General features: G+C 43.6%; 189 protein-coding genes, 1 tRNA gene, 2 pseudogenes and 1 riboswitch (1 of these 193 running past the window's edge). Of the genes and pseudogenes, 96 read left to right on the forward strand and 96 right to left on the reverse strand.

Translation table 11 applies throughout. The features are described 5' to 3' along the window. On the reverse strand, positions 1-557 hold the 5' portion of the coding sequence (locus FHW88_RS10875; RefSeq protein ID WP_176625362.1) for a hypothetical protein. It extends 406 nt beyond the left edge of the window; the window shows 557 of its 963 coding nt (coding positions 1-557); the start codon lies at positions 555-557; the stop codon falls past the left edge of the window. A gap of 552 nt (positions 558-1,109) precedes the next feature. Here FHW88_RS10875 and FHW88_RS10880 point away from each other — a divergent pair. The 3 genes from FHW88_RS10880 to FHW88_RS10890 all read left to right on the forward strand — a co-directional run bounded on the left by FHW88_RS10880 (position 1,110) and on the right by FHW88_RS10890 (position 2,789). Further along, entirely contained in the window at positions 1,110-1,691 is a 582-nt protein-coding gene (locus tag FHW88_RS10880) for an RNA polymerase sigma factor (protein ID WP_090530560.1), read from the forward strand. Beyond that, positions 1,688-2,194, forward strand: coding sequence for a hypothetical protein (locus FHW88_RS10885; protein ID WP_176625364.1), 507 nt, complete (start codon positions 1,688-1,690; stop codon positions 2,192-2,194). Before FHW88_RS10880 ends, FHW88_RS10885 begins: the two co-directional genes overlap by 4 nt. A gap of 361 nt (positions 2,195-2,555) precedes the next feature. Further along, the gene (locus FHW88_RS10890; RefSeq protein ID WP_176625366.1) at positions 2,556-2,789 is read left to right on the forward strand and encodes a LytTR family transcriptional regulator DNA-binding domain-containing protein; all 234 of its coding nucleotides are present in this window, start codon (positions 2,556-2,558) and stop codon (positions 2,787-2,789) included. A gap of 103 nt (positions 2,790-2,892) precedes the next feature. Here FHW88_RS10890 and FHW88_RS10895 read toward each other — a convergent pair whose 3' ends face one another. From FHW88_RS10895 to FHW88_RS10910, 4 genes are all read right to left on the reverse strand, one after another. Beyond that, a complete protein-coding gene (locus FHW88_RS10895; protein ID WP_176625368.1) occupies positions 2,893-3,789 on the reverse strand; it encodes an SDR family oxidoreductase in 897 nt (298 codons plus the stop codon). A gap of 75 nt (positions 3,790-3,864) precedes the next feature. After that, positions 3,865-4,443, reverse strand: coding sequence for a Crp/Fnr family transcriptional regulator (locus FHW88_RS10900; RefSeq protein ID WP_255485303.1), 579 nt, complete (start codon positions 4,441-4,443; stop codon positions 3,865-3,867). A gap of 140 nt (positions 4,444-4,583) precedes the next feature. After that, on the reverse strand, positions 4,584-5,405 hold the full coding sequence (locus FHW88_RS10905) for an alpha/beta fold hydrolase (protein WP_176625370.1): 822 nt from the start codon (positions 5,403-5,405) through the stop codon (positions 4,584-4,586). Between the two features lie 322 nt (positions 5,406-5,727). Beyond that, positions 5,728-6,603, reverse strand: a complete 876-nt coding sequence (locus FHW88_RS10910; RefSeq protein ID WP_255485304.1) for a winged helix-turn-helix domain-containing protein — start codon at positions 6,601-6,603, stop codon at positions 5,728-5,730. A gap of 123 nt (positions 6,604-6,726) precedes the next feature. On the opposite strand from FHW88_RS10910, the gene FHW88_RS10915 reads away from it, so the two are divergent. Next, positions 6,727-7,332: a YceI family protein gene (locus tag FHW88_RS10915; RefSeq protein ID WP_176625374.1), complete on the forward strand. Its 606-nt coding sequence runs from the start codon at positions 6,727-6,729 to the stop codon at positions 7,330-7,332. Between the two features lie 89 nt (positions 7,333-7,421). On the opposite strand, the gene FHW88_RS10920 is transcribed toward FHW88_RS10915, so the two are convergent. The 3 genes and pseudogenes from FHW88_RS10920 to FHW88_RS30400 form a co-directional block, all read right to left on the reverse strand. Next, on the reverse strand, positions 7,422-7,922 hold the full coding sequence (locus FHW88_RS10920; RefSeq protein ID WP_176625376.1) for an RICIN domain-containing protein: 501 nt from the start codon (positions 7,920-7,922) through the stop codon (positions 7,422-7,424). Between the two features lie 614 nt (positions 7,923-8,536). Further along, positions 8,537-9,808: a DUF1501 domain-containing protein gene (locus FHW88_RS10925; RefSeq protein ID WP_090530582.1), complete on the reverse strand. Its 1,272-nt coding sequence runs from the start codon at positions 9,806-9,808 to the stop codon at positions 8,537-8,539. Between the two features lie 18 nt (positions 9,809-9,826). Further along, positions 9,827-11,771: pseudogene (locus FHW88_RS30400) on the reverse strand (DUF1800 domain-containing protein). A 162-nt stretch (positions 11,772-11,933) separates the two neighbouring features. Here FHW88_RS30400 and FHW88_RS10935 point away from each other — a divergent pair. The 6 genes from FHW88_RS10935 to FHW88_RS10960 all read left to right on the forward strand — a co-directional run bounded on the left by FHW88_RS10935 (position 11,934) and on the right by FHW88_RS10960 (position 16,534). Beyond that, positions 11,934-12,302 (forward strand): hypothetical protein, encoded by a 369-nt coding sequence (locus tag FHW88_RS10935; protein ID WP_176625378.1) that lies wholly within the window; start codon positions 11,934-11,936, stop codon positions 12,300-12,302. 142 nt (positions 12,303-12,444) lie between these two features. After that, positions 12,445-12,912 (forward strand): response regulator transcription factor, encoded by a 468-nt coding sequence (locus FHW88_RS10940; RefSeq protein ID WP_176625380.1) that lies wholly within the window; start codon positions 12,445-12,447, stop codon positions 12,910-12,912. Between the two features lie 110 nt (positions 12,913-13,022). Continuing rightward, positions 13,023-13,562 (forward strand): DUF4199 domain-containing protein, encoded by a 540-nt coding sequence (locus FHW88_RS10945; RefSeq protein ID WP_176625382.1) that lies wholly within the window; start codon positions 13,023-13,025, stop codon positions 13,560-13,562. 664 nt (positions 13,563-14,226) lie between these two features. Then, positions 14,227-15,126, forward strand: a complete 900-nt coding sequence (locus FHW88_RS10950; protein WP_218117180.1) for a LysR substrate-binding domain-containing protein — start codon at positions 14,227-14,229, stop codon at positions 15,124-15,126. A 77-nt stretch (positions 15,127-15,203) separates the two neighbouring features. Beyond that, positions 15,204-16,214: an NAD(P)/FAD-dependent oxidoreductase gene (locus FHW88_RS10955; protein WP_176625384.1), complete on the forward strand. Its 1,011-nt coding sequence runs from the start codon at positions 15,204-15,206 to the stop codon at positions 16,212-16,214. Between the two features lie 2 nt (positions 16,215-16,216). Then, positions 16,217-16,534 carry a 2Fe-2S iron-sulfur cluster-binding protein gene (locus FHW88_RS10960; protein ID WP_090530603.1) on the forward strand — a complete coding sequence of 106 codons (318 nt, stop codon included), beginning with the start codon at positions 16,217-16,219 and terminating at the stop codon, positions 16,532-16,534. Between the two features lie 169 nt (positions 16,535-16,703). Here FHW88_RS10960 and FHW88_RS10965 read toward each other — a convergent pair whose 3' ends face one another. From FHW88_RS10965 to pdeM, 4 genes are all read right to left on the reverse strand, one after another. Further along, positions 16,704-17,489: a succinate dehydrogenase/fumarate reductase iron-sulfur subunit gene (locus FHW88_RS10965; protein WP_176625386.1), complete on the reverse strand. Its 786-nt coding sequence runs from the start codon at positions 17,487-17,489 to the stop codon at positions 16,704-16,706. A 102-nt stretch (positions 17,490-17,591) separates the two neighbouring features. Then, the gene (locus FHW88_RS10970; protein WP_176625388.1) at positions 17,592-19,526 is read right to left on the reverse strand and encodes a fumarate reductase/succinate dehydrogenase flavoprotein subunit; all 1,935 of its coding nucleotides are present in this window, start codon (positions 19,524-19,526) and stop codon (positions 17,592-17,594) included. Between the two features lie 42 nt (positions 19,527-19,568). Continuing rightward, positions 19,569-20,360 (reverse strand): succinate dehydrogenase cytochrome b subunit, encoded by a 792-nt coding sequence (locus FHW88_RS10975; RefSeq protein ID WP_090530615.1) that lies wholly within the window; start codon positions 20,358-20,360, stop codon positions 19,569-19,571. A 181-nt stretch (positions 20,361-20,541) separates the two neighbouring features. Then, positions 20,542-21,201, reverse strand: coding sequence for a ligase-associated DNA damage response endonuclease PdeM (gene pdeM / locus FHW88_RS10980; protein ID WP_176625390.1), 660 nt, complete (start codon positions 21,199-21,201; stop codon positions 20,542-20,544). A 162-nt stretch (positions 21,202-21,363) separates the two neighbouring features. Here pdeM and FHW88_RS10985 point away from each other — a divergent pair, with 162 nt between their 5' ends. Continuing rightward, entirely contained in the window at positions 21,364-21,738 is a 375-nt protein-coding gene (locus FHW88_RS10985; protein WP_090530618.1) for a DUF6249 domain-containing protein, read from the forward strand. A gap of 104 nt (positions 21,739-21,842) precedes the next feature. On the opposite strand, the gene FHW88_RS10990 is transcribed toward FHW88_RS10985, so the two are convergent. Together FHW88_RS10990 and FHW88_RS10995 are read right to left on the reverse strand one after the other, a co-directional pair. Further along, entirely contained in the window at positions 21,843-22,358 is a 516-nt protein-coding gene (locus FHW88_RS10990) for a DinB family protein (RefSeq protein WP_218117181.1), read from the reverse strand. Continuing rightward, the gene (locus FHW88_RS10995; RefSeq protein ID WP_176625392.1) at positions 22,333-23,550 is read right to left on the reverse strand and encodes a sensor histidine kinase; all 1,218 of its coding nucleotides are present in this window, start codon (positions 23,548-23,550) and stop codon (positions 22,333-22,335) included. The genes FHW88_RS10990 and FHW88_RS10995 overlap by 26 nt, the downstream gene beginning before the upstream one ends. Before the next feature lie 219 nt (positions 23,551-23,769). On the opposite strand from FHW88_RS10995, the gene gltX reads away from it, so the two are divergent. Then, positions 23,770-25,302 carry a glutamate--tRNA ligase gene (gene gltX, locus FHW88_RS11000; RefSeq protein ID WP_176625394.1) on the forward strand — a complete coding sequence of 511 codons (1,533 nt, stop codon included), beginning with the start codon at positions 23,770-23,772 and terminating at the stop codon, positions 25,300-25,302. Positions 25,303-25,440: 138 nt separating this feature from the next. On the opposite strand, the gene FHW88_RS11005 is transcribed toward gltX, so the two are convergent. The 5 genes from FHW88_RS11005 to FHW88_RS11025 form a co-directional block, all read right to left on the reverse strand. Continuing rightward, positions 25,441-26,196 carry a 2-phosphosulfolactate phosphatase gene (locus FHW88_RS11005; protein ID WP_176625396.1) on the reverse strand — a complete coding sequence of 252 codons (756 nt, stop codon included), beginning with the start codon at positions 26,194-26,196 and terminating at the stop codon, positions 25,441-25,443. A 51-nt stretch (positions 26,197-26,247) separates the two neighbouring features. Then, positions 26,248-27,333: a glycine cleavage system aminomethyltransferase GcvT gene (gene gcvT / locus FHW88_RS11010; protein WP_176625398.1), complete on the reverse strand. Its 1,086-nt coding sequence runs from the start codon at positions 27,331-27,333 to the stop codon at positions 26,248-26,250. A gap of 387 nt (positions 27,334-27,720) precedes the next feature. Beyond that, the gene (locus FHW88_RS11015; RefSeq protein ID WP_176625400.1) at positions 27,721-28,209 is read right to left on the reverse strand and encodes a TlpA family protein disulfide reductase; all 489 of its coding nucleotides are present in this window, start codon (positions 28,207-28,209) and stop codon (positions 27,721-27,723) included. 39 nt (positions 28,210-28,248) lie between these two features. After that, the gene (locus FHW88_RS11020; protein WP_176625402.1) at positions 28,249-29,265 is read right to left on the reverse strand and encodes a Gfo/Idh/MocA family oxidoreductase; all 1,017 of its coding nucleotides are present in this window, start codon (positions 29,263-29,265) and stop codon (positions 28,249-28,251) included. A gap of 121 nt (positions 29,266-29,386) precedes the next feature. Then, entirely contained in the window at positions 29,387-29,995 is a 609-nt protein-coding gene (locus FHW88_RS11025) for a DUF4142 domain-containing protein (protein WP_176625404.1), read from the reverse strand. Between the two features lie 196 nt (positions 29,996-30,191). Here FHW88_RS11025 and FHW88_RS11030 point away from each other — a divergent pair, with 196 nt between their 5' ends. From FHW88_RS11030 to FHW88_RS11055, 6 genes are all read left to right on the forward strand, one after another. After that, positions 30,192-30,797, forward strand: coding sequence for a hypothetical protein (locus FHW88_RS11030; protein WP_176625406.1), 606 nt, complete (start codon positions 30,192-30,194; stop codon positions 30,795-30,797). Positions 30,798-30,836: 39 nt separating this feature from the next. Next, positions 30,837-31,496 (forward strand): DUF6624 domain-containing protein, encoded by a 660-nt coding sequence (locus FHW88_RS11035; protein ID WP_090530642.1) that lies wholly within the window; start codon positions 30,837-30,839, stop codon positions 31,494-31,496. A 542-nt stretch (positions 31,497-32,038) separates the two neighbouring features. Beyond that, the gene (gene fumC / locus FHW88_RS11040) at positions 32,039-33,436 is read left to right on the forward strand and encodes a class II fumarate hydratase (protein WP_090530645.1); all 1,398 of its coding nucleotides are present in this window, start codon (positions 32,039-32,041) and stop codon (positions 33,434-33,436) included. A 187-nt stretch (positions 33,437-33,623) separates the two neighbouring features. Then, complete coding sequence (locus FHW88_RS11045; RefSeq protein ID WP_176625408.1) at positions 33,624-34,064, forward strand: fumarate hydratase; 441 nt, start codon at positions 33,624-33,626, stop codon at positions 34,062-34,064. Continuing rightward, a complete protein-coding gene (locus tag FHW88_RS11050) occupies positions 34,064-34,858 on the forward strand; it encodes a S1/P1 nuclease (protein WP_176625410.1) in 795 nt (264 codons plus the stop codon). The genes FHW88_RS11045 and FHW88_RS11050 overlap by 1 nt, the downstream gene beginning before the upstream one ends. A gap of 93 nt (positions 34,859-34,951) precedes the next feature. Beyond that, a complete protein-coding gene (locus tag FHW88_RS11055; protein WP_176625412.1) occupies positions 34,952-35,392 on the forward strand; it encodes a low molecular weight protein-tyrosine-phosphatase in 441 nt (146 codons plus the stop codon). Positions 35,393-35,429: 37 nt separating this feature from the next. Here the strand turns inward: FHW88_RS11055 and FHW88_RS11060 are convergent, their stop codons facing one another. Further along, complete coding sequence (locus tag FHW88_RS11060) at positions 35,430-35,960, reverse strand: GNAT family N-acetyltransferase (protein ID WP_176625414.1); 531 nt, start codon at positions 35,958-35,960, stop codon at positions 35,430-35,432. A gap of 163 nt (positions 35,961-36,123) precedes the next feature. Between FHW88_RS11060 and FHW88_RS11065 the strand changes: the two genes are divergently transcribed. From FHW88_RS11065 to FHW88_RS30015, 3 genes are all read left to right on the forward strand, one after another. Beyond that, positions 36,124-37,353, forward strand: coding sequence for a DEAD/DEAH box helicase (locus FHW88_RS11065; RefSeq protein ID WP_175490032.1), 1,230 nt, complete (start codon positions 36,124-36,126; stop codon positions 37,351-37,353). A gap of 198 nt (positions 37,354-37,551) precedes the next feature. Next, positions 37,552-38,547 (forward strand): glycoside hydrolase family 43 protein, encoded by a 996-nt coding sequence (locus FHW88_RS11070; RefSeq protein WP_090530658.1) that lies wholly within the window; start codon positions 37,552-37,554, stop codon positions 38,545-38,547. 226 nt (positions 38,548-38,773) lie between these two features. Continuing rightward, positions 38,774-40,390 carry an aminopeptidase P family protein gene (locus FHW88_RS30015; protein WP_218117182.1) on the forward strand — a complete coding sequence of 539 codons (1,617 nt, stop codon included), beginning with the start codon at positions 38,774-38,776 and terminating at the stop codon, positions 40,388-40,390. 305 nt (positions 40,391-40,695) lie between these two features. Here the strand turns inward: FHW88_RS30015 and FHW88_RS11085 are convergent, their stop codons facing one another. The 5 genes from FHW88_RS11085 to FHW88_RS11105 all read right to left on the reverse strand — a co-directional run bounded on the left by FHW88_RS11085 (position 40,696) and on the right by FHW88_RS11105 (position 50,696). Continuing rightward, positions 40,696-42,603: a beta-N-acetylhexosaminidase gene (locus tag FHW88_RS11085; protein WP_176625416.1), complete on the reverse strand. Its 1,908-nt coding sequence runs from the start codon at positions 42,601-42,603 to the stop codon at positions 40,696-40,698. A 202-nt stretch (positions 42,604-42,805) separates the two neighbouring features. After that, entirely contained in the window at positions 42,806-43,936 is a 1,131-nt protein-coding gene (locus FHW88_RS11090; protein ID WP_090530664.1) for an acyltransferase family protein, read from the reverse strand. A gap of 169 nt (positions 43,937-44,105) precedes the next feature. Further along, positions 44,106-45,887, reverse strand: coding sequence for a RagB/SusD family nutrient uptake outer membrane protein (locus tag FHW88_RS11095; RefSeq protein WP_176625419.1), 1,782 nt, complete (start codon positions 45,885-45,887; stop codon positions 44,106-44,108). A 23-nt stretch (positions 45,888-45,910) separates the two neighbouring features. After that, positions 45,911-49,411, reverse strand: coding sequence for a TonB-dependent receptor (locus tag FHW88_RS11100; RefSeq protein WP_218117183.1), 3,501 nt, complete (start codon positions 49,409-49,411; stop codon positions 45,911-45,913). 220 nt (positions 49,412-49,631) lie between these two features. Then, a complete protein-coding gene (locus tag FHW88_RS11105; RefSeq protein ID WP_176625421.1) occupies positions 49,632-50,696 on the reverse strand; it encodes a FecR family protein in 1,065 nt (354 codons plus the stop codon). 242 nt (positions 50,697-50,938) lie between these two features. On the opposite strand from FHW88_RS11105, the gene FHW88_RS11110 reads away from it, so the two are divergent. After that, on the forward strand, positions 50,939-51,499 hold the full coding sequence (locus FHW88_RS11110) for an RNA polymerase sigma-70 factor (protein WP_091167536.1): 561 nt from the start codon (positions 50,939-50,941) through the stop codon (positions 51,497-51,499). A gap of 288 nt (positions 51,500-51,787) precedes the next feature. Here FHW88_RS11110 and FHW88_RS11115 read toward each other — a convergent pair whose 3' ends face one another. Both FHW88_RS11115 and FHW88_RS11120 read right to left on the reverse strand, forming a co-directional pair. After that, positions 51,788-53,125 (reverse strand): efflux RND transporter periplasmic adaptor subunit, encoded by a 1,338-nt coding sequence (locus tag FHW88_RS11115; RefSeq protein WP_090530676.1) that lies wholly within the window; start codon positions 53,123-53,125, stop codon positions 51,788-51,790. Between the two features lie 36 nt (positions 53,126-53,161). Continuing rightward, positions 53,162-54,607 (reverse strand): TolC family protein, encoded by a 1,446-nt coding sequence (locus FHW88_RS11120; RefSeq protein ID WP_176625423.1) that lies wholly within the window; start codon positions 54,605-54,607, stop codon positions 53,162-53,164. A 101-nt stretch (positions 54,608-54,708) separates the two neighbouring features. On the opposite strand from FHW88_RS11120, the gene FHW88_RS11125 reads away from it, so the two are divergent. After that, positions 54,709-55,329 carry a polysaccharide deacetylase family protein gene (locus FHW88_RS11125; protein WP_176625426.1) on the forward strand — a complete coding sequence of 207 codons (621 nt, stop codon included), beginning with the start codon at positions 54,709-54,711 and terminating at the stop codon, positions 55,327-55,329. Between the two features lie 135 nt (positions 55,330-55,464). Further along, entirely contained in the window at positions 55,465-56,211 is a 747-nt protein-coding gene (locus FHW88_RS11130; protein WP_176625428.1) for a class I SAM-dependent methyltransferase, read from the forward strand. 3 nt (positions 56,212-56,214) lie between these two features. Here FHW88_RS11130 and FHW88_RS11135 read toward each other — a convergent pair whose 3' ends face one another. The 3 genes from FHW88_RS11135 to bshA all read right to left on the reverse strand — a co-directional run bounded on the left by FHW88_RS11135 (position 56,215) and on the right by bshA (position 59,429). Next, complete coding sequence (locus tag FHW88_RS11135; RefSeq protein WP_176625430.1) at positions 56,215-57,603, reverse strand: voltage-gated chloride channel family protein; 1,389 nt, start codon at positions 57,601-57,603, stop codon at positions 56,215-56,217. Between the two features lie 58 nt (positions 57,604-57,661). Beyond that, positions 57,662-57,726, reverse strand: a riboswitch (Fluoride riboswitch). Positions 57,727-57,988: 262 nt separating this feature from the next. After that, positions 57,989-58,180, reverse strand: a complete 192-nt coding sequence (locus FHW88_RS11140) for a hypothetical protein (RefSeq protein WP_090530691.1) — start codon at positions 58,178-58,180, stop codon at positions 57,989-57,991. A 94-nt stretch (positions 58,181-58,274) separates the two neighbouring features. After that, entirely contained in the window at positions 58,275-59,429 is a 1,155-nt protein-coding gene (gene bshA / locus FHW88_RS11145) for an N-acetyl-alpha-D-glucosaminyl L-malate synthase BshA (protein ID WP_176625432.1), read from the reverse strand. Between the two features lie 176 nt (positions 59,430-59,605). Here bshA and FHW88_RS11150 point away from each other — a divergent pair, with 176 nt between their 5' ends. From FHW88_RS11150 to FHW88_RS11195, 10 genes are all read left to right on the forward strand, one after another. Further along, positions 59,606-60,028: a VOC family protein gene (locus tag FHW88_RS11150; protein ID WP_176625434.1), complete on the forward strand. Its 423-nt coding sequence runs from the start codon at positions 59,606-59,608 to the stop codon at positions 60,026-60,028. 198 nt (positions 60,029-60,226) lie between these two features. Next, positions 60,227-60,901, forward strand: coding sequence for an energy transducer TonB (locus tag FHW88_RS11155; protein WP_176625436.1), 675 nt, complete (start codon positions 60,227-60,229; stop codon positions 60,899-60,901). A gap of 47 nt (positions 60,902-60,948) precedes the next feature. Then, complete coding sequence (locus FHW88_RS11160; protein WP_176625438.1) at positions 60,949-61,452, forward strand: hypothetical protein; 504 nt, start codon at positions 60,949-60,951, stop codon at positions 61,450-61,452. A gap of 234 nt (positions 61,453-61,686) precedes the next feature. Next, entirely contained in the window at positions 61,687-64,005 is a 2,319-nt protein-coding gene (locus FHW88_RS11165; RefSeq protein WP_176625440.1) for a PSD1 and planctomycete cytochrome C domain-containing protein, read from the forward strand. 4 nt (positions 64,006-64,009) lie between these two features. Further along, positions 64,010-65,467: a DUF1501 domain-containing protein gene (locus tag FHW88_RS11170; protein WP_176625442.1), complete on the forward strand. Its 1,458-nt coding sequence runs from the start codon at positions 64,010-64,012 to the stop codon at positions 65,465-65,467. Between the two features lie 202 nt (positions 65,468-65,669). Next, entirely contained in the window at positions 65,670-66,695 is a 1,026-nt protein-coding gene (locus FHW88_RS11175) for a 6-bladed beta-propeller (RefSeq protein WP_176625444.1), read from the forward strand. A 25-nt stretch (positions 66,696-66,720) separates the two neighbouring features. Next, positions 66,721-68,877 carry a DUF2231 domain-containing protein gene (locus FHW88_RS11180; RefSeq protein WP_176625446.1) on the forward strand — a complete coding sequence of 719 codons (2,157 nt, stop codon included), beginning with the start codon at positions 66,721-66,723 and terminating at the stop codon, positions 68,875-68,877. 269 nt (positions 68,878-69,146) lie between these two features. Next, the gene (locus FHW88_RS11185) at positions 69,147-70,154 is read left to right on the forward strand and encodes an NAD(P)H-dependent glycerol-3-phosphate dehydrogenase (RefSeq protein ID WP_176625448.1); all 1,008 of its coding nucleotides are present in this window, start codon (positions 69,147-69,149) and stop codon (positions 70,152-70,154) included. Positions 70,155-70,184: 30 nt separating this feature from the next. Further along, positions 70,185-70,496, forward strand: a complete 312-nt coding sequence (locus FHW88_RS11190; RefSeq protein ID WP_091215277.1) for a hypothetical protein — start codon at positions 70,185-70,187, stop codon at positions 70,494-70,496. Positions 70,497-70,544: 48 nt separating this feature from the next. Next, positions 70,545-70,865, forward strand: coding sequence for a hypothetical protein (locus FHW88_RS11195; RefSeq protein ID WP_090530718.1), 321 nt, complete (start codon positions 70,545-70,547; stop codon positions 70,863-70,865). Between the two features lie 229 nt (positions 70,866-71,094). On the opposite strand, the gene FHW88_RS11200 is transcribed toward FHW88_RS11195, so the two are convergent. Together FHW88_RS11200 and FHW88_RS11205 are read right to left on the reverse strand one after the other, a co-directional pair. Next, positions 71,095-72,957 (reverse strand): DEAD/DEAH box helicase, encoded by a 1,863-nt coding sequence (locus FHW88_RS11200; RefSeq protein WP_176625450.1) that lies wholly within the window; start codon positions 72,955-72,957, stop codon positions 71,095-71,097. 374 nt (positions 72,958-73,331) lie between these two features. Next, a complete protein-coding gene (locus FHW88_RS11205; protein ID WP_176625451.1) occupies positions 73,332-73,799 on the reverse strand; it encodes a DUF4293 domain-containing protein in 468 nt (155 codons plus the stop codon). Positions 73,800-73,928: 129 nt separating this feature from the next. Between FHW88_RS11205 and FHW88_RS11210 the strand changes: the two genes are divergently transcribed. The 3 genes from FHW88_RS11210 (at position 73,929) to FHW88_RS11220 (ending at position 77,266) form a co-directional block, all read left to right on the forward strand. After that, entirely contained in the window at positions 73,929-74,450 is a 522-nt protein-coding gene (locus FHW88_RS11210; protein ID WP_167516312.1) for a DUF892 family protein, read from the forward strand. A 55-nt stretch (positions 74,451-74,505) separates the two neighbouring features. Continuing rightward, positions 74,506-75,300 (forward strand): tRNA pseudouridine(38-40) synthase TruA, encoded by a 795-nt coding sequence (gene truA / locus FHW88_RS11215; RefSeq protein WP_176625452.1) that lies wholly within the window; start codon positions 74,506-74,508, stop codon positions 75,298-75,300. Between the two features lie 217 nt (positions 75,301-75,517). Further along, positions 75,518-77,266, forward strand: coding sequence for an ABC transporter ATP-binding protein (locus tag FHW88_RS11220; RefSeq protein ID WP_176626784.1), 1,749 nt, complete (start codon positions 75,518-75,520; stop codon positions 77,264-77,266). A gap of 79 nt (positions 77,267-77,345) precedes the next feature. On the opposite strand, the gene FHW88_RS11225 is transcribed toward FHW88_RS11220, so the two are convergent. Next, positions 77,346-77,546, reverse strand: coding sequence for a hypothetical protein (locus tag FHW88_RS11225; protein ID WP_091167464.1), 201 nt, complete (start codon positions 77,544-77,546; stop codon positions 77,346-77,348). 370 nt (positions 77,547-77,916) lie between these two features. Here FHW88_RS11225 and FHW88_RS11230 point away from each other — a divergent pair, with 370 nt between their 5' ends. From FHW88_RS11230 to FHW88_RS11250, 5 genes are all read left to right on the forward strand, one after another. After that, positions 77,917-78,795, forward strand: a complete 879-nt coding sequence (locus tag FHW88_RS11230; RefSeq protein WP_090530733.1) for a cell division protein FtsX — start codon at positions 77,917-77,919, stop codon at positions 78,793-78,795. Between the two features lie 91 nt (positions 78,796-78,886). Beyond that, positions 78,887-79,180, forward strand: a complete 294-nt coding sequence (locus FHW88_RS11235) for a DUF3098 domain-containing protein (RefSeq protein ID WP_176625453.1) — start codon at positions 78,887-78,889, stop codon at positions 79,178-79,180. A gap of 95 nt (positions 79,181-79,275) precedes the next feature. Continuing rightward, the gene (locus FHW88_RS11240) at positions 79,276-80,070 is read left to right on the forward strand and encodes an undecaprenyl-diphosphate phosphatase (RefSeq protein ID WP_176625455.1); all 795 of its coding nucleotides are present in this window, start codon (positions 79,276-79,278) and stop codon (positions 80,068-80,070) included. 147 nt (positions 80,071-80,217) lie between these two features. After that, a complete protein-coding gene (gene truB, locus FHW88_RS11245) occupies positions 80,218-80,949 on the forward strand; it encodes a tRNA pseudouridine(55) synthase TruB (RefSeq protein ID WP_176626786.1) in 732 nt (243 codons plus the stop codon). A gap of 75 nt (positions 80,950-81,024) precedes the next feature. Continuing rightward, on the forward strand, positions 81,025-81,951 hold the full coding sequence (locus FHW88_RS11250; protein WP_176625457.1) for a bifunctional riboflavin kinase/FAD synthetase: 927 nt from the start codon (positions 81,025-81,027) through the stop codon (positions 81,949-81,951). Positions 81,952-82,049: 98 nt separating this feature from the next. Here FHW88_RS11250 and FHW88_RS11255 read toward each other — a convergent pair whose 3' ends face one another. After that, positions 82,050-82,673 (reverse strand): LysE family transporter, encoded by a 624-nt coding sequence (locus FHW88_RS11255; RefSeq protein WP_090530747.1) that lies wholly within the window; start codon positions 82,671-82,673, stop codon positions 82,050-82,052. A gap of 167 nt (positions 82,674-82,840) precedes the next feature. Here FHW88_RS11255 and FHW88_RS11260 point away from each other — a divergent pair, with 167 nt between their 5' ends. Next, on the forward strand, positions 82,841-83,767 hold the full coding sequence (locus FHW88_RS11260) for a cobalamin-binding protein (RefSeq protein WP_176625459.1): 927 nt from the start codon (positions 82,841-82,843) through the stop codon (positions 83,765-83,767). Between the two features lie 173 nt (positions 83,768-83,940). Further along, positions 83,941-86,499, forward strand: coding sequence for a family 20 glycosylhydrolase (locus FHW88_RS11265; RefSeq protein ID WP_176625461.1), 2,559 nt, complete (start codon positions 83,941-83,943; stop codon positions 86,497-86,499). Between the two features lie 266 nt (positions 86,500-86,765). Here FHW88_RS11265 and FHW88_RS11270 read toward each other — a convergent pair whose 3' ends face one another. Continuing rightward, complete coding sequence (locus FHW88_RS11270; protein ID WP_176625463.1) at positions 86,766-88,844, reverse strand: TonB-dependent receptor; 2,079 nt, start codon at positions 88,842-88,844, stop codon at positions 86,766-86,768. Between the two features lie 251 nt (positions 88,845-89,095). On the opposite strand from FHW88_RS11270, the gene FHW88_RS11275 reads away from it, so the two are divergent. Further along, positions 89,096-89,872 carry a hypothetical protein gene (locus tag FHW88_RS11275; RefSeq protein ID WP_176625465.1) on the forward strand — a complete coding sequence of 259 codons (777 nt, stop codon included), beginning with the start codon at positions 89,096-89,098 and terminating at the stop codon, positions 89,870-89,872. Positions 89,873-89,970: 98 nt separating this feature from the next. Here the strand turns inward: FHW88_RS11275 and FHW88_RS11280 are convergent, their stop codons facing one another. From FHW88_RS11280 to FHW88_RS11290, 3 genes are all read right to left on the reverse strand, one after another. After that, complete coding sequence (locus FHW88_RS11280) at positions 89,971-91,101, reverse strand: TlpA disulfide reductase family protein (RefSeq protein WP_176625467.1); 1,131 nt, start codon at positions 91,099-91,101, stop codon at positions 89,971-89,973. Between the two features lie 101 nt (positions 91,102-91,202). Further along, positions 91,203-92,390 carry a TlpA disulfide reductase family protein gene (locus FHW88_RS11285; protein WP_176625469.1) on the reverse strand — a complete coding sequence of 396 codons (1,188 nt, stop codon included), beginning with the start codon at positions 92,388-92,390 and terminating at the stop codon, positions 91,203-91,205. Between the two features lie 57 nt (positions 92,391-92,447). Beyond that, the gene (locus tag FHW88_RS11290; protein WP_176625471.1) at positions 92,448-93,629 is read right to left on the reverse strand and encodes a formimidoylglutamase; all 1,182 of its coding nucleotides are present in this window, start codon (positions 93,627-93,629) and stop codon (positions 92,448-92,450) included. A gap of 299 nt (positions 93,630-93,928) precedes the next feature. Between FHW88_RS11290 and FHW88_RS11295 the strand changes: the two genes are divergently transcribed. Together FHW88_RS11295 and FHW88_RS11300 are read left to right on the forward strand one after the other, a co-directional pair. Further along, positions 93,929-94,897 carry an NAD-dependent epimerase/dehydratase family protein gene (locus tag FHW88_RS11295; RefSeq protein ID WP_176625473.1) on the forward strand — a complete coding sequence of 323 codons (969 nt, stop codon included), beginning with the start codon at positions 93,929-93,931 and terminating at the stop codon, positions 94,895-94,897. A gap of 70 nt (positions 94,898-94,967) precedes the next feature. Beyond that, positions 94,968-96,257 carry an HAD-IB family phosphatase gene (locus tag FHW88_RS11300; protein ID WP_090530777.1) on the forward strand — a complete coding sequence of 430 codons (1,290 nt, stop codon included), beginning with the start codon at positions 94,968-94,970 and terminating at the stop codon, positions 96,255-96,257. On the opposite strand, the gene FHW88_RS11305 is transcribed toward FHW88_RS11300, so the two are convergent. Next, positions 96,254-96,736: a universal stress protein gene (locus FHW88_RS11305; protein WP_175490033.1), complete on the reverse strand. Its 483-nt coding sequence runs from the start codon at positions 96,734-96,736 to the stop codon at positions 96,254-96,256. The genes FHW88_RS11300 and FHW88_RS11305 overlap by 4 nt on opposite strands. An 84-nt stretch (positions 96,737-96,820) precedes the next feature. On the opposite strand from FHW88_RS11305, the gene FHW88_RS11310 reads away from it, so the two are divergent. After that, on the forward strand, positions 96,821-97,774 hold the full coding sequence (locus FHW88_RS11310) for a tryptophan 2,3-dioxygenase family protein (protein WP_176625475.1): 954 nt from the start codon (positions 96,821-96,823) through the stop codon (positions 97,772-97,774). A 128-nt stretch (positions 97,775-97,902) separates the two neighbouring features. After that, the gene (locus FHW88_RS11315) at positions 97,903-98,973 is read left to right on the forward strand and encodes a branched-chain amino acid aminotransferase (protein WP_090530786.1); all 1,071 of its coding nucleotides are present in this window, start codon (positions 97,903-97,905) and stop codon (positions 98,971-98,973) included. Between the two features lie 203 nt (positions 98,974-99,176). Here the strand turns inward: FHW88_RS11315 and FHW88_RS11320 are convergent, their stop codons facing one another. Together FHW88_RS11320 and FHW88_RS11325 are read right to left on the reverse strand one after the other, a co-directional pair. Continuing rightward, positions 99,177-99,725 (reverse strand): histidine phosphatase family protein, encoded by a 549-nt coding sequence (locus FHW88_RS11320; protein WP_218117185.1) that lies wholly within the window; start codon positions 99,723-99,725, stop codon positions 99,177-99,179. A gap of 20 nt (positions 99,726-99,745) precedes the next feature. Beyond that, complete coding sequence (locus FHW88_RS11325; protein ID WP_090530789.1) at positions 99,746-100,027, reverse strand: ATP-dependent Clp protease adaptor ClpS; 282 nt, start codon at positions 100,025-100,027, stop codon at positions 99,746-99,748. A gap of 99 nt (positions 100,028-100,126) precedes the next feature. Here FHW88_RS11325 and FHW88_RS11330 point away from each other — a divergent pair, with 99 nt between their 5' ends. Continuing rightward, positions 100,127-100,987: a hypothetical protein gene (locus FHW88_RS11330; protein ID WP_176625477.1), complete on the forward strand. Its 861-nt coding sequence runs from the start codon at positions 100,127-100,129 to the stop codon at positions 100,985-100,987. A gap of 91 nt (positions 100,988-101,078) precedes the next feature. On the opposite strand, the gene FHW88_RS11335 is transcribed toward FHW88_RS11330, so the two are convergent. Continuing rightward, a complete protein-coding gene (locus FHW88_RS11335) occupies positions 101,079-103,796 on the reverse strand; it encodes a TonB-dependent receptor (RefSeq protein ID WP_176625479.1) in 2,718 nt (905 codons plus the stop codon). Between the two features lie 145 nt (positions 103,797-103,941). Then, positions 103,942-104,478, reverse strand: a complete 537-nt coding sequence (dcd, locus tag FHW88_RS11340; RefSeq protein ID WP_090530796.1) for a dCTP deaminase — start codon at positions 104,476-104,478, stop codon at positions 103,942-103,944. A gap of 211 nt (positions 104,479-104,689) precedes the next feature. Between dcd and FHW88_RS11345 the strand changes: the two genes are divergently transcribed. From FHW88_RS11345 to FHW88_RS11365, 5 genes and pseudogenes are all read left to right on the forward strand, one after another. Further along, complete coding sequence (locus tag FHW88_RS11345; protein WP_090530799.1) at positions 104,690-105,331, forward strand: 4'-phosphopantetheinyl transferase family protein; 642 nt, start codon at positions 104,690-104,692, stop codon at positions 105,329-105,331. Then, positions 105,331-106,086 (forward strand): lipoyl(octanoyl) transferase LipB, encoded by a 756-nt coding sequence (gene lipB, locus FHW88_RS11350; RefSeq protein ID WP_090530804.1) that lies wholly within the window; start codon positions 105,331-105,333, stop codon positions 106,084-106,086. Before FHW88_RS11345 ends, lipB begins: the two co-directional genes overlap by 1 nt. Then, entirely contained in the window at positions 106,086-106,808 is a 723-nt protein-coding gene (locus tag FHW88_RS11355; RefSeq protein WP_217633173.1) for an SGNH/GDSL hydrolase family protein, read from the forward strand. The genes lipB and FHW88_RS11355 overlap by 1 nt, the downstream gene beginning before the upstream one ends. 56 nt (positions 106,809-106,864) lie before the next feature. Continuing rightward, the gene (locus FHW88_RS11360; protein WP_090530807.1) at positions 106,865-107,272 is read left to right on the forward strand and encodes an antitoxin Xre/MbcA/ParS toxin-binding domain-containing protein; all 408 of its coding nucleotides are present in this window, start codon (positions 106,865-106,867) and stop codon (positions 107,270-107,272) included. 109 nt (positions 107,273-107,381) lie between these two features. Then, a pseudogene (locus FHW88_RS11365) lies at positions 107,382-107,699 on the forward strand (RES family NAD+ phosphorylase); the annotation flags it as partial. 28 nt (positions 107,700-107,727) lie between these two features. Here the strand turns inward: FHW88_RS11365 and FHW88_RS11370 are convergent. From FHW88_RS11370 to FHW88_RS11380, 3 genes are read right to left on the reverse strand one after another with little or no spacing between them, the layout of a single operon-like run. Further along, positions 107,728-108,528 (reverse strand): ABC transporter permease, encoded by an 801-nt coding sequence (locus FHW88_RS11370; protein ID WP_090530810.1) that lies wholly within the window; start codon positions 108,526-108,528, stop codon positions 107,728-107,730. Positions 108,529-108,531: 3 nt separating this feature from the next. Further along, positions 108,532-109,431 (reverse strand): ABC transporter ATP-binding protein, encoded by a 900-nt coding sequence (locus FHW88_RS11375; protein ID WP_090530812.1) that lies wholly within the window; start codon positions 109,429-109,431, stop codon positions 108,532-108,534. Continuing rightward, positions 109,425-109,637: a hypothetical protein gene (locus FHW88_RS11380; RefSeq protein WP_090530816.1), complete on the reverse strand. Its 213-nt coding sequence runs from the start codon at positions 109,635-109,637 to the stop codon at positions 109,425-109,427. The genes FHW88_RS11375 and FHW88_RS11380 overlap by 7 nt, the downstream gene beginning before the upstream one ends. Before the next feature lie 241 nt (positions 109,638-109,878). On the opposite strand from FHW88_RS11380, the gene FHW88_RS11385 reads away from it, so the two are divergent. Genes FHW88_RS11385 through FHW88_RS11395 form a run of 3 tightly spaced genes read left to right on the forward strand, consistent with a single transcriptional unit; the run spans position 109,879 to position 113,076 of the window. Further along, a complete protein-coding gene (locus FHW88_RS11385; RefSeq protein ID WP_090530821.1) occupies positions 109,879-110,934 on the forward strand; it encodes a sensor histidine kinase in 1,056 nt (351 codons plus the stop codon). Between the two features lie 18 nt (positions 110,935-110,952). Next, positions 110,953-112,287, forward strand: a complete 1,335-nt coding sequence (locus FHW88_RS11390) for a DUF1080 domain-containing protein (RefSeq protein WP_176625481.1) — start codon at positions 110,953-110,955, stop codon at positions 112,285-112,287. Between the two features lie 54 nt (positions 112,288-112,341). Beyond that, positions 112,342-113,076, forward strand: a complete 735-nt coding sequence (locus tag FHW88_RS11395) for a LytR/AlgR family response regulator transcription factor (protein ID WP_090530824.1) — start codon at positions 112,342-112,344, stop codon at positions 113,074-113,076. 172 nt (positions 113,077-113,248) lie between these two features. On the opposite strand, the gene FHW88_RS11400 is transcribed toward FHW88_RS11395, so the two are convergent. Together FHW88_RS11400 and frr are read right to left on the reverse strand one after the other, a co-directional pair. Next, positions 113,249-115,009: an ABC transporter ATP-binding protein gene (locus tag FHW88_RS11400; RefSeq protein WP_176625483.1), complete on the reverse strand. Its 1,761-nt coding sequence runs from the start codon at positions 115,007-115,009 to the stop codon at positions 113,249-113,251. 73 nt (positions 115,010-115,082) lie between these two features. Further along, a complete protein-coding gene (gene frr, locus FHW88_RS11405; protein WP_090530830.1) occupies positions 115,083-115,646 on the reverse strand; it encodes a ribosome recycling factor in 564 nt (187 codons plus the stop codon). 151 nt (positions 115,647-115,797) lie between these two features. On the opposite strand from frr, the gene FHW88_RS11410 reads away from it, so the two are divergent. Then, a complete protein-coding gene (locus FHW88_RS11410) occupies positions 115,798-116,187 on the forward strand; it encodes a hypothetical protein (protein WP_090530833.1) in 390 nt (129 codons plus the stop codon). Here FHW88_RS11410 and FHW88_RS11415 read toward each other — a convergent pair. The 4 genes from FHW88_RS11415 to FHW88_RS11430 form a co-directional block, all read right to left on the reverse strand. After that, a complete protein-coding gene (locus tag FHW88_RS11415; RefSeq protein WP_176625485.1) occupies positions 116,177-117,007 on the reverse strand; it encodes a sterol desaturase family protein in 831 nt (276 codons plus the stop codon). The genes FHW88_RS11410 and FHW88_RS11415 overlap by 11 nt on opposite strands. Before the next feature lie 137 nt (positions 117,008-117,144). Then, positions 117,145-117,936 (reverse strand): diadenylate cyclase CdaA, encoded by a 792-nt coding sequence (gene cdaA / locus FHW88_RS11420; protein ID WP_090530839.1) that lies wholly within the window; start codon positions 117,934-117,936, stop codon positions 117,145-117,147. A gap of 102 nt (positions 117,937-118,038) precedes the next feature. Beyond that, positions 118,039-118,509, reverse strand: coding sequence for a group II truncated hemoglobin (locus FHW88_RS11425; RefSeq protein ID WP_176625487.1), 471 nt, complete (start codon positions 118,507-118,509; stop codon positions 118,039-118,041). 79 nt (positions 118,510-118,588) lie between these two features. Continuing rightward, positions 118,589-119,560, reverse strand: a complete 972-nt coding sequence (locus FHW88_RS11430) for a polyprenyl synthetase family protein (protein ID WP_090530846.1) — start codon at positions 119,558-119,560, stop codon at positions 118,589-118,591. A 260-nt stretch (positions 119,561-119,820) separates the two neighbouring features. Here FHW88_RS11430 and FHW88_RS11435 point away from each other — a divergent pair. From FHW88_RS11435 to FHW88_RS11445, 3 genes are all read left to right on the forward strand, one after another. Continuing rightward, positions 119,821-119,908, forward strand: a tRNA-Ser gene (locus FHW88_RS11435). Between the two features lie 334 nt (positions 119,909-120,242). Next, positions 120,243-121,043: a helix-turn-helix domain-containing protein gene (locus FHW88_RS11440; protein ID WP_176625489.1), complete on the forward strand. Its 801-nt coding sequence runs from the start codon at positions 120,243-120,245 to the stop codon at positions 121,041-121,043. A gap of 92 nt (positions 121,044-121,135) precedes the next feature. After that, positions 121,136-121,750 (forward strand): YdeI/OmpD-associated family protein, encoded by a 615-nt coding sequence (locus tag FHW88_RS11445; protein ID WP_176625491.1) that lies wholly within the window; start codon positions 121,136-121,138, stop codon positions 121,748-121,750. 19 nt (positions 121,751-121,769) lie between these two features. On the opposite strand, the gene FHW88_RS11450 is transcribed toward FHW88_RS11445, so the two are convergent. The 4 genes from FHW88_RS11450 to FHW88_RS11465 form a co-directional block, all read right to left on the reverse strand. Next, the gene (locus tag FHW88_RS11450) at positions 121,770-123,149 is read right to left on the reverse strand and encodes a serine hydrolase (protein WP_176625493.1); all 1,380 of its coding nucleotides are present in this window, start codon (positions 123,147-123,149) and stop codon (positions 121,770-121,772) included. Between the two features lie 220 nt (positions 123,150-123,369). Further along, the gene (locus FHW88_RS11455; RefSeq protein WP_176625495.1) at positions 123,370-124,992 is read right to left on the reverse strand and encodes a SusD/RagB family nutrient-binding outer membrane lipoprotein; all 1,623 of its coding nucleotides are present in this window, start codon (positions 124,990-124,992) and stop codon (positions 123,370-123,372) included. 18 nt (positions 124,993-125,010) lie between these two features. Next, on the reverse strand, positions 125,011-128,334 hold the full coding sequence (locus FHW88_RS11460) for a SusC/RagA family TonB-linked outer membrane protein (protein WP_176625497.1): 3,324 nt from the start codon (positions 128,332-128,334) through the stop codon (positions 125,011-125,013). A 41-nt stretch (positions 128,335-128,375) separates the two neighbouring features. After that, positions 128,376-129,557 (reverse strand): ROK family protein, encoded by a 1,182-nt coding sequence (locus FHW88_RS11465; RefSeq protein ID WP_090530863.1) that lies wholly within the window; start codon positions 129,555-129,557, stop codon positions 128,376-128,378. Between the two features lie 116 nt (positions 129,558-129,673). Between FHW88_RS11465 and FHW88_RS11470 the strand changes: the two genes are divergently transcribed. Both FHW88_RS11470 and FHW88_RS11475 read left to right on the forward strand, forming a co-directional pair. Continuing rightward, positions 129,674-131,023 carry an alpha-L-fucosidase gene (locus FHW88_RS11470; protein WP_090530866.1) on the forward strand — a complete coding sequence of 450 codons (1,350 nt, stop codon included), beginning with the start codon at positions 129,674-129,676 and terminating at the stop codon, positions 131,021-131,023. 429 nt (positions 131,024-131,452) lie between these two features. Then, positions 131,453-132,637 (forward strand): alginate lyase family protein, encoded by a 1,185-nt coding sequence (locus FHW88_RS11475; RefSeq protein WP_090530869.1) that lies wholly within the window; start codon positions 131,453-131,455, stop codon positions 132,635-132,637. A 185-nt stretch (positions 132,638-132,822) separates the two neighbouring features. Here the strand turns inward: FHW88_RS11475 and FHW88_RS11480 are convergent, their stop codons facing one another. The 5 genes from FHW88_RS11480 to uxuA form a co-directional block, all read right to left on the reverse strand. Further along, entirely contained in the window at positions 132,823-134,451 is a 1,629-nt protein-coding gene (locus FHW88_RS11480) for a DUF5597 domain-containing protein (RefSeq protein ID WP_176625499.1), read from the reverse strand. Between the two features lie 42 nt (positions 134,452-134,493). Beyond that, positions 134,494-135,330: an alpha/beta hydrolase gene (locus FHW88_RS11485; protein ID WP_176625501.1), complete on the reverse strand. Its 837-nt coding sequence runs from the start codon at positions 135,328-135,330 to the stop codon at positions 134,494-134,496. Between the two features lie 10 nt (positions 135,331-135,340). Further along, positions 135,341-136,453, reverse strand: a complete 1,113-nt coding sequence (locus FHW88_RS11490; RefSeq protein WP_176625503.1) for a glycoside hydrolase family 43 protein — start codon at positions 136,451-136,453, stop codon at positions 135,341-135,343. Between the two features lie 23 nt (positions 136,454-136,476). Then, positions 136,477-138,657 carry an alpha-glucuronidase family glycosyl hydrolase gene (locus tag FHW88_RS11495; RefSeq protein WP_176625505.1) on the reverse strand — a complete coding sequence of 727 codons (2,181 nt, stop codon included), beginning with the start codon at positions 138,655-138,657 and terminating at the stop codon, positions 136,477-136,479. Between the two features lie 220 nt (positions 138,658-138,877). Beyond that, positions 138,878-140,077 (reverse strand): mannonate dehydratase, encoded by a 1,200-nt coding sequence (gene uxuA / locus FHW88_RS11500; RefSeq protein ID WP_176625507.1) that lies wholly within the window; start codon positions 140,075-140,077, stop codon positions 138,878-138,880. A 158-nt stretch (positions 140,078-140,235) separates the two neighbouring features. Here uxuA and FHW88_RS11505 point away from each other — a divergent pair, with 158 nt between their 5' ends. Together FHW88_RS11505 and FHW88_RS11510 are read left to right on the forward strand one after the other, a co-directional pair. Then, a complete protein-coding gene (locus FHW88_RS11505) occupies positions 140,236-141,264 on the forward strand; it encodes a LacI family DNA-binding transcriptional regulator (RefSeq protein ID WP_176625509.1) in 1,029 nt (342 codons plus the stop codon). A 12-nt stretch (positions 141,265-141,276) separates the two neighbouring features. Then, the gene (locus tag FHW88_RS11510; RefSeq protein WP_176625512.1) at positions 141,277-142,023 is read left to right on the forward strand and encodes an SDR family NAD(P)-dependent oxidoreductase; all 747 of its coding nucleotides are present in this window, start codon (positions 141,277-141,279) and stop codon (positions 142,021-142,023) included. A gap of 27 nt (positions 142,024-142,050) precedes the next feature. Here the strand turns inward: FHW88_RS11510 and FHW88_RS11515 are convergent, their stop codons facing one another. After that, a complete protein-coding gene (locus FHW88_RS11515) occupies positions 142,051-143,574 on the reverse strand; it encodes an acetylxylan esterase (protein WP_176625513.1) in 1,524 nt (507 codons plus the stop codon). Positions 143,575-143,601: 27 nt separating this feature from the next. Then, complete coding sequence (locus tag FHW88_RS11520) at positions 143,602-145,530, reverse strand: sialate O-acetylesterase (RefSeq protein WP_176625515.1); 1,929 nt, start codon at positions 145,528-145,530, stop codon at positions 143,602-143,604. 193 nt (positions 145,531-145,723) lie between these two features. Between FHW88_RS11520 and FHW88_RS11525 the strand changes: the two genes are divergently transcribed. Beyond that, entirely contained in the window at positions 145,724-147,553 is a 1,830-nt protein-coding gene (locus FHW88_RS11525) for an ABC transporter ATP-binding protein (RefSeq protein WP_176625517.1), read from the forward strand. Positions 147,554-147,791: 238 nt separating this feature from the next. Here FHW88_RS11525 and FHW88_RS11530 read toward each other — a convergent pair whose 3' ends face one another. The 3 genes from FHW88_RS11530 to FHW88_RS11540 form a co-directional block, all read right to left on the reverse strand. Next, complete coding sequence (locus tag FHW88_RS11530) at positions 147,792-149,117, reverse strand: vanadium-dependent haloperoxidase (protein WP_176625519.1); 1,326 nt, start codon at positions 149,115-149,117, stop codon at positions 147,792-147,794. A gap of 10 nt (positions 149,118-149,127) precedes the next feature. Beyond that, complete coding sequence (locus tag FHW88_RS11535) at positions 149,128-152,346, reverse strand: VCBS repeat-containing protein (protein ID WP_218117186.1); 3,219 nt, start codon at positions 152,344-152,346, stop codon at positions 149,128-149,130. Between the two features lie 309 nt (positions 152,347-152,655). Then, positions 152,656-153,684: an arabinogalactan endo-beta-1,4-galactanase gene (locus FHW88_RS11540; protein WP_176625521.1), complete on the reverse strand. Its 1,029-nt coding sequence runs from the start codon at positions 153,682-153,684 to the stop codon at positions 152,656-152,658. Between the two features lie 153 nt (positions 153,685-153,837). On the opposite strand from FHW88_RS11540, the gene FHW88_RS11545 reads away from it, so the two are divergent. Then, positions 153,838-154,398 (forward strand): thioredoxin family protein, encoded by a 561-nt coding sequence (locus FHW88_RS11545; protein ID WP_176625523.1) that lies wholly within the window; start codon positions 153,838-153,840, stop codon positions 154,396-154,398. Between the two features lie 64 nt (positions 154,399-154,462). Here the strand turns inward: FHW88_RS11545 and FHW88_RS11550 are convergent, their stop codons facing one another. The 7 genes from FHW88_RS11550 to FHW88_RS11580 all read right to left on the reverse strand — a co-directional run bounded on the left by FHW88_RS11550 (position 154,463) and on the right by FHW88_RS11580 (position 170,615). Beyond that, positions 154,463-155,560 (reverse strand): phytase, encoded by a 1,098-nt coding sequence (locus FHW88_RS11550; RefSeq protein ID WP_176625525.1) that lies wholly within the window; start codon positions 155,558-155,560, stop codon positions 154,463-154,465. A 62-nt stretch (positions 155,561-155,622) separates the two neighbouring features. Then, the gene (locus tag FHW88_RS11555; RefSeq protein ID WP_176625527.1) at positions 155,623-156,876 is read right to left on the reverse strand and encodes a right-handed parallel beta-helix repeat-containing protein; all 1,254 of its coding nucleotides are present in this window, start codon (positions 156,874-156,876) and stop codon (positions 155,623-155,625) included. Between the two features lie 34 nt (positions 156,877-156,910). Continuing rightward, on the reverse strand, positions 156,911-159,679 hold the full coding sequence (locus FHW88_RS11560) for a TonB-dependent receptor (RefSeq protein ID WP_176625529.1): 2,769 nt from the start codon (positions 159,677-159,679) through the stop codon (positions 156,911-156,913). A 256-nt stretch (positions 159,680-159,935) separates the two neighbouring features. After that, a complete protein-coding gene (locus FHW88_RS11565; protein WP_176625531.1) occupies positions 159,936-161,579 on the reverse strand; it encodes a tetratricopeptide repeat protein in 1,644 nt (547 codons plus the stop codon). A gap of 338 nt (positions 161,580-161,917) precedes the next feature. Continuing rightward, the gene (locus FHW88_RS11570) at positions 161,918-165,034 is read right to left on the reverse strand and encodes an AsmA family protein (protein WP_176625533.1); all 3,117 of its coding nucleotides are present in this window, start codon (positions 165,032-165,034) and stop codon (positions 161,918-161,920) included. Between the two features lie 1,346 nt (positions 165,035-166,380). Then, positions 166,381-168,858: a glutaminase family protein gene (locus FHW88_RS11575; protein ID WP_176625535.1), complete on the reverse strand. Its 2,478-nt coding sequence runs from the start codon at positions 168,856-168,858 to the stop codon at positions 166,381-166,383. Between the two features lie 44 nt (positions 168,859-168,902). Next, positions 168,903-170,615: an arylsulfatase gene (locus tag FHW88_RS11580; RefSeq protein WP_176625537.1), complete on the reverse strand. Its 1,713-nt coding sequence runs from the start codon at positions 170,613-170,615 to the stop codon at positions 168,903-168,905. Positions 170,616-170,828: 213 nt separating this feature from the next. On the opposite strand from FHW88_RS11580, the gene FHW88_RS11585 reads away from it, so the two are divergent. Next, complete coding sequence (locus tag FHW88_RS11585; RefSeq protein WP_090530930.1) at positions 170,829-171,296, forward strand: DinB family protein; 468 nt, start codon at positions 170,829-170,831, stop codon at positions 171,294-171,296. Between the two features lie 61 nt (positions 171,297-171,357). Here FHW88_RS11585 and FHW88_RS11590 read toward each other — a convergent pair whose 3' ends face one another. Continuing rightward, a complete protein-coding gene (locus FHW88_RS11590; protein ID WP_090530934.1) occupies positions 171,358-171,891 on the reverse strand; it encodes an OmpA family protein in 534 nt (177 codons plus the stop codon). A 279-nt stretch (positions 171,892-172,170) separates the two neighbouring features. Between FHW88_RS11590 and FHW88_RS11595 the strand changes: the two genes are divergently transcribed. Together FHW88_RS11595 and FHW88_RS11600 are read left to right on the forward strand one after the other, a co-directional pair. Next, entirely contained in the window at positions 172,171-173,352 is a 1,182-nt protein-coding gene (locus FHW88_RS11595) for an alginate lyase family protein (protein ID WP_176625540.1), read from the forward strand. Between the two features lie 364 nt (positions 173,353-173,716). After that, complete coding sequence (locus FHW88_RS11600) at positions 173,717-175,129, forward strand: glycosyl hydrolase family 18 protein (RefSeq protein WP_176625542.1); 1,413 nt, start codon at positions 173,717-173,719, stop codon at positions 175,127-175,129. A 94-nt stretch (positions 175,130-175,223) separates the two neighbouring features. Here FHW88_RS11600 and FHW88_RS11605 read toward each other — a convergent pair whose 3' ends face one another. Next, positions 175,224-176,036 carry a hypothetical protein gene (locus FHW88_RS11605; RefSeq protein ID WP_176625544.1) on the reverse strand — a complete coding sequence of 271 codons (813 nt, stop codon included), beginning with the start codon at positions 176,034-176,036 and terminating at the stop codon, positions 175,224-175,226. A gap of 235 nt (positions 176,037-176,271) precedes the next feature. Between FHW88_RS11605 and FHW88_RS11610 the strand changes: the two genes are divergently transcribed. Together FHW88_RS11610 and FHW88_RS11615 are read left to right on the forward strand one after the other, a co-directional pair. After that, complete coding sequence (locus FHW88_RS11610) at positions 176,272-177,291, forward strand: sensor histidine kinase (RefSeq protein ID WP_176625546.1); 1,020 nt, start codon at positions 176,272-176,274, stop codon at positions 177,289-177,291. After that, on the forward strand, positions 177,288-177,995 hold the full coding sequence (locus tag FHW88_RS11615; protein WP_090530952.1) for a LytR/AlgR family response regulator transcription factor: 708 nt from the start codon (positions 177,288-177,290) through the stop codon (positions 177,993-177,995). Before FHW88_RS11610 ends, FHW88_RS11615 begins: the two co-directional genes overlap by 4 nt. 126 nt (positions 177,996-178,121) lie before the next feature. Here FHW88_RS11615 and FHW88_RS11620 read toward each other — a convergent pair whose 3' ends face one another. The 5 genes from FHW88_RS11620 to FHW88_RS11640 all read right to left on the reverse strand — a co-directional run bounded on the left by FHW88_RS11620 (position 178,122) and on the right by FHW88_RS11640 (position 183,123). After that, a complete protein-coding gene (locus FHW88_RS11620; RefSeq protein ID WP_090530955.1) occupies positions 178,122-179,144 on the reverse strand; it encodes an asparaginase in 1,023 nt (340 codons plus the stop codon). Positions 179,145-179,181: 37 nt separating this feature from the next. Next, positions 179,182-179,949, reverse strand: coding sequence for a TatD family hydrolase (locus FHW88_RS11625; protein ID WP_176625548.1), 768 nt, complete (start codon positions 179,947-179,949; stop codon positions 179,182-179,184). Positions 179,950-180,073: 124 nt separating this feature from the next. Next, a complete protein-coding gene (locus tag FHW88_RS11630; RefSeq protein WP_090530961.1) occupies positions 180,074-181,066 on the reverse strand; it encodes an FKBP-type peptidyl-prolyl cis-trans isomerase in 993 nt (330 codons plus the stop codon). A gap of 61 nt (positions 181,067-181,127) precedes the next feature. After that, on the reverse strand, positions 181,128-182,105 hold the full coding sequence (locus FHW88_RS11635; RefSeq protein ID WP_176625550.1) for an FKBP-type peptidyl-prolyl cis-trans isomerase: 978 nt from the start codon (positions 182,103-182,105) through the stop codon (positions 181,128-181,130). Between the two features lie 7 nt (positions 182,106-182,112). Continuing rightward, positions 182,113-183,123, reverse strand: coding sequence for a DHH family phosphoesterase (locus tag FHW88_RS11640; RefSeq protein WP_176625552.1), 1,011 nt, complete (start codon positions 183,121-183,123; stop codon positions 182,113-182,115). 210 nt (positions 183,124-183,333) lie between these two features. Here FHW88_RS11640 and FHW88_RS11645 point away from each other — a divergent pair, with 210 nt between their 5' ends. Both FHW88_RS11645 and FHW88_RS11650 read left to right on the forward strand, forming a co-directional pair. Further along, positions 183,334-183,753, forward strand: coding sequence for a nucleoside-diphosphate kinase (locus FHW88_RS11645; protein WP_091172728.1), 420 nt, complete (start codon positions 183,334-183,336; stop codon positions 183,751-183,753). A gap of 148 nt (positions 183,754-183,901) precedes the next feature. After that, on the forward strand, positions 183,902-184,099 hold the full coding sequence (locus tag FHW88_RS11650) for a hypothetical protein (protein ID WP_091172734.1): 198 nt from the start codon (positions 183,902-183,904) through the stop codon (positions 184,097-184,099). Here FHW88_RS11650 and FHW88_RS11655 read toward each other — a convergent pair. Together FHW88_RS11655 and recF are read right to left on the reverse strand one after the other, a co-directional pair. Beyond that, on the reverse strand, positions 184,086-184,376 hold the full coding sequence (locus FHW88_RS11655; protein ID WP_090530976.1) for a DUF721 domain-containing protein: 291 nt from the start codon (positions 184,374-184,376) through the stop codon (positions 184,086-184,088). The genes FHW88_RS11650 and FHW88_RS11655 overlap by 14 nt on opposite strands. Next, complete coding sequence (gene recF / locus FHW88_RS11660; RefSeq protein ID WP_176625554.1) at positions 184,369-185,469, reverse strand: DNA replication/repair protein RecF; 1,101 nt, start codon at positions 185,467-185,469, stop codon at positions 184,369-184,371. Before recF ends, FHW88_RS11655 begins: the two co-directional genes overlap by 8 nt. Positions 185,470-185,699: 230 nt before the next feature. Here recF and FHW88_RS11665 point away from each other — a divergent pair, with 230 nt between their 5' ends. The 6 genes from FHW88_RS11665 (at position 185,700) to FHW88_RS11690 (ending at position 190,025) form a co-directional block, all read left to right on the forward strand. Beyond that, positions 185,700-186,377 (forward strand): tetratricopeptide repeat protein, encoded by a 678-nt coding sequence (locus tag FHW88_RS11665; RefSeq protein WP_090530982.1) that lies wholly within the window; start codon positions 185,700-185,702, stop codon positions 186,375-186,377. 144 nt (positions 186,378-186,521) lie between these two features. Further along, positions 186,522-187,016, forward strand: coding sequence for a 6,7-dimethyl-8-ribityllumazine synthase (ribH, locus tag FHW88_RS11670; protein WP_176625556.1), 495 nt, complete (start codon positions 186,522-186,524; stop codon positions 187,014-187,016). A gap of 229 nt (positions 187,017-187,245) precedes the next feature. Beyond that, positions 187,246-187,575 (forward strand): bacillithiol system redox-active protein YtxJ, encoded by a 330-nt coding sequence (ytxJ, locus tag FHW88_RS11675; RefSeq protein WP_090530987.1) that lies wholly within the window; start codon positions 187,246-187,248, stop codon positions 187,573-187,575. A gap of 160 nt (positions 187,576-187,735) precedes the next feature. Continuing rightward, positions 187,736-188,617, forward strand: a complete 882-nt coding sequence (gene lipA, locus FHW88_RS11680) for a lipoyl synthase (RefSeq protein WP_090530990.1) — start codon at positions 187,736-187,738, stop codon at positions 188,615-188,617. 48 nt (positions 188,618-188,665) lie between these two features. Then, the gene (locus tag FHW88_RS11685; RefSeq protein ID WP_317171364.1) at positions 188,666-189,193 is read left to right on the forward strand and encodes an RNA polymerase sigma factor; all 528 of its coding nucleotides are present in this window, start codon (positions 188,666-188,668) and stop codon (positions 189,191-189,193) included. Position 189,194: 1 nt separating this feature from the next. Beyond that, entirely contained in the window at positions 189,195-190,025 is an 831-nt protein-coding gene (locus tag FHW88_RS11690) for an anti-sigma factor domain-containing protein (protein ID WP_176625560.1), read from the forward strand. Between the two features lie 344 nt (positions 190,026-190,369). Here FHW88_RS11690 and FHW88_RS11695 read toward each other — a convergent pair whose 3' ends face one another. Then, positions 190,370-191,875: an NAD(P)H-hydrate dehydratase gene (locus tag FHW88_RS11695; protein WP_176625562.1), complete on the reverse strand. Its 1,506-nt coding sequence runs from the start codon at positions 191,873-191,875 to the stop codon at positions 190,370-190,372. Between the two features lie 300 nt (positions 191,876-192,175). Between FHW88_RS11695 and FHW88_RS11700 the strand changes: the two genes are divergently transcribed. The 4 genes from FHW88_RS11700 (at position 192,176) to FHW88_RS11715 (ending at position 199,509) form a co-directional block, all read left to right on the forward strand. Then, a complete protein-coding gene (locus tag FHW88_RS11700; protein WP_091172769.1) occupies positions 192,176-193,111 on the forward strand; it encodes a hydrogen peroxide-inducible genes activator in 936 nt (311 codons plus the stop codon). Between the two features lie 313 nt (positions 193,112-193,424). Then, on the forward strand, positions 193,425-195,839 hold the full coding sequence (locus FHW88_RS11705; RefSeq protein WP_176625564.1) for a TonB-dependent receptor: 2,415 nt from the start codon (positions 193,425-193,427) through the stop codon (positions 195,837-195,839). An 85-nt stretch (positions 195,840-195,924) separates the two neighbouring features. Then, positions 195,925-198,336 carry a TonB-dependent receptor gene (locus FHW88_RS11710; RefSeq protein WP_176625566.1) on the forward strand — a complete coding sequence of 804 codons (2,412 nt, stop codon included), beginning with the start codon at positions 195,925-195,927 and terminating at the stop codon, positions 198,334-198,336. A gap of 3 nt (positions 198,337-198,339) precedes the next feature. Continuing rightward, entirely contained in the window at positions 198,340-199,509 is a 1,170-nt protein-coding gene (locus tag FHW88_RS11715; protein WP_176625568.1) for a PepSY-associated TM helix domain-containing protein, read from the forward strand. 57 nt (positions 199,510-199,566) lie between these two features. Here the strand turns inward: FHW88_RS11715 and FHW88_RS11720 are convergent, their stop codons facing one another. From FHW88_RS11720 to FHW88_RS11775, 12 genes are all read right to left on the reverse strand, one after another. Next, positions 199,567-200,598, reverse strand: a complete 1,032-nt coding sequence (locus FHW88_RS11720) for a ferredoxin--NADP reductase (RefSeq protein WP_090531014.1) — start codon at positions 200,596-200,598, stop codon at positions 199,567-199,569. 12 nt (positions 200,599-200,610) lie between these two features. After that, complete coding sequence (locus FHW88_RS11725; RefSeq protein WP_090531017.1) at positions 200,611-202,062, reverse strand: amino acid permease; 1,452 nt, start codon at positions 202,060-202,062, stop codon at positions 200,611-200,613. Positions 202,063-202,242: 180 nt separating this feature from the next. Then, entirely contained in the window at positions 202,243-202,854 is a 612-nt protein-coding gene (locus FHW88_RS11730; protein WP_090531021.1) for a superoxide dismutase, read from the reverse strand. A gap of 180 nt (positions 202,855-203,034) precedes the next feature. Further along, positions 203,035-203,508 carry a nucleoside deaminase gene (locus FHW88_RS11735; protein ID WP_175490035.1) on the reverse strand — a complete coding sequence of 158 codons (474 nt, stop codon included), beginning with the start codon at positions 203,506-203,508 and terminating at the stop codon, positions 203,035-203,037. Continuing rightward, entirely contained in the window at positions 203,509-203,844 is a 336-nt protein-coding gene (locus FHW88_RS11740; RefSeq protein WP_090531024.1) for a tRNA-binding protein, read from the reverse strand. 224 nt (positions 203,845-204,068) lie between these two features. Next, complete coding sequence (locus FHW88_RS11745; protein WP_176625570.1) at positions 204,069-205,157, reverse strand: efflux RND transporter periplasmic adaptor subunit; 1,089 nt, start codon at positions 205,155-205,157, stop codon at positions 204,069-204,071. 4 nt (positions 205,158-205,161) lie between these two features. After that, the gene (locus tag FHW88_RS11750) at positions 205,162-208,413 is read right to left on the reverse strand and encodes an efflux RND transporter permease subunit (protein ID WP_176625572.1); all 3,252 of its coding nucleotides are present in this window, start codon (positions 208,411-208,413) and stop codon (positions 205,162-205,164) included. Positions 208,414-208,420: 7 nt separating this feature from the next. After that, on the reverse strand, positions 208,421-209,815 hold the full coding sequence (locus FHW88_RS11755) for a TolC family protein (RefSeq protein WP_176625574.1): 1,395 nt from the start codon (positions 209,813-209,815) through the stop codon (positions 208,421-208,423). Positions 209,816-210,589: 774 nt separating this feature from the next. Then, positions 210,590-212,845 (reverse strand): response regulator, encoded by a 2,256-nt coding sequence (locus FHW88_RS11760; protein WP_176625576.1) that lies wholly within the window; start codon positions 212,843-212,845, stop codon positions 210,590-210,592. A 24-nt stretch (positions 212,846-212,869) separates the two neighbouring features. Then, positions 212,870-213,466, reverse strand: a complete 597-nt coding sequence (locus FHW88_RS11765) for a TlpA family protein disulfide reductase (RefSeq protein WP_176625578.1) — start codon at positions 213,464-213,466, stop codon at positions 212,870-212,872. A 181-nt stretch (positions 213,467-213,647) separates the two neighbouring features. Beyond that, positions 213,648-214,736, reverse strand: coding sequence for an acyltransferase family protein (locus FHW88_RS11770; RefSeq protein WP_176625580.1), 1,089 nt, complete (start codon positions 214,734-214,736; stop codon positions 213,648-213,650). Positions 214,737-214,804: 68 nt separating this feature from the next. Further along, on the reverse strand, positions 214,805-215,263 hold the full coding sequence (locus FHW88_RS11775) for a DUF1569 domain-containing protein (protein ID WP_176625582.1): 459 nt from the start codon (positions 215,261-215,263) through the stop codon (positions 214,805-214,807). Between the two features lie 212 nt (positions 215,264-215,475). Here FHW88_RS11775 and FHW88_RS11780 point away from each other — a divergent pair, with 212 nt between their 5' ends. From FHW88_RS11780 to FHW88_RS11800, 5 genes are all read left to right on the forward strand, one after another. Continuing rightward, positions 215,476-215,928, forward strand: a complete 453-nt coding sequence (locus FHW88_RS11780) for a carboxymuconolactone decarboxylase family protein (protein WP_090531050.1) — start codon at positions 215,476-215,478, stop codon at positions 215,926-215,928. A 34-nt stretch (positions 215,929-215,962) separates the two neighbouring features. Further along, the gene (locus FHW88_RS11785; RefSeq protein ID WP_090531052.1) at positions 215,963-216,307 is read left to right on the forward strand and encodes a YciI family protein; all 345 of its coding nucleotides are present in this window, start codon (positions 215,963-215,965) and stop codon (positions 216,305-216,307) included. A 46-nt stretch (positions 216,308-216,353) separates the two neighbouring features. Then, a complete protein-coding gene (locus FHW88_RS11790; protein WP_176625584.1) occupies positions 216,354-217,595 on the forward strand; it encodes an RNA polymerase sigma factor in 1,242 nt (413 codons plus the stop codon). Positions 217,596-217,805: 210 nt separating this feature from the next. Continuing rightward, on the forward strand, positions 217,806-217,997 hold the full coding sequence (locus tag FHW88_RS11795) for a hypothetical protein (RefSeq protein WP_090531057.1): 192 nt from the start codon (positions 217,806-217,808) through the stop codon (positions 217,995-217,997). 108 nt (positions 217,998-218,105) lie between these two features. Continuing rightward, positions 218,106-219,815 (forward strand): sodium:solute symporter, encoded by a 1,710-nt coding sequence (locus FHW88_RS11800; RefSeq protein WP_176625586.1) that lies wholly within the window; start codon positions 218,106-218,108, stop codon positions 219,813-219,815. A 96-nt stretch (positions 219,816-219,911) separates the two neighbouring features. On the opposite strand, the gene FHW88_RS11805 is transcribed toward FHW88_RS11800, so the two are convergent. After that, positions 219,912-220,766 carry a DUF2911 domain-containing protein gene (locus FHW88_RS11805; protein WP_176625588.1) on the reverse strand — a complete coding sequence of 285 codons (855 nt, stop codon included), beginning with the start codon at positions 220,764-220,766 and terminating at the stop codon, positions 219,912-219,914. A 165-nt stretch (positions 220,767-220,931) separates the two neighbouring features. On the opposite strand from FHW88_RS11805, the gene FHW88_RS11810 reads away from it, so the two are divergent. The 6 genes from FHW88_RS11810 (at position 220,932) to FHW88_RS11835 (ending at position 230,679) form a co-directional block, all read left to right on the forward strand. Further along, positions 220,932-222,119: a class I SAM-dependent rRNA methyltransferase gene (locus tag FHW88_RS11810; RefSeq protein ID WP_176625590.1), complete on the forward strand. Its 1,188-nt coding sequence runs from the start codon at positions 220,932-220,934 to the stop codon at positions 222,117-222,119. A 73-nt stretch (positions 222,120-222,192) separates the two neighbouring features. Beyond that, positions 222,193-222,342: a hypothetical protein gene (locus FHW88_RS11815; protein ID WP_176625592.1), complete on the forward strand. Its 150-nt coding sequence runs from the start codon at positions 222,193-222,195 to the stop codon at positions 222,340-222,342. 215 nt (positions 222,343-222,557) lie between these two features. Beyond that, entirely contained in the window at positions 222,558-225,731 is a 3,174-nt protein-coding gene (locus FHW88_RS11820) for a SusC/RagA family TonB-linked outer membrane protein (protein WP_176625594.1), read from the forward strand. A gap of 14 nt (positions 225,732-225,745) precedes the next feature. After that, complete coding sequence (locus tag FHW88_RS11825; RefSeq protein WP_176625596.1) at positions 225,746-227,656, forward strand: RagB/SusD family nutrient uptake outer membrane protein; 1,911 nt, start codon at positions 225,746-225,748, stop codon at positions 227,654-227,656. Positions 227,657-227,669: 13 nt separating this feature from the next. After that, positions 227,670-228,419, forward strand: coding sequence for a DUF3823 domain-containing protein (locus tag FHW88_RS11830; RefSeq protein WP_176625598.1), 750 nt, complete (start codon positions 227,670-227,672; stop codon positions 228,417-228,419). A 73-nt stretch (positions 228,420-228,492) separates the two neighbouring features. Beyond that, positions 228,493-230,679 carry a hypothetical protein gene (locus FHW88_RS11835; protein ID WP_176625600.1) on the forward strand — a complete coding sequence of 729 codons (2,187 nt, stop codon included), beginning with the start codon at positions 228,493-228,495 and terminating at the stop codon, positions 230,677-230,679. Positions 230,680-230,686: the final 7 nt, after the last annotated feature.

The following is a 230,686-nucleotide window of genomic DNA, read 5'->3' on the forward strand; positions in this document are numbered from 1 at the left end:
TTACGCTGAATAGTAGCGTAGTTATTATGATAGGTATCATTATAGTTATGTTGCACAAGTTCATTATACAGCTCTGGAGTTATGTTATAAAAAAAATCGGAACCATAGCGCAGGCTGAAGGCATTGATATTTTTGGAGAAAGGATAATCGGTTGAGTTATCTGAAAGTACCTGGTAAAGCTTCCGCAACGAAAGGTTTACTTTCAGCGCCTGCCTTTGCCTGTCAATCTTGAAATCCTGCTCGGTGAGCACATTGTCGTCCATCTTATCAACCATCTCCCGGGTAAGCTGGATCTCGTCGAGCACAAGGCTTACATTGTTCTCATTGTTCTTCTTGATCTTGCGGAGCAGGTCGACCAGACTGGTGGTAAATTGCACATGAAAAAGTTCCAGCTTGTTGATATCGATTTCGGGATTGGTTTCAAAAAGCTTGTGGATAACCTGTGTGCGCAGATAGATCTTGTAAATGAGCTCGTCTTCAAAAAATACCGACAGCAGTTGAAGCTTGCTGAGCATCCTGTTTGAGCTATTTAAAATATTTAGCCTGTTTTCATCCATCAACGTACAATATCCCTTTTATAAATGTAAAAATACAAAATTATGAGATTGAATGTTGGGGCGTATGTTACGAATCGGGTGTGTATTTGGATTATTGACCTTAGAGGGCACCGCTTTAATTGAACCCAAATTTGCGTTAGGGATTGAAGCGGATACAGGCCTGGAGCGTAATGCCTGCAGGCGTATGAGCGTAAAGCCCGGCCGCAGGCAACGCTATGATTGATTTCGGAGTTGGGGTTTTCGAATTCGGATTTCTTTTAATATCATACCTGAGCTAAATGAACTAAGGATTTTTTATTGGTTTAGCATTCGATCAATTATCAAATTCTGTAAATTCTGATTCAGACAATGGCGTTGCCTACGGCCCGGGCTTTTCGTTGCAAGTCCTCACCTTTCCTACCCGCAATCCTAATACGCGCTGCGGGCTTTCCACTGCAATCCCTAACGCGCCACACACACAATCCCTGATACCAATCTATTCCCATCAAAATAAATTATATTTACATAAAGGTGTAACCTGATCTGTAAAAGTGTGGTCACAGGGGTTATATAATGCAGAGCAAGCTTTCAGATATCGAACTTATTGAGCAAACCCTGGCTGGTAACCAGTTCGCGTACGCTGATTTGGTTAAGCGGCACCAGCGTTTTGTTTTTACGCTGGCCCTGCGTTTTGCAAAGGGCCGGGAAGATGCTGAAGAGATTGCGCAGGATTGTTTTGTGAAAGCGTACCGCTCGCTGGCTTCGTTCCAGGGGCAGTCAAAATTCAGTACCTGGCTGTATAGTATAGTTTATACTACAGCCATGACATTTTTAAGAAAGAAACGGGTGGATACTGATTCGATTGATGATGAGAGTACGTTTGTGCAGGTTGAGAACCATGAATCGGCATATGATACCAACAACGCAGAAAACAAATCGCGGTCATATTACCTGAACCAGGCAATTGAGCAATTACTGCCCGATGATATCACTATTATTACCCTTTTTTATAAGGGGGAGCAATCGTTAGAAGAAATTGCCCAAACAATGGGTATTGAAACAAATACCGTTAAAGTTAAACTATTTAGGGCACGCCAGCGTTTGAAAGAGAAGCTGGAGCGCAATTTAAAACACGAGGTGAAAGAACTGATATGAACACCATCGAAGAAAAACTTTGGAACTATATTGATGGTACCTGCACACCGGCTGAGCAGGAAGCCATTTCCCGGCTTATTGAGGAAGACGAGTTGTACAAACAAAAGTACACAGAGCTGCTTGTGCTAAACCAGGAGTTTGCCGGCCTGGAACTTGATGAACCATCAATGGCCTTTACCTATAATGTAATGGAGGCTATCAGGGCAGATCAGGCACTGGCACCTCTAAAATCAACTATAAATAAAAAGATTATACTGGGTATTGCGGCCTTTTTTGTGCTAAGCATATTGGCCCTGCTGGCAATCACCCTTTCAAATGTCCAAAATTCAGGAAATCCGTTCAGTGTTGTAAACATTAAACTACCTGCAGATTTAAAATTGCCTGCAGCCAACGCCATTTTCAATAGCGCTTTCATGAAAAGTTTTTTCGTGTTTGATGTAATTTTGGCGCTATTTTTAACTGACAGTTATCTGCGTAGAAAAAAAGCTGCAAAAGAGGCATAAAGTGTTCACTTTTCTGTATGCCAATAAAAATCACGGTGTCTTTTTGACACTTAGTTACACACTTTTTGTAAAGTAAATTCCCTTTTAACCTATTGTTAATGTATCAACAAGGATACATTAACAAAAAATTTAAAAAGTTTCGGGTTTTGGCACAGTGATTGTAATAACAACAGCGAACTGGTAAACTTACCGGTTTAATTGTGATAAGGTTTAGGTTGAAAGTCTCCCGACGCAAGGTTGGGAGGCTTTTATTTTTTAAAGGCGATCCTCCCCTTAAGCCAATAACAAATTCCATTTAATTTTCCCGAATGGAATACCGGGTTATAAAAATTGATTTGAGTGTCATCGGTTATATGAAAGCATGGAAAATTATATCCGGATCCATTTAACCAATGACAAGCCCATACTTACGCTAATGTCATTAAAAGAGGTATTGAAAAAGCTGCCTTCTGCAAAATTTCAGCTCATTCACCACAGGTATATTGTTCCGGTAGGTAAAATTAGATACTTACAAAATCGTAAAGTGCAATTAACAGGTATTGAATTGCCGGTGAGCGGTGCTTACTATGAAGTTATCCTTGGTTTGGTTACCTAAGCTTGTTTTTTTTACTCATCACCCAATAACCAAAGAACAGAAGCCATCGCAAAAGTATACGACGGCTTTTGTTCTTTGAGTAAACTTAAAGTTTTGGTCAATGTTATTGCTGGAAATAACCGGCAGCTCCCATATCAGCAATTAACCCGACAGCTTTAGGCTGCCAATTTAGGGCCGCGCGTGTTTTTTCGCTGGATGAGGGACACCCCAATGAGGCAAAGTGCAAAAACCAGCCAAAATGTGCCGCCGCTTCATCACCTGTTTTGCTCAGTACAGGCAAATGCAGGCCCTGACCAATTGCTTCGGCAATTTCGCGAAATGCGATACCTTCTTCGGCTACGGCGTGAAACACACGAAGCCCAGGTTGCTTTTCTATAATCAGGCGATATAGAACTGCGGCGTCTGAACGGTGAACGGCAGGCCAGCGATTGCTCCCTTCAGCTATATAGACCGATTCTCCTTTTTCCCGGGCCATGTTAATGATCATCGGTACAAAACCATGGTCGCCCTCACCATGCACACTCGGCGACAGGCGCACCGTATAAACTTTTACACCTTTTGCCGCGGCAGCAGCGGCGGCCTCCTCTGAAGCTACGCGCGGAATAACATCTGATCCTGCAGGCGGCGCGTCATCTTCTGTAACCAGCCGGCCATAATTCAAAAGCCCTACTCCGGAGGTAATAACTAAGGGTTTGTTTGTTCCGGCCAATGCATCGCCCAGGGATTCAATTACCTTCCTGTCGGCTTCACAATTGGCCTTAAACTGTGAAAAATCATGATTAAAGGCCGTATGGATTACAGCATCGCACGCGGCGGCGCCTTGCTGAATAAATTTCAGGTCGTTGATATCCCCGCGGTATACTTCGGCACCGGTTGATGCCAATTGTTCAACGCCTTTATCTGAACGGACAAGGCCAAGTACCTCATGGCCTGCCCCTAAAAGTTCTTTTACTATTGCTGAGCCTACAAATCCTGAGGCCCCGGTTACAAATACACGCATAAGTCAATGATTTTATTTGATCCAAAATTCTCCAATAAAATCCTGCTAAAGATGGTCAGCTGACCATAATTTAAATTAGCGCTGAAGCTGCGCGTGACGGATACGGGTAAGGGTTTTTATGGAGATGCCCAAATAAGCGGCAATCATACGCAGGGGCAAACGAGCCAGGTAGTCCGGAAAGGTTTGGATAAAATCTTCATACTTTTCTTCGGGCGTTGCACTTAATGAAATCAGGATTCGCTTCCGGCTGTAGTGGATATTACGGGCAATAAGGCCTTCGGCAAATTTTTTTAGTTGCGGCACCTCTGCCAGCAACATATCGAAATCCTTTTTTTGCCAGCAGAGTATCGTGCTGGGTTCTACTGCTCCTATGCTTACTTGCGAGGGTATCTGCCGGTCATAACTTTCAACATCAAGCGTCCAGCTGTTTTCCGGCGCAAATTGCAGAATATGCTGATTGCCCCCGGCAGAAATATTGAAGGTGTACAGCAGCCCGCTTACAACAAATACCTTGTGCCGGCAAATTTCGCCTGCGCTAAAAAGGAGCTCATTACGGCGCAATTTTCTTGCCACTGCCAGATCACTGATCTTGCGGACAGCCTCCTCAGCCAGGTCGCTCCTTCGCAGATATGTTTCAAATTCCGGATGCATCATCCAAAAATAATAAACATTTCAACAGCAAGTTTTCAGATGTATATAAAATGAGATTCGGATAGATCATTGGTATGTCAATACAAACAAAAAGGCCGCCTCTTTTGAGACGGCCTTATGCAATACAGTAATTGATGAAAAAATTATTCTTTAATAAAAGCTAAAAGATCTTTGTTGATGGTTGCAGCCTCGGTAGTAGGCATACCATGCGGGAAACCCGGATAGGAGATCAATTTACCATTTTTCAAGTGCTTTATAGACTTTAGTGCCGAGTTTGCAAACGGAACGATCTGGTCATCTTCCCCGTGTAAAACAAGTACGGGAATATCTACGCTTTTAAGGTCTTCTGTAAAATCTGTTTCCGAAAAAGCTTTAACACAGTCGTAATGTGCTTTTATACCGCCCATCATACCCTGACGCCACCAGTTGTCCCTGATGCCTTGTGAAATTTTAGCACCTTCACGATTATAGCCGTAAAACGGAATAGTCAGGTCCTGGTAAAATTGGTTCCTTTGGGTTGCGGTGCTTTCACGGATCCCGTCAAATACTGCAATCGGAACACCATCTGGATTGCTTTCGCTTTGAACCATAACCGGAGGAACCGCGCTGATCAGCACAGCTTTGGCGATACGTCCTTTTCCATATTTTGCAGCGTAATGGATAACCTCTCCACCACCTGTAGAGTGACCTATGTGGATTGCACCCTTCAGGTCAAGCGCCTCAACAAGCTCTGCAACGTCAGCTGCATAGGTATCCATTTCATTACCTGTGGCGGTTTGGCTTGAACGTCCATGGCCGCGGCGGTCATGGGCTATCACCCTATAACCTTGTTCAAGGAAAAAGAACATCTGGGCATCCCAGTCATCGGCAGATAAAGGCCAGCCGTGATGGAAAACTAATGGTTGCCCGGTTCCCCAGTCTTTGTAATAAATTTCGGTTCCGTCTTTTACTGTAATTTTACTCATTTTGTTTTTCAATTATGGTGATTAATAAAGCGCTGAAGATGCAGGGCGTTTTTAGCAAATGTAACACCTTTAGGTTTTACTTTGGATGTTTATTATATCCACAAGTAAAGCTGGCCGGCGCCCAAAAGTAGTGAATTAAGGGAGGGCCTTTCAAAATCGTATCGAAATTTACCTGGATGCGATAAATCGGCTGTTTTTTTTGACGGAAAGCTTGATGACGTTTATCGTCGCTGCAAATCATTTATAAAACCACGTTATTGCATTTAGACAGTAACAACTTATCTGTACATATATACAGTGAAGCTTGTAGTTACAAAAGTAATTACCCGTTGATTTCCAGCTTATATCCCTTGCCGTGTATATTCACCAGTTTAATAGCCGGATCATGCTCCATTTTTTTTCGCAGTTTTGATATGAACATGTCAAGGCTCCGGCCAACAATTACGCCCTCATCTTCCCAAATCTCTTTTTGAAGCCTGCTCCTTTCAATGATCTCATTTGGCGACCGGGCAAAGATGAGCAGCAGTTTATTTTCTTTTAAGGTAAGCTCGGTAATCATTCCGGCACTTTGCAGTTGCCGCCTGGCCGGGTTAAATATAATGTTACCCATTTTAAAACTATTATCCAGGATGGAGCTATTTTCAACTGTGTTTTTCCGGCCTTTACCCGACATTGAAATTACAAGCCCGATAAATGCCAATAAAGGTATCCCGCCAATTAGATAGCCTTTTGAGGGCATATTCAATCCCTGGCTTTTGAATTTGAGGTTGATCACGTAACAGCTTTTAGGCTGTTTTCGCCCGGAGCAGGGCATTATGTTATCTTTTTTATTTTTGAATATAGCATAGCCAAATATCACATCCTTCCCTGTACAATTCAAAACGCTCACAATATAGTCGTTAGCCAGGTTGTCCTTTGCCAGCGCGCTGCTGATTGCTTTTTCCAGCGAATCGGGCTGAAAAGAAAATTCATTCTCAAACCGTAACTGGTACTCATTTTCAGCAATCTTTTGTACCGGCATCACCCGCGATGTACTATCACCCGAATATAATAGCACCTCATGCCCAATTTTCCGGAGCAGAATTTCCTGCCGGGCCATATCAAAGTCATCCTTACCGGTAAAGCTGAAAGCAACACATAAAAGGGTCATGAGCAGCAGGCAACCAAGCCCCAGCAAGCGTTTGGTTGTCTTATTCATTGGTAGTTTGGAGCCGGCCATATTCCTGGAAATTTAATTTACAAAGTTTACAATTTTATTTACAATATCGGCAATAACAAACGCGCTGAAGCTGAGTAGGTTTGCCAAATAAATCACTTATGTATGTTAAGAAAACACGCAATTATCCTGTTGCTGTCCATGGCCCTGCTCCCGGCCTCTGCACAGCAAACCTACCATTTAGATATTAAAAAAAGTAAAGTTTTATGGGATACCCGCAAAACTATGGGCGGCCATTACGGCTATCTGCTTTTTAAATCGGGCAGCCTGGAGTATACGGCTGGCGGTGAACCAAAAAACGGCACCTTTAGCCTGAATATGAATACCATGCACAGTACCGATCATGCCGATGCGGCCAGGAATAAAAAGGTAGATGAAGAATTGAAAAAAGAGGGCTTTTTTTCAGTAGGCCGGTACCCGGAAGCAACCATGGTTGTTGAAGAAATTACACGCGTTGGCCAGTCAACCAACTTTAAAGTGACCGGCATCCTTACCATAAAAGGGATCAGCAACCCCATTGAATTTATGGCAGCTATCATTAAAAAGAACGATATCATCAGCGCTAAGGCAAATACCACAATTGACCGCATCAAGTGGAAAATCGATATGCAGCCTAAGCGGGAAGCATGGGATTTCTTTTCGGCTGTAAAAAACACAGTTGTTACCGACGAGATAGCAGTTGGGCTGAATCTTATATTTACGGCCGATTAACGCCCTTTTGCAGCCGGGTACAGTTGCAGAATCCTATTTCAAGCCTTGTTGTAATATTACTGGTTAGCACAGCATCTTCAGATAGTGAATCACATGGTAGGCGATTGTTCGTAAATATTCCAATACTGATCTTTTGTGTTCGTCTTTTTAGCTAAAACTATCTGTGAGTTAACTACGCCCTTTTTATCAGATGGCGTAATGTATAAGTCTGTCCCTTTCAATTTGATCATGAAAGTATCATTGTCTATCGCCTCAAACTCATATTGCTGAATGGCGCTGTTCGCATTAAGCGATTGTTCCTCTAAAGCTACGTTTACATCAGCGTCGCCCTTAGGCTGAAATGTTTTATTGGTAAGCAAATTCTGAAGCTGATAGGTATTCCCTGCAACATGTTTAAAATTCCAGGTCATGCATTTCCAGTTTTCGGGATAGTAAGCAACCAGTGGGGTACCATTTTCTGAATGTGCGTCTTTAACCCGTAACAGCATCCCGGTTTGCTCATTTTTTATAGCATAGCTCCCCTTAATTTGTTGGGCCGAAACCGCCAGGCCGGGTAACAGGAAGCATAACAGCCAGGCAAATTTTTTCATGGGCGTATCGATTTAAACAAATTTAGATACAAACAATAAACAGCTGTTATCAAAATTGATTCAGTTTTTAGTCGATATGTATCAAAGCGGTTGAGGTGTGCATACGAATCGATTGTAACAAATGCGGTGTCCCCAAATTTTAATTCCCCATAAAAAATTAAAAAATTACCAGGCCCCTTTTTTCAGAAACAACATCATGTTCCAAATTTTAAGAGTGAAACACGAAACGCATTAAAACATTATCATCACTGATAATCAATGCTTTAATGTTTTTAGTGAAACACTGTCAAATAGCTGACAATCAATAATTAAAACTTTAGAGAATATAAATTTAATATTTCAACAGTGCTTTTTCGAAGGCTTTTATGCTACTGATTTTTTGATATTTTTTGAGCAAAAATAAACCCGGAAGGTTTTGGAAAAAAAGTACTGACAAAACAGCGCCACCATTTTTTATGGCTAAAAGCTGTTGCTTTCGCAGGCAAAATGCTTTGCCCGGTTTTAGGCCGATTTACGTTATCGCACAACTTGGGCCAGTGAATGAGTTGAAGTTAGAAACTTCGGGGATATCCAATCACGGGTTACGCTATTGCTAAAACCGGGGCAGCCTGCTTTTATCCCTTCATTACATTCACCCTATCCCCTTTCCAGTCGGGAAACAGTATATGATCATTATTTATCGCAAGATGCTTATCAGCTACCGAGCTAAACACGCTCCTGAAATCGGTAGTCACCGCAAGGTCGCGGCCATCTTCAAGGTTTTCAACGGCGAGCGGCTTTACATCGCCATACACTAAACCGCCGCTTACATCATTACCTAAAATAAAGTTACATGAAGCGCGGCCATGATCGGTACCACCAGTCCCGTTTTGATGCACGGTACGGCCAAACTCGGTCATGGTCATTATAGTAACATCGTCCTGGTAGGTGCCCAGGTCGGTCCACAGGGCCATTATGCTGTTGCTTAGGTCGGCAACATTACGGGCGAAGATGCCGTTTTCGGTTCCCTGGTTAAAGTGGGTATCCCAACCGTTTGATTCGGCAAAGGCAACTTCCAGTCCTACATCCATTTTAATGAGCTGGGCTATTTGTTTCAGCGAATTGCCCAATGCCGAGCTGGGGTAAACAGCGCCATTGGCAGGTGTATAATTTTTAACATCGGTTTTCTGCAGCATTTTCATAGCCTCAAAACTTTCCTTTCCGGTTTGCTTCAGTAAGCCCGATGCGGTTTGATCATACAGATCTTCAAAACTTTTGGCCGCGATATTTGCTCCGGCAGGGTTGCCACGCATTTGAATGGCAAAATCCTGCAAATTGCTGATGGCTACCGAGGGGTTGTCGCCATAAAAAGAACGTGGCATGGCCGATGTCATACTCACGGCCGTAAATGGTGTAAGCGCATCATGCCCAAGCAAACCCACAGCCCGGTTAAGCCATCCGCTTGAGGTGCCTTTATTGAATGGAGTGCCCGATTCCATATAATCCTGCGCATCAAAATGCGAACGGGTATTATTAGGCGAACCGATGCCATGAACAATACCCAAACGTTTTTCGCGAAATATGGGTTCAAAGGCCTTCATGGCAGGGTGCAAACCAAAACGCCCGTCCAGGTCTATCAGCGGATTACCTGTACCACTTTTGGCAGCCGACATGAACAGGTTTGGCCGGGCAGCTTTCAAATAATCATCAGTAAACGGAGTAACGGCCATCAGGCCATCCATAGCTCCCCGCTGAAAGATACATACCAGCGTTTTTTTCTTTTTATAGGGCGATAAGATCTTTTCGCTCGCGGCTGCCTCGGCTAAAAAACCGGGTATACCGCCCAGTAATCCTACACCTAAAAGGGCCAGTCCGCCCGATTTTAAAAAGCCTCTTCTTGATACCATTTTTAAATCCTCCTGCAATTAACGCCTCTGATATTCGGGTGAACCAATGATAACGCCAACCACCTGCGCCAGCATAGAATTATTGCCGGAGGTGCTTTGCATCGCTATAAAATTATTTTTTCGTTTACCTTTTAAACCCGTCTGCTGATCCATCATCTCATCACTGGCAGCCATCTGTACCGAGGTTGCAACAGGAGTTTTGGCGCTGGCTTCGCCAACCTTTTCCATGAGTTTCGGATCGTTAAGCATTGGAGTAAGCCGTTTGATGGTTTCATCAAGCTTACGGCCCGGCATAATGATTTTACTATAGGTGATAAGTGCGGCTTGTGCGCTTTCGGGCTCGTGATGATTATTTAGTGCTGCAAGGTCAACCTTTACGCCGGGGATCCGGCCCGATGCCAGTGCCAAACCAAAGTTCATACGATTAAGCAGCGCGCCGGTATTGATCCAGTATTGGCCTTTATCGGGGAAGCCGGTCGGGGCCTGGTAATAGTACATTTTTTCGCCCATTTTATTGATCCAGTTAAACAACTGGTAAGGCTGGGTAATATCGGCATGCAATGAACGTACCGAGCCTATGGCCAGTTCAAAAGGCGATTTAGTTTTTTCCCTTACGGCTGCCGCGCTCCAAAATTCAGGCGCATTAACCATGGTGATCAGTACCTGTTTAATATCACCATCCTTATTCATAAAGGTACGGGCCATTTTATCAATAAGGCTTTGCGGCGGGTTATCGCTCACAAAGCGCACAGCTATTTTCTTTGATATAAACCTTGCCGTAGCTTGTTGATGTGCCAGCATATTAAGCAGTTGCACGCCCTCCTCGTACCCGCCCCCGGCAGCAAAATGATGGCCCAATACCGTCTTTTCGCCATTATCATGCTTGTTAGGGTTAAACATAAAATCGCCCTCATGTACAAAACCGCGGCTTTGCAGTTTTTCATCCCCAATACGGTTCATAAGTTTTTTGGCCCGCTTGTCCGTAGTTGCCCATTGGATAAACCGACCAGCCGGTAAGTACTTTAGCCGCCTGGGTAACATCCTGCTGGGTATAGCCGCCGTCAACGCCAAGGGTATGCAGTTCCATTACCTCGCGGGCATAATTTTCGTTAAGACCCTGTGCTTTTTTTGCTTTGTTTAGTTTGGGCATATTGGCAAAACGACCCGTATCCGCACCCTGCATTTGCTGCATCAGCCGGCGGTGGATCGGCCTGTTACTTTGCTCCATATTGTCCTTATTCCCCGAACTGCTAAAATTATCCAGGTAATATAGCATGGCCGGCGATTTGGCAGTGGCCAATAACAGATCATTGAATTTGCCAAGGGCATTAGGGCGGATCACATCGCGCTCATAAGCGGGGATATATTGCGAACAGTCGTTTTTTACTATAGATACATTGAAATGATTGAACCAGAAACTGGTCATTACTTCCTGTAATTGATTATTGCTGTAAGCCGCTCTTAATATTTTCTGGTTGATGAATTGACGTAACAGCTCCTGCTCGGGCTTTAATCCGTTTTGCTGCATGTAGTTTTGCAACTGATCGCGATAAGCTTTGCGATCTGTTTTTACCGAATCTTTGTTAACTACACCATCCCTTACAGCCATTCGCAAAACCTGCGCGCCTTTGGGATATTGGGCAACAACTTCTGTATTGCTCAGTTTTAGGGCATCATATTTATTTAAGAGTTGATTAAGGGAATCATCCGGAAGTTGGGCATCCAACTGTTGGGCAAACCACTTCTCAGGGCCGATTTTGGATACTTCTTCTACCTCGCCCGGGGTTGCCCCATACGTAAAACGGCTCAGTAAATGAGCCGCGGCCTGTTCGGGTGTTAAACCCGCCTGTTTATAGGGAAATTTTAAACTTGCAGTAGGATAGCCCGGCAAAAAGGCAGTAAATACGGTAAACAAACACAACAACACAACAAAGCCACACCAGTACTTAACAGCCTTTTTCATAGTATCCGGGTTATTAAATTAAAAATTTAACTTTTGCATTAGTATGACCATGAAAAAGCCCTTGGGTTTAATTTAATTGTCAAAGAAACTTATATACATATCTATTTAAACTAAAACTCATCTATATTGTCAATAATTAATTATCTGCAAAAAATAAAAAATATGAAAAAACTACTGATGCTGCTGGCCCTTGCCTGCGGACTAAATTTCGCAGCCAATGCACAACAAAAGGTTGAAAAAACGCCTGCTCAAAAAGCGGCCAACAAAACCGAACACCTGCAAAAAAACTTAAAACTTACCGCCGACCAGGCTAAAAAAGTGAACGTTATCCTGCTTGCCCAGGCAACAAGTATCGATAGCCTGAAAAAACTGAAACAGGATAAAAAAACCAGCCACCTGGCCGATCAAAAGATTAAACAACGCACTGCCACCGGCTTAAACAAGATTTTCACTCCCGAACAACAAAAAGCCTATGCAAAATTAAAAGCCGATAAAAAAGCTAAGAAAGACGCGGCTAAGGCTGATGAATAAAAGGAACCAGGACTTTCAGAATTAAGGGATTACCCTGATAGATTAAATTTAAGAGCGGGATGTTTTTCCGCTTTTTTGTTTTGTGTGCTTTTCTCCTTATCTTAAATAATCCTAATTTTAAGATCAATCGGGTGATCGTAACATGGCTTCTAATCTATTGGCAAAAAACAAACATACCATACTGTACGCGGTAGCACTCGCGCTGCTATTGTTTTTGCTGAAATGGCTTGAACTTAAACTGATCATTGTTGATAATGCCTATGAAATTTACATGGGTGCCATAGCAGTATTTTTTACCGTATTAGGAATTTGGCTGGCACTTAAACTTACCAAACCCAAAACAGTTGTTGTAGAAAAGCAGGTTTACATTAACAACGGCCCCGAATTTACCATCAATCAAACCGAACTTGATAAACTCGGGCTCAGTAAACGCGAGCTGGAAGTTTTGCAGCTAATGGCCGAAGGATTAAGTAACCAGGAAATTTCAGAGCGCTTATTTGTATCGTTGAATACCATCAAAACACATTCGGCAAAGGTGTTTGAAAAAATGGAGGTTAAACGCCGCACCCAGGCCGTGGAAATGGGGAAGCGGCTCAGCATTATTCCTTAACCCGCTTCATACTTTAGTACTAATGGCAGCATATTTTCCAAAATCACCCTAAAGTATGAGCCGGAAAAGTTTCTGACAAGCCAAATTTGCTCTATCAAAATATAAACGATATGAAAAAGAATGTATTTGTTTTTGGATCAATCTCCGGCCTCATCATCGCCGCTACCGGGGGAATTTCGGGAGCTCTTTGCTATAACAACCCCAACTTTCAGGGCAACATGTGGGTGGGCTATGGCTCCATGTTGCTGGCGTTTTCGCTGATATTTGTAGCCATCAAAAATTACCGTGACAAATACAACGAAGGCATAATTAGTTTCGGCAAAGCTTTTATGATCGGTCTTTACATTGTGTTGATCACCTCAACAGTTTATGTGATTGTGTGGTTAATAGAGTTCTATAACTTTTACCCCGATTTTATGACCAAATACGTCGCCCATGTTTTAAGGGAAGCCAAAGCCCATGGTGCTACGGCTGCCGAACTTAAGCAACAGGAAGCAAGCATGGCTGGTTATGTTAATATGTACAAAAGCCCCTTCGGCGTAATCGTGCTTACTTACATGGAGATACTGCCCGTTGGCCTGGTGATTGCGCTGATAGCAGCTTTGATCCTGAAACGCAAGGATGCCAGCCCGCAATTGGCTACAAGTTAAATAAGCACATCGGTGTAACTTTATTTCGTCCGCGAGTAGGTAAAATCCGGAGGCCTCCGAAGGTGAAATGACAATAGGTGTGGAGGGCTTGTCATCCTGAGTGTTTAAATCCGGAGGCCTCTGAAGATGAAATGACAAAAGAGGGCCTGTCAGTCTGAGCCTGTCGAAGACTCGCGCGCAGAGGCCTACCACCATGCTTCGACGGGCTCAGCATGACACCCGTTTTAAGTTGTCATGGGTAGCCTGTCGAAGGACGCGCGCAGAGGCCCACCCCGCTATGCTTCGACAGGCTCAGCATGACCCCATTTTTTAATTATGTCATTAAGCAGCCTGGCAATCGCACGGAGGCATAGCCGCCCTGTATAGTATGTGGTCGCCGCACTTGCGTAATGGCATAATTGTAAATCATTGATTACTAAGTGTGTTTTTCGACCTGTTTTATAGGCTTGGGCGTTGCCTGCGGCCCGGGCTTTCCGTTACAAGTCCTCGCTTTTCCTTCACACAATCCCAACCCGCGCTGTGGGCTTTTCACTGCAATCCCTAACGCTGCCCTCGCACAACATCCTTAAAATAAATTCCTTATGTCATAGCTATTTTTTCAGGTTGCCTTTATGCTTACTCACAATGCCATGCCGGATAAACTATTTATTCCTAAATTGGCCCAATGATATTTGATTTCAGGCTGAAGGTTTTTTATACGGTAGCACAGCGGTTAAGCTTTACCAAAGCTGCATCCGAACTGTTTATTACCCAGCCGGCGGTCACCAAACATATCAAGGAACTGGAGCAGCAGCTCAGTGTACAGCTGTTTAAGCGAAACGGCAATAATATTTCCCTTACCACCGCCGGCAAGATCCTTGAAAAATACGCCGAGAAAATTTTTCAAACCTACACCGACCTGGAAACTGAACTGGCCCAGCTTAATAACCTGGAGGCCGGTACGCTGCACATAGGGGCCAGTACCACCGTGGCGCAAACCATTTTGCCCAAGCTGCTGGCTATGTTCAAAAAAACATATCCCAAGGTTACTTTCAATTTTATCCAGGCCAATACCGATCAGATCTCGCAGCTGGTATTAGCCGAAAAAATAGATATTGCCATAGTAGAAGGGGCTGCCCATTCGCCGCAATTATCCTATACCGATTTTATTAAAGATGAAATTGTACTGGTGACCAGTGCTAACAATAAGTTATCCAAAAAAACCGAGATCACCCCTAAACAATTACCCGCCATTCCGCTGGTTTTAAGGGAAGCCGGATCGGGCACCCTGGATGTTATCTTCAATGCCCTGGCCGCCGTGCAGATCAACCCTAAAGACCTGAACATCGAGATTCAACTGGAGAGCAGTATCGCCATAAAACAATACCTTTTATACTCAGAAACAGCGACATTTCTCTCCATTCAATCGGTAGTAAGCGAGTTAAAGTACAACGAGCTCACCATTATTGATGTTAAAGGATTAGAGATTTTCCGCACTTTTCAGTTCATTCAATTGCATGGCAAACACAGTAAATTGATTGAGCTTTTCAAACGTTTTTGCCTTGCTAATTATAACTTAAAGTAATCGCATATTACTTTATATCATTTGATTGCCAGTTAGTTTAGCGGCAAATTTGGTTGCTGAATCAAAGGCGATCATACATGGAAAAAATTACTACCGATATCTGCATTATAGGCGCGGGACCTGTTGGTTTATTTGCTGTTTTTGAAGCCGGGCTGCTAAAAATGCGCTGCCACCTTATTGATGTGCTGCCACAGGTTGGCGGCCAGCTTTCCGAAATCTATCCGCATAAACCTATTTATGATATTCCCGGTTATCCTGATGTTACCGCACAGCAACTGGTGGATAATTTGATGCTGCAGATAGCCCCGTTTCACCCCACCGTTAGTTTGGGCGAGCGGGTAGAAAACCTGCAACGCAATGATGACGGTTCCTATAACATCATTACTAACGATGGTACGCTTGTTCATTGCCAGGTAGTAGTAATTGCCGGCGGCCTTGGCTGTTTTGAACCCCGCAAACCAGAAATTGACCGCCTTACGGATTTTGAGGGAAAAGGTGTAGCCTACATGGTGAAGAACCCCGAACATTTCCGGGATAAAAAAGTGGTGCTTGCAGGTGGCGGCGATTCCGCCCTGGACTGGGCCGTTTTTCTAAGCAACGTAGCCGAGCGGGTTACCCTGGTCCATCGGGGGGATACTTTTCGCGGAGCGCCCGATAGTGCCGAAAAAGTATTTGAGCTGGCCAGGGAAGGCAAAATCGACCTGATCCTTAAATCAAATGTAGTTGCCTTAACCGGCGATGATCGTTTGCAGGAGATCACCCTGCTTGACCGGGACCAGCAGGTAAGCCATATTGAAGCCGACCACCTCATTCCTTTATTCGGCCTTAGCCCCAAACTCGGCCCTATTGCCGACTGGGGGTTGAATATCGACAGATCAGCCATCGCAGTAAATACAGTTGATTACAGCACCAATATCGAACGCATTTATGCCATTGGTGATATCAATACCTACCCGGGTAAACTTAAGCTGATCTTATGCGGTTTTCATGAAAGTGCGTTAATGGCCCAAAGTGCTTTCAAATATGTTTACCCCGAGCAAAAACTGAGTTTTAAATACACCACCGTTTACGGTGTAAGCGCTTTTTAGCCATGATAAATTTAACCATAATTGACCGCGACGGAGGCAGCAAGGCCGTTGAAATTCCGGAAGGGATAAACCTGAGCCTGATGGAAGTACTAAAGGCATCTGAGTACGATATACTGGCCACCTGCGGCGGTATGGCGCTTTGTGCCACCTGTCACGTACAGGTGATAGAAGGGCCCGAGGAATATTTTACTGCTACGGATACCGAGCTCGATGTATTGGATACGCTACCCTACGCTCCACCCGCAAGTCGGTTGGCCTGCCAGATCAGGATCTCTGAAGATATGGATGGGATGGTATTTAAGCTGGTGGGAGAGGAGTAAAGTCGGAAGTCTTAAGTTTTAAGTCTTGACCTGGATCAGAAAAATTTGCGTGCTTATTCCCTAAAAATTTTATTATCTCATTTTATCAAGCCGTTTTAAAAACTTCCGAGTAAAACATAAAACGGCCCGGAGAAACCGGGCCGTTTACTATATCCTAACAGAGGATCAATTAATGACCTTGCTCATGTACTTCTTCTTCCCTGAACAGTTTCGCGCTAAAATAGTCGTTGTTCATGCGGGCAATGTTAGTCAATTTAATTTCCTTAGGGCACTCGGCTTCGCAGGCACCGGTGTTGGTACAGCTGCCAAAACCTTCTTCGTCCATCTGGGCAACCATTGATTGCACGCGACGGTAACGCTCCGGCTGGCCTTGTGGTAACAAACCCAACTGGGTGATCTTAGCCGATACGAACAACATAGCCGAGGCATTTTTACAAGCCGCAACGCAGGCACCGCAGCCAATACAGGTAGCCGAGTTGAAAGCTTCATCAGCAATAACTTTAGGGATTGGGATAGCGTTACCATCAGGTACACCACCGGTGTTTACCGAAACATAGCCACCAGCTTGCTGAATCCTGTCGAAGGCAGAGCGGTCAACCGCCAAATCTTTAACAATTGGGAACGCTTGAGCGCGCCATGGTTCGATAGTGATGGTTTCACCGTCGTGGAAGGTACGCATATGCAGCTGGCAGGTAGTGATACCGCGTTTTGGTCCGTGCGGGTGACCGTTGATATATAATGAACACATCCCGCAAATACCTTCGCGGCAGTCGTGATCAAAGTTAATTGGCTCATCGCCTTTGTGAATCAGGCTTTCGTTAACCACGTCGAGCATTTCAAGGAACGACATGTCAGGCGAAATATTTTCGGCTTTGTAGCTTACAAATTTACCCGCGGTTTGAGCATTTTTTTGACGCCATACTTTAAGCGTCAGGTTCATATTTCCGTTACTCATCTTTGTTTTAGATTTGAGTTATCGTTGTTTTGTTGATTGGGTGAGTGGTTAATTCGGTGAGTGGTTTTAACTTAATCAACCACCTAATCAACCATTCTCTAATTAAGCATAGTTTCTTTGAGACAGGTGAACTGCTTCAAATGTCAGTTGCTCTTTATGTAACTCTTCTGGTTGGTTTTCACCTTTGAATTCCCAGGCTGCAACAAACGCGAAGTTTTCGTCATCGCGAAGTGCTTCACCATCTGCAGTTTGCGATTCAACCCTGAAGTGGCCACCGCATGATTCTTTACGCATTAAAGCGTCGTCAATCATCAGCTCGCCAAGTTCAATGAAATCGGCCACGCGACCAGCTCTTTCTAACGAAGCGTTTACTTCTTCGTTTTCGCCGGTTACGATAGCATTTTTCCAGAAATCGGCTTTCAAAGCCTGGATCAGGCCTTTGGCTTTTTTCAGGCCCTCCTCGGTACGGGCCATACCGCAGTACTCCCACATAATGTGGCCAAGTTCGCGGTGGTATTCGTTAGTGGTTTTAGTGCCTTTTAACGACAATAGTTTGTTTACGTGGGCAATTACATCCTGCCTGGTTTTTTCAAACGCCGGGTGGTTGGTATCAACCTTTTTAGGACCAATCTTAGCCAGGTAATCGCCAAGGGTATAAGGGATCACGAAATATCCGTCTGATAAACCCTGCATCAATGCAGATGCACCCAAACGGTTTGCGCCGTGATCGGAGAAATTACATTCGCCTAAAGCATATAAACCAGGGATTGTAGTGCTCAGGTTATAATCAACCCAAAGGCCGCCCATGGTATAGTGAACCGCAGGGTAAATACGCATTGGTTGTTTATATGGGTTCTCGTCGGTGATCTGGATGTACATATCAAACAGGTTACCGTATTTGGCTTTAACAGTTTCTTCGCCTAAACGTTTAATAGCATCGGCAAAGTCAAGGAATACCGCGAAGCCAGAACCTCCTACACCCCTGCCTTCTTCAACCATTTCCTTGGCGTTACGTGATGCCACATCGCGCGGAACAAGGTTACCGAAAGCAGGATATTTACGTTCAAGGAAATAATCGCGGTCATCTTCTTTAACCTGGTCTGCTTTCAAAGTGCCTTTGCGCAGCTGCTCGGCAATTTCAACAGTTTTTGGAGCCCATACACGGCCGTCGTTACGCAATGACTCTGACATCAGCGTTAACTTAGACTGGTGATCGCCGGTTACAGGGATACAGGTTGGGTGAATTTGAGTATAGCAGGGGTTACCAAAGAAAGCACCACGTTTGTGTGCCCTCCAGGCTGCCGTTACGTTTGAACCTATAGCGTTTGTTGACAGGTAGAATACGTTGCTGTAACCACCGGTACATAATAATACCGCGTGACCTGCATGCGTATCAATAGCGCCTGTTAACATATTACGGGTAACAATACCTTTGGCATGGCCATCGATAGTTACCACGTCAAGCATTTCGTGGCGGGTGTACATTTTTACTTTACCGGCATGGATCTGGCGGTTAAGCGCAGAGTAAGCGCCTAATAATAATTGTTGTCCTGTTTGTCCCCTCGCGTAAAATGTACGCGATACCTGCGAACCACCGAATGAACGGTTATCCAGCAAGCCGCCGTATTCGCGGGCGAAAGGTACACCTTGTGCAACGCACTGGTCAATGATGTTTACCGAAACCTCGGCCAAACGGTGAACGTTGGCTTCGCGGGCACGGTAGTCACCACCTTTAATGGTATCGTAAAATAAACGGAAAACGCTGTCGCCGTCGTTTTGGTAGTTTTTAGCGGCATTGATACCACCCTGTGCAGCAATAGAGTGCGCACGGCGTGGGCTGTCCTGGAAACAAAACGCCTTAACGTTGTAACCCAGCTCGCCTAAAGTGGCAGCTGCCGAAGCGCCTGCCAAACCGGTACCTACAATGATGATATCGTATTTACGCTTGTTGGCGGGGTTAACCAGCTTCAGATCAAATTTATGCTTGCTCCATTTTTCGGCTAATGGGCCTTGAGGAATTTTAGCATCTAATGTCATCTCTTCTTTGTATTTATGTTTGTGGCTTTTGGCCAGCTAAACTTAGTGAGCTCCCTGGGTTGATAAATAGTAATAATAAACCGGCATGGCGGCAAAAAGCAGCGGAATGATAACTGCAAACAGCCATGTACCAATAAAGTAAACTACCGGCGTATATTTACGGTGTACCCAGCCCAGCGTACGGAACGCGCTCTGGAAACCATGTAACAAGTGAAATGCTACAGCGCCCATGGCTATTACGTAAAATATAACGTAGATAATGTTGCTGAAACTGTAAGCAACACGCGCGTGCAGGTCTTTTACCCTTACAACTTCAACATTGTTTTCGGTTGATACAGAGTGGCTGAACTCAGCATTTGCCGGTGTGTAATCGCTAACCTTTGTTTCGCCTGTTGCCAGATCGGTACGGTACTCTTTAAAGCCCATGGTTTTGTCGTTGTGGTAACGGAACCAGAAATCGCCCATATGGATAACGATGAACAGGAACAGGACTGAACCCAGCAGGCCCATGTTTTTTGATGACCATGAGGCATCAGATTTTGCCGCTACCGCATAACGTACAGGGCGAGCTTTACGGTTCTTGACAGTCAGGATCAAACCGTATAGTGCATGCACTAAAATAGAAAGGTACAACAGGTATGCTATAACTTCAATAGGCGGAAAATGCGTAAGGAAGTTGGCATACACGTTAAAACTGAAACCGTTATCGTTGTTAAACAACAACAGGTTGCCGCCTACGTGCACAATTAAAAAGGTACACAGAAACAAGCCTGTTAAAGCCATGATCAGCTTTTTGCCCAGCGACGAGTTTAAGGTTTGTTTGAATTCGCTCATTATGAATTGGATTTATTAGGCAAAAGTATTTATTAAATAACAAAACATAGAAGAGGTTTTGGCTTATTGGAGACCAAAAAGCTATTTAGAATCAATCTAAAATAATGTCCTGGTATTCAACAACCAAATACAATACTATGACAGGGAATTCGATGGATTTAGTGCATTTTGTAGATAAAAATCAGGCTATAGCCACAACCTTATCTTTCAAAACGGCAAAGATCCTGTCGTTTTGAAGGCTCCGGATAGCTACCCGCCCGGTAAATTTTCCGAAGGATGGTAAAATTCCCTGTTTATTGCCGAAGGCAAAGCAAGGCAATGTAATGCTTTGACGTGCCCGGCCGCTTAAGTTTACCCCAGGGTGGATATGCCCGCAAAAAACGTAACCCGCTTTTTCGTCCCGGTCATTGGCAATCGGATGGTGCATCATGAGGAAGGGGCCGATCAACAGTTCGTCGTGCAGTTCGATATTCAGGTTATGATAATGCTTATCTGCAATGATATCATGGTTGCCGCGGACCAGCATGATCTGTAACGCGGGGAACTGGCTGCGCCAAAGGATAAACCAATCCCAATCGTTATTCATATCGCTGTGGAACAGATCGCCCAAAAAAATTAACTTTTCCGGCTTGTGTTCATAAATAAGATCGGAAAGTACGGCCAGGTCACTTTGCTCCATATCCCGCGGTATTGCTATGCCGGCCTTACGGAAATGGCCCACTTTGCCCAAATGCACATCGGCAATTATCAGGGCGCTTTGCTGCTGCCAGTAAATAGCTTTTTGTGGTAATAATAAAAGATCCTGCCCCAGCAGGTTAAAAGGAGTAGCCGCACTTATCATTAAGGCAAAGTTAATAAATGCCCTCCTAAAGGGAAGTAATAATTTTTTTCAGTCAGGGTGTAACCTGTTTAAAAAACATGTGGTCATAGCTTACAAATACACCGCAATGGCGTATTTACAGAGAGAAAAAACAATATTAACTTAATTAAAAAAACAAATATTATGGGCGCAGGTGAATTGGGCGTATTAGCAGGAATTATAATACCCCTCAGCTTATTCGCAATGATCTTCGGGATCGTTTACTTAAACAAACGGGAGAAATTAGCTATGATTGAACGAAACATGGATCCGAGGAGTTATAAACCGCAATCGGCTCCTTACCAAAATTTAAAATGGGGCTTACTGCTTATTGGTTCGGGTATCGGGCTATTTTTGGCCTACGTTTTAAACCGTGGCATATTCAATAGTTTTGACGATGATGTTTTCTTTTTATACGTAGCATTGATCGCTATTTTTGGAGGGGCCGGCTTGTTTTTATCATACCGCATCGAGAAAAGAGAAGTGCTGGATAAAGAAGAATTGTACAAAGAGAAATAAAAAATCGCCCCCCCGGGGCAGGTTGGAGAGCCCAGACTTACGAAGTTTTAAAAACTTCGTAAGTCTTTATGTTTAATGGCCTTACGATGTGCGATATAAATACCTTACCCTATCCCGTACCGCTCTTTAAATAAATTTAAATGATGGCGCTCATGCCCGGCCAGCATAAATACAAATGCGGCAACGGTAAACAAATGGTTGCTGGCAATACCGTTACGATTTAGCTGCTCATTGCTGAATGCTTTAATCATATAAAGGTTTGCCTGGCGCAATGCACGGAACTCTTCGGCAAGGTCTTTTATATTTTGACGGTTGAAATCGGTATTGTTAACATAAATATCCTGGTCAAAACCCGGCAGTTCGATATGATTGCGCGAAAACACGAGGGCACGATAGGCAAAGGTACGTTCGGTGTCTATCATATGGCCCAATGCCTGCTTAACTGTCCATTTGCCGGGTGCATAAGCATATAGTCCCTGCTCATCGGTTAAATTACTGAATAGCTGGTAACTGTTATCCATTTGCTGTTCAAGCATGTTAATTACATCATTGTCGCCAACAAGGCCCACATATCCCGCTGCAAATGGCGAATAATCACCTGGTTTTGGTTTTGTTATCATTGCGCGTGTTTTTTAGTACTATCCTGAAGGTTGTTCCTTTACCTATTTCCGAATCTTTCACAAAGATCTGCCCGTTATGGTAATTCTCTATTATGCGTTTGGTGAGCGACAAGCCTAATCCCCAGCCGCGTTTACGGGTGGTATACCCAGGTTGGAAAACGGTATCAAATTTAGAACGGGAGATGCCTTTGCCGGTATCTGTAACATCAATAAAAATCTGGTTTTTAACTTTATTGCCACTAATCTCAACCTTAATGCTTCCCTTACCCTCAATGGCATTAACAGCATTCTTCAGCAAATTTTCCAATACCCAGTCAAATAGTGGAATATTGAGCCCGGCCTTGAGGTGCGGATTACCCGTCATTTCAAAGCTGATGTTTTTACTAACACGTACCTTGAAATAATCAACAAAATCTTTCACTACGGCATAAACTCCGTGCTCGTCCAATACCGGTTTGGAGCCAATCTTTGAAAAGCGATCGGCCACAATTTCAAGGCGCTTTACGTCATTCTCCATTTCGGCCACCAGCACATCGTCTTCGGCATTAAATTTCTCTTTCATCAGCTCAATCCATGCAATAAGCGATGATATAGGCGTACCCAACTGATGAGCAGTTTCTTTGGCTAAACCAACCCAAACCTGGTCCTGCTCTGATTTACGCGATGAACTGAAGGCTGTATACGCCATCAATAAAAATATAGCAATTACCGTGAGCTGTACATAAGGGAATAAGCGCAGCTGTGTAAGCAACGCCGAATCTTTATAGTAAACAAGGTTTTCTTCTCCCAAAACCTGGAGTTTAATAGGAGGATGCTGACCCTTCATATAGGCGAGCTCTTCTTTAAAGTAAGCCGGATCGTATTTTTTCCTCTTGTTGTTTTCGGCTTCCAGCTTGATAAAAGTCTTTGTGGTGTCTAAGCCTCGCTGTAAAACTATTTCGCCTTTTCCATCTGTTACAATGGCGGGTACGGTAAGGCTATCGCGCACGGCTATTACATAGTTTAAAAAGTCATTATCATCTGAGGCAAGGATCTGGCGCATACTTATGGCCCAAACCTGGGCCCGGGTACGTTCCGAACGTTCAATGTTTTTTACCAGGTAACGGGTATAAAGCAATGAGCCAATTGCAATTACCACGGCAAATGCAAGAAGTAAATATTTCCAACGTTTTTTCTGTTGATATGGGTTCATGCTGGGCACAGCCCAAATAACGTAAAATTGCTTTGTAAAATATAATTTTTGTTGGAGGTAGTCCGGAAGTCCGCTGTCCGAAAGTCCGTAAGTTGAAAAGTGAGGATTTGCATATGGTTAAACTTTCAAATTGTAGGTTTTTCAGCCTGTACCATCCTTCCGACTTTCGGACAGCGGACTTCCGGACTTTCCGACTTAAAGCATATCTTTGCCCCCATCATGACCGATAAAAAAGTAAGAGTCCGTTTTGCGCCAAGCCCTACCGGTGGTTTACACCTTGGCGGTGTGCGCACCGTGTTGTTTAACTATTTATACGCCAAAAAACATGGCGGTGATTTTGTTTTGCGAATTGAGGATACCGACCAAACCCGCTATGTGGAAGGTGCCGAAGAATATATTTTAGATTGCCTTAAATGGTGCGGCCTTCAGCCCGACGAAAGCCCGGTTGCCGGCGGCCCTTACGCGCCATATCGCCAAAGCGAGCGTAAACCACTTTACCGCGAATATGCCGAACGCCTGGTTATGGAAGGGCATGCTTATTATGCCTTTGATACCGCCGAAGAGCTGGACAAAAACCGGAAGGAGATCCCCAATTTTCAGTACGGCCTGGCCTATCGCCATACCCTAAGAAACTCGCTTTCATTGCCTCAGCACGAGGTTGATGCCTTGCTTGATGCAGGTACGCCGCATGTCATCCGCATTAAAATGCCGGAGGGTGAAACAGTGAGTTTCAATGATATGATTCGCGGATATGTGAGCTTTGAAACCGGCCTGGTTGATGATAAAGTGTTATTAAAAGCCGATGGCATGCCTACTTATCACCTGGCCGTTGTGGTTGACGATTATCTGATGAAGATCACGCATGCTTTTCGTGGCGAAGAATGGCTGCCGTCGGCCCCGGTACATTTGCTGCTTTGGGAATATCTGGGCTGGAAGGCCGATATGCCACAATGGGCGCATTTACCGTTAATCCTGAAACCGGATGGTCACGGTAAACTGAGCAAACGTGATGGAGCCCGACTGGGTTTCCCGGTGTATGCCATGAACTGGTTTGATGCAAAAACAGGCGGGTTGACGCCGGGTTTCCGTGAATTAGGTTTTTTACCGGAAGCTTTCCTGAACCTGCTGGCAACTTTGGGCTGGAACGACGGTACCGAGCAGGAGATTTTTACGCTTGACGAATTGATAGAAAAATTCTCGATAGAGCGCGTTAACAAATCGGGCGCCAAGTTTGATTTTGAGAAAGCCAAATGGTTCAACGCCGAGTGGATTAAGAGGTCTGAAGTCGAAAGTCTGAAGTCAGATGTTATAAAAGTATTTGCTGATAAGGGTGTTAACGTTAATGATGATGAGTATTTGGCCAAGGTTATCGGTTTAATTAAAGACCGTTGCGTACTAATGCCTGATTTTTACCAGCAGGCGGGTTTCTTTTTTGAGCAGCCCAGGGAGTATGACCTTAACGCGGTAAAACCTAAATGGACTGATGCCAAAACAGCGTTTTATCATGCGTTTATCGCCTTGCTAAATAACGAAGCAGTTATTGAAGCGCATGACCTGGAAGCTAAATTCAAAGCCCTTGCCGAAGAAAAAGGTTTAAAAGTTGGCGATGTAATGCTGCCTTTCCGCATTATGCTGGTTGGCGGCAAGTTTGGTCCACATGTGTTTGATATTGTCGCCCTGCTTGGTAAAGAAGAAACCATCAGCAGGATTGAAAAGGCGCTTGTGGAGTTTGCTGCCCCCCCCGCCCCCTAAAGGGGGTGCTTACTTACGCCGGCTCTTTCGAGGCATCAACGATTTCTATTTTTGCTGTAAGGCACGAAACAATCCCCTATTGGCAGGTCCGCCCTGTATCGTTTGGGATTGCTTCGTGCCTCGCAATGACGTTTTTTATTACACCGCCAACTTCACCAGTTTCTCCCCTTCCAAAACAGGAATGGCAGTTGTCAAATCAACCTGTAAACAAAACTCGATATCTTTTTCGATGCCTAATTTTTTAAGGCGTTCGCCGTGTGATGTTTTTTTGAGATATCCGTTGATATCGCTTTTACCAACCTGGAAGAGATCGTTAGCGGCTAAGGCGGCATCGTCCAGTACAAATCCTTTATCTTTTAACTGCTCAATTACGGCACCGGCAAACAGGGTATCCTCCAAATTGAAATTGTTTTTCCAGCCGGCACACACCAGCAGCACATTTTCGTTTTGGGTATTAATCCAGTTGCTTAAAGCGGAAAGGTTCAGGAACGAACCAATAACAATTCTTTTTGCGCTGCGCGATAAATGCAGTGCATGTGTGCCGTTGGTAGTGGTTAACACTATTGTTTTACCGGCTACCTTTTCTTTAGTATATGAAAATGGCGAGTTGCCAAAATCAAAACCATCAACTACCGATCCGTCGCGCTCGGCGGCAAGAAGGTAATCCAGCCCTTTCTCTCTATACGCGGCACACTCCTCAACTTGTGATACCGGTATAATAGCCTCAGCACCGTTTTCAATACCATAACATATAGATGATGTTGCCCTGAAAATATCAATAACCACTACAATATAATCCTCCACATTAAACAGTGGCAGTAATGCAGGGGTTAGGCAAACGTGTGCCCCCCGGCCCCCTGAAGGGGGAGTTTGAGTAGTTGTATTTTCAGACATTTGTGTTTAATTAATTTAGAAAACTTTGAAGGTAGTTCCCCCTTTAGGGGGTTAGGGGGCTTTATAAAACGGAGGTTTTACAATCTGCGCTTTAATTTTATTATCCCTGATGCTGATGTAGATCTCGGTGCCCTCTTTGGCGAAAGCAGTATCTACATAGCCCATACCAATAGCTTTTTGTAGCGATGGCGATTGTGTGCCTGAAGTTACTTTACCTATGGTATTGCCATCGGCATCAACAATTAAATAATCATGGCGGGGAATACCGCGGTCTATCATTTCAAAACCTACCAGTTTGCGGTTTACACCAGCTTGTTTTTGTGCCTGTAATGCTTCAGCATTAGTGAATTCTTTATTGAATTTTGTTACCCAGCCTAACCCGGCTTCAAGCGGTGAGGTGTTATCATCAATGTCGTTACCATATAGGCAGAAACCCATTTCCAAACGTAAGGTATCACGTGCGCCTAAACCAATTGGCTTAATACCAAAAGGCTCGCCGGCTTTGAAAATTGCATCCCAGATCTGCTCCGCATATTGATTTTCAAAATAGATCTCGAAGCCGCCTGCACCGGTATAGCCTGTAGCTGATATCAATACATTGTCAACACCGGCAAAAGTTCCTTTTTTAAAGGTGTAGTATTCCATCGATACCAAATCTACCTCGGTAAGGCTTTGTAAAGCTTCGGCAGCTTTGGGACCCTGGATAGCCAGCAATGAAGTCCGGTCGGATATGTTTTTCATATCTACACCCTTGGTATTGTATTTGGAGATCCAGTCCCAGTCTTTTTCAATATTTGAAGCGTTAACCACCAGCATATAGGTTTTTTCGTCGATCCGGTAAACCAGCAGGTCGTCAACAATACCGCCGTTTTCATTCGGCAGGCATGAGTACTGCACTTTGCCATCGTATAGTTTTGAGGCATCGTTACTGGTTACCCGCTGAATCAGATCAAGCGCGTTCTCTCCTTTTAAAATGAATTCGCCCATGTGGCTTACATCAAAAACACCAACGGCTTTACGCACGGTTTCGTGCTCGGCGTTAATGCCTGTGTATTGAACGGGCATGTTGTAACCGGCAAATGGAACCATTTTGGCACCGGCTTTTACGTGGATATCGGTTAATGCGGTATTCTTCATCGTCAACTTAAATATTGGCCGCAAAGGTAACTATTATGAAGCGTAATCGGTACTGTTGATTGGCTTTGATTTTGTTGATTGCTTTATGATCTTCTTATGGCCGCTGCGAGTTTAAGTAAGTTGCCCCCTCTGGGGGATTTGTATATTTTATTAAACAACATTAATTGAAATATACTTAAAAGCAAGTGCAACAGAGGTGCAAAAGGTTTGTAGCATGAAAGTTATAAAAATATCCTTTGCCCCAGCGGGGCAAAACAACACACCTTGCTGATTAAACGACAAAAAAGTTTTGTAGGGTAACTCAGACTGCGAGAGATCCTGATGGGACATTAAACAAAAAAGCCGGTTAACGTTGCATTAACCGGCTTGAGCTATAAGTTAGCTACTTTATACTTTTTTAAGCGTTTCCATCAACACCGGAATTTTTGGCACTTTTGGGTACGACTGGAATAATTTACCATACTTATCATAAATGGCTATGTATGGGGTGGTTTGTACGCTGTAAAACTTTTGCACAACGTAGGTATAACCTTCGGTACCAATGGTGATGTTATGGTATTTGGCCAGGTCAAAATCGCGCTGGAAAGTTTGGATCCCTTTAAGCATAGGCATGAAAGTGATCATCACTATCTGCACATTTTTTAATTTGGGCAGCTCGGGTTTCAGATCATACATCAGGTGCTGGCAATGGCTGCAATCGGGCGAAAAATAGATCACCATTACCGGTTTGTTTTTTTTCAGGTTGGCAGGAGTAACGTAAACACTGTCTGTAGTGAGGATGTGATATGGCGGTAAGCCCGAGTTAGCAGGTGGCGTTTGTGCCTGGCTGCACCCGGCGGCAATAATCAGACAAAGCAGTAAATACAGTTTCTTCATTATTTTAATTAGCATTTAATAAGCATAGTTACAACATTTTTAGCTTTCAAGCAATTCAATTTGCCAGGCGACATGCTCCTCGGTTACCGGGAATAACGCATTTTCGCGCACGGTATGATATACGGCATCAAATATGCCGTTATAATTACCTTTGGGTGACTTTATCCATTCCACGGTCTTCTGCCCATCGGCCCCCATAAGCACCAGTTTACCGTCGCTGCCTTCGGGTTCGATGCCAAAACCTTCGTCGGTAGGCATCATGTCGGCATCAAGCTGTGCTTCCTGTACATCGGTACGCATTTTTACAAAGCTGCCTAATGTGCCATGTACCACAAAGCCATAAGTATGCTCGGCAATGAGCAACCCCGAGGTTAGGTATACATTAAGCTGATTAGGATATTTAAGGTGGATATTGAAATAATCGTCAACCTGCGAGTTTGGCCTGAATGCAGCGGTAGTTTTTTCGTAGCTCAACGGCCTTCCAAAGATACTGATGGCGTTATCAACCAAATGGGCTCCCAGATCATAGGTAAGGCCACCGCCCGGAACGCCCGCCGTTTCCTTGAATTGTTTTGCACCGATGGCCATGCGGTACCTGTCCAGCCTGAAATGAACCTCGATCAACTCACCTAACCTGCCGCTTTCAATCACCTCCTTTACCGAAAGGAAACCGCTGTCATAACGGCGGTTTTGATAGATCATCACTTTCAAATCAAGCTTTTTACCCAGATCATACAGCGCTTTCACCTCGCTTGAAGTTACGGCTGCGGGCTTCTCAATCAATACATGTTTACCCGCATTTAGAGCTTGTACAGCATAATCAAAGTGGGTGTTGTTAGGGGTATTAACGATGATGAGCTCTATTTCCTCGTCATTCAGCAGCTGGTCGATGCTATCATGGCTGATCACATCCGGGTATTTTTTGCCGGCTTTTTTTTCATGGCGCTCAACCACGGCCTTAAAAGTAAAGCCCGGATTGGTAGTTAAAAACGGGGCATGAAAAATCCTGCCCGACATTCCATAGGCCATGAGGCCGGTTACTATTGGTTTCGACATATTAAAGTAGATTTTGCTGTGTTAAAAGTATCGTTTTAGCTACACCTGTACAAGGGAATTAAACAGAAAAAGGGAGATTGTTACATCTCCCTTTTTCTGTCTTGAATTAATCAATAGCTGATTACTTCATGCCTTTTTGAATAGCTTCAATTTCGGCTAAATGGTGCTGGATAACAGGTAATGTTTTAGCTGCAAATGCTTTAAGGTCGGCATCTTTGCAATTTTTTGAAGCATCTTCAAACAGTGATTCAACTTTTTTATGGCCTTTAACCATAGCATCAACATAGTCCTTGTCAAAATCAGCACCAGATTTGGCTGCCAGGTCGGCTTTCATTTTCTGATGCTCATCATCAGGTGCCGATGGCAGGGTAATGTTTTTGGTTTTGGCTATGGCCATTAGTTCGTCGTTTGCTTTACTGTGGTCAGTAACCATCATTTTAGCAAAATCTTTTACTTTGGCATTGGTTGCCTTTTCGCTGGCCAACTGGCCAACAGCAACTTCGGCTAAGCCGGCATTGGCCGCTTCGGTTGCAAATTTTGCATCATCGGCGGTAACGGCAATGCCTGTAGCACCGGTAGTAGTTGTGTCTTTTACTTTGTTGGCACTGTCGGCAGTGTCAGTTGTTGCAGCTGCTGTGCTATCGCCGCTACCGCTTTTTGCTCCGCCTTTACAGGCCTGGAATGATAATGCCGCCAGGGCCATCATTGCAATTAAACTTAACTTTTTCATAGTAGTGTTTATGTATTTGTTTTTACAGTTAACATTTTTTAGTTAATTAAGTTTGATTTTCTTATTTGTAAAATAAGAAACACAGGTAATTGGAGTGCCATTTACTAATATTTAGTTTTTAATAAATATTTAACATTTGTTTAAAAGCACTTTTATAAGTTGTGGTTTATAATAACGCGACTAAATTATACCTGATATGTTAATAGGATCATTGTTTTTGGGCAAAGTGCATGAGGTTAACGGGCAGTGGATAGAGACCAAATTTGTGGTTATTGGCATTCCGCTGTTCCCAACCAGCTCCATGCTGGTAACCCGATCGGCCTGGCGAAGCCGTAACGGGTTTAATATTCCGCTCAACCATCAAAGCATCATTGCAGGCTACGCCCGCATGTTTTCGGTGATCATAGCCTTTATTGCTTTCATCTTCTTTTTTAGCGAAAGGGATTCAACCGCTTTGTTAATCGGGACCATTGGCCTGGCCCTGTGGTTATATTTTTATTTTGTATTTGGCAGCGCCGATACGGCAGAAGCGGAGGAACGAAAAAAAATGGGCGACCTCACCGGTCTGTACATCAAACCGGAGTGGCTTAGCTATGATGATGCCTACCGGATCTATGATCGCCTCGAAAAAAAATACCGGGCAGAGTTTGACGGGGCCGACTGGCTCAACGATCTGCAGCAAAATGAAATAGCGCCGGCCAAGCTGCCGCTGCTGTATGCGCTTTCGCGGTTTAACTATTCGTTAGGGGCTACCGAATGCAACAAAAAGCTATTTGAAAAGGCGGATAGCTTATACTTGTAATACAGGTTTTTGCGTTTATTTGCTTAAACCTCATTGACCATGAAAAACCTGATCATCGTGTTGTTAATTATAACGGCAGGCACAGCATCTGCTCAACAAAAGTTTAACCCTGTTTTAAAGAGACAGCTTGACAGCGTATTGGCACTTGATCAGAAATATCGCGAGATCTTAACTTATCTGATGGATCCGAGCAAAAAGGATTCGGTGTTGAAAACATTACCGGTTAAACCGGAAGAAGCTACAGGCTATTACTGGAAGCTTCAGAGCCAGGCCGATTCGACCAATTTGATTTTTATCGAGAATGTATTTGCGAAATACGGCTATCCCGGCAAATCGCTTGTTGGAGAACCAACCAATGAGGCAGCTTGGTACGTAATCCAGCACTCACCTAAAATAAATCAATACATGCCCCTCATGAAAACCGCTGCCGAAAACAAAGAACTGCCTTTCAGGTTGTACGCCATGATGCTCGACAGGCAGCTGATGTATGAAGGTAAAGAGCAAATCTACGGTTCGCAGGCTACGTCAAAGCCATTACGTAACGGCCAAAAAATTGGTTATTATGTTTGGCCGATAAAAGACGCGGCAGGTGTAAATGAACGCCGTAAGCAAGCCGGTTTTGATCAAACTGTTGAACAGAACGCTAAAAGGTTGGGCTTTGATTACAAGGTTGTGAAAATTGAGGATGTGAAGTGGTAGCCATGATTTAATAAATGGAATTGCTCAATTAAATCCCAATTTGCGTTAGGGATTGAAGCGGATACCGGCCCACGAGCATAATGCCTGCAGGCGTATGAGCGGAAAGCCCGGCCGGAGGCAACGCCCATATCTGAACCATGATTTTTAGGATTTTGGGATTGTTAGGATTTTTATGTCAATTTTTAAACCGGCATAGTAAAAATCGCAATGCTCATTCCCTGTGCTTGGCTACAGGGAAAGAGCATTTAAAATAATTCGCTCTTTATTACTAATCTCATGCTGAAAAATTTCAACACAAATGCTTTGCAAGCGCTCCACAATTAATCGAATTACACGAATCTTAAATTGATTCAATTCGTGTAATTCGATTAATACGTAAAAATTAGTGTGAAAAATTTTCATTTATTGTTTTTCAATTCGTATGTGGTTAAAAGCAGTTTCCCTGTGCTTGGCTTTATATATTTATCCTATCAAAAAGTTTACACCCTGCATTCCCCCGCATCATATAAAAACATAACTTTGCCCCTGCAAAATTTAATACCATGAGTTTCAGAACCGAACACGATACCATGGGCGAGGTACAGGTACCTGCCGACAAATACTGGGGAGCGCAAACCGAACGCTCACGCAATAATTTTAAAATTGGTCCGGAAGCGTCAATGCCAAAGGAAATTATCGACGCTTTCGCATACCTGAAAAAGGCTGCCGCTTTTACCAATACCGATTTAGGTGTTTTACCGGCTGAAAAACGCGACCTGATAGCACAGGTTTGCGACGAGATCCTGGCCGGCGAACTGGCTTCGGAGTTTCCGCTGGTGATCTGGCAAACAGGCTCGGGCACGCAATCAAACATGAACGTGAACGAGGTTGTTGCTAACCGTGCACACGTATTACAAGGCAATAAACTGGGCGAAGGCAAAACCTTTATTCACCCGAATGATGACGTGAACAAATCACAATCATCAAACGATACCTACCCAACTGCTATGCACATTGCGGCATACAAGATCCTGATTGATGTAACCATTCCGGGTATCGAAAAACTGCGCGATACCTTGCAGGCTAAGGTCGAGGCTTTCAAATCCGTAGTTAAAATCGGGCGTACCCATTTGATGGATGCTACCCCGCTTACCTTAGGCCAGGAGTTTTCAGGTTATGTTTCACAGTTGAACCACGGCTTAAAAGCATTGCGTAATACGCTTGATCACCTTTCAGAACTGGCCCTTGGTGGTACGGCTGTAGGTACAGGGATCAACACGCCTAAAGGTTATGATGTAAAAGTTGCTGAGTACATTGCCCAGTTTACCGGCTTGCCGTTCATCACAGCAGAAAATAAATTTGAAGCTCTTGCCGCTCATGATGCCATTGTTGAAAGTCATGGCGCTTTGAAACAAATTGCGGTTTCATTAATGAAAATTGCTAACGATATCAGGATGCTGGCTTCTGGTCCGCGTTCGGGCATTGGCGAGATCCATATTCCGGATAACGAACCAGGCTCATCAATTATGCCGGGTAAAGTTAACCCTACCCAAAACGAAGCTGTTACGATGGTAGCTGCACAGGTTATGGGGAATGACGTGGCTATTTCTATCGGTGGCTCAAACGGCCATTACGAGCTGAATGTATTTAAACCGGTTATGGCGGCAAACTTCCTGCAATCGGCAAGGTTAATTGGTGATGCCTGCGTGTCATTCAATGATCATTGCGCTGTAGGCATTGAGCCAAATTACGAAGGTATTAAAAAGCACCTTGAAAACTCATTAATGCTGGTAACTGCGCTTAACCCGCATATTGGCTATGAAAACGCGGCAAAAATTGCTAAAACAGCCCTTAAAAACGGCAGTTCACTGCGCGAAGCTGCTATTGGTTTAGGCTTACTAACCAACGAGCAGTTTGACGAGTGGGTTCGCCCCGAAAATATGATAGGCAGTTTAAAATAAGCCTCACCCCAAACCCCTCTCCGGATGGAGAGGGGCTTTTTAATGCATGCAGTTTATGCCAAAACGCTTTAATTTGCGCTATCTCTCAATAACTAAGGCTTTAAGCCTTCTGCCTTCAGCTTTCAGCTTAAAAAAAGCCTTTCGCCTTTTACCTTTCGCCTTTTGCCTCATAATAACCTCCTGTACCATGAACCCGGATAAACAAACGCCCGGCGAGGGTTATTTGCAGGGCGAGTGGAAACAAGATTCCGTACCTGCGCAAAAAAGCCTGGTAACATATTCGCTATATGATATTAAATTCAGCTGTGATTCATTTCTTTTGAAGATTAGTACCGTTAGCAAGGTTAATTACGGGGCTGATACGTGTATGAGCAAAGGCCATTGGGATGAATATGTACGCGGAACGTACTCGCAACGGCGGGACACTCTCCACATTAAGGGGCAGTTTTGCAATGCCGATGGCTCATATAAAAATGAACAGGGCTGTTTCAGGTTTGGTGATTATGAAGAATATTTTAAGGTTCATAAGCAAAGCGACTCGCTGATCCGGTTTGTAAGTACATCCAACGTAATACCTATTAACGCGCATTTAATAAAAAGAACAAGCTGCATTCCAAAACCATTGTAATGAAAACACGAACCTTAAAAAAACTTTTATTGCTGGTGGCGATATTTTATATCCCCCTGCAAAGCATGGCCTGGGGTACTAATGGGCACCGCATTTGCGGCCAGGTTGCAGATAGCTACCTAACCACCAAAGCCCGTAAAGCTATTCAAGCCATTTTGGGTAATGAGTCGATTGCCATTACCAGCAACTGGGCCGATTTTATTAAATCAGACCCGGCTTACAATTACCTGTATAACTGGCATTTTATCAACCTGGAAAAAGCTTACACTTATCCTGAGCTACAGGGCTATTTAAAGGCTGATACGATTACCGATGCCTATACCAAAATGAATTTCCTGGTGGCCGAACTTAAAAAGAAAACTACTACCAAAACCAATAGGCTGCTTTACCTGCGCATGCTGATCCATATTGTTGAGGATGTACACCAACCGCTGCACACCGGTCACCTGAGCGATAAGGGCGGTAACGATGTAAAGGTACAATGGTTTGGTAAAGACAGCAACCTGCACTCGGTTTGGGACAGCGAGTTGATTGACCTTCAGCAATTAAGCTACACCGAGTATACCGCGATGATAAACCACACAACAGCCGCTCAGCGTACTGAACTACAAAAAGCGCCAATGAGCCAGTGGATATACGAAAGCAACCAGATGGCAGATAAACTGTATTCCGAAACTAAAACCGGTGATAAACTTGGTTACAAATACAACTTTAGCCATATAGCAACCCTTAACCAGCAAATGGTTAAAGCCGGCGTACGTTTGGCCGGTTTACTGAACCAGATATTTGGATAGTTCTTTGAGGTGAAAGGTTAAAGCTGAAAGGTAAAAGGTTGCTTTTCTGCCTAAACCTTTTGCCTTTATCCTTTCGCCTTTTACCTCAAAAAAATGAAAATACTAATGGTATGCCTGGGTAATATATGCCGTTCGCCGCTGGCGGAGGGGGTTATGCAGCACCTGGCAGATGAAAATGGACTTGGCTGGGATGTTGATTCGGCGGGTACCGGAAGATGGCATGTGGGCGAAGCGCCCGACAGACGTTCAATCCGCGTAGCACGGAACCACGGCATTGATATCAGCAAACAAATTTGCCGCCAGTTTAAACGAAGCGACTTTGACGAGTTCGACCATATTTTTGTGATGGACCGTAATAACCTGAGCGATGTGCTTGACATGGCCCGCAACGAAGAACAGGCTGCCAAAGTAAAACTCCTTTTAGGTGATAAGGTTGTTCCCGATCCATACTATGACGATAACCAGTTTGAACCGGTTTTTGAATTGATTGAAAACGGGTGTAAGGATATTATTAAAGAGTTACACCCCCTCTAAATCTCCCCCCAATGGGGGAGACTTTTAATAAATGTCTTTAAGCCCTCCCTTCCGGGGAGGGTTGGGTGGGGTTTTTCACCCTAAAAAACGGCACATCTTCCCCATACCAAAACACAATCCCTTCCCGTACAAAACCGGCTTTAATCAGCACCCTTTGTGATGCTGCGTTTTGCGGATGGGTAACGGCGCAAATCTCTTTTAGCCCTATATCATTGAATCCATAACTGATCAGTGCTTCGGCAAGTTCGGTAGCTATGCCTTGTCCCCAGTATTTGAGGTGCAGCCGGTAGCCCAGTTCAATGCGGCTCTTGTCGTAATCGCTTGGTTTAAGGGCGCAAACACCTATAAAATCGTTATCTGTGATATTAAAAATCCCCCATCTGCCCAGGCCCGATCCGTTCTGGTATTCCTTAAGCGTATCTTTAAAAACCTGTTTACTCTCTTGCGGAGTACGTTTTTTCACATATTGAGTAAGCCGGTCATCGGCATCTATTGCGGTAACAAGTTCTTCATCTTCGGCTGTAAATTCACGGATCAGCAAGCGTGGTGTTTGAGTGATAATATTCATAGGTTTTCAAAAATATATTTTTGAATTGATTGTACAGGTAAGTTGAGTGTCATATAAAAGGTGACCGGATTTATTTTGCCCCTTTAAGGGAAGGTCAATTAATGCTAAAACCCTCATTTGCCGTTAAATTTTTATACCTTGCATAATTTACTTATAAGATATAGTGACTTTCCAGGATTTTAAATTTAACGAGCAATTATTTGAAGGTGTAGAGAGCATGGGTTTCGTAAACCCCACACCCATACAATCTATGGCCATCCCGGCCATTATGGAAGGGCGCGACCTGATTGCATGCGCTCAAACCGGTACAGGTAAAACCGGCGCTTACTTGCTTCCTGTTTTAAACAGCATCAGCAAAACAAATAAACACCATACCAGTGCCCTTATACTTGCCCCAACCCGTGAGCTTGCCCAGCAAATAGATCAGCAGGTTGAAGGCCTTGCCTATTTTACCGGTATCAGCTCTATTGCTGTTTTTGGCGGCGGCGACGGCATTGTTTACGAACAACAGCGCCGCGGCATTCAAAACAATGTAAATATTATTGTTGCTACCCCCGGCAGACTGATAGCCCACCTTACATCGGGCGTGCTGAAGCTTAATCACCTTACCCATTTGGTGCTTGATGAGGCCGACCGGATGCTGGATATGGGATTTTCTGATGATATCATGAAGATCATCAGCTATCTGCCTAAAGAAAGGCAAACGCTGTTGTTTTCTGCCACCATGCCCGGCCGCATCCGCTCATTGGCAAAAGCTATTTTGAAAGATCCGGAGCAGATCAATATCGCTATCTCACAGCCGGCTGTAGGGATCGATCAGCAGGTTTACCGGGTTCATGATCAGCAAAAAACGCCGCTGGTACAGCATATTCTGAAAGATTCGGCATTTACAAGCATCATCATCTTTGCATCACGCAAGGAGATCGTTAAAGCGCTATACAAAGAACTTAAGGCTATCAAAATCAACGCCATGTCTTTCCACTCCGATCTGGAGCAGAAAGAGCGCGAAGAGATTCTCCTTAAATTCAAAAACAAGCAATTACCGGTTATCATCGGTACCGACGCCCTTTCGCGCGGCATTGATGTGGAGGGCATCGACCTGGTGATTAACTACGATGTTCCCGGCGATCCGGAAGATTATATTCACCGTATTGGTCGTACGGCCCGCGCCGCTACCACCGGTACCGCAATAACCTTCGTTAACCACCGCGATGAGCGCAAGCTTAAAAATATTGAAAAACTGATTGAAAAACCGATAAAGCTGATGGCGCTGCCGGATGAACTGGCCACGATACAGCCCCTGAAGCCCGAACAGCCTCAAGGAGATGCCAAAAGGAAACCTAACCGTCGCTGGGGCAAAAAGAAGCCGAAACAGCAGAATACGGGTAATTAAAAAGTTTTCACGAATACCATTTGGGGTATTGAATTTAATCGAATTACACGAACTCTGTTCCTTTAGGGCTCTCACAGAGGATGCCGGCGGGGAACAGGATTCTTAATTCGTGTAATTCGCTTCAATTCGAATAAATTCGTGCCTCATCACTAAAACGTTTTATCTATTTTAATATCTTAGACCAAAATCTATTTCCCAATGATCATTCCTAAAAAACTGGTTTTACTGGCAACGTTTGGTGCGGCAATTATCATATCTGAAAATAAGGCATTAGCACAGGAGAAGAAAACATCAGGTAACCCTATTGTTGAAGGTTGGTATGCCGACCCGGAAGCCAAAATCTTCAATAAACAATACTGGGTATATCCAACCTATTCGGCTAAATATAACGACCAGGTATTTATGGATGCCTTTTCATCGCCCGATCTGGTTAACTGGACTAAGCATCCCCGCATTATCGATACTGCCGCTGTAAAGTGGGCTAAACGTGCCATGTGGGCTCCGGCAGTAACTGAAAAAGACGGTAAATACTATATCTTTTTTGGCGCTAACGATATTCAGAACAATAACGAAGTTGGCGGTATAGGTGTTGCCGTTGGCGATAAACCTGAAGGCCCGTTCAAAGACCTTTTGGGCAAACCACTCATTGGCCAGATCATCAATAAAGCGCAACCTATAGATCAATTTGTGTTTAAGGATGACGACGGCCAATACTACATGATTTACGGTGGCTGGGGCCAATGTAATATCGTAAAGCTAAAAAACGACTTTACAGGTATCGAACCATTTAAAGATGGTGAAACCTACAAACTGATCACCCCTAAAGATTATGTTGAAGGCCCGGTGATGTTTAAACGAAAAGGGAAATATTACTTTATGTGGAGCGAAGGCGGCTGGACCGGCCCGGATTACCGCGTGGCTTATGCTATTGGCGATTCTCCATTCGGTCCGTTTAACCGTATTGGTACCATATTGAAACAGGATGCCAGCATAGCCACAGGAGCAGGGCACCATTCGGTGATCCAGGTGCCGGGTAAGGACGAATGGTATATTGTTTATCACCGCCGCCCCTTAACCGAAACTGATGGCAACCACCGCGTTACCTGCATCGATAAAATGTACTTTGATAAGGATGGCAAGATCCTGCCGGTTAAGATCACCAATGAAGGTGTAACGGCAAGGAAGATTAAATAGCCCCCCAATATATTATACACCCGTCATTGCGAGGTACGAAGCAATCCCCAAGACGCAGAGCAGCTATGCAAGTGTCTCTGTATTGTTTGGGATTGCTTCGTACCTCGCGATGACGTTTTTTATTACTATGCACATCAATCTTTTCCCCCTAAAAGGGTGAGCATGATAATCCCTGATATTTAGTATCTTAAACCGTTTTTTTGACTGACATTATTCCTTTATCATTATGACGCGATCATTTTTTCGGGCATTAGTAATTTTACTTGCCCTGACTGGCAGCAGCCGCTGTTTCGGACAAACCGCCGAAAACTTGCCCACCGATTATTTAAGCAAAGAATTTCATGCCGGAAGGCGACAGGCCCTGCGTAACCTGATGCCCGCCAATTCGGTGATGGTGATCTTCTCGTACCCTGAACAGGTGTTTTCGAACGATGTTAACTACGTTTATCATCCTAATCCCGATCTGTATTATTTTTCAGGATATAAGGAACCCAACTCGGTATTGTTAGTGTTTAAAGACATGCAGGCCGATGGCGACAGCAGCTATAACGAGGTGCTATTTGTACGTCACCGGGATGCCGGTCGCGAGCAGTGGACTGGCAGGCGGTTGGGTGTTGAAGGCGCCAAATCGCAGCTTGGTTTTAAGCAGGCTTACAACAGCGAGGATTTCGCGAAATTCCCCGTTGATTTTAAAAAGTTTGCCAATGTGTATTATGATGCGCTGCCCGAAGATGTTACCGGCGATGGATCGACCGGCGAGCTAAAAAAACTGATCGCTGCTTTTAAAAGTAAGGCTGGCATAACGGAAACCAACAGGCAGGTTATGAGTGATCTTAATTTGATAGCAAGAATGGTTACTCCTCAAAATTTAACCCGTTTCATGACTTATTTTAAAGATAAGTTTGCAGATGAGGATCACAAAAATAATCCGCTTATACAGCAATTGGCGGCCAAACCCGATTCTGCAACGCTTGCCGATGTTAAGGCGAAGATTGGCACAACTTACGGCGGTAACACCGGATATGCTGAATTTACTTCAAAGCTGCGCGGCGTAAAAACGCCGGAGGAAATAGCCGTATTGAAAAAGGCTGTGGAAATCTCAAGCCTTGCCCATCTGGAAGTGATGAAATCGGTAAAACCCAATATGAGCGAGCGCGAGGTTGAAGGGATCATGACTTATGTGCACAAAAGATACGGGGCCGAGGATGAAGGCTATCCACCGATTGTAGGTGCAGGTGCTAATGGCTGCATCCTGCATTATGAAGAAAACTCGGCCACAAAAATTGATAACCAGTTATTACTCATGGATGTTGGTGCCGAATATCATGGCTATTCTGCTGATGTTACCCGTACCGTACCGGCCAACGGCAAATTTACCGAAGAGCAAAAGGCCATTTACCAATTGGTATACGACGCCCAGGAAGAGATTTTTAAACTATGCAAAGCAGGCGTTCCCTATGCCAATCTTGAGCAAAAATCGGTAGAAGTATTATCGGCCGGACTGATTAAACTCGGTATTATCAAGGACGCATCAGAAGTGCGCAAATATTATCCGCATGGCTGTTCGCACCATTTGGGGCTTGATGTGCATGACAAAGGCGGCCGCGGTAATTTGGAAGAGAATTGGGTGATCACCGTTGAGCCGGGCATTTATATCCCTGCCGGCAGTCCCTGCGATAAAAAATGGTGGAATATCGGTGTACGTATTGAAGATGACGTACAAATTGGTAAAGACAAGGGCACAATCCTGTCGATAGATGCGCCGCGCAAATGGCAGGACGTTGAAAAAGCTGCGACTGAGAAAAGTATTTTTGAAGCAGCTAAATTTCCGGAGCTGAAATAAAAATAAAGCCAATAGAAAAAGCCCGCCGCCACTCGGCTGGAGCCGAGTGGCAATTTTTAAGCGGCCTCTGGCCGAAGCGAAAATACCTTGCGCTCGTTTGTAATGCGATATCCGCGATACAATCGCCGAACCATATTAAGCGCTCGTTGCAAACGAGCGCAAGAAATAACAGAACTTCGGCGGCCAGAGGCCGTTTGATAGTAAACACTCGGCTCCAGCCGAGTGTTGGCGATAGTATAAGCGTACTTAAACACGAAAGCCCTCCGAAATTCAATCCGGAGGGCTTTTCTATTTATGAATTATTCTTATTTCTTAATCCTGCTCTTCAACTCGGCCAATGGCATGGTAACCATACGGCCAATCGGTTTTTTACCGCGATAGGTAATCACCCTTAATGTAGTAGCATCTTTAGGGGCATCTATCGGCGCTGTGTACTTAGGATAAAACCTGTCGGGGAACGAGTTGTCAAAACTGTAATAAGTGTCCAGCCCGTTTACCTCATTGGTTAAAGTGATTTTTAACGTGCTATCAGGATTCAACACCGCATCAAATGATGGGTCGTAAGCGCTCGGGGCTATCTTGGTTTCGGCTTCATCAAAGCGAGGGAAGTGTTTCTCCACCCGGCTGAAAAATCCATCCCAGTTTTTAGGGCCCTTTGGCGACCATACATCCTCGGCAATAGCCATTCCACGTGGCCAGGTCATATATTCAGCCTGGCGGATATTGTATACCTGCTCGGTCCATAAGTTGGCCTGCCCGCCTTTAATGAGGCGTGCATCAACACTATCAGGTACAGGCTCCCATGAATAGGTTTTGTTTAAGCGAAGTGTGGCATAGATCTTGGTTTCGTTCACACGGTCGCTTTGCATGTAATCTAAATAGGCAAATGTTGTCGGGCTCATTACCACCTCATGACCTGCTTTAGCGGCGGTGATACCTCCCTGAATACCCCGCCAGCTCATCACGGCTGCATTAGGGCCCAGACCGCCCTCAATGATCTCGTCCCAACCCATGAATTTTTTACCTTTCGATTCTACAATCTTTTCAAGTCGCTTTTCGAAATAAGCCTGTACTTCGCTCATCGTTTTCAGGTTTTCTTTGGCCATTAATGCTTTTATGGCATCGCTTTGCTCCCAGAAATTTTTGGCGCACTCATCGCCCCCTAAATGGATATAGCCAAAGGGGAACAACTGCGCAATTTCGGTAACTACCTTATCCATAAAAGTATAAACAGCTTCATTGGCCGGGCAAAGGGTATTGTCGACAATAGCGCGGTTATGCGGGCCGCTCCAATCCATGAAAGGTTCGCCCGAGTTTACTACGTATTTATCGGCACCCGGTGTGCATGAAAGCTCGGGGTAGGCAACTATCGCAGCAAGGCTATGGCCGGGAACGTCAATTTCGGGCAGGATGTTCACAAACCTGTCCTTGGCGTACTGTACCAACTCTTTGATATCTTCCTGGGTATAAAAACCGCCATAGGTACGTGGCTCATCTGCCGCAGGTGGAGTAAACGTACCAAACTGCCCTACTTTTTTAACGTTGTGCGATCCTACTTCGGTTAATCTTGGCAGGCTTTTGATCTCCACTCGCCAGCCTTCATCATCGGTAAGGTGTAAATGCAGCAGGTTAAATTTATACTTAACCATGGCATCGATGTATTGCTTAACCTCGGCTTTGGTAAAAAAGTGACGGGATACATCAAACATCAGGCCTCTCCAGCCAAACCTTGGATAGTCGGTAATTTCAACTGCGGGTGCAGTCCATTTTACGCCCCTGGCTACTTCCAGTCCTTCAATTTCTTTAGGCAACAGCTGGAAAAACGTTTGTACGCCATAAAATAATCCCGCGGCATCATTAGCACGGATCACTACTTTTTTAGGAGTTACGGATAGTTTATAGCCTTCGGTTTTGAGTACGGTATCGGCTGTTTTATTTAGAATCAGCCTGATAGGCGCAGTTGGCGCAGTACTTTTTACGGTGATGAACGCTCCTGTTGACGTAGATAGTTTTCTTTTAAGATAGGCAGTTACATTTGCCACATCAGCCGAAGAACCGGCTTCTACAACAACCGTTTTGGGCAATACAAACTGGCCGGTAGTTTGGGTAACTTTTACCGGTTGCGGAATAAGCGCGAGTGCTGGTTTGGTTGTTTGGGCCGCAGAAAGCAGGTGTGCCATACAGCCGTAAAGCAATAAGGATAATTTCTTCATAAAGAATTGTTATTTAATTGGATGTACGCAAATTAAACTTTTTAAATAATATTAAGAAGTGTATTTATAAATGCTATTTGCCAAGTCGCAGGTATCACAAGGGCGTCATTGCGAGGTACGAAGCAATCGCGAGCTATACAAGGCGGACTTGCTAATCGGGGATTGCTTCGTTCCTCGCAATGACGTTTTTTTATTTATATCGTCACACCCTGATATAAATATTCCGCTTATCAAGGATATAGGCAACCAGCCAGCAAATCATCATAAAGCTGATGGCGAATAGCAATGATCCAATCGGGCCGGGCGCTATAGCCTGGTAAAAAGCGGTGTTGATCCAATCGACAGCGTTGGTTCCGCTTATCATGATCATACTTACCGGGATCAGCAGTATTTCGGATAGTACATAAATAGGCAGCGGATTTTTCCCCATGGTGGTGAAAAAACGGGCCCAGTTGCCTTTATTCCAATTATTGATTTCCAGGGCATAAATCAATGCCGACAAGATCACCAGGTCAAGCCCGGTAGTTACCAGTACAAATGAGCTTGTCCACAGTTTTTTATTGATCGGGAAAACCATGTTCCAGCATAAGGCCAGGAAGATGAACAGGCAGCCTGTTAACAGCAGTTTAGTAGTAGTATCATATCCCTTCCCTTTTTGCTGAATGAATTTACCTGCATAGTAACCAACCACCACATTTACAATGGCAGGCAGGGTGCTCAATACGCCTTCCGGATCGAAGGGAATGCCTTCGCCATGATATAAATGATCAGGGCCGAATAAAAATTTATCAAGATAAATGCCTGCATTGCCGGTCATGCTCAGCGGATCGGCAGGGTTACCATACACCAGCAGGATGATCCAGTAGATCACCAGAAATAACCCCGATAAAATGAAAACCGAACGTTTTGACAGAAAATGAATCATGAGCGAGGCAAAACAATAACACAGGGCAATGCGCTGCAAAACCCCCATAATGCGGGTATGAGTAATTGGTTTTAGATGAAACTGTCCGCCGCCTGTTGAAAAGAAAGGGAACCAGTACATGAGGTAACCTATTAAAAATATGAGCAGGGTACGCCTGAAAATTTTGCTTAGCACAGCCGAGTTGCCCATTTCCTGGTAGCGTTTCATTGAAAAGCTCATGGCGTTGCCTACTGCAAATAAAAAAGAAGGAAACACAAGATCGGTTGGGGTGAAGCCATGCCATGCGGCATGTTCAAGTGGCGAAAAAGGGGCTGCTCCGCTGCCCGGCGTATTTACAATGATCATGAAGCATAAAGTCATGCCACGAAATACATCCAGCGATAAAAACCGCGATGATGATTTGTCCATAAATGGGTTTAAAAATGTTTATAATCAGCTTTTCAGAAGCAGGGATGTTAAGGCAAGATAATAAACTTACCGGGAATGTATATTGTCCCGGTAAGTTATAAGCCATTACAAAACCGAACGCAGCCAGTTTAATAGCTTTCGGCTTTGCGCGTTTTGCTTTTAGCTTTAATTAATGATAACCCGGATTCTGTTTCAATTGCGGCGTACCGCCTTTAGCGCTTAAGTCAATCTCCACCAGCGGTATCGGGAAATATTCGCTTTTCCCTTTAATGAATTTGCCGCCTTTTACATCACTGATCAACGTACTTTGATATGCTATGTAAGCATTAAGCTCGGTATCGGCAATGCCCCAGCGTACCAGGTCAAAAAAGCGGTGACCTTCCATGGCAAGCTCAATCTTACGCTCAAAATAGATAGCTTTAAGCGCAAAATCCTTGCTGGCAAATGCACCGCCGGGATAAGGGCTCACTTTATAGTTAGCTGCTGCCTGAGTGGTGAAACCTGCTGTAGGGTCATCGTTATCTTTGTATTTATGTACAAAACCTTCAGGATTAGCTGCGCGGTTACGCACCATGTTTACATAGCTTTCGGCTTTATCAAGGCTACCCACCTGTGCTTCAACCTCAGCGGCCATTAACAGTACATCGGCGTAACGAATAATGTTATAATTGATGCCTGAGCCCGGCGCCCATGAGGTGTTATCGCCGTTTACATCCTGCTCGGCCTGGCCGTAAACATTTTTGATAGGCGAATAAGGGCCACCGTACTGCTGATCCCGGATCCAGTCGGCTCCCGGATGTAAGCCCCAGTCAAGATAAGGGATTCCGCGGCGACCGGCAGTCCAGTCAAGGCGCGGGTCAATAGTACCTGCGTCAGGAGTGTAATCGTCGGCCGATGCCAGGCCCATATCTGTTTTTATAGCGTGGCTGTTATAATCGTCAAGATATGGTAAACCCGTAGTTGAATTGGTGCGGAAATGATTAACCAGGTCAATGGATGGCTGGTAAAAACCACAGCAACTAAACGGGCTGCTATTGCCATATGGGAAGTTCAGCATATCGCCGTTATTGGCTTGCGACGGGCCGTTAGGGTCTGTATTGGCTGCCGCCTGAACAGCAAAAACAGATTCAGCGCTATTGTTGGTAGCCGTTCTGAAATTGTCGTTGAATTTGGCGTTAAGGGCGTACTTTTTACCATCGGAAGTTACGCCCTGCGTAATAACCGCATCAAATACAGCCTTTGCTTCGGTATATTTATGCTCGTATAGGTATGTTTTACCTAAGTATGCACCGGCAGCCCATTTATTGGCGCGGCCAACTTCGGTTTGGGTATTAGGCAGATTGTCGTAAGCGTATTTGAAGTCTGCTTCAATCTTTGGCCAGATATCTGTGTTGTTAGGTTGATTAATGTCGGTTGTTGTTTCATCAAGATAGGGCACATTATTGAACATCTTTTTCAGGTCGAAGTAATAATGCGCTCTTAAGAAACGGGCCTGTGCCAGTATATTGGTTTTATTTGAGGCTGATATGGAAGTAACCTTATTGGTTATTTTGATGGTGTTGTTTGTGCGTGATACACCCTCGTAATCGGCCCGCCATTTGCTGTCGAAAAAGCCATTGCTGGCATCGGCGTTGTATTTCATCATCGGTTCTATTGGTTGCTGATCGCCGGCAATACTGCCTTTTGACGCATCACCACCTACTACACCGCCATATACCCAGTTATCCGGTGATGCTTCCCATGCACCGCCGCCGCCTACAGCAGCATCGCCGCCCTGCTGGCCATCCAACACTGCATAAGCACCTACAAGCAGTTCATTAGCTCCTGATTCTGTTTCGAGAAATTGAGGCTCGAGGGCGCCGTTAATAGGTTTATCGAGATATGATTTTTTACACGCGCCAAGCGATAGTATACTTAAAAGCGCTATGGAAATAAGTTTTTTAGCTTTCATTGTAATCCGTTTAAATATTGCTGTTATAATGAAAAATTAACTCCGAATATGAAGGTGCGCGGGCTGGCGTAGCTACCCTCGTCAATACCAAAATCTTTGGTGTTGCCGCTCAGTTCAGGATCAACACCGCTGTAGCCTGTTAAAGTAAACAGGTTGGTTGCCGATACATAGATCCTTAACTTTTGGATCCCCGCCTTTTTAAGCCCTGCAATGTTAAAGGTGTAGCCAACCTGCGCGTTACGCATGCGCACGTAAGTGCCGTTTTCAACAAAGTATGAGTTTGGTGTAGCGCCGCTGCTGGTTGATGCGTCGAGCTCCTGGATAGGTGCCTTTGCATTTTGATGAGTTGGTGTCCATGAATCATTAAGCGCGGTATAGCTTTTTGCTGTGCCGAATGAAGCATAGAAGTCTCTCCAGTATTTAACGCTGTTCCATAGTTTATTGCCGAATGAGCCGTAAAGGAATATGCTGGCATCAAAGTTTTTATAGTTTACACCCAGGTTTAAGCCGGCAGTAACTTTCGGGTTTGGATTACCGATAAAAGTACGGTCGGCATCGGTGATGACACCATCGCCGTTTACGTCTTTATACCTGAAACGACCGACCTTTACATCTGATTGATAGTAAGCATTCGGATCGCCGGTGCGGGTTTGTACAGCTTTGTCGGCTGCGTCAATTTCGGCCTGCGAATTCCAGAAGCCCCTGATCTGGTAGCCATAAAACTCGCCTAAAGAATGACCTACCTGGCTGCGGGTAATTGGGTTATCAAACCGGCTTGTTGCAGAACCAGGGAAGTAGTCCCTGTCATCAGATACTTTCAATACCTTATTATTATAAGTGGTTAAAGTACCGGTAGCATTAAAGCTCAGATCGCTGCTGGCCCTGAAGTTGCCGGTAACAGAAAGGTCAAGACCATCGGTTTTCATTTTACCAACGTTTTGCGCCGGGAAAGCACCGTTGCCCGCGGTACCTAACTGGGTAGCGTTAAACAACAGGTCCTTAATGTCTTTGCGGTAGTAATCGGCGGTTACGGCTATTTTGCCGCCAAATAAGGTTGCATCAAAGCCAAAGTTGGAGTTAATATCCTTCTCCCAAAGCGCGTGCGGGTTGGCTGTTTGGTCCTGGTAAAAGCCAGGGGTCAGGTTAAGTGAACCATCGATAGGATAATACGACTGGCCAATATCATTGCTGAACGTAACGTAAGCGTCTTTACTGCCCATATTGATCTGGTTACCCATAATACCCCAGCCGCCTCTTAGCTTAAGGTCGGTAAGCCAGGTAATATTTTTCATGAAGTTTTCCTGCGAGATCCGCCAGCCTGCGCTGAATGCCGGGAAATAACCGTAACGTTGGTCGACCGGGAATTTTGATGAGCCATCACGACGGATAGTGGCGTTAAACAGGTAGCGATCGTTATAAGTATAATCTAAACGGGCAAACTCCGAAAATAACGAGTTGTTAGATTTGCCGCTGTAGGTGTTTTTATTAGTGGTACCGGTAGATAGGTTTACATAATCAGGATCAAAAGTGTAAAAACCCTGGATGCTGCCGCCAACATAACGGTCATGGTCTTCAACGGCCTCGGTACCTACCACTATGTTAACATTGTGTTTGCCAAATACTTTTTGATAGCTAAGGGTGTTGGTCCAGTTATAAGTGTAGCTATTGTCCGATCCTTCGCTGTAAGTATTTGTTGAAGAGTTTTCAACGTTTTCATAGGTAGGAAACGAAAACGAATGGTTGTTGCTGTTGATGATATCGCCGCCAAAACTGGTGCGTAAGGTAAGGCCGGGAATAATGTCAGCTTCGGCAAATACGTTACCAAGCAAACGATAGCTTGTTGACTGGTTGTTCTTTGTACGCTCCTGTATGGCAACCGGGTTGTTGGCATCGCCAAGGCCTGTACCGTAACTGCCTGCGTAGTTACCTTTAATGTCGTAAACGGGAATAATGGGCTGTTCGCGCAGGGCATGTGCAATAACGCCGTCCGGGTCATTGGTGCTAACCTGCGAATGTGATGTTCCGTCATTTACCTGCGGCTGCCTGGTTATAGAATAAGCCAGGTTTTCGCCCACCCTGATGTGTTTAGTTACATTGTAGGTGGTATTTGAACGCAGGGTATATCTTTTAAGATAAGTATCAATCAGGGTACCTTGCTGGTTAAAATAGTTTAACGAGAACAAATAGCTGGCGTTATCGGTACTGCCGCTCAACGATATATTGTGGCTATTCATCGGGGCCGATTTAAACAACTCATGATACCAGTCGGTACCGGCTTTGTTGGCCCTTGTTATCCTGTAAAAATTGCCCAGGTCTGTCGCTGATGTATAAAAAGGATTTACATAGTATTTTGATGGATCGACAGATGGGTCACCTTCTTTAGCACCTGCCGGGGTAATGTAATCAGGCAGTGTAAAAGCCGAGCCTGTACCGGTTGGGTTGTACAAGGCATCTTTAATGCTGTTATCGCCCGAATTTTTCTTAGCCGTAAGTTTCAGATCGGCCATTTGTTGTGGAGTAATCGTATTCCAGACATTGCCGCCTTTTGGTCTTTGCGTACCGTAGTAGGCGTCATATTGAATATTTACTTTGCCCTTACCCCGTTTGGTAGTGATGATGATAACGCCGTTTGCCGCCCTTGCACCATATATTGATGCCGAACTCGCATCTTTTAACACCTGGAAGGTCTCCACATCATTAGGGTTCAGCGTGCTTACATCATATGTTTCCACACCGTCAACTACGTATAAGGGAGTATTATTTCCGAAAGTATTAAAACCCCTGATGTGTACCTGCGGCTCTTCGCCGGGTTGGCCCGATCCGGTAACGGTAACGCCCGATGCCTGGCCTTGCAATTGCGAGTTTACTGATGACGATGCCTGTTTGTTGAGGTCTTTAACGTTAACTACCGCAACAGCGCCAGTAAGGTCTTTCTTTTTCTGCGTGGTATAACCAACCACAACCACCTCGTTCAGCGCTTTTGACTCTTCAAGCAAAGTTACGTTGATGGTGGTTTGTCCATTTACCGGAATAACCTGCGTGGTAAAACCTAAAAAGCCAAATTCAAGTGAGCCGTTACCGTCGGGCAGGGTTAGGGTATATTTACCGTTGATGTCGGTAACTGTGCCTAAATTACTGCCTTTGAGCTTTACACTAACGCCCGGTAAGGGCTGACCGCTCACATCTTTAACTACACCTGTTACAGTTACCGTGACAACAGGTTTTGCATCGGCAGGTTTTATAATGATGATATCATCAACCACCTGGAAAGTAAGCGGCTGTTTTTGCAGCACCTTCTGCATCACGGTTTCAATAGGCGCGTCCTGCACGTCCACGTTTATTTTCTTGTCAACATCAACTTGGTCAAGCCGGTAAAAAACAGTGTATTTACTGCTTTTTTCAATCTGCTTAAACATTTGCTTAACAGAAATATTGTTCACATTAAAGTTGTAAACGTTTTGTGAATAAGCGGCAGCGTGTATTTGCATAATGCCCGTTAAGAGCAGAACGGTTACCAGCTTCATAATTTTGATCGTTTTTTGCCACGGGCCGGCGGCCAGAGCGGACTTTCTGTAAAAATTAATCATAAATTTGTTTGTTAATCAGTTAATACGATGCTTCCCCAAGCGTAGGGTATTAGCTTTGATTGCTTTAGGCCCGGGCGTGTTGGTAGCACATCCGGGTTTTTTATGTAAAAGAGAATGTTAGTTTTTGATCATAGTTTTCTTTTTTGTTTTTTAGTTGTTAATCATTATTGTTGTTTCGTGTAATGTTTACTGTATTGCCATTCACCGAATAATTGATGGCGGTATTGGCCTTTATAATAGCCAGCACCTTTTCAATGCTCTGAATGTTTTTGAAACTGCCCGAATAACGGATGCTGCTCAATTCGGCATCGGTCATGTTAATGGTTACATTATATCTTCGTTCAAGCACTTTAGCTATCTCGCTAAGGGTTGCGCCGTCAAATACCAGCAGGTTTTCCTTCCAACCGTCATAACGGTCAAGCTTGACCGAATCAATCTCCGATACCTGGATCTCATTCAGGCTTTTTGGATCTGGTGTGGTATAGCTATAGTTTTCTTTTTTGGGATGGTAATAAATGCGGAGCACCTGCCGCGGCTTTACATAAATGCGGCTCATTTCATGCGCATTGTTATCTACATTACCCTCAACCGATACCTCGCCTTTTACTACTGTGGTTTCAAAAAACGGGTCGGAAGCATAGGCCTTAAGGTTAAATTTTGTACCGATGTCCCTTATGGTATAGTTTTTCGTATTTACAATAAAAGGGACCTCTTTTTTGCCGGGGGCGATATCAAAAAACGCTTCGCCTTCCAGGTAAACGGTACGGGTTGTTTTACCAAAATCGGCCGTATAATTAAGCTTGCTGCCCGCGTTAAGCCAAACCTGCGTACCATCGCTCAAAACAATTTTTTTAATAGCGCCAGGGTTAGCGGCTATTTGCCTTACACTTTCTACATTTTTTGAGTACCTGTTATATAAGGTAACAGTAACAGCCGCAAGCAAAGCAATAGCCGCGGCAGCTTTGCCCCAAGTGATCAGCCTTACATAGCGCGATGGCTGCTTTGGCTCGATATCGGCCGAAAGCTTGTTATAAGCATCATCTTTATTTACAACCGCTGGCTGCAGGTAAAGCATATTGTGCCAGGTTTCATACAGCTGCGCAAAATACTGCTCGTTTTCGGGGTGCGCACTTATCCATTGCTTAACCTGCTCAAGCTCCTGCGGGGTAGCTTCGCCGGTTATGTATTTTACCAGTAGCAGTTTTACTTCTTCGTTATCCATTTGTAATATTATCGTTAAGACAATCGAAAAAACAGATACCCTCAAAACGAAAAGAAATATTTTTCAATTTTATTCGGCGAGTAACCTGAACGTCCCCTTCATGTTACGCGTAACTGCTTTTTTACAGAATGTTTGTGCTTAGCTTTTCATTATTTCCAATATTAAATTTGATACGGAATGAAAAACTATGTAACTTGTTAAAGTTTTTTAAAAAGTATTCGGATTAATTAAAGGCGGGATTAATGATCCAGGAAAACAAACTACCTATAACCTCATTTACACAGGGTGACGCGAAAACGTTTGAAACCCTGTTCAGGCTATACTATACCCGCTTAACTTTGTTCTCCAATCGTTTTGTAAACGATTTAACCGTTGCCGAAGAAATTACTGCCGATGTATTCACCCACCTGTGGGAGCGCGGGCATGAGGTCAATTTTTGCTCATCAGTAAGTTCCTATCTTTTTAAAATGGTGCAAAACCGGAGCCTTAATTATCTCAAGCGCCAAAAGATAGAAAACCTTTACGTTAATTATCTCGAAAAAAACAACCTGTTTGATGAACTGCGTAACACGCTCGAAAACGGGCTGGAGGAAAAAGAACTCGCCCTGCAGATAGAAGCTGCCATAGCTACCCTTCCCGAAAAATGCCGCGAGATTTTTGTGCTGAGCCGTTTCAGCGATATGAAATATCGCGAAATTGCCGTACAGCTTAATATCTCCCCTAAAACAGTAGAGCGCCAGATGAGCATCGCCCTCGAAAAATTACGCCAGGTGCTGAAGCATGTGAGTTATATGCTTTTTTAAATTGCCGGTGAGTTACTATTACTATATCATAGTTGTAGAAAGGTTGGTCATCTGGGGTGTCAAAACCCGGCGAACAGTGAAGGTAAAATAACAAAAAGAGGCCTATCAAGCCTGAGCCTGTCGAAGCGTGGACGGCAGGGCTATGACCGTCGTTCATCTTAAACTCGCGCCCATTTTTAACGATGGGTTTAATCATCGGAAATTCCGTTCACAAAAAAGCCCGGCGAAACCGGGCGTCTGAAAATCTAATTCATCTGCACATTTGAAACCTGCAAATCTGCATATCAATTACTTAGTATTATCAGCGTTAAACAATTTTGACTTATCTACTTTCTGAACAGCTTGCCCATCGCTAAGCGTTTTTGAAATAGCCGAATATGGAGCTGATACAACTTCTTCGCCACCCTTAAGGCCGGACAAGATCTGGATGTAACTATCGTTCTGGATACCCGTAGTTACCTGTACCTGTTTAAGCTTACCTGCGTTTAGTACAAATACGTATTCTTTGGCTACCGGGCTGATTTGTGGTTTACTCTTATCCTCATCAGCTTTCGGCGGACCGTTATTTTCTTTCTTTTCCTCGCGGGTGGTTACCGATTGGATTGGTACCGACAGCGCTTTGGCCGAATTAGTGCTGATATCAACAGTGGCCGTTAACCCCGGACGGAAAGGTGATGGATTATCGGCTGTTTTCTTTAACAGGGCGGCATATGAATCGGCATTGATCCTCACCTTTACGGTAAAGTTTGTTACCTGGTCGGCAGATGTACCTACCACGTTTGCCGAGCTGCCTATTTCAGTTACCACACCGGTAAATTTCTTGCCTAAAAATGCGTCTACTTCAATTTTTGATGAATCGCCAAGGGAGATACGGTTGATGTCGTTTTCATTCACGTCAACATTCACGTCCATTTTGCTCAGATCAGAGATAGTCATGATTTCGGTACCGGCAAATTGCTGGGTACCTAAAACACGCTCACCTTTTTCAACAGATAGCTTTGAAACCACCCCATCAACCGGCGAATAGATAGTTGTTTTCGCCAGGTTATCCTGTGCTTCCTTAACCGATGCCTGTGATTGTGCCAGGCCATATTGCGAGCCTACCACATTTTGTTTGGCAGCTTCAAGCGATGCTTTAGCGCCTTCATATGCAGCTTTGGCATTTTCAAATTCCGAAACCGTTAACACTTTTTTATCATAAAGTTCTTTACTGCGCTTGTAAATACCAGCCTGGTTAGCATAAGTAGCTTCGGCTTGTTTAAGCATCTGGCTTGAGTTACCTACGCTCGCTTTTTGGGTATTGTATGACGCGATAGCCCGGTCGTACCCTGATTTTAAAATATCTGGCCTGATCTTACAAAGCAATTGGCCTTTTTTAACCACATCACCCTCTTTTATTGGCAGCTCAACCACCTCACCCGATACTTCGGGGCTTATCTTAACCTCAACATGTGGTTTGATCTTTCCGCTGGCCGATACGGTTTCATTTATTTCGCGTGTTTCGGCCTTTTCGGTAGCTACCTGGGTTAGCGCGGGCTTACCTATCAGGCCCGTTACCTTAGCAATGATCAGCAGGACAATCAGTGCGCCAAGACCTATCAGAATATATTTAGTAGTTTTTCCCATGACGGTGAATTTGGATATTTTACGGTTAAGATTTTATTAAAGTGTTATAGGGTTACCTAAATAATAGTCAATGACTTTGCTTCTGAAAATCACCTGGTATTGCGCCTCAATCATATCAAACTGCGATTTGTTAAGATTGGTTAGCGATGTATTATAGTCAAGCGAGTTAACCAAACCTACTGTATAGCGTTGCTGAATAATATTAAACGCATCTTTATTTGCGTTATAGGTTTGCGTTGCCGATGCATAACGCTTATCGGCCGCCTGTAAATCCCATACCGCCTGGTAGATAATCTTGCTCAAATTGTTGCGGGCCAGTTGTGCTGTAACCTCGGCATTTTGATTTTGCAGTTTTGCTTTCCTAACCGCTGTGCGTGACAGAAACCTGTTAAAAATCGGGATCTGTAAGCTCACCCCTACCGATTGGTTAAAATTATCGCTCAGTTGCCTGAAGAATGGGTTGCTTTTATAGCCAACTTTATAATTAGGCACTACAACCGCCTGTTGCGAATTTTGCACAAAACCAATAGTGTCAAATCTGCCTGTTGGAGTAACACCAAATGGCGTGTTCTTGGCATCAGAAAAGTATGAACCGGCAGCACCAAATAATACTACCGACGGATAGTAGTTGCCTCTTGCTATTTTAACACCCTGCGCCGCAGCTTTTTGACGTTGCTCGGCCAATAACACATCTGGGTTTACTGCAAGAGCGGTTTTTACAACTTCCTGGGCATCGTATACAGTTTTCACATTGTTTAACTTACTGATGTCGGGCCTTTCAACTCTAATATCAGTGCCGGGATCCATCTCCATATATTGCTTTAAAGTCAGGAGCGATTGCTCCAACTGATTTTCGGCATTGGTGTAATTCAGATCGTTGGTTGAGAGCTGTGCTTTGGCCTGCGACAGATCGGCAAGGGTTTGATTACCCACATCAAAGCTTTTCTGGGCGCGGTCTAAAGCTATTTTAGATACATCAATTTGCTGTTGCGCAGCCTTTACCAAATCCTGGTTGGTTAGCACCAGCAGGTAGGTAGTAACCACGTTCAATATCAGGTCGTTTTTTACTTTGGCAACGTTGGTTTTATCGGCATCAAGCAAAATCTTATTCTGGATTACCGTATTACGCAATTGTCCGCCCTGAAACAGTGTAACCTGCGAAGTAAAGTTACCATTAACCGCCAGGATGCGCTGGTTGCTGAACTGGTTGGTTGAAGGGTCGATATTACGGCCAAAGTTGAATGAGCCCTGTGGGCTCACAGCTAAATTAGGCAGTTGATTATATTTCGACTGTTTAAGATCTTCGTTGGTGATGGCAGCTGTGAACTCGGCCTGTTTAATGGTAAGGTTACGTTCAAGGGCCAGGTCTACCGCCTTTTGCAAGCCTATCACTTCCTGCGCGCCGGCATTAAAGCCGCATACCGAAAATATAATTGTGCAAATGAGCGTTGCTTTAACTGATAGTAATAATTTTAGTTTCATAAGGTTTTTCTATACAATGGTAAGCAACTGTTCATTACATTGCAGTGTTTATTTTTGTTAAATGTTGTTAATAGGGATAAAACACAAACTACCTCATCTGTATGTACCTGGTTAAAACCCCCTGGCTGCTGAAAAAGCTTTATCCCCAACTTACCTGGGATATAAAATCAACTGACCGTTGCATTTATCTCACTTTTGACGACGGCCCTATACCAATTGTTACACCAGCTGTATTAAATATTTTAAAACAATACAATGCCAAAGCCACCTTTTTTTGCATTGGCGACAATGTACGCAAGCACCCCGATATTTTTGAACAGGTAAAAGCCGGCGGCCATGCCATAGGCAATCATACTTTCAATCATCTCAAAGGGTGGGAAACCGATACCCAAACCTATCTTGATAATTTTTTACAGGCCGATAAGTTGCTGGATACGCCGTTGTTTCGTCCTCCGTACGGGCGGATAAAAAGGGCGCAGATCCGGGCGCTGAAAGCAGCGAGACCCAATCTAAATATTTTTATGTGGGATGTGCTCAGCGGCGATTTTGATGCGGCCCTTAAACCTGAAGATTGCCTAAAAGGAGTGCTTAAATATACTGAAGCAGGATCGATGGTAGTATTTCATGACAGCATCAAAGCTTTTGATCGATTGGAGTATGTACTGCCGCGGGCTTTGGAGGTTTGGAGTAAGGAAGGGTATAGTTTTAAGAGTTTACAGTAAGCAATTGGCAGTGCTCTGTTGGCGACTGTAAGTTGTTAAACATTCTCATTTATTAAATACTGCTTACTGCACGATGAAAACTGCCAACTGAAAACCGCCAACCGGAAACTGCCTACTTTTTATACCTTTGCACCCATGAGCAACGAACTCACCGACAAGGCATTTTGGGCCGGTTACTGGGAATCAAAAAAAGACCTGGCTTTTAATGTGCCGGCTAATTATACTTTTCACAAGCTGCTAAAAAAGATTATCGATACCAATAAACCGGCGTCGGCTATAGAGCTTGGAGGTTTTCCGGGTTATTTTGCCATTTTTTTGAAGAAGTATTTCGGGTTAAAAACTACGCTGTTCGATTTTTATGTGCACCCAAAAGTTTTGAAGGAAGTACTGGATGCCAATCAGCTTAATGATCGGGACATCGCGGTTATTGAGGGTGACCTGTTCAAATATCAACCTGAAACCGAATATAGCCTGGTACTTTCATGCGGATTGATTGAACATTTTAACGACACGAAAGGCATTATTGAAAAACACCTCTCTTTCCTTAAACCGGGAGGCACACTGTTTATTACCCTGCCTAACTTTACCGGTGTTAACGGATGGGTACAGCGCAACTACGACCTTAATAACTACGAAAAACACAACATCAATAGTATGAACCCTCCATTATTGGCCAGCTATTGCGAGGAACTTGGCTTAAAAAATGTTGAGGCATATTATTACGGCAAATTTTCGGTTTGGCTGGAAGATAAAGCTAACAAGCCTGCCATAGCTAAAGCGATCACCAAACTAGTTTGGGTAGCAGGCAAGGTTTTTACCAAAATCATCCCGGTAGAATCAAAGCTATTGTCTCCTTACATTGTGGTTACCGCTACTAAATAGTGCTTATTCCCTCGCTTTAAGGAAACTATATTTTGCCAGCTTATGGTATAAGTATCCGCGCCTTTTCATTGCTTCCGAAAGCGTTTTGTCATCGGCCGGCCCACCAGTTAACTTAGTAACCCCAATTCTTTGGGAGCCATATATACCCGTATGCCCGCTAAAAAGATAGGCGGTGAAACAGGCCACGGCAAACAACAGGGCGTGTTCGCCACCAAAAAGTTCTATCCCCATAAAAGTACAGGCCAGCGGGGTATTAGTCGCGCCTGCAAAAACGGCTATGAAGCCCAAAGCAGCAAACAGGCTAACCGGCGCATCAAGTAAGCCGGATAAAGTGTTACCCAAAGTTGCGCCAATATAAAACAGCGGTGTTACCTCTCCGCCTTTAAAACCTGTACCTAAGGTTACGGTAGTGTAAATGGTTTTCCAGAGCCAGCTCCAGGTATCGGCACCGCCGGCATGAAAAGCCGAAGGGATTGTAACAGCACCAACATGTTCGGCATCTACCCCTAAACTCAGATAATCGGGTTTGCCATTAACAAAAGTAAGCGCGATAATGATCAGCCCGCCAATAAACGGGATCAACCAGGGCGTTTTGATGTATTGTGTAAAAAAACTTTTGATGCCATGTACCATTTTGGCAAAAAGGTAACTGACCAGCCCGAAAGCGATAGAAGCTACTATAGTTTTGAAGATCATTAACAAGTCGGTTGAAACGTAGCCTGAAAACCAATGCGGGATAACGGGAATAATATCAATATGATAAGGCGTATGATGAACACCCCAGGCGGCCACCGTAATATCCCCAACAATCCCGGCAATAAGACATGGCAGCAGCGCATTATATTGCACCCGGCCTATCGTCAGCACCTCCATTGCAAAAACAGCACCAGTTAACGGCGTACCAAATACCGCACCGAAACCCGCCGCTATGCCCGCGGTAAGTACTGTTTGGGTATCAGCTTCATTAAGCTTAAGCCATTTGCCTATCATTTGGGCTAAGCTACCGCCCATTTGCACCGCCGTCCCTTCTCGCCCGGCCGAGCCGCCAAACAAATGAGTGATAATAGTAGTGATCAGCACCAATGGGGCCATACGCTTAGGGACCCCGCCACCGGGGTTATGGATTTCATCAATAATCAAATTATTCCCCTTTTCGGCCGGACCACCAAAAAATTTATAAATAAAAAATATCGCGATACCTGCCAACGGCAGCAAATACAACAGCCAGTTATGTGCAAACCTAAAATGGATAGCCCAACTCAACAACCACAAGAATAAGGCAACCGCGCTGCCAATAACAACAGCTATGGGGATGATAATGACCGTCCACCGGAGGGCGTTTTTAAGAATTGCGAAATGTTGCGAAGAAAAAAGTTGATTTTGATTTTGCATGTTGCTGATATTTATGTACCCACAAAAAATTAGCACAGGATAAAAGCCCGTGAGTTAATTGTCTGTAGGCGCCATCAGCTTTTTAGGGCGGTTAAGTAGGAAGACACCATTTCCTTTTGTGACGCTAATATAGGTTTCTTTTGTTCTAAAACAAAAGTGTTAAAAGCTCGGGATGTGCGATTCCCCTCTTGAGAGGGGTGTAGGGGTGTGTTTCTGCTTTAGTAAGGCAATCGTACAAACACACCCCTGCTAATGCTCCTTCCCACCGCGCCCCCTCTCGAGAGGGGATCTAAAATCTACAAAATAAAATAGCCTTACTTAGCACGTATGCATGAGTAAGGCTATTTTCCCTTGTCGTTTGAACAGACCGGCTCAAGTTATCTACTTAAGCAACGCTTAGTGTTTCCACATCCTTAAGTGCCAGAAGCATTAATTTACCCTGGTATTCCACCCAGATGTCGGCGAAACTATTCTCATCGTACCCCATAAATTTTAATGGATGACCAATGTGCAGGTTTTTCCATTTCTTTCCGATGTACTTAAGGAGTTGTCCGCTTTTTAGTGTGTGCTTTGCCATAAGTTTTAACTTTTAGGAGTGAAAAACTAAATTAATTAACGAAACCGATAAAATTTAACTTTTTAAGAATATTTTTTGAATTGTATCAGGTTTATTACAACTGTTGGTTAAACAGCTTAGCTTTATTTTGCTCAATTACCTCAAGATAAAAGTTTTCATATTTGGGCAAAATGGTAGATAATTCAAACTCTTTGGCGTGTGCCAGTGCATTTTCTTTAAATTTAGCTAATCGTTCTTCATCCTCCAAAATAAATATTGCTTTTTCTGCCATACCGTCCACATCCCCTGGCTCTTTCAAAAAGCCTGTTACGCCATCAATATTTAATTCGGGCAAACCACCAGCATTACTGCTGATCACCGGCACTTTACAAGCCATAGCTTCAAGCGCCGCTAAACCAAAACTTTCTGACTGCGATGGCATCAGGAACAAATCGGATACTGAAAGGATTTCTTCAACAGCATCCTGTTTACCTAAAAAGCGCACGTTATCAGTAACGCCCAAATCGCGGCAAAGCTGCTCGCACATGGAACGTTCGGGGCCGTCGCCTACCATCAATAGTTTCGACGGGATCTTTTTAATCACTTTAGCAAAAATCTTCACTACATCTTCGGTACGTTTCACCTTACGGAAGTTGGAGGTATGTACCAGGATCTTTTCGCCCGAAGGTGCAATCGCTTTCTTAAAATGATCTTTAGGTTTAAGGCTAAACCTGCTAAGGTCAATAAAGTTAGGGATCACGAGGATATCCTTCTTAATATCAAAAAACTTATAGGTATCCTCTTTAAGGTTTTGCGATACGGCTGTTACACCATCGCTTTGGTTGATGGAAAAAGTAACAACCGGTTTAAAGGTGCGGTCTTTACCAACCAACGTAATATCTGTACCGTGCAGCGTAGTTACCACCGGGATGTAAATGCCATAGGTCATTAATATTTGCTTGGCCATAAACGCGGCCGAAGCATGGGGTATAGCATAATGCACATGCAGTACATCCAATTGTTCATGACGTACCACATCAACCAGCCTGCTTGCCAGGGCCAGCTCGTACGGCGGAAAATCGAACAGCGGATAGTTGGAAACCGAAACTTCGTGATAAAACAGGTTTTCGGAAAAGAGATCCAACCGCGCCGGCTGGTTATAGGTCACAAAATGAACCTGGTGACCACGGTCTGCAAGGGCTTTACCAAGTTCAGTGGCAACAACCCCGCTTCCGCCAAAGGTTGGGTAACAAACAATTCCGATCTTCATTAATATGTTTTAATTGGTGCAAGTTTAACTGCAATTTACATCAAATGTGTTAAGCTTGTGTAAAATGATGGATGGATGATAATTACTGCATATTTATTTTGCCGGCGTTGCCAACCATATCCGCTACCGAGTGTTTAAACATATATTAAATCCATAATAAACAACTGATTATCAACATGAGCAACCATATAAATTTAGCAATAAACGGAATACAACATATCGGCGTGCCGGTAACCAATATTGAAGCATCACAACAATTTTACGCCAGACTGGGCTTTAACAATGTAATGCAAGCCCCTTTTACCGATAACGGCGGTACCGGCACCTGCGTTATGATGCAGCGCGGCAATATGATCATGGAGCTTTACCAATTGCCTGAAGCTTCGCTGGCCGAGATCCGTTCAAGATCAAACGGGCACATTGATCACGTAGCCTTTGATGTTGATGATATCAACCTCGCCTTTAAAACTATTAAAGAAGCTGGCTTTAACGTGATCGAACCAGAGCCCGTGTTTTTACAATTCTGGAAAAATGGCTGCAAATATTTCAACATCACCGGGCCGGATGGCGAACGGTTGGAGTTTAACCAGGTACTTTGATTTGGGAATTCGGATTTTCAATTTCAGATTTAGTTATACATATAAAATAGGTAGTAAGCCAATGACAGCAACTTGATTGGCAAGCCGCTTGCAAATGGGATACTGAAAACAAATATGACTATCCGTTTAGTTATTCAACCATAATTCTTTCTAAGGCTATCTAAACATAATTGGCAATTTATTGTCGATATTTATACTATGCTTAAAGCAATTTGTCTCCATATCGCGTTCATCATTTTTACAGCGGGCTATTTGCTTGCCCAGCAGCCTGCGTTTAAAGGCGGACAGCAGGCGTTTAACGATTTTCTGAAGACAAAGATCATTTATCCTGAATACTCGCGGCAAAATTGTATTTCGGGAACCATCAATGTTTCGTTTATGGTTGATAAAGATGGTATGATACATGATGCAAAAATACAGGATGGCCCCGGTATCGATCTTGACGATGAAGCTTTGAGGGTTATTAAACTTACATCGGGCCAGTGGGTGGTTCCGGCGGGGTATAATCTTAAAACCAATATCGTTCAACCCATCCGTTTTGACCCTGATCCCGCACGTTGCGGGCCTGCCAGCATCCGCGATATGCAAAGCGCCATTGCCAGCTATAAAGCTCAGCAGGAACTGGAAAACGCGGTTACCAATTACTACAGCAATAAATACAAAGGCAAGGCCGATACCACCAAAGAGGCTATCATTATTAACCTAAAAAAACAACTTGGCTACGATGATGATTTTATAAACGATGTATTAAGCCAGGCCGGCGAAAAATTTAAACAAGGCGACAAAGAAGGCGCCTGTCATGACTGGAATTTTATCCGCAACATAGGCAGCGATAAGGCCGATAATTTTATAAAGAAGTATTGCGCCCACTAACCCCTAAAGGGAGAATATGCCACCAAATTCCCTAACTTGCCCTTGTTATGAAAACCGAACCTGAACTTCGCAAAAAAATAAAAACCTGGGTAATTGTATTTATCATCGGTCTGGTACTAAGTGGTGTAACCGCTTTCCCTATCGAAACTGAACTTGCCTGGCTTGCTAGTCATGCCTCCGTATTTCCGGGATTTATGCAGAACTGGCTAACCAATGTTTATCTCGCTGTAAAAACAACCAATCAAAACTATCCTTACCTGGCGTATGGTACCGACTGGCTGGCTTTCGGTCACCTTGTTATTGCTATGGCATTTGTTGGTCCGCTGAAAGATCCGGTTAAAAACATTTGGATAATTGAGTTTGGCATGATTGCCTGTATAATGGTGTTCCCGCTGGCCTTTATTGCCGGCCCAATCCGCAGTATCCCCGTTTACTGGCGGTTCATTGACTGCTGCTTCGGTATTTTTGGGATCATCCCTTTATATATCGTTTACCGGGATATTAAAAAGTTGGAAAAGCTGAGCAATCAGAACATTGCTCCTTCACATTAAAAAAACAAATATTAGCCGGTCAAATTCAATTTATGCCTCATCGGCTATTCCGCGTTTATTCTTTTAAAATGCCCTCCTCTGCGTGTATGTTAAAACATTCGTACAAAATGTATGAACATATCATTTTTCATGCTATATTGCCCCCGCTAAATCAATTTGAGAACACAAATATGTATTTGCAAATTGTACTATAAATTATATAACTTTAATTTCTGTTTAACCAATTTTAAACCCATGTACCGGAAGTTGTATTATGTGTGGCTTACAATAGCCATCTGCATGCTGTACACGCTTTATTCCTGCCATTCATCCGGCGGGATAGCCGAAGAACAGGTGCCCGATACTATCAGCTACAACTTTAATATCCGCCCAATACTTTCAGACAAGTGCTATAAATGCCACGGCCCTGATGCTTCTCATCGTGAAGCCGACCTTAGGCTTGATCTTCCGGAGAGCGCCTATAAGGCATTAAAAGATAACCCATCTTCGCACGCGCTTGTACCCGGAGATCCTATGCAATCGGAGGTTTATCGCCGAATCTCTACCAAAGATACTACCGAGCAGATGCCGCCGGCATCATCCAATCTTAAGAGATTATCGCCCTATGAAGTTGAACTCATTCACAAGTGGATAAAACAGGGCGCCAAATATGAAAAGCACTGGGCTTTTGTCGCTCCGCGAAATTACCCGGTTCCGCAGGTAAAAAACGCGGCATGGCCTAAAAATGCTATCGATAATTTCATACTGCAAAAAATGGAGCAGGCCAGCCTGGAACCTAATCCCGAAGCGGATAAAGAACGCCTGCTGAAACGCATTTCACTCGATTTGACCGGTCTGCCGCCATCCCTTGCTTTAATGGATGAGTTTTTAGCCGATAAAAGCGCCAATGCTTACGAAAAAATGGTGGACAAGCTGATGGCAACTCCGCAATACGGCGAAAAAATGGCGCTGCACTGGCTGGATGTTGCCCGCTATGCCGACTCGCACGGTTATCAGGATGATAATTACCGCACCCAATGGCCATGGCGCGACTGGGTGATCCACGCCTATAATGAAAACCTGCCTTATGATAAATTCATTACCTGGCAGTTGGCGGGTGATCAACTACCCAACGCCACTAAGGAACAGTTGCTGGCAACAGGCTTTAACCGCAACCATAAAATAACCGAAGAAGGCGGCGTAATTGATGAGGAATACCGGGTTAGTTATGTAACCGACCGAACTAATACCTTCGGCAAAGCACTATTGGGCGTCACATTGGAATGCGCTCATTGTCACGACCATAAATACGACCCTTTTTCGCAAAAAGAGTACTACCAGGTTTATGCCTTTTTTAATAACGTGAAAGAGGTAGGCCTGCAATCAACTGTGGGCGGGCCTGAAACCTATGCTAAAAACCCGATGATGCAGATCAGCAATGACGATGTTAAAAAGATCCTGACTTTTGTGAACAAGCGCGATACCGATAAGCTCATCGTATCCATCATGACGGATAGTGACAAGGTGCGGCCGACATACATCCTCAAACGAGGCAACTACGATGCCCATGGCGATGAGGTGCAGGCCGGTACGCCGAAATCCATTTTGCCATTTACCAATAACTACCCAAAAAACCGCCTGGGTTTGGCCGAATGGCTGTTCAATAAAAACAACCCGCTTACCGCCCGTGTATTTGTAAACCAGATGTGGCAGGAGTTTTTTGGCAAGGGCATCGTAAAAAGCTCCGGAGATTTCGGTATGCAGGGAGATCTGCCATCGCACCCCGAACTGCTGGACTGGCTCGCGGTTGATTTCCGCGATCATGGCTGGAATATTAAACGGCTGGTAAAACAGATGGTAATGTCGGCCACTTACCGGCAATCGGCAGCGGCCACACCCGAAAAACTGAAGGAAGATCCGGATAATACTTTATTAGCCCGGGGCCCAAGGGGCCGTTTACCTGCCGAATTTGTCCGTGACCTGGTGTTGGCCAGCAGCGGGCTGCTTAATCCAACCATCGGCGGTCCGAGTGTTAACCCTTACCAGCCGCCGGGCCTTTGGGAAAATGCCACCTCGGGCAGGGGGATTTTGGCGAATTACAAACAGGTGCATGGGCCAAACCTGTACCGCAGGGGAATGTATACCCTAATTAAACGTACCGTTCCGCCAGCATCCTTAGGTATTTTTGATGCCAGCAACCGCGACCAGTGCGAAGTAAAACGCCTGCGTACCAATACCCCATTGCAGGCACTGGTAATGCTCAATGACCCAACCGTATTGGAAAGCGCGAGGGTTTTAGCTGCAAAGCTTTTGCATGATAAAAGCACGCCGACAGCAAAGATCACCAAAGCGTTCCGCTTGATCCTCTGCCGCCATCCGCAGGAAAAAGAACTGGCTATTTTAACTTCATACTATACAGATGAACTAAAAACCATGAAAAAGGCCGATGCCGAAAAATTGCTAACCGTGGGCGAATACCCGGTACCGGCCAATCTGGATAAAATAACACTGGCAGCTATGATGAAAGTGGTTGATACCATGTATAATCTGGAAGAAGCCATAACAAAAACCTGAGCACATGGAAAAAGATTTTTTAGAAAACAGGCTTAACATCAACCGGCGCAGGTTTCTATCCAGGCTCAGTTTGGGTATTGGCAGCGTAGCATTGGGTTCATTGCTCATTCCTGATCTGTTTAGCGGCAAGGGAGATGAAGCCGAAGCTGATTTTATTCCTGGCATTCCCAATTTTGCGCCTAAAGCCAAACGGGTGATCTACCTGTTTCAGGATGGGGCACCTTCGCAACTGGAATCATTTGATTACAAGCCAAAACTTCGCGAAATGATGGGGCAGGAATTACCTGCATCCGTTCGCGGCAACCAGATCCTGACAGGCATGACGGCTAAACAGGCTTCGTTCCCGCTGGTAGGTTCATTTTATGATTTTAAGCAATATGGCGAGTCGCGTGCCTGGATCAGCGATATGTTTCCGCACATAGGTAAAATTGCCGATGACATCTGCATTATTAAATCGCTTAACACCGATGCCATTAACCATGACCCCGCGCTAACTTTTTTCCAGACAGGGGCGCAGCAGGGCAACCGCCCAAGCATGGGGTCGTGGGTAAGCTACGGCCTCGGCAGCGAAAACAAAAACCTGCCGGCTTTCACCGTATTGCTCTCTAAAGGCAAGGGAAACGGGCAGGGTGTTTATTCCAAACTGTGGAGCAATGGCTTTTTAGATTCCATTCACCAGGGTGTACAGTTCAGCAGCGGCGAAGACCCAATCCTGTACCTGAATGATCCTGAAGGACTGAACCGTCACGAGCGCCGTAAAATGCTGGATAAACTGGCCGAGCTCAATGACATGAACTACAAAGAGTTTGGCGACCCGGAAATAAATACCAAGGTACAGCAATATGAAATGGCCTACCGCATGCAAACCGCCGTACCCGAAATTATGGACGTAAGCAAGGAATCAGATGATATTGTGAAGATGTATGGCCCGGAGTGCCTTATCCCTGGTACGTATGCGGCTAACTGTTTGCTGGCCCGTAAGCTATCAGAAAACGGCGTGCGCTTTGTACAGCTCTATCACCAGGGCTGGGACCAGCACAGCAACCTGCCACAAGAAATGGCAGGGCAGGCCAAAGATGTAGACCAGGCGTCGGCAGCGCTGGTTACCGATTTGAAACAACGTGGTTTACTGGATGAAACACTCGTGATCTGGGGCGGTGAGTTCGGACGAACCAACTACAGCCAGGGTAAGTTGGAGAAAGCTAATTATGGGCGCGATCATCATCCCCGCTGTTTCAGCATTTGGATGGCCGGCGGCGGCATTAAACCGGGCATCGTTTACGGCGAAACAGATGAGTTTGGGTATAACATTGTAAAAGATCCGGTGCATGTGCATGACTTTCATGCCACCGTCTTAAATCAATTAGGTATCGACCATAAAAAACTAACTTATAAAAGCCAGGGCAGAAGATATAGATTAACGGATGTAGCGGGGAATGTAGTGAAGGGGATCATAGCGTAGCCCCCTCTAAACCCTCCCCATTCAACTATGTCATTGCGAGGTACGAAGCAATCGCACGGAGGCCGAGGCACTATGCAAGTCCGCCCTGTAAAGTTCGCGATTGCTTCGTTCCTCGCAATGACGGGATGAACAAGAATTCAAAAAATCGGTGTAATCAAAAGAAATAATCAGCGAAATCAACGCAATCATAAAAATCAACGGTATGGAAAGAAGAGAATTTATCAAGCACACTTCAGTTTTATCAGCAGGCTTTTTTATAGCTAAAGACATGTTAGCAAAAGATAACGGGCCAATTTACGGCCACGGAAATATGCGCTATCGCATGGATAAAAACTGGAGCAAGGCCGATTCGCAGAAGAACCCGGTGAATGATTGCCACGAGATGGTGCAGGATTCAAAAGGCCGCATTTTGCTGCTCACCAACGAAACCCAAAATAATGTGCTCATCTATAATAAATCGGGCAAGCTGCTAAGTACCTGGGGGCATGATTTCCCCGGCGCACATGGCCTCACCCTGTTTAATGAAAACGGCACCGAAGTACTGTTCATAACCGATACCGTAAAGCACCAGGTTTATAAAACCACATTAGATGGTCGTATATTAATGACCATTAATGTGCCGCTCGAAACCGGCGTTTACAAAAAATCCGAAGAATTTGTTCCCACCGAAACTACAATCGACAGCAATGGCGATATTTTTATTGCAGATGGTTATGGTGTCCAATATGTTACCCATTATGATAAAGATGGCAAACTGAAAGGTTTCTTCGGTGGTAAAGGCGAGGGCGACGAACACCTGGATAATGCCCATGGCATCGTGATCGACAGAAGATACGACACACCTACCTTGCTGGTTACCGACCGCACCCGCAATTGCTTTAAACGCTTCAGTATGGATGGAAAACTACAGGAAGTAATTAAGCTTCCGGGAGCATGCGTTTGCCGCCCGGTAATTAAGGGCGATCATTTATATGCCGCTGTACTGCGTTCGCCCGATCTGGGCAAGGAAAATACCGGCTTTACTACGATATTAGATAAAAACAACAAAGTGGTATCCAACCTTGGAGGCACCGAGCCGGTTTATACCGATGGCGTACTGCAGCCCATGGCACAGGCCGAAAAGATTTTCCTGAACCCGCACGATGTTTGTGTGGATAATGATGAGAATTTGTATGTGGCTCAATGGGCATCGGGCAAGGTATATCCTTATAAATTCACAAGGGTTTAATTAATACACATACAGCCCGGCGTATATGAAAAGCAGCCACAAAGGTTTTGCGGAAGGGACATTATTTGCCCTTAATATTTTTATTATAGTGCTGCTGATAGCCGGCGACAGCCTGGTTGTGCCCCGCTGGCTGCAACCGGTTGGCCGCATGCACCCGCTCATTCTGCATTTCCCCATCGTGATACTGATGCTGGCCATGGTGATGGAGTTTTTCCGTTACCGGGCCGAGTTTATTAACGAAAAACTGTATCAAACTTTTACAAGTTACCTGCTGCTTTTGGGCGCACTGCTATCCTCTATAACGGTGATCATGGGCTTGTTCCTGTCAAGAGAACCTGGCTATGAGGGAGATACCTTGCAATGGCATAAATGGTTTGGGGTAAGCGTGGCCTTTGCCGGGTACGGCGTATATCTCATCCGTCATACGTCAAAGTATACGGTAAGGCTGGCTAAAGCCGGAGCTATAATAACCGTTTTCTGTTTAATTGTTGCCGGGCACCTTGGCGGCAACCTTACCCATGGCAACGATTTTGTTTTAGCCCCGGTAATGGATAAGAGCAAAAACGTGGTACCGATAGACCAGGCCCTGGTTTATAACGATGTGATCCGCCCGATATTTGAGGTTAAATGCCAAAGCTGCCATAATATCGATAAAAAGAAAGGCGGCCTAATGCTTACCGATTCGGCAGCAATCATAAAGGGTGGAAAAACCGGCAAACTGTTCATCGCCGGCGACCCAGCCATGAGCCTGTTGCTGCAGCGCGTGCACCTGCCCGAAAACGAGAAAAAACACATGCCGCCTACCGGTAAAACACAACTTACTGATGATGAAAAAATGCTGCTTTACCTTTGGGTAAAAAGTAAAGCACGCTTCGGCAAAAAAGTGATCGACTTGCCAGCTAACGATTCGTTACGGATGATAGCCGCCACCCGTTTAAAGCCCGCAGAAAGCGAAGAAGAGGTTTATGATTTTTCGGCAGCCAATGAAAAAGAAATTCAAAAGCTGAACAACAACTACCGGGTGGTTTATCCGCTGGCCAGCGAGTCGCCGGCATTAGCGGTTAATATTTACAATAAAAGCACCTATAACGTAAAAGTGCTGGAGGAGTTAAATCCTGTAAAAAAACAGGTGGTATCGCTCGATCTGAATAAGATGCCCGTAAAGGACGCCGACCTGAAAACGATTGCCAAATTTGAAAACCTCCGCAGGCTAAACCTTAACTTCAGTGATGTTACGGGCAAAGGCTTAAAGGAATTAGCAGGTTTAAAATACCTCAAAAGTATTTCGCTAACGGGTGTTAAACTTAATATAGCCGATGTAAAACAGCTCATCGCTATAAAAAGCCTTAATGAACTGGCGGTATGGGATAGCGGCCTGAACCTGGCCGATCTGCAATCGCTTCAAAAACAAAACCCTAAACTCAGCCTTTTAACGGGCTTTAAGGATGATGGCAAGGCGCTTAAACTCACCAGTCCGCAGTTAAAAAATACGGCGGTTATATTTAAGCAGAATTATGCTTTGCAACTTAGCAACCCTATAAAAGGTGCGGATATTCGGTACACTACTGATGGTTCGGTGCCTGATAGTATCAAGGCTGCATCTTACAAACCGGGAATTATACTTACCCGAAGTACTGCGATCAGGACAAGGGCGTTTAAAGCGGGATGGATTGGCAGCGATACCGTACAATTCAATGTTTATAAATGTGCCTATACGCCCGATAGCATTAACTTTGTCAAATATCCTGACGACAAATACAAAGGCGATGGCGCTAAAACAATTATCGATAAAGAATTAGGCGGCGACAATTTTGGCAACGGAAAATGGGTTGCATCGCAAAAGGATCTGGCGGTGATCATGTGGTTTAATAAACCAATTGATCTGCATTCGGTTGGTCTCAATGTAATGCGCAATACAGGTTCCCAGATCTTTTTGCCCGCCGGGGTTGAGGTTTGGGGAGGCTCTGATCAAAACCATTTGAAGTTGTTAAGTACACTTAAAACAGGGGCGCCAAAAAAATCTGACCCGTTTGTTTTGACCCCATTGGAATGTAAGTTAAAATCCGAACAAAAGATATCCTGCATCAAACTGGTTGCCCAACCGCTTAAAAGTGTACCGGCATGGCATCCGGCCAAAGGCAGACCGGGCTGGGTGTTCTTGGATGAGGTGTTTTTGAATTGAGGCTTGACAACTAATAGCATCTTGCGCTCTCCTGTGATTCTTTAACCGACCATCCCGACAAAAGAAACCCGGGAGCATGCAAGCTATCTTAAACGCTTTATCTTAGAAAAGAAAAACGGAAGCATCAGTCCGGAGCCAGGTTATTGTCTTGCAAAAAGGCTTAGAAAAGTAATTCGGCCCACTTTTTCTCTCATTCGCCAATCTGCATAATATTTCATTAATTTGCTTAGCCGATTAAAACCAGGCAGCGATATTTCTATTCTTTATTGATGGATAAAAAATTAAACAAGATCACAGTTGTTGGCGGAGGGAGCTGGGCTACGGCTAATATCAAAATGCTTATCGACAACACCGCCCCAAAAGAAATTTTTTGGTGGATGCGTAACGCCGAAGCTGTGGAACATTTGAAAAAGTTTGCGCGTAACCCGCATTACCTGAGTTCGGTGGAGATCAAACTTCCCGAACAGAATATATCTACCGATCTGAAACCGCTTATCGCGGCTGCTGACATTGTGTTGCTTAATGTACCGGCTGCTTTTTTGAAAGATGCGCTAAAAGATATAACTGCTGCCAATCTGAAAGGGAAAAAGATAGTATCGGCTATAAAAGGTATCGTGCCCGATGAAAACCTGATAATTGCCGAATTCCTCCATCAAAAATACGATATATCGTTTGATGATTTTATGGTGATCAGCGGTCCGTGCCATGCCGAGGAAGTGGCGCTCGAAAAATTATCATATTTAACTATAGCTTCCGGAGATACAAGACTTGCCTCGCAGTTTGCGGGCATGATCAATACCCGGTATATCAAAACAAACATTTCTGATGATATCTATGGTACAGAATACGGGGCTGTTTTGAAGAATGTATACGCCATTGCCAGTGGTATTTGCCATGGTGTGGGCTATGGAGATAATTTCCAGGCGGTGCTGATATCAAACGCCATTCGCGAATTGGAGCGTTTTGTCGCCGCTGTACATCCTATCGACAGGGATATTAAAGAATCGGCTTACCTGGGGGATTTGCTGGTTACCGCTTATTCGCAATTTAGCCGCAACCGTACCTTTGGTAACATGATAGGCAAGGGATATACAGTAACATCGGCCCAACTGGAAATGAACATGATTGCCGAGGGGTACTATGCAGTAAATTGCCTACACGAGGTTAATAAGCAATACGGCGTGAGCATCCCTATCTGCGAAGCTGTTTATGCTATTTTATATCAAAAACGCTCACCTGTAGTAGAAATGAGAAATTTGGCCGAGAAATTGAGTTGATTTTATTAAAGAAACTTAATTACTGTCAATATGAAAAATCTATTTAAAATAGCCTTGTTTGCTGCTGGTACATTTATGGTTAGCCCGGGCTTTGCCCAAACGCATAAGGATTCAACCCTCGGTGGGAAGATCAGCAAAACCACAAAAAAAATAGGCCATAAAACATCCGAAATTGCGGCTAAAGGCGCAGCTACGGTAGCTGATAAGAAATATGCCGGCAAGGTTGGCCCTAATGGCGAAACCATTTACATTGATAAATATTCGCATTATTTTTATGTGAATAAAAAAGGTCACCGGGTATATCTGAAAAAATCTGAACTGATAGATAAACCTGCCCAATAATTAAATTCAACAAAGGTGTAAGCCTTTCTAAAAAAATCCTGATCCGTCATGAAAAAGTTTGCTCCCATATTTGCTGCAGTTGCAGGCATGTTATTGATATACGCTTGTTCTCAGCCGCCGGCTGCCAATAAAAAGCTGGAAGGTAACTGGAAATCCAAGGATGGTGCTACCAAGCTTTCAATAACGGATAAAGATTTTATTATGGACGACGGGCAGGCAAGCAAAGAGGATTATTTTGTAAAAAATGATACCATTTACACCTCATACCAGGGGAGCAGGCCTTATACCAAGTTTTTTATTAAGGAACTTACCGACAGTAAGCTAACGCTTTGTTATCCTGATTCGGATATTGTTGAATTTAGCCGTTAATGTAAGCGGAAAGCTGAATGCCTAAAGCTCATAAGTTTTATGGATAGGTTGAAGTTTGCTTATAACCAGAAAAGGCGGGCTTATATATAAAACAAAAGCCTTTGTTCCCGTATGCAGCGGTAAAAAGGCTTTGTTAACAAAACTAAACTAAAACTAATGCTTCTTACTAAAGGAAGCTCATGAAAACCACCACATGCTTTGCACATGGTGGTTTTTTTATGATGGATGATTAAAATCTCCTTCTGCGCTCAGGACGATCTTCACGGGGTTTGCCTGAAAAGTCGCGGAAACCACCGCCATTGCTGTGCTCGCGCCTTTCGTTGCCACGGTAACCACCGCCTTCACGACGCTCGCCACCACGGTAACCACCTTCACGGCGGTCTCCGCCACGGTATCCGCCTTCTCTGCGGTCGCCACTACGGTATCCGCCTTCACGGCGTTCGCCACCGCTACGGTTATCGCTGGTGCCTTCGCCTGAGATCTCGATCCTTACCGGACGACCTTTGTATTCGGCTTCTTTAAAGCTGGCCATCACTTTATCAACATCTTCGTTTTGTACTTCAAAGAAAGAGTACACACCTTTAACATCGATTTTACCTACGGTACGGCCACTGATTTTGGTAGTGTTGCAAATGTAACCTAACAAATCGCCACGGTTAAATTCATCAACCGAACCTAAGTTTATGAATAAACGGGTAAAGTTGCCACGTACACCATTGCCGCGTTCGCCACGATCTTCAAACCTGTTACGGCCCTCTTCAACACTGGCGTTAAGGTCAGGTGCATTTTTATAGTAATCAAGGAAACGGTTAAACTCAATTGAAGCAAAGCGTTTGATGAAATCTTCCTTGGTGAAATCTTTAAACTCGTCATAAATGCGCGGCAGGTATTGCTCAATCTGCTCTTCGTTAACAGTTACGTTATGTACTTTGTGAACGATAGAGAATAATTGTTTTTCGCAAACATCAAAACCTGTAGGAATTTCTGCTTTTACGAACTTTTTACCAATAACGCGCTCAATCTGGCGGATTTTGCCTAATTCTTTCGCGTTTACGATAGAGATAGATACACCGGTTTTACCTGCACGGGCGGTACGGCCGCTACGGTGGGTGTAGTTTTCAATTTCGTCAGGTAATGAATAGTTAATAACGTGTGTTACGTCATTAACGTCGATACCACGGGCTGCAACGTCAGTAGCAATTAATAATTGCAGGCTGCGCTCACGGTAGCGTTTCATTACTTTATCGCGTTGTTGCTGTGAAAGGTCACCATGCAATGAATCGGCATTGTAGCCGTCTTTGATCAGCGATTCAGCAATTTCCTGGGTTTCAATTTTGGTACGGCAAAATACGATACCAAAAATATCAGGATTAAAGTCAACAATACGTTTAAACGCGGCATACTTGTCACGGGCACGTACTATATAGTACTCATGCTCGATATTGGCATTGCCGGTGTTTTTTGCGCCCATGGTAAGCTCGAAAGGATCGGTCATGTATTTTTTCGCGATCCGCCTTACTTCGGCAGGCATAGTGGCCGAGAATAGCCAGGTTTTTTTCTCTTCGGGTGTGGTAGATAAGATACTATCAATGTCTTCCTGAAAGCCCATATTGAGCATTTCATCAGCCTCATCCAATACTACATACTTCACAGCCGAAAAATCAATAGCCTTACGGTTAATGATATCAAGCATACGCCCTGGTGTAGCAACTACGATCTGTACGCCGCGTTTAATCTGGCGTAACTGGTCCATAATGCTTGCTCCGCCATAAACAGCAACAACGTGTACGTTGCTCATTTTTTTGGAGTAGTTCTTAATGTCGTTCGCGATTTGTAAACAAAGTTCGCGTGTTGGGCATAAAACAAGTGCCTGTGGATGATTTTCTTCGAAATCAAGCAGTTCCAATAATGGTAGGCCAAAGGCAGCAGTTTTTCCGGTCCCGGTTTGGGCTAATCCGACAAAATCGTTGCTGCCTGTTAACAATACCGGGATTGACTGCTCCTGGATTGGTGTAGGATTCTCAAATCCTAACTCAGAGATGGCATTAACAATATCATGACGGATTCCCAGTTCAATAAATGGGTTGTTCATGAATTTAAATAACGAATTTGACAACATCGTCAAATCGGGCGCAAAGATAGTGTTAATGTTTTATAATTCCAATAGGTGGGTTGAGATAAAATGAAGTTTGGTAGTATTATTGAGAATAAGCTACTAATTGACTGAAAAAAAACCAGTTAATTAATAATTTCATAACAAGGATTACTTTTTTCTCCGGTTTTTAAAGCCCGATTTTTGATAACAAGGAGCTTTAGTAAGCATGAAAACCATCAATCCATTACCTGCTTTTTACACCAGTATTGCAAAAAATGAACTTAGGGCTTCAACCACAACTCCAGGCATAAAAAAGAAAAACCAGACTTTTAACTTCCGACTTAGTACTGTCGACTTAACGCTAACCCGGGTTACCTCAACCTGTCGGCCGATTTTACCAGCTTCTCATCTTTTTTTATGCTTTTTTGTGCGAAGATGATCAGTATGATGCTTAATGAAGTAAGGAACAGGCCAATGCCCATCGTGCGTGTGTCAAGCGTAATGCTGCCTACTGCGCCTTTAACAGTTTGTGCCATCCAGAAACTGTAGCCGATAAGTACCAGTATGGCGCTATAGCAGAAGGCTATTTGCTGTTTTCGGTTTTTATATAGAAAAATGATGACCAGGGGAATAAGGGCAACAATAGCGGTTATGGCGGTAAGTGCCACAAATGTTTGGGTATGTTGTTGCACGCCGTTTACATCCTGGTAAATACCGGTAACCATAATGCTGGATGGCTTATCATTAATATAGACGTTGTGGGCAAGCGGAAAAAAGAAAAGGGCAAACAGCACAAGGCTGGCGAACAAAAGGTAAATGCTTTGGATGCGTTGCAGCATGATATTAAAAATTATAAAGGCAAATATAAATGTTTTGCTTATTGGAGAAGCACTAATTTAATAGCGATATCGCTTGCTTTGAATGATAATTATTTAATGTATATTTATTTGTATTTAAACAATTGTCAAATGCCCCGCATTAGTGAACAAAACCCCGAAGATGTTAAATTTGAGAACGTCCATTTAAAAAGGATTTTCCTTGAGCACCTGAACAGTATTTATTTTGGTAAAAAACATCTGATTGATTTTTTTGAAGAGATAAAAGAGCTTGCATCCTTAGCTTATTTAAAGGAGGCCGTACAGGAATGTTATGAAGCTACCCAAAAGCAGCTTACCCATCTCGATTCTATTTACAGCGCCATTAATGAAACGCCATCAAAAACGACGGTACTTGGCATAAAAGCCATGACGCTTGAAGCTTATATATCGGCAATTAAAACCGGGAAAACTGCCATGGAGCGTGATGTGTTCATTGTATTTTATGTGCAGATCATCGAAGGGATTGAAATAACCTATTTTGATGTTTTGCGTAACCTGGCAAAAACCATTGGCTATAGCAATTCCTTTATCAATAAGCCTTTTAATCTGGCTGTTAAAAATAAACTGGCGTTTGAGGCTATCTATAAGGCCTATATAACCGAACCCGCATAATACTATGACCAAATTATGAACCCGGCATAGGCGGCAGATTATTAACTTTGCCGTCGTGAGCAACAACCAGCGTTATTTTATTGAACTGGCCTACAACGGCACTGCCTATCACGGCTGGCAAATACAGCAAAATGCCGTAAGTGTACAGGAATTGCTGAACAAGGCACTAAGTACAATTTTACGGCAACCCATAGAAACAACCGGCTGCGGCCGCACAGATACGGGCGTGCACGCCAAAGAGTTCTTCGCGCATTTCGATGCCCCCCTACCCCCTGAAGGGGGAGTTAGCGCTTTGGAAAGCACCCCCTTTAGGGGGCGGGGGGGGCTGAACGCCCTGCTCCCACCTGATATCGCTATAAAAAATATTATCCCGGTACATGCCGATGCGCATGCCCGTTTTGATGCCACATCGCGCTCGTATCAGTATCATGTTCACTTTAATAAAGACCCTTTTTTGCAAGGGGCTTCCTGGCAATTGCGCGATGTGCCTGATATTAATTTGATGAACCAGGCCGCGGCTATTATGATGGAGTACATCGATTTTAGTTGTTTTAGCAAATCAAACACCCAGGTAAAAACCAATAACTGTAAAATAACCCGCGCCGAGTGGGTGAAAACAGAAAACGGCATTGTCTTCCATATAACTGCCGACAGATTTTTGCGTAACATGGTACGGGCCATTGTGGGTACGCTGATGATGATCGGCCGGGAAGAAATCTCTCCCGAAAGCATTCGCGAAATTATTGAAAGTAAGAACCGCTCAAACGCTGGCACCAGCGTACCTGCCTGCGGCTTGTATTTGACGAAAGTTAAATATCCTTACCAACTGGTCGCTCCATTAGCCCCCTAACCCCCTGAAGGGGGAACAATGGTGGATAATGTGGATGAGATTTGACGATAGATAATTATACTTTAACTTTGAGATAGTGGCGAAAGACAAACAAGATAATAAGCAGGAAGCTCCCGCATCAACGAATGGGGAAGCAACTAAACAGGCAGCACCCCTTTCAGGGGGCGGGGGGGGCGTAACCGGAAAGGCCCTTGACTGGAAGCTGCTCGGCCGGGTAATGCATTACGTTAAGCCGTATAACAAAACCTTTGTTATAGCTACTTTCCTGACTATTTTTATAGCTGCCAATGCTTTGCTGCAGCCAATCCTGATCCAGCGTACGCTGGATGTCAACATTTTGAACGACGATTATAACGGCCTGGTTTTTATGGTTGAGCTAATGATAGCTCAATTGATTATTCAAACTATTGCGCAGTACTACCAAACTTATTTAACCAATGCGTTGGGCCAATATGTGATACGCGATTTGAGGATCGATATTTTTAACCACATTACCAGTTTAAGATTAAAATACTTCGACCGTACGCCTATCGGTATGCTTATTACCCGTACGGTGTCCGACCTGGAAACTATTGCCGATATTTTTTCGGAAGGGTTGATCTCTATCATGGGTGATATGCTGTTGGTGGTTGCTGTGATAGGCTATATGCTTTGGCAAGACTGGAAACTGGCCCTGATTACGCTCATTCCGATGCCTTTCCTGTTTGCTTCAACCTATGTGTTTAAGGAGGCTATTAAGTCCTCATTCCAGGAGGTGCGCACGCAGGTGGCACGGCTCAATACTTTCTTGGCCGAACATATTTCAGGTATCAGCGTGATCCAGATCTTTGCCCGTGAAGACCAGGAGATGCGCAAATTTAAAGCCGTGAACGAGAAGTACCGCGATGCCAATATCCGCTCAAACTGGTATTATTCGATATTCTTTCCTGTAGTAGAAATTCTGTTTGCCATATGCATGGGCTTGTTGGTTTGGTATGGTTGCAAACGGATGCTGTCTGATAGTCAAATGTTAACTATCTCTGCTTCAGGTAAGGGTATTACTCCAGGATTAATCACCAGCTTTATAGTATTGCTGAATATGTTATTCAGGCCTATCCGCCAGCTGGCCGATAAGTTTAATACCCTGCAAATGGGCATGGTTGGTGCCGACAGGATTTTTAAAGTACTGGATACAGACGAGGTGGCCGAAAATAAAGGCACACTTACAACAGGCAGACTGCAGGGCGATATTAGCTTTGATAAAGTATGGTTTGCCTATAACGATGAAAACTGGGTGCTGAAAAACATCAGCTTCCATATCAAACCCGGCGAAACCCTGGCCCTGGTTGGCGCAACCGGCGCAGGTAAATCATCAACCATTAATATCCTGAACCGTTTTTATGAAATTGGCAAAGGCTGTGTAAGGGTTGATGGGCACGATATCCATGATTATGACGTAAACTACTTGCGCTCGCAGATAGCCACCGTGATACAGGATGTTTTTTTGTTCAGCGATACCATTGCCAATAATATCAGCCTCAATAATCCCACTATTACCCGTGAGCAGATCATAGCTGCAGCCAAAGATGTCGGCGCGCATGATTTTATCGAACGCCTGCCCGGCGGCTACGATTATAATGTGATGGAACGCGGCTCAACACTTTCGGCCGGGCAATCGCAACTAATCTCGTTTATCAGGGCGCTGGTTTATAATCCCGCGATCCTGGTTTTGGACGAAGCTACGTCATCTGTTGATACGGAAACCGAGATCTTGATCCAGAATGCCATCAATAAATTAATGGAAGGCCGCACGGCTATAGTGATAGCCCACAGGCTTTCCACCATTCAAAACGCCGACAGGATCATTGTACTTGATCACGGCGAGATCATGGAAACGGGCAGTCACCAGGAATTGCTTAAAATTGAGAACGGCCACTACCGGAAATTGTACGACCTTCAGTTTAACTCAGCGGGAATTGCGAGATAACCCCACCCAACCCTCCCCAGCAGGGAGGGCTTAAAGATCTTAATTAAGTCTCCCCTTCCGGGGGAGATTTAGAAGGGGCTTATTTCGGTACACTCTTCACCGAATGAACCGGTTGTTCTTCTTTCTCATGCTTTTTGGCGATATCACCTCCATGCGGATTATCGGCATGATATTGTTTATCTTCCTTTCGCACCTTGCTTTTATGCCCGTTGTCATTTGGCCTGTGGGTCGGGGTGTCTGATGGCGAAGGTTTATCTTTTTCGTTTGCTGGCTTTGTCATGTATTGATAACAATAGCGGTAGCGCTTTGTTTAACTCCAGGTTTAACTCCAGGTTTAGATCCGAATTTGATGTTTAATTTGTCTGAATCAGAATTTTGTCTGAACTCGAATCTTTTGAATTAAGGAATTTATCGAATGCAAGGCAATTCATTAATTCATCTAATTCGTTTAATTCGAGTTCTGACAAAATCCCGGTTCTGTTGTTAATAAATGTTAAATCTGTTAAGCTAAAGCGTTATTAAACATATTTATAAGCAATAAACTTTTACCTTTAGGGAGGGTTTCTTATTTTCGCAGAAATATGATGTTAACTTGAGGGGGATAGTGGTCTCAAATCTCATGTCTAATATCTCACATCTAACAAGAGTAAATGGAAGAATTTGAAGCAAGCGCATCCTCTAAAAAGACAAAAACCATCTACATTTCAACTGTATTTGGTATTGCCATGGTGCTGTTAATGGTAGGCCTGCTGGGTTTAATACTGGTGTACGCTAAAAATATTTCGAGCTATGTTAAAGAAAACATCGTGCTTAATATTTTTGTTGATGATGCTGCCCACGAAAGCGACGTATTGCAACTTCAAAAACAGTTGGATGGCAACGTAATGGTAAAACAAACCCAATACGTAAGTAAAGAGCTTGCCGCCCGCAACCTGCAAAAAGATCTTGGCGAAGATTTTGTAAAGTTTTTAGGTTACAATCCGCTATCGCAGTCAGTTGATGTTTACCTGAAAGCGGAGTATGCCAATAACAAGGATATTGAAAAGTTTAAAGCCGAATTGCTTAAGAACCCATTAGTAAAGGAGGTTAAATATCAGCAATCGCTGGTTGACCAAATGAACCAGAATGTAACGACCATCAGTTTGATCATCCTTACCTTTGCCGGTATTTTTGTGGTGCTTTCGGTAGCGTTGATTAACAATACCATCAGGCTGGCCATTTATTCGCAGCGTTTCCTGATCAAATCGATGCAGCTGGTTGGCGCAACCAAAGGATTTATCCGCAAGCCTTTTTTACTGTACGGGATCTGGCATGGTTTATTAGGCGGGTTAATTGCTATTATCCTGCTGATAGGTACTTTATATGTTGCTTATGACAACGTACCCGACCTGGTGTTTTTACAAAACTACACCGAGTTTGGCATCGTGTTTTTAGTTGTAGTTGGGCTGGGTATTTTTATATCAGGCTTCAGTACCTTTTTAGCAGTTAACAAGTTTTTACGTTTAAAAATATACGATCTGTACAGATAGAGGTTAAAGGCAAAAGGTTAAAGCTGAAAGGCTTAATCTGAACTCTCAACCACTAATTCATTAACTCAATAATTCAGTAATTAAAAGATAAATGGCACAAAAATTTAAACCAGCCGGCCCTGTAAAAACAACTGCTGCAACATCGCCGGCAGCTACCGGTGCTGCAAAAGCTACTGCGCCTGCACAACCGGTACAATTTATATTTGATAAAAGCAATTACCGTATGCTGATCATCAGCGTGGCGGTTGTTGCCTTCGGTTTTGTCCTGATGTCGGGCACAACTGACATTTACAGCACTACCAAAATAGTTATCGCCCCAATAGTAGTTTTGGGCGGTTTTGCTTTGGGTTTCTTCGCTATCCTTAAAAAGCCTTCGGCTAATTAATACAGTAACCATGCTGAATTTTACAGTAGATATGTTTTAGTGAAAGATATCTACTGTAATAACGTATATCTCTACCTCAACCCCTTAAAACCCCAATGAATTTAATCCATGTTATTATCCTTGCAATTATTGAAGGGATAACTGAATTTTTACCTGTATCATCAACCGGGCACATGATCATTGCTTCATCAGTAATGGGCATAGCAGCCGATCCTTTTGTTAAGCTTTTTACTATTGCCATACAACTGGGCGCCATCTTATCGGTAGTGTTCCTGTACTGGAGAAGGTTCTTGCAATCGGTTAATTTTTATTTAAAACTGTTTATCGCTTTTATACCTGCAGCGGTATTTGGCGTATTGTTTAGCAAAAAGATAGATGCTTTATTGGAGAGCGCGCTCACCGTTGGTATTACCCTGTTTGTTGGCGGCATTATTTTATTGTTTGTTGATAAATGGTTCAACAAGCCGGTGATTAAAGAAGAAAAGGATATCAGCAATTTAACGGCACTTAAAATAGGCTTTTTTCAGTGTTTAGCCATGATCCCCGGTACATCGCGTTCGGCTGCTACTATTGTTGGTGGCATGGCGCAAAAACTAAACCGTACTGCAGCTGCCGAGTTTTCATTCTTCCTGGCAGTGCCCACTATGTTTGCCGCGACTGCAAAAAAACTATACGACTTCCATAAAGAAGGGCATGTATTTACCGGCGAAGAAATTAAACTGCTGGCCATAGGTAATATCATTGCTTTTATTGTTGCCATGCTGGCTATTAAAACATTCATTACTTTTCTTGAGCGCCGTGGCTTCCAGATTTTCGGCTGGTACCGTATTGTGATTGGAGCTGTTATTATAGGATTAATTTTGAGCGGGCACCAATTACAAACGATTTAAGCCTTTAAGTATATCACATTAATTTTGCCGCGCCGGATCATTCTCAAATCAAAGGAGATTGATCCGGCGCAGTAATTTATAGCTAGTCAGGCAATAGGGGCGAAAATCGTACCTTTGCGAAAAATCGGATAAATTGATCCGGTGTAAATAAAAGATTTGAAGAACACGTATACAAAAATAGAGGAATTTGCTGAGGGTCAGCTCCTGCTGGTTAATAAACCGTATCAATGGACAAGCTTTGATGTGGTTGGCAAACTCCGCAATTCATTTAAGCCGCTTAAGCTGAAGGTTGGCCATGCAGGCACACTCGATCCATTGGCTACCGGCTTGCTGATCATCTGCACCGGTAAAATGACCAAGCAGATAGATACTTTCCAGGCCGAAGAAAAGGAATATACCGGGACCATGGTATTGGGCGCAACTACGCCTTCATATGATATGGAAACGGAACCGGACAAAAGTTTCGACATCAGCCAACTCACTGAAGAAATGCTGCGTAACAACTGCAGACAGTTCATTGGCGATATCCAGCAATATCCGCCGGCGCACTCGGCCATAAAAGTTGATGGTGAGCGTTTATATGAAAAGGCGCGCCGGGGCGAGGATGTGGAACTGAAGCTCCGTAACGTCACTATAACCGAGTTTGAACTAACCCGTATTGAGCTGCCCGAGGTTGATTTCAGAGTGGTGTGCAGTAAGGGCACTTACATCCGTTCGCTGGTGAATGATTTTGGCTCGGCTTTAGGAAACGGGGCTTATCTTTCAAAACTAAGACGTACACGGAGCGGTAACTTCAGGATTGAGGATGCCTGGGAAGTGATGGAACTGGTAAATACCGTGAGGGAATTAAAAGTATCAGATGTACGTACAGCGCGGTAAAGGAAATTTACAAAGCTCAAACACTCCGGTTTTTAATCCCATCAACTAAAAATTAACTTTGTGTTTTACTCATAAATGAGGGTTTACAATAATATCGACGAATTTACAGCGGTAAACAATGCAGTAGTCACCATCGGTACATTTGATGGGGTACACTTAGGGCACCGTAAAATTATCTCAGGCATTAAGGAGCTGGCCGAAAGTACAGGAGGCGAAACGGTGATCCTTACTTTTTTTCCGCACCCGCGTATGATCCTGCACCCGGAAGATGAAAGCCTGAAACTGATAACCACCATTGCCGAAAAGGCCGAACTAATGGAACGCATCGGGGTTGACCATCTCATTATAACCCCTTTTTCAAGAGATTTCTCCAATCAATCTGCCGAGAGCTATATCCGTGATGTGCTGGTTAATAAAATTGGTACAAAAAAAATAGTAATAGGCTATGACCATCGCTTCGGTAAAGACAGGCAGGGCGGCTTTGAAGATCTGCAGCGCCTTAGCCCTGTGTATGGTTTTGATGTGGTAGAAATTCCCGAACAGGACATCAACGAGGTGGCCATCAGCTCAACCCGCATCCGTAACGCCCTGTTAAGCGGCGATATTCATTTGGCTAACGCCTTTTTAGGCTATCCTTTCTTTATTACCGGAAAGGTTGTCCGCGGCGATCAGATCGGCCGTCAGCTTGGTTATCCGACAGCCAATATCGTGGTTGAAGAAAAATATAAGCTTATTCCATGCGATGGTATTTTTGCAGTAACAGTAATTATAGCTGATCAGAAATATAAAGGGATGGCCTACATCGGTAGCCGCCCAACGGTTAATGGCCTTACACGCAACATCGAGGTAAATATCTTTGACTTTGGCGAAGAGATCTATAATCAAACTATCCGGATGGAGTTTCACCACTACATACGGGGGGATGTTAAGTTTTCATCGCTTGATGAGTTGAAAGTTCAGTTGGCCCAGGATAAGGTAGATGTGCTGAAAGTCATGAATTGAACCATGATTTGCTTGATTTAAGGATTACCTTGAATTCAATATGGATTGGCAGCTTACGCACCGCATCAGGCAATCCCTAAATCAAGAAAATCAAGGTTTTAATGCTTAAAAAACGACAAGTAGATCTGTTTCACAATATGATACATCGCGAAAGCGAAAAATAATATAGCTATGCTGGTATTGATAAGCCTGGTGCTTAACGCAAATCTTTCCTGTATGTATTTAGCGAATTTGGCATAGATAAACAGGCATAAAAAAGCACCTGCCGCCGAGCCCAGGCTAAAAATAACAAGGGCTACCCTACCGTCAAGGATCCATTCATGCGTAATAAGGTATGTGCCGGTTACCATCCAGAAGGGCACCTGCATGGGGTTTAAAAAGCCTAATAAAATACCATATTTGATACTGGCATGTTCGGAGTAATTGGCTTTAGGCGGCTTGTTACGATGGATCCAGGTGATGTATCCCATAACGCCGAACAGCACTACCATTATCCAGTCGATAACTGTATTAAGTTGCAATTGCCCAGAAAGCCAGCGGGCAGCATGCATGATGAAATAAGTAAAGAAAAATTCAACAGCCGAAAAAGCGGTTATAAAGCGTACAGCTTCCTTAATGCCACGGTTTATAGTGATCTGTACTAAAGTTAGGTTTATGTTGCCGGGGGGAATATAGCCTATAAAGTTGGCTATGATCCCGATGAAAAATGTTAGAAATATCATCGCAGCAAAGATAGGTTGTTAATTGGAGTTGGCAAATAATGTCTGAACCATGATTTATAGGATTTGGGGATTACCCGGATATCTGCATTAGAATCCAATAATCTGACAAATCCGTTTAATCCCGGTTCAGAATCTTCCTTACATTTGCAAACTTTAAACGTGTTAACATGCCAACTGAAAAAATAGTTTCATTACTGCCGGCCGCTACCGAGATAATTTGTGCTTTAGGATTAGAGAAAAACCTGGTAGGCCGTTCGCATGAGTGCGATTTTCCGGCATCTGTTAAAGAATTACCCATATGTACTGAAGCTAATTTTCCGGATGGTTTAAGCAGCGCCGATATTGATATAAAAGTGAAAGAGATCCTGGCCGATGCACTATCGGTTTATACCGTAAAGCGCGAACAAATTAAAACCCTTGCACCGGACGTCGTGGTAACCCAGGCCCAGTGCGAGGTTTGCGCAGTATCGTTAAAAGATGTTGAAGAGGCGCTTGAAAACTACCTGGATAAACAGGCACAAATTATATCGCTGCAACCCAATAGCCTCGATGATATTTTTAATGACATTGCCAACGTTGCCAACGGGCTAAATGCACAGCAAGCCGGTGCCGAATTAATCGAGAGTTTGCAGGAACGCGTTGATATCATCAAGCACAAGCTGAAGTTTATCGACAGTAAACCTACGGTTGCCTGCATTGAGTGGCTTGAACCTTTAATGATTTCCGGCAACTGGGTACCAGGCCTGGTAGACATAGCAGGCGGAACGCCCGTTTTGGCACAGGAAGGTAAGCACTCGCCTTATATTGAGTGGGATGAGATCCTGCAGCAGGACCCGGAAATTATTGTGGTGATGCCTTGCGGGTTCAGCATTGAACGTACTATGCGGGAGATTAACCTCCTTTTGGACCGCCCGGGTTTTGCATCCCTCAAAGCGGTAAAAAACGACAGGTTTTATATTGCCGATGGCAACCAATATTTCAATCGTCCCGGCCCGAGGATTGTAGATTCTATTGAGATCCTGGCCGAAATCATCCGCCCTAAACAATTTATATTCGGATATGAGGGTGAGGGGTGGATTAAGTTTTCTTTATAAGTCTTAAGTCAGAAGTCTTAAGTCGAAATGAAATAAGAATAGTTAACAGAGCTATACTAAATCTAACTTAAGACTTAATACTTTAGACTAACGACTTCTTTAAAATACTTATTAAAATAATTTAAAAAGTAATATATTTACCTGTCTGCTATCTCCCAGGCACAGGATCAATTATGAACAAAATTTTTACGCTGGTGGTTATCGCCGCGGTTTTTGTATGCAGCGGTTTTAAAATTAGTGATGATAAAAAACCGAACGTAACCAACCTGCACCTCACCTGGCAGGTAATGGATAATAACTATCAAAATAAAAATGAAGCGCTCACTGCACTGGTGATAACCAATAAAAGTCATGAGGTTTTGCCTGCGGTGGGATGGAAGATCTACTTTAATTCCGGGCGCGGTTTTACCAAAACGGCCGTTAGCAATAACGCCCTGATTGAACAGGTTAACGGCGACTTATACAGCATAACCCCAACATCCGGCTTCAAAGACCTGAAACCCGGCGAAACCTCCCGCATTGAATTTGTGTGCGATGATCCTGTGGTAAACATTACCGATGCACCTGAAGGGCCATACCTTGTTTGGGATAACGCCCCTGAAAAAGGCTATTCTTTCGGCTCGTATGACATTACGCCGTACAAACCAACTTACCAGGGGTTGATAACACCCGAAATTGTTTTCGACAGGAACAAGACGGTTAGCGATATTCCTGCCGATCAATTGGTGAAAGTTTTCCCTACACCGGTAAGTTATGTGCTGGGCAATGGCACATTTACTTTTGCTTCTAATATACATATCACTGCATTAGATTCCCGTTTTAGTAAGGAAGCCGCATTGTTGGATAATTACATTTTAGCGTTGCTTGGTAAAAAAGGTGCTAACAGATACTCTGAAAACGCTATCTCCTTACAATACAAACCAGGTTTGGGCAACGAGGCCTATGAAATAAGCGTAAAGCAGGCGGCCGTTACCATCCGCGCGTCAACAACCACCGGCATGTTTTATGGCATCCAGTCATTCAAAAGCCTGATCCCAGCTGCTGCCCTGGCAAAAACTCCGCCATCGGTACAGATCCCCTGTGTAGAGGTTGCAGACGCGCCACGTTTTTCTTATCGGGCTGTGATGCTTGATATAGCCCGTAACTTCCAGTCAAAACAGCAGGTATTGAAACTGCTCGAAGCGATGAGCCTGTACAAGCTTAATGTGTTGCACCTGCATTTAACGGATGATGAGGGATGGAGAATAGAGATCCCCTCGCTACCCGACCTTACTGCCGTCGCTTCCAAACGAGGCCATACACTGGATAGTAAACACCATCTGCCTCCATCGCACGGTTCTGGCCCGGAGGTTAATAACCCTTTTGGCACCGGCTATTATACGAAAGCAGATTATATCGAGATCCTGAAATACGCCAATGATCGCCATATCACCGTAGTCCCTGAAATTGAAACACCCGGTCATGCCCGTGCAGCTATCAAGGCAATGAACGCCCGCTATGACCGCCTGATGGCCGAAGGCAAAAAGGCAGAAGCAGTAAAGTATTTACTGTATGACCTGAACGATAAATCTGAATATCGCTCGGTACAATACTGGAACGATAACGTGATTGATGTGTCGCTCCCTTCAACCTATAACTTTGTAGAGACCGTGGTAAACGACCTCATCAGCACTTATAAAGAAGCAGGAGCGCCGTTATCAACCATTCATTTTGGTGGCGATGAGGTTCCTGCGAATGTATGGGAAAAATCACCGGCTTATGCGGCGCTCAGGGTTACACATCCCGAAATACAAAGTACCAATGATCTTTGGTATTACTTCTACGGAAGGATTAATGAAATCCTGAAAGCAAAAGGCATCCTGCTTTCGGGTTGGGAAGAAATGGCGCTTCGTAAAACTACGCTCGACGGTCAGCCGGCTTACGTACCAAATCCGGATTTTACAAAAGAACACTTACAGGTTGATGTTTGGAATAACGTGTTAGGCGGGGGACAGGAAGATCTGGCCTACCGTTTGGCTAATGGTGGTTACAAGGTGGTGTTAACCTGCGTTACCAACCTGTATTTTGATATGGCCAATTACAAATCATTTGACGAGCCTGGTTATTACTGGGGCGCGTTTTTAGGCATTGATAAATTCTTCTCATTTATCCCCTACGATTATTTTAAAAATGCCGACGTTGATAAGCAAGGCAACCCTATAAACAGGAATATCTTCATCGGCGAGCAACGCCTTACCGATTATGGTAAAAGCAATATCGTGGGCTTGCAGGGCGCGCTGTGGGCCGAAACAGTGAAAGGCCCGGAAAGAATGGATTACATGATATTTCCGAAGCTGCTTGGCCTGGCCGAACGTGCCTGGGCGCACGACCCGGCATGGGCCACCGAAAAAGACCCTGTAAAAAGTAAAGAGGCATACCAGGCGGCCTGGTCAAATTTCCTGAATGTGTTAGGTAAACGTGAACTGCCCCGCCTGTCTTATTATAACGGTGGCTATGATTACCGTGTGCCAAAACCGGGCATTAACCTGCAGGATGGTAAATACCTGAGCAATGTGGAGTTCCCGGGTTTAACTATCCGGTATACAACCAATGGCAAAGATCCTGACGCTGGCAGTAAGGTTTACACTGGCCCTGTTAACTACAATGGCGGCGTTATCAAATTCCGCGCTTTTGATCCGAAAGGCAGGGGAAGCAATATAGCTGAAGGAGGTAATAACAATTTGAATCCGTAATTCAGTTTGCAGTTTGCAAGCTTTAAAAAAGGCCGTGTTTTGCGAAGCAAAACCGGCCTTTTTTTAATAACAATCGCCGGGTTCATATTAAAATCATGTCATTGAGGAGGAACGACGAAGCAATCGCATACATTACAGAGCCGCTCTGCTTCCGTGCGATTGCTTCGTTCCTCGCAATGACATGGTTTTACCTTCCGGGTTTTTATTGATTAAGGCGAGCGTAGTCCGCGATTACTATGATCTATGAACCATCAACTATTAACCATCTAATACATAAAATTCATCCCAACCGAGTAATTCCTCAGCGGAGCCGCATTATAATATCGGTTACCTACAGCATTCAAATCATTACCAAGGCTATATTTCTGATTCAGTAAATTATCCGCGGCAGCAAATATTTCAAAGCGTGTTTTACGGCCAATGGTTGGCTGATAGCTAACGCGGGACTGCAACAGGTTATATTTTGGCGCATATACGTTGCTTGCATCGTTCAGCGGAATTTTTGAAGTAAAGGTATGCTGAACAAATAATGCAATACTTTCCGGAAACCTGATCTGTACGCTGCTTACAAATACGTTTTTAGGCACGCCCGTTAGCCTGTTACCCGAATAATTGGCATTGGTAACCATATAATCCCTAAACCGGAAATGACTGTACGTAAAAGATTCGTTGAGTTGTAGCCCACGGATGAAGTTATACCTGTTTGGGCGAATAATCCAATAGTATAATGACGCTTCGGTGCCTAACTGGTTAGTACCACCCGCGTTGACGTAATGCTCGGTTTCATTGGCATTAAGGCGACGTACTATGGCATTGTTTAAACGATAATAATAAACTGATGCATCAAGCATAAAAGTTTCATCGCTGTTGCGCAGGCGGAACCCGGTTTCGTAGTTCCAGCCGTATTGGGCTTGCAGGCTGGTGTTTACAATGTTATCGGTTGGCCGCACCTCGGCAGTGGTAGGGCTCGAGTAACCGCGGCTTACGCTTGCCCGCCATGCAAAGGGATTAATGATCTGGTATGACAAAGCCAGCCGCGGCATTAGCTGTGCGCTAAAGTTGCGGTTAGTAAAGTTGTTTTGATTAAGCGGATACAGGTTTTTGAAGTCATAACCATAATCATTTAAGCTTACCGCGGCCTCTATATGCAGGCGTTTGTACACATCAGCAGCATAACGGGCAAATACAAAATGCTGGTTGGTGTGGATATCATCAATGGTTTGGGCGGTATCTTTTACCCCCTTCTTATTGCCATAGTTGGCAATGTGCGAGTTGGTTTGCTGCCATTCAAAACCGAGATCAACTTTCCAGTCTAAATTGGGTTTCTTATCGCCGGTTAGTTCAAAATAAGTACGGAAACCATAGGTATTTTCACTGCGTTGCTCATAATTAGTAATGAACGGATTGGCGAAATCAACGTGATTGCCAAACACAGCCAGTACATTGCGAATGTGGTCGTTAAAATGATATTCGTTGGTTAGGCCGCCTAAATACATCTTGGTAGTAATACCTATCCGTTGCTGAATAGCCCCCGGCAAAGTTGCCGTAGGCTGGCGGGCTAATCGCGGATTGGCGGTATACTGGGCCAGGTTTAAGCCACCCGGTGTTTGATAGGCAAGATCCGAATAAATCCCCAATGCTTTTAGTGTGTTTTTACCGCTGTAATTCCAGCTATCGGCCAGTTGCAGGTAGTTGCGATGGGTATCGCTGTTTTGCCTGTAGCCATGATAGGTTTGAAAACTTTGGTTAATGTCGAGCAGGTAATTGGTAGTTTTTAATTGCACTGCTGCCTTTTCATGAAACAACCCGTACGAACCACCGTTTACCCCCGCCGAAATATAAGTGCTGTCGTTATAACGGTTAAGCGGACTAAGAATCACGACACCGCCCGAGTTAGCCCCAAATAAGCTGCCATCCGGCCCTTTTAATATTTCAACCTTTTGTATCGAAGCAATATCAATAGCATTTAAATAACTGTTGCCGCCGGCGTCGGTAAGCGGGATATCGTCAAAATAGATCTTTACGTCCCTCACGCCAAAAGGCGAACGTAATAAACTGCCCCTGATGGATAAACGATAGCTGCCCGGCGAACGCTCCTCGGTACGTACTCCCGGAACCGTATTTAAGGCATTTACAAATGAATTATCAGGCTGGATCCTGAGCTGGGCTGCATTAAGCACACTTACCGACGCCGGTACACTTATCACAGGCTGGTCGCTCAGGTAACCTTTGATGATCACCGGTTTAAGTTCGGTGGTGTCTCTCTTAGGTTTGATCTTATTTTGTGCGTGGGTTGCAGTAAAAGCAGCAAGTATAAGAGTTATAAGAGTAAAGCGTTTTAGCATAGATTGACAATCAGGGATGACCCTCAAAAATAGTTTTTATACTTGTAAAAGGATATCGCCCGCTTGTAAATATCTTGATGTTGCTAACTTTTTCTTTCCGGACATCTGATCATGACGCTGCAACTATATTACACATGTATTGCAGATTTGTCAGAATAAAGCGGAGCAATACTGAAAAGGCCCTTTCCCTCAAAATTTATTAATCCCAATTATAGTTATTTTTTTAAATTCGTTCATTCATATCCCTTATAATGAGAAAGTTATTATTTTACCTTGCTATACTTGCATTGTGCTTTTGTGTAGTATCCTCGTGCCAAAAGAATGGCGAGCCTAACGCTCCTGAGGGAGAAATTGCCGTTAGTAAATTAAAGGTAAAAATAAACGAGCCTGACTCAATGTTGCTGGTGGGAGCAGATAATAAGGAGGTTACCTGGATGGTAGCCCCTTCAGGTTTTGATACCATTCGCACTGCAAAAAATGCTGCCCGGATAAAGTTCACCAAAGCCGGAAATTATACTATCAGCGCTAAAAATAGTGATATTACTTCGAAAAGTATAGTTATAACTGTTATCGATTCTGTATATGCGCCTCCGGTGTATTTTATTCCGTTCGATAAAAGTGATTCGATCACCTTTGTGCCGCAGTATGTAAAAAGCGCCAAGTCTGATTCAGCATACCTTGCATTTACCATAAGCACCAAAAAAAAATATTGCACCAACTTTATGTTTACCTATAGCCTTTTTGTACCTTTTCCTTTACATGATAAGTATTATATAAATTTCACCGGTGCTGTTATAAAAAGTCTGGACAATACCGCTTGTACTGGTACAGCCATATTGACAGCACATAATAATTATGCATTTTATCAACCCGTATTAAAGGAAGGTGTTTATAAGTTTTATGCAGGCTTTGGCCAGGATATTAACACGGACTACGAGGGCAGTATGGAAGTGACCGCAACACAGATCATTTTTCACTGGGACGATTCAACAGGGATAACTATTTCACCAAAGGTGCTGGCGCGATAGGGAACATATAAAGTGCAAACCAAATCTCAACTGATTGGTGCAAAAATCAAAGGAAAGCGGCTATTAGCCTCTTTCCTTTGATCAATGATTTGGTATTATTAAATTTTCCCAAAGATCTCGGCAAGCTTGTTTTGCAGATCTTCGCCCCTTAGGTTTTTACCGATGATCTTTCCGTTAGGATCTAATAAAAAGTTTTGAGGGATTCCGCGTACCGCATACAGATCGGCTGCTTTACTGTCCCAGAATTTAAGGTCGGATACATGATTCCAGGTAAGACCATCTTTGTGGATAGCTGCCAGCCATTTATCTTTCGCATTCGGCCTGTCGAGCGACACGCCAAGTATGGTGAAGTTTTTGCCTTTATAAGCATTGTAAGCCTTTACCACATTAGGGTTTTCACGACGGCAAGGGCCGCACCATGATGCCCAGAAATCTATCAGTACATATTTACCACGAAATGATGACAGACTAACCATTTTACCGGCAGTATCAGCTTCGGCAAATTCGGGTGCGGTTGCACCTAATGCCACAGCTTTTAATTTTGGCAGGCGTTCGGCAAATTTCTTGCCTGCTTCGGTTGCTTTAATAGCAGGACTGAAGCTGTTAAACAATGGGGCAATATCTACGTAATCGGCACTGTAGGCATATGATTCAAGCGCGTTAAGGCTTACATATGAATCGGGGTTTTCCTGGATAAACTTTTTATTTAGCTGCGCATCCTGGTCGTCGATCTTTTTTTCCTCAGCATTTAGTTCGGCAAGTTGGTCCGGCGTGGCGGTTTTACGTTTTGCCGAAAGCGCCTCATAGGCATCATTAATCGGTTTTTCGGCCAGGTTATATTTTTCGTTATCGTTATTGGTTTTGGTGCCTTCTATTTTGGCATCAGCAATTTTATCAGTTGCGCTTACGTTGATGGTACCTGGTTCAAGGTAAATGGAACGATAATCTTCTGAGCTATGCAGGCCGGTACCTTTGGGGTTAAACAAAATATAACCGCTTACAGGTGTTGTTGTGCTTGTTTTACCGGTAAATTTAAAGGCTCCTTCGTTCAATACTGCCGAGTCGACAACCGTTTTTCCATCTTTACGATATTGCACATAGACTTTCGCCGGTGCGTTATAGGCGCCAATTTTACCTTGCACAGTATATTGGGCATCCTGGGCAAAAGCTAAAGCAGGGGCGCTTGCAATTGCTGTTAAAGCTATTTTTTTAATTGAGGTCAAGTTCATATCGCAATATAATAAAATTAGCCGGGTATTAAATATCCGGCTAATTCAACGGTGAATATGACATATTAATTAATATCGCCCAGGCAGGGCCTTAGTATCAATTAATTATATTTTCCAAATAACTGTTCCAGTTTGGCATCAAGATCTTCGCCACGGAGGTTTTTTGCAATGATTTTTCCCTGAGGATCGATCAGGAAGTTTTGAGGGATAGATGTTACCGAGTACAAAGCCGCAGCCTGGTTGTTCCAGAATTTAAGATCAGATAATTGCGTCCATTCCAATCCGTCGCTTTTAATGGCAGCAAGCCACGCCGATTTGCCGTCGGGCCTATCCAACGAAACCCCAACTACGGTAAAGTTTTTGTTTTTGAACCTTGCATAGTTACGTACCACGTTCGGGTTTTCCTGACGACAGGGACCGCACCATGATGCCCAAAAATCAAGTAATACATACTTGCCCCTGAACGACGATAGCTTTACAGGAGTTCCGTTAACGTCGTTTTGTATAAAATCAGGAGCTTCGGAGCCGATAGCCGTAACTTTTAGGGCGTCGAGCTGCACCTTCATCATTTTACCGGCTTCGGTATCTTTAATTTTTTGAGATAACGAATTGTATAATGGCTCAACCTCGCTAAGGTCGGGAGCAGGACCGCTTACCGAGGTTAGTGCAAGTAAACTTAAATAACTATCAGGGTTGGCTGCAATAAAGCTTTTTAAAGTTGTCTTTTGCTCTGTTTGCAGGGCTTTATACCTTGCCTGCATGGCACTCCTGAAAGCTGCCGATTTTTGCTGCTCCGGCGTTGCTGCCTTGGCCTCGGCCATTAGCTTTTCGCCTTTTTGATTGATGGCTTTTAACTGTGCCTGGAGTTTTACATTATCTGTATTAAGTTGCGACCCTGTGATCTGCGCTTTATCTATCGAATCTTTGCTGGTGATAGTGATAGTACCTTTTTCCAGGAAAAAATCTATATCGTCGGCCGTCTTTGAAATCAGGCTGCCGTTATCGGCATATTTATAGTTGCCGTCGATAAATTTTTCGAGGGGTAAGCCCTTGTAGTTAACGGCTAATGTAGCATTAACTGGGTTAAATATCGTACCGGTAAATGAAAATGCCCCGTTAACCACATTGGCCGAATCGGTAACATTATTAGCACCCAGTTGGTACGATAAATATACTTTGGCAGGTGTGGTGACGTTGCCTAATTTACCATTAATAACAAAGGTGTCTGTAGCCTGTGCAAGCGCCGTTACCGGCAGCATGGCGGCTATGTAAAAAAATAATTTCTTCATTAAAATATATAAAACTCTACGCTGCTAACGTTTAAGCAAGTGTTAAAATTGTGAATATCAGTTTAATTTTTGATAGGTACGCCACCAAAGGTCCGGCAATTCGCCTGATGTTGCCGTTTTATAGTCGGCATAGCTGCAGGGTACCAAATGAAAACGCTCATTAGGCGAACCTGCCGACGGGTAGGGCACCTGCATCCACCAACGGTCGGATTTTTTACTTTTTACAAATATTACTTCCTGGTCGTCGTGGGTTAAGCTGGTTTTATAAATAAGGTATTGTGATTTAGGGTTAAGCGGAAAATCGCGCTTACGGTTATAAAAACCGTCAATAAAATACCAGATCATTTGCGCCAGTTGCCAGGCGGTTTGCCCGTTACTGTCATAAGCCGGGTTAAATTCATAAAAACCTATCGAGGTAAGTTTATCATTAAAGCCCGCGTAACGGCAGAGCTGGCAGGCTTCTTCGCCATAAAAACCATTTGGCGTGGCATTGGCATTCCCCATAGCATCGGCAGCCCGGATAGCGCCGATATCGAAGCTCACCATGCTGGCATTGCGGATGGCAGGTTCGGTAACAGCAATATTGCCGCTCAGTTCGCCTAAGCGGTGTACATCAAAATAAAGCTTATCCATTACCCGGAGGCTGTCCTGGCTTACAAAATAGGTTTGGTAGCCAAGGTTGCTGAAGTTAAACAGGTAATTGGGATCATGCAGGAATATTTTGTTGAGATAGGAAGCAGAAGTAGTTTCAATACTTTCGCCGTGATTATCTTCATCCAAATCAAAATGCGAATCGATTACCACCAGGTCAACCTTCTGTTCAAGCTCCTCATAGCCCATATATTGAGCATAGGTAAGATCCTGTCCCCCGCCTAAAATAACCGGGATGATATCTTTTTTGATCAGTTCGGCCACTACAGTTTTAACGGCAAAGTAGGTGTCGGTAACTTTTTCGCCGGCACGAATGTTTCCGAAATCAGCGATTTTTACAGAGTAACCGCCTTCATTTAGCTGGTAAAGTTTTTCACGGATATAATCGGGCGCAAGCGAGCATCCCGGATTGCCAACAGCGTTACGATCATCCATAACACCGATAATGGCAATATCCGTTTTCTCCTCCAGATCAGGGAAATCGACAGAGTAATGCACAATTTTATCGCCAAGCTGGCTGGTATAATAGCCTTTTTTAGGAGCTATCTTTTTAAGATCAATCGGCGTAAAAAAATCAGCTAATGACATAGTGTTTTGATGTGCAAATATGCATATGTGCAAATGTGCGGATTATTTTTTGATGTGCGGATTTCAGATGTGCAAATATGCAGGTACATAAAATCATGTTAATCGCAACATCTAAAATCATATATGCACAATATTATTTGAAATGAGTTACCATCGTGCAAATTTTCACTCACCATTGTGCGAAAATCTGCACATGAGCTTAATATTATCTGAAATGGGATGCCATCGCGCAAATTTTCACACATTCATTGTGCGAAAATCTGCACATTTGCACATCTGAAATCTGCACATTTAAAGGAATGATCTTAATAACGGGCGCAACTGGTTTTCTTGGGACCGAACTGGCAAAACTTTTGGTAACTACCACCGACCGGCGGATCCGTTGTACCAAAAGGGCAAGTTCAGTTATCCCCCAATTGCTGTTGCCTTATCAGGAAAACATCGACTGGGTTGACGCCGATATAATGGATATTTTTGCATTAGCCGATGCTCTTGAAGGTATTACACAAGTTTACCATTGCGCCGCCTGGGTATCATTAAAGCAGGCGGATAAAAAACCGATGATCAATACCAATGTTACGGGGACTGCCAACCTGGTTAATCTTTGCAATGAACGTGGCATAAGGATGGTGCATGTAAGCTCAATTGCTGCTATTGGCGCCGCCAAACCCGGAGAGTTAATTACCGAAAACCACCACCTGGAGCAATCAACAGAAAATGATGGTTATGCCATATCTAAATTGGAAAGCGAAATGGAAGTTTGGCGGGGTATTGCCGAAGGTTTGGACGCTGTTATTGTTAATCCCTCGTTGATAATTGGCGCGAGTGCCGGCACCCAGGGCAGCGGCGCTTTATTCAACACGGTACGTAAGGGGCTTAAATTTTATACCTCGGGCACCATAGGTTTTGTTGATGTAGAAGATGTTGCCAAATGCATGGTAGGTTTAATGAACAGCAATATTACGGCCGAGCGTTATATCATCAGCGCCGAAAACCGGGACTACAAAGGTATGGTTACCGAGATAGCAAAAGGTTTCGGCATCAAGCCGCCCGCTATTTTTGCTAAACCCTGGATGATGGAACTGGCCTGGCGCGGGGCCGCTTTTGTTTCGGCTATAACCGGTGGTGTTCCGGCTATAGATAAAACATCGGCACAAACAGCTTCATTAACCCGCGAGTTTGATAATTCAAAAATAAAAAAAGCGATAGGCTTTGAGTTTAAGCCAATCAGTAAGACGATAGGGGAAATTTGTGAGGCGTTAAAATAATAAGAGCTTTCAATTACCTATAAATTCTACCTGTTCTATCAGCAAATTTTTTCGCACCTTTGCAGCCAAGATGGAACAGTACTTTATTATTGATTTCGACAGCACCTTTACACAGGTTGAGGCCCTTGATGAACTGGCCCGGATCTCTCTAAAAAATCGCCCCGACCGCGAAGATATCTACAAACAGATAGAAGATTTGACCAATGCCTCGATGGAAGGTAAGCTGTCGTTTACCGAAAGTTTAGAGCGCAGGGTGAAATTGCTAAATGCTAACCGCGATCATTTAAAGCAACTGATCAGCCATCTTAAAAAGAAAGTTTCTACTTCTTTTTCGCGGAATACTATCTTCTTTAAAAATCACCAGGACGAGGTGTTGATCGTATCCGGTGGGTTCAAAGAGTTCATTACACCGGTAGTAACCGAGTACCACATTAAAAAAGAAAATATCTACGCCAACACTTTCGTGTTTGACGAGGAAGGCAATATTATAGGTTACGACCGCGAAAACCCGCTTTCGCAGGAAGGTGGCAAGGTAAAGCTGCTGAAAGAGCTTCAGTTACCGGGCGATATCTATGGCATCGGTGATGGTTATTCTGATTTTCAGTTAAAGGAATCGGGTATGATCAAAAAATTCTTCGCTTTTACCGAAAACATCGAACGTAAATCAGTAGCCGAAAAGGCCGACCATATTACCCCAAGCTTTGACGAGTTCCTCTATCTGAATAAACTGCCGCGTGCCATCTCCTACCCTAAAAACCGTATTAAATGTTTGGTTGTGGGCAACGTGGATGAGGATGCCTTAGACCAGCTTAAAAAAGAGGGCTACAACATGCGCCACCGCGACGATGTTGAAGAAAAATATCTTGAGGAAGCCGGTGTGTTATTTTGCGACGAAGAACATCAGCCAAGTGCCGAACAAGTTCAAAATGCAGGCAGGTTAAAGGTGATTGGTATTTTTGGCAAATGTAACCGCAAGCTGGCCGATGCTGCTGCCGAAAACGGGATCATTATATTTGACGACCCAAGGCATAACCCGCACAGTACCGACTTTTTACCCAAAAGGGTGATGGCTTTCATGAACGAAGGTAAAACGCATACCAGCTGTAACTTTCCCGATCTGCAGCCACCGCGCGTTAACAATGCCCACCGTTTAATTCACATCCATAAAAACGTACCGGGGATACTGGCTAAAATTAACGATGTATTTGCCCGCCATAATATTAACATTGTGGGTGAATTCCTGGTTACCAACCCGCAAATAGGTTATGTAATTACCGATGTTAATACAGGCTATGATACTGAAGTATTGAACGAGTTAAAAGCGATTGAGCATACGATTAAGTTCAGGCTTTTATATTAATTTTTCTCTTCAATATAAGGCACAACCAATACAGGGATCAATGATTTGTTGACCACCTGCTCGGCAACGTTGCCTAAAAAGAATTTATCGATACCGGTACGGCGGTGAGTGCCTAAAACTATCAGGTCGGCATTAAACTCCTTACTGCATTCAATAATACCTTCAGCTGTAGATCCGTATTGGGTGAAGTGAGCTATTTCCAGTCCCCCGCCCCATTCTTTTGCCGTCTGATCCAGCAATGCGGCAGAGCGCTCGGTTTGCAATGTTTCTAATTCTGTGCCTGGCAGATTTATATTAGGATCAAATGGCATCCCTCCTAATAAACCCTCCTGGGTATCGGTGGGCACAATAATAGGTTCAACTATGTGTACCAAACCAACTTCGGCATTATAGGTATGGGCTATATCAAAAGCGAACGCCGCTGCATAACGTGAAAATTCGCTTTCATCAATACCGATGAGTATCTTCCTGATCTTCATAATAATATTTATAAGGCTTGTATCCATTATAACAACCTAATACGGATATGTTTTAGCAGTATACTATTTTATTACCTTTGAAGTATGCATTTCTCTCCCGAAATTGAAGACCGGTTAAATCAGCTGCAGGAAAAGTACGAAGCTATGGGCCAGGATATGAACTCATACCTTGATGGCCTGCTTTATGCAGATTTTTTAACCTATTGGGATTATATCCACCTGGATACCCTGCTTAGTTTACAAAACCCTAAAACCCCATTTCCCGACGAGGAGATCTTTATCATTTATCACCAGATAACTGAATTGTATTTTAAGCTTGCCCTGCATGAGTGCAGGCAAATTGCTGAAGCAGCGCCGCTGACAGCCGAGTTTTTTACTGCGCGGTTAAAAAGGATCAACAGGTATTTTGGTGCCTTAACCCACTCGTTCGAGATCATGGTTGATGGTATGGAAAAAGAGCAGTTCCTGAAATTCAGGATGTCGTTGCTGCCGGCAAGCGGTTTCCAATCCGGGCAGTACCGGATGATCGAGATCTACGCTACGGATTTTATAAACCTGGTTGCTAAAGATAAACGTGAGGAACTGCAGCATGCAACTATTGAAGCGCAATTTGAATACCTGTACTGGAAGTTTGGCGCTACCGAACTTTCCACCGGTAAAAAGACTTTGACGCTTAAACAGTTCGAGAAAAAATATTCAAAAACATTTATTGAACTGGGCAAGGCCGCTGTTAAGCATAACTTTAATACGCTGGCTAAACAATTTGAGTCATCATCAGAACTGACTCCTGAATTGCGTAACGAATTGCGCCAGCTGGATATCAATGTCAACGTAAACTGGCCGCTTTCACATTATAAATCGGCGGTGCGTTACCTGAACCGTGAGCCGGAGGATATTAAGGCAACAGGCGGCACTAACTGGCAAAAGTACTTGCCGCCGCGTTTTCAAAAGCGAATCTTTTATCCCTGGGTATGGAGCGAAGAGGAAAAAAAGAACTGGGGTAAGGCCTGGGTTGATGATGTGCTGAGTAGTAATTGAGCCCGGCAATCATATTGTCAAAATGATGTTTTATATGTGATAATCACCATTTAACTATGCAATTTTTTGGTGTAGGCCATAAAAATGCCTAACTTGCCATTTTCTATAATTTATTAATTTTTAATGCCATGACCGAGACATTGGACATCAAGATCAGCAGGACAACTGCTTCCCGTTTGCAGCAAACGGACTTTGACAACTTACCTTTTGGAAAAACATTTTCTGACCACATGTTTGTGGCCGATTACGCGGACGGTGAATGGAAAAATCTCTCGGTCATTCCCTACGGCGAAATTGGTCTAAGCCCTGCAATTTCAGCACTTCATTACGGACAAGCGTTTTTTGAAGGACTGAAAGCCTATAAACATGCGGATGGAAAAATCACCGTTTTCCGCCCTGATAAGAATGCTATCCGTTTCAACAAATCGGCCGAGCGCCTTTGCATGCCAACCCTGCCCGAAGAAATCTTTTTGCAAAGTATAGCTACCCTGGTTGACCTTGACCGCGACTGGGTACCTTCAAAGCCAAACCATGCTTTGTATATCCGCCCGTTCATGTTCGCTACCGATCCTTACCTGGGGGTAACACCGTCTTCAACTTATAAATACATGGTATTGATTGGCCCCGTTGGCCCATACTTTTCAAAACCATTGCGTGTTAAAATTGAAACACACTACACCCGCGCTGCCGAAGGCGGTATGGGTTATGCCAAAGCTGCCGGTAACTACGGAAGCTCCATGCTGCCGGCCCGTAAAGCAACCGAAGAAGGTTTTGATCAACTAATTTGGACTGATGCCAAAGAGCATAAGTTTATTGAAGAAATGGGCGCTGCTAACGCAATGTTCCTGTTAGATGGTAAACTGATCACGGCCGAAGCAAAAGACACGATATTAGATGGTGTAACCCGCGATACCGTTATAGCTTTAGCCAAAGAGTGGGGTATCACTGTTGAGGAACGCAAAGTTTCTGTAGCCGAGATTGTTGAAGGTGCTAAAAATGGTAAACTTACCGATGCCTTTGGTGCCGGTACTGCCGCAACCATAGCCCCTGTAGCTTCAATCAGCTACGAAGGCCAGGAATATTTCCTGAGCGATCCGAAAACACGCGAGTTTTCGAACAAGGTATTTGATACACTGGATGCCATTAAGTATGGTAATGTTCCGGATACGCATAACTGGAATTACCTGGTTAGCGAATAATTATCAGTTAACATAAAACACAAAACGCCCCGGAAAATCCGGGGCGTTTTGTGTTTTATGTTATACTTTGCCGCCGCTCGGCTCAAGCCGAGTGGTTATTATTCCAAGGCCTCCGGCCTGCGTTATCCGGCGGCCGGGAGGCCGCTTAATAGTTGCCACTCGGCTGGAGCCGAGCGGCGGCGTAAACGATGAGGTGGATTAATTTAAAAACTACACCCCACAGCCGGTGTAATCCCTTCTCTATCCATCGTTAACGACGGTTTGCCTTTTTTGAAAGTCACTATCCAGATACTGTCGAAATCACTATCGGGCCATTCCAGGTCTTTAACTTTCATGCCTAAAGCTTTCAGTAAAGGTTTAATTTGATTATGTTCCCATACAATAAGGATGGTGCCTTTTTTTGAGGTAAGCTCTTTAGCGACGCCGTTATCATCCTCTTCTTCAAAATTACTGTTGACGGAGAGATTATATTTTGCAGCAAACGGCGAGATGGTTTGGAACATGCGTACCCTCGCGGTTGATTTGCCCTGGTGCATTGCCGGCACATAAATATGATCGGGCAAACCGAATTTGGCTTTTAAAACCTCGGGTAGTTTAAGCGAGCGGTTAAACCCGGCACACGAAAGGTTATCCCCAACATCGGGCTTTTCGGCATGACGAATGAATACCAGTTTCAGGTTCTTACCCTGGCCGCAGGCGGTCAGGCTTGCCCAACCGACTAATAAAAAAAATAAAAATGATCTTTTTAGCATGTCGGTTATTTTTTAGCGTGTTATTCTACTGAAACTGTTAAGCCCTCCTGCTGGAGGATCTTCCGGTAGATCTCCATTTCGGTAAAAGAGCCTTCCAGTACGGCGCATTTGCCTTCGTTATGTACTTTCCATGCTATCTTTTCGGCTTGGGGTTCAGAGTAATCCAGGTATTTCATCATACAATGGATCACGTGGTCAAAAGTGTTAAAATCATCGTTCCAGAGTATTAAACGATGCATCTCTTTAAGTCCTGCAAGTAACTCTTCGAGGGTAAATGTTTCTTCCTGTACTTCAGTTGGCATACGTAACTACAAATTTACTCAAAAACAATAATAAAAGTATTAAAATCGTGTTCCATGGTCTTAAAAATCATGTTACATAAAACCCCTAAAAAACTTCACATGAAAAAAGCATCCCCGGCTTTTGTTTTAGCATTAACTGCACAACTTTTGGCAGCTCATCATTCATCGGCCCAAAGTACTAAAAACAGCTTACAGGGCCCGCCCGCTAATATTAACATTGATGGCGATCTGAAAGAATGGGGCGACAGCCTGCGTTATTACAACGAAGAGAAGAGGCTGAACTACGCGCTGGCCAATGATAAGGATTACCTGTATGCCGCTATCCGCATTAGCGACAGGCTTGATAAGATGAAAGTATTAAATGCAGGGATTACAATAAGCATTGATCCTAAAGGGAAAAAGAAAGATAGTTTTATGCTTACTTTTCCGTTGGCAGCCCCGGATGAAAAGCCGGAGTTTGCCAGGCCAAAAGATGATAACGGCGAAATTACCCAGGCCGACCGTGACGAGCTGATGCGCGAGCGGATAACTAAGCTGCGATATATTAAGGTTGTTGGGTTTAAGGATATTGATGGCGATATGATCACCACATCAAACACCTACGGCATTAAAACAGCCATAAATTACGATGCGAATGGCGATTTGGTTTATGAAGCGGCCATACCCTTAAGCTTTTTCCACGCCGGTAACGATGCTTTTAAAAATGAGTGGGCTTTTAATTTTAAGATCAACGGTTTCCAGCGACCGGCAGGCACAGGTGGGGGCGAGCAAGACGGTGGCAGCTTTGACGGCGGTGGTGGTCGCGGCGGACGAGGTGGAATGGGCGGCGGTGGTGGCCGTGGTGGAAGAGGCAGTCGCGGTGGCATGGGAGGCGGCGCAGGCCGTGGTGCGGCGGGCGGTTCAGGCGAGATGTCAAAATCTGTTGATTTTTGGGAGAAGTATTATTTGAGCAGTAAATAAGTTTGCTCGCCAAAAATAAAGTCCGAAAGAGATAAACATTAGCATTGCTTAAATCTTTCGGACTTACCGACTTCGGGCTTCCGGCTTAATATCATTCCACCTTATATCTGTAAACCTGCCTTCCTAAATTGCCATCAACATCAATACCTTCAATTATTACCCGGTACGTGCCCTTTGCATCGGCGTTAAAAAAATTCATCGATGTATTGCCGTCCTTATCTGTTAACAAGCCTGGTGCCCAGTAAATGGTGCTGCGAAGGTCCTGCATTTGGGCATTGGTTTTAGGATCATCATATTTAGGCGAATAAAATTCGCGCGCTTTATAATATCCCTTAGGAGCATAGGTTACAATGCCCGGCGCGTATCTATTGTAAACACTTTCACCGCCGCGCTTGGTTGTAATAACCAAAAGGCCGCCAGCTCCCCTTGATCCATAAATTGCCGTATTGCCAATACTTCGTAAAGATTCAATAGTGGCAATATCGTTTACATTTAAGTTATCCAGGAAATCGCTTCCCACATAGGTTCCATCAAGTATAATTTGCATCGGGTTACCCGGACTGCGGGTTGAATAGGGGATACCACCGCGGAATATTACACCTGTTAGCCGGCCTTGTAAGATTTGAGAAAGCTGGCCTCCGCCATACATCAGGTCTTTACTGGTAAGTGTTTGGTCGGCATTGCCCGGCCCGTTAAGGTTGGCCGAATTTTTAAAAGGGTTTTCCCGTTTCTCGCGGATCACTACTTCCTTTAATACGATAGTGTGGTTGCCAATACCGTATTTTACCTGTTCGTCATAAAGCTTCTTACTGTTTAAAAGGTAGGCCGATGCGCCATCGTTGATGTTGACCTGGATATCGGGTGCGTTTTTATTAGGCCCAACGGGTTGCGGGGTTACGTTGTCAAGCGTGATATCGAGATTTTTGCGGTCTTTAGCAGTACGTGCTTGGATCACAAATTTGATACTGTCTCTAAAAACAAGATCTTTAAAAGTAAACTTACCTTCGGCATCAGCCACGGTATCCATAATAAAAGTACCTCCCGATGTTGAAAAAAGGGTGACTTTGCCGTTTGGTACCGGTTTGCCCCCAAAAGTTTTAAGATGGCCTGTTACCTCCAATGATTTTTCGGGCTTGAAGACTATGGGGGTAAATTTATCGGCAAGCAGCTGTTTCCATTCAAAGCGATGGTAGCCCTGGGTAAGCATCAGTGCATCAAGGTTGTCCTTGGTTTCGTTACTTACATTAGTAAAGTAATAGTTCGGTTTTTCAATATACCCTTTCAGATCGGAGGTGAGCAGCAGTGTTGAAAATATAGAACTTTCATTTGCTTCATCAGTAGTAACTTTTGATTCATCAATAACCGATGCCGAAAAACTACCCACAACGGGTTTATTCTCACTGTTTTTAGCGTTGAGATTAATAGTAACTTTTTCGCGGGGTTTATAGTTCTGTTTTTCGGAACTAACGGCAAGCTTAAGCTGATCTGAGTTTTGAACAAAGATGAGGCGCTCGTTCAAAGGCTCACCGGTTGCCGAAAACAGCGTGAACTGTATAATGCCCGATGGGAATTTATTTTTAGGGATGGCAGCCGAAAAGGATGTTGCCCCATCCTTACTTTTGCCTGCATAACAAAGCTCACCGCCCGATTGCGCTATCAGCGTTAAACCCGATAATGAGGCTGTACCGTTACCGGTGTTTTTACCAGGGATGATGGATACAAATACCTTGTCGTCGCGCATGCTGTTGACACTTAATACATAGCCATTATCAACTGCCTTGGGCAAATCAAAAACACCTTCAGAGCCATCGGCATAAGTAATGTGCGCTTTATAAGTTTTACCACTTTCAGGCTCAAAGGTTATAGTACCCATGCCAAAATGGCTATCGCCCAATGGCGCAACCTGGTTGTTTTGATCGTCGGCAATAAAGCCTTTAATATCAACCCCTACTCCATCGGCTCCAACGGCTTTAAAAGCTACCTTTTCAAAAACACCATTAATTAAACTTCCGCTCTCCGGGAAAAACTGAACATCAACCTTATTTGATAGCGTTTTTATGGGCACGGCTTTCGCAACAGTATGTTTTTCATCAAGCTTCACTTCGGTATTAATATGGCCGGATGTTATTGCAACGGCCTGATTAGTAGTAAAACCGGCTGTTAGGTTCCCTTTATCATCAGTTATACCTTTCCCCCGGGAGATTGATTTTCCGTTTATTTCAACTTCATAGCTTACTGGTTTATTAACGTAGGCTACACCATTCAGGTCGGTATAGGTAATTACGGCAGTCACCTTTGGTTTACCATTTAAGGTACTGTAGCTATAGGCTGTTTTGGTGAAAACCTTGTTGCTGATGCCATTTACCACAGTGATGGTTTTATTGAAGAAATAAGCTTCGCCTTCGTTTCGCATCCAGTTGGTATAAGCGCGGATGCGGTAATTTCCTTCAGTCATGCTATCGGCCAGGGCAAAATCGCCCGCGGCGAGGCCGGCTGTTAACGGCAGTTTAAGGCTGCGTTTTACCGAATCGTTATCATCAATAAGGTCAACATTCAGGGTTTCGCTATAAGCCGAAAGCTTATGCTCACTGCCTATAGTAACATAGGCTTTAAACCAGATATCCTCGCCAATGGCATAATAGGGCTTATCAAAGTGCAGGTAAACTTTTTCCTGCGGATGATCGGTGCGCCATTTATCAAGCTGGGCAATGATTTTTGTTACCAGTTCATCGTCGGGTTTTATAAAAGCTAAGGTAGCACCGGCAATTAAGGTGATCAGGATTCCAACCGATAGGCGTTTTAGGTTCATAGAAAGATAAATCTTGAACTACCAAGATACGCAAAAAAAGTACCAAGTCATATTAAGTCTGAAGTTCGAAGTCTTTAGTCGAAAGTTTGACTTATATTTTCTACTTGGTACTTAAGACTCCCGACTTAAGACTTGTGGCTTAAACCTACCACTTATTCTTCCACATCATGCTTTCAACAGGACGTGTAGTAGGATTGTTGTATTTGGCGTTGGCCTTACTGTTGTACAGTGTTTCAATCTCGCCCTCAACTACAAAATAAATAAGCTGGCCAATGGGCATACCGGCGTAAATGCGCACCGGCTGGGCACATGAAATTTCAAGTGTCCAGGTATTGCAGAAACCAACATCACCTTTACCCGCTGTTGCGTGAATATCGATACCTAAACGCCCTGTGCTTGATTTGCCCTCTAAAAACGGAACATGCCGGTGTGTTTCGGTGTACTCCATCGTTACGCCCAGGTAAAGGGTATTGGGCTGAAGCACAAAGCCATCCTTCGGAATTTCAAAGCCATCTATCTCATTATGAACTTTGGCATCAAGCACCCGGCTACGGTAAGTAGCTAAATATTTGCCCAAATGAACGTCGTACGAGTTAGTGCCCAGGTATTCGCGGTTAAATGGTTCAATAATAATATGGCCTTGTTCAATTTCTTCGAGGATGCGCTTATCAGATAGTATCATACAGGCAGGTTATTGCTGGCGCTAAATTATGAAAATTAGCCTAATCGGCGCCGGCTTTTATAAACAATATTGACCGGTGAAATGCGTTCAGATAGCGCAGAAACAATTCCTAAACCTGATAAGGTTCAGCCGATTACGAATATGTAGCTGCGCTGATATTATTTAATTTTTTTTGACATATGTTTGCAACCTATTTTGCAATTTTACTTTTATGGCGATAGCATACAGGCAGCGTATTGATGATGACACTGAGTTTGCACTCTGGCGTATCGAGGAGGAGGCTACAGACCTGTACAGCCAATTGCAACTTGATCAGCAGGAAAAGGATTTTGTAGAAAGCCTGAGCAATGGCAAGCGCCACCTGCACTGGCTGGGTACCCGCGTGCTGCTGCGTAAAATGCTCCGTACCGATGAGTATATTGATTGTAAAGTTGATGAGCATGGCAAGCCTTACCTGGTAAACCTCCCTTACCACATCTCCTTAAGCCATTCGTTTGATTATGCCGCTGTGATGATCAGCAAAACATATAAGGTTGGGATTGATATTGAGCAGATTAAGCAAAAAGTTGAGCGCATTGCCAACAAGTTTATGCGTAAGGAAGAGTTGAAATTTATAAATGGCCCGCAAAAAATTGAACAACTATATGTTTGCTGGTGCGCCAAGGAGGCTGTTTATAAATGTAACGGGCAAAAAGAGGTTTCATTTGCCGATAACATTTTTTTGGAGCCTTTCCAGTTTGAGCATCATGGCGTGGTGAATGCGCAATTGAATAAAAAAGATACCACCATTGATTATACAGTAGGCTATCTGCAATATGAAGATTATATGATAGGGTACGTAAAGGGCGAGTAATGAAAAACAAGAAAGTATTTTTTCAGGATTGGGGCCTGGTTGATTATCAGCAGGCCTGGGATAAACAGGAAACCCTTTTTAGTGAAACGGTTAAAACTAAAATAGACAACCGTAATCGTGAAACGGCTTACGAAGCAGCTGCTAAAAACGCAGGGACTGCTGTAGCCTACGATACTATCGAAGCCGACGAAACTTTTAACTATCTGGTATTTTGCGAGCACCCGCACGTGTATACCCTGGGTAAAAGCGGCAAGCCCGAGCATCTATTGTTAGATGAGGCAGGCTTGAAAGAAAAGCAGGCTGTTTATTACCCGATAAACAGGGGCGGTGATATTACCTATCATGGGCCGGGGCAAATTGTTTCATACCCGATACTGGACCTTGATAATTTTTTTACTGATATACACCTGTACCTGCGTACGCTGGAAGAAGCAGTGATCCTTACCCTCGCCGATTTTGGCTTGCAGGCCGGTCGTTATGAAGGTTATACCGGCGTATGGTTTGATGCCGATAATGACAAAGCCCGTAAAATATGCGCCATGGGCGTACGCTGCAGTCGCTGGGTAACCATGCATGGCCTCGCGCTTAATGTAAATACCGATCTGAGCTATTTTAAAAACATAGTGCCCTGCGGTATTGACGATAAGGCTGTTACCTCCATGCAGCAGGAACTTGGGTATGAGGTTGATATTAATGAAGTAAAAAAAATCCTTAAACACCATATTTCCGTACTTTTTGGTATGGAGATATTATAATGAAGGGAATAATTTTCAGTTTACTCACAGCAATTACATTATCGGCCTGTGCAGGCAAAAACACACCGGCGCCGGTTAGCTATAATAATCCCCCGCCAAAACCAGTTACCGTGATACAGGATACCCTAACATACCTTGCCCTCGGCGATTCATATACCATAGGCCAGTCTGTGCCCCCTGAACAGGCATTTCCTAATCAACTGGCTAACCAGTTACAAGGCCTCAAAGTAAATACGCCGACTATCATAGCCCGCACCGGCTGGACAACCGATCAACTCATTGAAGCTATTGATCAAAGCAGCATCAAAAGCAATACTTATGATGTAGTCACACTGCTGATAGGTGTAAATGATCAATATGATGGCTTAAGCCAGGAAAATTACCGCGTTAAGTTTGAGCAGGTTTTAAATACGGCCATCAAATTTGCTGAGGGTATCAGCGAGCATGTGTTTGTGCTGTCTATCCCCGACTATGGTGTTACACCTTTTGCTCAAGGGCAGGATGCCGCTATCGGCCCTGAGATAGATCAGTTCAATGATATTAACCGTAAAATAAGTGCTAATGCAAAGGTTAATTATGTTGAAATAACAGGGATCTCCAAACTGGCCGCCAATGATCTTACCTTATTGGCTGATGATGGTTTGCATCCATCCGGTAAAATGTATGGAATGTGGGTTGATAAACTGAAGGCGGCAGTAAGGGCTATTTTTGCTAAAAAATAAGATTTGCTTTTCGACGACAATTGTCGTAAATCTATGGTCAATTTACAATAAAGGCCATGAGTACTCCAAAACCCTATAAATTTCTTGATGATGATGAGGTTAATTTAACCTTCATGGTAAGGGAGGGCATATCATTTCCTTATCTTACCAAATTATCAAATCATATCCATTTTAATATTGATGACTGGGCTTCGTACCTTCATCTTTCCGAGCGAACTATTCAACGTTATAAAAAGGAAAACAAAACCTTTGATCCCATATATTCTGAAAAGATAATCATGATTGAATTACTCTATAAAAGGGGTATTGAGGTTTTTGGCGATGAAAATAATTTTTACGCCTGGATGGATTATAAAAGCATCCCCCTGGGCGGAGTAAAGCCTAAAGAACTTTTGGATACAGCCTTTGGGATCAATATGATCCGCGATGAGTTGGGGCGCATTGAACATGGCATACTTGCATGATCGTTTATCGCTTAAGTAAGCAGGCTTACATTCATGACTTGAGCGGCAGGGGGCTGAACTAAACGGCGGGCGCTGGAACAGTAAAGGAACTGCTGTAGTTTATACCTCTTCGTCACGCGCATTGGCAGTACTTGAAGTTGCTGTACATACACCGTTTGGATTTATGCCTGCTGATTATTTTATGGCGACTATTGAGCTGCCTGATAATGCAGATATTTTTAAGCCTGACATTGATCAGTTGCCCGAAAAGTGGAATAGTAACCCCCTGATCAAAGCAACACAGCAAATTGAGGAAAGCTTTGTGAAAGCCAACAAATATTTAGCGCTCCAGGTACCATCCGCCACTGTTACCGGCGATTTTAACTACCTGCTCAACCCTTTACACTCCGATTTTAAAGCCGTAAAAATTATTAATATCGAGGATTAACTAACCTCCAGCCTCTAATCACTAACATCTACTTCACGCTCTTACGCTGCACAATAAAATATCCTGCCACAAATACTACAACTGCTATAGCCATACTTACAAATACATCTTTAGTGAAAACATCTATCTGTAACTGGTTAGCAGGATCACCATGATTATTTTTCAGCATGCTGCTGATGGCGGCCATGGGGTGTGCATATGGAAACAGGTAGCTATATTCCCAGCCTTTTGAAGCAGCTACAACACCGGCTATAGTACATATAAAACCAATCCCCATCGGCTTTAAAAAATCGGCCCAAAATAAACTGAGTAAAAACTGAATGGAGAGGATCCCTAATGATGATAAAAACAATTTAAAATAGATCTGTGCCAGTTCTTTCTCCATGTGGAAATTATCGAACCGTAACTCTGGCTTTACGATGCTTAACAAATTGCCGAAACCAATGGTAAACAGCACAAACAATGCAAGACAAAGAAATACAAGGAAAACCGCATAAAAAAATTTAGCCGCATAAACCGACCAGCGGGGGATTGGCAGATTAAACAAGGTTTTCCAGGTATCGGCCCGGTGTTCGATACTGTTTACGGAGTATGCTATAAATATGATATACATTGGCAGCACCAATGAGCCCATGATACCCAAAATAGCACCAGCAAACTGTAGCCAAAGCATCATCGGCGGCATTGACACCAACTTTTCACTTTTGGTATAAAATCCCACGAACAGCAAAACCCCTATAAATAAAGGAAGCATTACAGAGGCCCAGAAACCAAGCGTTTTACGGCTTTTGTAAAACTCCGAACGGAATGACAGTATAAATCCTTTCATGGCTTAGGCGCTTTGGGTGATATCTAAAAATAGTTTTTCCAGGTCCTTTTGTTGTTTACTGATGCTGTAAACCGTTTGCCCGTTTTTATTGAGCAGTGCGTTGATCTCGCCCATTTGCTGTTTGGAGATGTAGGGTACCAGTAAATGCTCGTCGGTTACTTCGGTAACATTAATATGGTGGCGGGTTAAAAGGTTGGCGGCGTCAACGGTATTTTCGGCATCAACGCGCACCAGTGGTTTGCTGATGGCCTGCAGGTCGGCAACACTGCCCTGAAAAAGCATTGCGCCGTTATTTATAATGCCCACATGCGTGGCCATCCGTTCAATCTCACCAAGCAAATGGCTTGATATAAAAACAGTTTTGCCATGTTGGGCAACAAGCTTTTTCAAAAGCTCGCGGATCTCGATGATACCGTTTGGGTCGAGGCCGTTGGTTGGCTCATCCAAAATCAACAATTTAGGATCGGCCAGCAGGGCCAGCGCAATACCGAGGCGCTGCTTCATCCCTAATGAATATTGCCCGGCCTTTTTATTGGCGGCGGCGGTTAGCTGTACCAGGTCAAGCATATCTTCAACGCGCTGGGCAGGCACCTGCAATAATAAGGCCCTGTTCAATAAATTTTCCCTCCCGGTTAAGTGTTGGTATAAAGCAGGCTGTTCGATAAGCGAACCTATTTGCGAAAGTATGCTGATGCGGTTTGTTTTGATATCCTGCTCAAAAATGTGGATGTTACCTGCATCGGGTTTTAACAGGTTAAGCAGGAGTTTGATGGTAGTGGTTTTCCCGGCGCCGTTGGGACCGAGAAAACCATATATACTTCCTTCCGGAACTTGCAGCGCCAGTGAATTAACTACCTGCTGCTTACCAAAGGTGAAGGAAAGGCCTTCGGTAGTAATTACCATATGTTATTGTTTTTTGCTATTGAGCAAACAGTTTTAACCATTACAAAACCTTTGTGAAACAATGAGGTAGCATGTACTGCTGTGCGGCCAATTATTGCTGTTTCCTTTTTTTGCTCGAACTGGTAGCTTACACCCAAAATAAGGGCAAACATTACCGGGATCAATAACATGATAAAAGGATTTGAATTTTTGATAAGCGTTTTCATTGTGAGTGGTGATTTTATACAACAAAGGAATATTAAAAAAATAACCTGCTAAAATCATTTAGACCAACACACTTTGTTTATAGATGAACGCTTTTATGCACCTTTTAACCAGTTCATCGATAATAAAAGCCAGTTCATCGAAAAAATGGGCCGCTATATATAAATAACAGGCCGATATCATTATCAAAATATTAAATTAGATGCCACACCCCTAAACATAAAAGGGATTTAAAAACAGCGAATGGAGGCTTCATTACCATTACCTAAATCCAGAACCGGAATAAAAACCGCCTGGATAATTTTTTGGCACCTGTTTTTCTGGGCGGCCATTATATCCTTTTTTGTTTTTTTGGCCCGGCTTAATGATGCCATGCTTAGTACCAAGGAGTTACTAGTGATTTTTTTGCTTTATCCTACTATTAATATCAGCTTATTTTATCTTAACTACCTGGTTTTTATACCTAAATTTCTAAATAAAAAACGCTACTGGCAATACGCCACCTTTGTGCTTACAAGCATCATAGTTTACGGCGTAGCCAAATACGGCGTGGGGCTTTTATTTAAAGATATTGTACTGGTGCATCAAAAAGGTCATGTCACCAGTTTTGCTACTTATTTCTACAGCAGTATTTTTACCAGCCTTATATTTGTATTTTTGAGCACTGCACTAAAATTCAGTACAGACTGGTTCCTGAATGAACGCATCCAGCGCGACCTGGAAAATCAGCGCCTTATTGCCGAGCTGGCTTTTCTGAAATCGCAGATCAACCCGCATTTTTTATTTAACTCCTTAAACAGTATTTATTCACTGGCCTATCAGCGCTCAGAAACTACCCCCGAGGCTATTTTAAAGCTTTCGGAAATTATGCGTTATATGCTGTATGAATGTAACGATAACAAGGTTGATCTGAGCAAAGAACTTCAATACCTTCAAAACTATATCGACCTGCAAAAGATCCGCTTTGGCAGTAAGGCCTTTATTGATTTTAAGGTAGATGGCAATATCACCGATCAAAAAATAGAACCTTTGCTACTGATCGCTTTTATCGAAAACGCTTTTAAGCATGGCGTTGCAAATGATATCAACTCACCTATAAAGCTACTTATTAACGTGGCGGATGGTAAACTGCATTTCTACATCCAAAATAAAAAACATAACAATAACCGTGATGCTGTAGGTGGAATTGGCTTGATAAATGTGCAGCGCCGGCTCAACCTGCTTTACCCCAACAGGTACTCTTTAAAAATAAGGGATGAAGAATATACTTACACCTGCGAATTATCAATAGATTTATAGTTATAACCCATTATAACCATGACCTGTTTGAAAAAATTGCTCCCAACCCTGTTTCTTGCAGCATCGGCCATTACCGCATCTGCACAAACCGATCCTAAAGCAACCGAAGTTTGGGACCCTGAGCCTGAAGTAGTTTTACCGGGCGCCGGCAACAAGCCGCCATCTGATGCTATTATTTTGTTTGATGGCAAAAATTTGGACAAATGGACAGATCAGAAAGGTAACAAACCGGGCTGGATAGTAAAGGACGGTATTGTAACCGTTAAGCCGGGCAGCGGCTCTATCATCACCAAACAAAACTTTGCCGATTGCCAGCTGCATATTGAATGGCGCACCCCGGCTGTTGTTAAAGGCGAAGGACAGGAGCGTGGCAACAGCGGCGTAATTATGCAAAGCCGCTACGAACTGCAGATCCTCGACAGTTATAAAAACCGTACCTACTCAAACGGGCAGGCCGGTTCTGTTTATAAACAATACCTGCCGCAGGTAAATGCCTCGCTTAAACCAGGCCAGTGGCAAAAGTATGATATCATTTATACCGCCCCACGCTTTAATATCGACAGCTCTGTTAAAACACCGGCTTACATTACCGTATTACACAATGGCATACTGGTACAAAACCATGTAGCTATAAAAGGAACAGTGGCGCATGTTGGTCAGCCCAAATATCAAAAACACGCCTTCGCCTTACCCTTGTTGCTGCAGGAGCATGAGTTTCCGGTATCGTTCCGCAATATCTGGATCAGGGAGATTGGGGTTCAAAAATTGTTAAACGGCAAGGATAAAAAGGGTTGGTATACCTACCTGGATACTTTAGGCAAGGATAATGATGTACATAACAACTTTGCCATTGAAAATGGCATGGTGCATGTAATGGGCAAGTATTTTGGTTATATGGCCACCAAAAAATCGTACGATAATTATTACCTGAAAGTAGTATTTAAATGGGGGAGCAAGCAATATCACCCACGCGAAAAGGGCGTACGCGATGCAGGTATTTTATATCATTTTGGAGAGGGGGATAAAGATATCGTATGGCCAAGATCGATAGAATGCCAGATCCAGGAAGGTGATTGCGGCGATATTTGGTGCGTACAACATACTAATGTGGTTACGCCCAATAAATCGGCCATTGAGTGGGACCAGCAGCGTGTTTACCGCACCGCCAATTTTGAAAATCCGCGCGGCGAGTGGAACACCATCGAAATCATTTGCAATGGCAACCAGATTGAACATTATGTTAACGGACATTTGGTGAACTGGGGAATAGCCTCATTATCGCACGGTCGCATCCTTTTACAATCGGAAGGCGCCGAAATCTGGTATAAATCTGTTGAATTGACGCCGTTATAACAAAACAGCACATTAAAAAATTTAGAATAACCATTATTACATTATTTTTACGCTATGATCAGATGTTTGGTAGTTGACGATGAGCCTTTGGCGCTGCATATTTTGGAAGATTATATTTCCAAGATGCCTTTTTTGCAATTGGTTAAAGCTACAACCAACCCCATCGAAGCGCTTACCATGGTGCAGGCCGCCGAAGCTGACCTTGTGTTTTTAGATGTTCAGATGCCCGAGCTTACCGGCATTCAATTTTTGAAGATCGCCAACGGCAAAGCCAAGGTTATTTTAACTACAGCCTACCCGCAGTACGCGCTTGAAGGCTATGAGCTTGATGTAGTTGATTACCTGTTAAAGCCTATCGCATTTGATCGCTTTTTTAAATCGGTACAAAAAGCACAAAGCATTATCCAGCCGGTTGCAGCCAAACCACAGGTAGTGATGCAGGCCGAACCCGTGCAGCAGGATGATTTTTCAACCGATTTTATCTTTGTAAAAACCGAACATAAGATCCAGAAGGTATACCTGCATGATATTATGTTTATTGAGGGTTTAAAGGATTATATAAGCATTTTCACCTCTGCCGAGCGGATTATTACCCTGCAGGGCATGAAAAAGATGGAAGATGCGCTGCCCGAGAAACATTTTGTACGTGTACATAAATCATACATTGTAGCCCTCAATAAAATAGACAGTATTGAACGGAGCCGCATCCAGATCGGCGACAAGATCATCCCTGTAGGCGATACTTATCGCGATGAGTTTTTCAGGATGATTGAGAATAAAAATATTTAAACTTGGGTATTTGGGATTGCTAATGCGGTTTTAAACTCAATAAATATTGAAGGAAAAATGACATTAGTATATAGAAGCTGTTACGGGCAAATAGCAAAAACGTAGAAGACTTACGAAGTTTTTGAAACTTCGTAAGTCTGGATTTCCTAATATCAATCTGCTTTTTGTGCTTTTAATCCAGTGCGTCTACCGTATCCTTTTCCCCTATCTGTTGCCTCCACATAGCATAATATAACCCTTTCTGGGAAATGAGATCGGCATGCTTGCCCGATTCAATAATACGGCCTTTCTCCAATACGTAAATACTATCAGCATGCATAATGGTTGATAGCCGGTGAGCGATGAGGATAGTAATATGGTTCTCTTTTTCAGATACGTTACGGATAGTTTCGGTGATCTCCTCCTCAGTGATAGAATCAAGGGATGACGTAGCTTCGTCAAATACCAGGATATCCGGCCGGCGTAATAAAGCACGGGCTATTGACAGGCGTTGTTTTTCACCGCCAGATACTTTTACACCACCTTCGCCAATTACAGTGCTTAAACCTTTATCGGCCCGGGCCAGCAGGGTTTGGCATGCGGCACGCTGCAGCACATCCATACATTCCTCATCGGTAGCATCCGGGCGTACAAACTGCAGGTTTTCACGGATGGTACCCGAAAATAGTTGCGTATCCTGGGTTACGAAGCCTATTTTTTCGCGCAGCTGATCAAGGTCGATTTCTTTACTTAATGTGCCGTTGTATAAAATATCGCCCTGCAAAGGCTGATATAAACCAACCAATAATTTAACGAGCGTAGTTTTGCCCGAACCGGAAGGACCAACAAAAGCGATCGTCTCGCCCGAATTGGTTTCAAAGCTGATATGGTTAAGCGCGTTACGATTTGCGGTTAAGTGTTTAAAGCTAACGTCATTAAATGTTAAGGTATTCACTTTTTCAAGCAATACAGGTTTTTCGGGCTTTTTATCAATAGGAATACTCAATATCCGGTTAAAGTTACCAAGGGAAACCTCAGCCTCACGCCAGGAAAGGATTACATTGCCTAACTCCTGCAATGGGTTAAATAAAAAGAATGAGTAAAATAAAAAACTGAAATATTGGCCCGGAGAGATAGTGCTTTTAAAAATGAGCATCAGCAGAACCACCACCATCACACTGCGCACAAAGTTTACGGTAGTACCCTGTACAAAGCTCATGCTGCGTACATACTTCACTTTTTTCAGTTCCAGGTCGAGAATTTTGTAGGTAGTATTATTCAACCGTGCTATTTCCTGTTTTGCCAGGCCCAAACTTTTTACAAGCTCGATATTCCTTAGCGATTCGGTTGTTGAACCTGCCAGCGCTGTTGTTTCGGCCACAATTGTCTTTTGGATTTTCTTAATTCTCCGGCTCATGGCCATACTCACAAAAGTGATGATGGGTATCGCGGCGAAATATACCAGGGTAACCTTATAGCTCACGCTCACCGAGTAAACGATAACAAATACCATCCCGATGAGCGACACAAAAAGGATCCCGATAAAAGAGGTGATAAACTTTTCGCAATCTAAACGTACCTTTTGCAATATGCCCAAAGTTTCGCCGCTTCGCTGGTCTTCAAATACCTGGTAGGGCAACTCAAGCGAGTGCTTTAAACCATCGGCATACATCTCAGCGCCTACCTTTTGGGTAATGATATTGGTAAAATAATCCTGGAAGTTTTTAGCTATACGCGATATCATGGCAACACCAATAGCAGCGCCAACCAGCATCAGCACCTGGTTAAGGTATGCGTCATATTGTAGCTTACTGCGTTGTTCAATAACACGGTCAACAATACGCCCGGTTATCCATGGGTCGAGCAGTGAGAAGCCTATATTCATCGCCGCCAGGAAAAGTGCAAATACAACTATCCAGCGGTGTTTTTTTAAGTAAGAGATTAATACATTCATGTTTCAACGGCAAACATAAAAAAAGGGAATGGCTAAGTAGCTCATTCCCTTTTAATTTGACACAAGGTTAATATTAAACCGTCATGATATCTTTTTCTTTAGCTTCTGAAAGCTGATCAACTTTAGCAATATAAGCATCAGTAAGTTTTTGAACTTCAGCTTCGCCTGTCTTTATTTCGTCTTCAGAAACACCTTCTGATTTTAATTTTTTGATCTTTTCGTTAGCATCTTTACGGATGTTACGAACAGCCACCTTACCGGTCTCAGCCTCGGCTTTAGCTTTTTTAACCAAATCACGGCGGCGCTCTTCGGTAAGCGGCGGTACATTAATACGGATAATGATACCATCGTTTTGAGGGTTAACACCTAAATTAGCTTCTTTAATGGCTTTTTCAATAGGGTTTAACAATGATTTTTCCCATGGCTGAACAACAATGGTACGGGCATCAGGGGTGTTAACACTACCTATCTGGCTTAGTGGTGTTGGGGTACCATAGTAATCAACCCTGATATCGTCAAGTAATGAAGGGCTTGCCTTACCTGCACGTATTTTATTTAATTCGCTATCTGCATGGTCAATGGCCTTTTCCATCAAGGCCTTTGCATCGTTCACTTGTTTTTTAATGAGTTCGCTCATCGGTTTTTAAATTTTCCACAAAAGTAATAAAATCTATCAGTTTATGGCTTTGGTATTTGGGTTCAATTCAAAAGCATTTAACATTTAATAACATTATTTAACATTTAAATATTATTGAATGATAGGTATATTAGTATAAAATAATATCACCATGAAAAAAACCTTAATCCTTGCTGCTATCATAGCCTGTGCAGGCCAGCTTAAAGCACAAAACCTCAATAAGGCACCTAAAAACAATAACGCTGCCGATAAGCTATTTAACTTGAAACCATTAAAGGCTGATACTAATCTGTCTAAACTTATCCCAACGCTTCCCCCAAACGTTTTTTTTAATCATAACAATACACTACTGAACACCCACGAACTTATTGCAGATGAGCCCGTTTACAGCCGGATGCCGATTGTTAAAACTTACCCAAACGACAACATGCCGATTGTTAAAACTGACGAACCCGGGATAAAATACCATATGCTCATTAAAAGAATAGATGTTGTTAATCCGGATACTGCCGGGGTAAAAAAGGAAAAAGTTACTCCGTAGCCAGTTCGTCTGACAATAGTCCCTGGTCTCCTTTACACTTCACTTTTTCGCGCTTTTCAACCACCTGTTCAAAGCTCTTTTCATAATCGGGGTGATTAGTGCCCATCAGCCTGTCCCATATATTGAAATATAAACCATAATTGCATTTAACTAATCGGTGGTGCATATTATGATGCGTTGAAGTATTGTGCCATTTAAACAGTTTATGCGTAGTAAACCCCTGGGGAAAAAGCTCATAGCCCAGATGACCGGTCACGTTTAATAGCAACGAATACAAAGAAAATATAGTAAGCGCTGTGCCGTGATAGGGAATAGTAAAGGCGATAAGCGGTACAATCCCAATCTCCACTACGGCTTCCAGCGGATGGAAAGCATAAGCGGCAAATGGTGTCGGATTAGTTGACAAATGATGCGTTTTATGCATCAGCTTAAACAAAGGCTTCCAGTGCATAGCCCTGTGTGTCCAGTAAAAGTAGGTGTCGTGCATCAGGATCATCAGCCCTATACTCAAAAAATAATAAACATATCCTTTATCGCTGATGTTTGGATAGATCCTTGTTAAATGCTGCTTACTGGCGTAGATCACCAACAGGATCACCGCACCAAATATCAGTATAGTAAAAAACGAATAAACGATTTCGCGACGGATATGCTTGCTTTCGGGATAGCGTTGCTGAATTTTTGAATACCAATATGTTCGTCTTCTCCACACGTAAAAAAACAAGTATAATGCCCCGGCAAATACCAGGTAACGCCCTGCTATCGAAAGCAGGACCCGGGAGATTTCTGTTATTTTATCGATGGAGGGTTGCAGTGGCATTGTTAATTTAACACTGATTATTTTGATTCACAATATAGCAATCCTTTATTAGCTTAGAGAGCACAAGTACGCCCCGCTCTTGCAACCACACAATACTTGCGCCAGTTAAAGGCGCATCCTGTCTTATTTTTATCCGATTAAAAATCCTTATTTAAAACTTTTTCCAGCTCTGCGAAGCTGATATTCATTTTAATCCGGCCTTGTTTGGCATACGAGATCTCACCGGTTTCTTCAGATACAATGATCGCCGTGGCCTCATTTGCCTCTGTAACACCAATACCTGCCCTGTGGCGCAGGCCGAACTGCGCCGGCAGATCAGTTTTTTCGGTAAGCGGCAAAATACAACTTGCCGATTTAATCTTATTCTCCGAAATCACCACCGCACCATCATGCAGCGGACTGGTTTTCTGAAAAATACTTTCCAACAATCGCTTTGAAATTTTGGCCTCCACCACCTCGCAACTGTTTTGATAAAACTGTTCGTCATAATACTTGGCGAAAACAATGAGCGCCCCCGTGCGGGTTTGCTTCAGGCTTTTGCAGGCATCAATTATTGGCTTGATCCTGGCGTAATTATTTTTCTCAACTTCCGATTTTCCGAAGAAATATTGCCACCAGGCTTTATTGCGTTGGAGTGAAGCATTTTTACCTACCAATAATAAAAATCGCCTTACTTCCTGTTGAAAAACCACGATAATGGCAATGATCCCCACATCAACAAATTTGCCCAGGATAATGGTAAGCAGCTTCATATCCAAAGCCTTCACCACAAAATTGAGGGCAAAGATCACTGCAAACCCAATAAAGATATTAGCTGCAATGGTTCCCCTGATAAGGTTATACAACTGGTAAATGATCAAAGCCACCAGCAATACATCAAGAATAGAAAAGAAACCTATTTTAGGGAAGAGGGATTGTATGGACTGCATTTACGAAGTTAATAAGTTTACCCGAACATAAACGCCGGAAGAGCAGTAATTATGATGTGCTGCCTTTGAACACCGGTCATTTTACATACCTGTGTTATTATTTCAGGGGATGTATGGTCCGCCCGGCACGCCCCAGTCCCATTTCGGCATAGGCGTATCCGGGCTTTCTGTAGTATTATCTGTTTGGGAGTTCAGCACTGCTATCCGCGTACCCCACTCAAGGTAAGCCATAAAAGCTGAGCGAAATTCTGGATCATCGGGCAGTGACAGTTCATCGGCAGTTTGCAGCAACAGTTCAATCCAGCGCTTGCGGTGCGCTTCGGTTAAATGCTTTTGCAAATGTTTATTAATCATGGCATAATGGCTGCCTTCAGTTTCGCTATAGGTTTTTGGGCCGCCAAAAACTTCACTTACAAAATGCGCCACATGAATCCGGTGCTGGGGCGACATATGCTTAAATACAGGTTCCAGCAGCTCATCGGCCAAAACCTTATCATAAAATTCATTGAAAAGTAGTTCAAAAGCAGGTGTACCACCCGCCCATTCAAACAATGTAGGGATTGTAGCTGTCATAAGTGTAAAAACCGGTTGTGATAAAGATAGGGAGTGCATCTTTAAAAAACCAGTTATTTATACGCAGCAATAAAATTGATTATTTGTCCCGTTCGGTAGTAAACCTAACCAGTTGCTCCAGCCCGCGGTGCGAATCACTGTCGGGAAAAGTGTTCAGGATTTCGAAAGCCTCCTCCTGGTACTTTTTCATCTGGGTTTCGGCGTATTGTAGGCCACCGGTATCCTTCACAAATTTGATGATCTCAGCAATCTTTTTAGGATCTTCATTATGGTTCTTCACCAGGTTGATCACCCTCTTTTTTTCTGAACTGCTGCAATTGGCCAGGGCGTAAATAAGCGGCAGGGTAACTTTTTTTTCTTTGATATCGATACCTAACGGCTTACCCACATCATCAGTGCCAAAATCAAACATATCATCCTTGATCTGGAACGCGATGCCTATTTTCTCGCCAAAGAGGCGCATTTTTTCAATCACCTCGTCACTGGCCCCTGCCGACGCAGCACCGCAGGCGCAGCAGGATGCAATAAGCGAAGCGGTTTTCTGCCTGATCACCTCGTAATAAACAGGCTCGCCAATATCCATACGGCGTACCTTTTCAATTTGCATCAATTCACCCTCACTCATTTGCTTAACCGCGTCAGATACGATGCGCAATAATTGGAAGTCGTTGTTATCGATAGAAAGCAGCAAGCCTTTTGAAAGCAGGTAATCACCCACCAAAACAGCTATCTTATTTTTCCATAAAGCATTGATAGAGAAAAAGCCGCGGCGTTGGTAGGAGTTATCAACCACATCGTCATGCACAAGTGATGCCGTATGCAACAGCTCAACCAATGCCGCCCCGCGGTGCGTTGCCTCATTGATGCCCCCGCAAATGCTGGCCGAAAAGAACACGAACATTGGGCGGATCTGCTTGCCTTTACGCTTTACAATGTAATGTGTGATGCGGTCAAGCAGCGGAACGGAACTTTTCATTGAGTTCCTGAATTTCTCCTCAAACGCATCAATATCAGCAGCAATAGGTTTTTTAATGTCGTTGATGCTCAGCATTGCAACCAAAACAGTATTTTATGTTAACCACCGCCATGTGACAGTGCGGAGCAAACATAAGCTAAAATTATGTATCTGCATTGCAGCCTAATATTTTTTACTCAAATTAAACCAAAGCACGCCATAGCTGTCAAACTTGTGCGAGTGCAATTTTTATAAGTAGAGTTAAGTTTTTGTGAAAGCGAAGCCGGTTAAAACGGGCTTCGCTTTTTTATTGATAGTAAGGGCAAATATTTTACCTTTGCAATCCGCATTTACACGGAGAGGTGTCTGAGTGGTCGAAAGAGCACGCCTGGAAAGTGTGTATACTCCAAAAGGGTATCGAGGGTTCGAATCCCTCCCTCTCCGCTTAACCAATTAAGGCCCGGCAATAGCTGGGCTTTGGTGTTTTATAACCTCGACAAAAAATCCGGATATGTTCTAAATCTCTTCGCCCATTTCAAAACACGTTGACAACAGCACATATAGACGTGAAAATCATTTAATATTAGCGGTTGCAGTCAGTGAGCTTTATGTTACACCGGTAAATGAAAAACATTTTCTTTTCCTACTTTAGGAGCAGCGCTTATTGTAGTGCATGTTATGGCGAAAATAAAATGCCCTTTCTTATTACACAGAAATCAACGATTTTCTGGCTTCTATTCCATGGCCCGCACGAACAACCGATCCAGACTTTTACTGTTTGAGGCTAAAACCTCTCGATCAGGATCTGCAGGTATACCGCCCGCCTTTTAAACGTTCATTTTACTTTTTCGCGCTGCTATCCAATTCCGGCAAGGTTGAGGTTAACTATGGCGATCAGACGGTTCATAACCCGGATTCCTATCTCGTTTTTCATTCTCCCAACCTTGTATATAGTTTTGCTCATAACAATGCCTTGAAGGGGTATATAATCTATTTTACGCAGGAGTGTTTCTCATTCTTCAAACCTGACTTCCATCAACAGTTCTCTTTATTCGACCCGCTGCATACTAACCTGTTCAAGTTTGACCACGCCGTATTTGACCACCTCGCACCACATTTTGAAGCTGTATTTACTTCTTATGAAAGATCGGCCAGGGAACAACATATTGAAGCAAAGATAAAGTTACTTGGCCTGCTCTATTACCTGGAAGACTTTGCGTTAGAAAACAAAAAGGATATTCCCCGGGCTACAGCGCAGCAAGTATTGTTACGTAAATTTATTCAGTTGATTGATAACCACTACATCCATAAGCGCACCGTGCAGGAATACGCAGATCTGCTCTCTGTCACCGCTAACCATCTCTCCCGATCTGTAAAGTATGTTTCTGGCAAAAATGCGCTTACTTTTATTGCCGAACGCCTGGCCGGCGAAGCCAGATCGCTTATTCAATACACCGACTTTTCGGTCGCTGAAATTGCCTATCAACTCAACTTTTCAGACCCAACTAATTTTGGCAAATTCTTCAAAAAGCAGGTAGGTGTGTCGGCTTCAGAATTCCGGAAACGACGCAGGAATTAAATTGACCAGTTTATCCAAGTTTTCGACTAAATCGTCTGCATCAGTTTTAGTTTTTTTGTTCTCGCAATCGTTAACATTAAAAATTTAACTTTATGGACCATAATTCGGCTGTGGATGTTTACATAGCTAACTCAGAAGATTTTGCAAAACCGATCCTTGAGCATTTACGAAGGCTTATTCATGAAAATTGCCCGGGTGTTAAAGAAACAATAAAATGGAGCTTGCCTCATTTTGATTACAATGGTGACAATATGTGTGTAGCGGCTTCCTATAAAAATCATTGCTCTTTCACATTCCTGAAGGCGGAACTGATGACTGATCCGCGCCTAAAGGCGAATAAAGACTTAAAGCCGGTCCAAAGATTTTTGGGTAAGATAACAAAGCTATCGGATCTGCCGCCTGATGATGAACTTATAGCTATGCTTAAAGAAGCCATACAGATAAACCAAAAAGGTATTAAAATAAAGAGAGAGAAGCCGGAATCTGATAAACCCAGGGTTTTGGAAACACCCGATTACCTGCTTGCCGCGTTAGCATCTAAGCCCGAAGCAAAAGAGATTTTTGAAAGTAAATCTAACTCTTTCCGCAAGGAGTATATTGTTTGGATTACCGATGCAAAAACCGACGAAACACGGCAAAAAAGAATCAATGAAGCGTTAGAATGGATTGCTGAAGGAAAAGGCAGGTTTTGGAAACACCAAAAATAGACATTTAAGCGATTGCTCCTCAAGGCCTGAGCGCCTCAATCATCCCTGCTGCGTTCTTATTTTCAGGATCGATTTCCAGTGCTTTTTTATAGTTAAGCAAAGCCTGTTCTTTATCATTCTTGCTTTGAAAAGCTTGCCCGATAAGTTCGTATGCATAAGATTTATCTCCTGCCCTTGCCGGTAATTCGGCTGCCAGGCGGTAGATGCGGATGGCATCATCATAGTGCGCACGGCGGCCCACATATTTTCCGGTGCTAATGAGATCGCCTATCTCGAAGCTAAAATCATATTTGTCCTGATGATATGCTTTCAGTTCATGATAGTAAGCTAAACCGCTGTCGGCGCTGGTCAGCATCTTCTCCCTGATCTCCAGGTAAAAAGATTTCTTAGGCACGATTACCGGTTTGTTTTGCAGAACATTCATCAGTGCGGTTTTAAGTGGGAGCACTTTCATCTGCTGGTTATTTGTCATCATCACAATGGTGATGCTATCGGGCAGCCAGCTGTAAATAGTAGCCTCATAGTTGCTGTTGGAGCCCTGATGCTGATGCCAGATGAGTTTGCCATTCTCAAAACCGGTTGAACCCAGACTGCTTTCTCCGCCCGGAAAATTAACTGCCAGTTCGGCTAAAGATTTCTCTGACAAAATCCTGTAATGCTCCAGCGCTTGTGTCCATTTGTACAAATCGTCTATAGGCAGACGCACCCAACCGCTCATTACCTGGCCGTAAGGTGTATTCTGTCTGTTGTTGTCAAAAGCCTGCGCCATCCCCGGCGAACCTACAGGATAATCTACCACTGTATGGCTCATACCTGCCGGTTCAAAAATGTTTTTTGCCAGGAATTGGGCATAGCTATTTTTGCTAACCTTTTCAATAATGCGCATTTGCAGGTAAACATTGGCGTGATTGTAGATGTAACCGGTGCCCGAAGCAAGCGCAAGTTCTTTTACAGACCGGAGATAGTTATATAAGGCCGAATCTGTATCGCCTACTGTTGACTGCGGCAGCGGAATGCCGCTGGTATAATTAATAAGATGCCTGATCTTTACCTGCCTGGCCCAGCTCGGAAATTCGGGAAAATAGAGGGACAAGGGATCATCCAGCGAAAGCTTGCCTTTTTCTTTTAGTATCATGATACCCGCACCGTTAAACTCTTTGCTAACCGAACCGATATCAAATCGCAGGGAATCATGCAGCGGGGTAGTTTTGTTGCCGTTGGCAAAACCCAATGAATGGCGGTAAATGATATTGCCGCCCTTTGCAACCAGGATGTTGCCGTTATAAATGCCTCGCTGATAGGCCAGTTGCATTACAGAATCTATACGTTGTGTTAAAGACTGGGCTTCGCTTAAAACAGCGTTCGTGCCGATAAGGAGCAGGATAATTAATCTCTTCATATGGTGGATTAAAGACGTTTCATTTTTCAAAACGTTACCGTTTCACTCAACTTTCCGGATAAGTTTATATCAACATGTGTTGAGTTTTAAGTCATAAATATTTTGCGATTAAAGAGATAACTAACTGCAAGGTATACCCTCGCATCAGGCGGTGAGATACAAGCACAAAAAAGCCGCCCACAAGCGTGGGCAGCTCCTCAATCAACTATTATCTGGTATCTCACTTTACATCCCAGAAGATCTTTGTTGTACGTGTATCTTTTGCTTTTACATCATTATAATGACTGTTAAAGCCAGTTTCGACACTTGGATATACCAAGCGGGTTGGCGGCGTAGTGTAATTGGCCAATTTACCGGTACTTGGAAACGTAAGTTTAGGGTATTTTGTGCGCCTGTACTCGCTCCAGGCCTGGGTACCTTGCATAAAGCCAAAATGCACCCATTTCTGTATCCATATTTTTGCCAGCTTCTCTGTTTGTGAACCCGTATACAGCACAGTTGGTCCGCCCGCAACCGTTGTGGTGTTATTCAGAAGAAATGCTTGTACATCTGCTGCGCTCAATGTTGGCTTAACACCGGTACCTAAACTATTCAGATAAAAATAGAAATAAACAGATTGGCTTACCGCGGTTTCGTATGCCTTTTTAGCATCACCGCCTCCCCAACGCTCAAAAGCTTCAGCTTTCAGGAAGTTAACTTCAGGCGCAGTCATCACGATACCTGGAAGTTTATTATTGGTTAAAAAAGTGGTTGGGTTAACAACTGAATACTGAGTAAAAGTTCTTGAACCTTCCTCACCTGGCATTGTTACTACCTGTGCCCTATAATCTTTGTTCGGTTTCGGATTATTCGGATCTGTCATATCTACACCCTTATCAAATATTACAGGTATCCTGGGGTCATTAGCCGGCAACATTACAGTGTTTAACATATAATCAGGCGCACCATTGCTATTCCCCTGGGTAAGAGCGTCTTGTAATGATCCTGTGTAAGTAGTTAATGGAGTAAGTAACACATCTGTAGAAGCAGGATTGTAATTAGCAGCATTACCGCCGTCAATCAATGGATATGAAGTTGGGTCAGCCAGCATTTTAGCTACTTCAGCTTTTGATCCGGCTTCGTCATAAAAAGACATACGCATTAGTAATCGCAAACGGATAGAGTTAGCATACCTCCTCCATTTATCAACACTACCACCTAACAAAATATCCTGTTGTGTAAACGCCTTAGTGGCCTGATCTGATAATGTAGCTGTTTTAAAATAGGTTGAAGCAGCATCCAAACCAGCGATGAAGCTTTTGTAAAGCGCTATCTGATCATCAAACTTAGGGTTTTTAACCGTTGCGCTTGTTTCAAGGCTGCCAGCTTCGCTAAACGGAATATCGCCCCAGCAATCAACCATTTGTGATGCCTGATCATATAAAGTTACCCGGGCAGCATTCATAATCACATCATTAGTTGCCTTATCTGTAGCCGACATTTGGTTATACGTAACTTCCATTGTGCGATACAACGCCATTACACCATTGGCCGAACCGTTTGGATGATAAAAATCCTCCCAGCGGTTACCCATATAACCATCATTAGGCTGATAAACAGTGTTGGTATTTGGTAAATACGAGGTTTGTGCAAAATAACTTGTAGCGGTTAATACAAACGTTCTGTACTGCCAGTATTCAGCTCTTACCCTGGTATTGTTTAACATACCGGTAAACATGTATGGAACAGTTACAACTGCTGTTTTTTCCGGGTTATTAAATTTTTCGTCGATGCTTTTTTTGCAGCTTCCCAATGATAAAGCAAGCAAAAACGCGTATCCTATATGTTTAAAATTCTTTTTCATAATTAATGACTTGTGCTATTAAAAGTTCGCGTTTAATGAGAATCCAAAGCTTCTTGTAGCAGGTGATGAACCTTCGTCAATACCTTGCCTGTACCATTTGTCGCCAATTGGAGCCTCCGGGTCGAGGTTTTTAAGTGTACGGTATACATACAATAAGTTTCTTCCTACTAAAGAGAACCTTAAATTATTCAGGTGCAACGCTTTGCTTACGCTTGCAGGCAACCTGTATCCCAATACAACTTCACGCAATTTCACGTAGTTATTTTTGAATACTGCGTTTTCGTTTACAGAGTTTTCGCCCCAGTCATAGGTATTCAGGTAATAAGAAGCGGCATCAACAATAGTGGTGTTTTTTTGTCCGTTTTCATTTACGCCGGGCAGTATAACACCATCATTATAGGTTTTACTGCCGCTTGGCGCAGTGCCTAAATGTTTATTGCCACTGCCATCAATGTAATAAGCCAAACCGCCATGGGCTGCATCACGATATTGTAAAGTACTTTCGTACATACCAGCAGCAGCACCATATTTTAATGGATTTGATACCATTTTACCGCCCCAACGGTAATCAACCAATACATCAAGAGAGAATCCTTTGTAATTGAAAGTATTGGCAATACCACCTACAATTTTAGGCTGGATATTACCTACGTTGATAAATCTTGATTTGTCAATGGTGTATAAACCATCGCCATTCACAATCTTATTACCATTAGCATCTGTGGCTATAGGATAAACCAATATATTACCGATAGGCTGGTTTGGTTGAGCTACCACCATTAAGGCAGATTGATCGCCGTTGTAGAATGTAAGCTTTTCAAAACCGGGGGCCAGGTTGTTTACCTTTGAGTGGTTAACAGCAAAGTTTAAACGTACATCCCAGTTAAATTTACCAACTATTGGCTTACCGTTTAAGGCAACCTCCAAACCGTTGCTATGTAAAGTAGCGGCATTGGCTATGATGTTTCCCGCGCCATTCGATGGGGCGATATTCAACCCCATAATTACATCTTTAACCTGGTTAGTATAATAAGTTAAATCGAAACCAACACGATCTTTCAGGAAACGGGCCTCCAAACCATATTCCTGCTCATATTTCATCTCGGGTTTTAACTCCAGGTTACCATAAGTGGCGTCATAGGTAAGCTGTGTAACGGTAGCTGTTGATGTTGGTGTTGATATTGACAATGGCGATTGGTTGTACAACACGTTAGGAACATACCTTGGTGGTTTGTTACCAACCACACCGTATGATGCCCTTAACTTTCCATAGCTGATAAATTCAGGCATTTGAAACGCATCTGTAAATACGAAACCCGCATTAACCGAAGGATAAAAATAGGTGTTGTTTTTTGTAGGAAGCGCTGAAGCCGACTCGTTACGTGCGGTACCCTCCAAAAACAAATAATTTTTATAATTTAAGTTTAAGATACCAAAAAAAGCCTGAGTTTTCATGAAACCACGGGTTGCCGTTGTTGTTTGCGTACCGTACGAGTTTGATAAAGAAAAGAAGTTTTCAGTTACCAAACCGCCATTGGTACCAGATGACTGATCACGAAAGGTTTCACTACGTGAGGTATAGCCACCGCTAACAGACATACTCAGGTCTTTGGTAAGTTTAGGCGAATAAGTTAATAATAAGTCGCCGTAAGTACCAGAATATTGAGCTTTGGAAACACCATAATAGCCGGTGCTTGCAGGCGAGTTGAAAGCTACAGGATATTCGTTATACTGCATCGATTCGGTATTGCGACCTGTGTAATCACTGCCAATACGCCCTCTGAACTTCAAATTTTTAAGCACATCCCAATTTAAAGTAGCACTGGTGATTAAACGGTTTTCAGTTTCATCTTCGCTGTTCTTTAACTGTGTCCAAAAAAAGTCCATGATATCCGCACCGCTCATGTTATATTTAAAAGCCTCAGCCGGGTTTCTGACAGCGTTACCAAGCGTTACGTATTTATAACCCGCTGATGTTTGATAGTTATCCAGCAGCACATCTGCTTTTTCTGAACGATTTAAGAAGCCGCCAAAGTTGGCTAAAACACGGCCAAGCTGGTACGGACGGTTGTGGGTTAAAGTGTTAACGTAACTCGCGACGATATCTGTGCTAATTTTATTACCTAACTTAACAGTGGTATTTAAGTTAAATGAGTTTTTTTGTTGTTTTTGACCGCGCTGAATACCTGTATAATCCAAACGAGTTGCCGACAAACGGTAGTTAACATTATCTGTTTGGTTTGATATAGCGATGTTGGCGTTTGAGCTATAACCTGTTTGAAACAAATCTTTGTAGTTATTAGGCTGAGGGCTGTAATCCCTGATCTCGCCGTCCCACCACCTGATCTTCTGACCTTCCATTTTAGGGCCGAATTGCGCGTATGAGCTAAAACGCGGCCTGTAACCGCTTGGCGAATTAGGATCAGCTAACCAACCATCTTCAGTAAAACCACCTGCAAGATTGGTAGCCCTGTCATAACCAGGACCGTAAACGTTTTGAAATTTTGGTGTAAAGGCTACCTGCTCGGCAGTACCTACATAGTTGAAATCGACACCAAGGCCTCTTGATTTTGAACCTTTTTTGGTGGTGATAACGATAGCGCCGCTCATACCATCAGAACCGTAAGTAGCTGTAGCACTCGCGCCTTTTAATACGGTAAGGGTTTCGATATCCTGTGGGTTGATATCCAGGATCCCATTACCCCTGATCCGCTGATCAGACCAGTATCCACCGTTATTTGCACCGTCTGCGCCAGCCTCGCTGTTGTTACGGATAATAACACCATCTACAACGTATAGAGGTTGGGTGTTGTAGTTAAGTGAATTGATACCGCGGATCTGCACGTTTACAGCACTGCTTGAACCACCCGGGGCAGTAGTGATTTTAACACCAGGAGCTTTACCGTACAATGCCGAAGCAAAGTTAGTATTACCGGCCTCAGTTAACTGCTTCGCTGTAATGGTGGTAGTAGCATAACCCAGGGATTTTTCCTGGCGTTTGATACCGAATGAGGTAACTACCACTTCATTTAATTCGCCTTTACCTGCAGCCAGTGTTACGTTGATCACGGCGTTGTCGCCAACGGTAACTTCTTTTGCTGTATAGCCTACAGATGAAAATTTAAGCACTGCACCTTTGGCCACTTTAATGCTGTATGCGCCGTTTATGTTGGTTTGTACACCGGTTGTTGTACCTACAACTAACACGGTAACACCCGGTAAAGGCCCGGCGTCATCGCGCACCACTCCCGTAACATTGGTTTGGGCAAATAAATTTGCCGAGATAAAAAGGGGCAGTAGCAGGACCACCCACCTTTTCAAGTTTAGATAAAATTGTTGCATGAAAATTGATTAATTGAGTTAAAAAAAGACCTTGAATATCTTTATGTAGGCTCAGAAATATTGGCCTGCGGATTAAGTTTATACAGATTTTCAACCACCGTGGTTACGCCTCCTAACAGTTGCGCGTTATTGCCCAGGTTTGAAACCGCCAATTGGGTGTAGGTGGTTAAGTGGGGAATGCAATGCTCGTTCATGGCCTGCTGAATGGGGCTGAGCCATAATTTGCCGATAACGCTCCCCTTCCCGCTTAAAATGATGCTCTCGGGATTCATTAAATGCAGCAATATCGCCAGGCCCTGACCAATAAAATAAGCTGCCTCGGCAATAATTTTTATTGCAAAGGCATCACCTTTAAGTGCTTCGTCAATGATATTATCTGCCGATACGGTATCGTATTTTAGGAGGCTGCTAACCTGCCCGTGTTTCAGGCCTTCAGCAGCTTTAGCTTCAATAGCCAGCAAAGAAGCTTCTGTTTCCAGGCAGCCCTGCTTCCCGCATGAGCATAGTTTTCCGTTTTTATGAAGCGGCAAATGGCTAAACTCTCCCGCAAAACCACTGTGCCCTTTAAATATCTCTTTATTGATGATCATCCCCAAACCAACGCCCCAGCCCAGGTTAATGATCATGGAATTATTACGGGCAATAGGGAGCCCAAATTTTTGCTCGGCCAGGGCTATGGCCGTCGAATCGTTTTCAATAAACACAGGTAGTCCGGCTTGTTTGGCAATGTAGGTTACCAATGTTTCTTCCGGAGCTTTAAGAAAGCTCAGGTTATTACCCAAAAACGCGTCAATAAACCCAGGCATGGTAATCCCTATAGCCAAAAATTTATCTTGTGGCAATCCTGAATTAACAACTACAGCTTTGATACAGGCTATCAATGAATGGATAGCATCCTTGTTATCGCCCAGTTTTAATTCAAACTCCTGCACCTCTCCCACAAACTCATTATTCATATTGACAATTACAATTCTTGTCAAAAACTGGTTCATAGCTACCGAAATAATAAAGCCGGTATCAGCTATCAATGAATAAGTTGCGGGCTTTCTGCCCCCGCTTGACGCCCTTATACCTACTTCCTTTACAATATCCAACTTCATCAAATCGGCTATCCCTTTGGTCACATAAGGAATGCTTCGGCCAGTATAAATACTCAGGTCGTTAAGAGAAGCTGTTTTACTGTAATACAGCCCTTTGATGAGGTCAATATGCTTAAGAAACATGCGGCAGGGGTTTATATCTGCATATTTAAATAAATTAATTTAATAAAGAAAGAAAACTTTTTATTTTTTTTAAAAAGTATCTAATAGATTTATAAAAGCAATAGTTACTTTTGAAAATGAGAAGAAATCTATCACGCCTTTTTATGGTATTTTTTACCATGTTATACAGTGGTTACGCGCAGGCGCAACACCGTGTAAATCCTGATGAGATCAAAGAAAAAATGCAATGGTTCGCCGATGGTAAGCTGGGCATATTTATTCATTACGGCATTTATTCTGTAAAAGGGATAGATGAAAGCTGGAGTTTTCATAACAAAAAGATCAGCTATCCTGATTATATGAACCAGCTAAAAGGCTTTACGGCAAATCAATATCATCCAGATGAGCTGGCGGAACTGATTAAAGAAAGCGGTGCGCGCTACGCAGTAATGACCACCAAACATCATGATGGTGTAGCTTTATGGAACAGCAAATACGGTCCGCTGAATGTAGTAAAAAAGACTCCCGCCAAAAAAGACCTGTTAAAACCGTTGTACGATGCCTTGCGTGCGCGTGGTGTAAAAGCAGGAGCTTACTTTTCGCTGATAGATTGGAGCCACGCCGATTATCCGGGTTTTTTGAAAGATAGCAGCAGGTACCAGGTTAATGCGCAGCCGGTGAAATGGGCAAAATATTTAACCTTTATGAACGGACAGCTGGATGAACTGGCCAAACAATATAACCCCGACCTCTGGTGGTTTGATGGCGATTGGGAACATAGTGCCCAAGAATGGAACGCACCAGCAGTGCGACAAAAACTGTTAAGCTACAATCCCAACGCGATCATAAACGGACGCTTGCAGGGTTTTGGCGATTATGATACCCCTGAGCAAAACTTCCCGGTATCAAGGCCTAATTACAAATGGTGGGAACTTTGTATGACCATTAACGATAACTGGGGCTATCAGCCACAGGACACGAATTTTAAAACCCCTTATGAGATCATCAGCATTTTTACTGATGCCGTAAGCTACGGTGGAAATTTACTACTGGATATTGGCCCTAAGGGCGATGGCAGTATCCCTCCGCAGGAAGTGAACATGCTTAAAGAACTGGGTGCATGGAACAAGAAAAACGGCGAAGGTGTTTTTAATACCATAGCAGGCATGCCACAAGGGCATTACTATGGTGCAAGTACCCTGTCAAAAGATTCGACCACTGTATACTTGTTTGTTCCGGCTAAAACAAGTGCGCCGGTATTGGTGAAAGGCTTAAAAAACAACATCAAAAAAATAACGGTTCTTGGGAGCGATACGCCGCTAACGTATAAAATCGTCGGCAAAATTTCATGGAGTGCGGTACCGGGCTTATTGTACATCCCAATTCCCGAAAGCCAGCAGGATAAATACATGTCGGTAATAAAAATTGAGCTTAACGGCAAGCTTGACCTTTATCATGGCAAAGGAGGATTTCTCACCAATGAGTAACAGGAAAGCGAAAGGCAGAAAGCCTAAAGCTTAAATATTCGTACGCCAGTTCTTTACTGATCCTGATATCAATTTATCAAAAGCCTGTAATCAATTGCAGGCTTTTGTTTTTAATCTACTCTCAATCGGGCCCCAACCCACCGTTCATTATGCGGATAAACCGTATCAGGAAAAAAAAATTAAATTTTTTTTTCCATTAAAACAACTCCCCCAATCGCGAAGTGCCATTGCGGACAAAGCGTATCGACATCATCACATCTTGCTTTTAATCAATACTTTACAATAATTTTGTTTCATCAAACCAATTATCCGGCACCTTCTTAAAACAACGGTAAAACCTAATGCAAGGCAATAACACGCCTCGTAACCTTAAGCTTTTTGTTTTATAAGTTATGCCGGTGAAACCAATTGTAAATTAAAAACCAATTTATGAACAGCAAACCAAAAACTACCTTTGCAACCCTGCTGGGCCTGGCCTTTTTTGTGGCGTTATTTTTTACTTATTGCACTAAAAAACAAGTCTCGCCGGCGGCGGCAAGCAACGATGCTACCTCACCGGCATTAAAAACCCAGGCTACCGGCTTTATCCATCCCGGCATTCTCAACACGCAGCAAACGCTTGATTATGTGGGGCAGCAAGCCAATTCAAATGATGCGAACCGGCTTGCGGCTTACCAGTTTGTACTCAACTATTGCAACAACCACAGCCCCAGCGGCGCCTACAAAGCCACTGTACAGGTTGCCGGCGGCGTTACCACGCCCGATGAAATTGCTTTTAAAGGCGATGCCTTGTTAAGCTATGCCCTGGCACTACGCTGGGCTAAAACCGGTAACGCTTCATATGCAACTACCGTAAAACAAATACTTGATGGCTGGGCCAATAGCTTTCAAAACTTCAGTGTAACCGGCTCACAGCCTAACCAGGCTTCGCTTGAAGCTTCATGGGCAGCGCCTACCTTTGCAGCAGCAGCCGAAATCATCAAATATTATATCCCGGCCAGTGGCGTTGGCGGCGGCTGGACTACAGCGGAAAATACCCAGTTTGTAAACTTTCTGAACAACATGAAAGATAACTACATCAATAACGTGCCCAACTTTAACAACAACTGGAACGTATCTGCCGGATATGCAAAAATGGCTATCGGCGTGTTTGAAGATAGCCAAACTGTATACCAAAACGGCATTACCGCTGTAAAAACTGTATTACCCAATGTAATTGCCTCAGATGGCTCGATGAACGGCGAGATCTGCGGATCGCACAATGATTATGTGCATTATCAGTACTCACTTACCGGATTGAGCTATGCCGCAAACATAGCAGGCATCCAGGGGGATTTGTCTATTTACTCGGCCAGCAGCAGTCGGCTGTTAACCGGGTTTAATTACCAATACAAGCTGATGCACGGGACAGTATCGCCGCCATGCTCACCTAACGGTAATGTAAACAACCCCATCTGGCCGGGAATTGAAGTGGCTAATCGTCATTACGGCACTACCGAAACCAGTTACATCGCCAGCAATTATGTATGCGACAGTAACGGCCTGCCTAATGGAGATATCGGTTTCCTATGCTGGACAAACTACACCCATAACAATGTGCCAACCACATTTTAATAAAGCATTCGCTTAATAAAAATTTTATCCCGGCCGCTCCGTTTATGACTGACCTCATTTAACGGAGCGGCTTTTTTTGCTTTATACAGATTGACTTCTGCATTAACGGTGAGGAGCATCCGCAAAATATATAACTGAAATTATTCCCAACATGCCGAAATTAACCCGGTCTGTTTTTGTATGGATCACTTATAATTATAAAGCTTAATCCGCTGGATCCCATATTCGCCCAACGGGATCCTTAAGTGCCTTCCCTGGTGATCTTCATCGCCATTTAAACGGCGTCCCGGCTGCCACTTTCCGTTAACAAATATCCCTTCGTCTACCTGTAAAATACCTGCACGTAGTCCATCTTTTACCGGCTTAAAACTGATGACCAAACCTGTGCCGGCTACATAAAACTCATCATTAGCCAAAGCTGTTATAATACCTCCGGTTAACGGCCAGTTTGCATCCTTTGCTTTGGGCGACCAGCCCAGGGCTAAATCATGCGAAACCGTGAGCATGTAATCGCCCATTTGCAGCCGTATGGTATCCGCATCCTTACTTAACAATACACCATCCATAGTTCCCTTGCGTTTAGCCTTACTAATCTCACCTGATAACTGATGAATGATATTATACGATTGGGAAAGTGGCTCTCCTGCCGTTATGTTATCGGTTTCGATATAAAAAGGAGAAAAGCCCAGCGCTTTGTAATGGCCAATGGCATAAAAAGCTTTGGCATCCATTCCATCCTCAAAACGATGCTCGGGGATAAACAGGGCATTATCAGGCCGGGTATAACGGTCATTCCAGTACTTAAAGTTAGGGTTATAAAAATCGGGCGACAGCAAGTCAATATCCGGTGCTGCTGCTTTCCATACGTCAATCAAATGCGGCAAGGGGCCTGCAGAAGGGTACTGTCCCGGCTTTTTACCCGGAGCGTTAAGGGCTGCGTTCACATACATCGGCAGCGGGTAAACGGCCTTACCTGCTTTAGCTACAGCGTCAGCGTATCCGGCAAAGTACCAGGCCATAAACAGCTCGTCGGTAGCCGGGCTTTTGCCAAAAACCGATTCCCAGTTACCTGAAGTTTTACTTCCTCCATCCTGCCATATTTTTTGCATTTCGGGTACAAGCTTGTCTTTGTGCGAATTTAACCAGGAGATTAGCTTTGTCGGGACTGGCCGGTTAAAAGCTTCATCGGCCAGTTTCGAATGATCGCGGGCATCCGGCAGCATGCCTATCTCGTTTTCAACCTGCACCATCAGCACAGTGCGAAGCTTATTATCGGTTTGCTTAATATGCCGCATTAACACACTAAAAGCTTTAATATCTGCCTGCAAAGCATCTTTGGAGAACGGCGTAATGATCTCTTCAGCACCACCCACACTGTTGGCAACGCGCGGAAAACGGTTTTCATTGGTTTTAACCCAACCTGGCGCATAACAGCTCATGCTGTTTTTCCAGGTGCCAAACCAAAGCAGCACCAGTTTCATGTGGTACTGCCGGGCACTTTTAATCAAATCATCAACCAGTGTAAAATTAAACTTGCCCTCTTGTGGCTCCAATAGTTCCCAATAAACCGGCGCTATCACTGTGTTAAGGTGCATTTTTTGCAGTTTGGGCCAAATTGGGGTCATGTGGGCCGCGCTTGAGGCGCTCGAGTTTCCAAGTTCACCGCCTGTCATTAAATACGGCGCTCCATCTACCAATAATTCAGCATTACCGCCATAATATTGTAAATGTGGTATTGCTTTTACGGTATTTTGTGCCTTAGGTTTAAAGGCTACCAAACAGCACAAAACAAATATCAATATGCGAGCCTTCATAACTCTTTTTGAATACGCAGATATAAAAAACAATCTTATCTGTTACTTACGTGCATACGCCCATGCCAAAGCCTTGAGCATGGTAACAGGTTTACCCGATAAATGAGTAACATCATCAATAATGATATGCTTAAAAACAAGATTTTCATAATGACGGCTTTCCAATAACGCCACCAATTGTTTGTTAGGCACAACCTGTCCCGGAGTTTCCAATCCGCCCACTTCCATAAATACATTTACGGGCAGGCTTTTATGTTTGGCTGCATATTGCTTTTCAGTTTCAAATACAGCTCCGTTACCATAACCCAATGCAGGACTGCCTATCAGGATATTTTTAAACAGCGTGGGCTTTTCAAACAAGGTGTAAGTAGCAAATAAGCCCCCCATTGAATATCCATAAAGCGTACGGTTTGTAGGGTCTGCCTTTAAACCGGCATCTATCGCTGGGATCAATTCCTTCTCAATAAAAGCAAGGAATGCCGGCGCACCACCGCTTTCGGCCACATTGGGAAATGCAACCGGTGTGAAATCACGGTTACGTTTGTTGCCGGGCGTACCAATCAGGCCGCCATCGCCAATGGCCACCAATATAGGTTCAGGAATATGATATTCGGCCATCAATAGTCCCAAATACTCCAGCGACGGTGAAAAGTCGTTATCACCATCAACCACATACAATACCGGAAATTTTTGTTTGGCGGTATCATAGCCTGCCGGGTAATGAATATAAATATCATAATCATTACCGGCCAGTTCGGAGTGCATTTGCCGGTGTTCGGAGTTGGGGATAGTAACCGGCTTAACCTGCTGCGCAAAACCATGCGTCCCCAACAAATCAAGCAATAGCAGTAACAGGGTTAAAGCTTTAAGGATTTTCATATCGATGAGATTACAAAAACGGATCGATCAGTTTAATAGATCCATCAGCATTATGCTGTAGTTCGGTTACCTTCACGTTGCGCAGGTGTGTTTTGCCCGATAGTTGGGTATCATGATAAAATATATACCATTTACCTTTTATCTCGATAATGGAGTGATGCGTTGTCCAGCCTTCCACCGGTTTCATAAATATGCCCTTATAAGTAAATGGCCCAAACGGACTATCACCTATCGCATAGCAAAGCAAATGCGTATCGCCGGTTGAATAAGTGAAGTAATATTTACCATTGTATTTATGCATCCATGAACCTTCAAAAAAGCGACGGTCGTGATCTTTGGTCAACAGCGGCTTGCCCAGGCTATCTAAAATAACCCCGTCTTTTACTGCACCATCAAAAGTTTTCATGTCGGGTTTTAACAGGGCTACTTTACAGCTTATCGCCGGGGCATCTTCCTGTTTTGAATCGGTTTTTGAGCCGTCTGCCTCGTATTTACCGGATATCCAGCGTTGAAGCTGACCACCCCAGATCCCACCGAAATACATGTAGGTTTTACCATCGGTATCCGTAAAAACGGCAGGGTCAATACTGTAACTTCCTGCTATTGGTTCAGGTTCGGCTTTGAACGGGCCAACCGGGCTTGCAGCAGTCGCCACACCAATATGGAATACATCTTTTTTATCCTTTACCGGAAAATACAGGTAATAAGTACCGTTTTTAAAAGCTGCATCAGGCGCCCACAGCTGCCGACCAGCCCAGGGGATATCCTTGATATCAAGTGCCACACCATTATCTGTAACCTTGCCGCCAATACTATCCATCGACAGGATGTGATAATCTTTCATGGCAAAATGGTCGCCGTTATCATTTTCGGGGATGCCCGCATCGATATCATGCGAGGGATAGATATAAATTTTGCCGTTAAATACATGGGCCGATGGGTCCGCTGTGTAAATGGAACTGATGAGCGGCTCGGAAAGATATTTTACTTTTTTGCCGGTATCTGTTTTTGTACTATCGCCTGCATTAGCTGTCTTTTTTGTTGATGAGTCACATGCACTCAAAATGCATAAGGATGCAAAAAGTGCGGGGACTAATTTTGCTGTGGTAAATTGCTTGTTCATTGACGTTTGGTTTATGGTAGTGATTAATTGGTCATGTAGTTATTGCCTCCTATGCCCGGCACATAATAAAACTTCATTTTTTTATAATAGTCCAGCGGGTGCTGCGGCTTAGGGTAGATAGCCGGGACAGGCATTTTTGAAAATGTTTGGAAATATAAAACACAGGCATCGCGCCAGGTTGTAGCCTCATTTAACTGAACCTGCATTAATTGTTTTACCTCTGTAAAGCGTTCGGCATCTATCCTGCCCTGCATTTTATCCCAGGTAAGCCCCATTTGCTTAACAAAATCAGACCCTACATAGTAATGATGAACGAGCTCATCCCACAATGATCTGCCCGAGCGCATTTTATAGGTCCAGCTTAAATGGTGAAACCACAGCAGGTATTCGTTAGGGCAGGTTTGCAAGTTTCCCCAGTGTGTTTTAACTTCAGGTGCATATTGCGAGAGTGCATCGCTACCCGTGCCTGTACGGTCAAAGCCTATCCCAGCCGAATCGGCTTTATGGTAATAAGTGGCATTCCAATCAGAACGACCGGCATTATCTACCCAGGGACCAGGGCCATAGTGCGTTGACACCCCCATAATATGGTGCAGCCCGAGCGGGGTCATATAATTAACTGTGTTTTCCCTCGATTGCAGCATGAAGTTTTTTACCTGCGATACAAAGCTTTCGTCATTAGTAAAAGTCATCTTGAGCCAGTCGCCTGCAATTAGCGCCGGGGATTGATCAGGGTTCCAGGCCATGCGGCCGAATGCATACCAGTTGGCCTGTGCAAAGGGATGCCCGCACCAGTTTAAATCAGTGCCGATGTTGGCTACGCCCGCCATGCCGGTTATCAGTTTTTTATTGAAATCACCTTTAATTACCCGTGCAACCGTTGAACCTTTGCCTCGTGTATAAGTATCTGATTGCAGGCATTCGGCAAACAAAGGCGCTTCATAAACCAGGTGCGTTGAAAAACCGAGATATTCCTGTGTTAACTGGAACTCCATCATCAGTGGGGTATTGGGCATAGCACCAAACAATGGGTGAAATGGCTCCCTTGGCTGAAAATCTATCGGACCATTTTTTACCTGGATGATTACATTATCCCTAAACTTTCCATCAAAAGGTTTAAATTCATTATAGGCCTGTTTGAACCTATCGTCGGGTACCTTATTATCATAAACAAAGGCACGCCACATCACTATGCCATGATGAGGAGCTAAAACATCGGCCAGCATATTTGCTCCATCGGCATGGGTACGGCCATAGCTTTGCGGACCGGGTTGTCCCTCCGAATTAGCCTTCACCAAAAAGCCTCCAAAATCGGGGATGTAACTATAGATTTCATCAGCCTTATCGGCCCACCATTTTTTTACCGCGGGATCAAGCGGATCAGCAGTTTTTAAGCCTCCCAGCTCAACCGGGCTGCTGAATTTTACCGACAGGTAAATCCTGATACCATATGTTCTGAATACATTGGCCAAAGCCTGCACCTTTAACAAATATTGGGGCGAAAGGATCAGTGCATCGGCATTTACATTATTGACAACCGAGCCATTGATCCCGACCGAGGCATTAGCCCTTGCATAATCAATATAACGCTGGTCAACCACACCTGGCAGCTTGTGCCAGTTCCAGATGGATGAGCCCGCATAGCCCCGCTCCACTGTACGGTTCAGGTTATCCCAATGATCCAGTACCCGGTACATCATCCTTGGGTGGTCTGAAAGATCCAGTTTATTAATAGATTGATTGGTTTGGATCAGCTTTAAAAAATTAAAAACACCGTACATAACCCCTGCATCGGTATTGGCCGTTATGATGATACATTTCTTTTGATTGACAAGGGCAGTTTTGATAAGATACCCTTCGCTGCCGATGCTATCGGGGGCAGTTATCGAAAGAGCCTTTAGTGATCGCGGCGTACCTATTATAATAGTTTGCCCATTGGTTATGCTTTTAGTATCTCGTGGCTTTAGGGCCAGCATTCCATCAAGGCCAGTTAAGAGCTCGGTCCTTGCAGCTTTAAGCTGGCCAGACTGTGCCGGGAAGATCATGTTTTGCAACTGTTGCCTGTAAATGTTTGCCAGTTGCTTATTGCTCACCTTATTATATTCAAGCCATAATTTATAGCCATTATCTGCATAAACTTTATTTATCGCCGCCATGAAAAGCAGCACCAGTAAACACACGTTCTTTAATGGATATTTGGCCATGGCGTTATTAATTCCAGTTTTATAAACCTGTAGGCGTTTATAAAAACACATAATTGATCTGTTGAAAAATTCATGAATGAAACGGGTAAATCCCGCTTCGTTTAGTATGGTTTATAAAGTTTTAACTTTATGCAATCGATTGCAAGGTAAAAACTTTTATGGCTTTTAGCAATAGGAATTTAATTATTGATCCTTATTTAAGCTACCTTATTTATTGCAGCTATTGTTCATCGTACAGTATGCGTTTAATCCCCATCTCCAATCCGCGTAACTCGGCCAGGCTCTTTAACCTGCCAGTTACCGAATAGCCGGGATAGGTATCATAATTAAAGTCATCAAGTAGTTTATGCCCGTGATCAGGCCGCATGGGGATAGCTATATCGCTCCGGCCTGCATTTTTACGGGCTATCTGTTCATTGATAATGGCTTTCATCACGGCATACATATCAACGCTGCCTGTTAAATGATCGGCTTCATAAAAACTGCCATCCGACTGCCGGGCCACGTTGCGCAGGTGTAAAAAGTGGATCTTATCACCCAGGCGATTTATAATTTCAGGAAGATCATTTTTGCCCGATGCACCTAACGACCCGGTACAAAGCGTGATACCATTGGCAATGGAAGGATAACTATTTACAATATCAGTAAGATCATTTAAGGACGATGCTACTCGGGGTAGTCCCAGGATAGGAAACGGGGGATCATCAGGATGGATACACATTTTGATACCCAGTTTTTCGGCATATGGAATTATCGCCCGTAAAAAATAAAACAGATTTTCCTTTAATGCTTGCGCGTTTACCTCACTGTATTTGTTAAGGTGTTCTTTAAACTCCGCAATGGTAAAAACCTCGTCTGTACCAGGTAAGCCGGCCAATATTGTATTGGTTAACAGCGTTCTGTCTTCGTCACTCAGCCCATCGAGGTAATGCTTTGCGGCTGTCTGTTGTTCGGTGGTAAATTCGTTAAAGGCATTCTCCCGTTCTAAAATATACAAGTCAAAGGCTGCTAAAGCCGAAGCGTTGTAAAGCAATGCAGAAGCACCGTTTGCTAACCGATAATCAAGATGCGTGCGGGTCCAGTCCAATACGGGCATAAAGTTGTAACACACCGTAAAGATTTCCTCCTGCGCTAAATTTTGCAGTGTTTGAATATAATTATCAATATACTGGTCACGTTCCGCACTACCAATTTTGATACTTTCATGAATATTCACACTCTCTACAACCGCCCAGTTAAAGCCCGCACTTTCAATTACCGCTTTCCGCTGCCTGATTGCTTCACTGTTCCAAACATCCCCGCAAGGTATATGATGAAGCGCGGTAACTATCCCGCTTGCTCCCGTTTGTTTTATTGCACTTAAAATTACCGGGTCGCCGGGGCCAAACCACCTGAAAGTTTGTTTTAAATCTGGTACCATATTATTTAAAAACGAATTGCTATCAACGCGATAAATTTATGCAATCGATTGCATAAATTTTAAATAATGTGTAATAATTTTATACTTTTATCCCTGAACAATCTGGCTGCGGTTATTACCGAACATGCAACATCGTTTATATATTTTAGATTAACTATATGCCGGACAGCGGAAAAGAGATAACCATATATGACATTGCCGAAAAATTAAAGGTTTCGGCAGCTACGGTTAGCCGTGCGCTCAAAGATCACCCGCGGGTTAATAAAAATACCAAAAAGAAGATTATCAAGGCAGCCGAAGAAATGGGTTACCGCTCCAATTCGTTCGCCAGCAATTTACGCCGTAAAAACAGCAACATCATCGGCGTTATTGTGCCGCGGCTCAACAGCAGTTTCATGTCGGACGTTATTGCAGGCATCGAAAAAGTGGTGAACGACAATAACTACAACCTCATCATCAGCCAGTCGTTAGAAACGATGAAGAAAGAGATCAGCAACGCCAGGGCCATGTTGAATAACCGGGTTGACGGCCTGTTGGTTTCATTAGCTTATGATACCACCGGCATTGAGCATTTTGAACCTTTTATCAAACGCAATATCCCGGTGCTTTTCTTCGACAGGATTTTTGAGCACGAGCAGTATCCGCAAATCTATATCGATAACTTCAAAGCCGCTTATGAGGTAACTAAGCACCTGCTTGAACAGGGCTGCAAACGGATAATACATATTACCGGGAATCAATTGCGCAATGTTTACGCCGAACGCCTGCGCGGGTATAAAAAAGCTCTTGAAGAACACCAAATTGATTTTGATGGGCAATTGGTGATCATCAACGACCTGAGCGCTAAAGAAGCTGCGGTAGCGGCAGAAACCATTTTACAAATGGATCCGCTGCCCGATGGCATATTTACAGTTAATGATGTCAGTGCCGTTAGCTGTATACAAGTACTGAAAAAGGCAGGCATCAAAATTCCCGAACAGATAGCAGTTGCGGGCTTCAATAATGACCCGGCGGCCTGTGTGATTGAGCCCAATCTCACTACAGTAAATTATAAAGGCTATGAAATGGGTGAGGTTGCCGCCAATATGCTTATCAATCATTTGGCAAACAGGCAGGATCTGCAACAAACGCATAGCCTCATCCTCAGATCGGAATTGATAATACGTGAATCCTCCAGAAGAAAATAACTTAAAAAATCCATGAACTCAAAGACCAAACTTGCTATCGTAACCGGCGGTGCCTCGGGCCTTGGCCTTGCTACCACCAAAAAATTCACAGAGCAAGGCATCAAAACCATTATCATAGGCCGCGACGAGGCAAAACTTATTGCGGCAGTAACACAGCTTGGCGATCTTTGCAGTTACAGGCAATATGATCTGAGTGATACCACCGGTATACCGCAACTGATAGCAGAAATTGAAGCTGAATTTGGCGCACCTGATATTTTGGTTAATAATGCCGGCATTAACCATAAAAAAGCTTTCGCCGAGGTAACCGATGAAGAGTTCGCCAGAGTGATCCAAACCAATCTTACTTCGGTATTTGCGATAAGCCGCGAGGTAGTAAAAATCATGTTGAAAGCTGGCAGTGGTAGCATAATTAACATCAGTTCGATGGCTGCACAATACGGCATACCGTATGTTATTGCCTATACCGCATCTAAAACCGCCATCGAAGGTATGACAAAAGCGATGGCTACCGAGCTTTCGCCGCAAGGCATCAGGGTTAACTGCGTTGCTCCGGGCTTTATAGCTACAGATATGTCGGCAAAGGCGCTGGATAATGATCCTGCCCGCAAGCAAAAAGTGATGGGCCGTACCCCAATGGGCAAATTAGGTGAACCTGCCGATGTGGCCGAAGCCGTTTATTATTTAGCGACAGATGCCGCCAAATATGTAACCGGGGTTGTTTTACAGGTTGATGGTGGAAATTCGATAGGATTTTAATAAATTCGGCATGACGTGAAGGAGATGTCATTTCCCGTTTCTTTCTTTACCATAATGCATCAGCTTATTAGCCCAGGCGATAAAATATTTTACGTTTGGAGCATCGGTATGCCCCCCATCATGCTGACGCCAGGCGAGCTCGCCATCAAGCAAGCCAGTATTAACCGGCGGCATTTTTTCGGTTTTATAATCGTTTGAAACGCCGAGGTCATTTGCACCAAGCAGTTTAAATACAGAACCCGCAGCCACAGTTGCCATGTAGCTCCCCTGCTGATCGAGCCATTTGGCGTCTCCTTGCCCGGGGATACCATAGCTTATAAAAGTATACCGCGGGGCACACAAGGCAATCAGCTCATGTGCATCTACCGGAAGATCTTTAGCGGTTTTGGCACCAAACACAGCATCCGACGCGCCATATTTCATAAAGTTACCGGCCATCCAGTAGTATTCGCCGCCGGTAAGGCTTTCAACCGCTTCGCCAAAGTTCCGGCGATGCAGCTTGGCCCCTCCCTCACCCGACGAACCTATCAACCCCATGGCAAACCTTTGTTCAAAAGCAAGTGTTACCAGCGCTGCCTTTCCATAGCGGGAAACACCTTCAATACCTACATGTTTGGCGTCAACCGCAGGTTCTGTTTCCAGGTAATCCAACGCGCGTGCCGCTCCCCACGACCAAGCACGTAAAGCTCCCCAATCCTCCGGCTTACGGGGCTGGCCATTGTTCACCAAACCGATGATCCCTTTGGTTAAACCTTCCCCGTTATCCGCCTGGATAGACGACGGATCTATAAGTACATACCCCCATCCATTGGCAATTAGTTGCGTGGCAGTCGGTGGGTCGCCTTTCATCACTGGAAAACCACCGGGACCAAAGGGAGATTGTTCGGCAATGGGGTTATAGGCAGGATATTGCTCAAAAATATTTTTAAACTCGGGATGTTCTTTTAAAAGAAGTTCTTTCAATGCAGCGTTGATTTTTTCCACATCAGCAGCGGGGGGCTGCGCCGGTGCCGGTAGCGCGCTCCGACCAAACATCATCAGTACAGGTACCGGTCCTTTGGCATTTGCGGGGAGCACTAAGGTCATTTCGATATTGACGTTGATAAGCGGATAAGCCGTATTATCAACATGGCCTATCAGTTGTTTGGCAATCACCGGATAAAAGCCAACCCGCTCTTTATCGGTTACTTTAACCGTCCAGGTTACCTTGGGTACATTAGCAGGGATGCGGCCATAAACCTCACGCTCCATATCCTCCACAATTTCGGGGCGGCGCTGTTTCCACCACATTTCAGCTGTAGTTACCTTTTTACCATTCTTTAGCGTAAGGGCGTCAGGCAAATCCGGGTAGGGGTTAGCCAGCGCTTCATCATAATTAGCATGATTAGGGGCCGATTCATCGCCGCTGGGTCCATTACGCAAGGTTTTAATTCCTAACTGCTTCATCATATACTGATGGTCCTGGTCAGCAGTGAAATTTACCGGGGCCGGGGTTTGCGCTTTCGCCGCAATGGCCCATGTGAGTAAGAAAAAGAAGGCAGTACTTTTCATCGCCCCTGGTTTCAAATTAGTTTATGGTTATTGCAGTTTACCGGTTTGGAAAGGTGATGCCGGCAAGCCTTCTTTATTATAAAGGTTCGCGCCATCCGGGTTATCGGCCCAGGCATACCTTACGTAAAGCGGTGCAGGGATTTTATCGCTCCAAACCAACACCTTACCTCCATTAATAATTGCCTTTGCCCAAACAAACTTTTTATCAGCCCCGGCGATGGCAAATTGTGACAGTTCCTCGCCATCAATAGCGACAAGCCCCGCACCTGTATTTTTAAAAGCAATCTCAATCTTATTCCCCTCAATTTTAGCCGATTGGTAAATCGGGCCGGATGGTACTACATTCACATCGCCATAAGCAACATTTTCGGCAGCGCGGGCAAGCCTCTCACCCACTGTTTTTTTATTAAGAGGGTGGATATCATTCCACTCGCCGGCATCAATGGTTACCGCCATACCAGTATTGGGCACTTCAAGGGCCTCAAGCTGACCGGCGCGTAATTGCGCCCAGTCGCTTTCTGTTGGCGAATACTGTACCTCGTTAAAGTTTGGAAGCTGGGCGTAAATAAAGGGAAGATTACCTTGTTGCCAGCGATTCCGCCAGTCGGCAATAAGAGCCTTTAACAAGGTTCCATATTCGGATGCGCGGCTGGAATTACTTTCGCCCTGATACCAAACTATACCTCTAATAGTATAATTGATAGCGGGCGCTACCATGGTGTTGTAAAGCCCGGTAGGTTCATTCTGGGCCGAAAATTCCGGTTTCATCCTAACGGGTTCAAACACCTGCCCAACTTTGTACTGCCAGTCGCCGCGAAGGTCGATGGTATCACCGGCTATTGCCAGGTAGTACCGTTTATCAGGCACAAAACCACCTTTGCCCGATGTATTGGTAATGCGAACCACAATAATATTTTTGCCCGGCTTTAATAAACCGGCGGGTACCGTGTAACGCCTTGGCGGATACTGATAGGTAATGTTCCCCACCTGTTTGCCGTTAACATAGGTTTGATCGGCATCTATTATCCTCCCTAAATACAGTTTGGACGCTTTACCCTGTACCGATGCGGGCAGTGTGATTTCATTCCTGAACCATACCACGCCGTTCAGGCCTTTTACACCCTGATCGGCCCAGTAGCCTGGCAGCCAGAAACGGTGCCAGCTATGTGGCTTGTAGGTGGTATCATACCATGGTTTAACCTCATTTAAGCCTTTATCTGCGTTAAGCGGTTCCACTGGTTCCGGGTGTTTTTTCAACACGCTGTCCATAAATGCCGTATTGCTGAACCGGGCAATCCTGTTATGATATGATTGAATGTTTTTTAAGCCATCGCCGCTGATCCATGCCTCAATAGGTGTGCCGCCGACGCTTGAGTTAATGATACCGATGGCCACATGATATTTTTGATATAGCTGTTTAGCAAAAAACCATGATGCGGCACCAAAACCTAAAACGGTTACAGAATCGGCCTTAACCCATTTACCAGGTAACAGATCCGAATGTTGCCTGGTTACGTCAGATTCCGTTTTAACAAAAAAATTCCTGATCTGCGGATAATTGGCTTTTGCTATTTCATCAGGATATTTTTCCTTAACCCGCTCCATAGGCAAAACCATATTCGATTGCCCCGAACAAAACCATACATCGCCAATTAAAATGTCCCGGATAGTAGTACGATTATTACCAGTGATTTCCATAGTATACGGCCCCCCGGCCTTCATTGGCTGAAGGGCAATTTTCCAGGAACCGCTTTCGCCGGTAACTGTACGGTATGTTTTATGCTGAAAATTAACGGCGATCTTTTCGCCTGCATCGGCCCATCCCCAGATCTTTACTTTGGCATCGCGCTGTAATACCATGCCATCCGCAACCAATTGCGGCAGGCGCACTATTCCATAACACGGTAATATCAAACAAGCGAGCAGCGCGACAAGTATTAGCTTCACCGACCCCATAACTCCGAAATATTTATTGATGGTTTATTTGACTAAGTAACAAATAAAAAAAGATTTGTGCAATCGATTGCACAAATCTTTTTTATTTTAATTCCTGATTAGTCAGCAAACGATCATAAATGTGCTCATAGTCCTGCAATGCAGTAGCAATGAACATTTTTTTGTTTAAAATCGCATTTATCAAAACCGGCAGATGGCTAAAACAAGAAATATCAAACCAGAGCAAAAGATTTCGTTCAGAGAGCGCTTGTCTGCATTAAGCAATCTCCCGGATTTTTTCAGGCTGGTGTGGCAAAGCAGTCCGGGTAAAACAACAGCAAGCTTTTTGTTACGTATTATGCGTTCAGCCATGCCGGTTGCCTTGTTGTATGTAGGTAAGCTGATCATCGACCAGGTGGTATTGCTAAACCGCCACGGCGGAAGCCAGCATGAATTATGGAAACTGGTTATCATTGAATTTTTGCTGGCTGTGGCAACCGACGGCCTAAACCGGATGATCAGCCTGATGGACAACCTGCTGGGTGATCTTTTTGCCAACTATACCTCCATGCGCATTATGCGCCATGCGGCCATGCTCGACCTGGAACAGTTTGAAGATTCGGTATTTTATGATAAGTTGGAGCGGGCCAGGCAGCAAACCGTTGGGCGTACTGTGCTTTTATCACAGGTGATGAGCCAGATCCAGGATTTTATATCCATGGCTTTCCTGCTTACTGGCTTACTGACTTTGAACCCATGGCTGATCCTCTTGCTGCTTATTTCTATCATCCCTTCGTTTCTGGGCGAAAGCTATTTTAATAGCCAAAATTACGCACTTACGAGGAGCCAAACCCCTGAAAGACGAGAGCTTGATTATGTACGCTACCTTGGTGCGAGCGATGAAACGGCTAAAGAAGTTAAAATCTTCGGCCTGTCTGATTTTATTATTAACCGTTTTAAAACCTTATCAGATAAATTTTATGCCGATAACAGCAAACTGGCTGTGAGGCGTTCGGCCTGGGGTACCTTCTTTTCTGTTTTAGGCAGTGTTGGCTACTATGCCGCGTATGGTTTTATTATTTATCAAACTGTTACGGGCAAGTCTTCTGTAGGTACGCTTACTTTCCTGGCCGGTTCATTCCGGCAATTGAGCAGCCTGATGGAAAATTCGCTGAACCGGTTTACATCAGTTTCACAGGGTGCTATCTACCTCAACGATTTCCATGAGTTTTTTGAGATCAAACCAAAGATCAAAGTTGCTGCTTCTCCTTTACCATTTCCAAACCCAATAAAGCAAGGGTTTACTTTTGAGGATGTGGGATTTAAATATAACAATGCCGAATCATGGGCCAACAGGCACCTGAACTTCACCCTGCACCCCGGCGAAAAGATTGCGCTGGTAGGCGAGAACGGAGCAGGCAAGACTACGCTTGTAAAACTACTGGCCCGCTTATATGACCCAACAGAAGGGCGCATCCTGCTGGATGGTGCAGATTTGAGGGATTATGACCTCACGGACCTCCGGTTAAACCTGGGCATTATTTTCCAGGATTATATTCGTTACCAGATGAGCTTTTCGCAGAATATTGCGGTAGGAAACATTGATGAGCAGGACAATACCGAACTAATCCGTAAAGCTGCCCGGGAGAGCCTTGCAGACGCGCTTGCGGCCAAACTTCCGCTGGGATACGAACAATGGCTGGGTAGGCGGTTTAACGAGGGTGTTGAATTATCGGGTGGCGAATGGCAGAAAGTTGCATTGGCAAGGGCCTATATGAAAGATGCACAGGTGCTCATCCTTGACGAGCCTACTGCAGCGCTTGATGCCCGGGCCGAGTATGAGGTATTCCAGCGTTTTTCGTCCTTAACCCAGGGTAAATCGGCTGTGCTTATTTCCCACCGGTTTTCAACAGCAAGGCTCGCTGACAGGATCATCGTATTGGAAAAGGGCAAAATCCTTGAGGCTGGCACACATCAGGAACTAATGGCAAACAATGGCCGTTACGCCGAGTTATTTAGCTTGCAGGCTGCGGGATATCAGTAAGGGATGATATTTAAGCAAACATCCTTTGGGCTTTGAAGAAGAAATGACAAAAGATGGCCCGTCACCCTGAGCTTGTCGAAGGGTCGCGCGCAGAGGCCAGCCCACCATGCTTCGAGGGCCTACCCATGACACCCTTTTTAAGTTGTCATGAGAGATGAAAGCACCATCTTCGCCCTGTATAGCAACTCCACTTATCGAAAAACCCTTTCGCCACCGCTCATAACAACCATGCTTATATCTACAACTTCCTTTGCCCGCTCATTTTAGCAACAACCAGGTTGCCCACTTTATTTCCCTGAATAATACCATTGTCAATAGCATCCATAAAATGAATACCACCCCAAAACCTTGAAATAGCAGCTTCTTTGGCAGCCTGTTTAAACGAGTTGAAATGCCTTGGCGGGATGCCATAATTTACTTCCACATCATCGGTATATTTAAACTTATCGCCCAGGTAATGCGTGAGGATAACCGCAGCCGTTGTTGAAACCACCGAATGCCCGCTGATATATTCCGGAAACGGAGGGGTTTGCAACAAGGGTTTCCAATGCGGGTCTATATACCTGCGGATGGCCGTTTCGGGCCTGATGCGGTTGGTGCGGTATTTATCTTCCCAGCAGCAAATAAAACCATCCAGCAGGCCTATGGCTACAGCGGTATTGATCTGCACCGTTTTAGAGAAACCGGTTTTGGCCTGCTTACAGGCAATAGCCGTTATCCCCATCCAGTGTGCTCCCGGCGAAATCTTTTTTAGGCCGATAAGCATGTGCCCGTCATTTTGAACGGCAAAAGGGTTACAATCCCAAAAATTGGCAATATCTTTTTCTTCCTGCTTTAAAGCATTGCCACTTTTGGCGTAGCTCATCTGCAGGTATTTATAAAAAGCTGAGTTTTTATCCGTTGAAAATGGAATGGGCGCATCAGGCACAAATTGTGCGGCCGAATCAAGCGTCATGGGCCGGATAGTGTTAAAATATGGCTCAACCGGCAACATGTAAGCAGGCGGGGTCAGGTCCCAGCTACCGGGTGTTTGCTTAAGCTTATAGCGTGGATAGTTACTTATTTTCCGGTAACCATCGGCCCTGGCATAAGCCAGGATCTGTTTACTGATTGTTTTGGCATAGCTTTTTGAACTGTCGATAACTTCGCTGCTGAAGCCGATGTTTTTGCACGAATCAATAAAGGAAGACTCGTAGCCCAGCATTAAGGTACCCGATGGCAACAGCCTGGCAGATGTTTCAAACATGGCCAGTACCGCGCTTAGCTGATAATTATAACCGGTATTTTGTTTGGGGTGTTTGATATCCGGATATTGATTCAATACACCGCGCATACTATGGGTCTGTTTGTCGTTTTCGGCAACTACCTCATACCCGGCAAGGCAGGTATAAGCAAAAAAACGGGCGGCCAATGGCGGGTTGGTAACGTCATGGATCATTACGCTGGTCATATGGCCAACAACTTTGCTCACGTCCTGGTTGGTTAGTTCGGGTTGCTTTTTCGGGCTGCAGCTTATCATCGCAAATAAGCCACAGGCAGGTATTAGCATTAACAGTTTTTTCATTGCCTTTGTATTATTGCTTGTATGCCTTTAGTTTGCCCTTATCAAGGGCAAACAGTAAAACATTATTTAATGGAAGTACGCTCCTGACATCTCCCCGAATGCTGAAGCCCGATTGCTGCTGGTTTATGTATTGGTAATTACCCCTGCCATCCCCCTTTAGCAATACGCCGTAATTAGCATCATATTTACCGAAACGGATGCGGGCCTTGTTGATGTTGCCGCAAAGCAAAAGATCCTCCTTGCCATCATGATCGTAATCAAATGAAGTAATGGTAAAAACCGGCGAATACTGGGCCTGTAAGGGTAACGTCGCCTGTTTTAATTTTCCTTGTGCATTACTGATAAAACATGCTGTAGCCAGTTCATTGGCTGTCAGTTTTTTTACATCCTTCATTTCTTCGGCAGTAAAAATCTTGTCCATGGTAGCATCGGCATAGCTTTTATAATCGGGGAACCGGCCGCGCATGACACTCATCTGGTCAAGCAATTCATCACGGCTTACAAAGGGGTAACTTTTATGCTGAATGTAAAAACAAAGCATCGGGTCAACGGAGCCGTTATCATCAAAATCTTTATAAAACATTTCCGCAGGCTCGGCGTCGCTTGCTTTACATTGCGTATTTAAACCTACGTTTCCGGCTATAATATCCGGATGGCCGTCACGGTTGATGTCGCTTACCTGTAAACAGTTCCACCAGCCGGTATATTTTTTATCAAAGTATTTTGTTGTGGCATCGGTTAGCTTAGTGCCGCTATTTTCAAAAACCGTGATCGGCATCCATTCGCCGGCCAGCACCAGGTCGGGCTTTTTATCGCCGTTCATATCAACCCAGGCAGCATCGGTCACCATGCCTATATTTTTTAACGCCGGGTTATATTTTGCGGTTTCGTTGGTAAAATGCCCCTTGCCATCATTGATCAAAATATAGCTTTCGGGGGCTTCGGGATATTGCCCCGGGATTACCCTGCCGCCGACAAATAAATCGGGAAAACCATCGCCATTGATATCAGCTGCTTTAACACAGCTTTTACTGCTGATCATTTTGGGCAAAGCGTTGTTTGTCTTGTTAAAATTTCCTTTGCCATCATTGAGATAAAGCCTGTCCTGCAATAAGACATCATCCGGTTTATAATCGGCATAGCCGCCGGAGGCTACATACAGGTCGGGCTTACCATCGCCATTGGCATCAAAAAATAAAGCGGCGGCATCGGTACTGTTTTTATCGGCTTCAAAGGCGGGTACAGCTTTGCTGATAAATTTCCCATCCTTTTGCTGCAGGTACAAAACACCGGCTTTGCCATCATGCGCGCCGGTGTAAATATCCTCAAGCCCATCGCCATTTGCATCGCCTTTGGTAAGGATGGAACCCGAAAACGATATGGAGTTAACCATTAACGGCTGCCTTTTAAAATCATTGGTGGTATTATCGCTTTCGGTGCCTGCGATAGGGGCAGGCACCTCTTTAAATATTGGATTGATCTGTTCTCGTACAGGACTTGCGCCAGTGGCATCCTTTTCATTTAAAACAAGCTGTTTATCGGTTTTTACTTTTTTAAGAACCTGTGATTTACCGCTTTGCCAGGTAATCCTTAATGAATCTACCTGCTTATCTTTTCCCAATCCAAAGTGCAGTACTGTTGACACGGTTGACTGGTAACCACGGTTTGGCATTTGCTCCAGGTACTGCGTTTTATTGCCCGAATAAATGCTGACCTTAGCTCCAATACCCTGGGTATTGGCCCCATTGCCATTTAATTTTATCGATAAATAATGGTTGTCATTTTGTTTAGCGGCCTGGTTTTCATAAACAAAAGCCGGCTGATTGATATTATTTACCACCAGGTCAAGGTCACCATCATTATCCAGATCGGCATAAGCGGCGCCGTTACTGTTTGATGGCATCGTTATGCCCCATTGCTCGCTTGTATTGGTAAATGTGGTATTACCATTATTTTTAAACAGGTAACTTTTCATTTGCGATGATGGCATCTGGCTTACAATATCCAGGAGGTCCTGCCGCATTACGCGCCTGTCTTTAAGGTTATCGCCCATAAACTTCAGGAAATCCATGTTGGTGTAGTCACGGGTATAACCGTTACTTACAAACAGGTCTTTCCAGCCATCATTATCATAATCGGCAAAAAGGGGCGACCAGCTCCAATCCGTATTGGAGATGCCTGCCAGCTGTCCTATCTCGCTGAACGAGTTATTGCCGTTATTGATCTGCAGCATATTACGCATGTACTGGTAATAAAAGCCTACCCTCAGGTTCAGGTCAAAAGCTTCGTAATTATCAATGCCGAACAGCAGTTTTTGCCGTTTGTTATCTTCGGGAAGCATATCCAGGGTGTAAATATCGGGTTTGCCGTCATTATTAATATCGGCTACATCATTCCCCATAGAGTAAAACGAGCTATGGCCTATTTGTTTCTGGAGCTCATCGGCAAAACTGCCCTTGCCATTATTAATGTACAACCTGTCGGGAATACTATAATCATTGGATACATAGATATCCGGCCATCCATCGCCGTTAATATCGGCGATACCTGCTGCAAGGCCGTATGATAGCGGTGTATTGATAATGCCTGCACCGACGGTAACGTCAGTAAAATGATTATTGTCATTCCGCAGCAGCCTGATCCCCGATTCGTTATCTCTTTTGGCCGACATCTCCTTAACAAAGGCATCATCCATAATACTGATCCGGCCTGGGTTGTGGTTAATTAACAACAGGTCGAGGTCACCGTCCCGGTCATAATCAAAAAAGTATGCCTGTGTACTGAATGATGGAAAATCGAGGCCAAAATCAGCGGTCAGGTCTTTAAACATGGGAACTCCTGCGGCATTGTTCCCCTGGTTTATGAATAATTGGTTAACCCGCTTCCCGGCCCGTACTTTACCCGAATAACATATGTATATATCCAGCTTACCGTCACCGTTAACATCGGCCATGGTTACACCTGTTTTCCAGGGACCGGGCCTGCCTGCTACTCCGGCATCAGCAGTGATATCCTTAAACTGCATATTGCCCTGGTTCAGGTACAATTTATTATCGGTCATATTGCCGGTAAAATAAAGGTCCTGCAGGCCATCGCCGTTTAAGTCCCCAACTGCCACACCGCCGCCATTATAAAAATACTCATACATCAGCACGTTGGTGTTTAAACCTTCGGTTAAGGTATTGGCGAAATCAACATGGGTTTGTTCCGGCTGCAACAGTTTAAACAAGGGTTGTTGTGAGTTGGCAGAGGGTTCATGATTGCATCCTGCAAACAACATCAGAGCGCATACAGCAGGAAACATCAAAAACGATCGTTCTTTTCGCGTTTTAAGCGGGAGGGGGCACCGGAATATCTTCATTTTGGTTTATTGTGGCTACGATAAATAGGCATCGCAAATTTGATGTCAATATAACAATTATTCTACATGCAAAGCATTTTTAGAAAAATCGCTTTAAGAAACTACATATAGTGACTCTGCAAATTGGAATTGCCTGTACTTATCCTATGATAAAGCTAAAAGCGTATCATGATCCTCCTATTCAAGGGGCAGACGGACATGATATTGTTTACTAATACTATCATAAGTAGCCATATGCGCATTAATATTTCCCTGTTTATCAACAAAGGTTTCGCCCCAGCTAAAGGGCTCCCAAATAAAAGTGCCTTTAACTTTATTACCAGGTAACGAAAAAGCTATATCATTTACCTCGCGTTTGCGCTGCGAATATTCCACCACTATAACATCCTGTTTATAACGGGCGGTGAGGTCGGTAAGGTTGTTGCGTAAACTATCCGGTGTGCCATGCCACTCGGGATAATATGATTGGCCAATGATATCGAAATTAACGCCGCGTTTGAGCATGTTATCTACAAAGTATCTTGATTCTGCATTTTGTCCGCCGCAGGCAATATGCAGCATTACCCTGATATTGCTGCTCACGCTTTTGACACAGTTAATGCCAGCCTTTAAAAATCCAGCCAGGGTATCCAGGTTTTTGACACGGCCGTTGGGCCATAAAATGCCGTGGTTAATTTCGTTACCTACCTGCACCATATCGGGCAGCGTGCCCTGCTTTTTTAGGGCCAGCAAGGTAAGCCGGGTAAATGTCTTTATAGAATCCTGCAGTTGCTGGTTGTTGAGCCTTTTCCAGGCGGCGGGTTTGTATTGCTTACCGGGATCGGCCCAGTTATCACTGTAATGAAAATCGAGTAAGAAGCCCATTCCGGCTTCTTTAATACGCAGAGCCATCTTCTTGGTATCTTCCAAACCACAATAGCCTTTTGCCGAGTACCCGCTATCGGCCTTAGGATTATTGAATATACGAAGCCGTACATAGTTAAAGCCATGATCTTTCAAAATGGTGAAGGGGTCCTTGTTTACGCCGTTATCATAAAACTTATGCCCTTCAGCTTCCAACTGGGGGATAAATGAAATATCGGCACCCATGATCTGCTTAAACTTAACCGGAACGTTTTTAGCCGGCGAATATTTGTAGGCAGATAAAGCGCCGGTGCATACCAGGCTAATTGCTGTTAATAGCAGTTTGTTTATTTTAATTTTCATGTACCCCGCTTTGATAATCAAAAATACATAGTATATTAATCATAGCCCTGTAAAGGTTATCGAAATTAACCTACATCAACAAAATTCACACGCACATTATTTAATTTCATATCGTAAAAGGAATTGCCATAAATGGCTCCAAATGCAATTATTATGGATTTCACAGCATATCAGCAGCTATTTTTCGATATTTTGAACAGCCCTAATCCGCCGGCTCCGTACGACAACCCGGATTATTTAAATTATACAAAGCTCAATTGGTCGCGCCAGCAGCGCTGGCTAAAGGTTGGCGTACTGAACCCGGATCTGACAAATGCCATCGAAAAGATCAGTAAACCACAATTATGGACGGTTATTACCGAGGCCTGGTGCGGCGATGCTTCGCATACCATACCATTCCTGCATCGCCTTTCGGAATTGAATCCGCTTATTAAAGTTGATTACCAGCTAAGGGACTCGCCACCGTTTTTGATTGAAAGCTACCTTACCAATGGCACCCGGTCAATCCCCAAGATTATTATTGCAGATGAACACCATCAAGACCTCGGTACCTGGGGCCCCCGGCCGGCTGAGTGCCAGCGATTATACCTTCAAATGGTTAAAGACCATATTGAAATGGGCGAAAAAAAGATAGCATTGCAGAAATGGTATAACGAGGATAAAGGTGAAAGTTTTCAGCTGGAGTTTTTAGATATTATTAATGCAACATTATGATAACAGCAATTCCGGGACAGATGACCTGCCCGGAATTATCATTTACACGAATAGCTTATAACTTCTATTTTACCTTAAGTTCTTTGCCTGCTATATCTTCCCAGCGGTAATAGTGAAAAGTTTTATCGGTACTCATTACCACAAAAATGCCATGCTTAAAGGTATCATTTAAAGGAGTAGCAGTTACGTCACTGCCGTCACTTTGTCTTGCGGCTACGTTGGCTATTTTCAGCAACTTGTGTTCAAAAGGATTTGCTTTGGTGCCTTCCCTGCTGAAGATCTGGAAACGGTTGGCACCCTGGTCAGATACAAGGATATATCCGGTTGTATCCGTAAGCTTATAAATCGAGATCCCTTCGTGGTCGGCATTAAAGCCTGTGGTACCGAATATAGCCAGCTCCTGGTCGCCTTTTTCAGGGTCGGCATAATACTGGCGTACCCCTACCTGTTCGTCTGAATAGTAGATGTACCCTAACTCATTATCAACAGCAATTGATTCAATTTCCTTTTTACCGCTGTATTTGCCAAACTTACGTACCAATGTAGCTTTAACATTGCCTGTGCCATCATCTTCGAGCAAATACTGCCAGATATATCCGCCTGTTTGCGGGCCATTTTTGCGGCCTGCGATGGCATACATTTTTCCATCTTTTGCAGTATAGATGGAGATGCCCATTAAATCGCGGTATTCAAAACCCGTTTCGCCAACAAATGCGTCAATGCCGCCATTATCTACGGGTTTCATGTCAGGCAACGAATAGATCCGCAGTTTATGGGCCATGCGCTCGGTAGTAATAGCAATATCGGTGGGTTTGCCGCCAAGCATCAACCCATAGGCCAGGTCAACATTGTTTGGCCGCTTTAAGCCACGAACAACCTTATCCTTAATAATTTTACCCTGCAGGTCGAACACATAAAGGGCGCCTTCGCTGTTTTTATCAGTGCCGATGACCAGGCTCTGCGCAGGATCAGCCGGATTGATCCATATGGCCGGATCATCAGTATCGTATAACACCGGTTCGGTAACAACTATCGGTTTTATTTCGGGTGCTGTGCTGCCCGGGATGGTAAGCCCTTTCTTGCCTATCTGGCTTTGGCCGCAGGCGGTATTACCTATGGCAATAGCAAGTAGTACAAATGTTAATTTGCTCAGTTTATTCATCTTCTATTATTAATAAAAAAATGATCCTGCAGAAGTATGCAGGATCATTGCCATGAGTTAATTTATTTTGTTCCGAAAGCGCCGATGTAATTAGCCGGGGCAGGAGATACGTAATTTATCCCGTTTACGGTGATACCCGCAGCGTGGTGACGGGTGAAGTTGGTTATACCATGATTTAAAGCAGGAGAACCGCTTTGCAAATGAAAATCCCAGTTTACATCATAAACTGCATTCAGTACCGGGGTAGATTCAGGATAGTTCACAAATTTAGGATCGTTATCGCCTGCTTTTGTGCCTCTGACCTCATTAACACCACCAATAATATCTTTTGATGGCTGGAATTGGTTTACCGTGGTTTGATCATAACCATAATAAAGGTTATTGCTGATCACGGTACGTTTATCTTCGGTTGATTTAGTATCTCGTTTGATACCAAAACGGGTATTAGCAAACAGGTTGTTATAAATATCGGCATGTACATTATTCTCCAGCCAGATAGAACCACCTTTTGCCGACGGCCTGCGCCAGCCGGTATTTATCATGGTGTTATTATAACAGATGATGTAAGCCTGCGGCGTACGGTCGCCTGAGTTCGATAACTTCAGTGCATTGGTATTGGCGCTGTAAACCAGGTTAAAGCCAACATCAGCCAAACAGCCCGATTTAAAGTTCATGGCCTCACCGCCTGTTACCCCTGTGGTATAAAAAGTATTGTTGGCAAAAATGATCTTGCCACCCTCTATATAAGTACAATCTTCCTGAAAGTTGCGGATAGTTGAGTTTACAACAATCAGTTTGCCGTTAACGTTCGAAAACCACAACGCGGGTACATTTTCGCCGGCTACTGCTTTGTAAAGGCCTTGTTTTACCGACGTTGAAGCATCAGAAGTGGTATTACCGCCATACTCCAAAATAGTATGGTCAAGTACCAGCTCGGCGCAGGTTTTAGCTGCAAGGATCCCACCCCACATTTTTCCGAATTTTTTGGCGTCGGTACGATATGCCGGGTTTACGGTTATCCTAACCGGGTTTTCGGCGGTACCTAATGAGTACAGATTCCCTTTTACTATAAATTCAGGTTTAGCAATGGTATCCATCAACACGGTTACCCCCTCTTCAATAGTAAGCGATTTACCTTCGGGAATAATAATATCACCCTTAATGATCTGCGTGCTGCCTTTAGCCCAAACGCCTGATACTTCACCGCTTGCCGATCCATCGTTTGAGCTGGTGTCAACATCAAGGTTGGCTTTCCTGCAACTGCTAAAGGCTATGGCCGATAGCAGCACTGCCGCGAATATTTGTTTTAGTTTCATTATAATGCCTTTTATTTATGGTTGATAAATTATTTTAAAGTTTGTATCGAACACCTATCAGGTAAGTTTGCTTATAGTAGTCGCTGCGGATTAAGGTTTGTCCGTTTGCTACGATGTTATCATCTTTCAGCGTAGCATTTTCAGGGTTGGTACCTTTCAGGAACAACTTAGCTGGGGTATTAAGCAGGTTGCCCGCTTTGATAAATACGCTCAGGTTATTTTTAAAACGTTTTTCGGCTGATGCATCCATCTGGATAAAGCCACGCTGCCAAAGGTCATTATTCACAAACTGCGATACAGTGTTGATGCGCGGACCGGTATAGGCTCCGGCAATTTGTGCATCCCAGCCCTTCTTAGTGTCCTTATATAATAATGACAGGTTGGCGATATGCTCAGACTGACCATATAAAGGCCTGGTTTGATTCACCGTAGTCAAGTGGGTATCACCATTTGCATCGGCGATATAAGTATCTTTGATGGTAGTGATGCGTGAATGGGTATAAGTATAATTAGCTTTTACGCCAAACTTGTTAAAAAACTTAACCAAATCAAGCTCTAATCCATAGTTTTTAGCTGTACCGAAATTGCCCGGAACATAATAAGTATCCTGGCCGCGTGTAGCATCCGCCTGGAAACTATACTCTATCGGGTTCTTAATCTGTTTGTAAAACGCCCCGGCTAAAAACTGCATGCTTGCGTCAGGGAAAAGTTCATATCTTAAATCGTAATTATCTGCAATAGCATGTTTCAGATCGGCATTGCCACGTTCGTCATAGTCCTCACCCGGCCTGGTTCCTGGTATAATCTCGTAAAAACCAGGTCTGTTAATCGATTTGAAATAAGAGGCATGCAGTTGCTGTTTATCGGTTAAAAAGTATTTGAGCGTTAGACTTGGCAATACATCAGTGTATGTTTGATTACCCGTAGGGCGTGATTCACCCTGAGGGAAAAGCATGTGATAACCCTGATTAGTATGCTCAACGCGTGCACCACCAACTACCTGAATAGTTTTTGTAGTAAATTTAAACATACCATAGCCGGCACCTATCTTTTCAGATGCATCATTAGTTAATGAATTGGCAACTGCACCCGCCTGATTTGTAACGTTAAAATTCAGTTGGGTGTAATTCGTAAAATCGGTACCATACAATGCGCCTGGATTGGCGGCAGCAAGGTTATAATTGTTATAGAAGCTGCTGCGCTCTTTATCGCGGTATAAACCACCGGCAGAGAAATCGACATTAACACCGCCAATTGGTGCGGTATAGGTGAGGTCTAAATAACCTGCTTTATCTTCGTCTGTATTGCGTTCCCAGCGGTGGGTAAGCGATGTGCCGTTAGTGAGATAAGTGCGCCTGTCGACAAAGTTTTCGCGTACACCGTTTAGGCTGATGGTGGTATTATTAGGCACTTCGTTTTCGGCTGAAGAATAAACTGCCGACCATTGTACCTTAAGTTTATCGTTAAACAACTTATGATCCCCACGCAGCGTTCCGCTGTAAATTTGTTGCTCGGTAAAACGGCTGCGGGTTGAATAACCTAACTGAGCATTTCCTTTATCCGGGTCGTAATCAGTTGAAAAATTGGTAGATTTTTCGTCGCGGACCTGGATACTGGTTAAGTTAACATAGGTATTAAAAAAGCTCAGTTTATTGCGGCTATCTAACAGGTAATCAATTTTTGAAAATAAGCCGTAACGTTTTTGCTGTTCAGAATATTCCCTGTCATCCCGGCTGGTAACCGCGGCATACTCGGCCGTTGGATTTACTTTAGTGTTGTAGAATACACTGTTGCTACCCCGATAGGTATTTTGATAACTACCGGCTACCAACACGCCTAATTTGTTATTAAAAAAGCGCTGACCTAATGATAAGCTACCAACAAGGTTTGGTGCAGGATGTTTAAGCGAATAATTTAAAGTTCCGGTACCAAAATCGGCCTGCGTTGCCTGGTAAGTTTTACCATTGAGTTCATAAGGCGATTTGTGGTTAATGCTTGAATAATCATAGCTCATAAATTTACGATCCAATAGCAGCTGACTGTAACCGCCCGCGATGTTGGCGTTAATTTCAAAACGCTCAGGAGCATCTTTCATCACCATGTTAACAACACCGCCAACAGCATCACCTTCCAGGTTTGGGGTAAGCGTCTTATAAACCTCCAGCCTTGATAGCAAATCTGAAGGGAAGATATCGAGCGGAACGTAACGGTATTTATTATCGGGACTTGGGATTTTGATGCCGTTTACCAGAGTATAATTATAGCGTTTATCCATACCACGTAAGATGGCATATTGGCCATCGCCGTTGGTGTTACGTTCAACCGATACACCTGATACACGTGAGATAACGTTAGCCACCGTTAAATCGGGAGATACCTCGATAGCCCTGCCCGATACGATGTTCATTACCTGTGTGGCCTGCTGCTCAATTCGGCGGGCTGTCCTTTCGGTTGATCCGTTCTTTTGAGATACAACACTGATTTCCTGTAATTGCTTATTCGACTCCTCGAGGTATATTTTCAGATGTGGGCTGTCTTCTTTAGTTATTTCAACCTGTTGCGTTGCTGTGGTATACAAGATGTAAGATACCCTAACAGTGTAAGAGCCTTTTGGTACGTCCTTTAATTCAAACGAGCCGTCCAGCCCGGTGGTAGTAGCAATCTTCGTTCGGTCGAGGCTCACGGTAGCACCTACCATAGGTTCGCCGGTTTTGCGGTCATAAACATGACCTTTTAACTTTGTTGCGTTAGCGGCGGTAACGCACAAAAGCATGAACAAGAATGTTTGTAAGTATTTTTTCATTTTGCGACGATTAATGCAATTGTGATTTGCTTTTTTGACGGCGCAAAAGTGTTTAAACCCACAATACATCTGCTAAAATATGCCGTTACAAAAAGGAAACAGCGTTACACGGGGTGTATACGCAACAGCAACTAAAAAATACAATTAATTGATTTTCAATAAAATAATTAAAACAAAAACCTCCATTATCATTCAGTTACCGTTACATTAAACTAATGTTAAGCCCCAAAAAATGAAGAAATTAACAATAACCAACTTATAGGGCCTGTATAAAAGTGGTAAGATTTTCGCCCTGGTCAATGTTGAGTTTCTTGCGTAAACGGTAACGGGCAACCCGTAAACTATCAATAGAGATGCCCAACAAACCGGCAATATCCTTCGAATCCATGTTGACTTTAAGCAGGGCTATCAAACGCAGATCTGTTGAGGTAAGATCTGTACTGCGTTGTTTCAGCTTTTCAAAAAAGCTTTGGTGAACTTGTTCAAAAGCTACCGTAAACTCTTTCCAGTGCTGCTCGTGATTAAAGCTTTGATTTATTTGCTGGATAATTTGCTGCATCTGCCGCTTCTGATCACGCTTATCTTCTTTCACCATATCCTGCAATGTATTGCGCATGCTCTCTAACAACTGGTTATTCTTGATCAGGTTTAAGGTGTGCGATGACAGCTCCTGCCCTTTAAGTTCCAGCTGTTGTTTAAGGCTTTCCTCTTCCAGTTGTTTATTCTTGAGCTCCAGCTCCATCAAATCGCGTTGGGCTTCAAAAATCGACCGGTTTTGCTCGGCCAGGACACGCTGGTCGCGTATTTTGAGGCGTTGCCTGCTGAAGGTTACAAAACCGAGAACGACAAGCAACAGGGAAATGGTAACGCCGGCAATGGTAACTATCTGGTTAGTTTTCCGGATGTTATTGAGCCGGGTAATTTCATCGCTCTTTTTATCCATATCATACAACACCTGCAAAAATGAAGTTTGCTTAATGCTCTCCCTCGAGTACACCTCAAGCGAGTATTTACGGCTCAATTCAAGGTAATGATAAGCGCTGTCCATCCGGTTAAGCAACTGGTACGATTTTCCGAGATCACGACAGGAGGCCGCTAACTGGTACAGGTTTCCTGTTTTTAATGACAGCGCATAAGCTTTGCGCGATTGCCGGATCCCTTCTTCATATTTACCGGTTTTCCGTAAAATATCACCAATGTTATTGATCACCTCAATACTGGCAACTTCATTATTGTACTTATTATAAATGGCTAATGATTTTCTGAAACAGGAATATGATGAATCATAATTGGCCAGATCCTCATGGATACTGCCAAGGTTCTCATATATTTTTGCTTGCCCATAATCATCTCCGATACGCTGATAGCGGTTTAGCGCCAGGCGCTGGTAATAAAAGGAGCTGTCATACTTATGATGCTTTTCATACAAATGCCCTATTGCGCCAAATATTTCGGCCTGGCCTTTTCTGTTGTTGGTTGCTTTATAAAGATTCAATGCCTTGTCGTATAACTGAAATGACTCGTCAGGCTGCCTGTTGTAATAATACAAGATGCCCATCTTGCCCCAATTGTCGGCCAATAAATCCTTGTTGCCTATTTGTCCAAATACCTTATCGGCGTGTAAATAAAAATCAAGGGCTTGCGCGTAATGTCCCTGGCTAAAACAGATCTGCCCCATTTGCTGCAGACTCAAACCGGCGGTAAGATTATCATTATCCTGAACAGCATCGGCATGGATCCTTTTCAAAACGATAAGTACCGAATCGGGATGTTGCTGTGAGAGCGATTGAAGCTGTTGAAAACGGTCGGTTTTGTTAGATTGTGCCTGTGCCGCTGTACCAGATATTAATACAAACAGGTAAAATGTTAATTGAATAAGCCTGATGTAAAGTTTAATCATATCTGAAAACTAAGCGGATTGTCATTGCAAAGAAGTCGTCCTTTGGTACCTGCGTACAAAAAGACAAACAAAAGAAGTATTTCAATATGAACTTAATGTTAACCAACTGTCGTGTGTTAACTATTTTACATTCATGCAATAGACATAGGAAAGTTTTTAATTCCCTCCCTTGGGAGGGGTGTGGTAGGAATACGTAGTGGCAGGGAGGGGTTTATCCGCTATTTCAAAGGAATAGGCAAGGCAATGAAACCCCTCCCTATACCCTCCCAGGGGAGGGTATAGCACAACCCCGCGCTTTTTGTTTCTTCTAATCACCAGAATTCATTGCGTTCGGGATCTTACTCGTCGTCTTGCGTCTCCTTAAGTTCATCCTCTTTTTTGCCTTTGCCCAAATGGATAATAGGTTTATCCTGGGTACCGGTGATAGTCATCGGGATGCCGAAGATACCGAAGGGCGGCAGCCCCAGCCTGAATTTCAGGTTCAGTTTGCCATCCAAACCCACCTGTCCTTCAAATCTCGGCCTGAAACCTGCAATCCGCATTTTGGTACGTTCTATAATCATGATGTTATTGGCTATAGTACTTTTGATATCAACCTTTTTTACATCGCCGTGGCCAACACTGTCATGACCGGTTTGCTTGCCAACCGCGCTTAATAATTTCAATCCGTATACTTTTACTTGTTTTACAGAAAGTACGCCACCGCCTTTTAATGATGGGTAAACCGGTTTCATATCGCTGTTAAGCTTACCCGCAAGCTTATAATCTAAAGATACAATACCTTGTACATGCTCGGCCGAAGTTGCCATATCATGAAACAACTTGATTTCGCGGTAGGCCCTCTGAATATCAAACTCTTTCGCGTTGATATGATAATCAAAAAATGCTTTTTGAGGATTGATGCTGCCATAAGTGGCGTCCATCACTACAGGGGCACCTATCAGGCTGAAACCAGTTTGCTTAAGTACGATCTGCCCGTTGGTAACATTCATTGCGCCTTTGGCGTCACTGATATCCAGTCCGTTATATTTAACTTTTTTTACATCAGCAGCAAAATTAAGATCAAGATTGGAGGGCACCAATATCACACCCGATGATTTGGTTGGTTTGGCAGATGCAGGCACACCTGCAAAAGCCATAAAATCATCGGCAATGATCAAATCACTCTTCAAATTAAACTCACCTTTTAACGGCGAGTTTGGTTGCATGGCATAGCCTATCACATTGGATAAAGCACCGTCAAGCACTACTATTGATTTACCATAGTTAGCCTTAAACTGATCAAACTTCATTTTATCCTGGTTAAAGCTGAATACGCCGTTGGTGATAAAAAATGGTTTCGGGAATAGCTCAGTTGTAAGCTTGATATTCTTCACCTTCATGCTGCCGGAGTTATCCAGCTTATCATAATGGCCGGTGGTTGCATCGCTTTGCTTTCCTTTCAGTTTAAAGTTGGTGCTTACAAAACCATTTACATCATATCCTTTTATGGCAAATACTTTATAAATTTTACCAAGGTCAAGGCTACCTCGAGAAGTTACGTTATAATCAAGGTCGTCAAAATTGCGAAGATTGGCCCTCAGCAAAAATGGCTGGCCTTCAAAATTGAAGGATACCGGTTTAATATCCACCTTAAGCCCTTTTAGCGAGCCGGTGTTGTTAAAAATATTTACGCTAACCTGTACATTTTGCATAGGGTGCGGATAGTATTTGGTTTGGATATATCCGTTTTTCAGGTTGATCTCCGCATTGGTAACCGGGAAGATGCGCCGGGCCGGAATATACCTGCCTTTACTTTGCAGGTTGGCATCAAAATCACCGCGGAAATCAATACTATCAACCGGGTAAAACTGCTTGATATCATCTAAATGGAATTTAGCATTCAACCCGGCATCAATCAATGCACCTGCTTTATTGCTTAATTTAAGATAGCCTTTTATGTAATTATTAAGTGCATTAATGTTTAGGTTGCGCACATCCATCGTGGCATTGGCAATGTTATGATCCGGACAAGCGGCATCCAGGTCAAAACTGATATTGTTGATAGACTGCGGCAGCTTGCTGTATTTAAAATAGCCATTTCTGAAAGTTGACCTGAGTTTAAATTGGGGAATACTGGTTATCACGGTATCGACCTTTTGCCTTAGTCCAGTTTTCCTGATGCCGGTGGTGTACTTACCTTCGGCCAGTAAATGCAAACCATATCTTCCTTTTACCTGGAATGGTTTAATGCCAAAAACCTTGTACCATTGCTCCAGGTCAATTTCGGTATTCACTTTAGCATAAATGTATGGCGATTTGATTCCCTTTAATTTCAGTACCGAACCAAAGTAGTCCTTACCAATATTGAAATAAACCGAATCAATATTAACTTTTAAACTGTCGGGGTTGAGGCCAGGCAAACTGGCATCCATATTCAGGTACAGGTTTTTAACCGGAGCGGGGGTGCTTTTGTTAACGATGGCACCGTCGCGCACTTTCATGCTGATACCCAGGTTAGGCATAATATTTTTTGAGGCGATGTACTTTCCGCTAAGATCAAGCTGGATGATGCCGTTACCGCTGATATCCATATTATCAACATATTTAGCGTATTCATCCGGGATGGCGGTAAAAACATCACCAAGATCATTTTGATCGCTCCTGATCTTAAAATCCATATCATAACCATCTTTCAGGAATTCAAACCGGCCTTTGAATTTAACTGGGAGCTTGTTAATAAGCAGGTCATTTTTTTGAAATGCGAAGGCCAATGATTTGGTATTGATACTGGTTACCAGATCTGCATTTACTTTTTTCTTGAGCACGTAGGCTTTGTTGCCATAATAAAAATCTACCGAAGCGGCATCTACGTGGCTATAAAGGTCAAAGATGTCTTTGCTTAAATCGCCGCTGCCTTTGTAGTTAAGTTCCCGCGCGTTGATCTGCATGGGCAGTGAGCGGTCGTCATAAACCAGGTGGCTTTTGTCTATCAAAATCTGTTCAATCCCTAATGATGCACTGGCGGTATCGGCTTTATTATCCTGTTTAGGTGGAGATGATTTGTAAACATTGTAATTGGCTTTACCGGCACTGTCAACCTGGATGTTGATCAACGCATGATCAAGATAGATCTTGTTTACATTGATCTTGCTTTTAAAAACCGAAGAAAGATCGATAGCCAATGAAATTTCTTTAGCAGAAACCAGCGTATCATTTTGAAAAGGTATGCTGCCATTCAGCACAAAATCATTAAGCGTAAGGGTTAGCGACGGGAACTTTTTAAAGAATGACAAGCGTGTACTTGAAAACGAAAGCTTACTGTTTACGCTGCCGGCCGCCCATTGTTTAATTTTTTGCGTTACCGTTTCGGGAAAAAGATAAGGTAAAAGGAACATCAACAGCAATAAACTAACAACGGTGATGGCGCTTATTTTAAGCGTTTTAACCAATATTTTTTTTAAGGGGAGCGGCATAGAAATTATTATACTAACGAAGCATGAAAGTAATCATAAAACATAATTATTGGATATCAAATTATGATGATTGTAATGTTAGGGAAAAGTGACTTTGGCGTTCTGAGGTGATCACCCGACCATCAGTCGTAAAAAAGCTGCTCAATAATCCCGCTAATAAAAAACATTTTTTATTAGCGGGAAGAACAAAAGTATTAACCTCTAATCCAATTTATGTAATGAATAAGTTATGCAATAGTGTATTGCTATGAAGCACTCATCGAATGTTTCTTTTTCTAATCCTCCAATAAAATAATCCGTCGGAGAATGATTGTGATACTTCATAACATATCCATTCACAAGCAGCTCTTTGCAAGTTCGTAACTTTTCACTCAGTAAATTAAGACATCTTTCACCCTTATTAGCGCTAAAAGGCTCATCTGTTGAAATACAACAGGAATTAGGAATGCATGTAATATCAATGTATAACTCATCATTTTGATAATTGCCTTTAGTGGCATTACATTTATCACAACCACTTGTTGTCATAACTACGTTTATCTGGTTAGTCATTAAATTCAATTTAATAATGTAAAAACAGTAAAGTACACAGGAAGAATAATTAGGAATATCGAATGTTTTTACTTGCAATACGCATGAAATTGAAACTGTTGTAAAAACATAAAACGATAAAATAGGAAACATCTAAAGACGAGGTAAAATAGCATCAACATCCTTATCACTAATAAACTATAAAATATCACTAATAGTAATAAGAAGTGCACGTGGTCTTATGAAGTCCGTTAATTCGGAATATTCAAAAACAGCATCAGTAGTATTAAAAGAAGCAACAAAAACACAACTAACTGCATTAACCTTATTATTAAGGCCGTGTGTTTTGATGGAATGTAAGATAAGCGATCCAAAAAGTCAAATAAATATTCAAATAATTCCCCTTGCTGATCGATGTTACGCTATCGCTAAACTTTGACCGAAACAAAGACTATATTTCCGTGCGATTGCTTCGTGCCTCGCAATGACATTTTTTATCCCATGTCTCATCGCTATGTTCTTAAACAACTAAGGGCCCGCTAATGCAGGCCCTTGGTTAAAATCAGAGGATCATCAGCGCTAACTGGTCGAAGTTTAGCGGTAGCGTAACTTCGTCCTAAAACAGGTTAAGCTTTCAGCTTAACCCTCTCTATAAAGCGCTTCGTATTAAAACATGGCAAGGCTACGGAAGCAGAATGCTTCTATCTTTTTAGGACGAAGTTACGCTATCGCTAAACTTCGACCAGACTTTGAAAAAAGTAAAAAAGGGGACTTGCCACGCAAGTTCCCCTTTTCAATTAATCTCAAATCAGCGTTTATTTACCCGCCAACTTATCCCTTAAAGTTTTCATATAGTAACCGCCAATCACGCTACGCGCCTGGAAACCTACCATTTTACCGTTGGTAGTTTCGTGCCAGTCGCTTAGTGGTACGCGCGATGAAGTTTCGGTAGCGAATTTGTAAACCGGGGCAACTAAAGCGTTGAAATCAGCTCTGTTATCGGCCATAGATGCAGTCCAAAGGATCCAATCGCTTTTGGTGTAGGTTTTACGGCTATCCAATGGCAAACCAAACTCTTTTTGGTGTGCTAAATAGTACTTAAGCTCGGTATCGTACACTTTTTGAGGGAATAATTTTAAGCCTAATACTTTATCCCAAACCATGTTGTATTTCTGGCTCCAGGTATCTTTGCTGTCAAACACCAGGCCGTAATGGTCGCCGGCGTTGGCTTTTTCTTGCCATTTTTTAGCCATGTCTTTAGCCATCGCTTTGTACTTTTTAGCGGTTGCGGCATCACCTAACATACCTGCTAATTCGCCGTAGGCATCAATGGCTACAATAGCTTTTACTGATAAGTTGGCATTGTGTGCCAGGTGACCGGCAAAGTCATCAGTACACAATTGGCTACCCGGATCAAAACCTGATTTGGCAAGGTATTCAGTCCAGATGGTTAATGTTTTCCAGTGTTTTTTGGCATAGTTGGCGTTGCCTTCAACTTTTGCTAAAGCAGCGTTAAGAATGATCATGTTACCGCTTTCTTCAACCGGCATGTCCTCGCCATAAGTTTGGCCGTTGGCCAATGGATAAGTACCTAAATCGTGCGATGAGTAAGGTTTATTCCATTTACCGCTTTCGCTGAAATAGAAGATGCCGTTCATCATGCCTTTCAACAAATCAGGATTGTATAGCAGGTACATTGGAGCCGAAGGGTAAGTAATGTCAACCGTGTTGATTGAGCCATTGCTAAAGTTCTCTTTAGATAAGAATAACAATTCGCCCTCCGGGCTTTTAACTACCTGGTGCGCGGCAATACTTTGACGATAAGCCATTACACATAACTTAGCATATTTTTCACCACCGGCTTTAACCGCGTCGGCCCAGATCTTAGCATCTGTTTTTACACAAGTGCCCATCACTTTAGCGTAGGCTTTGGTAGCATCGCTCAGTACGCCTTCAATAGTAGCACCCGGGGTATTCCTCCACCATGGTCTTAAATTGGTTTTGAAGTATTGGATAGCATAGATGTCATCATACCCAACCGAAATAAATTTAGATACCGGCGCAGCAGTCACTTTACCAAATGGTAATACTGTGCTTAACATGAATTGTTTACCAGTAACCGTAGCTTCACCTTTTTGGGCGCCCAGGAATGATGAAACAGCATCGCCTTCGGGAGTGATGTATTGTTTAGCTCCGGCGGTTGACGAAGCAACATAAACATAGCCCCAGTCAATACGCAGGTTATCACCTTTTTTCTGTAATACCGGTTGTTCCACAGTGCCGGCTTTTAACAGCTTAAGGCCGTTCTGACTGTATTTTGATACCGTAACTTCCTGTGATGGTGTATTTACAGCCAGATTGCTTGATACCCCCTGATAGATCTGAACATCATGAGCTTTCCCATCGGTTGATTTCAATTGGTAAGTGATGTATGATACCGGGGTGGTAAGTAATTTCAAATCGCCCATAACCAATGGCGAAGTGAACGTAACTTTCAGGTTTACCTCACCTGCTTTAAAGTTATATACGGTTTGGGTAGCTGTAACTTTAACGCTGGTTTGCTCAGCCAGTTTAACGGCTTCGTCATCCTTGCTCAACATTTCTTCAACAAGACCGGCATCAATAAACGAGCCGCCACCGGTGTTTTTGCAATGAATAGCCAAAACGTTTTCACCCGCTTTCAGATTCGATTTTGCACTGGCAGGCAACGCAACAGTTTCAAAATCGCCGTTAGCGCCACCTTCGGCAGCAATCTGCTGGCCGTTCAGGTATACTTCGGCTTCATCATCATGATAAATTTTCAGCATTAAACGGCCTTTCGGTAATTCGGCAATATTGAATTTGCGACGAACCCAAATGTCTTTACCTCTCCATTCGGTGCCTTTGCTTGCACGTTCATCGCCAAATGGCGCAGCGCTGCTTTTCCAGGCCTGATCATTAAAGCCCGGTTTTTCCCAACCTGCTGCCGGGGCAGTTTCGGCCAGGTATTGGCTGTTGTACGATTTTTCGTCGGTAGCTGCTAAAATGGTTTTATAATTAACGGCCGATGCGCCCATAAAACGGTAGTAATTGCCATCAACCTTAATGAGGCCCAGTAACGATTGGTCTTTCCCGGTCCAGTGTTTGGTGGTTGATTCATTTAACTTATCGGTGTTTGACCAGATGCTGAAATAAGTGTTGTGCGTGATCAGCGGATAAGACGGCATCTTATCCTGTGCCAGCGCTGTTTGTGCAACAAACGATGCTGCCAGTCCGGAAACAAGCAAGTACGTTTTTTTAAAAATGCGGTTCATAAACTACGTTTTACTTTTGGTTTTAATTTATTGTTGGTTTTTTATTATTTACTCTTATTTCTGGGCTTTGGAAAAACCTGGTGCGTATTTGCCCAGATATGCCAAAGGCTATCCAGCTGCTGCACTTTTTCCGGGTATTTCGATTTCAGATCGGCAGTTTCTGTTTTATCCCGCGACAGATCGTACAAATGCCAGGTAGTATTATTACTCAGCGATACCAGCTTCCAGTTTCCTGAACGCGCATACCTCGCGCCGAAGTGCTCGTTAAACAAATCCTCATGACCCGGAGCATATTTTCCTTTAAAGCTTGGCACCAGGCTGATACCTGTAGTCGGTGGAATGTTGTACCCCTTATATGTTTTAGGGTATCTGGCCCGGGCCAGCTCAACAAAAGTGCTCATGAAATCCATCACATGGCCCACATGGTCATTAAAGCCACCTCTATTAGCAGTAATTCCCTTTGGCCAAAAGGCTATCATCGGTGTATGAATACCTCCTTCATATGATTCGGCTTTCCAATATTCATACGGCGTGTTGGCTACGTTTGCCCAACGCGGCCCGATTGACGAATAAGTAGTCTCCGGGCCCGGCAAAGCTTCTTTCTTTGTGGCATAAACAATTTTCCGTCCGTCGCGGGTTTCATTAGGGCGATCAAAACCCGGGCCATAAGCAGCGCAGTTTTCGGCACTTGCCCCATTGTCCGACAGGAAAACGATAAGCGTGTTATCCAGCTGACCCGTTTCTTTCAGCGTTTTAACAATGCGGCCAATACCCTGGTCCATCCTGTCGATCATGGCGGCATGAACAGCCATAGCCATGGCGTCCCATTCTTTATCAGGATTGTTTTCCCATTGCAGATCACCTTTCCAGCGATCTGACAGCTTTGTTTTTGCAGGGTCGATAAGGCCAAGCTGCACCATCTTTTTGTATCTCGCTTCGCGGATTGCCTGCCAGCCCGCTTTGTAGGTGTCTTTATATTTGGCAATATCCTCTGGCTTTGCCATCAGCGGCCAGTGCGGTGCATTTTCGGCAACGTACAAAAAGAACGGCTTTAACGATTTAGCGTAGCCTTTGATATAAGCTACCGCTGTATCGTTAATGGCATCTGTATGATAGTAGTTTTTGGGGACTGTTTTAATGGGCTTAGTACCGCTAACCAAACTAAAAGGATCGTAAAAATCGACCACGCCCCAAATGGTTCCAAAAAATTTCTCGAACCCGCGGCTGGTTGGGTACTGGCTAATGGGCGAAAAATCGCCAAAATCTTTATGATGATTTAACCAGGCCATCTGGTCCTGCGCATTAGGCTGTCCGTTGGTGTTGGACACATGCCACTTTCCCGACATGGCGGTATGGTAACCTGCGGATTTCAAAACTTCGGCAAGGGTTACTGCATTTTCTGTAATATGACCGAGATAGCCGGGTTCGTCTTCGGCGTCGGTCATTTTGCCTATGCCCGCCTGCTGATTGTATAAACCGGTAAGTAAAGATGCTCTTGTTGGGCAGCAACGCGATGTGTTATAGAATTGCCTGTAGCGGATACCATTTTGAGCAAGGTAATTGATGTTGGGGGTATTCACCTCACCGCCATAACAGCCCAGATCAGAAAAACCCATATCATCGGCCAGGATCACGATAATATTCGGGCGTCTCCTTGCCTGCTCAGGTTGCTTCACGACTTTAGTTTGCCACGCAACTGAAACAAGCGCTATTGCACCGGCACCAACTAAACCGGCATATAGTTTATATTTATTCATAGGTGATCAAAATACCTGCGCCAGTTCGGTTAAATTTACGTTTTAATAAAGCAGGAAGGTTAAAAAATGACCGAGGCTTTTATGCCTGAACATATAGCACTACGGACAGTTTTACACATTCCAAATTAAAGCAATCATTTTACACAAAACGGCTCAATCATTGGTAAAATCGTATCATTTTTGTGATGAATTTTTAAATTAACCGTAAGGCATATGAGCTTATATACATCACTCTCCGAAAGACTAAAAACCCAGCATCTTACCATAGAACAATTGGTTGCCTATATAAGCAACGATAAATTAATTACGCCACCGGTACCCGGCAAATGGAGCGCTTTAGATAACATAGCCCACCTGGCCCGGTACCAGAAAATATTTACAGACCGTATACACCTGATATTGAATAAAGATACGCCTGTTTTTGATCGTTACACCGGAGATCTCGATCCTGAGTTTATACCTTTCAAATCAATGGGTTTAAGAGAACTGCTGGACATGATAAATACGGACAGGACAACAATTATCGATCTGTTGTCGGGGCTTAGCGACAGCGAATTATCGTGCATTGGCGTACATCCTAAATATGGCAGGCTAACCATCTTAAAATGGGCCGAGTTTTTTGTATTACATGAGGCCCATCATTTATTCACTATTTTTCAGTTGGTTAACGGTACCGAATAATTTTATCTAACAAAAAAGGCAGCCCAATGAGCTGCCTGTGGTTTCCATTGAAAATTTTTATTTACTGTGCCAGCTTAACCTCAACACGACGGTTAAGTACACGGCCATCTTCGGTAGTGTTATCAGCTATCGGTTTGCTTTCGCCCCAGCCTTTTACAGTAAGGTTATCGCCATTAACACCGCTGTTTACCAGGTACAATTTTACAGAGTTTGCCCTATCTACAGATAACGACATGTTATGCTCGGCAGTACCTTCGGCAGAAGCATTGCCATTTAAAACGAATTTCGCCGACGGGTCTTTTTTCAGTTCTTTAACAATATGATCTAAAGTTTGGTACGAAGCAGTTTTTAACACTGCTGAGTTAAACTCAAACTGGATATTGCTGAAATTATAATCTGGTTTCTCCGGTGCAGGAGCAGGTGCCGGCGGAGGGGTTGGCGCCGGTTTTGGTGCGGGCGGAGGGGTTGCAGCTTGTTGTGTTGGCTGGGCCGGTGGCGGTGTTTGCACAACCGCTTTTTTGGTTTTGCAGGCTTGGGTAGTGATAGCTAAAACAGCTATTGCAAGAGCTAATAAAGGTGTTTTTAGAGTTTTCATATCTAATGATTTGCGTAAACATAAAAAACGTTGGCATAATGTTTATAGTGCCTAACCATAATTTTATGGCTGGATAACGCTTTTTACATACTGATGTAGATTATTTAATCAATAGTTATGCCATTTGCCTGGAGAACCTGCAAATCCTAATGAAGAATAAATGCGCTAAGCGTTTTTTACTTCAACGTTGTCGTGAAAAAACGCCTCCACCAATCCCCTACACACCAAAAACAATTATCCACTATGCTTATCTTGTCGGCACCATTATAAACCATCGCCATGAAAAAATTATTTGCTGCAATTTTAATTGCTGTTACAACCTTAACGCAATTTGCTTTTACGCCCCTACAATCAAAACCAGATAAATCTCCGGTAGAAAAAGCTGCAGAACAAACCCTCAAAAAGCAAATAATGACCGAGGCCGCCTGGGCCATGCAACAGCAGCCGGTTACAGTTACAGCGTCATCTTCACCCAGGAGTGCGGGCGGTAAACACGACTTTTTTTCGGAAGCCGATTATTTCTGGCCTGATCCCAAAAATCCCGACGGGCCTTACATCAACCGCGATGGCATGACCAACCCGGATAACTTTGTAGAACACCGCAAAGCCATGATCCGCTTTAGTAAGATCATCGGCGCCCTGGCATCGGCCTATAAAATAACCGGAGATGTAAAATATGTTAAACAGGCTGTAATCCACCTTAAAGCCTGGTTTATTGGTTCCGAAACGTTGATGAACCCAAGTCTTTGGTTCGCCCAGGCAGTTAAGGGACAGTTCACCGGCCGTAATTATGGTATCATCGATACTATTCACCTGATGGAAGTTGCGCAAGGCATTATCGTTATGGAAAAAGCCATGGACGCCGAAACTACAGCCGCTGTTAAAAAATGGTTTACCGATTATACCAACTGGCTCATGACCAGTAAACCCGGCATCCAGGAAAGGGATGTTAAAAACAACCACGCCACCTGCTGGGCTATGCAGGTAGCCTCCTTTGCCAAACTTTGCAAAAATGAAGTAGTACTCGATTCGATTCGCGTGCGATACAAAACGATATTGCTCCCCCGCCAAATGGGTACCGACGGCAGCTTCCCCTTAGAGATGGCTCGTACCAAACCCTATGGCTACTCTATTTTTAACCTCGATGCCATGACCATGCTGTGCCAGATCCTTTCAAGCCCGCAGGATAATTTATGGAACTTTGAAACACCGGATGGCAAATCCATCAAAAAAGGAATAAGTTATCTATATCCTTTCGTGGCAGATAAAAGTAAATGGACTTTAAAACCCGACGTAATGTACTGGGACAACTGGCCAATTGCGCAGCCTTTCCTGCTGTTTGGCGCTAATGCCTACCATGAAAAAGTGTGGTTAACAACCTGGCAAAAACTGGATCATAATCCTCAGGTTGAAGAAGTTATCCGAAATTTACCCATCAGGCACCCGCTCATCTGGTTTTAATCGGGTAAGCGACTTCCCCCATCAGCGCTTTTTCCTGTCTATAATAATATATAAACTGTGAGTTAAGCGTATCATCAAAATATTTTTTTGTCGGGAAGGCAAGTTTTCTCCGTATATCATCACACTACAAAAGCACTACCACGCTTGTGATCGAATCGTATTGAGGTTATTATAAGGTATTTATAATAAGATGTTTATATAATTTTACCAATACAAACATCTATTATACCTATTAACGCGCCTTTCTTGGTATTAGTATATGATATTCATAAGTATCATGAATTTGGTTAACAGGTTTGTGTTTTATTGCCCGGCTTATTTATAAACCAAATAATACATCTAAAACCATTTAACAAATTAACTTATGAGATCGAAACTTAACTCTTACCTCCTTGGCCTGATCCTGGCTGCGCTCGCAGTGCTATCATCCTGTAAAAAGGATAACATGAACCAGTTTAAAACCGGCAGCGATTCAAACACCGATAATAGCAGCAAGCTGGTTACTGTTAACAATGCCGTACCTATTGCCTCATTTAAAGTAATAGGCTACCTGCCCAGCTGGCAGGGCGATGTGAATACGGTACAATACAGCAAACTAACCCATATTAATTACGCTTTTCTTACCCCCAACAACACCGGGGGGCTAAACCCGCTCGATAACCTTTCAAAGTTCACCACCCTGGTATCAAATGCGCACAGTCATAATGTTAAAGTAATGATATCTGTTGGCGGTGGTGGCGGCGGAGATGCCTTCCATCCTATTGTAGCCAATGCCGGTTACCGTACCACTTTTGTTAATAATATGGTTAACTTTTGTAACCAGTACAATGTTGATGGCGTGGATATCGACTGGGAGTTCCCATCGGCAGGTACCGAAACCAATAACTTTTATTTATTACTGCAGGAACTATCAACTGCCATGCATAACAGCGGCAGGTTATGTACCATCGCCTCCATCTCGGTTGGGGCTACTTACGTTACCAGCAATATGTTCCCTATCCTTGATTGGATCAACATCATGGATTATGACGACAACAACTTCCAGCACTCTACCTACCAATCGGCAGTTGATTGCTTAAGCTACTGGGCCGGCCGTGGCTTACCGGTTGCCAAAACCATACTGGGCGTTCCATTTTATGCAAGAGATAACCGGTACGATTATTCGACCATGAACTATGTTGATGTTTTATCTATAGGCGGTAGCCCCAACTCAGATACCTTTCAAACTTTTGGCTATAATGGCATCCCAACCATTAAAAGCAAAACCACCTTGGCACTTAACCAGGCAGGGGGCATGATGATCTGGGATTTGGGCGGCGACGCTTCAGGTGCCAACTCCCTGCTTTCGGCCATGAACACTATTATTACCGGCGGTACTACCAATCCTCCGCCAACTCCTCCAATAGGTACAGTAATATCGCTTAAAGGCTTCAACGGCAAATATGTAAGCGGCGAAAACGGCACGCAGGCTATGACCTGCACCCGCACCACTGCCGGCGACTGGGAACATTTCACTGTTCTTGACGCAGGCAACGGCAAAATCTACCTGCGCAGCATGGGTAAATATGTATCATCAGAAAACGGCACACAAGCCATCACCTGTAACCGCACCACGCCAAGCGACTGGGAAAAATTTGACTGGATAGTTACCACCGACGGAAAAATAACGTTACGCGGCAACAACGGCAAATTCATTTCCAGCGAAAACGGAACACAGGCCATGACCTGTAACCGGGCTACCGCATCGGGCTGGGAAGCATTTGGGTTGAATCAGTAAAACTATTAACTGCTTATACCAAAGGCCGGGGCTATGATTTTAGTATCATAGCCCCGGCTGTTTTCAGAGGATTGGTATATTCTTTTAATGTATTTTACTTCGCAAACCTCGGCAGCAGGTTAGTCGCGGCACCCATCATTTTTATTTTGTAGCGATAACCCCCTCCAAAAGAATCCTCCTCTTTTAAAAACTCATGATTTTTTTTACTGATCCAGTAGGTCTCGGTAAAATGGCGGCCATTGTAATCGCTTTCGTTATATAGCTTCCAGCAATCAACTTTGTTACCATCCAATGTAGTAATTAACTCGCTGCCTGTTACTTTGTATAAAACATAAAGCGGTGCAGGGATCCCGGCCTCATAAAAGGGGATAGCAAAACTTTTGCCTTCGGCAAGCGGTAACATCTCAAAGGTTTCAATGTCTAAATTCCAATTAAAGTTGGCGAAGGTAAAATCAAGCTTAAAATTCTTAGCCTCGTTATTGGCAACGGTGTCGGCACTTATTACTTTATCGGCAGCCCAGTTAAAGGCCTTTGTTTTTTTGCCGATGGTTTCTGAATGATAAATCGGCGCGAAATCAGGTACTTTATTAACGGAATAAATGGAACGGTATGATAAGCTATCGCTGCCATACCAGTGTTGGGTTATAGTAAATACCTTTTCACCGTTACGGGTTTCGAGGTTTATATCACGCAGCCAAAGCCAAAATTTCAGGCTCCGGTTGTCCTTTGTATTTTGAAAATACACAAGGTATTGCTTTAACCCGGGTTTAAGCGCCGATGTAAGCAGGCGTTTGTCTTTTACACGGATGGTATCAGTTTGAGCAAATACTTTAGGCGTATGCGATAGCAGCAGCAACAAGCTAAGGCTTACGGCTACTAATTTTTCGGCTAATTGTTCGGTTTTCATGATAATTTGATGGTTTGATAAGGATGCATTTCTGTTAACAATTCAAAACTGCCTTTTATCAACCATCCGATGAAACCGGTTAAACCATTGCCGCGTTCTTTTTAGCCTACTACTGTATTTATTCAATAATATACCTGAAGACCAACTTATTGAACATTTAGTGCCATTTATTGAATAAATGCCGGCAACTATTTAAAACCGGCATCCACAAACAAAAAGCTTAGTAATTTTAAAAATGCAACTATTTAAAACCCGCCCTTCCATTACACAACTCCAGCTCTTGATATGGTTAGCGGTGTCGCTGTTACTGTTTTTTTCTTATCTGCCGATGGATGGAGCAGGCCAATCGGCTGTTTATACCATTGTTAACACTACGTTTTACGCAGCTATCATATATGGTAACATCCTCTTCCTGTATCCTGTATTTTACCAAAAAGAAAAATATATTTGGTATGTATTACTTGTCATCATTTTTTTAGTGGCAACGGGTGTGCTCCGGGGTTATTCAACCCTGCTTATTTATAATACCTTTTTTGCAAAAACACCAGAGCATATCAGTCAAAAAGCCATCATTAATTACGTTTCGGGCGGAGTGCTCATTTTCATTATGAGCCTGATCTTTCGCATAGCAATAGCTTATTTTAAGCTGAAGCAGCAAACGGAAGAGATTATGATTCAAAAAAGCCAGGCCGAACTAAACCTGCTTAAATCACAAGTGCAACCGCACTTTTTGTTCAATACACTTAATAATATTTATTACGAAGCTTACCGTGAGGCTCCCCGTACCGCGGCATTAATTGAGCGGCTTTCGGACATTATGCGCTATTTTGTTGATGAAAGCCCCAAGGATGATGTAGCCATCGGCACCGAAGTACAGTTTATTGAAAACTATATCGCATTAGAAAAAATCAGGATCAGGCATGAGGTGGTTGTTTTTTTTGAAAAGAATTTCAATTCGGATCTGCGCATCCCGCCTATGCTGCTCATGACTTTTGTAGAGAATATTTTTAAGCACGGCATCGACAAATCGAGCGAACAAAACCTTATTGGTATATCTTTGGTTCAGCAGGGTGATTATCTCTTTTTTAAAACCAACAATGCTATCCATACCGAAGTAGCAAGCAAACGCGCTGCCGGTTTCGGCATTGTCAACTTAACCAAAAGGCTAACCATGCTGTACGGTTCAAATTTTGACCTGAAAATTGATAAAAGTAACAACACCTTTGCCGCGTTTTTAAAGATCCCGATAGCATGAATTTAAGCTGTATCATAATTGATGACGAACCTAACGCGGTTAACCTGCTGGAGATCCTGGTGCAGCAAAGTACGCAGTGGCAGCTTAAAGCCAAATGTTATAACGCGCTTGAGGCACTGGCTTTTTTAAAAACCAATAAGGTTGATTTTATTTTCTTGGATATCAACATGCCGCAATTAACGGGCATGGAGCTGGCAGGCTTGCTTCCACCGCAAACCAAAATTGTGTTTACTACTGCCTATTCAGAATATGCTGCCGAAAGCTATACCTATCAAACTATTGATTATCTGCTGAAACCAATCACACTGAAACGCTTCCTGGCAGCCATGCAAAAGATTGAAGCGTATTTTGGCAAGTCCGAACCGGTGATGCAACAAACCCCGGTTAATGAGGGCTATTTCTTTATAAAATCGGGCAAGGTGTTACGCAGGATCCTACTGGACGAGATCTTATACTTTGAAGGCGAAAAGGAATATGTACGGCTTGTTACCAGCCAGGAACAGCTATTAATTTACCGCAGGCTCAAGGATATTGAAGAGCAGCTTTCGGCCCCCTTTGTGCGGGTACACAACTCTTATATTGTAAATACCAAACAACTGGTAAAAATTCAGGACAACCATATTTATATTGCGGATAAACACATCCCTGTAAGCGAAAAATTTAAAGATAGTTTTATGAAGCTTATTAATAGAAGGATATTTTAAATCTTACATGAACATCCTTATTAACCAATCCAGACTTACGAAGTTTCAAAAACTTCGTAAGTCTTCAAAGGCCTCGCGTTAAAATCTGTCAAATTTTCATATTCAGTACAACAGTAACCGATGAATTTACGATACCGTAATCTCGCCTCTCAAATCCGTTTCCAGCCATTCTTTTACCTGCAAGGGATCATCGCTTTGGCCCAGCAGGTACATCATTTTGGTAACAGCCGATTCAAAAGTCATGTCATAGCCGTTGGCTACGCCGATATCTTTGAGGTGTTTGCTGGTTTCGTAACGGCCGAGTTCAACCGTACCTACCTTACATTGCGAAATATCAAGGATTACCTTACCGCTGTCGATAGCGTTTTTAAGCAAATCAATAAACCAACTGTCGGTTGTGGTATTACCGGCCCCAAAGGTTTCCATTACTATACCCCGCACATCGGCGCTTAAAATGTTCTCAACCACTTTAGGGCTTATGCCCGGGTATAACTTCAATACGCCCACATCATTCACCAGGTTATTGTGTACAATTAACGAGCTTTCGTCTTCAGGCAGCCTGATATCGTTCGCACTAAAGCGTAAATGAACGCCCGATTCGGCCAATATAGGATAGTTTGGCGAGCGGAAAGCCTCAAACTTTGATGAATTATATTTAAAAGCCCTGTTACCACGGAACAGTTTATAGTCAAAATAGATACAAACCTCGGGCACGCGGGCGCGGTCATTCTTTTTAGCTTTAGCTATTTCAATAGCCGTCATCAGGTTTTCCTTTGCATCAGTACGGATGGCGCTTATCGGCAATTGCGAGCCTGTGAAAATAATGGGCTTGCCTAAGTTTTCTAACATAAAACTTAATGCCGACGCGGTATATGCCATCGTATCCGAGCCGTGCAAAATCACAAAACCATCATTATCATGATAGTTTGACTGGATCAAACCGGCCAGCTCGCTCCAGATTTCAGGGTTCATGTTTGATGAATCAATGATCTCATCAAACGAGTGTACTTTGATACGGCAGTTAAGCTTTTCAAGCTCGGGCACGTTATCCATTATCTGCTCAAAGTTGATAGGCTTGAGCACCTTTGTAACCGGATCACTCATCATACCTATTGTCCCTCCAGTATAGATGATCAAAATTTGGCTCATTAATTAAGTTTATGCTGTATATAAATATTAAACAATTTTAAATTCCGAATACAAGCCTGGAATTTTCGGTAGTGACCTCTGCCACTTTTTCAAGGCTTGTTTGGTGAAGCTCTGCTACCTTTTGGGCTATATATACCAGGTACGAGCTTTCGTTAGGTTTACCCCTGAACGGAACAGGTGTAAGGTACGGAGAATCTGTTTCTAAAACGATATGTTTAAGGTCAATTTCCGGTATTACTTTATCAAGCCCCGAGTTTTTGTAGGTAACTACCCCACCTATGCCCAGGTAAAAATTAAGGTCGATCACTTTTTGGGCTTGCTCAACAGTACCTCCAAAACAATGAAAAATACCCCGTAACTTTTCATCCGCTTCCTGCTTCAGCACCTCATATACCTCATCAAATGCATCGCGACAGTGGATCACAATAGCCAGATCAAGGCTTTTGGCCCAGTTGATCTGTTTCACAAACGCATCTACCTGTTCTTTTAAATGCGTTTTATCCCAATACAGGTCAATACCTATCTCACCTATGGCATAGATCCTGTTTTGCTGATGGGCATTCATGATGGCCGAAAGTTCTTCTTCCCAATTCTCCTTTACATCACAAGGGTGTAAGCCCAGCATCGGGTAGCAATATTGAGGATACTCATTCGCCAAACCATAAACCAGCGGAACGGAAGCCGCATCAACATTGGGTAAAAATAAACGGGTAATGTTATTATCGATACAACGCTGCATTAACGCCGCGCGTTTTTCAGGAATGGTTTCGTAGTATTGATGGGTGTGCGTGTCGGTTAAAACCATGCTGCAAAAATAAACCTTGAATACTTAATAACGAATTTATAGCGGTAAAGTATCGATACTTTCAATTAATTACCTGACGACTACCAACAAAAAACCTCCCGCTTTTGGCGAGAGGTTTCTTCTATCAGTTCTTTTTAGCGGCCGGTTTCTTTGTGCCGGCTTTTTTTAGTGGAGCTTTACCAGCAGCCGGTTTCGGGGTAACCGCGGCATGTTTGCCTGGTTTTACTTTTACCAGTTCGATATCGAATACCAATGTGCTGTATCCGGGGATTTCGGATCCGTAAGGACGTTCGCCGTAGGCAAGATTTGAAGGAATGATAAATGTTGCTTTTGAACCTTCATTTAATAAAAGCAAACCTTCATCCCAACCTGATATTACCCTGTGCTCGCCTAAAACAACGCTTATAGGCTCATACGGACGGCCTGGTTGTTGTATACCCGCCGCTTTGGCGTTAGCTTCAATACTGGTATCAAACAGTTTACCGTTAAGCAACTTTCCGGTATAATTTACCAGCACGGTATCGCCGTTAAGTGGCTTTCTTTTGGTTGTTGGGCTGGTTATCACGTATTTTAAGCCTGAAGCTGTAGTAACAGGTTTAAGACCATGTGCCGTAATATAGCTTTCTCTGTCGGCTGTTTCAGCTTGTTTTAGTTTTTCAAGGCCTGCATTCCTTTCGGCAATGGCATCATTTAACGATTGAACCTTCTCTATCTTTAAAATAAAAGTAAGAAAGCTGCCTTTAGGTAAAAATGGCGGACGGGCTTCTTCATGACCAACAAATACCGAATCGGTTGGAATTTTAACCAGGGCACTGTCTTTTGCTGCAAGCAGCGGGAATATTTCCATCAGGTCGCCTACATTTTGCGAGGCCTGCACCTGGGCTTGTACGGGATGCCCTGCCTTATAACTACTGAACAGTACTGAATCTTTATCGGTTTTCTGGATAAAGTTAAAAGTAAGCACATCGTTGATCTTAGCTTTGTTGCCCGGGTTAGCAGTATAGATCTGGTAAAGCGCGCCTTTAGCGGTTTTCTGCAAACCAGCCGTTTGTGCACCTGCATTTAAAGCAAGCGCGGAAAGCGCCGGCAATAAAAAAGAAAAAATATGTTTTTTCATAAGTTATAAATAAAAAAGCCTTTCCTGCTTTGAGCAGGAAAGGCCTTGTAAAACATAATAATTATTTCGTTGTCGGGGTTGGCATTTGCATTTGCGGTGCAACCGGTTTTGGTGCATTTGGATTTGGGTGGATGATATTTACCAGCTCAACTTCAAATACAAGCGGCGTATAAGGCTGCATTTGCTGGCTTCCCTGATCGCCATAACCTAATGATGATGGAATAACCAACATCGCTTTAGTCCCTTTATTAAACAATTGAAAAGCTTCGTCCCAGCCTTTGATCACTTTACCTTCACCTACCGGAATACGGATTGGCTGATAAGGGTTCATCGGGTTGATCTGCATCTTTTCTTTTACAGCTACTGCTTTAACACTTGTTTCCAAAACTTTGCCGGTAACAAGCCTTAAAGTATAATTGATTACTGCTGTATCACCTACTGCTACGTTAACACCACTGCCTGGTGTAGTAACTGCATAATTTAAACCTGATGCAGTTTTTACAAATTTCAGGTCTTTATGTGCATCCAGGTAACCCTGTATCTTGGCAGGCTCTTTACCTTTAAGGGCGTCGGTTTGACCTTTCATGTATTGGGTAACGCGATCGCGGAAAACTTGCTCGGTAAGTGCGCCTTTAGCAACTACCTTTTCAATTTTAATAGTATAAACCAGGTATTTACCTTTAAAGCCCGGCGGGCGTTGCTGACCGCCTTTAAATACCGAATCAGCAGCAATTTTAAAGGTGGCGCTATCACCTTCGCCCAATAATGCTAAGCCAGAAACAATATCACCTTTGGTTTGAGGTTTAGGCATCAGCGTTGGTATAGGCTGGCCGTTATCATAAGAGTTATTGATAATTGAATCCTTATCGGTTTTGAGGATCATGTTCAGTGTCATAAAGTCACCTTCCTTAACTTTAGGATTGCCTTTTGAGGTGTGGATATTATAAAGCAAGCCACCTTCGCCTTGCTTAAACCCACCGTTGCAACTTGCAAATCCAATAGCCGCAAGTGACAGAAACATCAGTTTTCTTTTCATCATTACTTTTTTACTGTATTAATAGTTTTTTATATTCGGGTAAAATTTGTTTAAATTGTTGTATAACCTGTTCAAGGCTACCCTCAGAATGACCGCCGGCCGCATTGCGATGACCGCCGCCATTAAAGTATTTTTTGCAAATCTCGTTGGCCGGGAACTCGCCTTTTGAGCGTAATGAAAGTTTTACCCTGTCGCTTCGTTCAACTATGAAAGCAGCCAAACGGATGCTTGCCATCGATAATGCATAATTTACCACACCTTCTGTGTCGCCTGTTTCAACATCAAAACGTTCCAGGTCATGTTTGTTAACTGCAATTATAGCTGTATTAAATTCGGGCAACACCTCCAGGCAATTAGCCAGGCAATGGCCTAAAAAGCGCAGCCTGTTTTCAGATGCGCTATTATACACCAACTCATGAATGCGCCAGTTAACCGCACCGGCATCTATCAAATCGGCAACTATGCGGTGAACTCCGGATGTAGTGTTGGGAAGCCTGAATGAAGCCGAATCGGTCATGATGCCTGTGTAAAGGCAGGTTGCCACATCCTTATTTACAAGTTCTTTGTGGTGAAGCTGGTTTACTATAAAATCATATACCAGCTGCGCAGTAGCACAGGCATTGATATCCCAGTGCCTGTAATCGTCAAAATCGGCAGGCTCCAGGTGATGATCGATCATGATCTTATAGGCATTACTCTCGCCAACCAGCTCGCCCATGTCATTGATACGGCTCAGCGCATTAAAGTCGAGGCAAAATATAAGTTTCGCATCTGCTATAAGGGCGGCAGCTTCTTCGCGGTGTTCGGTATAAATAATAACATTCTCGTTACCCGGCAGCCAGCTTAAAAAGTCAGGATAATCTGTAGGGGCAATAACCCTGGCATGATGGCCCTGCTGTATCAAATAATTATATAAGCCTAATGACGACCCCATAGCATCACCATCAGGTTTATGATGGGTAGTGATCACTATTTTTTGAGGTTTCGTTAAAAGGTCAGTAAGCGAAGCTAAATCTAACATCAATTCTTAAAAAAGAGTTGCAAAGCTAAATAAATAAATGAAATACAAACCATCTAATTTAATTCAAAAAGCTTTATCTTACAGTAACAAAAGCCTATTTTTGCCGCAAATTTTAAATGTTATCATAAGCATCAGTAAGCTTATATTTTAAAACTAACGTAACAAAGGCATTTAATCTATTAATAACCCAAAAAAGAAACAATTATTTCAATGAAAAACAACAGAACATTTACCATGATAAAGCCTGATGCCGTTGCAGACGGGCATATCGGTGCTATTTTAGACATTATTACCAAAAACGGCTTTAAAATCGTGGCGCTTAAATACACTAAATTATCTGCCGAAAAAGCGGGCCAGTTTTATGAAGTGCACAAAGAACGTCCTTTTTATAATGGATTGGTTGAATTTATGTCATCGGGCCCTATTGTAGCAGCTATTCTTGAAAAAGACAACGCTATTGCCGAATTCCGTAAACTGATTGGCGCCACTAACCCGGCCGATGCCGCTGAAGGTACCATTCGTAACCTGTATGCAAGATCAATTGGTGAAAATGCCGTTCATGGCTCAGACTCTGACGAGAATGCCGACATTGAAGGAAACTTCTTTTTCTCGGCTTTTGAAAGGTTTTAAGTAACTTATTTCGGGTGTAATTATATAAACCAAAAGTTACACCCGAAATTTTTACGTTTTTTTTGTAATTATGGTTACGTTTTTTGTAACTTTACAATATCCACCTAAACAATATTACATATTTAATCAACCAATAATATCACAAAACATGAAACCATTATTCAAATACATATTTTACGTACTTATATTGGTAATGTTGGTTATTGGATCACTAATGCTTTACAGAACACACCCCGAAGCCCAGCTTGCGCTTACCATTCCCGGTCTGTTCATTCTTGCTTATTCAAAGCTTACGGATGATATCAAATTAAAGCATAACAGCTTACGCATGCTTAGAGGAAGATAATTTCCTCAACAAGCACACTTTTAGCTTCGTTATTTATCTTTTCAATTATCTGGCTGCGCATCAGCATCAATTCATTTTTTATTACTGATGATTCTATCCGCAGGAATAATTTCTTATCGCGCACAAATAACTCTTTGGTGCGATTGGCTACTGATTTGCCTACCAGGTCGGGCCAGGCAGTAATAACGCCGGTTTCGTCAAAACGCCGCTTGATCTTATACACATTAAGCATTTGTTCAATAGCTTCCTTAAGTGTTTTGTCGTTGGTTTTACGCATCAATCGCTCCTCCCTTTACTTTAAATAGTTTAACAGGTACCCCTATTTTATTAAAAACGCTTTCAACACGTTCAACCCCTGTATCGGTTATAAAAACCTGGCCAAAATCGTTGTTGGATACCATTTGCATTAATTTGGTAACCCGGCCGTCATCAAGCTTGTCAAAAATATCATCAAGCAAAAGCAAGGGTTTAAATCCTTTTTGCTGGTATAAAAAAGTATATTGAGCAAGTTTAAGGGCAATTAAAAATGACTTTTGCTGTCCCTGCGACCCAAACTTTTTCATGGCCATACCATGGATATTGAATTGCAGATCATCTTTGTGAATGCCCGCCGTGGTACGCTCCAACGCCCTGTCACGGTCAAAACTCTTTTTTAATAAATTATTTAAATCATCGGCAAGCAGTTGCGATTCATACACGAGGTCAACATGCTCGGCATTATCGCTCAAAAAACTGTAATGCCTATTAAATATAGTAACAAAACCCTCCATAAAGGCCCGGCGCCTTTCAAAAATGCGATTGCCCGAAGCGTTCAATTGCTCATCAATCACTTCAAACAAGCCGGCATCATATCGCCCTGTATCCGCTACCTGCTTTAAAAGCGCGTTACGATTGGTAAGAATTTTATTATAAACAATCAGTTCATCCAGATAATGATTATCTGTTTGCGATATCACATTATCGATAAACTTTCGGCGCTCTTCGCTACCTTCGGTTATGATACTGGTATCATTTGGTGATATCATTACCAGCGGTAACAGTCCGATATGATCAGCCAGGCGCTGATAATCTTTTTTATTGCGCTTAAACTGTTTCTTTTGATTACGCTTTACAGAACAGGCAACAGCTTCGGGCTGATTGTTTTTATTAAAGATGCCGGTGATGATAAAAAAATCGGTACCCTGTTTAATCTGCTGGCTGTCTATCGGGTTAAAATAGCTTTTACATAACGACAGGTAATGAATAGCATCAAGCAAATTGGTTTTGCCGGCGCCATTATTACCTGTAAAAGCGTTAACCCCCTCGCTGAAAACCAGTTCGGCTTCATCGTAATTTTTAAAGTTAATAACTGACAGCTGTTGCAGGTGCATGGGATGGCAAAGTTACGTTTTTTTGAGTTGTTCATGGTTCATGGTTAATAGTTCATAGTAATCTTTAAATCTATTAAGCATTAACATCCTTTTTAACGTGTAAAGAAGCTACCAGCGGCTATGAACCATGAACTATTAACCATGAACCACTCTCTTTAAAGATTTAATACAAAAGGTATTGCCAGTAAATTTGAAAACCGTATTTTTGCAAACTTAATTTTAGAACAACAATGTCAAAAACCCAGGCGAACACCAAAATTGCAGCACCAGAAAACAATTTTGGTCAGAGTGGCAAATTTGTACGCGAGAACCAGAAAAGCTTACTATTTATTGTAGGGGCTATTATTGCCCTTATTGCTATTTATTTCATTTACATTAAATTATACTTAGGTCCACGTGAAGTTACTGCCGCTAACCAAATGTACAAAGCGCAGGATTTTTGGCAGCAAAAAAACTGGGACAAAGCCATTAAAGGCGATGCCGGTTTCCCTGGTTTTGAAAAGATCATCAGCGATTACAGCAATACCAAAGCTGCTAACCTTGCTTATTTTTACTTAGGTACAGCTTATTTAAATAAAGGTGACTACCGCAAAGCAATTGATAACCTAACCAATTACCGCGGCGACGATAACATGGTAGCAGCCGAGGCTTTTGGCAGCACAGGCGACGCTTATGTTGAACTGAAAGATTACGAAAAAGCAGAAACTTATTTCAGCAAAGCTGCTGATAAAGCAAAGAATAAATTTTTATCGCCGCTTTACCTTAAGAAGTTAGGTTTAACTTATGAGGCTCAAAAAAACAATAAAGAAGCTGCTGAAGCTTATAAAAGAATAAAAACCGAATATCCTGAAAGCGCTGAAGCTCAAAATATCGACGAGTATATAGCCCGCGCCGAAGCAAAACAATAACAGTTAGATTTGTTAAAAGTTGCAATGTTGAAAGGTTGTAATGTTATCATGAGTTAAAACTCCGTAACACTACAACCTTTCGGCATTTTTATATGGACCTTGCAACTTTACAACATTCCAACCTTAAAACATTAAAATAATATCATGGCTACCCATCTTAAAAACCTTTCCGACTTTTCGAATACCGAAATACCATCAGCAGCACCGTACCGTTTTGGCATAGTTGTGGCCGAATGGAATGCCGAAATTACTAATGCACTTTACCAGGGTGCATACAAAAGCCTGATAAGCAATGGCGCACTGGCCGAAAACATTTTTTCATACCAGGTACCGGGCAGCTTTGAACTTACATCGGGAGCAGAGCTGTTATTAAAAAAAGGCAACCTTGATGCTGTAATTTGCCTGGGATGTGTAATACAGGGCGAAACAAGGCATTTTGATTTTATTTGCAACGCGGTAGCAAACGGAGTAAGTAATGTTGCCGTAAAATACTCAAAACCTGTTATATTTGGTGTTTTAACTACTGATAATCAGCAACAGGCCATTGACAGGGCCGGCGGTAAACATGGTAATAAAGGCGACGAAGCGGCCATCACGGCCATTAAAATGGCAGCTCTTGCTGAAACATTAAACAGTTAAAACCCGTTAAAGCAATTAATTTTAGCTCAATATGAAAAAATTAGTTTATATAGCACTTATAGCCGCGGCAGTTGCAACAGCATCATCCTGCTCAAATAAATTATGCCCGGCTTACGGTTCATATCCTAAAACAGGCCGTTAACAGTTAATTGTCATTTTTAAACCTGTTTAAACACACTACACAGTTTTTGTGTTATAATTACGTTATAGCATTTTAACTATTAATAATATGAACTGGATTTCGTTGGAGACGGCCGATCAGCTAATGGCGATCAAACAACAAGAGGGCTATAGCCTTATATTTAAACATAGCACACGCTGCTCCATCAGCATGATGGCCAAAAGGCGTTTTGAGCTTGACTGGGATAATCTTCCCGAAAATATGCCCCTTTACTTTTTAGACCTGATCAAATACCGCGACCTGTCAAACCAGGTAGCACAATTGTTCCAGGTACACCACGAATCGCCCCAACTGTTACTCATTAAAAATGGCGAATGCATTCTTGACCAGTCTCACAGCGGCATCTCCGTTGACGAAACTTTAGAAGTGCTGATTTAGATTTTGTTCATGGATCATAGTTCATGGTTCATGGGTTCATAAAGTATTTTTAGTATTAATTACGTTGCTGCAAATGCTGATGATCATTTTGCAGTCATTTGCTGCTACTATGAACTATGAACCATTCCCCATCAACTAAATATTTAACTACATTTGTACCATGATTGAATTGCCGGTAGTTCCTGCTGTTAGCCAGCCTGTACGTAAGCCTGATTGGCTTAGGGTTAAGCTTCCTACAGGAAAAGAATATGCTCACGTACGCAGCCTTGTTGATACTCATAAACTGCATACCATATGCGAAAGCGGTAACTGCCCTAATATGGGCGAGTGCTGGGGTGCCGGCACGGCCACTTTCATGATCCTTGGTAATATTTGCACCCGTTCGTGTTCGTTTTGTGCAGTTGCAACCGGCAGGCCTTTAGCTGTTGATGTTGATGAGCCCAACCGCGTAGCAACTTCTGTAAAACTAATGCAGGTAAAACATTGCGTTATTACCTCCGTCGATCGTGATGATTTGAAAGACGGCGGCTCCATTATTTGGGCCGAAACCATCAATGCCATTCGCCGTGAAAGCCCCGATACTACTTTAGAAACCCTGCTGCCCGATTTTAAAGGCAACTGGGATAACCTTGCCCGCGTTTTGGAAACCAGGCCCGAAGTTGTATCACACAACCTGGAAACTGTAAGGCGCCTTACCAAAGAGGTGCGGATCCAGGCAAAATATGACCGCAGTCTTGAAGCCCTGAAACATATTTCAGAAGCGGGCTTGCGTACAAAATCAGGCATTATGCTTGGCTTGGGCGAAACCGAGGAGGATGTTTTAGAAGCAATGGATGATTTGCTGGCTGCAGGTGTTCATATACTTACGCTGGGGCAGTATTTACAGCCTACACGTAACCATCATCCGGTGATTGACTGGATCCATCCCGATCAATTTGCACGTTATAAGGAATTTGGCCTTCAAAAAGGGTTCAGGTATGTTGAAAGCGGGCCGCTGGTGCGCTCATCTTACCATGCAGAAAAACACTTGTTTGAAATGTGATAATTCCTTTATATCTTCATCGGGTTGAGTAAGAAACGAAAAATATCGATGTCGGAAGAAGAACTGGTGTTATCATTGCGGCACCGGGAAAAAATTGCCGTCGAAGCTTTATATGATATGTATTCGGCCTCCTTATTCGGGGTAATATCACGCATTATAAATGACACCACTATAGCCGAAGATGTTTTACAGGAAACTTTTGTAAAAATCTGGCATTCCTTTTCAAGCTACAGTACTGAAAAAGGCCGTTTATTTACCTGGATGGTTAATATCGCGCGCAACCTTGCAATAGATAAGACCAGATCGAAAGATTTTAAGAATCAGAATAAAAACCAGGATATTGAAAATAACGTAACTTTCATTGACGAGCAGAGAAACACGGTTTATAAACCTGAGTTAATGGGTGTTAAAAATTTAGTGCAAACACTAAAACCCGAGCAAAAACTGATCATCGAGCTGGTTTATTTTAAAGGCTATACCCATGTGGAAGCTGCCGAAGAATTGGGCATTCCGTTGGGCACCGTTAAAACCCGGTTAAGAATGGGTATCCAGGAACTCAGAAAACATTTTAATTGAAGTGGAAGATTTAAAAGCATATATTGAAACAGGGATACTGGAGCTTTACGTATTGGGGGATGTTACCCCTGCCGAAAAGCTACAGGTTGAAGAACTGGCTTCAAAGCATCCCGGTATTAGGGCTGAGCTTAACGAAATTGAACGCTCAATGGAACTGTATGCCGGAGAAAACGCGATTGAACCATCTGAACATTTACGCAGCCGTGTATTAGGAAGCTTACTTACTAATTTTGGCGACGATAATGACTTTCCTACACAAACCCATACCGAACGGGAAAAAGTTATGGTTACACGGCCGCCCGACAAACAAAAAGAAATTAATTTTTATAAATATGCATTTGCCGCATGCCTTGTTTTATTGTTAGCAAGCGCGGTGGCTTTGTATAACCTTTACAACCGCCTTAATGACACCAATACCCGCCTAAATGCCATGCAGTTGCAAAACCAGCATTTTAGCACTACCGTTAGCGCAAAGGATAACGAGCTGAACCTCTTACGGGATACCTCATTTAAACTGATCCGTCTGAAAGGAACTAAAAAATCGCCTGAGTCTGTGATGACCGTAGCCTTTAGCCCATCCAAACAAAAAGTGGTGATTGACCTGGAAGGCCTTAAATTGCCTGCAAATGACCAGGCTCATCAATACCAGCTTTGGGCACTGGTAGGCGGTAAACCTGTTGATTTGGGTGTATTTGACGCCACGGCAGATTCAAGCGGATTCAAAAATATGAAAGCCATAGCCTCGGCCGATGCCTTCGCGGTAACTCTTGAGCCAAGAGGTGGCAGTGAAAGTCCAACACTATCGCAAATGGTGGTAATGGGCAAATATTAAAGCGAAAAAGGCCTCCCAGGGCTCAATAATGATTAAAAGCTTACATTTTTTGGGAATAAATCCGAAAAAATGTAAGCTTTTCGATTTTTATACGTTAATTACTTGTATTTTGTGTAAACCTAAACTACACTGGTTTAATAATTTAACATTTTTTTAACGAAAACCAAAACCAATTATTAGTTTTTTTGTAACTAATAGGAACGTGCAAACGTCTTATGATTAGTTAGGACATAAACGAGAACCAGTGAACCTGATAAACCTAACTCCCGGATTTGAGTATTTAGTTCTTTATAAGATCAGTTAATAGTTAATTAAAACGGCTGTATGATACTTGCAGCCGTTTTTTATGCCCTTAACTTTGCCATAGTAACAGGCAATTGTGCAATAAGCTTACCGGGTAAAACAACATGCATCCGGTTTGGCAATGCGAGTTCATCGCCGGCCTTACCGTGAATATAGGCACCAATGATGCAAGCCTGATCCGGCGGATACTTTTGCCCAAGCAACGCAGCTATTACGCCGGTAAGTACATCGCCCATACCTCCGCTTGCCATAGCAGCATTTCCTGATGAGTTAAAAAAAGCTTTGCCATTGGGTGTAGCGATGATGGTATAATCATTTTTCAGCAAGATACACAGGTTTAACTCCTTTGCCTTTTTTATAGCGGTTTGCAGCCGCTGCCACCAGTTGATATGTTCACCAAAAAGCCTGTCAAACTCTTTCATGTGCGGGGTTAAGATGCTTCCCGCGGGTAGCTGGGTTAATAATGTCTTATTTTCTGCAAGCAGGTTCAACGCGTCGGCGTCAACAACCAACGGTTGTTTATAGTTTTTGATGATTGCTGTTAATAATGTTAAGGCTTCGGCGTCCTTGCCTAAACCAGGTCCCACAGCTATCGAGCTAAATTTATCCCAATCAATATCAGGCACCTCATCGCCGTTCCTGACTACGGCCATAATTTCGGGCTGATAACTGTTGAGTGCGGTTAAACCACTTTCGGGGATGCATGCGGTTGTCAGGCCGGCCCCTGCGTGTGCTGCAGCTGATGAGCTTAATAGCGCTGCTCCCATGGTTTTTGCCCGCCCTGCAATAATCAGCACATGACCAAATGTGCCTTTATTGCTGAAACGATGACGTGGTTTTAGTATTTGTCTCACATCTTTTTCTTCAACAAGCTGATATGTTGAATTTAACGACTGGATAAATTTTTCGTTAATGCCAATATTCACGGCCTCCCAGCAATTGATATAAGGTGCCGATTCCGGTAACAGGAAATTGATTTTAGGCTGCTGAAAAGTAATTACAAGGTCGGCTTTTATTGCAATGGTATCCCTGGCTACCTCCCCTTCCGAAAAAAAACCTGTGGGTACATCAACAGCAACAACTATTCGGCCCAAATCATTAATGAACTCAACCAGCCGTTCATAATTGCCGGTGAGCGGTTTGTTCAAGCCGCTGCCAAGCAGGGCGTCAATAATTACCGGGCTGCTATCCGCCGGGATCTCTTCATCTTTGGCAAGTTCTTTTATAGATACGCAAGTTTGTTTTAGCCTTTCAAAATTGATATTAAAATCCTCCGAGGCCTTATCAGAAAACCGGGCTATTACAACGTTGAGCTTATTATAATGATGATCACATAAAATACGCGCAATGGCAAGCCCGTCGCCGCCGTTATTCCCTGTACCACAGTAAAAAGTTATCGGCTCGTTTTTATCGGGGAAACGGTTAACGAACCAACCCACAAAAGCTTTTGAGGCGCGTTCCATCAAATCAATAGAAGCAACAGGTTCATTAGCGATAGTATAAGCATCGCCCTCGCGAATTTGTTCGGCAATTAATAAAGGAAGCATATATCCTAAAGTAAGGATTTAATGGTTTTGTTTTAAGAGAAATTATTGGCAGAGATACCGAACTGCGGAACAAATAACAATATCCAAAAATCCGGCTGCAAAATTTATTTTAACAGAAGGACTGGCAAGCTGTTTTACAATATTTAAGTGGCCGTTTACGGGACTTTAGTTTATTAGAAATGCGGGTATTTAACATCTTTTTTGTTTTCATATTAGTTACATTTATAATCCAGCCTTGCGAAATATTTGAATAGATAAAATCAATATTTATTACCTTTACATAGCATTTATCTATATTACATGACTATCACACAACTGGAGTATATTGTGGCTGTTGATACCTATCGCAGCTTTGTTTTGGCAGCCGAAAAATGTTTTGTTACCCAACCAACATTAAGTATGCAGGTACAAAAACTGGAGGATACGCTTGGCGTTAAGATCTTTGACCGAAGCAAACAACCCGTTGTGCCTACCGAAATAGGAATTGAAATAATTACGCAGGCACGTGTAATGCTGTCTGAGAGCGAAAAGATCAAGGAAATTATATCCGATAGGCAAAAGGAACTGTCGGGCGAATTACGGGTAGGCATTATCCCTACCGTTTCACCCTACATATTACCCAAAATCATCCATGGCTTTATTGAAAAATATCCGCAGGTAAAACTGATTGTATGGGAACAAACTACCGAAGAGATCATTCAACAGCTAAAGCTTGGTATGCTTGACTGCGGCATCCTTTCTACCCCGCTTCATGAAAACAACCTTACCGAAATCCCTGTATTTTATGAAAATTTTGTAGCCTATGTATCTAAAAACAGCAAACTTTCTAAAAAGAAAAATATTGTGCCGGATGATATAGATATGGAGGAGATCTGGATCCTGAACGAAGGCCATTGCATGCGCGAGCAGGTTTTGAATATTTGCCAGCGACGTAAATCAACCCGTGGCTTTCAGCATTTTGAATACAATACCGGCAGCGTTGAAACCCTAAAACGCATGGTCGATCAAAATAACGGGGCTACCATCCTCCCTGAGTTGGCCCTATCTGAGCTTAGCGAGAAACAACTGGATAAGGTGCGCTATTTTAAATCACCCGAACCTGCCCGTGAGGTAAGCATTGTGATACAGCGCAACTTTTTAAAACGCCGCATGATTGAAGCACTAAAAGCTGAAATCCTGGAATTTGTGCCAAAGCGGATGAAAAGCAAAAAGAAAAAGGAAGTGATGGATATTTAGTAATTGCTTATCTATCTACCAGACTCACGAAGTTTGGGGGACTTCGCAAGTCTTCGTTAGATGATGACAGCCTTCAGGATTATAGAAGGAACCCGTTTACATGATTCTTAAATTTAACTACTCTTTTTCTGAATAATTTCGATGGTATTGCTTTGGCAATCCCTTGCCGGATTAGCAATTTTCCATTCTTATATCCACAAGCATCTGAACAACAGGTACATTAAGTGTACTATTTAGATTTATTATAAATAATTTGCATTATAACACCCGCCTGACTACTTTTGCGCTATTATTTATATTTAGTCTAAATAAAATGGATCAACCCAAACCATCTTTCTCAAAAATCTTTTCACTTTCATTTATAGTGCTACTTATAGGCACCATCCCGGCCCTTGCCCAGCAAGCCAGAGGCATCCTTAAAGGTAAAATTGTCACCATAAAAAATGGGCCTGCCGAAAACGTTTCGGCAGTACTTAAAGGCACCAGGTACGGTACCATAACCGATGAAAACGGCTTATTTGAAATTAAAGCCCCGCAAGGAGATTATACACTTGTAGTATCTGAAGTTGGCACAAAAGGACAGGAAAAACCAGTAACCGTAACAGCCGGGCAAACAACTGTGTTGCCTGTTATTACTGTTGATCATACTATTCATGGTTTGCAGGAAGTAAATATAAATGCTAATAAAACCAATAAATTTAAACGTTCACGAAGCGAGGATGTTGCCAAAATGCCTTTAAGCAACCTCGAAAACCCACAAGTTTATAATACCATAAGCAGCCAGCTGATGCAGGAACAATTGATATTTTCTGTTGATGATGCTATAAAAAATGCCCCTGGGATCCAAAAAATGTGGGAAGCTACCGGTCGTGGCGGCGATGGCGGCGCTTATTATAATAGCAGGGGCTTTATTGTACAAAGTACCATGCGTAACGGCATTGCAGGGATTATAACTAATGGCATTGACGCGGCTAACATCGACAGGATTGAGATTATTAAAGGCCCCTCTGCTACTTTATTCGGAAGTTCTTTAACCTCATATGGCGGCCTGATCAACCGTGTTACCAAGAAACCTTATGATACATTTGGCGGAGAAGTGAGCTTATCTGGCGGCAATTTTGGTTTTTACCGGGGCAGCGCCGATATTAACACTCCGCTCGATAAAGATAAAAAGGTACTCTTCCGTTTAAACACCGCTTTTAATCATGACGGCAGTTTCCAGAACAACGGCTTTTCACGGAATTTGGTTATTGACCCAAGCATTGTTTATAAGGCTTCCGACAGGTTAACCATTAGTGCCGATGCTGAATTGTCATATGGCACCAATATCGGAAAATCTATTTTCTTTTTCCCTTACGGACAAACCATTGATGCCCTGGGCTACAGTCGTGCCGATCAGTTCAAGCTCGACTACAAACAAAGCTATCATGGAAATGACCTGACTCAAACGTCACAAAACAGGAATTTTTATGGCGAAGTAAAATACAAGATCTCCAACGCCTGGACAACACGTACCAACCTGAGCCTCACCCATAGCTATTCGAACGGCTTTGGCCCTTACTACTACCTGTTGCCAGGCGATTCTATTTCCCGTAACGATCAGTCAACCCGCAAAAGTAAAGATGACATGATCGAGATCCAGCAAAACTTTAACGGCGACTTCAAAATAGGTAAATTCCGTAACCGGTTTGTAGGCGGCCTGGACTTCTTCAGGGAAAACTCGCAGCAATATTTTTTTGGCAGTACGCTCGATACTATATCTGTAACCGGCAATCAAAACTACCGCAATTTCAACAAAGCGGCTATGGACGCCCTTTATGCTACCGGCATTTATGGTTTTACCTACCCTTCCATGTTTAAACGGAATACCTACAGCGCTTATATCTCTGATGTGTTTAATATTACGGATCAACTGATAGCATCGGCAGGTTTACGCGTAGACAGGTTTGACAACAAAGGCAACTATGACCCAACAACTCAAACCACATCCGGGGCATATAAGCAAACCGCCTTTTCGCCAAAATTTGGTTTGGTTTACCAACCCGTTAAAGACCACATATCGCTGTTTGCCAATTATCAAAACAGCTTTAACAACAAAACCGGTACTACCGAAAACAACCAACCGCTTAAGCCTGAGCAAGCCAATCAAATTGAAGGTGGCGTAAAACTTGATCTCTTCGATGGTAAATTGAGCGGTACGCTAAGTTACTATGATATCAAAGTGAAAAATATCGTACGTCCTTCCACCATAAATCCCATTCTTTCGGTACAGGACGGAACCCAATACAGCAAAGGCTTTGAAGCCGAAGTAATAGCCAACCCAATAATTGGCCTTAACATCGTAGCAGGTTTTTCATATAATGATTCAAAGCTTACCAAAAGCGCCGATGCCGGCGTTGAAGGTCTTCGGCCTGCAACCGCCTCATCGCCATATCTGGCAAATTTTTGGGTAAGCTACAAGTTTCATCAAGGTGCGGTGAAAGGTTTTGGTTTGGGTTTCGGCGGCAACTATGCCAGCGATAATAAGATCGTAAACAGCCGGGCCATTGGGGTATTTACCCTGCCGGCTTACACCGTATTAGGAGCATCAGCATTTTATGATACTAATAAATACCGGTTTGGCGCTAAGCTTGACAACCTTACCAATGAAAAATACTGGATAGGTTACACCACCATTAACCCTCAAAAACTAAGAAGTTTTGCATTAAGCGCAACCTATAAATTTTAAAACAGCCATTAAATAAAAAGCAGGAGTGTATTACAGTTCCTGCTTTAAGTTAACAACCCTATCATTCCTGTTAATCCTGAATAAAATGTCCAAATCCATACACTCTTTCTGTAAGCTTCCTCCTCTTTTATTATGTGCAGTTTTGCTGCTCTTCAACATACCCGCGCTGGCCGAGGTAAAACCCGGCACCATAACCGGCACAATCACGACTGCCGATGGCCAAACCGTTCCCGGTGTAACCGTAAGCCTTAAAGGTAATGGCATATCCGCAGGCACGGTTACCAGCGAAAGCGGAAGGTTTACCTTTAACAAGGTAAAACCGGGCAGCTACACCATTAAAGTAACGTTTGTGGGCCTGGCTTCTGAAGAAAAAGCAGTTGAACTGGCCGATGGACAACGCGTTACCGTAAACTTTATGCTGCGCGAAAACGCCAACCAAATTGGTGAGGTCTTAATTTCGGGCAGGAAACAAAAATATAAGATCGACGATCCCTCACCCAGCCTGAGGTTAAACGAGCCTTTACTTGAAGTGGCACAAAATATCCAGGTGGTATCTTCCGACCAGATCAAGGACCAGCAGATCTTTAACATGCTCGAAGGCGTATCGCGCAATGTGAGCGGCTTAACCATGCAGGAGCATTGGGGCAATTATGCCCGTGTAAATGCCCGTGGCGACAGGCTTGCACCTTTCCGCAACGGTATGAACATCGAAGCTACCTGGGGCCCGCTAACCGAGGATATGTCATTTGTTGACAGGATTGAATTTGTAAAAGGCCCTGCTGCATTCATGCTGGCCAACGGCAACCCCTCGGGTTTTTATAACGTAGTTACCAAAAAGCCTACCGGCACTACCAGCCAGGTATTCAGTTTTACTGCAGGCAGTTTTAACAGCTACCGTGCCACTGCCGATTTTGACGGCGTACTTACTAAAAACGGTAAACTGCAATACCGCCTCAACCTGATGGGCCAGCTTTCAAAATCATGGCGCCCGTATGATTTTACCAACCGTACGGCTATCGCTCCCGTATTACGCTACAAATTCGACAGCAAAAATACCCTCACTGCCGAGTATACCTACCAGTACCAGCGCATGAATGCCTTTGGTACCGCCTACCTGTTCTCCACTGATGGCTATGCAACACTGCCGCGCAACTTTACTAACGCGCCTTCAAATTCGCCATCATCGGGCATCCGGGACCAAAGTGCGTTTTTAACTTATGAGCATACCTTTAACAGCAAGTGGAAAGTTACCGCGCAGGGTGCTTATTTTTATTATAAGCAAACGGCATATAGCTATTGGATAAACAGCATCAGCAGCAACGGCGATGTTGACCGTAACCTTGGTTTATGGGATGCTGTTAACAAAAACAAATTTGCCCAGGCTTTTTTAAACGGCGAATTTAATACAGGCAAAGTTGTTCACCGCCTGTTAAGCGGCCTTGATATTGGCGACAAGTACTACATTCCGGATTATTTTCAATCAAGCTCGCTTGATCCTGATCCCGCAAACCCTTTCAATATCCACAATCCAAATAATGGCCCTGTTACTTTACCTGTGTTTGATAGATCGGTTCCGCTTAGCGAACGTGGTAAAAACGCTGTAAATACCGAAAAATATCAATCATTTTATGTACAGGATGAGTTGGGCTTTTTTGATCAGAAATTGCGTTTAACTGTTGCCGGTCGTTACACCCATGCCACTACAACCGATCCTTATGCCGGCGATACCAAAGGGCATAAATTTACGCCCCGTTTTGGGTTAAGTGTTAACATTGATCCCACTACAACTGCTTATGCGGTATATGATCAATCTTTTGTGCCGCAAACAGGTAAAGTATACAGCGGCCAAAAAGTTAAGCCTATTACAGGCAACAACATGGAGCTCGGTTTAAAACGCGACTGGTTTGATGGAAAGTGGAATACTACCTTATCTGCTTACCAGATACTTAAAAACAACCAGTTGGTAATCGACCCCGACAAACATGGTGAATCTGCAGCAAATTACGTTTTGCAATTAGGTCAAACTAAAACAAAAGGTGTTGAATTTGATGCCCGCGGCGAAATCATAACCGGCCTGAGCCTCATGGTTAACTATGCTTATACCGATTCGAAGATCTCTAAAGATACCGACCCTGCAAATGTTGGCAATCCTGTTCCCGGCTTTGCAAAACATGTTACCAATGCCTGGTTAACATACCGTTTACAGCATGGCAGCTTAAAAGGCTTGGGCTTTTCAAGCGGCTATCAGTGGCAGCTTGACCGCCTGCCATGGAGCCTCGGCACCGGCACATCAGATCTGCCAAACTATTTCCGTTTAGATGCAGGCGCATCTTACCAGGTCAAGAAGATGAGTTTTGCGTTAAATGTAAATAACGTGCTTAACAAATACCTTTACTCAGGTGGGCACGAGGGATTGAGCACCGACGGCAAAACTGTTTACAGCTGGCAGGCAGAAGCACCAACAAACGTACGTTTAAGTATCGGTTACAAATTTTAATGAATGACACCTTTTAAAAAAACACTGTTGTTTATACATCGCTGGCTCGGATTTATATCCGGGCTGGTGGTATTTATAGTAAGTATAACTGGGTGTATCTTTTGTTTTCAGGACGAGATCCAGGATGCGATACACAGTTACCGTAAGGTTGAAGTACAAAACAAGCCATACATAGCACCATCAATACTTAAAGCCGAAGCACTGAAAGGCCGTAAAGGTGCTACCGCCAGTTATGTTTACTATTACGGCACCGGTCGTCCTGCAGGGGTGTTGGTAACGGACAAGAAAGAGGGCCTCCTTTTTGTATATCTGAATCCTTATACAGGTAGGATCACCCATACCGAAAGCCCCACCACAAACTTTTTTATTATCGTTGAATATATTCATCTGTACCTGTTGCTTCCGGCTAATATCGGCACCCTGGTAGTAGGCATATCGGTAATAATTTTTGTGGTGCTGATGATCACCGGCATAATACTCTGGTGGCCCAAACGTAAAAGCGACCGTAAACGCAGCTTTACTATTAAATGGGCTGGCCGCTGGCGCCGTGTTAATTACGACTTGCATAATGTTTTGGGCTTTTATGCCACCAGCGTAGCTATCATATTAGCTATAACAGGTCTGTCAATATCATTTGACTGGATGCGTGAAGCTATTTACATAGCTGCTAATCTTGGCAAAGCGCATCCCGAAGAAAAAGTAGTTTTCAAGTCTGATTCGTTGTTGAACGGCAAAATGGATACTACCCAGGTTATCAATAAAGCATATTTATCAGCCAAAGCCGCCTCGCCAAATGCCGAAATGTTTTTAATTTACGACGATGCTGCTAAAGCCGGTGCCATAGGCGTAACCGCATACGCACAGGCCCTGCACTACTATAAAAGTGATAGCTATTCTTTCGATAAATACACCGGCAAATTATTGAACCGTACTGCGCATGAACAAAAAAGTGCCGGCATGAAAATGAATAACATGAACTATGATGTTCACGTAGGGCAAATCTTAGGCCTTCCCGGTAAGACCATTGCTTTTTTGGCCAGTTTGATTTGTGCAAGCTTGCCAATCACCGGCTTTATCATCTGGCTCGGCAAACGCAAAAAATCCAAATCAAAAAAGGTAAAAACGGTGGTGCACAGAAGGACGGTAAGGCAGCATTTGCCAACCGACCGTTGATTTTTGATACACTGATTACGTTGATTATTCTTTCGCTTCCTGGTATAACTCCCCCTTTTAGGGGGCTGGGGGGCCAATAACCACCTCATCATCCAAGGGATGCCCGGTGCAGGTCAAGATCCATCCTTGTGCAAGATCCGCTTCAGTAAGTACATCATTTTTCACCATTTCAACTTTACCGCCGGTGCATTTAACCATGCAGGTAGAGCATATTCCTCCCCGGCAGCTATAAGGTAATGGGATATTGTTTTGCAGGGCGGCCTGCAGTATGGATTGGTTTTCGCCTACTACAATATCGTGCAGCTCGCCCCGGTATTTTATTTTGATGTTTTTAGGTGGAAAGTTAGTAAAGCTGCTTGTTACGGCAACTGTTTCGAGCACAAAATTTTCGCGGCGGATCTTTACCTGATCAATCCCCATATACACCAGGTCGAACCGGATCATTCGCATAAAAGCAAACGGGCCGCAAAGGTAAAACTCAGCATTTGCCAGGTTGAAGCTGGCGTATTGCTTCACCAGCTTTTCTACCTTATCGGGGTTGAGTCGGTTACCTTCGCTGCTAAGCAGGTAAATGATTGTCAACCTTTCGGGGTGTTTGGCTGCCAGTTTATCCAGCTCGTTTTTGAATAAAATGGAAGCGGCATTTTGATTACTATAAATGAGGGTTAGCCTGCTTTTACCCTCCCGGTTCAAAATATATTTCAGTTGCGAAAATATAGGGGTAATGCCGCTGCCGCCCGCAAATAAAAACAGATCCTTTTCCTGCTGATGGTCACTGATGATAAAACGGCCGGCAGGGGCTAATGCTGTTAACTCATCGCCTTCCTTTATTTTAGTGAGCATAAACCTGGATATTTCACCGTTGGTAATGCGCTTAATAGTTATTGCAGGGTATGGTTCATCGGGCGACGAGCTTAACGAATACGAGCGCCTGATCTCTTCCTGCCTGTGGTTAAATATCAGTGTGATGAACTGCCCTGCGGTATAAGGGATAAGATTACTATCAATACTGCTCAAATAAAATGTAGCCGTATCTGGAGTTTCCCATTTTATGCGTTCAACTTTTAGTTTTAAAATCTCTTCGGTCATCAATTGATGGCGTTATTGTTTATCTGCAAGCATTTTGCGGATAACGCTGTTCTTTTTGCCGTAAGTATAATAGATAACCAAACCAATTGCAAGCCAAATGACCAAACGCAACCAGGTATCGCCGGGTAGAAACGTCATCATGGCAAAACAGGTCAGGATACCCAGCACCGGCACCAATGGCACAAGGGGTGTTTTAAACGGCCGGTGAATATCAGGCTGCTGCTTCCGTAAAATAAGTACACCGGCGCAAACCATAACAAATGCAAGCAAGGTACCAATGCTGGTCATTTCACCAACCACGCGTATCGGAACAAATGCGGCAAAGAGGGCTATAAAAGCGCAAAGCATAATATTCGATTTCCAGGGGGTGCGAAATTTGGGATGCACTTCTGAAAAAACCTTAGGCAGCAAACCATCTTTCGACATAGAGAAAAACACACGCGATTGGCCTAACAGGTCGACCAAAATCACCGAGGTATAACCTATTAAAATAGCCAGCACAATAGCTTTGCTCAACCACTGGTAATGCGTTTTTTCAATGGCGATGGCAACCGGTGCGCCCGAACCTATAAATTCCTTATAGTTGGCCATTCCGGTCATTACGTGCGCAAATACAATAAAGAGTACCGTACAGATCAGCAGCGAGCCGATGATCCCGATAGGCATATTGCGCTGCGGGTTTTTGGCCTCCTGCGCCGCAGTTGATACAGCATCAAACCCAATAAATACAAAAAACACTAATCCCGCCCCTCTCAATATGCCCGACCAGCCATAATCGCCCCAAACACCGGTATTTTGCGGGATATAGGGATGATAGTTTTGCGGGTTAATAAATGACCATCCAACCGCAATAAACACCAGCACCACGCCCACTTTCAAGGTTACAATAATGGCATTAACCAATGCCGAACCTTTTGTACCCCGGATAATGATACTGGTAACCAAAATCACAATGAGCGCAGCTGGCAAATTGATGATTCCGTTAATAATATTGCCATTGGCAGCCTTAGCAGTTTCAAAAGGCGAAAGCGTAAGCTGTGGAGGCAAATACAGGTCAAACCAGGATAAAAATTTAGTAAGGTATTGCGACCAGCTGATGGCCACTGTTGCTGCGCCCACGGCATATTCAAGCGCGAGGTCCCAGCCTATGATCCAGGCAAAGAGCTCGCCCATGGTAGCATACGAATAGGTGTAAGCGCTCCCCGCAACAGGTATCATGGCCGAAAACTCGGCATAACAAAGGGCAGCGAAAGCACAGCCAATAGCAGCAATTAAAAAAGAAATGGTTACCGCAGGCCCCGAATGCTGGCCCGCCGCTATACCGGTTAACGAAAATAAACCGGCCCCTATGATGATGCCTATCCCAATTAAAATAAGGTTAACGGGCCCAAGCGAGCGTTTTAATGAATGTTCCCCCTCCTCCTTCGATTCGCGGAGCAGGGTTTCTATGGGCTTTTTGATCATGATATAAAAAAGTCCACAAAGTTAGTAGATTATTGCAGGGATTAAGCGTGGGTGTATAATTGGGAGGTAAATAAATAAACTTCTCGGGCTCGTTACAAACGGGCGCAAAGGTTATGAAGTAAAACAGAAGCGGCAGGACCATCAGATCCTGCCGCTTTAAATTTAGAAGCTTAAATAATATTAAGCGGTTGCTTTTGCGTAAAGTTCGGCAACGTGGTTCCAGTTGATCACATTCCAGATAGCTGCTAAGTAATCCGGACGACGGTTTTGATATTTCAGGTAGTAAGCATGCTCCCAAACGTCGATACCTAAAATCGGGGTACCTTTTACTTCAGCGATATCCATTAACGGGTTATCCTGGTTAGGAGTTGAAGTTATAGCCAATTTTTTATCAGCAGTAACAATTAACCATGCCCAGCCAGAACCAAAACGGGTTGCACCTGCTTCAGATACTTTGGTTTTGAAATCGGCAAATGAACCGAAAGTGCTTTTGATAGCATCAGCTAAAGCGCCTGTAGGCTCGCCGCCACCGTTTGGTGATAACAAGGTCCAAAACAAAGTATGGTTGTAGTGACCACCGCCATTGTTACGCACAGCAGCGGGGAATTTAGAGATATTTTTAATGATATCATCGATATTGCTTTCAGCCTCAGGCTTACCTTCCAAAGCTTTGTTTAAATTGGTAACATAAGCCTGGTGGTGTTTGCCATGGTGAATTTCCATGGTCAGTTTATCAATGTGCGGTTCCAGAGCATCAGTAGCGTAGGATAACGCCGGTAGGGTAAATGCCATAATTTTAGTTGTTTATTTTAAAGTTTACTGTTTGTTGTGACGTAACAAATATAAGCGTTGATTGAAGTTTTTGTTCTAAATAATTGTCATGTTTTCTTTAGTTCATAGTTAATGGTTCATGGATCATAGCTTATATAGCTATCTCTCATTGCCATGAACTATGAACCATCAACTATTAACTCACTTCTTCCTCTTCCCCTTAAAAAAATCTTTCACCAACTGGCTGCATTCAGCTTCGCGGATACCGCCGGTGATCACTGTTTTGGGATGGGTTATTTTTTGGTTGATGCGGCCGAACCCGAGTTTGTTATCATAGGCCCCAAAAACGATCTTACTTACCTGGAACCAGTATGAAGCCCCGGCACACATTACACAGGGCTCCATAGTAACGTACAGCGTACAGCCTTGCAGGTATTTACCCCCAATTAAATTGGCGGCTGCAGTAAGGGCCTGCATTTCGGCATGGGCCGATACATCGTTAAGCCGTTCGGTAAGATTGTGCCCTTTTCCTATGATGCGGCCATTGTAAACCACAATTGCCCCAATCGGAATCTCATCCTCCTCCAATGCATAGCGGGCTTCTTTTAGCGCTTCGCCCATAAAATATTCATCGGGCGATATAGAGGCCTCATCCTCAAAACTGATATATCTCATTTAAATAAGTTTGCTGCCGTTTGGCACTGGCTTTTCAACAGCGGTTAACACAATGTCTCCGTTCTCATCGGCAAAGCCGGTAACCAAAAACTCCGACATAAAATTGGCGATCTGCTTTTTAGGGAAATTTGTTACACCCACTATCTGCCGGCCAACCAATTCTTCTTTGGTGTAATGCTTCGTGATTTGCGCGCTCGACCACCGGATGCCGAAAGTGCCAAAATCAACCCTCACCTTAAAGGCCGGCTTACGGGCTTCGGGGAAATCAATTGCCTCCAATACAGTGCCCACACGCAGTTCTACTTTTTCAAAATCATGCCAGGTGATGGTTTCCATACGGGCAAAGGTAAAAAAATATGTCTCTCGCTCTTCTCCAAAAAAGCTGCCCTTGCCTCTATTTTAAGTAAAGGGTTTGATATGGACATTGGCGAACAAAATCAATGCGTCATGTATCATGAACTGATGAGTTATAATAATGAAACGCGACAATTCTGCTCATGGGGCCGAATGTAAAAGTCCTGTTCCAAGCCGCTTAGGCTTAGCCATTGCCTCTAACACTCTCAATTAATATTCGTCCCGTCCTTCACCTCATCGCTGGCATTTTTAAGAATGATATCGTTGGCCTTCAGGTTTCCAAACACTTCGGTTGAGTCATGTCTGGATAATCCTTCCTTTATATCAATTAATGCTGCCTTGCCGTCTTTTACGGCTATTACATATTCCCTCTCGGTTGACCGGATGATGGCATTGTTGGGCACTAACAACGATTTGGCGCCCGAAAGCATCGGGATCTTTACTTCGGCATACATCCCCGGTTTTAGTATTCCATTTTGGTTTTGTACGTCTATTTCAATAGCTTCAGAACGCATACTCCCTAAAGCATTGGCCGAGCGACTGATTTTGGCTGTTTGTTCCTGCCCCGGCATAGCATTAAAAGTGAATTTTACCTGCTGCTTTAAGTCAACTTTGTCTACGAAATCTTCGGGGATGTAAACCTCTAAACGTAGCTTGCGGGTATCCTGCAAAATAAGCATCGGCAGGTCTGTACCTTTACCCGGGGCTACCAAAGCTCCTGGAGATACATTACGCTGAATGATCATGCCATCAAACGGTGCACGAATGTTCAGGTAATCCTGCATGGTGCGTACAGATGCCACGATCGAGCTTTCTGAGCGGGCCATTGCGTCATCAGCTTTCATTTTTGCTAAAGCGTTATCCAATTCAAGCGGCGAAACTGATCCAGGTTCTTTTGCAGCCTCTTTTAAACGCTGATACTTTTCTTTACTGGCAACAGCATTTTCCTTAGCCTGCATGTACCGCGAATCCGCAGCCTGCAGTTGCGATTCCATTTCCGGCGCTTCTAAGGTTACCAGTAATTGTCCCTTTTTAACCAAAGTACCACGGTCAACAAAAACGGTTTTTACAAACCCGTTTACTTTCGGAAACAGGTTTACCTCGTTATAAGGCTTTAACTGGCCCGGAAGGCGGGCTTCGCTTGACAGTGCTTTTTCCGACACTTTGCCGGTTTCATATCCGCTTGCTTTTTGGGTGGTTTTTTTGGTTTCTGTGAGGTCCACCGGCTTTTGATTGCCTGCACATGCAGCCATCAGGCTGATACTGCTTAGCAGTACAATATATTTTAGTTTCATAATATTAGCTATTGGAGGTTTCAAGTTGTTGAGGTTCATTAACATTTACGTCCTTCATTAAGGACGGTGAATCATAAGTGGTTTTTTGCTGTACCCAGGCAAACACCTGCGGTAGTATAAACAGCGCGGCTAATGTTGAGGCAAACAAGCCGCCTATCACAGCGCGGCCCAAAGGTGCGGTTTGCTCGCCGGCTTCACCCATCCCTGATGCCATCGGGATCATACCTGCCATCATGGCCAAACTGGTCATGAGGATTGGTCTTAACCTGATGGACGCACTGGTAATGGCTGCCCTTGTAGAGTCTTTATAATCCAGTCTCAGGGTTTCAGCATTGGTTACGATCAGGATGGCATTTGCCACCGATACCCCTGTAGACATGATCATGCCCATGTAACTTTGCAGGTTAAGTGTTGAACCGGTAAGCAGTAATGCTGTTAGCGATCCCAATATTACTGCCGGTACGGTAGATAGTACTGTAAGGGATAATTTAAACGATTGGTAGTTAGCGGCCAGCAATAAAAAGATCACCAAAATGGCAAACATCAAACCGTTCTGCAAGCTGTCGAGCGTTTCTGTCAATAAGCTCGACATGCCCTTAACTTCAGCAATCAGGCCTTTAGGCGGTGCCCCGACAGATTTGATAACCTGCTGCACCGCGGCAGTAGCGGTGCCCAAATCCTTCTTGTAAATATTGGCGCTCACGGTTAAGAAGCGGCGCGGACCGGTACGGTCATATTCACCAGGAACGTAATTAACCTTAAAGCTGGCGATATCACCCAGTACAGGTGTACTTTGGCCTTTCACCAGTGGGATCTCTTTCAACTCATCCATTGTATTCATCACATACTCTGGAATTTGAACCTGTACCTGGTAGGTATAGGCCGATTTATCATCCAACCAAAGGTTTTTCTCGGTAAAACGGCTTGATGATGTACTTGCTGTAACCGAGCGGGCAACATCTTTAATATCCAGGCCTAATTGAGCAGCTTTCAACCTGTCGAGCGTTATTGCCACCACAGGAAACTTTAAAGGCTGACTGATCTGCACATCCCTCAGGTAGCTGATCTTTTTAAGTCCGGCCAAAACTTTGTTCGAGTAGCCTTCTATCTGTGCCATATCCTTACCAGCTACCCTTATTTCGATAGGTGTGGATGCACCCTGGCTCATGATCTTTTCGGTCATGTCGATAGGTTCAAAAGTGATGCGGAGATCGGGCATGCGCGATGCTATGTTTTTACGGAGCGCGTCTTTAAGCTCATCCATATTGATGTGGTAATCTTCATCAAGGTTAACCTGTAATACCGCTTCATGTGTACCGGTATTAAATACATAAAGGTTGCTGGTACCGTAGCTGCTTGGCACAATGCCCACATAACCCGATGTGATAGCTACATGATGGTTCACCGTACTGTCAATGATCTGCAAAACCTGTTTCAGCCCGTCTTCCGTACGTTCAAGTCTTGTGCCATCCGGCTCTTTGATCCTGATCTGAAACTGGCCGTTGTTGAGCTTCGGCATCATATCTTTTCCAATGGTAACAAAGCAAACACCGGCCAATCCCAAAACAACCACGAGATAAACAGGCACAATTATTTTTTTGTTATGCATCCAGCGTTCAATGATGTGTATAAAACGGATCTTTATCCGTTCAAACAGGTCATTCTTTTCGGGATGTTTTTGCTCCTGTTGCAGGTGATGGTTTACCTGCCCTTCTTCGGGCCGGTCTAAAGCTTCGCCGGCATGAGCATGCAATTTCCCATGTTCATAATGCTGATAGGTTTCGGCTTTGATAAGCCAGTTTGATAAAATAGGCACCAGTGTTTGCGCTATGATGTACGATACGATCATCGTTAAGCCGATAGATAGCGACAGGGGTAAAAACATCGCTTTAGGTACGCCGTTCATCATAAACGATGGCGCGAATACTGCAAGGATACACAGCAGGATGAGCAATAGGGGGAACGAGATTTCCTGGCAGGCATCATAAATAGCCTGTGCTTTGCTTTTGCCCATCTCCAGGTGCTGGTGAATATTTTCGATGGTTACCGTCGCCTGGTCAACCAAAATGCCTATGGCGAGGGCAAGCCCGCTCAATGTCATGATATTGATGGTTTGGCCGAATAAGCCTAAAAGTAATACACCTAACAAAATAGATACCGGGATAGTAATCACCACGATCAAACTGCTTCGCCAGTCGCGCAAAAACAATAATACCATCAGGCCGGTGAGCAATGCGCCCAGACCGCCTTCTGTCATAAGGCTCTTTACCGCGTTTATCACAAATATGGATTGATCAAACTCATATGAGATTTTAACGTCATCGGGTAAAAGGCCCTGAATTTCCGGAATCTTCTTTTTCAAAGCCTGTACCACGCTCCAGGTACTGGCATCGGCGGTTTTTACTACCGGCAAATAAACAGAGCGCTTGCCATTGATCAGCGCATAATCAACCGTAACGTCGGTAGCATCGGCAACACGGGCAACATCTTTCACCAAAATGGGTACGCCGTTTTTGGTAACTACGGGGATATTGCCAAATTCATCTGTTTGGCTGATCAGCGTATTAACCGTAGTTACAAACATCGTGTTGCCTAACCTTAAATTACCCGAAGGCGACATCACATTGAACTTAGCCAACGCGCTTACTACCTCATCGGGCGTCAAGCCGTAACTTCTTAATTTGTTTGGATCAACGTTTAAGGTGATGGACCTGGCGTTTGAACCAAACGGCGGCGGGGCCGATAAGCCGGGAACAGTAGCAAACATAGGCCTCACTTTAGTAGCAGCCATATCATAAATATCCTTCAGGCTGCGATTGGGGGCGGATAGTACCAATTGCCCAACGGGCAACGATGAAGCATCAAACCTTACAACCTGCGGTGGCAGCGCTCCCGGCGGGAAAAAGCTCATTACGCGGCTTACCTGCAAAGCCACCTGGGCCTGTGCTTCGGCCATGTCTGTACTCTCGTAAAAACTCAGCTTAACCATAGTTAAACCCTGGATGTTTTTACTGGTAACGCTTTTGATGCCGTTCACATACAGAAACTGGTCTTGCAAACGGGTTGAAAAGAAACCCTCCATTTGCTGCGGCGACATACCGCCATATGATTCAATAACATAAATGGTGGGCAGGTTTAGTTTTGGGAAAATATCTATCGGTATTTTTATAGCACTAAGCACTGCAAAGATGAGCAGGCTCAAGGTAACCACCACCGTTGTGATGGGCCGTTTAAGTGCGGATGTGACCATTGACATAGCTAAATTATTTTAAAAGGTTTAATACAGTATTTACCTGGTTGCCGGTAACGGCCTGCTGGAACAGGGCATTTGAATAGGCATATTTGGCCTGTACATAGTCAGTTTCGGCGCGGTAAAGGATATTGAGCGCGGCGTTAAGCTCAATGATATCGGTTAGCCCATTTTTGTATAATGACAGCTTTTGCCGGTACCCATCAGAAGCCGCTTTAAGCTGATTGGGGATCTCAACCAGGCGTTCGCGGGCGGTTTGCAGCTCCACGCCCGACCGGTTTGCATTGACCGCCAGCAATTGCTTTTGCTCTTCCAGCTTTTTCCGGGAGTAATCGGTATTGGCACGTTGTGTCCGTAATTTTAACTGGCGGCGACGGATATCAAATAGGTTATAGGAAACACCTATACCTACCAGGTAATTATTCCTGTCGAACCCCCATCCGCTGCTGAGGCTGTTAAAACGGTCGTTAGCATCAACACTTGATCCCCTGCCCCAAACGGCGCCTTCCAATAATATTTTAGGATTGTAGCTTTTTTTGACGAGTGTTTCCCGCTGCAAACTGTTTTGATATACCGATTTATAATAATTGATCAAAGGATGATCGGTGGTGTCGATCACCAAAGGGTCGAGGCCGGTTGCGGTATTGATAAGATTTGTTTCGGCAGCAGTATCGGGTACTATTGTCTGATAGGGTAAGCCGCTGACAGCCGAAAGCTGTAACTGTACCTGCTTCACCTGGTTGTTCAGTTCGATATAGTTCAAACGGGCTTTTGACAGTTCGGCCTCGGCAATGCTGGTATCAACACCTGCCCTTACCCCACTTTTGGCGAGCGACTGTACCGACCGGCGGATCTCCTGATTGCGTTTTATGTTCCGCGCCTGGATGGTGAGGAAGTTTTCCAGTTCCGTTAGGAGCAGGTAATTGCCAATGGCATAAGCCTGCAACTGATATTTGGAATCAGCAAACTGGTTTTGCTGTACCTGAATATCAGAGTTGGCTACTTTATTTTGAGCACCATAGGCCCCAAAATTATAGATCTCCCAGTCGAGCGCGGCTACCCCAACGTTGGCTGATACGGTGGTAGTATTGCTTTCCGGCCGTACCCCCCTGGAGTTGGAAGGAATGATACCAAAGCCGAAGTATGGGCCTGCAACATTGTTATTGGTGCCATAATCTGCCTGGTAATTTAGTTTCAGGTTGGGGAGCCAGCTGCTCCTGGTTTCAGCGGCCTGGGCTTGCCTAACCGCTATAGCTGCTGAATCGGTTAGCAATGTGGGTGCGTTTCGGTTTACGCTGTTGAGCAGCGTTTTTAAGCTAACTGGTGTGTTACCTTGTTGCTGCGCATAAGTACAGGCTGTTATTAGCAGGCCTATAAACAGGCAGCAGAACTTCTTTGAAATTCGCATATCTTGAGGTACGGAATATGCTTACCGGGAAATGCCCGCACACTAATCGCTACAGATCAGTAAGTACTGCAAAAAATGCCGGTAAACGATGGATAATTAATTGAAAAAATGATCGATGATGTATCTAAAGGCAGAGCGCCTTTAATCATTCAAATCAAATGCGAAAAGTGCAAAGGGAAAGATAGGAGTATCGATACCCGGGTATAATCCTGAAGTTTCGGATTAATGGCTTCGGATTTAATTTCCATAGCTGCAATGCAAAAAACAACAGGATAAAACTGCCTATAACAGCGCTGATCAAATCGGTAACAGACTTTTTCTCCTCAAGGGTTGATTTGTCTGGTCTTTGAACGTAGCTTGATTCGCTGAAGCTGCTGTGCAGGTTCTCCATCTTTCGTTTAAAAACCGAATTGAATCCTGTTGAACGTGTACGGCCTGGTTGCGTCAAGCGGGGAAGGAAAAAAACATGACTGCTCGCGATGACCAAATAAAAGGCCATTACCGATAATATCCGCAACGATCTCAAAAATTCAGTATTTCGCTTATTCAACATATTGCTTATGCTGTACAAAAATGAAAAAAATAACCTAATTGTTTTGCAAAAGTATTGTTGCATTTATATTCTGCATACCGGGATGAGGAAACTTCACTACTATTAAGTCAAGGTAGCCCCCCGCCAGGTAATTGTCTTGCCCTCCGGAGGTTCTAAGTAACGTTTTCTTTTATTAAACATGAGCGAACCAAGAACCAACTAACAACAGGAGTGCGGTTGCATCAACCCTGGCGAACTGCGGCTTTATTAACTAAAGTGTGCCATTTCGAAAGCTTATTCATCAGCTCATCCAGTTTTACAGGCTTACTCAGGTAATCATTCATACCGGCCTGCAAACAATCCTGTTCATCGCCGGCCATGGCGTTGGCTGTTAATGCAATGATAACAGGCTGCTTAATGTCGTCTTTGCGGATTACACGGGTTGCTTCAAGCCCATCCATAACAGGCATCTGCATATCCATTAAAATAAGCCCGTAATCGTTTTTGTACAGGGCCTCTATTGCTTCGAGCCCGTTTTGGGCCATACCCGGCTTATAGCCCATTTTGTTTAAAATGTGTTTAATAACGTGCTGGTTAACCTCATTATCTTCGGCAATAAGGATATTGAAGGGATACTTATCACTAAAATCAACCGAGAGCTTGCTCTTAGTTTGTTTATCATCGTTTTGGACCGGTTTATTCCTGAGCGCCATAAAAACCTGTTTGCCCAACACCTGTTGTTTTATCGGCTTGCTCATAACAGAGGTAAACAGCATTCGCTGATCTTTTATAAATTCTTCGCCAACCGAGCTTAGCAGTATAATAGGAATGTGGCTGTACCCTTCCCTGATGATGCGGGCCAGCATAACCCCATCCATTACGGGCATGTTCATATCGGTAATAACCAGGTCAATGTCTTTGTTTCTCTGCAGGATCACTAAAGCCTCGGCCGCAGACTCTGCCGGTACCGATTTAAGGTTCCAGTTTTCAAACTGGCGGTTTAAAATAGACAGGTTGGTATGGTTGTCATCAACTATAAGTATCTTTTTGCCGCGCAGTTCCTCAAGATCAAAACTGGCAGGCTGCCGGTGGGAGATCTCGCCGGGATAGGCGTTTATGGTAAAGAAAAACCTGGTACCGGCACCGGGCTCACTTTCAACACCTATACTGCCGCCCATTAGCGCAACAAGCTTTTGGCAAATAGCCAAACCTAAACCGGTGCCCCCGTATTTGCGTGTAGTAGATGAATCAACCTGCGAAAATGCCTTGAACAGCCGGTGCAGCTTATCCTGCGGAATGCCTATGCCTGTATCCCAAACATCAAATCTTAATTTCAGCAAGCCATCAGATTGTTTGTCAACACAGCTAACCTTAATACCAACCTCCCCTTTCTCCGTAAATTTTATGGCGTTGCTTACCAGGTTTATAAGCACTTGTTTAAGCCGCAGCGGATCGCCGATGATACCCGGCGATATATCTTCGGCAATTTCATAAACCAGGTCGAGCCCCAATTGTCCGCCTTTAATGGCAAACATATCCATCACATCTTCAATACATTGCCGCAGGTTAAAATCATCCTGTTCAAGATCAAGACTACCTGCTTCTATCTTTGAAAAATCAAGAATGTTATTGATCACATGGATGAGCGTTTCGCCGCAGCTGATGATGGTTTCGTTAAACATACGCTGCTCATCATTAAGCTCAGTTTCATTCAATAAAGCCGACATCCCGATAACCCCGTTCATAGGCGTACGGATTTCGTGGCTCATGGTGGCCAGGAAAATGCTTTTTTCCTGGTTAGCCTGATCGGCCGCGAGGCGTGCCTTTTGAAGTTCCTGGTTTGAATAGTTTAGTTCCTGGTTTGCAGCTGCCAAAACCTCTTCATTATGTTTACGCTCGAGCGATAACTGAGCTTCCCGCTGCAGATCGGCCATTTGCAGGGTTTGTACTATTCTTAGTTCGTTATACTTGCGCAACTGATAGGCCCAAAGTCCGCATATGAACATGATAACCCCGGTAAGCAACACATGTATGGTAAACGTTTGAAGATCAAAGTAATTGAGCTGGGTAAAAAATATGCCGCCATAGCCAATATCCTGCATATAGCTGAAAACAGCATGGTGTACAATAACAACTAAAAGCAATGGCAATTGTAGCCTCCAGTTTTGGTAGGTGATCAGCAGCGCACTCGAAATAAAAGCAAAAAAGTGCATCTCAAACAAGCCGTGCATCTGGTAAATATACTGGGCCATAAAAATACCTAATACAGCTGCCAGCACATATTGGTATAAGGAAGAATTAGGCAGGGCTATTTTAGCAGTATAGTACGCCAACAGGCACAGGCCGCCAACGCCAAAGGCAATAAGCCATGTATCATAAAAATAGGCCAATGCTAAACCAACTACAAAATGCACAGGCAGGAAATAATCCATCAACCTGTCTGAGCGGTCTTTGATCTCGGTTTGAAAATTAATGTTTTGAACTATGTCTGCGGTCACAATGATTGATATTTAGGGGTAATATTAATTATGACAGTCGGGCAGTCGACAGCCGTATGAGGTTAATGCAAGTTTATTAAATGTTAGGCGTGTATTGTCGTTCAGTAAACCGTTGATAGCTACTTTGGCGAAGCTTGTTTTTTCATCGGTACAGTAACGGCTTATGTTATAATTGCCGCGGTAATACAGCTTGCTGCCTGTATCAATAAGGGCAGCCTGGGGTGTTGAGTAAACCCCGCAGGCCTCAGCAACCGAGGGATCAAATATAACGGGGAGTTTCATCCCAAACTTGTCCTGGATTTCGCTTTCGGTGAAGCGTTTACTGCTCATGATTACGATGGCAAAATTCACCTGTCTGTGATATTGCTGGGCAATAGCCTTAAACTGTTTGATATTAAATCTTGAACAGGGACAATCCGGATTAAAAAAATGCAGGAACAGCGGTTTACTGCGATCCTGGTAGTGCCTGGGGTTGATTGACACTATCGTACCCTGCTTTACTGCTTTATAGTTTTCGGGTACAGGAGTAGGCAACTGGTATTGCAGCTCATTATACCAAAACAAAGCGCCAACAGCGATTAAAAGTATCACGAGCCAACCAATAACTAACGTTTTTTTCATTGTACCAAAGGTTGGCATACTTCAACAGAACAACTGAAAATCAGCACAAAACCATTTGTAAAAATAATTATTTTTAGTGTATAAAAAACACTTTTCCGGCATTTTAAACATACAGGTTTTAATTTAACCGTTGGCTAAATCCTTCCTTAATCTTTAATTAAGCAAACGAATAGCCATTCAGTTATTTGACAGCCTGTTTTTTTCTTCTTTCGGTTAGGTAACGACGCAGGGGGATATCGTAACCTATCATAACCAGGTAAGCAAATGTAACTAATACAACTAATCCGGGTATAATGATATACGCCAGGTGAACAGCATCTGGTTTATTTGCCACATAATAATTACCAAATATCCACATTACTGCATAATGGGTCATGTATAAAGGATAAGAGATACTCCCCGAAAAAACACATATTTTACGTAAGCTGTTGTTAAGAACAGCGCCTGCTCCCAGCGAAACCATTAACGGGAAATAAATGATAACTATAAAAGGCTCGGTAAGCCAGTTCCATGTTGAGAACGGAGACAGGAAAGCCAGCATCAATAAAATAGAAAGACCGATAAAACCAAGCTTATTTTTGACGATAAGGTTATAACGGTAAACCAGCAAACCAGCGGTAAAAGAATAAGCTATACGTACACCTCCATCCCAGAAAGTTCCGCCGCTCCAGCCGCCCATTAAATTACCTGAGTGAGCTGCCACATAGCAAATACCTACAGCAGAAATTGCAGCAAGGACAATCAGGTAGCGCCGCTGAAGGCGACAAAGCACAAGTGCATAAACAATGTTAGCTACATATTCCCAAAACAATGACCAAGCAGGTGCATTAAACCCAAACAAGTTAAAATACCGTTCATTCATTGTCGGGTTAGGAATCATTAATATGGAGCTGAGAAATAATAGTAGTATACTGCCCGCACTACGGGCTATGGGTTGGGCATTAAATGGATCAAATATAAACCCTAACAAGCCCAATACCGAGCCAAAAACAACAAGCGGGTGCAGCCTGATCAACCTCGATTTGAAAAATTCCTTTATGCCCATTTTGCCGATCCTGTCGTCATAAGCATAGCCAATAACAAAGCCCGACAGGCAAAAGAAAAAATCAACCGCTAAAAAGCCATGACCTATAAAATCCTTGCTGTAGTCGGAATAAGCAATCTCCATAAAATGGAAAGTAACAACTGCTATAGCAGCTATGCCCCGAAGGCCGTCAAGAATTTCAAAATGCTGTTTGGTTTTAAGGATGGCTGGGCTTAGTTTTTCCATGCGCTATATCGATTTACCTGTATGCCGGTAAAGAAAGGAAAATTTAGCCGGAAGTTCAAACTATGCGCTTAACAGCCAAACTGAGTGAGGTGATGGTCAATATGTTTATAAAACATATTGCTCCATTCGGTAATGGTTAAGGAGCCAAACGAATGCGACTCGCGGCCATCAAAAGCTTTTTCGCCCAGCTGCTGTGTTTTTTGGATGTAGGCTATCAACCTGTTTTTTTCGGTATTGAAATCCCTTTCGCCGGTAATAAGAAATGCAGGCGCTGTAGGGTTGTTGTGTTTATATGGTATTTCACTCACCACTTTGTTCTTAACCAGCATTTTCAGGATCAGTTTCATGAACAAGCCGGGTTTGGGGTGCTTATCTTCATACACCATTTCGTACGTTACACAGCAGTGTGCCAACATTTGTGCTACGTTCATTTTACCCCACCCCGGTGAGGTTTGCGGCGTGAGCTTGTTGATCCGGCTGATTACATCATCAGCTACCTCTGCAGTGAAAATATTGGGTAAGGCCATGAGGGAAAGATAGGTATTTTTATACAGAGACGTATTATATGTATATGTAGTTAAACCGGAAAATCTGCGAAGCGGGCGATGCATTAGATGCCGCCCAACAAAAATTCCCGATATGAATTCCGATCTTATAAAAAATAAAAAATATTTTTCATTTTGTCCAATCTGCTAAGCACGGTTGTCATTGGGTTTTAACAACATAAATTTAAAACAAAATGGAACAGAGAATCAGCATGTGGGAAAAAGGCCAAAATGCCTTAAAACCATTATTCGGTATTAATACTTATCTTAAAAAGTCGCCCCTTGAGTTATCCCTTCGTGAGTTGGTAAATTTCAGGGTATCACAGATCAATAAATGCGCTTATTGTCTTGACATGCACTATAAGGATGCACGTGCCAAAGGCGAAACTGAACAACGTTTATACGGCCTGAGCGCCTGGGAAGAATCACCTTATTATACCGATCGTGAAAGGGCCGCCTTTGCCTGGGCCGAAGCCGTTACCGCCTGCCATGTAACCGACGAAGTGTACAACATAGCCAAGGCGCAGTTCAGTGATGAAGAACTGATAGACCTTACGCTGTCCGTTACCACCATTAACACCTGGAACCGTATCAACCTATCGTTCCCAAATACGCCCGGCACATACCAGGTTGGCCAGTTTGCATAAACAGCTTATATTAACGCCATTAAAACATAGCCTTATGAATGAATTTTTGTTAGTGATCCACAGGGATCTGAAAAGTAAAGATGCCAGTCCCTCGCCCGAACAAATGCAGGCAGCTATAAAACCTTTCCAGGATTGGATAGGCGGCATCGCGGCCCAAAACAAACTGGTTGGTGCTCCCAAACGCTGGGATGGCGATGGCCGTACAATTAAGCAAAATACCGTGATCAATGGTCCTTATGCCGAAATTAAGGAATCGATAGGCGGGTTGTTTATAATCAGGGCCGAAGATTACGATGAGGCCGTTGAAATTGCCAAAGGCTGCCCGATATTGCAATGGGGGGCCACCGTTGAAGTACGAATGGCTGTGCCTGCCGTATAAAATAAAATGCCTTTGTACTTTTGCAAAGGCATTTTTATTTTAACCTATGCAACCCCAAGAACTTTTACCTCACCTGTTCCGCACCGAGTACCGGAAAATTGCAGCAGTGCTTTGCCGCCTTTTTGGTATTGAACATATTGAAATTGCCGAAGATATTGTGAGCGACACCTTCCTTTCAGCCACTGAAAATTGGAGCCTGAAAGGTTTACCTGATAATCCGACGGCATGGCTTTATACCGTTGCAAAAAATAAAACCAAAAATTACCTGAAACGGGATACGATTTTTAAGCAAAAGCTTTTGCCCGAAATAAAATATACTACCGACAGCACAGGCGAAATAGAGATCGACCTGTCTGCCAAAAACATAGTTGATAGCCAGTTGGCCATGATCTTTACGGTTTGTAACCCGGTTATTTCGGCCGAGTCGCAGGTGGCGCTTGCCCTTAACCTGCTTTGCGGTTTTGGTATACAGGAAATTACCGATGCTTTTTTAGCAAACAAGGAGGTGATATACAAACGGATAAACCGCGCAAAGGAAAAACTGAAAGAAGCCGGAATCCGGATCCAACAGCCAAGCCTTAGCGAGATCGGCAGCCGGCTGGAAACTGTTTTAACAACCATTTACCTGCTGTTTTCTGAGGGTTATTACTCAACCTCCCAAAACGTCACCCTTCGCCGTGATCTTTGTACTGAAGCTATGCGGCTTAATTACCTGCTTATTGAAAATCCGGCCACCAATATTCCTGCCGTAAATGCACTTTTTGCGCTGATGTGTTTCCACGCGTCGCGGTTTGAGGCCCGCGCCAATGATCATGGTGAAATGATCCTCTATGAGGATCAGGATGAATTACTTTGGGACAGGGACCTGATTAATAAAGGCATTTACTACCTGAACCAGGCCTCAACCGGAACTTCAATAACTAAATATCACCTTGAGGCCGGCATAGCTTACTGGCATACCATTAAGGAGGATGCTGCCGAAAAATGGGAAAATATATTACAACTGTACAATAGCCTCCTCATCTTGGAGTATTCGCCCATCGCCGCGCTGAACCGGACATTTGCCCTTGCCAAAGCTAATGGAAAACCGGCTGCAATAGCCGAAGCCGAAAAACTGAACCTGAGCAATAACCACTTTTATTATTCGCTGCTGGGCAACCTGTATACCGGCATAGATAATCAAAAAGCCTTACGGCATTACGAAACTGCTATGAACCTGGCTACTTCTGCAAATGATAAGGCAACTATGGCGGGAAATGTTGAGCGGTTAAAAAACTTGCAGGAATAGCCTTTTTACAATAGTTGAAAGGCTATTGGTTCATGCATACCGCAAAGCTATTGGCATATTTACAACGATAGTGAATTTAAAGCCAACCGGAGACCGAATGGATAATTGTTATCATTTATGAACTTTTAAACCGCACAATCCTTTTACAAAACAAACTTTGGTAAAATTCAATTAATCACCTATTTTTGCTGCAATCATATACATAACATCATGGGACACCATAAAGAAGAAAAAGAAAACTTTGATTACATATACTATTTGGTAGGATTAATCTCTGGCTTATTTGTAGGCGGTATTATTGAAAAAGGCTTTACCTGGATTTTTGTAGGTGGTGTTTTAGGCTTGTTAACTGCTGCTGCATATATCGCCGTGTTAGTTCGTGGCCGTAATGAAGAGGCCTGATCCTGACCTCCCTTCATTTATAAAAAATTGGAACCAGTTTTACGGCATTGTTGCCGCATGGCTGGTTTTTTTAGTTTTAGTATTCTGGCTCATTACCAAATTCTTTGAATGAGTTTAACCGACTGGATTGTTTTAGGCCTTACCATATTTTCTATAGTGCTTTATGGCATATGGAAAAGCGGCAATAATAAAAATATCGACCAGTTTTTGATGGGCAGCCGTTCATTACCCTGGTACCATGTGGGCTTATCGGTAATGGCTACCCAGGCAAGTGCTATTACCTTTCTTTCGGCGCCCGGCCAGGCTTACTCAGACGGAATGCGTTTTGTGCAGTTCTACTTCGGGCTGCCCCTGGCCATGATCGTACTTTGTATCACCTTTGTCCCCATTTTCCATCGCCTTAAGGTTTATACTGCTTACGAATTCCTGGAACAGCGTTTTGACCTGAAAACCCGGGCGCTTACATCGTTCCTCTTCCTGGTTCAGCGCGGCCTTTCAACCGGCATTACCATTTATGCACCGTCTATCATCCTCTCAACCATATTAAATATTAATACGGTTTACACTACACTGTTTATAGGCGGGCTGGTAATTGTTTATACCGTTTATGGCGGTAGTAAGGCTGTGTCATATACCCAGCTATTGCAAATGAGCATTATTTTTACGGGGATGTTTTTGGCAGGAGTACTGGTTGTTTACCTGTTGCCCGGCAATGTAAGCTTCATGAGCTCGCTCAAAATGGCCGGTAAAATGGGCCGTATGAATGTGATAGACTGGAAATTCGACCCCAATAACCGTTATACCGTTTGGAGCGGATTGATCGGGGGCTTCTTTTTACAGCTTTCCTATTTTGGTACAGATCAAAGCCAGGTAGGCCGTTATTTAACAGGCAGCTCGGTAGGGCAAAGCCGCCTCGGGCTAATCATGAATGGCCTGATCAAGATCCCGATGCAATTCCTGATCCTGCTGATAGGGGTGCTGGTTTTTGCGTTTTACCAGTTTAACCGCCCACCGATGTTTTTTAACCAGTATGAGGTTAAACAAATTCGAAAAAGCGTTTACGCTGCGGAATACGACCATCTCAATCAGCAATATGGCCAGGCTTTTGAGCAAAAAAAGATCAAGGCTAACGAGTTGATAAAAGCCATCGACAGTAAAAATGAAGATCGGATCAGTTATGCCAAAGATCAATTAAAGGTGGCCGACACTAAGGCCCGCCTCATCAGGCAAAACGCCATTGAACTGATGAAAAAAAATAACCCCAAGGCCGATGATAACGATACCAACTACGTATTCCTTAGCTTTGTTACCCAGTATCTGCCCAAAGGTTTGATAGGATTACTGATGGCCATTATTTTTCTGGCCTCTATGGGCTCAACCGCGAGTGCTTTAAATTCATTAGCATCAACCAGTGTGGTTGATATTTACAAACGCATTGTTAACCCTAACGCCACAGATCAGAATTATTTAAATGCATCGCGCCTGGCAACGGTATTCTGGGGCCTGGTTTGCATTGGGATGGCCCTTTACGCCAGCCGCATAGGTAATCTGTTAGAAGCCGTAAATCAATTGGGCTCTTATATTTACGGAACCATCCTTGGAGTGTTCATAGTGGCCTTCTATCTTAAAAAAATAAAAGGAACTGCGGTATTTATAGCAGCTGTTATAACGGAGGCTATTATTTGTATCCTTGGCTATTTTGACGTAATCGCTTATTTGTGGCTCAATGCTATCGGTGCTGTTTTACTGATTGTGATTGCACTGTTAATTAGTGCAGGAGCTCCCTCTAAATCTCTCCCAGTAGTAGAGACTTCCTGAATATTTTCAACCTTATAAAAAATAGAAGCGCCGCTTCTGCATAAGAACGGCGCTTAATATTTAAAGCCTTCCCTTGCGGGGAGGGTCGGGTGGGGTTTATTGCTTAGCCTGATCCAGTGCTTCCTGGTTTAAACGGGCGTATTCTTCATCTTTATCAGCTTTGGCTAAAGCGATACCGGCTTCGGCAGCGGCAATTGCGCCGGCTTTATCACCTTTACGCAGTAACAAACGCGATTCCCATAGCTTATACCACGGACCTTTAGGCTCAATTTTTTCGGCTTCGTAAACCCAGCCAAGGGCTTTATCAACGTCTTTATGGTTTTCGTAGTAGTATTGTATGGCGTTGAAGTAATATGGCTTGCGGTCACCTTTCATCAGCTCATCAATATTGGCTGTGATTTTAGCGTCGTCGTCAGTTTCCATGTGGATGTAGGCCGCGGTTTTGTCCCAAACCAAAACCAGGTCAGTTGATTTGGTAGTTGTATTAACAAAAGCCATGGTAAATGTTTCGCGTTTTTCGCTCACGCGGATGGGTTTTACAGTAAAACGCAGAAAATCCTGGTCCTGCTTGTAGCTGTAAGCGCCCCATTGTTTTACCACTTTATTAAGAATAATGGTCCACTCTCCTTTATTGGGGATGCTGAACAGGGAATAAGTGCCCGCAGGCACAGGGTTACCTTCAATAACAACTTTTTCGGTAAAGGTAATGGTAGTAGCTGCGTTGGCACCAGTGCGCCAAACCTCGCCGTAAGGGATGATACCACCGAATATTTTGCGGTCTTTAACGTTTGGGCGGGAGTAAGTTATGGTTACCTTCCCTAATCCGAAATCCTGGATGATGGTTTGAGTTGAGCTGGCCTCAGGTATGCGAGGTATCTGAGCGTATGACTTTGAGCTAAAACAACAGCACGCTATCAGCATACTGAACAGGAGTACGTAGGTTTTTTTCATGATTATAGTTTTCGAATCTAAGATACCAAATGTTTTAATGCGGATATTATTGTGTATGACCTAAAAATATTTTCAAGGTTTAGAAGCCTTCATACAAATACGTAATAAATGAAGGCCGCGTTGCTGTAAAGCTAAAATTGCCAGCGCTTTATTACCTTTGCACACATGATTGACGTTATATTAAAGAAAGGCAAAGAAAAAGCCGTTTTGCAAAGGCACCCCTGGGTGTTTTCAGGAGCGATTGAAAAAGTAAAAGGCAAGCCTGCCAATGGCGATGTAATAAAACTGCTGAATGCGCAAGGCGAATTCATGGCCTATGGCTTTTATAACGATCAGTCGAGAGTTACTTTACGTTTGCTGGAGTGGAACAAGGATGTACAGGTAAACGAAGCGTGGTTTCGCGAAAAAGTAGCAACCGCGGTTAAAAGCCGTGCTAACATATTGGCTAACGGTACCAATACCTGTCGTTTAATTTTTAGTGAATCGGATTATCTGCCGGGGCTAATTGTTGATAAATATGCCGGCCATTTGGCAGTGCAGGTACTTACCTCGGGTATTCAAAATGTAATGCCTGTTATTATTGATGAACTAAAAAAATTGCTCGATCCCGAAAGTATCTCGGATAAAAGCGATAATGCTTCACGTGCCCACGAAGGGCTGGCCGAAGCTGAGAATAAAGTACTTGCTGGCAGTCCGCCGCCTGAGCTGGTTGAGGTATTAGAAAACAACGTTATTTACGGTATCAATATCACCGAAGGCCAAAAATCCGGCTTTTATTGCGATCAGCGCGATAATCGTCATGTGTTGGCTGTACATACTAAAGATAAAAAGGTACTGGACTGCTTTTGTTATACCGGCGGCTTTACGCTGAACAGCCTTAAAGAAGGTGCCGCATCAGTAACCAGTGTAGACAGCTCGGCGTTAGCTATTGAAACGCTGGCCGAAAATATCAGGCTGAATAAACTGGATGCAACCAAACACACGGCTATTAAATCTGACGTGAATGTGCAGTTACGCAAATTCAGGGATGAGGGCGAGAAGTTCGATGTAATCGTACTCGATCCGCCTAAATATGCGCCATCACGCTCGGCGCTCACCCGTGCATCACGTGCTTATAAAGATTTGAACCGTTTGGGTATGCTGCTGCTTAATGAGGGCGGCTTGCTGGCAACCTATTCCTGCTCGGGTGCTATGGATATGGAAACCTTTAAACAGGTAATTGCCTGGGCCGCGCTTGATGCGGGTAAACAGGTTCAGTTTATCTACCAGTTCCATCAACCCGAAGACCATCCGGTACGTGCTTCCTTCCCCGAAGGCGAGTATCTGAAAGGTTTGCTTTGCCGGGTGTTTTAGTCGCCCTACCCCCCTAAAGGGGGAACTTTTGTGGAAGGCCTGTTTTGCTAAGCAAAGCAGGCCTTCGGCATTTATGCAATCTACAATCTACCTCGGGTTTTCAACCCGTGGTTACCATGATTTCAGCTTTCAGCTGAACCGCATTCCACGTAAGCTGGAAGCTTACCCGATAGAGCCCACAGGTTACGCTACCGCTAAACCTGCGGTAGTTTTCTTTAATTAACCCTTCTCCGCTTAAAAAAGCGGTTAATTTTTGAGCGGTTAATAAAATTTTAGTCCAATTAACCCCTTTTTTAACCCCCGTTTTAATACCACCCGCTATATCATTGCTGTGCCAAATGGAAAACATGAAATGTATTAAGCGGGTTTAACCATCCCTGTTTAATGGTTTTTGCTTCCCTTTTTGGCAAGAGTTATAAACCCATTAACCAATTATTTATGTACGAAAATTTTACCAATTATGATGGATGCCATCGCATCCGTTATCGTGCTAAAATTAAAGGGATGCTTCAATGCTGCATAACCGCCCTTTTATTTTTAGCCATGTGTACTTCGGCTTTTGCTCAGGGCAGCAAAATAACCGGTGTAGTAAATGACGAGCATGGGCAGCCCCTGCTTGGCGTTAGCGTTAAGCTTAAAGGTACGCCCAATGGAACTACTACTAATATAGATGGTCAGTTCAGCATCAATGCCGAACCAAGCCAAACTTTAGTGTTTAGCTTTTTGGGTTATATACAGCAAGAAGTTGCTGTGGGTTCTCAAAAAAGTGTAACTGTTAAATTATTGCCAAATGCCACCAACATCAACGAGGTGGTTGTAGTAGGTTACGGTACGCAGAAAAAAGCATCGGTGACAGGTTCGGTGGCTTCGGTTACCAACTCTGAGATTGTGACCACCAAAAACGAGAACGCGCTCAATATGCTTGCCGGTAAAATAGCCGGTGTGCGAATCACTCAAAATACTTCTGAGCCGGGTTCATTCAGCAACTCATTTGATATCCGTGGTTTCGGTAACCCATTAGTGATTATCGACGGTGTTCCTCGCGATAATATTTCAAGGCTCGATCCTAACGATATCGAAAGTGTTTCGGTATTGAAAGACGCTTCGGCTGCTGTTTACGGGATTCGTGCTGCTAACGGTGTTGTATTGGTTACCACAAAAAAAGGTAAAAAAGGTGCTATCGATCTCAATTATTCGGGTTCGTATGGGTGGCAGGTTCCGGCTTATATGCCAAAACCGGTTGGTGCTATTGATTACATGACATTGGTAAACGAGCAATTATTGCACAATGTTAATGGAGGACAGGTAAAATACACAGACGCCGATTTTGAAGCTTTCAGAAATGGTTCAAGAAAAAGCACCGATTGGTATTCGCAGGTTTTTGCCAACAGTTCGCCGCAACAGCAGCATAACCTGAACGCGTCGGGAGGCAGTGAAAACACTAACTACTTTTTGAGTTTGGGTACTACCGATCAGAACGGCTTTTTCAAAAGCAATGATTTGAACTACAAAAAATACAATGTACGCTCAAACATCAGTTCTAAAGTAACCAAAGACCTTACTGTTGATCTGAACCTGGCTGCAACTATCGAGCAAACAAATCAGCTTTATAATGATGCATGGTGGATTATCCGTTCATTTTGGCGCCAGGTACCAACCCAAACTGTTTATGCCAATAATAACCCGTCGTATTTAAATAATGGCGAGGTTGATGGTTCAAACCCTGTCGCTTTATCAGATGCAGGCATCAGCGGTTATAAAAAGATTGCGAATAAATGGTTTCAATCATCAATGTCGGCAACCTATACCGTGCCTTTTGTGCCGGGCTTAAGTGTAAAAGGCTTGTATAATTATGATTATTACATGTCAAACAACAAGCTGTATCAGCGTTCATACAACCAGTACACTTATGATGCAAATAAAGACACCTATTCTCCTATAGCCAATCAAACCCCAGGCTCAATTACCAGGCAGTTTTATGAAAAGCCTAATAGCTTAATGCAGTTGTCGCTAAATTATAACAAGGCATTAAAAGGTGGACACACTTTAACAGGCTTATTCCTGTATGAAGAAAGGTCACAGGGGGTTGATAACTTTAACGCTATGAAAGAGTTGTCATTACCGGTTGATCAGCTTGGGGCCGGAAACTCACTTAACCAAAAGGCATCTATCGATGACGGCTTGCCATCTGAGTTTATTTCAAAATCATATGTTGGCAGATTAAATTATGATTATAACGGCAAATACCTGGCCGAATTTAGTTTTAGGAATGATGCCAACTCAAAAAACTCGCCATTAAAAAGATGGGGCTTTTTCCCTGGAGCATCATTAGGCTGGAGAGTATCGCAGGAAAAATTCTGGAAAAACTCCTCAGCTCTTTCATTTGTTGATGATCTGAAGATCAGGTTATCATATGCCAAATTGGGTGATGACTCAAATCTTGATAATTTCAATTATCTGGCTGGTTACAATTATCCTGCTTCCGGCGACAATAATAGACTGCCACCGGGATCGGTGTTTGATGGCACGTTCATTAACGCTGCACAAAGCAGGGGTATTAATAACCCTTACATATTTTGGCTGGTTGCCAAAACTTATAACGCCGGTGTTGATTTACAGGCCTGGAATGGTTTATTGGGATTAACCGTAGATGTTTTCAGACGCGACAGGAGCGGTTTGCTTGATACCCGGATTGAGGCGTTGCCAGGCGTTGTAGGTGCTGGCCTGCCGCAGGAAAATTTAAATAGTGATCAAACTCAGGGTTTTGATATCGAATTAAACCACCGTAATCATATAGGCAATGTAAATTATATGGTTAAAGGTACATTCGGTTATACACGCAGCAAATGGGTAAGCAAAATTCATGGAGCTTATGGTAACTCACAGCTAAACTGGCATAACAATAATGACAACCGCTACAACAATATTTTTTGGGGTTATGGTGCGGATGGACAGTTCCAAAACTATCAGCAGATCTTGAATAGCCCTCAATTTGTATCCCGTAACGCCGTGGTTGGTGATTACATTTTGCAGGATTGGAACGGTGATGGTGTAATTAACGATCAGGACGTACACCCTATAGCTCAAAACGTGAGCAATAACAACTACAGTACGCCGGCTACAACTTTTGGCTTAACGTTGGGCGCATCATACAAAGGCTTTGATGTTAACGCGGTACTACAAGGCGCTGCTGGTATTAACGTATCATACATTGAGCAGTTAAATATCCCGTTATGGGGTGGCGGAAGTGCATTGGCCATGTTTATGGACAGGTACCACCCAACTGATCCTAAAGCCGACCCATATAACCCTAATACGGTATGGACACCAGGTACATTTGCTCTTACAGGTACAACTGCCAATACAAACTCGCTATCAAACATCCACAGTGCTGCTTATGTAAGGCTTAAATCAGCCGAGATAGGTTATACAATCCCGCAAAGTGCAGCAAAAGTGCTCGGAATAAAGGGTGCAAGGATTTTTGCCAACGGTTACAACATCCTTACCGTTACCGGCCTCAAATATCTCGATCCCGAACACCCATCCGCAAATTACGGTTACCTGTATCCGTTGGATAAAATATTCTCACTTGGCTTAAATGTTAAATTTTAATTAAGCATCAGATCATGAAAAAGTTCCCATATATCATACTCACTTTTTTACTTTGCTGGACAACAGCCTGTAAAAAGCTTGACACCCTGCCTCCAAGTATCATTAGCGATCAGGATGTATTTTCAAGCGCGGCCGGGGTAACTGCCTATATGGCCCGCATGTACAGCGAGCTCCCTATCGAGGATTTTAGATATTCACCTGAACGTGGCTTAAACATGTTTTGGATTATCAGCCCAACAAGCGCTACCACTGGCGAAGCACTTAGCCGCGACCAGAATGGTTCAATGCAGGAAAATACCGGGTTGTCAACCTGGAGCGATTGTTACCGCACCATTCGCGATGCTAACTATTTTTCCGAGAACATTGGCAAATACGCCGGCAACTTCACCAACGATCAGGTAAACAACTGGTTAGGTGAAGCCCGCTTTATTCGTGCTGCTACCTATTTTGCTTTAGTTAAACGCTACGGCGGCGTTCCGTTGGTTGATAAGGTGCTTAAATACCCGGAGCAAAGCATCGAGGAGTTAAAAATACCACGTAATTCTGAAGAAAAGATCTATGATTTTATTGGCACCGACCTGGATTATGCTTACGCTAATCTTCCTGAAACTAATCAGGTTGGCCGGGCCAATAAGTATGTGGCTGCCGGTTTCAAATCAAGGGCAATGCTTTACGCCGGTACAGTAGCTAAATATAACCAGATTTCATTGGTTGATGGCAGCGGCAACAGGCTTTGTGGTATCCCGGTTGCAAAGGCGGTTACTTATTTTAAAGCAGCTTATGATGCCGCGGCACTGCTTGACGGCAAATACAGCTTGTACAAAAAAGCATGGGCTGCGGGCGATAAAAACGCGCAGTACCTAAACTACGTGAATATGTTTTTTGATGCATCAAGCCCTGAAAACATATTTGTACGCCAGTATCACTACCCTGAATCGGTACATGGATATGATGCTTATAATGTGCCACGCCAGTTAATGGGCGCTAACGGTTACTCGTCTGAAGTTAACCCGACACTGGATTTTGTGGAGCTGTTTGACGGCTTTCCTAAAAATGCAGATGGTACCATCAAAACTACAACCGGTGGTAAATACGATTTGTACACCAACACTATGGATATATTTGCCAATGCCGAGCCAAGGTTAAGGGCAACCGTAGTTTTGCCGGGCGATGTAATGAAAGGTGTAAGCATCGAAATCCGTAGGGGGATTTATACAGGCTCTTCGGCAGGTGGTATCAATCCGCTGTTGCCTGCAGGTTCAACTGCTCATTATCCTACTGATAACATTGTTCAATCAGCAAACGCAAGCCAAACGCCATATAAATTACCCAATGGCACAACTATGAACCCTGCCGGTTTAAGCGGTTACTTTACAGGCGATGGAACCAACTCTGTTTCTGGCTTCTCCATCCGTAAATATATCGTACCGGATAAACCTACATCTGAAGTATTGGAAAACCGTTCTGATCAAACCTGGATAGAATTGCGTTATGCTGAGGTATTACTTAACCGTGCCGAAGCTGCCGTAGAGCTGAACTCGTTAGGCCAGTCGGATAAAAGCTATTTACAGGATGCCTTTACGCAGATCAACCAGATCCGTGAGCGTGCTGGTGCCGACCTGTTAACCGGTACCACCGACCTAACCATTAACGTGGTACGTAAAGAGCGCAAAAAAGAGCTTGGTTTTGAAAACAAACAATACTGGGATATGCGCCGCTGGAGGGTTGCTGATAAAGAACAAAACAGTACCATTTACCGCACGCTGATGCCTTTCTATTCGGCCAATGATGGTAAGTATTTCTTTGATGCCCGTTTAGACGAGCGTAATTCAAGATACACTTTTGATGTGCGCTGGTACTACGAGCAGATCCCGCAGGACGAGATCCAGAAAAGCCAGAATTTAATTCAAAATCCGGGTTATTAATTTTAAGAGAGAGATGAAAAAACTATTTTATAGCATAGCATTAAGTGTATTGGTTGCCGCAGGCAGCTCATGCAAAAAAGTTGATAATTATGCCGCTCCCAATGTTACCTTAAAAGGCACCGTAACGGATGCAGGTACAGGCAAAAGCCTGCAAACAGAACAAGGTTCAGGCACTCGCATCAAATTATTGGAGATAAGCTGGAGCTCAAACCCTACTCCGTTTTATATATCATCATTCCAGGATGGTACTTACCAAAACACCAAACTGTTTGCAGGCAAAAACGTAATTTCGGCAGAGGGCGCTTTTGTACCATTGGTACAGGTTGACGATGCCGGCAAAACCATTGTTGATAAAAGTCAGACAGTTGACGTAAAAGACGTAACTACCGTAAATTTTTCGGTTGAGCCATTTTTACGGATAGAGTGGGTTGGTGATCCGGTTTTGAATGCTGATGGCACCATAACTACCAGCTTTAAAGTTACCCGGGGTACTGCCGATCCTAATTTTCAGCAAAACGTGAGCGATGTGGCTGTATTTGTTAATTCAAACAACTACGTAGGCAATAATAACTACGATAACCGCTACACACCTAAGCTGAGCGGTAATGATGCAAATAACTCGGTTGGTAAAACTCTTAGTCTTACCACGCTTGGTGGCGCATTGCCGGGTAAAAGGAGCTATTTTATCCGCGTAGGTGCAAGGGTTTCCTATGGTCTTAATTATTATAACTATACCGACGTTAAAGAGGTAAAGGTTCCGTAAAAACAAATAATACCTGTGTGAGGGAGGGGCCGTAGGAGTGGTTCCTTCCAACACAGTTTTATAAAATATAACTATGAAGAATACGCTGCTTTTTTGTTGCGGACTTGCCCTCGCTGCCGGCGCCTATGCGCAGGATGCTAACCCCAAACCGGCTTCCCTGAAAGAGAAAACGGCTTTCCAAACCAGCAGTCCCTGGAGGCCCGAAATTGATGTGCGATCAGATATTGCCATTGTTTACGGCACTAATGATCATCCTAATATGACCTTTGAGCAACGCGTTAAATCATGGCGCGACCGTGGCTATGACGTAAATTTCATGACCGGTATTGCCTGGGGCGACTACAAAGATTACTTTTTGGGTAAATGGGATGGTAAAAACCACCTTGGCGTAGGGCAGGTAACGCAAAGAGGCGATACAATTTTCCACGGGAAGGATATGCCTTATGTTGTGCCCGATGATTCGTTTATCGAATACATGAAAACTGCCGTCGTCAAACGGGTAATAGACGTAGGGATCACCAACATTTTTTTAGAAGAACCTGAGTTTTGGGCCCGCGCAGGTTATAGCGCCGGCTTTAAAAACCAATGGCAAAAATATTACGGCTTCCCATGGAAACCACAGGATGCATCTCCTGAAAATACTTACTTATCCAACAAGCTAAAATATAACCTGTACTATGAAACCATCAAACAGGTATCATCATACGCCAAGGAGTATGGCAAAAGCAAAGGGATGAACATTAAGGTGTTTATTGCTACACACTCCTTGGTAAATTATTCGTCATGGCAAATCGTTAGTCCGGAGGCAAGTCTGGCATCACTACCGGGTATTGATGGTTACATCGCCCAGGTTTGGACGGGTACCTCACGCGAGCCTACTTACTTTAATGGCTTAGAAAAGGAGCGTGTATTTGAGAACGCGTTTTTGGAATATGGTTCGGTAGTATCCATGACAGCGCCGACAGGTCGTAAGGTGTTTTTCCTGACCGACCCGATTGAAGACCGTGTGCATGACTGGAGCGATTACAAACGCAACTACCAGGCTACTTTTACCGCCAAGCTGTTGTACCCGATGGTTGCCGATTACGAGGTAATGCCATGGCCAGAACGTATCTACACGCATCCATACCCGGTATTGGGCACTAATGAAAAAACGCTGATCCCGCAATTTTACTCCACCCAGATGCAGATCATGGTGAATGCGCTGAATGATATGCCTGTTTCAACCAACAAAGTATCTGGTGTTAATGGAATCGGCGTGCTGATGAGCAACACACTAATGTTCCAGCGTTTCCCAACACATAACGGCTTTGAAGATCCGCAGTTCTCTAACTTCTATGGTCAAACGCTGCCACTGGTAAAGCGCGGCGTTCCGGTACAAACCGTACACATGGAAAACCTGGGTTATGCGGCATCGCTTAAGGATATCAAAGTTTTGGTGATGAGCTACTCCAACATGAAACCGGTATCAGCAGAAGTTCATGAGCATTTGGCCGAATGGATTAAAAATGGCGGTGTACTGATCTACACCGGTCGCGATGATGATCCCTATCAATCGGTAATGGAATGGTGGGATACCAAAGGCAATAATTTTAAAGCGCCATCACAGCACCTGTTTAAACTGCTGGGTATAAACCCAACCGGGAATGATCAGCGTTTTGCTGTTGGCAAAGGTACGGTTTATGTGTTGAGGCAAAACCCCAAAGAGTATGTAATGCAGGCTAATAATGATGATAATTTCATCAAAACTGTAAAACATGCTTATGAAAAAGATGCCGATGGTGGTAAGCTAAAATTTAAAAATAGCATGTACCTGGAGCGCGGCCCGTATGATATTATTTCGGTAATGGACGAAAACACTGACAGCAAATCATACACTGTTAAAGGCCCCGTTATCGACCTTTTTGATCCGCAGTTACCTGTGTTGGATAAAAAAATCATTAATCCTAATGAGCAGGCCTTGTTATACGTAGTTAAACGTGTTGAAGATAAAAAGCAACCAAAAGTATTGGCTTCGGCCTCAAGGGTTTATAATGAAGTTATAACAGAAAACAGCTACAGTTTTGTAGCCAAAAGCCCGATTAATACATTAAACAGCGCCCGGATCTTATTGCCGGCGCAACCGAAAGAAACAGTAGTTACCGATAATACAGGAAAAACCATTGCTGATGTAAAATCCTCGTGGGATAAATCATCAAAAACCCTGTACCTGGGCTTTGCCAACAGTCCCGATGGTATTAAGGTGAGCATTAAATGGTAAAAAGAGT

The organism is Mucilaginibacter sp. SG538B, assembly GCF_013376065.1.
Classification (GTDB): Bacteria; Bacteroidota; Bacteroidia; order Sphingobacteriales; family Sphingobacteriaceae; genus Mucilaginibacter; species Mucilaginibacter rubeus.

Bases quoted from the DNA above. Each gene is read 5' to 3' on its own strand.
- FHW88_RS10880 (WP_090530560.1), top strand. From the start codon at position 1,110: ATGCAGAGCAAGCTTTCAGATATCGAACTTATTGAGCAAACCCTGGCT.
- FHW88_RS10885 (WP_176625364.1), top strand. From the start codon at position 1,688: ATGAACACCATCGAAGAAAAACTTTGGAACTATATTGATGGTACCTGC.
- FHW88_RS10890 (WP_176625366.1), top strand. From the start codon at position 2,556: ATGGAAAATTATATCCGGATCCATTTAACCAATGACAAGCCCATACTT.
- FHW88_RS10895 (WP_176625368.1), bottom strand. From the start codon at position 3,789: ATGCGTGTATTTGTAACCGGGGCCTCAGGATTTGTAGGCTCAGCAATA.
- FHW88_RS10900 (WP_255485303.1), bottom strand. From the start codon at position 4,443: ATGATGCATCCGGAATTTGAAACATATCTGCGAAGGAGCGACCTGGCT.
- FHW88_RS10905 (WP_176625370.1), bottom strand. From the start codon at position 5,405: ATGAGTAAAATTACAGTAAAAGACGGAACCGAAATTTATTACAAAGAC.
- FHW88_RS10910 (WP_255485304.1), bottom strand. From the start codon at position 6,603: ATGAATAAGACAACCAAACGCTTGCTGGGGCTTGGTTGCCTGCTGCTC.
- FHW88_RS10915 (WP_176625374.1), top strand. From the start codon at position 6,727: ATGTTAAGAAAACACGCAATTATCCTGTTGCTGTCCATGGCCCTGCTC.
- FHW88_RS10920 (WP_176625376.1), bottom strand. From the start codon at position 7,922: ATGAAAAAATTTGCCTGGCTGTTATGCTTCCTGTTACCCGGCCTGGCG.
- FHW88_RS10925 (WP_090530582.1), bottom strand. From the start codon at position 9,808: ATGGTATCAAGAAGAGGCTTTTTAAAATCGGGCGGACTGGCCCTTTTA.
- FHW88_RS10935 (WP_176625378.1), top strand. From the start codon at position 11,934: ATGAAAAAACTACTGATGCTGCTGGCCCTTGCCTGCGGACTAAATTTC.
- FHW88_RS10940 (WP_176625380.1), top strand. From the start codon at position 12,445: ATGGCTTCTAATCTATTGGCAAAAAACAAACATACCATACTGTACGCG.
- FHW88_RS10945 (WP_176625382.1), top strand. From the start codon at position 13,023: ATGAAAAAGAATGTATTTGTTTTTGGATCAATCTCCGGCCTCATCATC.
- FHW88_RS10950 (WP_218117180.1), top strand. From the start codon at position 14,227: ATGATATTTGATTTCAGGCTGAAGGTTTTTTATACGGTAGCACAGCGG.
- FHW88_RS10955 (WP_176625384.1), top strand. From the start codon at position 15,204: ATGGAAAAAATTACTACCGATATCTGCATTATAGGCGCGGGACCTGTT.
- FHW88_RS10960 (WP_090530603.1), top strand. From the start codon at position 16,217: ATGATAAATTTAACCATAATTGACCGCGACGGAGGCAGCAAGGCCGTT.
- FHW88_RS10965 (WP_176625386.1), bottom strand. From the start codon at position 17,489: ATGAGTAACGGAAATATGAACCTGACGCTTAAAGTATGGCGTCAAAAA.
- FHW88_RS10970 (WP_176625388.1), bottom strand. From the start codon at position 19,526: ATGACATTAGATGCTAAAATTCCTCAAGGCCCATTAGCCGAAAAATGG.
- FHW88_RS10975 (WP_090530615.1), bottom strand. From the start codon at position 20,360: ATGAGCGAATTCAAACAAACCTTAAACTCGTCGCTGGGCAAAAAGCTG.
- pdeM (WP_176625390.1), bottom strand. From the start codon at position 21,201: ATGATAAGTGCGGCTACTCCTTTTAACCTGCTGGGGCAGGATCTTTTA.
- FHW88_RS10985 (WP_090530618.1), top strand. From the start codon at position 21,364: ATGGGCGCAGGTGAATTGGGCGTATTAGCAGGAATTATAATACCCCTC.
- FHW88_RS10990 (WP_218117181.1), bottom strand. From the start codon at position 22,358: ATGATAACAAAACCAAAACCAGGTGATTATTCGCCATTTGCAGCGGGA.
- FHW88_RS10995 (WP_176625392.1), bottom strand. From the start codon at position 23,550: ATGAACCCATATCAACAGAAAAAACGTTGGAAATATTTACTTCTTGCA.
- gltX (WP_176625394.1), top strand. From the start codon at position 23,770: ATGACCGATAAAAAAGTAAGAGTCCGTTTTGCGCCAAGCCCTACCGGT.
- FHW88_RS11005 (WP_176625396.1), bottom strand. From the start codon at position 26,196: ATGTCTGAAAATACAACTACTCAAACTCCCCCTTCAGGGGGCCGGGGG.
- gcvT (WP_176625398.1), bottom strand. From the start codon at position 27,333: ATGAAGAATACCGCATTAACCGATATCCACGTAAAAGCCGGTGCCAAA.
- FHW88_RS11015 (WP_176625400.1), bottom strand. From the start codon at position 28,209: ATGAAGAAACTGTATTTACTGCTTTGTCTGATTATTGCCGCCGGGTGC.
- FHW88_RS11020 (WP_176625402.1), bottom strand. From the start codon at position 29,265: ATGTCGAAACCAATAGTAACCGGCCTCATGGCCTATGGAATGTCGGGC.
- FHW88_RS11025 (WP_176625404.1), bottom strand. From the start codon at position 29,995: ATGAAAAAGTTAAGTTTAATTGCAATGATGGCCCTGGCGGCATTATCA.
- FHW88_RS11030 (WP_176625406.1), top strand. From the start codon at position 30,192: ATGTTAATAGGATCATTGTTTTTGGGCAAAGTGCATGAGGTTAACGGG.
- FHW88_RS11035 (WP_090530642.1), top strand. From the start codon at position 30,837: ATGAAAAACCTGATCATCGTGTTGTTAATTATAACGGCAGGCACAGCA.
- fumC (WP_090530645.1), top strand. From the start codon at position 32,039: ATGAGTTTCAGAACCGAACACGATACCATGGGCGAGGTACAGGTACCT.
- FHW88_RS11045 (WP_176625408.1), top strand. From the start codon at position 33,624: ATGAACCCGGATAAACAAACGCCCGGCGAGGGTTATTTGCAGGGCGAG.
- FHW88_RS11050 (WP_176625410.1), top strand. From the start codon at position 34,064: ATGAAAACACGAACCTTAAAAAAACTTTTATTGCTGGTGGCGATATTT.
- FHW88_RS11055 (WP_176625412.1), top strand. From the start codon at position 34,952: ATGAAAATACTAATGGTATGCCTGGGTAATATATGCCGTTCGCCGCTG.
- FHW88_RS11060 (WP_176625414.1), bottom strand. From the start codon at position 35,960: ATGAATATTATCACTCAAACACCACGCTTGCTGATCCGTGAATTTACA.
- FHW88_RS11070 (WP_090530658.1), top strand. From the start codon at position 37,552: ATGATCATTCCTAAAAAACTGGTTTTACTGGCAACGTTTGGTGCGGCA.
- FHW88_RS30015 (WP_218117182.1), top strand. From the start codon at position 38,774: ATGACGCGATCATTTTTTCGGGCATTAGTAATTTTACTTGCCCTGACT.
- FHW88_RS11085 (WP_176625416.1), bottom strand. From the start codon at position 42,603: ATGAAGAAATTATCCTTATTGCTTTACGGCTGTATGGCACACCTGCTT.
- FHW88_RS11090 (WP_090530664.1), bottom strand. From the start codon at position 43,936: ATGGACAAATCATCATCGCGGTTTTTATCGCTGGATGTATTTCGTGGC.
- FHW88_RS11095 (WP_176625419.1), bottom strand. From the start codon at position 45,887: ATGAAAGCTAAAAAACTTATTTCCATAGCGCTTTTAAGTATACTATCG.
- FHW88_RS11100 (WP_218117183.1), bottom strand. From the start codon at position 49,411: ATGAAGCTGGTAACCGTTCTGCTCTTAACGGGCATTATGCAAATACAC.
- FHW88_RS11105 (WP_176625421.1), bottom strand. From the start codon at position 50,696: ATGGATAACGAAGAAGTAAAACTGCTACTGGTAAAATACATAACCGGC.
- FHW88_RS11110 (WP_091167536.1), top strand. From the start codon at position 50,939: ATGATCCAGGAAAACAAACTACCTATAACCTCATTTACACAGGGTGAC.
- FHW88_RS11115 (WP_090530676.1), bottom strand. From the start codon at position 53,125: ATGGGAAAAACTACTAAATATATTCTGATAGGTCTTGGCGCACTGATT.
- FHW88_RS11120 (WP_176625423.1), bottom strand. From the start codon at position 54,607: ATGAAACTAAAATTATTACTATCAGTTAAAGCAACGCTCATTTGCACA.
- FHW88_RS11125 (WP_176625426.1), top strand. From the start codon at position 54,709: ATGTACCTGGTTAAAACCCCCTGGCTGCTGAAAAAGCTTTATCCCCAA.
- FHW88_RS11130 (WP_176625428.1), top strand. From the start codon at position 55,465: ATGAGCAACGAACTCACCGACAAGGCATTTTGGGCCGGTTACTGGGAA.
- FHW88_RS11135 (WP_176625430.1), bottom strand. From the start codon at position 57,603: ATGCAAAATCAAAATCAACTTTTTTCTTCGCAACATTTCGCAATTCTT.
- FHW88_RS11140 (WP_090530691.1), bottom strand. From the start codon at position 58,180: ATGGCAAAGCACACACTAAAAAGCGGACAACTCCTTAAGTACATCGGA.
- bshA (WP_176625432.1), bottom strand. From the start codon at position 59,429: ATGAAGATCGGAATTGTTTGTTACCCAACCTTTGGCGGAAGCGGGGTT.
- FHW88_RS11150 (WP_176625434.1), top strand. From the start codon at position 59,606: ATGAGCAACCATATAAATTTAGCAATAAACGGAATACAACATATCGGC.
- FHW88_RS11155 (WP_176625436.1), top strand. From the start codon at position 60,227: ATGCTTAAAGCAATTTGTCTCCATATCGCGTTCATCATTTTTACAGCG.
- FHW88_RS11160 (WP_176625438.1), top strand. From the start codon at position 60,949: ATGAAAACCGAACCTGAACTTCGCAAAAAAATAAAAACCTGGGTAATT.
- FHW88_RS11165 (WP_176625440.1), top strand. From the start codon at position 61,687: ATGTACCGGAAGTTGTATTATGTGTGGCTTACAATAGCCATCTGCATG.
- FHW88_RS11170 (WP_176625442.1), top strand. From the start codon at position 64,010: ATGGAAAAAGATTTTTTAGAAAACAGGCTTAACATCAACCGGCGCAGG.
- FHW88_RS11175 (WP_176625444.1), top strand. From the start codon at position 65,670: ATGGAAAGAAGAGAATTTATCAAGCACACTTCAGTTTTATCAGCAGGC.
- FHW88_RS11180 (WP_176625446.1), top strand. From the start codon at position 66,721: ATGAAAAGCAGCCACAAAGGTTTTGCGGAAGGGACATTATTTGCCCTT.
- FHW88_RS11185 (WP_176625448.1), top strand. From the start codon at position 69,147: ATGGATAAAAAATTAAACAAGATCACAGTTGTTGGCGGAGGGAGCTGG.
- FHW88_RS11190 (WP_091215277.1), top strand. From the start codon at position 70,185: ATGAAAAATCTATTTAAAATAGCCTTGTTTGCTGCTGGTACATTTATG.
- FHW88_RS11195 (WP_090530718.1), top strand. From the start codon at position 70,545: ATGAAAAAGTTTGCTCCCATATTTGCTGCAGTTGCAGGCATGTTATTG.
- FHW88_RS11200 (WP_176625450.1), bottom strand. From the start codon at position 72,957: ATGAACAACCCATTTATTGAACTGGGAATCCGTCATGATATTGTTAAT.
- FHW88_RS11205 (WP_176625451.1), bottom strand. From the start codon at position 73,799: ATGCTGCAACGCATCCAAAGCATTTACCTTTTGTTCGCCAGCCTTGTG.
- FHW88_RS11210 (WP_167516312.1), top strand. From the start codon at position 73,929: ATGCCCCGCATTAGTGAACAAAACCCCGAAGATGTTAAATTTGAGAAC.
- FHW88_RS11220 (WP_176626784.1), top strand. From the start codon at position 75,518: ATGCATTACGTTAAGCCGTATAACAAAACCTTTGTTATAGCTACTTTC.
- FHW88_RS11225 (WP_091167464.1), bottom strand. From the start codon at position 77,546: ATGACAAAGCCAGCAAACGAAAAAGATAAACCTTCGCCATCAGACACC.
- FHW88_RS11230 (WP_090530733.1), top strand. From the start codon at position 77,917: ATGGAAGAATTTGAAGCAAGCGCATCCTCTAAAAAGACAAAAACCATC.
- FHW88_RS11235 (WP_176625453.1), top strand. From the start codon at position 78,887: ATGGCACAAAAATTTAAACCAGCCGGCCCTGTAAAAACAACTGCTGCA.
- FHW88_RS11240 (WP_176625455.1), top strand. From the start codon at position 79,276: ATGAATTTAATCCATGTTATTATCCTTGCAATTATTGAAGGGATAACT.
- FHW88_RS11250 (WP_176625457.1), top strand. From the start codon at position 81,025: ATGAGGGTTTACAATAATATCGACGAATTTACAGCGGTAAACAATGCA.
- FHW88_RS11255 (WP_090530747.1), bottom strand. From the start codon at position 82,673: ATGATATTTCTAACATTTTTCATCGGGATCATAGCCAACTTTATAGGC.
- FHW88_RS11260 (WP_176625459.1), top strand. From the start codon at position 82,841: ATGCCAACTGAAAAAATAGTTTCATTACTGCCGGCCGCTACCGAGATA.
- FHW88_RS11265 (WP_176625461.1), top strand. From the start codon at position 83,941: ATGAACAAAATTTTTACGCTGGTGGTTATCGCCGCGGTTTTTGTATGC.
- FHW88_RS11270 (WP_176625463.1), bottom strand. From the start codon at position 88,844: ATGCTAAAACGCTTTACTCTTATAACTCTTATACTTGCTGCTTTTACT.
- FHW88_RS11275 (WP_176625465.1), top strand. From the start codon at position 89,096: ATGAGAAAGTTATTATTTTACCTTGCTATACTTGCATTGTGCTTTTGT.
- FHW88_RS11280 (WP_176625467.1), bottom strand. From the start codon at position 91,101: ATGAACTTGACCTCAATTAAAAAAATAGCTTTAACAGCAATTGCAAGC.
- FHW88_RS11285 (WP_176625469.1), bottom strand. From the start codon at position 92,390: ATGAAGAAATTATTTTTTTACATAGCCGCCATGCTGCCGGTAACGGCG.
- FHW88_RS11290 (WP_176625471.1), bottom strand. From the start codon at position 93,629: ATGTCATTAGCTGATTTTTTTACGCCGATTGATCTTAAAAAGATAGCT.
- FHW88_RS11295 (WP_176625473.1), top strand. From the start codon at position 93,929: ATGATCTTAATAACGGGCGCAACTGGTTTTCTTGGGACCGAACTGGCA.
- FHW88_RS11300 (WP_090530777.1), top strand. From the start codon at position 94,968: ATGGAACAGTACTTTATTATTGATTTCGACAGCACCTTTACACAGGTT.
- FHW88_RS11305 (WP_175490033.1), bottom strand. From the start codon at position 96,736: ATGAAGATCAGGAAGATACTCATCGGTATTGATGAAAGCGAATTTTCA.
- FHW88_RS11310 (WP_176625475.1), top strand. From the start codon at position 96,821: ATGCATTTCTCTCCCGAAATTGAAGACCGGTTAAATCAGCTGCAGGAA.
- FHW88_RS11315 (WP_090530786.1), top strand. From the start codon at position 97,903: ATGACCGAGACATTGGACATCAAGATCAGCAGGACAACTGCTTCCCGT.
- FHW88_RS11320 (WP_218117185.1), bottom strand. From the start codon at position 99,725: ATGCTAAAAAGATCATTTTTATTTTTTTTATTAGTCGGTTGGGCAAGC.
- FHW88_RS11325 (WP_090530789.1), bottom strand. From the start codon at position 100,027: ATGCCAACTGAAGTACAGGAAGAAACATTTACCCTCGAAGAGTTACTT.
- FHW88_RS11330 (WP_176625477.1), top strand. From the start codon at position 100,127: ATGAAAAAAGCATCCCCGGCTTTTGTTTTAGCATTAACTGCACAACTT.
- FHW88_RS11335 (WP_176625479.1), bottom strand. From the start codon at position 103,796: ATGAACCTAAAACGCCTATCGGTTGGAATCCTGATCACCTTAATTGCC.
- dcd (WP_090530796.1), bottom strand. From the start codon at position 104,478: ATGATACTATCTGATAAGCGCATCCTCGAAGAAATTGAACAAGGCCAT.
- FHW88_RS11345 (WP_090530799.1), top strand. From the start codon at position 104,690: ATGGCGATAGCATACAGGCAGCGTATTGATGATGACACTGAGTTTGCA.
- lipB (WP_090530804.1), top strand. From the start codon at position 105,331: ATGAAAAACAAGAAAGTATTTTTTCAGGATTGGGGCCTGGTTGATTAT.
- FHW88_RS11355 (WP_217633173.1), top strand. From the start codon at position 106,086: ATGAAGGGAATAATTTTCAGTTTACTCACAGCAATTACATTATCGGCC.
- FHW88_RS11360 (WP_090530807.1), top strand. From the start codon at position 106,865: ATGAGTACTCCAAAACCCTATAAATTTCTTGATGATGATGAGGTTAAT.
- FHW88_RS11370 (WP_090530810.1), bottom strand. From the start codon at position 108,528: ATGAAAGGATTTATACTGTCATTCCGTTCGGAGTTTTACAAAAGCCGT.
- FHW88_RS11375 (WP_090530812.1), bottom strand. From the start codon at position 109,431: ATGGTAATTACTACCGAAGGCCTTTCCTTCACCTTTGGTAAGCAGCAG.
- FHW88_RS11380 (WP_090530816.1), bottom strand. From the start codon at position 109,637: ATGAAAACGCTTATCAAAAATTCAAATCCTTTTATCATGTTATTGATC.
- FHW88_RS11385 (WP_090530821.1), top strand. From the start codon at position 109,879: ATGGAGGCTTCATTACCATTACCTAAATCCAGAACCGGAATAAAAACC.
- FHW88_RS11390 (WP_176625481.1), top strand. From the start codon at position 110,953: ATGACCTGTTTGAAAAAATTGCTCCCAACCCTGTTTCTTGCAGCATCG.
- FHW88_RS11395 (WP_090530824.1), top strand. From the start codon at position 112,342: ATGATCAGATGTTTGGTAGTTGACGATGAGCCTTTGGCGCTGCATATT.
- FHW88_RS11400 (WP_176625483.1), bottom strand. From the start codon at position 115,009: ATGAATGTATTAATCTCTTACTTAAAAAAACACCGCTGGATAGTTGTA.
- frr (WP_090530830.1), bottom strand. From the start codon at position 115,646: ATGAGCGAACTCATTAAAAAACAAGTGAACGATGCAAAGGCCTTGATG.
- FHW88_RS11410 (WP_090530833.1), top strand. From the start codon at position 115,798: ATGAAAAAAACCTTAATCCTTGCTGCTATCATAGCCTGTGCAGGCCAG.
- FHW88_RS11415 (WP_176625485.1), bottom strand. From the start codon at position 117,007: ATGCCACTGCAACCCTCCATCGATAAAATAACAGAAATCTCCCGGGTC.
- cdaA (WP_090530839.1), bottom strand. From the start codon at position 117,936: ATGCAGTCCATACAATCCCTCTTCCCTAAAATAGGTTTCTTTTCTATT.
- FHW88_RS11425 (WP_176625487.1), bottom strand. From the start codon at position 118,509: ATGACAGCTACAATCCCTACATTGTTTGAATGGGCGGGTGGTACACCT.
- FHW88_RS11430 (WP_090530846.1), bottom strand. From the start codon at position 119,560: ATGCTGAGCATCAACGACATTAAAAAACCTATTGCTGCTGATATTGAT.
- FHW88_RS11445 (WP_176625491.1), top strand. From the start codon at position 121,136: ATGGACCATAATTCGGCTGTGGATGTTTACATAGCTAACTCAGAAGAT.
- FHW88_RS11450 (WP_176625493.1), bottom strand. From the start codon at position 123,149: ATGAAGAGATTAATTATCCTGCTCCTTATCGGCACGAACGCTGTTTTA.
- FHW88_RS11455 (WP_176625495.1), bottom strand. From the start codon at position 124,992: ATGAAAAAGAATTTTAAACATATAGGATACGCGTTTTTGCTTGCTTTA.
- FHW88_RS11460 (WP_176625497.1), bottom strand. From the start codon at position 128,334: ATGCAACAATTTTATCTAAACTTGAAAAGGTGGGTGGTCCTGCTACTG.
- FHW88_RS11465 (WP_090530863.1), bottom strand. From the start codon at position 129,557: ATGTTTCTTAAGCATATTGACCTCATCAAAGGGCTGTATTACAGTAAA.
- FHW88_RS11470 (WP_090530866.1), top strand. From the start codon at position 129,674: ATGAGAAGAAATCTATCACGCCTTTTTATGGTATTTTTTACCATGTTA.
- FHW88_RS11475 (WP_090530869.1), top strand. From the start codon at position 131,453: ATGAACAGCAAACCAAAAACTACCTTTGCAACCCTGCTGGGCCTGGCC.
- FHW88_RS11480 (WP_176625499.1), bottom strand. From the start codon at position 134,451: ATGAAGGCTCGCATATTGATATTTGTTTTGTGCTGTTTGGTAGCCTTT.
- FHW88_RS11485 (WP_176625501.1), bottom strand. From the start codon at position 135,330: ATGAAAATCCTTAAAGCTTTAACCCTGTTACTGCTATTGCTTGATTTG.
- FHW88_RS11490 (WP_176625503.1), bottom strand. From the start codon at position 136,453: ATGAACAAGCAATTTACCACAGCAAAATTAGTCCCCGCACTTTTTGCA.
- FHW88_RS11495 (WP_176625505.1), bottom strand. From the start codon at position 138,657: ATGGCCAAATATCCATTAAAGAACGTGTGTTTACTGGTGCTGCTTTTC.
- uxuA (WP_176625507.1), bottom strand. From the start codon at position 140,077: ATGGTACCAGATTTAAAACAAACTTTCAGGTGGTTTGGCCCCGGCGAC.
- FHW88_RS11505 (WP_176625509.1), top strand. From the start codon at position 140,236: ATGCCGGACAGCGGAAAAGAGATAACCATATATGACATTGCCGAAAAA.
- FHW88_RS11510 (WP_176625512.1), top strand. From the start codon at position 141,277: ATGAACTCAAAGACCAAACTTGCTATCGTAACCGGCGGTGCCTCGGGC.
- FHW88_RS11515 (WP_176625513.1), bottom strand. From the start codon at position 143,574: ATGAAAAGTACTGCCTTCTTTTTCTTACTCACATGGGCCATTGCGGCG.
- FHW88_RS11520 (WP_176625515.1), bottom strand. From the start codon at position 145,530: ATGGGGTCGGTGAAGCTAATACTTGTCGCGCTGCTCGCTTGTTTGATA.
- FHW88_RS11525 (WP_176625517.1), top strand. From the start codon at position 145,724: ATGGCTAAAACAAGAAATATCAAACCAGAGCAAAAGATTTCGTTCAGA.
- FHW88_RS11530 (WP_176625519.1), bottom strand. From the start codon at position 149,117: ATGAAAAAACTGTTAATGCTAATACCTGCCTGTGGCTTATTTGCGATG.
- FHW88_RS11540 (WP_176625521.1), bottom strand. From the start codon at position 153,684: ATGAAAATTAAAATAAACAAACTGCTATTAACAGCAATTAGCCTGGTA.
- FHW88_RS11545 (WP_176625523.1), top strand. From the start codon at position 153,838: ATGGATTTCACAGCATATCAGCAGCTATTTTTCGATATTTTGAACAGC.
- FHW88_RS11550 (WP_176625525.1), bottom strand. From the start codon at position 155,560: ATGAATAAACTGAGCAAATTAACATTTGTACTACTTGCTATTGCCATA.
- FHW88_RS11555 (WP_176625527.1), bottom strand. From the start codon at position 156,876: ATGAAACTAAAACAAATATTCGCGGCAGTGCTGCTATCGGCCATAGCC.
- FHW88_RS11560 (WP_176625529.1), bottom strand. From the start codon at position 159,679: ATGAAAAAATACTTACAAACATTCTTGTTCATGCTTTTGTGCGTTACC.
- FHW88_RS11565 (WP_176625531.1), bottom strand. From the start codon at position 161,579: ATGATTAAACTTTACATCAGGCTTATTCAATTAACATTTTACCTGTTT.
- FHW88_RS11570 (WP_176625533.1), bottom strand. From the start codon at position 165,034: ATGCCGCTCCCCTTAAAAAAAATATTGGTTAAAACGCTTAAAATAAGC.
- FHW88_RS11575 (WP_176625535.1), bottom strand. From the start codon at position 168,858: ATGAACCGCATTTTTAAAAAAACGTACTTGCTTGTTTCCGGACTGGCA.
- FHW88_RS11580 (WP_176625537.1), bottom strand. From the start codon at position 170,615: ATGAATAAATATAAACTATATGCCGGTTTAGTTGGTGCCGGTGCAATA.
- FHW88_RS11585 (WP_090530930.1), top strand. From the start codon at position 170,829: ATGAGCTTATATACATCACTCTCCGAAAGACTAAAAACCCAGCATCTT.
- FHW88_RS11590 (WP_090530934.1), bottom strand. From the start codon at position 171,891: ATGAAAACTCTAAAAACACCTTTATTAGCTCTTGCAATAGCTGTTTTA.
- FHW88_RS11595 (WP_176625540.1), top strand. From the start codon at position 172,171: ATGAAAAAATTATTTGCTGCAATTTTAATTGCTGTTACAACCTTAACG.
- FHW88_RS11600 (WP_176625542.1), top strand. From the start codon at position 173,717: ATGAGATCGAAACTTAACTCTTACCTCCTTGGCCTGATCCTGGCTGCG.
- FHW88_RS11605 (WP_176625544.1), bottom strand. From the start codon at position 176,036: ATGAAAACCGAACAATTAGCCGAAAAATTAGTAGCCGTAAGCCTTAGC.
- FHW88_RS11610 (WP_176625546.1), top strand. From the start codon at position 176,272: ATGCAACTATTTAAAACCCGCCCTTCCATTACACAACTCCAGCTCTTG.
- FHW88_RS11615 (WP_090530952.1), top strand. From the start codon at position 177,288: ATGAATTTAAGCTGTATCATAATTGATGACGAACCTAACGCGGTTAAC.
- FHW88_RS11620 (WP_090530955.1), bottom strand. From the start codon at position 179,144: ATGAGCCAAATTTTGATCATCTATACTGGAGGGACAATAGGTATGATG.
- FHW88_RS11625 (WP_176625548.1), bottom strand. From the start codon at position 179,949: ATGGTTTTAACCGACACGCACACCCATCAATACTACGAAACCATTCCT.
- FHW88_RS11630 (WP_090530961.1), bottom strand. From the start codon at position 181,066: ATGAAAAAACATATTTTTTCTTTTTTATTGCCGGCGCTTTCCGCGCTT.
- FHW88_RS11635 (WP_176625550.1), bottom strand. From the start codon at position 182,105: ATGATGAAAAGAAAACTGATGTTTCTGTCACTTGCGGCTATTGGATTT.
- FHW88_RS11640 (WP_176625552.1), bottom strand. From the start codon at position 183,123: ATGTTAGATTTAGCTTCGCTTACTGACCTTTTAACGAAACCTCAAAAA.
- FHW88_RS11645 (WP_091172728.1), top strand. From the start codon at position 183,334: ATGAAAAACAACAGAACATTTACCATGATAAAGCCTGATGCCGTTGCA.
- FHW88_RS11650 (WP_091172734.1), top strand. From the start codon at position 183,902: ATGAAACCATTATTCAAATACATATTTTACGTACTTATATTGGTAATG.
- FHW88_RS11655 (WP_090530976.1), bottom strand. From the start codon at position 184,376: ATGCGTAAAACCAACGACAAAACACTTAAGGAAGCTATTGAACAAATG.
- recF (WP_176625554.1), bottom strand. From the start codon at position 185,469: ATGCACCTGCAACAGCTGTCAGTTATTAACTTTAAAAATTACGATGAA.
- FHW88_RS11665 (WP_090530982.1), top strand. From the start codon at position 185,700: ATGTCAAAAACCCAGGCGAACACCAAAATTGCAGCACCAGAAAACAAT.
- ribH (WP_176625556.1), top strand. From the start codon at position 186,522: ATGGCTACCCATCTTAAAAACCTTTCCGACTTTTCGAATACCGAAATA.
- ytxJ (WP_090530987.1), top strand. From the start codon at position 187,246: ATGAACTGGATTTCGTTGGAGACGGCCGATCAGCTAATGGCGATCAAA.
- lipA (WP_090530990.1), top strand. From the start codon at position 187,736: ATGATTGAATTGCCGGTAGTTCCTGCTGTTAGCCAGCCTGTACGTAAG.
- FHW88_RS11685 (WP_317171364.1), top strand. From the start codon at position 188,666: ATGTCGGAAGAAGAACTGGTGTTATCATTGCGGCACCGGGAAAAAATT.
- FHW88_RS11695 (WP_176625562.1), bottom strand. From the start codon at position 191,875: ATGCTTCCTTTATTAATTGCCGAACAAATTCGCGAGGGCGATGCTTAT.
- FHW88_RS11700 (WP_091172769.1), top strand. From the start codon at position 192,176: ATGACTATCACACAACTGGAGTATATTGTGGCTGTTGATACCTATCGC.
- FHW88_RS11705 (WP_176625564.1), top strand. From the start codon at position 193,425: ATGGATCAACCCAAACCATCTTTCTCAAAAATCTTTTCACTTTCATTT.
- FHW88_RS11710 (WP_176625566.1), top strand. From the start codon at position 195,925: ATGTCCAAATCCATACACTCTTTCTGTAAGCTTCCTCCTCTTTTATTA.
- FHW88_RS11715 (WP_176625568.1), top strand. From the start codon at position 198,340: ATGACACCTTTTAAAAAAACACTGTTGTTTATACATCGCTGGCTCGGA.
- FHW88_RS11720 (WP_090531014.1), bottom strand. From the start codon at position 200,598: ATGACCGAAGAGATTTTAAAACTAAAAGTTGAACGCATAAAATGGGAA.
- FHW88_RS11725 (WP_090531017.1), bottom strand. From the start codon at position 202,062: ATGATCAAAAAGCCCATAGAAACCCTGCTCCGCGAATCGAAGGAGGAG.
- FHW88_RS11730 (WP_090531021.1), bottom strand. From the start codon at position 202,854: ATGGCATTTACCCTACCGGCGTTATCCTACGCTACTGATGCTCTGGAA.
- FHW88_RS11735 (WP_175490035.1), bottom strand. From the start codon at position 203,508: ATGAGATATATCAGTTTTGAGGATGAGGCCTCTATATCGCCCGATGAA.
- FHW88_RS11740 (WP_090531024.1), bottom strand. From the start codon at position 203,844: ATGGAAACCATCACCTGGCATGATTTTGAAAAAGTAGAACTGCGTGTG.
- FHW88_RS11745 (WP_176625570.1), bottom strand. From the start codon at position 205,157: ATGAAACTAAAATATATTGTACTGCTAAGCAGTATCAGCCTGATGGCT.
- FHW88_RS11750 (WP_176625572.1), bottom strand. From the start codon at position 208,413: ATGTCAATGGTCACATCCGCACTTAAACGGCCCATCACAACGGTGGTG.
- FHW88_RS11755 (WP_176625574.1), bottom strand. From the start codon at position 209,815: ATGCGAATTTCAAAGAAGTTCTGCTGCCTGTTTATAGGCCTGCTAATA.
- FHW88_RS11765 (WP_176625578.1), bottom strand. From the start codon at position 213,466: ATGAAAAAAACGTTAGTTATTGGTTGGCTCGTGATACTTTTAATCGCT.
- FHW88_RS11770 (WP_176625580.1), bottom strand. From the start codon at position 214,736: ATGGAAAAACTAAGCCCAGCCATCCTTAAAACCAAACAGCATTTTGAA.
- FHW88_RS11775 (WP_176625582.1), bottom strand. From the start codon at position 215,263: ATGGCCTTACCCAATATTTTCACTGCAGAGGTAGCTGATGATGTAATC.
- FHW88_RS11780 (WP_090531050.1), top strand. From the start codon at position 215,476: ATGGAACAGAGAATCAGCATGTGGGAAAAAGGCCAAAATGCCTTAAAA.
- FHW88_RS11785 (WP_090531052.1), top strand. From the start codon at position 215,963: ATGAATGAATTTTTGTTAGTGATCCACAGGGATCTGAAAAGTAAAGAT.
- FHW88_RS11790 (WP_176625584.1), top strand. From the start codon at position 216,354: ATGCAACCCCAAGAACTTTTACCTCACCTGTTCCGCACCGAGTACCGG.
- FHW88_RS11795 (WP_090531057.1), top strand. From the start codon at position 217,806: ATGGGACACCATAAAGAAGAAAAAGAAAACTTTGATTACATATACTAT.
- FHW88_RS11800 (WP_176625586.1), top strand. From the start codon at position 218,106: ATGAGTTTAACCGACTGGATTGTTTTAGGCCTTACCATATTTTCTATA.
- FHW88_RS11805 (WP_176625588.1), bottom strand. From the start codon at position 220,766: ATGAAAAAAACCTACGTACTCCTGTTCAGTATGCTGATAGCGTGCTGT.
- FHW88_RS11810 (WP_176625590.1), top strand. From the start codon at position 220,932: ATGATTGACGTTATATTAAAGAAAGGCAAAGAAAAAGCCGTTTTGCAA.
- FHW88_RS11815 (WP_176625592.1), top strand. From the start codon at position 222,193: ATGCAATCTACAATCTACCTCGGGTTTTCAACCCGTGGTTACCATGAT.
- FHW88_RS11820 (WP_176625594.1), top strand. From the start codon at position 222,558: ATGTACGAAAATTTTACCAATTATGATGGATGCCATCGCATCCGTTAT.
- FHW88_RS11825 (WP_176625596.1), top strand. From the start codon at position 225,746: ATGAAAAAGTTCCCATATATCATACTCACTTTTTTACTTTGCTGGACA.
- FHW88_RS11830 (WP_176625598.1), top strand. From the start codon at position 227,670: ATGAAAAAACTATTTTATAGCATAGCATTAAGTGTATTGGTTGCCGCA.
- FHW88_RS11835 (WP_176625600.1), top strand. From the start codon at position 228,493: ATGAAGAATACGCTGCTTTTTTGTTGCGGACTTGCCCTCGCTGCCGGC.